General features: G+C 70.2%; 206 protein-coding genes, 5 tRNA genes and 3 pseudogenes (2 of these 214 only partly in view). 98 read left to right on the top strand and 116 right to left on the bottom strand.

The window, feature by feature from the left end; all coding sequences use genetic code 11:
• The 6 genes from O7610_RS21170 to O7610_RS21195 all read right to left on the bottom strand — a co-directional run.
• Nucleotides 1-1,033 carry the 5' portion of a glycosyltransferase family protein gene (locus tag O7610_RS21170; protein ID WP_281552245.1) on the bottom strand. It extends 536 nt beyond the left edge of the window, so the window shows 1,033 of its 1,569 coding nt (coding positions 1-1,033); its start codon is at nt 1,031-1,033; its stop codon lies off the left edge, out of view.
• Nucleotides 1,030-1,962 carry a glycosyltransferase family 2 protein gene (locus O7610_RS21175; protein WP_289211683.1) on the bottom strand — a complete coding sequence of 311 codons (933 nt, stop codon included), beginning with the start codon at nt 1,960-1,962 and terminating at the stop codon, nt 1,030-1,032. The genes O7610_RS21170 and O7610_RS21175 overlap by 4 nt, the downstream gene beginning before the upstream one ends.
• 311 nt (nt 1,963-2,273) lie before the next feature.
• Nucleotides 2,274-2,567 (bottom strand): hypothetical protein, encoded by a 294-nt coding sequence (locus O7610_RS21180; RefSeq protein WP_281552247.1) that lies wholly within the window; start codon nt 2,565-2,567, stop codon nt 2,274-2,276.
• Nucleotides 2,568-2,571: 4 nt separating this feature from the next.
• The gene (locus O7610_RS21185; RefSeq protein ID WP_281555760.1) at nt 2,572-3,459 is read right to left on the bottom strand and encodes an alpha/beta hydrolase; all 888 of its coding nucleotides are present in this window, start codon (nt 3,457-3,459) and stop codon (nt 2,572-2,574) included.
• Nucleotides 3,456-4,721 (bottom strand): serine--tRNA ligase, encoded by a 1,266-nt coding sequence (gene serS, locus O7610_RS21190; RefSeq protein WP_289211684.1) that lies wholly within the window; start codon nt 4,719-4,721, stop codon nt 3,456-3,458. The genes O7610_RS21185 and serS overlap by 4 nt, the downstream gene beginning before the upstream one ends.
• A gap of 72 nt (nt 4,722-4,793) precedes the next feature.
• The gene (locus O7610_RS21195) at nt 4,794-5,723 is read right to left on the bottom strand and encodes a hypothetical protein (protein ID WP_289211685.1); all 930 of its coding nucleotides are present in this window, start codon (nt 5,721-5,723) and stop codon (nt 4,794-4,796) included.
• Nucleotides 5,724-5,797: 74 nt separating this feature from the next.
• On the opposite strand from O7610_RS21195, the gene O7610_RS21200 reads away from it, so the two are divergent.
• From O7610_RS21200 to O7610_RS21210, 3 genes are all read left to right on the top strand, one after another.
• Entirely contained in the window at nt 5,798-6,229 is a 432-nt protein-coding gene (locus tag O7610_RS21200) for an OsmC family protein (RefSeq protein WP_123606752.1), read from the top strand.
• Nucleotides 6,230-6,404: 175 nt separating this feature from the next.
• Nucleotides 6,405-6,758: a metallopeptidase family protein gene (locus O7610_RS21205; RefSeq protein WP_281552250.1), complete on the top strand. Its 354-nt coding sequence runs from the start codon at nt 6,405-6,407 to the stop codon at nt 6,756-6,758.
• 83 nt (nt 6,759-6,841) lie between these two features.
• Nucleotides 6,842-7,534: an AIM24 family protein gene (locus O7610_RS21210; RefSeq protein WP_281552251.1), complete on the top strand. Its 693-nt coding sequence runs from the start codon at nt 6,842-6,844 to the stop codon at nt 7,532-7,534.
• 64 nt (nt 7,535-7,598) lie between these two features.
• Here O7610_RS21210 and pheA read toward each other — a convergent pair whose 3' ends face one another.
• The 5 genes from pheA to O7610_RS21235 all read right to left on the bottom strand — a co-directional run bounded on the left by pheA (nt 7,599) and on the right by O7610_RS21235 (nt 11,028).
• Complete coding sequence (gene pheA / locus O7610_RS21215) at nt 7,599-8,555, bottom strand: prephenate dehydratase (RefSeq protein WP_281552252.1); 957 nt, start codon at nt 8,553-8,555, stop codon at nt 7,599-7,601.
• 10 nt (nt 8,556-8,565) lie between these two features.
• Nucleotides 8,566-9,171, bottom strand: a complete 606-nt coding sequence (locus O7610_RS21220) for a hypothetical protein (protein WP_348650031.1) — start codon at nt 9,169-9,171, stop codon at nt 8,566-8,568.
• A 4-nt stretch (nt 9,172-9,175) separates the two neighbouring features.
• A complete protein-coding gene (locus O7610_RS21225) occupies nt 9,176-9,574 on the bottom strand; it encodes an ACT domain-containing protein (protein WP_281552253.1) in 399 nt (132 codons plus the stop codon).
• Between the two features lie 39 nt (nt 9,575-9,613).
• Nucleotides 9,614-10,096 carry a hypothetical protein gene (locus O7610_RS21230; RefSeq protein WP_281552254.1) on the bottom strand — a complete coding sequence of 161 codons (483 nt, stop codon included), beginning with the start codon at nt 10,094-10,096 and terminating at the stop codon, nt 9,614-9,616.
• Nucleotides 10,097-10,275: 179 nt separating this feature from the next.
• Entirely contained in the window at nt 10,276-11,028 is a 753-nt protein-coding gene (locus O7610_RS21235; protein WP_281552255.1) for a hypothetical protein, read from the bottom strand.
• Nucleotides 11,029-11,194: 166 nt separating this feature from the next.
• Between O7610_RS21235 and O7610_RS21240 the strand changes: the two genes are divergently transcribed.
• Complete coding sequence (locus O7610_RS21240) at nt 11,195-12,406, top strand: arginine deiminase (RefSeq protein ID WP_281552256.1); 1,212 nt, start codon at nt 11,195-11,197, stop codon at nt 12,404-12,406.
• A gap of 12 nt (nt 12,407-12,418) precedes the next feature.
• Here the strand turns inward: O7610_RS21240 and O7610_RS21245 are convergent, their stop codons facing one another.
• The 20 genes and pseudogenes from O7610_RS21245 to O7610_RS21340 all read right to left on the bottom strand — a co-directional run bounded on the left by O7610_RS21245 (nt 12,419) and on the right by O7610_RS21340 (nt 30,625).
• Complete coding sequence (locus tag O7610_RS21245; RefSeq protein ID WP_281552257.1) at nt 12,419-13,300, bottom strand: DUF5926 family protein; 882 nt, start codon at nt 13,298-13,300, stop codon at nt 12,419-12,421.
• Between the two features lie 82 nt (nt 13,301-13,382).
• Nucleotides 13,383-13,808: an ATP-binding protein gene (locus O7610_RS21250; protein ID WP_281552258.1), complete on the bottom strand. Its 426-nt coding sequence runs from the start codon at nt 13,806-13,808 to the stop codon at nt 13,383-13,385.
• An 11-nt stretch (nt 13,809-13,819) separates the two neighbouring features.
• The gene (locus O7610_RS21255) at nt 13,820-15,280 is read right to left on the bottom strand and encodes a sensor histidine kinase (protein WP_281552259.1); all 1,461 of its coding nucleotides are present in this window, start codon (nt 15,278-15,280) and stop codon (nt 13,820-13,822) included.
• A gap of 78 nt (nt 15,281-15,358) precedes the next feature.
• Nucleotides 15,359-15,694, bottom strand: a complete 336-nt coding sequence (locus O7610_RS21260; RefSeq protein WP_281552260.1) for a rhodanese-like domain-containing protein — start codon at nt 15,692-15,694, stop codon at nt 15,359-15,361.
• 32 nt (nt 15,695-15,726) lie between these two features.
• Nucleotides 15,727-16,947 carry an LCP family protein gene (locus O7610_RS21265; protein ID WP_281552261.1) on the bottom strand — a complete coding sequence of 407 codons (1,221 nt, stop codon included), beginning with the start codon at nt 16,945-16,947 and terminating at the stop codon, nt 15,727-15,729.
• Between the two features lie 152 nt (nt 16,948-17,099).
• Entirely contained in the window at nt 17,100-18,281 is a 1,182-nt protein-coding gene (locus tag O7610_RS21270; protein ID WP_281552262.1) for an LCP family glycopolymer transferase, read from the bottom strand.
• Nucleotides 18,282-18,345: 64 nt separating this feature from the next.
• The gene (locus O7610_RS21275) at nt 18,346-19,323 is read right to left on the bottom strand and encodes an NAD-dependent epimerase/dehydratase family protein (protein ID WP_281552263.1); all 978 of its coding nucleotides are present in this window, start codon (nt 19,321-19,323) and stop codon (nt 18,346-18,348) included.
• Nucleotides 19,324-19,416: 93 nt separating this feature from the next.
• A pseudogene (locus O7610_RS21280) lies at nt 19,417-19,983 on the bottom strand (flavin reductase family protein); the annotation flags it as partial.
• 17 nt (nt 19,984-20,000) lie between these two features.
• On the bottom strand, nt 20,001-21,719 hold the full coding sequence (locus O7610_RS21285) for an ABC transporter permease (RefSeq protein WP_289211687.1): 1,719 nt from the start codon (nt 21,717-21,719) through the stop codon (nt 20,001-20,003).
• Nucleotides 21,710-22,480: an ABC transporter ATP-binding protein gene (locus tag O7610_RS21290; RefSeq protein ID WP_281552266.1), complete on the bottom strand. Its 771-nt coding sequence runs from the start codon at nt 22,478-22,480 to the stop codon at nt 21,710-21,712. Before O7610_RS21290 ends, O7610_RS21285 begins: the two co-directional genes overlap by 10 nt.
• Nucleotides 22,481-22,612: 132 nt before the next feature.
• On the bottom strand, nt 22,613-24,256 hold the full coding sequence (locus O7610_RS21295; RefSeq protein ID WP_281552267.1) for a sodium/solute symporter: 1,644 nt from the start codon (nt 24,254-24,256) through the stop codon (nt 22,613-22,615).
• Between the two features lie 9 nt (nt 24,257-24,265).
• A complete protein-coding gene (locus tag O7610_RS21300; protein ID WP_289211688.1) occupies nt 24,266-24,679 on the bottom strand; it encodes a hypothetical protein in 414 nt (137 codons plus the stop codon).
• A 137-nt stretch (nt 24,680-24,816) separates the two neighbouring features.
• A tRNA-Phe gene (locus tag O7610_RS21305) sits at nt 24,817-24,890 on the bottom strand.
• Nucleotides 24,891-25,001: 111 nt separating this feature from the next.
• Nucleotides 25,002-25,075: transfer RNA gene (locus O7610_RS21310), tRNA-Asp, on the bottom strand.
• 31 nt (nt 25,076-25,106) lie between these two features.
• Nucleotides 25,107-25,182, bottom strand: a tRNA-Glu gene (locus tag O7610_RS21315).
• Between the two features lie 124 nt (nt 25,183-25,306).
• The gene (locus O7610_RS21320; RefSeq protein ID WP_289211689.1) at nt 25,307-26,209 is read right to left on the bottom strand and encodes a polysaccharide deacetylase family protein; all 903 of its coding nucleotides are present in this window, start codon (nt 26,207-26,209) and stop codon (nt 25,307-25,309) included.
• Nucleotides 26,210-26,342: 133 nt separating this feature from the next.
• Entirely contained in the window at nt 26,343-27,341 is a 999-nt protein-coding gene (locus O7610_RS21325) for a MerR family transcriptional regulator (RefSeq protein ID WP_289211690.1), read from the bottom strand.
• A 36-nt stretch (nt 27,342-27,377) separates the two neighbouring features.
• A complete protein-coding gene (gene idi, locus O7610_RS21330; protein ID WP_281552271.1) occupies nt 27,378-27,935 on the bottom strand; it encodes an isopentenyl-diphosphate Delta-isomerase in 558 nt (185 codons plus the stop codon).
• Nucleotides 27,932-29,419, bottom strand: a complete 1,488-nt coding sequence (gene crtI / locus O7610_RS21335) for a phytoene desaturase family protein (RefSeq protein ID WP_281552272.1) — start codon at nt 29,417-29,419, stop codon at nt 27,932-27,934. Before crtI ends, idi begins: the two co-directional genes overlap by 4 nt.
• Nucleotides 29,420-29,452: 33 nt before the next feature.
• Nucleotides 29,453-30,625, bottom strand: a complete 1,173-nt coding sequence (locus tag O7610_RS21340; RefSeq protein WP_289211691.1) for a polyprenyl synthetase family protein — start codon at nt 30,623-30,625, stop codon at nt 29,453-29,455.
• A gap of 65 nt (nt 30,626-30,690) precedes the next feature.
• On the opposite strand from O7610_RS21340, the gene O7610_RS21345 reads away from it, so the two are divergent.
• The 4 genes from O7610_RS21345 (at nt 30,691) to O7610_RS21360 (ending at nt 35,827) form a co-directional block, all read left to right on the top strand.
• On the top strand, nt 30,691-31,704 hold the full coding sequence (locus O7610_RS21345) for a phytoene/squalene synthase family protein (protein ID WP_475050902.1): 1,014 nt from the start codon (nt 30,691-30,693) through the stop codon (nt 31,702-31,704).
• Between the two features lie 8 nt (nt 31,705-31,712).
• On the top strand, nt 31,713-33,029 hold the full coding sequence (locus O7610_RS21350; protein ID WP_281552274.1) for a cryptochrome/photolyase family protein: 1,317 nt from the start codon (nt 31,713-31,715) through the stop codon (nt 33,027-33,029).
• Nucleotides 33,030-33,093: 64 nt separating this feature from the next.
• Nucleotides 33,094-34,479, top strand: a complete 1,386-nt coding sequence (locus tag O7610_RS21355) for a dihydrolipoyl dehydrogenase family protein (protein ID WP_289211692.1) — start codon at nt 33,094-33,096, stop codon at nt 34,477-34,479.
• A 112-nt stretch (nt 34,480-34,591) separates the two neighbouring features.
• Nucleotides 34,592-35,827, top strand: a complete 1,236-nt coding sequence (locus O7610_RS21360; protein ID WP_289211693.1) for a glycoside hydrolase family 1 protein — start codon at nt 34,592-34,594, stop codon at nt 35,825-35,827.
• Between the two features lie 43 nt (nt 35,828-35,870).
• On the opposite strand, the gene O7610_RS21365 is transcribed toward O7610_RS21360, so the two are convergent.
• Nucleotides 35,871-36,140 carry a hypothetical protein gene (locus O7610_RS21365; protein WP_281552277.1) on the bottom strand — a complete coding sequence of 90 codons (270 nt, stop codon included), beginning with the start codon at nt 36,138-36,140 and terminating at the stop codon, nt 35,871-35,873.
• Nucleotides 36,141-36,162: 22 nt separating this feature from the next.
• A complete protein-coding gene (locus tag O7610_RS21370; protein WP_289211694.1) occupies nt 36,163-36,453 on the bottom strand; it encodes a hypothetical protein in 291 nt (96 codons plus the stop codon).
• 254 nt (nt 36,454-36,707) lie between these two features.
• Here O7610_RS21370 and O7610_RS21375 point away from each other — a divergent pair, with 254 nt between their 5' ends.
• The 3 genes from O7610_RS21375 to O7610_RS21385 are packed head-to-tail and all read left to right on the top strand — an operon-like array spanning nt 36,708 to nt 37,657.
• On the top strand, nt 36,708-36,896 hold the full coding sequence (locus tag O7610_RS21375) for a helix-turn-helix domain-containing protein (RefSeq protein ID WP_289211695.1): 189 nt from the start codon (nt 36,708-36,710) through the stop codon (nt 36,894-36,896).
• 36 nt (nt 36,897-36,932) lie between these two features.
• Nucleotides 36,933-37,472: a DUF5753 domain-containing protein gene (locus O7610_RS21380; protein ID WP_289213659.1), complete on the top strand. Its 540-nt coding sequence runs from the start codon at nt 36,933-36,935 to the stop codon at nt 37,470-37,472.
• Nucleotides 37,472-37,657, top strand: coding sequence for a DUF397 domain-containing protein (locus tag O7610_RS21385; protein ID WP_289213660.1), 186 nt, complete (start codon nt 37,472-37,474; stop codon nt 37,655-37,657). The genes O7610_RS21380 and O7610_RS21385 overlap by 1 nt, the downstream gene beginning before the upstream one ends.
• A 536-nt stretch (nt 37,658-38,193) precedes the next feature.
• Here the strand turns inward: O7610_RS21385 and O7610_RS21390 are convergent.
• The gene (locus tag O7610_RS21390; protein ID WP_289208931.1) at nt 38,194-39,384 is read right to left on the bottom strand and encodes a WD40 repeat domain-containing protein; all 1,191 of its coding nucleotides are present in this window, start codon (nt 39,382-39,384) and stop codon (nt 38,194-38,196) included.
• A 262-nt stretch (nt 39,385-39,646) separates the two neighbouring features.
• Complete coding sequence (locus O7610_RS21395; protein ID WP_281552280.1) at nt 39,647-40,327, bottom strand: DUF6985 domain-containing protein; 681 nt, start codon at nt 40,325-40,327, stop codon at nt 39,647-39,649.
• Nucleotides 40,328-40,630: 303 nt separating this feature from the next.
• Here O7610_RS21395 and O7610_RS21400 point away from each other — a divergent pair, with 303 nt between their 5' ends.
• The 4 genes from O7610_RS21400 to O7610_RS21415 all read left to right on the top strand — a co-directional run bounded on the left by O7610_RS21400 (nt 40,631) and on the right by O7610_RS21415 (nt 44,161).
• Nucleotides 40,631-41,071, top strand: coding sequence for a DoxX family protein (locus O7610_RS21400; protein WP_289211696.1), 441 nt, complete (start codon nt 40,631-40,633; stop codon nt 41,069-41,071).
• A gap of 82 nt (nt 41,072-41,153) precedes the next feature.
• The gene (locus O7610_RS21405) at nt 41,154-41,534 is read left to right on the top strand and encodes a PPOX class F420-dependent oxidoreductase (RefSeq protein WP_281552282.1); all 381 of its coding nucleotides are present in this window, start codon (nt 41,154-41,156) and stop codon (nt 41,532-41,534) included.
• A gap of 313 nt (nt 41,535-41,847) precedes the next feature.
• The gene (locus O7610_RS21410) at nt 41,848-43,149 is read left to right on the top strand and encodes a hypothetical protein (RefSeq protein ID WP_281552283.1); all 1,302 of its coding nucleotides are present in this window, start codon (nt 41,848-41,850) and stop codon (nt 43,147-43,149) included.
• A 160-nt stretch (nt 43,150-43,309) separates the two neighbouring features.
• Nucleotides 43,310-44,161, top strand: a complete 852-nt coding sequence (locus O7610_RS21415) for a Rieske (2Fe-2S) protein (RefSeq protein WP_281552284.1) — start codon at nt 43,310-43,312, stop codon at nt 44,159-44,161.
• Here O7610_RS21415 and O7610_RS21420 read toward each other — a convergent pair.
• From O7610_RS21420 to O7610_RS21445, 6 genes are all read right to left on the bottom strand, one after another.
• Nucleotides 44,104-44,619 (bottom strand): sensor histidine kinase, encoded by a 516-nt coding sequence (locus tag O7610_RS21420; RefSeq protein ID WP_281552285.1) that lies wholly within the window; start codon nt 44,617-44,619, stop codon nt 44,104-44,106. The two genes, O7610_RS21415 and O7610_RS21420, sit on opposite strands and share 58 nt — an antisense overlap.
• A gap of 194 nt (nt 44,620-44,813) precedes the next feature.
• The gene (locus O7610_RS21425; RefSeq protein ID WP_289211697.1) at nt 44,814-46,016 is read right to left on the bottom strand and encodes a LysM peptidoglycan-binding domain-containing protein; all 1,203 of its coding nucleotides are present in this window, start codon (nt 46,014-46,016) and stop codon (nt 44,814-44,816) included.
• Nucleotides 46,017-46,048: 32 nt separating this feature from the next.
• Nucleotides 46,049-46,519 carry a pilus assembly protein TadG-related protein gene (locus tag O7610_RS21430; protein WP_281552287.1) on the bottom strand — a complete coding sequence of 157 codons (471 nt, stop codon included), beginning with the start codon at nt 46,517-46,519 and terminating at the stop codon, nt 46,049-46,051.
• Nucleotides 46,516-47,013 carry a TadE/TadG family type IV pilus assembly protein gene (locus O7610_RS21435; protein WP_281552288.1) on the bottom strand — a complete coding sequence of 166 codons (498 nt, stop codon included), beginning with the start codon at nt 47,011-47,013 and terminating at the stop codon, nt 46,516-46,518. The genes O7610_RS21430 and O7610_RS21435 overlap by 4 nt, the downstream gene beginning before the upstream one ends.
• 2 nt (nt 47,014-47,015) lie before the next feature.
• On the bottom strand, nt 47,016-47,501 hold the full coding sequence (locus O7610_RS21440) for a TadE/TadG family type IV pilus assembly protein (RefSeq protein ID WP_289211698.1): 486 nt from the start codon (nt 47,499-47,501) through the stop codon (nt 47,016-47,018).
• An 8-nt stretch (nt 47,502-47,509) separates the two neighbouring features.
• Nucleotides 47,510-47,752, bottom strand: a complete 243-nt coding sequence (locus O7610_RS21445; protein WP_289211699.1) for a hypothetical protein — start codon at nt 47,750-47,752, stop codon at nt 47,510-47,512.
• Between the two features lie 259 nt (nt 47,753-48,011).
• On the opposite strand from O7610_RS21445, the gene O7610_RS21450 reads away from it, so the two are divergent.
• Nucleotides 48,012-49,244, top strand: a complete 1,233-nt coding sequence (locus O7610_RS21450; RefSeq protein WP_281551456.1) for an IS110 family RNA-guided transposase — start codon at nt 48,012-48,014, stop codon at nt 49,242-49,244.
• A gap of 53 nt (nt 49,245-49,297) precedes the next feature.
• Here the strand turns inward: O7610_RS21450 and O7610_RS21455 are convergent, their stop codons facing one another.
• The 7 genes from O7610_RS21455 to O7610_RS21485 are packed head-to-tail and all read right to left on the bottom strand — an operon-like array spanning nt 49,298 to nt 55,756.
• A complete protein-coding gene (locus O7610_RS21455; protein ID WP_289213661.1) occupies nt 49,298-50,164 on the bottom strand; it encodes a type II secretion system F family protein in 867 nt (288 codons plus the stop codon).
• A complete protein-coding gene (locus O7610_RS21460; protein WP_475049765.1) occupies nt 50,164-51,066 on the bottom strand; it encodes a type II secretion system F family protein in 903 nt (300 codons plus the stop codon). The genes O7610_RS21455 and O7610_RS21460 overlap by 1 nt, the downstream gene beginning before the upstream one ends.
• A gap of 2 nt (nt 51,067-51,068) precedes the next feature.
• Nucleotides 51,069-52,859 (bottom strand): TadA family conjugal transfer-associated ATPase, encoded by a 1,791-nt coding sequence (locus O7610_RS21465; protein ID WP_289211700.1) that lies wholly within the window; start codon nt 52,857-52,859, stop codon nt 51,069-51,071.
• Nucleotides 52,849-53,649 carry a CpaE/TadZ family protein gene (locus O7610_RS21470; RefSeq protein WP_281552293.1) on the bottom strand — a complete coding sequence of 267 codons (801 nt, stop codon included), beginning with the start codon at nt 53,647-53,649 and terminating at the stop codon, nt 52,849-52,851. Before O7610_RS21470 ends, O7610_RS21465 begins: the two co-directional genes overlap by 11 nt.
• 3 nt (nt 53,650-53,652) lie before the next feature.
• The gene (locus O7610_RS21475) at nt 53,653-54,306 is read right to left on the bottom strand and encodes an SAF domain-containing protein (protein WP_289211701.1); all 654 of its coding nucleotides are present in this window, start codon (nt 54,304-54,306) and stop codon (nt 53,653-53,655) included.
• Complete coding sequence (locus O7610_RS21480) at nt 54,303-55,235, bottom strand: hypothetical protein (RefSeq protein ID WP_289211702.1); 933 nt, start codon at nt 55,233-55,235, stop codon at nt 54,303-54,305. Before O7610_RS21480 ends, O7610_RS21475 begins: the two co-directional genes overlap by 4 nt.
• Nucleotides 55,229-55,756 carry a hypothetical protein gene (locus tag O7610_RS21485; RefSeq protein WP_281555763.1) on the bottom strand — a complete coding sequence of 176 codons (528 nt, stop codon included), beginning with the start codon at nt 55,754-55,756 and terminating at the stop codon, nt 55,229-55,231. The genes O7610_RS21480 and O7610_RS21485 overlap by 7 nt, the downstream gene beginning before the upstream one ends.
• A 619-nt stretch (nt 55,757-56,375) precedes the next feature.
• Here O7610_RS21485 and O7610_RS21490 point away from each other — a divergent pair.
• Nucleotides 56,376-57,218, top strand: a complete 843-nt coding sequence (locus O7610_RS21490; RefSeq protein ID WP_281552296.1) for a prepilin peptidase — start codon at nt 56,376-56,378, stop codon at nt 57,216-57,218.
• Between the two features lie 18 nt (nt 57,219-57,236).
• On the opposite strand, the gene O7610_RS21495 is transcribed toward O7610_RS21490, so the two are convergent.
• From O7610_RS21495 to O7610_RS21510, 4 genes are all read right to left on the bottom strand, one after another.
• Nucleotides 57,237-57,605 (bottom strand): hypothetical protein, encoded by a 369-nt coding sequence (locus O7610_RS21495; RefSeq protein WP_281552297.1) that lies wholly within the window; start codon nt 57,603-57,605, stop codon nt 57,237-57,239.
• Nucleotides 57,606-57,650: 45 nt separating this feature from the next.
• Nucleotides 57,651-58,958 (bottom strand): helix-turn-helix transcriptional regulator, encoded by a 1,308-nt coding sequence (locus O7610_RS21500; protein ID WP_281552298.1) that lies wholly within the window; start codon nt 58,956-58,958, stop codon nt 57,651-57,653.
• A gap of 129 nt (nt 58,959-59,087) precedes the next feature.
• Nucleotides 59,088-59,450, bottom strand: a complete 363-nt coding sequence (locus tag O7610_RS21505) for a type II toxin-antitoxin system VapC family toxin (protein WP_289211703.1) — start codon at nt 59,448-59,450, stop codon at nt 59,088-59,090.
• 26 nt (nt 59,451-59,476) lie between these two features.
• A complete protein-coding gene (locus tag O7610_RS21510; protein WP_282233099.1) occupies nt 59,477-59,743 on the bottom strand; it encodes a YlcI/YnfO family protein in 267 nt (88 codons plus the stop codon).
• A 94-nt stretch (nt 59,744-59,837) separates the two neighbouring features.
• Between O7610_RS21510 and fdhD the strand changes: the two genes are divergently transcribed.
• Both fdhD and O7610_RS21520 read left to right on the top strand, forming a co-directional pair.
• A complete protein-coding gene (fdhD, locus tag O7610_RS21515; RefSeq protein ID WP_289211704.1) occupies nt 59,838-60,686 on the top strand; it encodes a formate dehydrogenase accessory sulfurtransferase FdhD in 849 nt (282 codons plus the stop codon).
• Between the two features lie 539 nt (nt 60,687-61,225).
• Nucleotides 61,226-61,744 (top strand): hypothetical protein, encoded by a 519-nt coding sequence (locus tag O7610_RS21520; protein WP_281552302.1) that lies wholly within the window; start codon nt 61,226-61,228, stop codon nt 61,742-61,744.
• A 158-nt stretch (nt 61,745-61,902) separates the two neighbouring features.
• On the opposite strand, the gene O7610_RS21525 is transcribed toward O7610_RS21520, so the two are convergent.
• Nucleotides 61,903-63,057, bottom strand: coding sequence for a DUF4192 domain-containing protein (locus O7610_RS21525; RefSeq protein ID WP_289211705.1), 1,155 nt, complete (start codon nt 63,055-63,057; stop codon nt 61,903-61,905).
• A 175-nt stretch (nt 63,058-63,232) separates the two neighbouring features.
• Here O7610_RS21525 and O7610_RS21530 point away from each other — a divergent pair, with 175 nt between their 5' ends.
• The 10 genes and pseudogenes from O7610_RS21530 to O7610_RS21575 all read left to right on the top strand — a co-directional run.
• Entirely contained in the window at nt 63,233-64,126 is an 894-nt protein-coding gene (locus O7610_RS21530) for a fructosamine kinase family protein (RefSeq protein ID WP_281552304.1), read from the top strand.
• Between the two features lie 25 nt (nt 64,127-64,151).
• Nucleotides 64,152-65,186: a GTP 3',8-cyclase MoaA gene (moaA, locus tag O7610_RS21535; protein ID WP_289211706.1), complete on the top strand. Its 1,035-nt coding sequence runs from the start codon at nt 64,152-64,154 to the stop codon at nt 65,184-65,186.
• Between the two features lie 38 nt (nt 65,187-65,224).
• Entirely contained in the window at nt 65,225-65,464 is a 240-nt protein-coding gene (locus O7610_RS21540) for a MoaD/ThiS family protein (RefSeq protein ID WP_475049752.1), read from the top strand.
• Between the two features lie 14 nt (nt 65,465-65,478).
• The gene (locus O7610_RS21545) at nt 65,479-66,762 is read left to right on the top strand and encodes a metallophosphoesterase (RefSeq protein ID WP_281552306.1); all 1,284 of its coding nucleotides are present in this window, start codon (nt 65,479-65,481) and stop codon (nt 66,760-66,762) included.
• 99 nt (nt 66,763-66,861) lie between these two features.
• Nucleotides 66,862-70,185: a UvrD-helicase domain-containing protein gene (locus tag O7610_RS21550; protein ID WP_475049749.1), complete on the top strand. Its 3,324-nt coding sequence runs from the start codon at nt 66,862-66,864 to the stop codon at nt 70,183-70,185.
• Between the two features lie 196 nt (nt 70,186-70,381).
• Complete coding sequence (locus tag O7610_RS21555) at nt 70,382-71,347, top strand: LppU/SCO3897 family protein (protein WP_281552308.1); 966 nt, start codon at nt 70,382-70,384, stop codon at nt 71,345-71,347.
• A gap of 145 nt (nt 71,348-71,492) precedes the next feature.
• The gene (locus O7610_RS21560) at nt 71,493-72,263 is read left to right on the top strand and encodes an LppU/SCO3897 family protein (RefSeq protein WP_281552309.1); all 771 of its coding nucleotides are present in this window, start codon (nt 71,493-71,495) and stop codon (nt 72,261-72,263) included.
• Nucleotides 72,264-72,452: 189 nt separating this feature from the next.
• Nucleotides 72,453-73,757: an ATP-binding protein gene (locus O7610_RS21565; protein WP_281552310.1), complete on the top strand. Its 1,305-nt coding sequence runs from the start codon at nt 72,453-72,455 to the stop codon at nt 73,755-73,757.
• A gap of 91 nt (nt 73,758-73,848) precedes the next feature.
• Nucleotides 73,849-74,415: a DoxX family membrane protein gene (locus O7610_RS21570; RefSeq protein WP_281552311.1), complete on the top strand. Its 567-nt coding sequence runs from the start codon at nt 73,849-73,851 to the stop codon at nt 74,413-74,415.
• Nucleotides 74,416-74,662: 247 nt separating this feature from the next.
• Nucleotides 74,663-76,147 (top strand): annotated as a pseudogene (locus O7610_RS21575) (glycosyltransferase 87 family protein); the annotation flags it as partial.
• 52 nt (nt 76,148-76,199) lie between these two features.
• Here O7610_RS21575 and O7610_RS21580 read toward each other — a convergent pair.
• The 4 genes from O7610_RS21580 to moaC form a co-directional block, all read right to left on the bottom strand.
• Entirely contained in the window at nt 76,200-76,607 is a 408-nt protein-coding gene (locus O7610_RS21580) for a molybdenum cofactor biosynthesis protein MoaE (RefSeq protein ID WP_289213663.1), read from the bottom strand.
• A 26-nt stretch (nt 76,608-76,633) separates the two neighbouring features.
• Complete coding sequence (locus tag O7610_RS21585; RefSeq protein ID WP_475049744.1) at nt 76,634-77,896, bottom strand: molybdopterin molybdotransferase MoeA; 1,263 nt, start codon at nt 77,894-77,896, stop codon at nt 76,634-76,636.
• Nucleotides 77,897-77,969: 73 nt separating this feature from the next.
• On the bottom strand, nt 77,970-78,476 hold the full coding sequence (locus tag O7610_RS21590) for a MogA/MoaB family molybdenum cofactor biosynthesis protein (protein ID WP_281555766.1): 507 nt from the start codon (nt 78,474-78,476) through the stop codon (nt 77,970-77,972).
• Nucleotides 78,449-78,940, bottom strand: coding sequence for a cyclic pyranopterin monophosphate synthase MoaC (moaC, locus tag O7610_RS21595; protein WP_289211707.1), 492 nt, complete (start codon nt 78,938-78,940; stop codon nt 78,449-78,451). The genes O7610_RS21590 and moaC overlap by 28 nt, the downstream gene beginning before the upstream one ends.
• 483 nt (nt 78,941-79,423) lie before the next feature.
• Between moaC and O7610_RS21600 the strand changes: the two genes are divergently transcribed.
• The 6 genes from O7610_RS21600 (at nt 79,424) to O7610_RS21625 (ending at nt 85,366) form a co-directional block, all read left to right on the top strand.
• Nucleotides 79,424-81,958 (top strand): putative bifunctional diguanylate cyclase/phosphodiesterase, encoded by a 2,535-nt coding sequence (locus tag O7610_RS21600; RefSeq protein ID WP_281552314.1) that lies wholly within the window; start codon nt 79,424-79,426, stop codon nt 81,956-81,958.
• A 112-nt stretch (nt 81,959-82,070) separates the two neighbouring features.
• Nucleotides 82,071-83,420 (top strand): glycosyltransferase 87 family protein, encoded by a 1,350-nt coding sequence (locus O7610_RS21605; protein WP_281555767.1) that lies wholly within the window; start codon nt 82,071-82,073, stop codon nt 83,418-83,420.
• Nucleotides 83,420-83,842, top strand: coding sequence for a fluoride efflux transporter FluC (locus tag O7610_RS21610; protein WP_281555768.1), 423 nt, complete (start codon nt 83,420-83,422; stop codon nt 83,840-83,842). Before O7610_RS21605 ends, O7610_RS21610 begins: the two co-directional genes overlap by 1 nt.
• Before the next feature lie 28 nt (nt 83,843-83,870).
• On the top strand, nt 83,871-84,242 hold the full coding sequence (locus O7610_RS21615; RefSeq protein WP_281552315.1) for a fluoride efflux transporter FluC: 372 nt from the start codon (nt 83,871-83,873) through the stop codon (nt 84,240-84,242).
• A gap of 97 nt (nt 84,243-84,339) precedes the next feature.
• The gene (locus O7610_RS21620) at nt 84,340-84,972 is read left to right on the top strand and encodes a phosphoribosyltransferase (RefSeq protein ID WP_289211708.1); all 633 of its coding nucleotides are present in this window, start codon (nt 84,340-84,342) and stop codon (nt 84,970-84,972) included.
• Nucleotides 84,973-84,997: 25 nt separating this feature from the next.
• Nucleotides 84,998-85,366, top strand: a complete 369-nt coding sequence (locus O7610_RS21625) for a TFIIB-type zinc ribbon-containing protein (RefSeq protein ID WP_289211709.1) — start codon at nt 84,998-85,000, stop codon at nt 85,364-85,366.
• Nucleotides 85,367-85,449: 83 nt separating this feature from the next.
• Here the strand turns inward: O7610_RS21625 and dnaB are convergent, their stop codons facing one another.
• Nucleotides 85,450-87,792: a replicative DNA helicase gene (gene dnaB, locus O7610_RS21630; RefSeq protein WP_281552318.1), complete on the bottom strand. Its 2,343-nt coding sequence runs from the start codon at nt 87,790-87,792 to the stop codon at nt 85,450-85,452.
• Nucleotides 87,793-88,222: 430 nt separating this feature from the next.
• On the opposite strand from dnaB, the gene O7610_RS21635 reads away from it, so the two are divergent.
• Both O7610_RS21635 and O7610_RS21640 read left to right on the top strand, forming a co-directional pair.
• Nucleotides 88,223-90,139, top strand: a complete 1,917-nt coding sequence (locus tag O7610_RS21635) for a hypothetical protein (protein WP_289211710.1) — start codon at nt 88,223-88,225, stop codon at nt 90,137-90,139.
• A gap of 80 nt (nt 90,140-90,219) precedes the next feature.
• Nucleotides 90,220-91,482 carry a hypothetical protein gene (locus O7610_RS21640; RefSeq protein ID WP_281552320.1) on the top strand — a complete coding sequence of 421 codons (1,263 nt, stop codon included), beginning with the start codon at nt 90,220-90,222 and terminating at the stop codon, nt 91,480-91,482.
• 71 nt (nt 91,483-91,553) lie between these two features.
• Here the strand turns inward: O7610_RS21640 and rplI are convergent, their stop codons facing one another.
• The 5 genes from rplI to O7610_RS21665 form a co-directional block, all read right to left on the bottom strand.
• On the bottom strand, nt 91,554-92,003 hold the full coding sequence (gene rplI, locus O7610_RS21645) for a 50S ribosomal protein L9 (RefSeq protein WP_281552321.1): 450 nt from the start codon (nt 92,001-92,003) through the stop codon (nt 91,554-91,556).
• Nucleotides 92,004-92,017: 14 nt separating this feature from the next.
• Nucleotides 92,018-92,257, bottom strand: coding sequence for a 30S ribosomal protein S18 (gene rpsR / locus O7610_RS21650; protein ID WP_091551811.1), 240 nt, complete (start codon nt 92,255-92,257; stop codon nt 92,018-92,020).
• A 43-nt stretch (nt 92,258-92,300) separates the two neighbouring features.
• Complete coding sequence (locus tag O7610_RS21655) at nt 92,301-92,834, bottom strand: single-stranded DNA-binding protein (RefSeq protein ID WP_281552322.1); 534 nt, start codon at nt 92,832-92,834, stop codon at nt 92,301-92,303.
• A gap of 82 nt (nt 92,835-92,916) precedes the next feature.
• Nucleotides 92,917-93,207: a 30S ribosomal protein S6 gene (gene rpsF / locus O7610_RS21660; RefSeq protein ID WP_123606670.1), complete on the bottom strand. Its 291-nt coding sequence runs from the start codon at nt 93,205-93,207 to the stop codon at nt 92,917-92,919.
• 242 nt (nt 93,208-93,449) lie between these two features.
• Complete coding sequence (locus O7610_RS21665) at nt 93,450-93,707, bottom strand: hypothetical protein (protein WP_281552323.1); 258 nt, start codon at nt 93,705-93,707, stop codon at nt 93,450-93,452.
• A 154-nt stretch (nt 93,708-93,861) separates the two neighbouring features.
• On the opposite strand from O7610_RS21665, the gene O7610_RS21670 reads away from it, so the two are divergent.
• Nucleotides 93,862-94,653, top strand: a complete 792-nt coding sequence (locus O7610_RS21670) for a deoxyribonuclease IV (protein WP_281552324.1) — start codon at nt 93,862-93,864, stop codon at nt 94,651-94,653.
• Nucleotides 94,650-96,662 (top strand): procyclic acidic repetitive family protein, encoded by a 2,013-nt coding sequence (locus O7610_RS21675; RefSeq protein ID WP_281552325.1) that lies wholly within the window; start codon nt 94,650-94,652, stop codon nt 96,660-96,662. The genes O7610_RS21670 and O7610_RS21675 overlap by 4 nt, the downstream gene beginning before the upstream one ends.
• Here O7610_RS21675 and O7610_RS21680 read toward each other — a convergent pair.
• The 3 genes from O7610_RS21680 to O7610_RS21690 form a co-directional block, all read right to left on the bottom strand.
• The gene (locus O7610_RS21680) at nt 96,597-98,225 is read right to left on the bottom strand and encodes a glycosyltransferase family 87 protein (protein WP_281552326.1); all 1,629 of its coding nucleotides are present in this window, start codon (nt 98,223-98,225) and stop codon (nt 96,597-96,599) included. The genes O7610_RS21675 and O7610_RS21680 overlap by 66 nt on opposite strands.
• Nucleotides 98,226-98,369: 144 nt before the next feature.
• Complete coding sequence (locus O7610_RS21685) at nt 98,370-101,222, bottom strand: transglycosylase domain-containing protein (protein WP_281552327.1); 2,853 nt, start codon at nt 101,220-101,222, stop codon at nt 98,370-98,372.
• 194 nt (nt 101,223-101,416) lie between these two features.
• Nucleotides 101,417-101,881, bottom strand: coding sequence for a DUF5318 family protein (locus O7610_RS21690; protein WP_281552328.1), 465 nt, complete (start codon nt 101,879-101,881; stop codon nt 101,417-101,419).
• Between the two features lie 173 nt (nt 101,882-102,054).
• Between O7610_RS21690 and O7610_RS21695 the strand changes: the two genes are divergently transcribed.
• Both O7610_RS21695 and O7610_RS21700 read left to right on the top strand, forming a co-directional pair.
• Nucleotides 102,055-102,723 carry a PadR family transcriptional regulator gene (locus O7610_RS21695; protein WP_281552329.1) on the top strand — a complete coding sequence of 223 codons (669 nt, stop codon included), beginning with the start codon at nt 102,055-102,057 and terminating at the stop codon, nt 102,721-102,723.
• A gap of 23 nt (nt 102,724-102,746) precedes the next feature.
• A complete protein-coding gene (locus tag O7610_RS21700) occupies nt 102,747-103,826 on the top strand; it encodes an inositol-3-phosphate synthase (RefSeq protein WP_281555769.1) in 1,080 nt (359 codons plus the stop codon).
• Nucleotides 103,827-103,905: 79 nt separating this feature from the next.
• Here O7610_RS21700 and O7610_RS21705 read toward each other — a convergent pair whose 3' ends face one another.
• From O7610_RS21705 to O7610_RS21715, 3 genes are all read right to left on the bottom strand, one after another.
• On the bottom strand, nt 103,906-104,388 hold the full coding sequence (locus tag O7610_RS21705; protein WP_281552330.1) for a methylated-DNA--[protein]-cysteine S-methyltransferase: 483 nt from the start codon (nt 104,386-104,388) through the stop codon (nt 103,906-103,908).
• Nucleotides 104,354-104,968, bottom strand: a complete 615-nt coding sequence (locus O7610_RS21710; protein WP_281552331.1) for a GNAT family N-acetyltransferase — start codon at nt 104,966-104,968, stop codon at nt 104,354-104,356. Before O7610_RS21710 ends, O7610_RS21705 begins: the two co-directional genes overlap by 35 nt.
• Nucleotides 104,969-105,088: 120 nt before the next feature.
• A complete protein-coding gene (locus tag O7610_RS21715; RefSeq protein ID WP_281552332.1) occupies nt 105,089-105,286 on the bottom strand; it encodes a hypothetical protein in 198 nt (65 codons plus the stop codon).
• Between the two features lie 696 nt (nt 105,287-105,982).
• Between O7610_RS21715 and O7610_RS21720 the strand changes: the two genes are divergently transcribed.
• Complete coding sequence (locus O7610_RS21720) at nt 105,983-106,354, top strand: hypothetical protein (protein ID WP_281552333.1); 372 nt, start codon at nt 105,983-105,985, stop codon at nt 106,352-106,354.
• Nucleotides 106,355-106,453: 99 nt separating this feature from the next.
• Entirely contained in the window at nt 106,454-106,660 is a 207-nt protein-coding gene (locus O7610_RS21725) for a hypothetical protein (RefSeq protein ID WP_281552334.1), read from the top strand.
• A gap of 20 nt (nt 106,661-106,680) precedes the next feature.
• Here the strand turns inward: O7610_RS21725 and O7610_RS21730 are convergent, their stop codons facing one another.
• A complete protein-coding gene (locus O7610_RS21730; RefSeq protein ID WP_289211711.1) occupies nt 106,681-107,481 on the bottom strand; it encodes a hypothetical protein in 801 nt (266 codons plus the stop codon).
• A 129-nt stretch (nt 107,482-107,610) separates the two neighbouring features.
• Entirely contained in the window at nt 107,611-109,149 is a 1,539-nt protein-coding gene (locus O7610_RS21735; protein WP_281552336.1) for a CCA tRNA nucleotidyltransferase, read from the bottom strand.
• 59 nt (nt 109,150-109,208) lie between these two features.
• On the opposite strand from O7610_RS21735, the gene O7610_RS21740 reads away from it, so the two are divergent.
• The 8 genes from O7610_RS21740 (at nt 109,209) to O7610_RS21775 (ending at nt 118,657) form a co-directional block, all read left to right on the top strand.
• Nucleotides 109,209-110,264, top strand: a complete 1,056-nt coding sequence (locus O7610_RS21740; protein ID WP_281552337.1) for a hypothetical protein — start codon at nt 109,209-109,211, stop codon at nt 110,262-110,264.
• Between the two features lie 55 nt (nt 110,265-110,319).
• A complete protein-coding gene (murJ, locus tag O7610_RS21745) occupies nt 110,320-112,101 on the top strand; it encodes a murein biosynthesis integral membrane protein MurJ (protein ID WP_281552338.1) in 1,782 nt (593 codons plus the stop codon).
• 587 nt (nt 112,102-112,688) lie between these two features.
• Complete coding sequence (locus tag O7610_RS21750; RefSeq protein ID WP_289213665.1) at nt 112,689-114,182, top strand: protein kinase domain-containing protein; 1,494 nt, start codon at nt 112,689-112,691, stop codon at nt 114,180-114,182.
• Entirely contained in the window at nt 114,179-114,871 is a 693-nt protein-coding gene (sigM, locus tag O7610_RS21755) for an RNA polymerase sigma factor SigM (protein WP_278172900.1), read from the top strand. Before O7610_RS21750 ends, sigM begins: the two co-directional genes overlap by 4 nt.
• Nucleotides 114,868-115,815, top strand: coding sequence for an RsmA family anti-sigma factor (locus tag O7610_RS21760; RefSeq protein ID WP_281552339.1), 948 nt, complete (start codon nt 114,868-114,870; stop codon nt 115,813-115,815). The genes sigM and O7610_RS21760 overlap by 4 nt, the downstream gene beginning before the upstream one ends.
• Before the next feature lie 115 nt (nt 115,816-115,930).
• Nucleotides 115,931-116,887, top strand: a complete 957-nt coding sequence (trxB, locus tag O7610_RS21765) for a thioredoxin-disulfide reductase (RefSeq protein WP_281552340.1) — start codon at nt 115,931-115,933, stop codon at nt 116,885-116,887.
• Nucleotides 116,888-116,924: 37 nt separating this feature from the next.
• On the top strand, nt 116,925-117,248 hold the full coding sequence (gene trxA, locus O7610_RS21770; protein WP_123606654.1) for a thioredoxin: 324 nt from the start codon (nt 116,925-116,927) through the stop codon (nt 117,246-117,248).
• A gap of 251 nt (nt 117,249-117,499) precedes the next feature.
• Nucleotides 117,500-118,657, top strand: a complete 1,158-nt coding sequence (locus O7610_RS21775) for an N-acetylmuramoyl-L-alanine amidase (protein WP_281552341.1) — start codon at nt 117,500-117,502, stop codon at nt 118,655-118,657.
• Nucleotides 118,658-118,667: 10 nt separating this feature from the next.
• On the opposite strand, the gene O7610_RS21780 is transcribed toward O7610_RS21775, so the two are convergent.
• Nucleotides 118,668-119,318 (bottom strand): GNAT family N-acetyltransferase, encoded by a 651-nt coding sequence (locus tag O7610_RS21780; protein WP_281552342.1) that lies wholly within the window; start codon nt 119,316-119,318, stop codon nt 118,668-118,670.
• Nucleotides 119,319-119,545: 227 nt separating this feature from the next.
• Complete coding sequence (locus O7610_RS21785) at nt 119,546-120,835, bottom strand: RNA-guided endonuclease InsQ/TnpB family protein (RefSeq protein ID WP_289211712.1); 1,290 nt, start codon at nt 120,833-120,835, stop codon at nt 119,546-119,548.
• Between the two features lie 155 nt (nt 120,836-120,990).
• Here O7610_RS21785 and O7610_RS21790 point away from each other — a divergent pair, with 155 nt between their 5' ends.
• A complete protein-coding gene (locus O7610_RS21790) occupies nt 120,991-122,304 on the top strand; it encodes an aminotransferase-like domain-containing protein (protein WP_289211713.1) in 1,314 nt (437 codons plus the stop codon).
• Between the two features lie 7 nt (nt 122,305-122,311).
• Nucleotides 122,312-123,325 carry a D-alanine--D-alanine ligase family protein gene (locus O7610_RS21795; protein ID WP_281552345.1) on the top strand — a complete coding sequence of 338 codons (1,014 nt, stop codon included), beginning with the start codon at nt 122,312-122,314 and terminating at the stop codon, nt 123,323-123,325.
• Here the strand turns inward: O7610_RS21795 and O7610_RS21800 are convergent, their stop codons facing one another.
• The 9 genes and pseudogenes from O7610_RS21800 to rpmH form a co-directional block, all read right to left on the bottom strand.
• Nucleotides 123,326-124,255 (bottom strand): hypothetical protein, encoded by a 930-nt coding sequence (locus O7610_RS21800; RefSeq protein ID WP_289211714.1) that lies wholly within the window; start codon nt 124,253-124,255, stop codon nt 123,326-123,328. It lies immediately after the preceding gene.
• A gap of 664 nt (nt 124,256-124,919) precedes the next feature.
• Entirely contained in the window at nt 124,920-125,969 is a 1,050-nt protein-coding gene (locus O7610_RS21805; RefSeq protein ID WP_281552347.1) for a ParB/RepB/Spo0J family partition protein, read from the bottom strand.
• 27 nt (nt 125,970-125,996) lie between these two features.
• Nucleotides 125,997-127,172, bottom strand: a complete 1,176-nt coding sequence (locus O7610_RS21810; protein WP_475051834.1) for a ParA family protein — start codon at nt 127,170-127,172, stop codon at nt 125,997-125,999.
• A gap of 239 nt (nt 127,173-127,411) precedes the next feature.
• Complete coding sequence (gene rsmG, locus O7610_RS21815; RefSeq protein ID WP_289211715.1) at nt 127,412-128,218, bottom strand: 16S rRNA (guanine(527)-N(7))-methyltransferase RsmG; 807 nt, start codon at nt 128,216-128,218, stop codon at nt 127,412-127,414.
• Between the two features lie 5 nt (nt 128,219-128,223).
• Complete coding sequence (locus O7610_RS21820) at nt 128,224-128,859, bottom strand: Jag family protein (protein ID WP_281552350.1); 636 nt, start codon at nt 128,857-128,859, stop codon at nt 128,224-128,226.
• A gap of 167 nt (nt 128,860-129,026) precedes the next feature.
• Nucleotides 129,027-130,097, bottom strand: coding sequence for a membrane protein insertase YidC (gene yidC, locus O7610_RS21825; protein WP_281552351.1), 1,071 nt, complete (start codon nt 130,095-130,097; stop codon nt 129,027-129,029).
• Nucleotides 130,094-130,384 (bottom strand): membrane protein insertion efficiency factor YidD, encoded by a 291-nt coding sequence (gene yidD / locus O7610_RS21830; protein ID WP_281552352.1) that lies wholly within the window; start codon nt 130,382-130,384, stop codon nt 130,094-130,096. Before yidD ends, yidC begins: the two co-directional genes overlap by 4 nt.
• A 74-nt stretch (nt 130,385-130,458) precedes the next feature.
• Nucleotides 130,459-130,842, bottom strand: a pseudogene (gene rnpA / locus O7610_RS21835) (ribonuclease P protein component); the annotation flags it as partial.
• A gap of 34 nt (nt 130,843-130,876) precedes the next feature.
• Nucleotides 130,877-131,014 carry a 50S ribosomal protein L34 gene (gene rpmH, locus O7610_RS21840; protein ID WP_123606641.1) on the bottom strand — a complete coding sequence of 46 codons (138 nt, stop codon included), beginning with the start codon at nt 131,012-131,014 and terminating at the stop codon, nt 130,877-130,879.
• Nucleotides 131,015-131,684: 670 nt separating this feature from the next.
• On the opposite strand from rpmH, the gene dnaA reads away from it, so the two are divergent.
• The 5 genes from dnaA (at nt 131,685) to O7610_RS21865 (ending at nt 138,056) form a co-directional block, all read left to right on the top strand.
• Nucleotides 131,685-133,535, top strand: a complete 1,851-nt coding sequence (dnaA, locus tag O7610_RS21845; RefSeq protein WP_281552353.1) for a chromosomal replication initiator protein DnaA — start codon at nt 131,685-131,687, stop codon at nt 133,533-133,535.
• A 735-nt stretch (nt 133,536-134,270) separates the two neighbouring features.
• Nucleotides 134,271-135,404, top strand: a complete 1,134-nt coding sequence (gene dnaN, locus O7610_RS21850) for a DNA polymerase III subunit beta (RefSeq protein WP_281552354.1) — start codon at nt 134,271-134,273, stop codon at nt 135,402-135,404.
• 51 nt (nt 135,405-135,455) lie between these two features.
• A complete protein-coding gene (gnd, locus tag O7610_RS21855; protein ID WP_281552355.1) occupies nt 135,456-136,331 on the top strand; it encodes a phosphogluconate dehydrogenase (NAD(+)-dependent, decarboxylating) in 876 nt (291 codons plus the stop codon).
• A 5-nt stretch (nt 136,332-136,336) separates the two neighbouring features.
• Nucleotides 136,337-137,485 (top strand): DNA replication/repair protein RecF, encoded by a 1,149-nt coding sequence (gene recF, locus O7610_RS21860; RefSeq protein ID WP_289211716.1) that lies wholly within the window; start codon nt 136,337-136,339, stop codon nt 137,483-137,485.
• On the top strand, nt 137,475-138,056 hold the full coding sequence (locus tag O7610_RS21865) for a DciA family protein (RefSeq protein WP_281552357.1): 582 nt from the start codon (nt 137,475-137,477) through the stop codon (nt 138,054-138,056). Before recF ends, O7610_RS21865 begins: the two co-directional genes overlap by 11 nt.
• Nucleotides 138,057-138,103: 47 nt before the next feature.
• Here the strand turns inward: O7610_RS21865 and O7610_RS21870 are convergent, their stop codons facing one another.
• The gene (locus O7610_RS21870) at nt 138,104-138,664 is read right to left on the bottom strand and encodes a hypothetical protein (protein ID WP_281555771.1); all 561 of its coding nucleotides are present in this window, start codon (nt 138,662-138,664) and stop codon (nt 138,104-138,106) included.
• A gap of 587 nt (nt 138,665-139,251) precedes the next feature.
• Here O7610_RS21870 and gyrB point away from each other — a divergent pair.
• From gyrB to O7610_RS21900, 6 genes are all read left to right on the top strand, one after another.
• Nucleotides 139,252-141,195, top strand: a complete 1,944-nt coding sequence (gene gyrB / locus O7610_RS21875) for a DNA topoisomerase (ATP-hydrolyzing) subunit B (protein WP_281552358.1) — start codon at nt 139,252-139,254, stop codon at nt 141,193-141,195.
• A gap of 127 nt (nt 141,196-141,322) precedes the next feature.
• The gene (gene gyrA / locus O7610_RS21880) at nt 141,323-143,851 is read left to right on the top strand and encodes a DNA gyrase subunit A (RefSeq protein ID WP_289211717.1); all 2,529 of its coding nucleotides are present in this window, start codon (nt 141,323-141,325) and stop codon (nt 143,849-143,851) included.
• Nucleotides 143,852-143,854: 3 nt separating this feature from the next.
• Complete coding sequence (locus O7610_RS21885) at nt 143,855-144,865, top strand: DUF3566 domain-containing protein (RefSeq protein WP_289211718.1); 1,011 nt, start codon at nt 143,855-143,857, stop codon at nt 144,863-144,865.
• Nucleotides 144,866-145,039: 174 nt separating this feature from the next.
• Nucleotides 145,040-145,113, top strand: a tRNA-Ile gene (locus O7610_RS21890).
• Between the two features lie 34 nt (nt 145,114-145,147).
• Entirely contained in the window at nt 145,148-145,276 is a 129-nt protein-coding gene (locus O7610_RS21895) for a DLW-39 family protein (protein ID WP_233606623.1), read from the top strand.
• Between the two features lie 52 nt (nt 145,277-145,328).
• Nucleotides 145,329-145,401: transfer RNA gene (locus O7610_RS21900), tRNA-Ala, on the top strand.
• A 76-nt stretch (nt 145,402-145,477) separates the two neighbouring features.
• Here O7610_RS21900 and O7610_RS21905 read toward each other — a convergent pair.
• From O7610_RS21905 to O7610_RS21965, 13 genes are all read right to left on the bottom strand, one after another.
• Nucleotides 145,478-146,698 carry a tyrosine-type recombinase/integrase gene (locus O7610_RS21905; RefSeq protein WP_289211719.1) on the bottom strand — a complete coding sequence of 407 codons (1,221 nt, stop codon included), beginning with the start codon at nt 146,696-146,698 and terminating at the stop codon, nt 145,478-145,480.
• 1 nt (nt 146,699) lies between these two features.
• Nucleotides 146,700-146,885, bottom strand: coding sequence for a helix-turn-helix transcriptional regulator (locus tag O7610_RS21910; RefSeq protein ID WP_289211720.1), 186 nt, complete (start codon nt 146,883-146,885; stop codon nt 146,700-146,702).
• Nucleotides 146,882-148,654: a replication initiator gene (locus O7610_RS21915; protein WP_289211721.1), complete on the bottom strand. Its 1,773-nt coding sequence runs from the start codon at nt 148,652-148,654 to the stop codon at nt 146,882-146,884. Before O7610_RS21915 ends, O7610_RS21910 begins: the two co-directional genes overlap by 4 nt.
• Nucleotides 148,651-149,256, bottom strand: a complete 606-nt coding sequence (locus O7610_RS21920) for a DUF2637 domain-containing protein (RefSeq protein ID WP_289211722.1) — start codon at nt 149,254-149,256, stop codon at nt 148,651-148,653. The genes O7610_RS21915 and O7610_RS21920 overlap by 4 nt, the downstream gene beginning before the upstream one ends.
• Complete coding sequence (locus O7610_RS21925; protein WP_289211723.1) at nt 149,253-149,465, bottom strand: hypothetical protein; 213 nt, start codon at nt 149,463-149,465, stop codon at nt 149,253-149,255. The genes O7610_RS21920 and O7610_RS21925 overlap by 4 nt, the downstream gene beginning before the upstream one ends.
• A gap of 7 nt (nt 149,466-149,472) precedes the next feature.
• Nucleotides 149,473-149,748 carry a hypothetical protein gene (locus O7610_RS21930; protein ID WP_289211724.1) on the bottom strand — a complete coding sequence of 92 codons (276 nt, stop codon included), beginning with the start codon at nt 149,746-149,748 and terminating at the stop codon, nt 149,473-149,475.
• Entirely contained in the window at nt 149,745-151,412 is a 1,668-nt protein-coding gene (locus O7610_RS21935) for an FtsK/SpoIIIE domain-containing protein (protein WP_289211725.1), read from the bottom strand. The genes O7610_RS21930 and O7610_RS21935 overlap by 4 nt, the downstream gene beginning before the upstream one ends.
• Complete coding sequence (locus tag O7610_RS21940; RefSeq protein ID WP_289211726.1) at nt 151,409-151,639, bottom strand: hypothetical protein; 231 nt, start codon at nt 151,637-151,639, stop codon at nt 151,409-151,411. Before O7610_RS21940 ends, O7610_RS21935 begins: the two co-directional genes overlap by 4 nt.
• 102 nt (nt 151,640-151,741) lie before the next feature.
• Complete coding sequence (locus tag O7610_RS21945; RefSeq protein ID WP_289211727.1) at nt 151,742-152,161, bottom strand: transcriptional regulator; 420 nt, start codon at nt 152,159-152,161, stop codon at nt 151,742-151,744.
• 261 nt (nt 152,162-152,422) lie between these two features.
• Complete coding sequence (locus O7610_RS21950) at nt 152,423-153,187, bottom strand: glycosyltransferase (protein WP_289211728.1); 765 nt, start codon at nt 153,185-153,187, stop codon at nt 152,423-152,425.
• Nucleotides 153,175-154,098, bottom strand: coding sequence for a GntR family transcriptional regulator (locus O7610_RS21955; RefSeq protein WP_289211729.1), 924 nt, complete (start codon nt 154,096-154,098; stop codon nt 153,175-153,177). The genes O7610_RS21950 and O7610_RS21955 overlap by 13 nt, the downstream gene beginning before the upstream one ends.
• Complete coding sequence (locus tag O7610_RS21960; protein ID WP_281550829.1) at nt 154,095-154,607, bottom strand: hypothetical protein; 513 nt, start codon at nt 154,605-154,607, stop codon at nt 154,095-154,097. The genes O7610_RS21955 and O7610_RS21960 overlap by 4 nt, the downstream gene beginning before the upstream one ends.
• Nucleotides 154,604-154,852: a hypothetical protein gene (locus O7610_RS21965; RefSeq protein WP_289211730.1), complete on the bottom strand. Its 249-nt coding sequence runs from the start codon at nt 154,850-154,852 to the stop codon at nt 154,604-154,606. The genes O7610_RS21960 and O7610_RS21965 overlap by 4 nt, the downstream gene beginning before the upstream one ends.
• A gap of 660 nt (nt 154,853-155,512) precedes the next feature.
• Here O7610_RS21965 and O7610_RS21970 point away from each other — a divergent pair.
• Nucleotides 155,513-156,004 carry a GntR family transcriptional regulator gene (locus tag O7610_RS21970; RefSeq protein WP_289211731.1) on the top strand — a complete coding sequence of 164 codons (492 nt, stop codon included), beginning with the start codon at nt 155,513-155,515 and terminating at the stop codon, nt 156,002-156,004.
• A gap of 409 nt (nt 156,005-156,413) precedes the next feature.
• Here O7610_RS21970 and fxsT read toward each other — a convergent pair whose 3' ends face one another.
• The 3 genes from fxsT to O7610_RS21985 all read right to left on the bottom strand — a co-directional run bounded on the left by fxsT (nt 156,414) and on the right by O7610_RS21985 (nt 162,804).
• Nucleotides 156,414-158,756: an FxSxx-COOH system tetratricopeptide repeat protein gene (fxsT, locus tag O7610_RS21975; protein ID WP_289211732.1), complete on the bottom strand. Its 2,343-nt coding sequence runs from the start codon at nt 158,754-158,756 to the stop codon at nt 156,414-156,416.
• 1,115 nt (nt 158,757-159,871) lie between these two features.
• Entirely contained in the window at nt 159,872-161,143 is a 1,272-nt protein-coding gene (locus O7610_RS30735) for a hypothetical protein (protein ID WP_353850289.1), read from the bottom strand.
• 269 nt (nt 161,144-161,412) lie between these two features.
• Nucleotides 161,413-162,804 (bottom strand): acyl-CoA synthetase, encoded by a 1,392-nt coding sequence (locus O7610_RS21985; RefSeq protein WP_289211733.1) that lies wholly within the window; start codon nt 162,802-162,804, stop codon nt 161,413-161,415.
• Nucleotides 162,805-162,860: 56 nt separating this feature from the next.
• On the opposite strand from O7610_RS21985, the gene O7610_RS21990 reads away from it, so the two are divergent.
• The 3 genes from O7610_RS21990 to O7610_RS22000 all read left to right on the top strand — a co-directional run bounded on the left by O7610_RS21990 (nt 162,861) and on the right by O7610_RS22000 (nt 164,878).
• Nucleotides 162,861-163,175: a hypothetical protein gene (locus tag O7610_RS21990; protein WP_281552362.1), complete on the top strand. Its 315-nt coding sequence runs from the start codon at nt 162,861-162,863 to the stop codon at nt 163,173-163,175.
• Entirely contained in the window at nt 163,132-163,467 is a 336-nt protein-coding gene (locus O7610_RS21995) for a hypothetical protein (RefSeq protein WP_281552363.1), read from the top strand. Before O7610_RS21990 ends, O7610_RS21995 begins: the two co-directional genes overlap by 44 nt.
• A 376-nt stretch (nt 163,468-163,843) precedes the next feature.
• Complete coding sequence (locus O7610_RS22000) at nt 163,844-164,878, top strand: trypsin-like serine peptidase (protein WP_348650028.1); 1,035 nt, start codon at nt 163,844-163,846, stop codon at nt 164,876-164,878.
• Between the two features lie 150 nt (nt 164,879-165,028).
• Here O7610_RS22000 and O7610_RS22005 read toward each other — a convergent pair whose 3' ends face one another.
• On the bottom strand, nt 165,029-168,370 hold the full coding sequence (locus O7610_RS22005) for a helicase HerA domain-containing protein (RefSeq protein ID WP_289211734.1): 3,342 nt from the start codon (nt 168,368-168,370) through the stop codon (nt 165,029-165,031).
• On the bottom strand, nt 168,367-169,308 hold the full coding sequence (locus O7610_RS22010; RefSeq protein ID WP_281552366.1) for a hypothetical protein: 942 nt from the start codon (nt 169,306-169,308) through the stop codon (nt 168,367-168,369). Before O7610_RS22010 ends, O7610_RS22005 begins: the two co-directional genes overlap by 4 nt.
• Nucleotides 169,309-169,434: 126 nt before the next feature.
• Here O7610_RS22010 and O7610_RS22015 point away from each other — a divergent pair, with 126 nt between their 5' ends.
• Together O7610_RS22015 and O7610_RS22020 are read left to right on the top strand one after the other, a co-directional pair.
• Complete coding sequence (locus tag O7610_RS22015) at nt 169,435-169,764, top strand: CU044_2847 family protein (RefSeq protein WP_281552367.1); 330 nt, start codon at nt 169,435-169,437, stop codon at nt 169,762-169,764.
• Nucleotides 169,765-169,781: 17 nt separating this feature from the next.
• The gene (locus O7610_RS22020; protein ID WP_289211735.1) at nt 169,782-173,849 is read left to right on the top strand and encodes a trypsin-like peptidase domain-containing protein; all 4,068 of its coding nucleotides are present in this window, start codon (nt 169,782-169,784) and stop codon (nt 173,847-173,849) included.
• Nucleotides 173,850-173,854: 5 nt separating this feature from the next.
• Here O7610_RS22020 and O7610_RS22025 read toward each other — a convergent pair whose 3' ends face one another.
• Complete coding sequence (locus tag O7610_RS22025; RefSeq protein ID WP_289211736.1) at nt 173,855-174,238, bottom strand: type II toxin-antitoxin system death-on-curing family toxin; 384 nt, start codon at nt 174,236-174,238, stop codon at nt 173,855-173,857.
• Nucleotides 174,235-174,438: a CopG family ribbon-helix-helix protein gene (locus O7610_RS22030; protein WP_278111128.1), complete on the bottom strand. Its 204-nt coding sequence runs from the start codon at nt 174,436-174,438 to the stop codon at nt 174,235-174,237. The genes O7610_RS22025 and O7610_RS22030 overlap by 4 nt, the downstream gene beginning before the upstream one ends.
• A 189-nt stretch (nt 174,439-174,627) precedes the next feature.
• On the opposite strand from O7610_RS22030, the gene O7610_RS22035 reads away from it, so the two are divergent.
• The 5 genes from O7610_RS22035 to O7610_RS22050 all read left to right on the top strand — a co-directional run bounded on the left by O7610_RS22035 (nt 174,628) and on the right by O7610_RS22050 (nt 188,155).
• Nucleotides 174,628-179,925 (top strand): DEAD/DEAH box helicase family protein, encoded by a 5,298-nt coding sequence (locus tag O7610_RS22035; RefSeq protein ID WP_289211737.1) that lies wholly within the window; start codon nt 174,628-174,630, stop codon nt 179,923-179,925.
• Nucleotides 179,922-182,816, top strand: a complete 2,895-nt coding sequence (locus O7610_RS22040) for a DUF8741 domain-containing protein (protein WP_289211738.1) — start codon at nt 179,922-179,924, stop codon at nt 182,814-182,816. The genes O7610_RS22035 and O7610_RS22040 overlap by 4 nt, the downstream gene beginning before the upstream one ends.
• The gene (locus O7610_RS22045; protein ID WP_289211739.1) at nt 182,816-186,826 is read left to right on the top strand and encodes an Eco57I restriction-modification methylase domain-containing protein; all 4,011 of its coding nucleotides are present in this window, start codon (nt 182,816-182,818) and stop codon (nt 186,824-186,826) included. Before O7610_RS22040 ends, O7610_RS22045 begins: the two co-directional genes overlap by 1 nt.
• A 436-nt stretch (nt 186,827-187,262) precedes the next feature.
• Nucleotides 187,263-187,766 carry a DddA-like double-stranded DNA deaminase toxin gene (locus O7610_RS30740; RefSeq protein WP_353850391.1) on the top strand — a complete coding sequence of 168 codons (504 nt, stop codon included), beginning with the start codon at nt 187,263-187,265 and terminating at the stop codon, nt 187,764-187,766.
• Nucleotides 187,763-188,155 carry an Imm1 family immunity protein gene (locus tag O7610_RS22050; protein WP_289211740.1) on the top strand — a complete coding sequence of 131 codons (393 nt, stop codon included), beginning with the start codon at nt 187,763-187,765 and terminating at the stop codon, nt 188,153-188,155. The genes O7610_RS30740 and O7610_RS22050 overlap by 4 nt, the downstream gene beginning before the upstream one ends.
• On the opposite strand, the gene O7610_RS22055 is transcribed toward O7610_RS22050, so the two are convergent.
• From O7610_RS22055 to O7610_RS22070, 4 genes are read right to left on the bottom strand one after another with little or no spacing between them, the layout of a single operon-like run.
• Nucleotides 188,120-188,599, bottom strand: a complete 480-nt coding sequence (locus tag O7610_RS22055) for an Imm1 family immunity protein (protein ID WP_289211741.1) — start codon at nt 188,597-188,599, stop codon at nt 188,120-188,122. The genes O7610_RS22050 and O7610_RS22055 overlap by 36 nt on opposite strands.
• Nucleotides 188,600-188,622: 23 nt before the next feature.
• A complete protein-coding gene (locus O7610_RS22060; protein WP_289211742.1) occupies nt 188,623-189,168 on the bottom strand; it encodes a GNAT family N-acetyltransferase in 546 nt (181 codons plus the stop codon).
• 35 nt (nt 189,169-189,203) lie between these two features.
• The gene (locus O7610_RS22065; protein ID WP_289211743.1) at nt 189,204-189,809 is read right to left on the bottom strand and encodes a hypothetical protein; all 606 of its coding nucleotides are present in this window, start codon (nt 189,807-189,809) and stop codon (nt 189,204-189,206) included.
• A 55-nt stretch (nt 189,810-189,864) separates the two neighbouring features.
• Nucleotides 189,865-191,184, bottom strand: a complete 1,320-nt coding sequence (locus O7610_RS22070; protein ID WP_289211744.1) for a helix-turn-helix domain-containing protein — start codon at nt 191,182-191,184, stop codon at nt 189,865-189,867.
• 331 nt (nt 191,185-191,515) lie between these two features.
• Here O7610_RS22070 and O7610_RS22075 point away from each other — a divergent pair, with 331 nt between their 5' ends.
• The 5 genes from O7610_RS22075 to O7610_RS22095 all read left to right on the top strand — a co-directional run bounded on the left by O7610_RS22075 (nt 191,516) and on the right by O7610_RS22095 (nt 193,864).
• Complete coding sequence (locus O7610_RS22075) at nt 191,516-191,878, top strand: hypothetical protein (protein WP_289211745.1); 363 nt, start codon at nt 191,516-191,518, stop codon at nt 191,876-191,878.
• The gene (locus O7610_RS22080; RefSeq protein WP_289211746.1) at nt 191,875-192,111 is read left to right on the top strand and encodes a hypothetical protein; all 237 of its coding nucleotides are present in this window, start codon (nt 191,875-191,877) and stop codon (nt 192,109-192,111) included. Before O7610_RS22075 ends, O7610_RS22080 begins: the two co-directional genes overlap by 4 nt.
• A 5-nt stretch (nt 192,112-192,116) precedes the next feature.
• Entirely contained in the window at nt 192,117-192,449 is a 333-nt protein-coding gene (locus O7610_RS22085) for a hypothetical protein (RefSeq protein WP_289211747.1), read from the top strand.
• A 331-nt stretch (nt 192,450-192,780) separates the two neighbouring features.
• Nucleotides 192,781-193,047 (top strand): hypothetical protein, encoded by a 267-nt coding sequence (locus tag O7610_RS22090; RefSeq protein WP_281552375.1) that lies wholly within the window; start codon nt 192,781-192,783, stop codon nt 193,045-193,047.
• 43 nt (nt 193,048-193,090) lie between these two features.
• Entirely contained in the window at nt 193,091-193,864 is a 774-nt protein-coding gene (locus tag O7610_RS22095) for a hypothetical protein (protein ID WP_289211748.1), read from the top strand.
• 53 nt (nt 193,865-193,917) lie between these two features.
• On the opposite strand, the gene O7610_RS22100 is transcribed toward O7610_RS22095, so the two are convergent.
• The 3 genes from O7610_RS22100 to O7610_RS22110 are packed head-to-tail and all read right to left on the bottom strand — an operon-like array spanning nt 193,918 to nt 195,879.
• Complete coding sequence (locus tag O7610_RS22100) at nt 193,918-194,136, bottom strand: phosphotransferase family protein (RefSeq protein ID WP_289211749.1); 219 nt, start codon at nt 194,134-194,136, stop codon at nt 193,918-193,920.
• Nucleotides 194,137-194,189: 53 nt separating this feature from the next.
• Nucleotides 194,190-195,101: a nucleotidyl transferase AbiEii/AbiGii toxin family protein gene (locus tag O7610_RS22105; protein WP_289211750.1), complete on the bottom strand. Its 912-nt coding sequence runs from the start codon at nt 195,099-195,101 to the stop codon at nt 194,190-194,192.
• A complete protein-coding gene (locus O7610_RS22110) occupies nt 195,088-195,879 on the bottom strand; it encodes a type IV toxin-antitoxin system AbiEi family antitoxin domain-containing protein (RefSeq protein ID WP_289211751.1) in 792 nt (263 codons plus the stop codon). The genes O7610_RS22105 and O7610_RS22110 overlap by 14 nt, the downstream gene beginning before the upstream one ends.
• 170 nt (nt 195,880-196,049) lie before the next feature.
• Between O7610_RS22110 and O7610_RS22115 the strand changes: the two genes are divergently transcribed.
• From O7610_RS22115 to O7610_RS22125, 3 genes are all read left to right on the top strand, one after another.
• Nucleotides 196,050-197,468 (top strand): ATP-binding protein, encoded by a 1,419-nt coding sequence (locus O7610_RS22115; RefSeq protein ID WP_289211752.1) that lies wholly within the window; start codon nt 196,050-196,052, stop codon nt 197,466-197,468.
• A 100-nt stretch (nt 197,469-197,568) separates the two neighbouring features.
• Nucleotides 197,569-201,612, top strand: coding sequence for an Eco57I restriction-modification methylase domain-containing protein (locus O7610_RS22120; RefSeq protein WP_289211753.1), 4,044 nt, complete (start codon nt 197,569-197,571; stop codon nt 201,610-201,612).
• A 15-nt stretch (nt 201,613-201,627) separates the two neighbouring features.
• Nucleotides 201,628-202,053, top strand: coding sequence for a hypothetical protein (locus tag O7610_RS22125; protein WP_289211754.1), 426 nt, complete (start codon nt 201,628-201,630; stop codon nt 202,051-202,053).
• On the opposite strand, the gene O7610_RS22130 is transcribed toward O7610_RS22125, so the two are convergent.
• The gene (locus O7610_RS22130) at nt 202,042-203,352 is read right to left on the bottom strand and encodes a prenyltransferase/squalene oxidase repeat-containing protein (protein ID WP_289211755.1); all 1,311 of its coding nucleotides are present in this window, start codon (nt 203,350-203,352) and stop codon (nt 202,042-202,044) included. The genes O7610_RS22125 and O7610_RS22130 overlap by 12 nt on opposite strands.
• A gap of 31 nt (nt 203,353-203,383) precedes the next feature.
• Nucleotides 203,384-204,181, bottom strand: a complete 798-nt coding sequence (locus tag O7610_RS22135) for a class I SAM-dependent methyltransferase (protein WP_289211756.1) — start codon at nt 204,179-204,181, stop codon at nt 203,384-203,386.
• An 800-nt stretch (nt 204,182-204,981) separates the two neighbouring features.
• Between O7610_RS22135 and O7610_RS22140 the strand changes: the two genes are divergently transcribed.
• The 7 genes from O7610_RS22140 to O7610_RS22170 all read left to right on the top strand — a co-directional run bounded on the left by O7610_RS22140 (nt 204,982) and on the right by O7610_RS22170 (nt 215,162).
• Entirely contained in the window at nt 204,982-207,129 is a 2,148-nt protein-coding gene (locus O7610_RS22140) for an AAA family ATPase (protein WP_289211757.1), read from the top strand.
• Nucleotides 207,130-207,134: 5 nt separating this feature from the next.
• Nucleotides 207,135-208,331 carry an McrC family protein gene (locus O7610_RS22145; protein WP_289211758.1) on the top strand — a complete coding sequence of 399 codons (1,197 nt, stop codon included), beginning with the start codon at nt 207,135-207,137 and terminating at the stop codon, nt 208,329-208,331.
• Nucleotides 208,328-208,513, top strand: a complete 186-nt coding sequence (locus O7610_RS22150) for a hypothetical protein (protein ID WP_289211759.1) — start codon at nt 208,328-208,330, stop codon at nt 208,511-208,513. Before O7610_RS22145 ends, O7610_RS22150 begins: the two co-directional genes overlap by 4 nt.
• A gap of 455 nt (nt 208,514-208,968) precedes the next feature.
• Nucleotides 208,969-210,267: an MFS transporter gene (locus tag O7610_RS22155; RefSeq protein ID WP_289211760.1), complete on the top strand. Its 1,299-nt coding sequence runs from the start codon at nt 208,969-208,971 to the stop codon at nt 210,265-210,267.
• On the top strand, nt 210,264-212,090 hold the full coding sequence (locus tag O7610_RS22160; RefSeq protein WP_289211761.1) for a S9 family peptidase: 1,827 nt from the start codon (nt 210,264-210,266) through the stop codon (nt 212,088-212,090). Before O7610_RS22155 ends, O7610_RS22160 begins: the two co-directional genes overlap by 4 nt.
• A 350-nt stretch (nt 212,091-212,440) precedes the next feature.
• Nucleotides 212,441-214,393: a RiPP maturation radical SAM C-methyltransferase gene (locus tag O7610_RS22165; protein ID WP_281552381.1), complete on the top strand. Its 1,953-nt coding sequence runs from the start codon at nt 212,441-212,443 to the stop codon at nt 214,391-214,393.
• A gap of 13 nt (nt 214,394-214,406) precedes the next feature.
• Entirely contained in the window at nt 214,407-215,162 is a 756-nt protein-coding gene (locus O7610_RS22170) for a DUF5825 family protein (RefSeq protein ID WP_289211762.1), read from the top strand.
• On the opposite strand, the gene O7610_RS22175 is transcribed toward O7610_RS22170, so the two are convergent.
• Complete coding sequence (locus O7610_RS22175; RefSeq protein ID WP_289211763.1) at nt 215,086-217,101, bottom strand: glycosyltransferase; 2,016 nt, start codon at nt 217,099-217,101, stop codon at nt 215,086-215,088. The genes O7610_RS22170 and O7610_RS22175 overlap by 77 nt on opposite strands.
• Nucleotides 217,098-218,267: a glycosyltransferase family 2 protein gene (locus O7610_RS22180; RefSeq protein WP_289211764.1), complete on the bottom strand. Its 1,170-nt coding sequence runs from the start codon at nt 218,265-218,267 to the stop codon at nt 217,098-217,100. The genes O7610_RS22175 and O7610_RS22180 overlap by 4 nt, the downstream gene beginning before the upstream one ends.
• 183 nt (nt 218,268-218,450) lie before the next feature.
• Between O7610_RS22180 and O7610_RS22185 the strand changes: the two genes are divergently transcribed.
• Nucleotides 218,451-219,152 (top strand): SigE family RNA polymerase sigma factor, encoded by a 702-nt coding sequence (locus O7610_RS22185; protein ID WP_281552385.1) that lies wholly within the window; start codon nt 218,451-218,453, stop codon nt 219,150-219,152.
• A gap of 39 nt (nt 219,153-219,191) precedes the next feature.
• Here O7610_RS22185 and O7610_RS22190 read toward each other — a convergent pair whose 3' ends face one another.
• Entirely contained in the window at nt 219,192-220,772 is a 1,581-nt protein-coding gene (locus O7610_RS22190; RefSeq protein ID WP_289211765.1) for a glycosyltransferase family 2 protein, read from the bottom strand.
• Between the two features lie 151 nt (nt 220,773-220,923).
• Here O7610_RS22190 and O7610_RS22195 point away from each other — a divergent pair, with 151 nt between their 5' ends.
• The 7 genes from O7610_RS22195 (at nt 220,924) to O7610_RS22225 (ending at nt 230,373) form a co-directional block, all read left to right on the top strand.
• Nucleotides 220,924-221,478 carry a YbaK/EbsC family protein gene (locus tag O7610_RS22195; RefSeq protein WP_281555772.1) on the top strand — a complete coding sequence of 185 codons (555 nt, stop codon included), beginning with the start codon at nt 220,924-220,926 and terminating at the stop codon, nt 221,476-221,478.
• Between the two features lie 210 nt (nt 221,479-221,688).
• Nucleotides 221,689-222,300 (top strand): TetR/AcrR family transcriptional regulator, encoded by a 612-nt coding sequence (locus O7610_RS22200; RefSeq protein ID WP_281552387.1) that lies wholly within the window; start codon nt 221,689-221,691, stop codon nt 222,298-222,300.
• A 61-nt stretch (nt 222,301-222,361) separates the two neighbouring features.
• A complete protein-coding gene (locus tag O7610_RS22205; protein ID WP_289211766.1) occupies nt 222,362-223,711 on the top strand; it encodes an acetyl-CoA carboxylase biotin carboxylase subunit in 1,350 nt (449 codons plus the stop codon).
• Nucleotides 223,712-223,803: 92 nt separating this feature from the next.
• Nucleotides 223,804-224,727, top strand: a complete 924-nt coding sequence (locus tag O7610_RS22210; protein ID WP_289211767.1) for a hydroxymethylglutaryl-CoA lyase — start codon at nt 223,804-223,806, stop codon at nt 224,725-224,727.
• Between the two features lie 80 nt (nt 224,728-224,807).
• Nucleotides 224,808-226,340: an acyl-CoA carboxylase subunit beta gene (locus O7610_RS22215; RefSeq protein WP_281552390.1), complete on the top strand. Its 1,533-nt coding sequence runs from the start codon at nt 224,808-224,810 to the stop codon at nt 226,338-226,340.
• Nucleotides 226,341-226,413: 73 nt separating this feature from the next.
• Nucleotides 226,414-227,571 carry an acyl-CoA dehydrogenase family protein gene (locus tag O7610_RS22220; protein ID WP_281552391.1) on the top strand — a complete coding sequence of 386 codons (1,158 nt, stop codon included), beginning with the start codon at nt 226,414-226,416 and terminating at the stop codon, nt 227,569-227,571.
• Between the two features lie 126 nt (nt 227,572-227,697).
• Nucleotides 227,698-230,373: an ATP-binding protein gene (locus O7610_RS22225; RefSeq protein ID WP_289211768.1), complete on the top strand. Its 2,676-nt coding sequence runs from the start codon at nt 227,698-227,700 to the stop codon at nt 230,371-230,373.
• Between the two features lie 250 nt (nt 230,374-230,623).
• Here the strand turns inward: O7610_RS22225 and O7610_RS22230 are convergent, their stop codons facing one another.
• A protein-coding gene (locus tag O7610_RS22230) for a MarR family winged helix-turn-helix transcriptional regulator (protein WP_281552393.1) crosses the window boundary here: on the bottom strand, nt 230,624-230,686 show its end. The gene runs 429 nt beyond the window's last position; only the last 63 of its 492 coding nucleotides appear in the window; the start codon falls outside the window, past its right edge; the stop codon is at nt 230,624-230,626.

The raw sequence follows: 230,686 nt of genomic DNA on the forward strand, positions 1-230,686 counted from the left end.
GCAGGTAGAACCGGGTCCGCCGGACGAACAGACCGGCGACGGCGGCGATCGGGAAAATCACCAGGTACCAGGTGGGCAGCAGCTCGGTCGCGTAGTCGCGCTGGCGGACCAGGAACTGTCGGGCGGTGAACCCCCCACCAGCCGTACGGAACTCGGTCTGGCTGGTCAGGTCCTCCATACCGCTGACCCCGACGATGAAGGCGAGGCTGACCAGGACGCCGAGCACCATGCTGGCTCCGACCGCGACGGTCACCCGGTCCAGCCGGCGGGCGGCAAACAACCACAGGCCGAGAACCGCCGCCAGGCCGATCCCTGGCCAGGACGCCAGGGTCGCGAGCAACGCGGTGACACAGGCACAGACCACCAGCCAACGCGGTGGATCGGCACGCTTGCGTAGTGCAACGATGGTGGCGGACATGGCCAGGATCAGCCCCATGTCGAACATCAGCGGGCTGTACAACCAGAAGAATCCGGTCGCCGCCATCGTCCCGACCGCGACAAGGGTGGGGATCCAGGCAATCGCAAATGCCCGGAGCAGTGCCGCAGCGGCCGGCACCACCAGGAGGCCAAGCAGGAACGGGCCGATCAGGATCTCGTACGCGCCACTACCCGGCAACAGACCGAAGGTGGCGTCGAGCATGTTCAGCAGCGGCGGATGATGTGCGTACGCCTGGTCGCTGTACGGCGACCAGTCGGCGCTGAACGACGAGCCAACCAGGCCCTTTTCCTGCAGATTGCGCAGGTGCAGCCCGTGCCGGGCGAAGATCCGCCCAACGTGGTTGTCGCCGAACGGCAGCGCCAGCTGCGGTATCCAGGTCGCCGCCACCACAGCGGTGATCGCGGCGACGCCGAACCAACCCCACCGATCGACCCGCTTGACCGTGGCTCCCCCCTCGGTGGGGGCCGGGCCCGGTTCCGTCGGGCTACCGGACCGGCCGGTCAACTGCTCCGGCGGATGCTTGTCGGAACCGTTCCCGGGCTGCTCACCGGGGTGGGCAAGTTGGTCGGCCGCACTGGAACCGGGCGAGGTCATCCGTCGGACCGCGATCGCACGATGAGGTCGGCGAGTAGCGCCACCGCCCCGATGATCAGCGCGGTCATCACGATCATGATGGTGTTCGTCGCGATCCTGACCGGGTTGGCCACGACGTCGTAGATCACCTTGCCGATACCGAGGGCGAGCAGCCACAGGGCCGGCGGCATCAGCACCTTGAGCGGGTTGAAGTACATCACCATCCGTAGGACCTGCAGGATGTAGCGGTAGGCGTCCTTGACGAAGTGGAACTTCGACGAGCCGGAGCGCTTGGCGTAGTCGATCGGCAGGTACCGGACCTCGTGCTGGTTGTGCAGGAACGCCATGGTGATGGTGGTGACGCAGGAGAAGCCGGGGGGCAGCAGACGCAGATACGGCAGGGCAACCTGCCGCCGGAACGCCCGTAGACCGGAGTTGAGGTCTGGAATCGACGTTCCGGTCAATCCTTCCGCCACCTTGCGGATGAGCCACTTCGCCGGGACCCGCAGCACCTTGTGCGTGCCCTGTTCGCTGGTCCGGGCACCGACCACCTGGTCGATGGCGGGTTCCTTTTCGAGCATCTGGACCAGTTCGGGGATCCGCTCGTTGGGGTACGTCATGTCCGCGTCGGTCCATACGACGATCTCGCCACGGGCCTGCTGGCTGCCGATCCGACGTGCGGTGCCGGAGCCGCCGTTGCGGTGGAACGGCATCAGCCGAAGATGCGGGAATCGCGTCTGGGCTTCCTGCAGAACCTGCAGGGTATGGTCGGTGGAAGCGTCGTCGATGGCCAGCAGCTCGTACTCGTAGCCACTGTTGTCCATCGCATCTGTGATCCGTTCGATCTCCCGGATTACGTGGTCTTGCTCGTTGTAGCAGGGAAGTACGATAGTCACGTCGAGGGGCTGGCCGGAATTGCCACGGCTGACCTCGCCGTTCGGCTCGGTCACCGGCCAAACACTCGTTCCTGGCCGTGCGAACCGGCTCGTCACCGTCATGCGAGTCTCCGAGGTCGTGGAGCGACATTGGCGGGAGTGTGCTTCCCGCTTCGCAATGCGTCATGATACCCGACCGGCCTGCTCTGACCTGCCTTTTGCCACCTCGCCGAGGTGGGGCACCTGACTGCGGCTACCCAGGGTGGATGGTGTGCGTGCACTCCGAATGAGATTCAGGTAACGCCCAGGTGTCCAGTCGGCGAAGGCGCGCCGACGACCGGGTAGCGGTCGAACCGAAGTAGGGCGCTCCCTCTCCGCAGGCGCGTTCACGAGCCAGCTGCGGTGGCCCGGCTGGACTGCCAGCGGCGCAGCGTGTCCTTGATCCGGTCGTTCTGTTCGTAGGTGCGGTCGAGTCCGGCGTACAGAGTGCCGAGGTCGTGGGCGATCCCGTTCGAGGAAGGCGGCGACCTCGCCGGAGTCCGGGCCGCCGCCGCGCCGGGTGACCGTCGGGAGGCGTCGGCGTGTTCGTGGCTGAACCTAAGTAGGGCGAAGTCAGCTGAGAACGCGTCGAGGTGAGGCTGACGCACGTCAAACGCGAGAATAACGTGCGTCAGCCTCACCTGATCATGGATCGACCCGCCACAGCCAGCGCAGGGCGTCCGGCAGCAGCACGCCGCTGTGGTTCGGGTGGTGGCCGCCGTCGCCGAGCACGAGCCGGAAGTCGTACCCCGCTTCCGCCAGCGCGGCCGCGACGCGCAGGTTGCTGGCGAGCCAGTTGTCCTCCGGCTCGTTCCAATTCAGGTCACGGTGCCCGGCCTGCAGGAAGATCCGCAACGGCTTGCCCGGGGTGTCCCTGATGAGCTCGGGGTAGGGGTTGCCGCCGGGCATCTGGACGAAGCTGGACAGGCAGCAGAGCACCCGGCGGAACCTGTCCGGGCGCAGCCAGGCAGCGGTAAAGGCACAGTTCCCGCCGCTGCTGATGCCACAGATCCCCCACTGCTCCGGGTCATCGGTGATCGGAAAGCGCTCCGTCACCTGCGGGACGATCTCGTTCAACAGCAGGTTGGCGTAGCGGTCGTCGAAAACGTCGTACTCGACGTTGCGCTGCCTGCGCCCACCGCCGCCAGCGCCAGGACCAGCACCGTCAACGCCAGCACCATCGTCAGGCAGAGCTCCGGGGTCGACGAAGAGGCCGACCGTGGGCGGGAGGTCGCCGTAGTGGATCAGGTTGTCCAGGACGATGCTGCCACGGACCTCGCCGGCCGGGTCCAGGTTCCACCAGCCGTCCTGGAACACCAACAGGGCAGCCGGGCGCGACGGGTCGTACCGCGCCGGCAGGTGCACCCAGAACTTCCGGAACGTACCCGGGTAGACGGCGCTGTCCGCCCAGTCGAACTCGATGGTCCGGCCGGCCGGCACGCCGGGCTGGCGTAGCGAGTCGGGGCCGTGCAGGTAGCGGACGTCGGACTGGTCGACCGGCAACGGCCGGAACGGCACCTGCACGGTGTTCAGGCGGTGGCCAGGGGTTCGAGGACGTCTCGGCCGCCGAGGTACGGCTGCAGTGCCTTCGGTACCCGTACCGAACCGTCCGGCTGCTGGTGGTTCTCCAGGATCGGGATCAGCCACCGGGTCGTGGCGAGCGTGCCGTTGAGGGTGGCCACCGGCTGGGTGCGGCCGTCGGTGTCGCGGTAGCGGATGTTCAGCCGGCGGGCCTGGAAGGTGGTGCAGTTCGACGTGGAGGTGACCTCGCGGTAGCGGCCCTGCGACGGCACCCACGCCTCGCAGTCGTACTTGCGGGCCGCGCTGGTGCCGAGGTCACCGGCGGCGACGTCGATCACCCGGTACGGGACCTCGACCTTGGCCAGCATCTCCTCCTCCCAGGCGAGCAGCCGCAGGTGCTCGTCGTGGGCCTGCTCCGGCGGGCAGAAGGAGAACATCTCCACCTTGTCGAACTGGTGCACCCGCAGGATGCCGCGCACGTCCCGGCCGTACGAGCCGGCTTCGCGTCGGAAGCACGACGACCAGCCGGCGTAGCGCACCGGGCCGTCGAGGGTCAGGATCTCGTTCGAGTGGTACGCCGCCAGCGGCACCTCGCTGGTGCCGACCAGGTACAGGTCGTCGGCTTCCAGCCGGTAGATCTCGCTGGCGTGCTCGCCGAGGAAGCCGGTGCCTTCCATCGACTCCGGCTTGACCAGCACCGGGGTGATCGTCGGGGTGAGGCCGTACTCGACGGCCTGGGCGATGGCCAGCTGCAGCAGACCGAGCTGCAGCAGCGCGCCGACGCCGGTCAGGTAGTAGAAGCGGCTGCCGGAGACCTTCGCGCCACGTTCGACGTCGATCGCGCCGAGCGCCTCACCGAGCGCCAGGTGGTCGCGGGGATTGTCGATGTCGGGGCGCTCACCGACCTCCCGCAGGACGACGTAGTCGTCCTCGCCGCCGGCCGGCGCGCCGGCCTCGATCAGGTTGGGGAAGGCCAACTGCGCCCGGCGCAGCGCCTGCTCAGCCTCGGTGGCGGCAGCCTCGGCCGCCTTCACCTGGGCCGACAACTCCTTGGTACGGGTCAGCAGCTCGGCCTTCTCGGCCGGGTCCGCCCGGGGCAGTCGCTTGCCGAGCTGCTTCTGCTCGGCGCGCAGCGCCTCGAAGGCCTGCACCGCCGCGCGGCGGGTCTCGTCGGCGGCGATCAGATCGTCCACCCGGGACTCGGACTCGCCGCGGGCACGCTGGCTGGCACGGAAGAGGTCCGGGTCGTCACGGAGCAGTCGGAGATCGATCACGGGAGTCAACGATACCGGCCCGCCGTATCGGCCCGCGCGCAGGTTTTCGGCCGGCTCACCAGCGGGACGTCCTCACCAGCGGGGTGTCTGATGCGGCGGGTTGTCCGGCCGGACGAACGGTGCGGTCGGCCCAACCGTCAGATCGGCGGGTGCACCCCCGCCCGGCTCCGGGCCGTCGTTGAGTGGCCGACGCCACGGCAGGTCGGTCGGGGCGGGCGCCGGATCGTCGGTCGTCGGTTGCCCGCTTTCCTCAGGCACCCGACCAGGTTCGACGCCGCCGTCGATGGCGGCACCGCCACTCCCAGTGGTGCCGCCACGGCCGGCCGTGGTCCGCCCGGCCAGGTACAGCGCCAGCAGCAGCGCGCCGACACCGACCAGGCCGGCGGTCACCGCCGTACCACGGCTGACCAGCACCTCCATCTCGGTGGGAACCTGCAGCGACGACCTGATCAGCTCGTCGCTGTTCAGCATCACCGTGACCAGCAGCGCGACCAGCCCGGCGCCGATGGTCAGCCCGGCGATCCGGGTGTCGGGGCGGTTGCGGTGGGAGCCGAACAGCGTCAGTGCCGCACAGACCAGCAACGCCAGCAGGCCGAGCAGGTACCCGGTGCCGAAAGTGCCGAGGTCGGCGAGCCGCACAGCGGCGGCGTAGGGACTGCCGGTTCCGACGTCGACCCCGGGGATCTCGAACGCCAGCCACTCACCGCCGAGCGAACCGGCAGCGGCGAGCACCCCGACGGCGGCGAGCAGCAGGATCGGCAGCTTGCCGCGGCCAGCCGGGCCGAACCGGGTTCCGGCAGCGGCGCGGGCCCGGTCGACGGTCGAGGCGGTGGCTGCGGTCGCGCCGGACAGCCGCTCACCGATGGCGGTCCACCTGCCGGACCCAGGACCCGGGCCGTCGGCCGGCGGGGTGGCGTCGCCGCCGAGCTCGATCACCGCCGGCTGGTCGGTCTGCGGGCGGGGCAGGGCGGGTTCCGCGCTGCGGCGGCTGTCGTCGGGCATCGGGTCCTAGCCTCCTCGGTGACCTTGCACGGGCATCGTCGCGTCGGGCATCGAGGTGAGCTAGCGTCATGCCCATGCCTATCCGTACCGCATCTGCCCGCTGGCAGGGCAATCTGACCGAGGGTTCTGGCACTATCCGCACCGGGAAGGGCGGGTACGAAGGGAACTACTCGTTCCGGTCCCGCTTCGAGGAGGGCGAGGGCACCAACCCCGAGGAGCTGATCGGCGCCGCCCACGCTGGCTGCTTCTCGATGGCGTTCTCGAAGGGTCTGGCGGACGCCGGGTTCACCCCGACGTCGGTGCAGACCACCGCAAGTGTGCACCTGGACAAGACAGACGCCGGGATGACCGTCACCCGGATCGACCTGGAGACGGTGGGCGAGGTGCCCGGCGTCGACCCGGAGACCTTCCAGAAGCTGGCCGAGGCGGCGAAGGCGAACTGCCCGATCTCCCGCCTGCTGTCGCCGGGTGCCGAGATCACCCTGAACGCCAGCCTCTCCGTCTGACCGCCCGCCCACGACGCCACCCTGACGATCCTGGGCTTGTCCGGCACCGTCGAACGATTTCGCGTTCGCCGATATCTGGACAAGCCCGGGGTCGATACCGGAGCAAGCCCGGTGACCGATACCCAAGCAGGCCCGGAAACGCCTCGGGGAGCCGGTGGTGCGGCAGAATGGACCGATGCCGGTCGACATGAGCCGCGAGCGCTTCGAGGAGCTGGTCGGGGAGGCGCTGGACGAGGTACCGGCGGAGCTGCTGCGGCTGATGAGCAACGTGGTGATCCTGGTCGAGGACGACACCCCGCCGGGCGAGCCGGAGCTGCTCGGTCTGTACGAGGGACACGCGCTCACCAGTCGGGGCTGGGACTACGCCGGCGTACTGCCGGACCGGATTCTCATCTTCCGGCACCCGATCCTGCGGATCTGCGCGACCGAGGCCGACGTGGTCGACGAGATCGCGATCACCGTGGTGCACGAGATCGCCCATCATTTCGGCATCGACGACGAACGGCTACACGACCTGGGCTGGGGTTGACCAAGGATGGTCCGGCCGGGCGATGACGTGCGGTTGCGCGGGTTACCTACCCTTCGGTCGATCAACCTGACCAGGAGGAACCCATGCGCAGTGCCCTGTTCTCCGCCGATCACCTGGAGAAGGAGTCCGCCCAGCCCGGGCTGCGGCTGCAGAACTCCAAACTGCTGAAGATCGAGCTCAACGGCGAGGCGATGGCCCGGACCGGTTCGATGGTCGCCTACCAGGGCCACGTGCAGTTCCAGGCACTCGGCTCCGGCGGTCTCGGCAACTTCATCAAGCAGAAGCTCACCGGCGAAGGCGTACCGCTGATGAAGCTGACCGGCCAGGGTGACGTGTTCCTCGCCAACGAGGCCGCCGACGTGCACCTGATCGACCTGGAGCCGGGCGACGCGCTGTCCATCAACGGCTCCAGCGTGCTGGCCTTCGACTCCACGCTGCAGTACGACATCCGGATGGTTCAGGGGATGGGCTTCGCCTCCTCCGCTGGCCTGTTCAACTGTGTCTTCACCGGGCAGGGCCGGCTCGCCATCACCACCAAGGGCACCCCGGTCGTGCTCTCCGTCGACCAGCCGACCTACGTCGACCCGCAGGCCGCCGTCTGCTGGTCGGCCGGCCTGCAGACCGGCTACCACCGGGCCGAGCAGTTGGGCATCGGTACGCTGCTGGGCCGGCGCACCGGGGAGGCGTTCACGATGAGCTTCGCCGGCCAGGGATTTGTGATCGTCCAGCCGTCCGAGGAGCCGCCGGTGCGCGGCGCCGGCCAGATGCCCCAGTAGTCCGATCTCAGTCCGGGCGGCTCGGTCCGGCTGGTTCGGTCCGGGCGGCTCAATCCGGGCTGGCTCAGTCCAGCTGGCCGGCGCGGACCCGGGCCAGCCAGGCGGCTGCCTGCGCGTACTCGTCGTCGTGCCGGCCGGCCGGCCCACCCGTGGTGCGGCCGCCGGCCGCCGGCGGCCAGTCGTGCCGTGGGTAGGAGCCGAGGAACCGCACGTCGGCACAGACCCGCCGGAGCCCGCGCAACGCGTCGCCGAGCCGGTCGTCGGCGACGTGCCCGGAGCAGTCGAGAAAGAAGGCGTACCGGCCGAGCGCCTCCCCGGTCGGTCGGGACTCGATCCGGGTGAGGTTGACCTCGCGGACGGCCAGCTCCATCAGCACCGCGAGCAGGGCACCGACCCGGTCGTGGGCGATGTAGACCGCCAGGGTGGTGATGTCGTCGCCGGTCGGGGTCGGCGGCGGGCCGGGGCGCTGGACCAGGACGAACCGGGTCACCGCGTCGGCGTGGTCGGCGATCTTGTCGGCCAGCACGGTCAGCCGGTGGGCGCTGGCGCCGATCGGCGCGCAGATCGCCGCGTCGTACTCACCGGCCGCCGCACCGACGGCCGCCGCACCGTTGGACAGTACGTCGGCCACGGCGGCGTTCGGGACCTGCCGGCGCAGCCAGGACCGGCACTGGGTGGACGCCTGTGGGTGGGCGGCGACGGTGCGGACCCGCTCGAGCGAGGTGCCGGCGGGTGCGGCCAGCACGAAGTCGACCGGCAGTACCACCTCCTGGGTGATCACCAGCGGCTGGCCGTTGGTCAACTCGTCGAAGGTGACGCCGACCGCTCCGCCGACCGAGTTCTCCAACGGCACCAGGGCCGCGTCGACGTTGCCGGCCCGGACCGCGTCGAGCGCCTCAGGCACGCTGCGGGCCGCAACCCGATCGCCCTGCCGGGCCGCCGGGATCGTCAGCAGGGCCTGCTCAGCGAAGGTGCCTTCGGGGCCGAGGAAGGCGAATCGGGTCGGCGCGGGGACGGACATGCCGGCCAGCTTACGGAGTGGTCGGCGGGATCGGCACCGACTCGCAGGCGAGCGTACGGATCCCGGCCGGCGCGCCGACCCGGACCGGGATGACGCAGACGTCCGTACCGGCGGTGACCAACGTGAACGAGGTCGGCGACCCTTCGGTGACCACCTGCAACGGCTCCCTGGACGGGATCTGCACCACGGTGTACTGCCAACTGCCGGCGCAGCGGGGTGCCACCGGCACACTGACCTGGACGCCGGCCGGTAGCAGCCCGTCGGTGCGGCGCAGCAGCGCCACCACCTGGGCGGCGGATGGCCGCCCGGCGCAGTCGACGGCGACGGCCACCGGGAAGCCGTCTGCCGGCGCGGAACGGCTCGGAGAGGCCGACGGCACACCGGACGCTGACGGTGTGGGCGTACCTGGCGGTGCGCTCGACGGTGGGCCGGTCAGTGCCGGCGCCGGCGCCGGGTCCGCCGTCGAAGCGTCGACCCCGGGCGGCCGACCGCAACCGGCGAGTATCGATATGCCGACCAGCGCCGCGCTGATCGGCAGCAGTCCACGACCGGGTGCCCGGCTGCGCCGGACGGGGTGCCGGCTGCCGGTCCGAAACCGTTGACGTGCGGACAGCACCAGCTCATGGTACGGCTGCGCCGGCGACCCGGTGACCGCTGCCGGTCAGCGTGGCCAGGGCTTCGGACAGCCGGACCGTCGGCACCAGCAGATAGTCCGTGTCGAAGGTCGAGAATGCCACGATGTTGACCCGGGCTTCGGCCAGCGGGCCGGCGAGCGACGCGAGGACCCCGGTCAGCGCGAGGTCCAGCGGGCCGACCACCCGCAGGCAGCGCCATGGCGTCTCGACTTTGGCGTCGGGCGGCACCCGGTCGGTGCGGCAGATCACCGACACCTCGTCCTCGGTCCAGGTCACCGAGACGACTCCGGCGGTGGGGCCGGCCAGGAACTCGGCCGGCAGCGAAGATCCGGCCGGTAGGCGGCAGACGGCGTACTCCGCTGGCAGCAGGTCCAGGTCGAGCATGAGGGCAGCGTACGGCAGAGGCGTCGACCGGCGGGCCGGTCATCCGGCCGAGTACGCGGTGGTGATCGGGGCGAAGAAGGTGAGCGACCCGGTCACCTTCTTGCCGATCCACACCGGGGTGGCGATCGCGTCCACGGTGCCGTCGCCCTGCGCGGTGGCCGCGTCACTGTCGACTCGCAGCAGGCCGCGGGCGAGCCGCCCGGAGCTGAGCGCGAGCAGCGGCGGGATCTTGTCCACCTCGGTCTCGTCGAGCTCGCCGCGTTGCGCGGTGAAATCGACCAGCCGCAGGCCGGCCAGCAGCGGCCGGCCTTCGATCTGGCCGGGTTCGCCGAGGCCGAGCAGGTCGCAGCAGGACCGGGAGATCGCGGCGACGGTCAGATCCTGGCGCAGGACGAGACACGGTTCCAGCGCGGTAGCGGCGGTGGCCACCCACAGCTGGAAGTTGTCCACGCGCATCGGCTCGATCGGCTCGCGGGCCTGGGGGACCAGCGGTTCCGAGATCGAGAGCTCGACGTGCGCCACCCGCGCCTCCCCTGACTCAACCGGACAACAGCAACGCTATCCGGTCTCTGGCGGGTCCGTCGACTGATGCCGAGCAGGCGCCGGATCGGACGGACCTGGATAGCGGGTGCAGTCGTCACAAGCTGGCCGGCAACGGGACGTACGCCACAGAGAGGTCGTCAGCGCCTTCGCCCCGAAGGCTACCGCCGGCTGGTTGGCTTGTCAGCGGCTGAACGGCCGGCCCCGTACCACCGGTAGTCGGTCGCCGAGCGGAACGGAGCGGTCAGCCAGGTCTCCGGATGCCGGGCCACCTGGAACAGCTTCTCGGCAGTGGCCGAACTGATCCGGGTGCCTCCGGCGATGAGCAGCCGGTCCAGCTCCCGGTGGGTGGTGACCATGCACTCCTTGGGCAGCCCGTACACGCTGATCACCCCGGAACCGACGAAGGTGAGCACCGGGGCGACCGGGATGGTGTGCCCGACCGCGGCCGACATCGCCTTGCTCGCCCGCTTGGCATCCCGGCGGGCCTCGGCGACGTACGTCGGTCGCTTGCCGTTGATCTGCACCACGTCACCGGCGACCAGGACCCGACTGCGGCCGTGGTCGACGACGGTGACCGCGAAGAGTCCGCTGGGCCCGATGGCCAGGAACCCGGCGCGCTCCTCGCGGCCGGCGGTCTCCAGCCCGAGCATCCGGTCCGGGCTGTCGGTACGCGGCCAGTGCACCACGTGCCAGGACGGGCCGAGCTGGTCCAGACGGTTCAGCGCGCGGGCGCCGGCCGCCTCGATCCGCTTGGCGCCGCGCTCGGCCCGACGGCGTCGGGCCCACTCCATCGGCGACGGCCGGATCGCCTCCAGCGTGCCAGGTGGGGACTCCTCCATGGCCCGTTCGTCCGCTCGGTGGGGCAGCGCCCGTTGGGCGGGCAGCACGCGGCGCTCATGGAAGACAGTCATCACGACCTCCGGCAAAGGTCCCCTGGACGATGGACTACCAACTACCGTACGTGGCGACACCGGTACTGAAGCAAGACGCCAGGCCGGAGTGAGTAGGGATGAATGCCCTATTCACCCCACGACTCTTTCAACAGATGGTGCCAAACGACTGCCATAGGCTGCGAGTGTGACGCACTACGTCGACAGTGAGGTTGGCCACCTCCGGGTGGTCATGCTGCACCGTCCGGGCAACGAACTGGCCCGGCTGACCCCCCGCAACAGCGGGGCCCTGCTCTTCGACGCGATCCCCTGGGTCGCCGGCGCCCAGGCCGAACACGACGCGTTCGCCGCCGTGCTGCGCGAGCGCGGCGTCGAGGTGCTCTACCTGGAACAACTGCTCGCCGAGACGCTCGCCGCCAGCCCGGCCCGCGCCGAGGCGGTGGCGACCGTACTGGCCGGCCGCCGGCTGGGTGAGACCCTGCGCGACCGGGTCGCCGAGCAGCTCGCCTACCTCGACCCGGCCGGGCTGGCCCGGGTGCTCGTCGCCGGCCTGGCCCGTGGCGAACTGCCCCGCCGCGACGACCGGCCGGCCGGGCTGGTGCATGCCCTGCTGCGCGAGCACGACTTCATCATCGACCCGCTGCCCAATCTGCTGTTCACCCGGGATTCATCGGTCTGGATCCGCGACCGGGTCGCGGTGACCAGCCTGGCGATGCGCGCCCGCCGCCGGGAGGGCCGGCTCACCGACCTGATCTACCGGCACCACCCCCGGTTCGCCGGGACCGAGCTGATCCACCGGCCCGACCAGGAACACGTCGAAGGCGGAGACGTGCTGCTGCTCGCCCCTGGCGTACTGGCCGTCGGCGTCGGCGAACGGACCACACCCGCCGGGGTGGAGCGGCTGGCCCGGCGGGTGCTCGGCGACGGGCTGGCCCACACCGTCCTGGTGGTGCCGATCACCCAACGGCGGGCGACCATGCACCTGGACACCATCTGCACGCTGGTCGACGTGGACGCGGTGCTGATGTACCCGCCGATGGCCGAGGAGCTCGCCGCGTACACGGTGATCCGTACCGCCTCGGGCGACCTGCAGGTCGCCGGACCCGCGCCGTTCCTGCGGGCCGCCGCCGACGCGATGGACGTCGACCGGCTCCGGCTGGTCGGCACCGGGCTGGACCCGGTCACCGCGGAACGGGAGCAGTGGGACGACGGAAACAACACCCTGGCGCTGGCCCCGGGGGTGTGTGTGGCGTACGAGCGGAACACGGCGACCAACTCGCAGCTGCGCCGGGCCGGGATCGAGGTGGTGACGATCCCCGGCGCCGAGCTCGGGTCCGGCCGGGGCGGTCCACGGTGCATGTCGGCACCGCTGGTCCGCGATCCGCTCCGGCCCGAGTGACCGGCCGCCGGGTCAGCGCAGCGTGAGCTGCCGGCCCAGCAGGCCCTGCCGGGACCGGCGGGCGGCCGCGTCGAGCGGATCGGTGACGCCGGCCGCCGCCGCGAGCCGCTCGGCGAACTCGGCCAACGGCTGCTCCCACTCGGCGGCCTCCGGCCCGGACGGCAGGTCCCACACCGGCACCAGCAGCCCGTGGGCCCGGAACATGCCGGCGAACCGGGTCTGCGGACCCATCGGCAGGTCACCGGCGGCGCTCAGCCGGGCCAGCGTGTCCAGCGTCCGGTCCTCGTCACCGGGCAGCACCCAGCGCACGTGCGCCCGCTCCCCCACCCGGCACCAGTACGCGGCGGGCGCCGCCGCCATCCGGGTCGTCGGATAGATGGACGCGTCGGCCCGCTCCAGGGAGGCCTGCACCGCCGGGTTGGCGGCCGCTTCGGGCTCCACCCAGAACGCGAAGCTGTCGTGCACCTGGACCGTCAGCGCCCCGTCGGCGAGCACGTCCTGCAGCCGGGGGCCGGGGCCGGGCAGCGGCGGCACCGGGACCGTGTCGCCCGGCTCGGTCTCCAGCGCGGCCAACAGCGCCGCCGCCAGGTCGCGGGAGACGTCCCCGGACTGGGCGTGCCGCTGAAGCCCGATCATGATCTGGCCGTCGGCCCGCACGACAGCCGGGGCCGCCATCGGCAGTACGGTGGCCAGCGTCACCGTCCGGTCGGCGTACTTGCCGGCCAGCTCGGGTTCGAGGGTCAGCGGCGCGGTGGCCGCCGGGACGAGCTCGCGCAGCGCGACCCAGTCCGGCTCGTCGGCCAGCCCGGCGAACGGCCGGGGCACGAATACGTCGCGGATCTTCTCCCGCTTGCCGCCGCTGGCGGCCCGGTCCTGCTTTCGGCGCTTGCCCACGGCCAGACAGCCTAGAGGAACCGGCCCGCCGCCGAGGGATCCGCCCGGGTCCAGGTGGGGCGCGACCCGGTGCCGGCTCGGCTCAGCCGGATTCCGGCTCGCCGATCTCGGCCCAGACGCAGCGGCCGGAGCCTGCGGGCTCGACCCCCCACCGGCGAGCCAGGGCGACGACGATGCCCAGGCCGCGGCCGTTGGGCGCGTCCGACGGGGCGGTCCGGACCTGCGGCACGTCCCCGGACCCGCCGTCGGTCACCCGCAGCAGGACCGTGCGGCTGTGCCGGCGCGGGGTCAGCTGCCAGGTCACCCGGATCATCCCGTCCGGCAGCGGCCGGGCGTGCCGTACGGCGTTGCCGACGAGTTCGGCCACGACCGTCATCACGTCGGACAGGAAGTCGGGGCAAATCCTGTCGGCCAACGTCCGGGCGAGCTGGTGACGGGCGAACCGGGCGCCGCTGGCATGGTGCGGTACCAGCACGCTCCATGCCCGTCCCGCCAGTGCCGAGGTCACGCCGCCTCCTCTCAGCTGCGGGGCAGCCGCACCTCGGCGACCGTACCCCCGCCGTCACGGGGCCGCAGGGACACCCAACCGTGCTGGCGCTCGACAATCTGTCGGACCAGGTAGAGGCCGAGTCCGGCACCGGGGTAACGGCGCTGGTCGCCCGATTCGCCCTGCCAGAACCGGTCGAACGCTCGTTCCACGTGTTCCGGACGTACCCCGATGCCGCGATCACTAATCCGCAAGGCCACCGAGCGTTCGTCGGCGATGGCGGTGACCTCGATCGGGCTGCCCGATGGCGAGTACTTGTCGGCGTTGGTGGCAAGTTCGGTGAGTACGGTGGTCAGGCTCGCCCGGTCTCCGGCCGCTTTCGGCAGGTCGTCTGGCAGCTCGACGGTGAGCCGCTGACGCAGTCCGGCGGGCAGATTCTCGACAGCGGCCCGTAGCGTCTCGACCAGATCGAACGGGGCGGACGGCGCGCCGACCGCCGGTCCCGAGTCATTGGCGGCGGAGAGCAGCCGGTCGACCAGTCGGGCCAGTTCGGTGGCCCGCTGCCCCAGCACCCGGGCGGCCTCCCGTCGGTCCCGGTCGGTCAACGACTCCCAGTGGTCGCTGAGGGTCTCCGCGTACCCTTTGATCACGGTGACCGGGGTGCGCAGCTCGTGGCTGGTGACCGCGATGAACAGGTCGACGTCGTGGTCGCGGTGGTGCTGGTCGGTGATGTCCCGGAAGGTGACCACCCGGGAGGCGACGAAGCCCGGTAGCTCCCCGGAGGTGATCCGCAGCCACCGGCCGTCCGGCAGCTGATGGTCCACGACCTGTCCGGGGGGTGGCACCGGGAACGGGATCGGTCGGTGCAGCCGGTCCTGTGCGGTGCTGCCGGTGAGCCGCTCCGCCGCCGGGTTCCACAGCCGTACGCAGGACTCGTCGTCGACGATGGCCAGTCCGTCGGCGAGCGCGGCGACCACCGGCCCGTCGCCGTGCACCGGCAGCCCGGTCTGGTCGCCGTACAGGTGGGCGATGCAGGACGCCAGGTAGGCGATCAGCGTGTGATGGTCAGGGCCGGCGCTGCGGTCCGGATCCGGGTAGTAGGCGTGCAGGCTGCCGATCAGCACCCCGCCGATCTCGGCGCGCGCGATCAGCATCCGGTGCAGTCCTCGGCCGGCGATCTGGTCGGCCAGGGCAGCGGTGAGCGCCGTCACCGGGAACTCGACGGTCCGCGGTCCGGTGAGCAGCCGGGCGGTGGTGGGTTCGTCGAGGTCGACGGGACGGCCGACCGACCACTCGGCGGCGCCGGTGGCGGCGATGATCCGTCCCCTGCGTGGCCCGTACTCGGCAAACGAGGTCCCGGCGGCGCCGAGTGCACGCTGCGCGAGCCGCAGCAGGTGGTGCAGGATCGGCAGCCCCGACTCACCGCTGTTGATCATGTCGAGGACGACGGTGTGTCCAGCGATCAGACTCGGATAGTCGGGGCGTTCCGGCATGCTTCGAGTCTGCCCGGTGCTGGCGGATTTGGGCAGTGCCGGGCCGCCGGTGCCGGGCAACTCGCGTCGGGCCGCCGGTCAGAGCACCCGGGGCGGTTCGCCGGACTCGCTCACCATCGCCCGGGAGTGCGCCGCCCAGTCCTGCATTCCGCCGGCGAGGTTACGGACGTTGTCCCAGCCGTGCTGGTTGAGGTAGGCGACGACCTGCCCGGACCGGCCGCCGGACCGGCACACCACCACCACGTCGCCCTCCTTCGGGATGTCGGCCAACCGGTGCGGGATCTCCATCATCGGCAGGTGGTGGGCGCCCGGCGCGTGCCCGGCGGACCATTCCTCGGGCTCGCGCACGTCGAGCAGGTACGCGTCGGCGGAGACGTCGGGGACGTCGACGGTGGGGATCGGTGATCCATGCATGCCGAACAGCCTATGGGACAGCCGGCTTCCGGCTATTCCTGGCCGGCCAGCACTGTCGGGTTGGCGAGGATGAACTCGGCGAGATTGTCGTTCTTGACCGCCTGGAACATGTCCTGGCTGAGCGGATCGATGTTCTCCCGGCCGGCGCTGTTGCCGTTGAAGCTGCCGCCGTTGGTCCGCAGCATGACCAGGTCGTTGGCGGCCACCCCACGCAGGGTGAAGACGAAGTCCGGCAGCGCCACCTTGCCGGTGTCCAGCACGAACGCCTTGCCGGCCGCGTCAATCAGCTCGTTGAGCTTGAGCGGGTTGGTCATCACCCCGCTGGCCATCGCCTTCTTGGCCATGGCCTTGATCAGCTTCTGCTGGTTCTTCTGCCGGTCGTAGTCGCCGTTGTCCAGCCCGTACCGCTGCCGGGAGAAGTCCAGCGCCTCCCAGCCCTGCATCTCGCGGCAGCCCTTCTTGTGCACGACCTGCTGCTTCTCCCCGCTGACCTTGGCAGCGTCGGAGTTCCACATCGGCTGGCCGTCGACCAGGGTCATGTGGATCGACGGGGTGTCCTCGTCGACGCAGAGCCGGACGCTGCCGAGGCTGTCGATGACCGACTTGAAGCCGCTGAAGTTGATGATCGCGGCGCCGTCGAAACTGACCCCGGTGAGGTTCTTGATCGTCTCCGCCATCAGCTGGGCGCCACCGGCGTGCCCGGCGCCGTTCTGCGCGCCGTGGAAGAACGCCTCGGTCGCCTTGCCGACCCCACCCGGCCACCCGCTCTTGTCGAACGGCGGGATCTCGACCTCGGTGTCCCGGGGGACGGAGATCAGGTACGCCTGGTCGTGGGTGGCGGGAATGTGCAGGATGATGATCGTGTCGGCCCGGGTGTCCGACTCTGCCCAGCTGCCCCGGTGGTCGATGCCGAGCAGCAACATGTCGATCGGGCCCTCGAGGCTGTCACCGCCCTCGGCGTCGGTCTTGCCGGCGACGCCGAGCAGGTTCGACTGCTCGATCCCACTGGTCGCCTGGGCGATCAGCCACTTGCTGCCGACGATCGTGGTGCCGCTGAGCATCATCAGCAGTGCGCCCAGCACGACCATGGTGCGGGCCCAGATCGGGTCCTTGCGGCGGGGCCGCCGGCCAGAGCCGCTGCGGCCGGAGCCCGGACCCGACCGGCCGCTCGACCGACGCCCGGCCGAGCCACGGGCGGCGAGCGGGTTCCCCGACTCGGTCGACGTCGAACGTCGACGGGTCTGGACCGGCATGCCTGCTCCTGGGGGGCGTAGACAATAGGGCGAGCCCACTGTACGGAAACTTGGTCGATTTATCGACCCTGCTCGGGTTTCAAATTTGTGTCGTATTGGCCAGTCACCGGCTGACGACCAACGATGTCCACTCAGTCACCGACCCCGGGCCGTCAGTCGCTTGCACCCGGGCTTGGCGTGACATTGGCCTGCACCCAGGCGGTCATCCGATCGGCCGCCATCGCCTGGTACATCGACAATGCCTGCTCCCGGTCGGAGACGACCACCGATTCGCCGTTGATCGTCTCGCTGCCGTTGTGCGGGCTGGTCAGGAAGTGCAGGTTCTCCCCCCGTAGCTTGCGGAACTGCAGTGCCATGTCGACCAGGGAGAAGCCCTGGTCGACCGTTACCGCCTGGGTCGTCGCCTTGAGAAACGCATTCAGTTTGACCGGGTTCGACAGTGTGCCCGAACTCACAGCCTTGTCCATCAGTGCGCGCAGGAACTCCTGCTGGTGACGCATACGCGCAAAGTCACCGTCCGGAAACTGTTTGCGTTGGCGAATCCAGTCCAGCGCCTCGGCACCGTTCATGTGATTGACGCCCTCGCTGAACTGACGGTACGGCTTGTGGATCGACGTCGTGTCCTGCTCGACGGTCAGGTCGACCCCGCCGAGCGCGTCGGTGACCTCGACGAAACCGGCGAAGTCGATCGCCATCACATGATTGATCCGCACGTCGGTGAAGCACTCCACGGTCCGTACCGCCAGCGGCATGCCGCCCCAGGCGAACGCGGCGTTGATCTTGGCCCGCTCGCCGGTCTCGCAGGCCGCAGCGGCGTCCGACGGAATCGGCACGTACAGGTCACGCGGGATCGACACCAGATAGGCGCGGTCGTGTGACGACGGAATGTGCATCACGATGATCGTGTCCGCCCGCCACTTGCCGGCCTGGTCGACCGGGGCGTCCGGATCCCGTGAGTCGGTGCCGATCAGCAGGATGTTCAGCGCGCCGTCCACCGCAGCCGGCGGCCGCCCCTGCGTGATCTGCGAGAACGGATCGGTCCGCCCCAGGTCCTGGTCCAGCCCACGGGCGTACGCCCAGAGCCCGCCGCTGGCGAACAGGGCCAGCACCACCAACGCCACCCCGCCGACCAGGGCGATGCGCCCCCAACGGGGCCGCGACCGGCGCGGCGGGGCACCGTACTGGTTGCCGCCACGACCGCCGACCGGCACCTGCGCCCGGCCGGTCGAGGACCCGTAGGCGGTGCCGGCCGGACCGGTCGTCCGGCCGGGGACCGTCCGGCCACCGTGGCGGCTGCTGACTGACCGGTCACCGTGTTGGTTGCTGGCTGACATGCCTCCAGCGTACGTACCGGGCGCTCGCCCGCCGACGACTCGACTCCCGGACCGACGCCGCCGATCAGCCGAGTCGCTGGCGGAAGTAGGCGATGGTGCGGCGCAGCCCGTCCTGCGGGTCCACCGTCGGCTGGTAGCCGAGCCTGGTACGGGCCAGGGTCAGGTCAGGACGGCGCATCTCCGGGTCGTCCGAGGAGCGGGCGACCAGGTTGATCGTCGACGAGCTGCCCACCAGCTGGACGATCTGCTCGGCCAGCTCCCGCATGGTCAGCTCATGCTCGGTGCCGCAGTTGATCGGACCGGTCTCGGTGGAGTCGAGCAGCGCGACGATCCCGGTCACCAGGTCCGCCACGTAGCAGATCGACCTGGTCTGCGTGCCGGTACCGTGCACGGTGATCGGCTCGCCGCGCAACGCCTGGCTGATGAAGGTGGGGATGGCCCGGCCGTCGTCCGGCCGCATCCGGGGCCCGTACGTGTTGAAGATTCGCACGATGCCGGCGTCCAGGCCGCGGTACCGGTGGTACGCCATCGTCGACGATTCGGCGAACCGCTTGGCCTCGTCGTAGACGCTGCGCACCCCGATCGGGTTGACGTTGCCCCAGTAGGTCTCCGGTTGCGGGTGCACCAACGGGTCACCGTACGCCTCGGAGGTCGACGCCATGATGAACCGGGCCTGGTCGGCGACCGCCCGGTCCAGCAGATGCAACGTGGCGAGAGAGCCGACCCGGAGGATCTCGATCGGCAGGGTCGCGAAGTCCGTCGGGCTGGCCGGCGAGGCAAGGTGCATGATCGCGTCGAACCGCTGACGGACCGCTGGGTGATGATCCGGCAACCCATCCGAAATGTCCGCCTCGACGAGGGTGAACCGGGGTTCGTCGGTGAGGTGGGCGACGTTCTCCTTGGATCCGGTGACGAAGTTGTCCACCGCCACCACCGCACAACCACGCCCGACCAACCGGTCGACGAGGTGGCTTCCGACGAAACCGGCACCTCCGGTGACCAGCACTCGGTGGCCGTCGCCGAATCGGGGAACAGGCAGCATGCCCCCGAGCCTAGTGGTAGTGCCCCGGCCGGGCTGCGGTTGCCACCCGGGTCGGTCCGGACCGAGATACCCGGCTGCGCGACTCGGACCGGGCTACCGACCGCGCGGCTCGCCGAGCTCCCGGTACCGGCCGCGATAGTGGATCAGCGGCCCGGCGTTGCCTTCGTCGCTGACCGTGACCGTCTCGACGGTCGCCTCCACGAGCACCGCCCACCCGTACGGTCGGACGTCGTCGAGCCGACAGCCCGCCCACCCACTCGCCCCCGCGAGGACCGAGCCGTACCCGGTGGCCTGCCAGTCCGCTGCCTTGAACGGTCCGCCCGGTGCCGGCATCAGCCCGGCGAACCGGTCCGCGAGCTGTCGATGCGCCGGGCTCAGCGGAACCATCGCGAACCTGCCCGACTCGCGGAGCACCTCCCACAGCTGCGACTCCTCGTCGAGCAGCCCGAGCAGTCGAGGCGGGTCACCCTCGGCCAGCACCGTCGACGACACGGTCAGTCCGGCGAGCGGAGCCGACCCACCACCGGCCGTCCACAGCGTCACCGGTGCGGCCAGCCGGCCACGTAGCCGCCGCGCGGGCGAACGGTCCTCGTTCGCCGTGGCGAACGGGTCGCGATAGTGGATCTCGGCACCGGGCTCGGGATGATTCACGTGAAACATTGTGGCCCAATCGGGAGTCACCGGCGCGGCGTCACCGTGGCGAGTAGCTCCGGCATCCGTCGTTCCAGCAGGTCACCGGCGATGTACAGACCAAGGGCCACCGCACCCAGGCCGTATCCGACGCCGACCGGCAGGGCAAACCAGTACCAGACCTCGCCGAGCAGCGCGGTGGCCAGCACGATCGGCACTGCGGCCGCCGCCGACGCGACCATCGCCACCAGCGCCAGCATGCTCTTCGCCACGCCGGCACCGCTGTTCAACGCGAACGGGTTCGACGTCTCCGGCAGCGAGTACGCACCGACCACCGAGACGATCAGATTGACCGCCAACCCGGCACCGTACGCGGCGAACAGCGTCCCGGCGGCGACCGGGATCCAGCCGGGTTCGCGCAGGAACAACCCGAGACCGGCCGAGATCACCACCAGCAGCGGCACGATGTACACGGAGAACCCGACCACCCGGGCACGCAGCTCCAGCCGCCCCGGCACGCCGGCGATCACGTTCGCCGCGTACGCGCTGCCGTCGAATCCGAACTGGTTGGCCAGGGTCACGGCGGCGAGCGCACCGACGAAGAGCATCGAGATGCTGACGCTGGTCGCCGACGCGGCCGGTCCGGCGCCCACTGAACCGTCCGGGTCGTAGGTGAAGGCGCTGAAACCGCCGACGTTGATCAACGCCGGGATGAACACCCCGACCACGGCGACGGTGATCAGGTTGGCCCGTCGCCGCATGTCCCGCCACCAGTAGCGCACCTCCCGGGCGACCAGTGCGCCGTACCGGTCGCGGGGGGTCCGGGCGAGCAGCCGGGGGAACAGCTGACTCACCGGGGTACCGGACGCAGCGGCCACCGCCCTGGCCGGGCCGCCGCTCGCGGTGCCGACCATCGCAGACTCCAGCGACCTCGACCACCACCGGTACAGGCCGGCCAGGGTGGCGGCGGTGACCGCCAGCTTGATCGGCACCGCCCAGAGCCGTCCGTCGACCACGTCGAACCCCATCGTGTACGGGGCGGCCAGCGGAGTCCAGCCGAGAATTCCCGCCACCTCAGCCAACTGGTCCCAGTCGGCGTTGCCCAGTCCACCGATGACCAGCAGTTGCAGCGGACCGAGCAACGCGGCCAGCACGGCGAGCAGCACCGCAGCCAGGTCACGCACCCGGCGCGACCGCAGCATGCCGGCGAACGCGCTGGTTATCGCCCGGCTGCCCAGGACGCAGAGCAGCAGACCGGCGGCGGCCCCGACCAATTGGACGGCGCCGGCCAACGGGCCGCCGAGCAGCGCCGCGCTGAGCACCAGCCCCAGGGTGGCCAGCCCGGTGGCGATCGACGGCACGCCGATCAGTCCGGTGACCAGCAGCCCGGTGACCATGGTCCGCCGACGCAGCGGAAGCAACGCGAACCGGGCCGGGTCGAGCGTCTCGTCCACCCCGAAGAAGACCAGCGGCAGCAGCAGCCAGCCGAGCACCAGCAGGGTGCCGCCGAACCCGGCGGCCAGCAACATGCCCTGTTCGCTGTCGACGAACCCCGGCGCGGCGAGGATCAGGAAGCCGTTGCCGGCGAACCACAGCCCGGCGATGATCCCGCCGATGAACAACGCGATCCGCCAGCCCTGACCTCGCAGGTTGTTGCCCATCACCCGCAGCTTGAGGCGGACGAAGTGCCGGGCCCGCACCGGCCGCCGACCGACGGCGGGTGAGCCGGGAGTCGGTGTGTCGGCGGGCGGCCCGGTCACAGCCATGCCAGTTCCTCCCCGGTGGCCGTGCGACCACCGACGACGTCGACGAAGACCTCTTCCAGCGACCGCCCGGCCCGTACCTCGTCCAACGTGCCGACCTTCTTGATGACTCCGTCGGCGAGGATCGCCACGTGGCTGCAGAGCCGCTCGACCACAGCCATCACGTGGCTGGAGAAGATCACCGTGCCGCCGCCGACGACGTACCGCTGCAGGATGTCGCGGATCAGCGCGGCGGAGACCGGGTCGACCGCCTCGAACGGCTCGTCGAGCACCAGCAGCCGGGGTCCGTGCAGCAGCGCACAGGCCAGCCCGATCTTCTTTTTCATGCCCGCCGAATAGTCGACCACCAGGGTGCGTCCGGCGTCGTCGAGCGCCAGCACGTCGAGCAGTTCGCCGGCTCGCTGGTCGACCACCGCCGGGTCCATCCCGCGCAGCAGACCGTGGTACGCGAGCAGCTCGGCACCGGTGAGCCGGTCGAACAGCCGCACCCCGTCCGGCAGTACGCCGAGCAGTTGCTTCGCCCGCACCGGGTCGGCCCAGACATCGTGGCCGAGGACGTGGGCGTGACCGGCGTCCGGCCGTAGCAGCCCGACCGCCATCGACAGCGTGGTGGTCTTGCCGGCACCGTTCGGGCCGAGCAGTCCGTAGAAGGAGCCGACCGGGACCTCCAGCTCGACCCCGGCTACCGCGACCTTGTCGTCGAATCGTTTGGCCAGGCCACGCAGGACAAGCGCCTGCCCGCCGGGCTGGGCAGCATCTGTCATGGTCCGACGGTAACCAGCGGGACCTCGGATACGCTCCCGCTGAGGGACGATCCGGCTCTCATACCCGGGCACGACGGCGGCACCGATCCCGACCGACCTCGCCGCGGGCACGTCACGGCAGCCGAAGGCATGTCACGGGCGCAGACTCTCCGGCGCGTGCAGTCGCAGCATGAGGGCGTTCACCTGACCTGGCAACCGCCGCCGGGTGACCACCGACACCAGCATCATCACCGCGAACGCCAGCGGCACCGTCCAGGCCGCCGGCTGCGCGACCAGGACCGCCGGCCAGCCGGTCAGTGGCGGACCCAGCACGGTCCACAGCACCGCGCCGACGGCGGTACCGCCACCGGCGACGATGCCGGCGGCGGCACCGGCGGCGGTCAGGCCACGCCACCAGATGCCCAGCACCAGCAGCGGGCAGAAGCTCGACGCGGCCACCGCGAACGCCAGCCCGACGACCTGGGAGACGTCCAGGCCCGAGACGTTCAACGCGAGGACCATCGGCACCGCCCCGGCGACCAGGGTCGCCAGCCGGAACCCGCGTACCGAGTTGCGCCGCAGCACGTCGGTCGAGACCGCCCCGGCGACGCTGGTCAGCAACCCGGACGAGGTGGACAGGAAGGCGGCGAACGCCCCGGCGGCTACCAGCGCGGCGAGCAGTTGACCGAGCAGGCCGCCGCCGAGCGCCGCCTCCGGCAGCAGCACCACGACCGCATCCGAGCGTCCGGTCATCAGCAGCTGCGGTGTGTACACCCGGCCGAGCACCCCGTACAGGGTGGGGAAGAGGTAGAACAGGCCGACCAGGGCGAGCACCACCAGCGTGGTGCGGCGGGCGGCGGCACCGTCGGGGTTGGTGTAGAACCGCACGAGTACGTGCGGCAGCCCCATCGTGCCGAGGAAGGTAGCCAGGATCAGCGAGTAGGTGGCGAACAGTCCCTGGTCGCCCCGGTCCGGGTCATTGGGCAGCAGCCAGGCGGCTCCCCGGTCGGCTTCGGCCCCGGACACCTCGGGGACCCGGTCCCCGGCGGCGAAGGTCAACTCGGTGCCCGGGATCACCTGCTCGGTCCGGCCGTCGGCGTAGTTGAGCGTCGCGGACCGCTCGACCACCACGGTGGTCGCCTGGGTGAAGGTCAGCCCGTCCGGTGGGCTGACCGGCGGCCGCCCGTCGGACTGCCACTGCATGGCCAGGAAGACCGCCGGTACGGCGAGCGCGGTCAACTTGAGCCAGTACTGGAACGCCTGCACGAAGGTGACCGCCCGCATACCGCCGAGCGCCACGTTGGCGGTGACCACCCCGCCGACCAGCAGCGCTCCCAGCGGATACGGCGCGCCGGTGACCGTAGCCAGGGTCAGCCCGGCGCCCTGCAGCTGGGGCAGTAGGTAGAACCAGCCGATGAAGATCACGAAGACGGTGGCGAGCCGGCGCAGCCGCCGGGAGCTGAGCCGGATCTCGCAGAAGTCCGGCAGGGTGAACGCCCCGGACCGGCGCAGCGGGGCCGCGACGAACAGCAGCAGGGCCAGGTAGCCGGCGGCGAAGCCGACCGGGTACCAGAGCACGTCGACGCCGTACTTGAGGATCAGGCCGGCGATGCCGAGGAACGATGCTGCAGACAGGTACTCGCCGCTGATCGCCGCCGCGTTCCAGGACGGGCTGACGGTACGCGAGGCGACCAGGAAGTCGGACGTGGTCCGGGCCAGCTTCAGCCCGTAGAAGCCGATCGCGACGGTCACCAGGGTGACCACGACCAGCGCAGGGATCACGTACGGGTTGGTCATCGGCGCCGCTCAGCGCTCCGGCCGGCGGACCAGCGCGACGAAGTCCTGTTCGTTACGTTCGGCGAGGTGGACGTAGGTCAGGCCGACCGCGACGAGGAACGGAAACGCGGCCACCCCGAGTAGCAGCCACGGCAGGTTGGCGCCGACGATCTTGATCTCCGCGACGCCCGGGGCGATCGCGAACAGCATCGGCAGCGACCCGAGGCCGACCACGACCACCACCGCCAGCCGCATTGCCAACGCCAACTGTGCCCGGACCAGGCCGCGTACCAGTGCCTCGCCGATCTGGGTCTGCTCGGCCAGGTCGGTACGCAGCCGGTCGGCGTCCCCACGCCGGCCGACCTCGCCCAGCACGACCCGCACCCGTCGGGGTGGCGGGTCGGCGGGCGCCGCAGCGGGCCCGGTGCCGTCGTGTTCGGCCATGCCGGCAGTCTCACGGCCCGTCGCGGAAAGTCAAGGGCAGTCCCCGGCGCAGACGGATCCACGGCGCGTCGTCCCACAGCGAAGCGCCCAACCGCAGGAGGCGATTGGGCGCTGCTGAAGCCCGGCGAGAGGCTTTGTGGCCAGGGGCGGGGTCGAACCGCCGACCTTCCGATTTTCAGTCGGACGCTCGTACCAACTGAGCTACCTGGCCGGGCACTGGGGTCATGATACCCATCCGGCGACCTCAGCAGCCGGACCGGTTGCCATGGGCCCCGGAACGCACAACGCCGCGCGTGGGAAACGCACGGCGATCGGCGTTGCGCGGTCCTGACGGGACTTGAACCCGCGACCTCCGCCTTGACAGGGCGGCGAGCACTCCGACTGCTCCACAGGACCTCGGTGTTGCTCCGGCCGGTCGGTCGGCCGGTGGTGCCCCCAACGGGATTCGAACCCGTGCTACCGCCTTGAAAGGGCGGCGTCCTGGGCCGCTAGACGATGAGGGCGGCCCCGTCATCATCGCACATCACGACTCCGACGGTAGTGCTCCCATCCGGCCCCGCCGGAAGCTTGCGAAAGCATACGTGACGAGTATGCCCCGGACCAAACCAGATCGGCGAACCGGACGGATCAGGGGGAAAGGCTAGCACCGAGCAGGGTGATGCCGTACCGCTGCCTCAGCTCCTGGACCACGACCGGCAGCGCGGCGACGGTGGCCGACCGGTCGCCACCACCGTCATGCAGCAGGATGATCGACCCGAGCCGGACCTCGGTGGTGACCTGCGCCACCAGCTCATCCTTGGTGGGCTTGCGCCAGTCCTGCGGGTCGACGTCCCAGTCCAGCGGGACCATTCCCAGCTCCTCGACCACGGTGACCACTTTCGGCGTCCACAGGCCGCCGGGGTGCCGGAAGTGCTCGATCGGCGCGCCGGGCACCACCTTGTGGATCTCCGTGTTGGTCCGCAGCAGGTTGGCCCGGATCTCGTCGGCCGACTGCGACCCGAGGCCGAGCTCGTGGCTCCAGGTGTGGTTGCACAGGGCGTGCCCCTCCCGGACCATCCTGACGACCAGCGCCGGGTACCGCCGCACCTGGGCACCGACGACGCAGAAGGTTGCCCGCGCCCCGGCCTTGCGCAGTTCGTCGAGGATCAGCGGCGTCCACTTCGGATGTGGCCCGTCGTCGAAGGTCAACGCCACCTGCCGACCACCGGTACGCCGACGTAGCAGGCTCTCGTCGACGGCGGGCCGGGCGGACGCCCCGGGTGAGCCACCGGTCACGGTGGCCGAGGGCCGCTGGTCGGCGGGGTCGTCCGTCGACGCCGGCACCGGGTCGCGGGGGCCGGGTGAGGGCACCGGTTCGGGGGTGGGAGCAGGGCGCTCCGGCGCGGCACCGAGAGCGGCGGTGGCCGGCACCTGCGCCGGTGTCTGCCGGGCACCACGCAGCGCGGCGATGCTTTCGCTGCCGACCAGCAGCGCGAACACCGCCAGGCCTGCCGCGACCATGGCACGTTTCGACACGGTGCGTTTCGACATGTCGACTCCGGGCGAGGGGGTGGACGGAGATCGAGCGAAGCACACGTTAGTCGATCAATCCGCACAACTCGACCCCGCACATCGGACACCAGCACTGCCGACCATCGGCGGTGACGGGCCGTACCGCCAACAGCTACGGCAAGTGCTGCTGGCCGACCGACCGGTCGGCGGACCGGCAGAGCGTGAATGCGTCTGTCAGGTCGGCGCAGTGCCGTACCCCGTCCGGCAGTTCGGGGACCGGCCAGCCCGGCCCGACCGCGAGGACCAGCACCGGACGGTGCCGTCCGGAGCGGGCCGCAGCCAACTGCCCGAGGTCCGCGGTCGCCGGGGTGTGCGACCAGAGCACCACGGCGGCCGGACCCGTCCGGTCGACGGCGGCGACCAGCGCGGTCACCGGTACCCGGGCACCGAGCAACCGGGCGACCACGCCGGCCTCGACGAGTGCGGCGGCCAGCGCCTCCAACGGCAGGGTGTGCTGCTCGTCGTCGGTGCAGGCCAGCAGCACACCGGAACCAGCGCCGACAAGCGGGCCCGAAGAATCACCCGGCAGGGCCGCCGGGACCGGCCCGGTCACCGACGCCGGACCGGTCACCGACGCGAACGCGGCGGAGACGCACCGGGACAGCAGATGCTCCACCTCGATGAAGCCGGCGGTGGCCGCGTACCGGTCACCGACGCCGGCCAGCACCGGGCGGACCACCCGGTCCCAGGTGGCTATCACCCCGTCGGCACGCAGCCCACGCTCGATGATCTCCCGCATGGCCAGGTCGTCCAGGCGTACGGCGGCCCGGGCCAGACCACGGGCGGCCGGGCCGGCGGTGCCGACGGCGATGGTGTGCCCGCCGCCGGCCCGGCCCTGCCCGGGGCCGGGGCCGAGGCCGAGGCCGGCGGGGGCGGGTGGAGCCGCGTTGCCGCGTGCCCATCGCGCCGCCTCGGCCGGGGACACGCCTTCGGCGGTGAGCCGACGCATCACCTCCAGCCGGGCCAGATCCTCCCGGCTGTACCGGCGATGGTGCCCCTTGACGTGCCGGGTCGGGCCGAGCCCGTACCGCTGGTGCCAGGTGCGCAGCGTGGTGACCGCCACGCCGAGCCGGCGCGCCACGCTGCCCGCACTCAGCGCGTCATCGCTCACCTGGCCGCTCCGCAGCCGCGCCGTGCCGCTCCGCGTTCACGTCATGGTCCCGCCGGCCCGACGCGACAACTGGTCGACCACGCCGGCCAGCCACGGGGCGTAGGCGTGCGGGTCATCGGTCAGGCCGGCCCGCAGCTCATCCGGCGGCATCCAGCGCAGCTGCGCGATCTCCGCCGGATCGGGCCGCAGCGGGGTGGCCGGGTCGAGATCACCCAGCAGTACGTGGTCGTACTCGTACTCGGTCCGGCCGGTGACCGGGTCGGTGGCCTGGTAGGTGTGCACGCCGAGCTCGGTCAACGGCACCGGCGCGACGCCCACCTCCTCGCCGAGCCGGCGGTTGGCCGCCTCGGTCACCGATTCGCCGGGCAGCGGATGGCCGCAGCAGGTGTTGGCCCAGCGCAGCGGGAACCGGGTCTTCACCGCGGCCCGCTGTTGCAGCAGCAGCCGGCCGGCCCGGTCGACCAGGATCACCGAGAAGGCCCGGTGCAGCTGGCCCGGCGACTGGTGGGCGGCGGCGACGGTGGCCGATCCGACCGGTCGCCCGGCCGGGTCGACCAACTCGACCAGATGGCTTTCCCGCGACGTCCCGGTCATCGGGCACCCCCCGCACCGGTGATCCGACCGGCGGCCAACTTGCCGGAGATCAGCACCATCGGCACGCCGACCCCCGGCTGGGTGCCGGAGCCGACGAAGACCACGTTCTCCAGGGTGGGATGCAGGTTGCCGGGTCGGAACGGGCCGGTCTGGAACAGGGTGTGCGCGGCGGCGAACGGTGTCCCGGCGGCCATTCCGGCGTCGGCCCAGTCGGCTGGGGTGATCATTTCGCGGACCTCGATCCCGTCGGCCAGGCCCCGGTAGCCGCGCTCGGCCAGGGTGGCGATCAGCTCGTCGGCGTACCGCTGCGGCAGGTCGCCGCGCCAGTCCAGCCGCCCACTGTCCAGGTTGGGCACCGGAGCGAGGACGTAGTAGGTGTGCCCGCCGGGCGGGGCCACCGACGGGTCGGTCCGGCTCGGGTTGGTGACCAGCAGCGAGGGGTCGCTCATCAGCTCTCCCCGGCGGATGACCTCGTCGAAGGTGCCCTTCCACAGCCGACCGAAGTGGACGTTATGGTGGGCGATCTGCTGGTAACCCTGCCGGGCGCCGAGGTGCAGCACCACGCAGGACGGCGAGTAGCGCAGCCGCCGGCGGCGGGCCGGTGGCAGCAGTTCGGCGTAGGCGACGGGTAGGTCGGGGTTGAGCACCACGACGTCGGCGGGAATCCGGTCACCGGCGGCGGTGAGCACCGCGCGCGCCCGACCACCGGCGGTCTCCACCCGGGTGACCGTGGTGTCGTAGCGGATCTGCACGCCGTGCTTCTCGGCGGCGCCGGCCAGCGCCCGGGGTACGGCGTGCATCCCGCCCCGGGGGAACGACACCCCGGCCACCGAGTCCAGGTAGGCGATGACGGTGTAGATGGCCAGCGCGTCGTGCGGGGCCAGGCCGGCGTACATCGCCTGGAACGAGAAGATCCGCTGGGTACGGGGGTCGGAGAAGAACTGTTCGATCTTGGTCTGCATCCGCCGGAACGCTCCGGCGGCCAGCAGCCGCAGCAGGTTGCCGGTGAGCAGGTCCGGCGGGCTGTCCAGGTTACGGTCAATGAAGTCAGCCCGCTCCAGCTGCCACAGCCGCCTCGCGTAGTCGACGAAGCGCAGGTAGCCGTCGGCTTCGCGAGGGCCGCAGACCCGGGCCACCTCGGCCGCCATTCGGGCGGTGTCGGTGACGACGTCTAGTGTGGACCCATCCGGATAGTACGCCCGGTAGGCCGGGTCGAGCGGGATCAGCTCCAACCAGTCGGAGAGCTCCTCGCCAACCGCGCCGAGCGCCTCGGCGATCAGTTCGGGCATGGTCAGCACGGTCGGCCCGGTGTCGAACTCGTAGCCGTCGAGTGCCAGCCGCCCGGCCCGTCCACCCGGCACCGACTCGCGTTCCAGCAGGGTGACCTGCCGGCCGGCACCGGCCAGGTGCAGGGCACAGGCCAGCCCGCCGAGCCCGGCACCGACCACGACGACGCGTTCGGTCGCCCCGGTCACGGTACGCATGCCGCGACCACCTCCTTCTGAACGATGCTCACATCATGCCTGCCGAGTGGTGGCGGTCACCGCCAGGCCGGTGAGCGCGCGACGGGCGGCAGGGTCGATCGGGGCGTCGGCCAGGGCGTCGACCGCCTCCCGTACCCGTTGCTCGATCAGCTGTTCCACCTGGCCGGCGGCGCCGGTCTCGACGACGATCTCGATCAGCCGCTGCACCCGTCGATCGGCATTCCGACCGGACTGCCGGTCGGTGGCGGGCGGCGGCCGGTTGAGTTCGGCGCGTTGCGCCTCGGTGGCCAGCTCGCGGGCGATCAGCAGCAGCACCGTCGGCTTGCCGGTCCGCAGGTCGTCGCCGGCCGGTTTGCCGGTGGTGGCCGGGTCACCCAAGACGCCGAGCAGGTCGTCGCGCAGTTGGAACGCCTCGCCGACGGCGGTGCCGTAGCGCCGGTAGGCCTCGTGGACCGCCGGGTCGGCGCCGGGTCCGGCCAGGGCCGCACCGAGGTGCAGCGGCCGCAGCACGGTGTAGCTGGCGGTCTTGTGCCGGGCCACCCGCAGCGCCCGGTCGACCGACCAGCTGTCGGCCTCGGTCTCGCCGAGGACGTCCAGGTACTGCCCGGCGATCGTCTCGACCCGCATCTGGTCGTAACGGCGCCGCACGTCGAGCAGGGTCCGGGGTGGCACGCCGGCCTGGCCGAGCAGCCGGTCGGCCCAGACCAGGCAGAGGTCACCGACCAGCACGGCGGCACCGTCGCCGAACCGGTCGGGGTCGCCGTCGCGGCCGGCCGACCGGTGCTGCCCGGCCAGCCGGCGGTGGGCGGTGGGGCGGCCGCGACGGGTCGCAGAGCCGTCCATCACATCGTCGTGCACCAGCGCGAACGCGTGCAGCAGCTCCAGCGCGGCCAGCGCCGGCAACACCGGGGCCAGCGGCGCGTCCGGGCCGACCACCCCGCGCCAGCCCCAGTGGGCGAAGACCGGCCGCAGCCGCTTGCCGCCAGCGAGCACGGTGTCCCGGGCGACCTGCGCGAACGGGCGCAGCGCCGGATCGATGCGGTCGAGCGCGTCGATCTCGACGGTGAGGAAGTCGATCAACGTGTCGTCGACAGCCGCGGTCAAGAGGTCACGGCGGCGGGGCGGGGGCGAGCCGGGGGTGGCCGACCCGGCCGGCTCGTCGACCGACGCGCTGCGGTCGGTGCCGGCAACTGTGTGATTGGCCACGCGAACGAGCGTACCCTAGGGTCTGAAGTTGCGTCGATTCTTGCGTCGATAGCCGAGGAGGCCCGGTGAACGTCGATCTGCCCGCTGCCTACGCGAACTGCCGTGACCTGCACCGACGACACGGGCGCACCTACTATCTCGCGACCCGGCTGCTACCGCAGTGGAAACGCCGGCATGTTCACGCTTTATACGGATTCACCCGGTACGCTGATGAAATCGTCGACCGCACCGACCAGCTGCCGCCCGCCGACCGGGCAGCCGCACTCGACCAGTGGGGGCAACGGTTCCTCGCCGGGCTGCACGGTGCCCCGGTCGACGATCCGCTGCTGCCCGCCGTACTGCACACCATCGCGGTGTTCGACCTGGACAAGGCGGACTTCACCGCGTTCCTGCGCAGCATGGCGATGGACCTGACCCTCACCTCGTACCCGCGCTACACCGACCTGCTCGACTACATGGAGGGCTCGGCGGCGGTGATCGGCACCATGATGCTGCCGATCCTGGGCAGCACCGACCGGGCCGCCGCCCGGGAGCCGGCCCGACAGCTCGGCTTCGCCTTCCAGCTCACCAACTTCATCCGGGACGTCGCCGAGGACCTGGACCGTGGCCGCACCTACCTGCCGGACGAGGACCTGGCGCGGTTCGGGGTGGACCGGGCAGACCTGGTCGACGCCGCCCGACGCCGCCAGGCGACCCCGCCGATCATCGAGCTGATCCGGTACGAGGTCGGCCGCGCCCGGGGCCACTACGCGGCGGCCGCCCCCGGCGTCACCCTGCTCGAACCCGCCTCGCAGGCCTGCATCCGCACCGCGTACGCGCTGTACGGCGGCATCCTCGACGAGATCGCCGCGCAGGGCTACGACGTGTTCCGTCGCCGGGCCACCGTTCCCAACCGTCGCCGGGCCGCTGTGGCGCTGCGGTCCCTGCTCACCCCGGCCGGCACCCCGGTCACCCTGCCCGGTCCGGTCGACGTCACCGCCCCCGTCGACGTCACCGGCCCGCCGACGCAGCCGACACCGACGCAGCCGCCGGCCACCCCCACGCCAGCACCGACCGCCTCCTCACCGACCGCGCCGTAGCGCCCGCCATGCGTACCGCTGTCGTCCTGTTCACCCGCGACCTGCGGGTGCACGACCAGCCGGCGCTGGCCACCGCCTGCGCCACCGCCGAACAGGTGGTGCCGCTGTTCGTCCTCGACCCACGGTTGGCGGGCCGGTCGGCCAACCGCGACCGGTTCCTGCACCAGAGCCTCGCCGACCTGCGGGCGACCCTGCGTGGGCTCGGCGGCGACCTGCTGATCCGCCGCGGCGACCCGGTCACCGAGACGATTCGGCTCGCGCGCGAGGTCGACGCCGACGGCGTCACCGTCTCCGCCGACGTCAGCCACTACGCCCGGGACCGGCAGCGGCGACTCCGCGACGAATGCGACCGGCACCGCGTCGCGTACCGCGCCTTCCCTGGGCTGACCGTCGTCGACCCGGGCGCGCTGACCCCGACCAACGGTGACCACTACAAGGTCTTCACGCCGTACTTCCGGGCCTGGGCCGGCGCCGACTGGCGTACCGGGTGCGCCGCTCCGGACCGGATCCGGCTGCCCGGCGGTCCCGCCGTCGGACGGCTGCCGGCCCTGCCGGACGGCGAGTCGCCACAGGCCGCCGCCGGGGGCGAGACCGCCGGGCGGCGCCGGCTGCACGACTGGCTGGCCGACCTCGACCGGTACGGCGACAGCCGCCTCGATCGGTACGGCGACAGCCACGACGACCTGGCCGGTGACGCCACCTCGCGGCTCAGCCCCTACCTGCGGTTCGGCTGTCTGTCGCCGCTGGAGGTCGCCACCGCCGCCGGGGACCGCGCCGGCCCGTTCGTCCGGCAACTGTGCTGGCGGGACTTCCACTACCAGGTCGCGAACGCCTTCCCCGACCTGGCGACCACCGCGTACCGGCGCGGGGCCGCCGAGCAGTGGCGCTACGACGCCGACGCCCTCGACGCCTGGCAGACCGGGCGCACCGGGGTGCCGATCGTCGACGCCGGCATGCGGCAACTGCGGGCGCAAGGCTGGATGCACAACCGCGCCCGGCTGATCACCGCCGGGTACCTCACCAAGGAGCTCGGCCTGGACTGGCGGGACGGCCTCAGCTGGTTCGGCCGCTGGCTGCTCGACGGCGACCTGCCGAACAACTCCGGCAACTGGCAGTGGGTCGCCGGCACCGGCAACGACACCCGCCCGCACCGGGGTTTCAACCCGCTGCGCCAGGCGCACCGCTTCGACCCGGCCGGCGAGTACGTCCGGCGGTGGGTGCCGGAGCTGGCCGGCGTCACCGGGGCGGCGGTGCACGAACCGTGGCGACTGCCGCTCGCCGTCCGCGCCGGCCTGGACTACCCGCCGCCACTGTCGGACCGCTGAGTCGGCGTCCGGTCAGCGGGCCGCCCGGTCGGCGGGTTGCCGGCGGTGGTGACATGCTGGCCGGATGAGTGAGCCGCAACAGGTGGACGTCGTCGTCGTCGGGTTGGGCGTGGCCGGTGAGGAGGTCGCCGGCCGGCTCAGCCAGGCCGGGCTGGACGTGGTCGGTGTGGAGCGCCGGTTGGTCGGCGGCGAGTGCCCGTACTGGGGCTGCGTACCGAGCAAGATGATGATCCGGGCGGCGAACGCGCTCGCTGAGGGCCGCCGGATCGACGGCCTGGCCGGCACCGCCGACATCCGTCCGGACTGGACGCCGGTGGCCCGACGGATCCGCGACGAGGCCACCGCCGACTGGTCGGACACGGCCGCCGTCGACCGGCTCACCGGCAAAGGGGTACGGGTGCTGCACGGTGCCGCCCGGCTCACCGGACCCCGGCGGGTCGACGTCGACGGGCAGGTGTTCACCGCCCGCCGAGGGGTGGTGCTCGCCACCGGCACCGTGCCGGTGGTGCCGCCGATCGACGGACTGTCCGGCACGCCGTACTGGACCAACAAGGAAGCGATCGAGGTCACCGAGCTGCCTGAGTCGCTGGTCGTGCTCGGCGGTGGCGCGATCGGGCTGGAGCTGGCCCAGGTCTTCGCCCGGTTCGGCGTACGGGTGACCGTCGTCGAGCCCGGCGAGCGGCTGCTGTCCCGGGAGGAGCCGGAGTCGTCGGCGCTGGCCGCCCGCGCCCTCGGTGACGACGGGATCCGGCTGCGGCTCGGCAGCCGCGCCGAGTGGGTCGAGCACCGCGACGACACCTTCGCCGTACACCTGTCGCAGGGCGGCCCGGAGAGCGGGCAGCGGCTGCTGGTCGCCACCGGTCGGCGCAGCGACCTCGGTGGACTCGGCCTCGACACCGTCGGACTGGACCCGGCGGCCCGGCACCTGCCGGTCGACGAGCGGATGCGGGTCGCCGACGAACGGATGCCGGGCGCCGACGGGCTGTGGGCGGTCGGTGACGTCGCCGGCCACGGTGCCTTCACCCACCTGGCCATGTACCAGGCGGACGTGGCGGTGCGCGACATCCTCGACCAGGGCGGGCCGGCGGCCGAGTACCGGGCGGTCCCCCGGGTCACCTTCACCGACCCGGAGATCGGCGCGGTCGGCCTGACCGAACGCCAGGCCCGCGAGCAGGGCGTGAACGTCGCGGTGGCGGTGACCGACGTCGCCGAGTCGTCGCGTGGCTGGATCCATGGGCCGGGTAACGACGGTTTCATCAAGCTGGTCGCCGACGCCGACCGGGGGGTGCTGGTCGGGGCGACCTCGGCGGGACCGACCGGCGGCGAGGTGCTCGGCGCGCTCGCCGTGGCGGTGCACGGTGAAGTGCCGCTGACCAGCCTGCGACACATGATCTACGCGTACCCGACGGTGCACCGCGCCATCCAGTCCGCCGTACAGCAGCTCACCTGACTCCATGATCACTTGACTCCATGATCACTTGACGAAAGTTCGGGCGACACGCCGGTGGCATCCCAGTTCTTCGTCATGTGATCTTGAGCCGGCCACGGAATGATGTCCATCCATGAGATGCTTCCCGGACGGCTTCCTTTTCGGTGTCGCCACCTCCGGTCACCAGACCGAGGGTGACAACACCAGCAGCGACACCTGGTTCCTGGAGAACGTCGCGCCGACGGTCTTCGCCGAGCGGTCCGGCCGGGCCTGCAACAGCTGGCAGCTGTGGCGGACGGACCTCGACCTGGTGCAGGCGATGGGGCTGGGTGCCTTCCGGTTCTCCGTGGAGTGGGCCCGGGTCGAGCCAGAGGAGGGCAGCTTCTCCACCGAGACGTTGGACCACTACGCGGCGATCGTCGACAGCTGCTCGCGGCGGGGCCTGGCCGCGGTGGTGACGCTCAACCACATGACCTGCCCGCACTGGTTCGCCGCGCGCAGCGGCTGGCTGGACCCGGCCGCTCCCGAGCTGTTCGCCCGCTACTGCGACCAGGTGATGCGCCACTTCGGTGACCGGATCACCATGGCCGTCACCCTCAACGAGCCGAACCTGCCGCAGTTGCTGTCCTGGGCGGACGTGCCGGAGTCGGTGCGGGAGTTGGAGCGGGCCACCCTGGAGGCGGCCGGCGCCGCGGCCAGGGTGCCCCGCTACCGGGTCAGCAACATCATGCTGCCGGAGGAGTTCGACGCGATGCGCGACGGCATGACGGCCGGTCATCTCGCCGCCCGTACGGCGATCAAGGCCAGGCGGCCCGACCTGCCGGTGGGGCTGTCCATCGCCATCGTCGACGACCGGGTGACCGGCGACGACGCCACGCTGCGCGACCGCAAGCGCGCCGAGCTGTACGACCGCTGGCTGCGGCTGGCCAGCGCCGACGACTTCATCGGCATCCAGAACTACGAGAGTGCCGTCTACGACGCGGACCGGATGTTGCCGCCGCCGCCCGGGGCCACCCTGCACCAGCTGGGCTCGGCAATCGACCCGACGTCACTCGGCGGTGCCGTGCGGTACGCGTACCAGGTCAGCGGGGTGCCGGTCCTCGTGACCGAAAACGGCGTCGGTGTCGACGACGACGCCCTGCGGGCGGCCTTCATCGAGCCGTCGCTGGCCGGCCTGCTCGACGCGATCGACGACGGCGTCCCGGTGCTCGGCTACTGCCACTGGACGCTGCTGGACAACTTTGAGTGGGCCGCCGGCTACCGCTTCCACTTCGGCCTGCACATCGTCGACCGGGAGACGTTCGCTCGGACCCCGAAGCCGAGCACCGCCCGGTACGCCGCCGTCGCGACCAGCCGCGCCCTGCCCTGATCATCCAGCACCCTCCACTCATCATCCGGCGGGACCCCGCCGGTCAGCTCACCCGGTGCGGCGGCAGCCGGTAGCCGAGTTGCTGGCCGTAGGTCATCAGTGGACGCAGCGTCGGGACCAGGACGGTAGCCTCCGTCGACCAGTGGCGTCCCCGGTTTCCGTCGAGTCGACGGTGCCGGGCCGTCGTACGGCCGCGTTGGTGTTGTCCGTGCCGTTCGCGGCGCAGGTATTCGAGTCGCCTGGACGCCGTGGACCGGCCGGAGCGCCAGTCGAGCCAGCGCAGCCACCAGTCACGTACCATCTCGGTGATCATCTTTTATCTCCTTGATCAATTGCTATGTCGACTGCTGTTTGGCCAGTCGGTAGAGTCCGTCGCGTTGCACGAATATCTCCCGCCGCTCGGCTGCGTACCCGCGTTCGTCTATGACGTAGCCGGTGAGCCAGACCCAGCCGTCGTAGGTCGGTTTCCGGTCCACCGAGATCACGCGAAATCGAATTCTCCGGTCGCCGGCGAACTGCATGCTCGCTTCCTGGCCGATCAACAGCACGTCCCCTGGTTTCGGCTCCGGCGTCCGCAGCAGCCGGCTACCCATCGGGCCTTCCATCGCCGCGTGGCCGTTGGACACCGTCGGCGCCCCGCTCCATCGGCCAGGTCGCACGCCCGCAGCTGGGGCACCATCTGGATTTCACTTTGAACGACCACAGCCCGGCGCAGAAGCCGAGCAGCGCCGCCCCGACGAGCGCCCCCACCTCCACCGTCGACCCCCTCACTCATCGAATCAATCTCTTGTCGTGATCCACCCTGGACTCCTGCCCGAACATAGGGCAATATGAAAATCGCAGAGGTAAAGATGAGCCCGAGTTATTGGAGGTTATAAACATGACTGAACTGCCTGTAGAGCTTCGGCGGCTCCGGCTTTCCCAGCGCATGAACCAGACCCAGCTGGCCAAAGCGGTAGGCGTGTCGAAGTCGCTCATCGCCAGCTTCGAGACCGGCCGGCTGGTGCCCAAGGAGGACACCGCGAAGGATCTCGACAAGTTACTGAACTCCGGTGACCAGCTTCAGTAGCTGTCGAGAGAGGGCAGAGAGGACCGCCAACCTTGGCTGCGCTCCTGGGTCGACCACGAGCGACGCGCGGTGCTGCTGCGGGCCTGGGAGCCGACCCTGGTTCCTGGGCTGCTGCAGACCGAGGCGTACATGCGGCAGGTCTTCGCTGCCGTGCCGTCCAACCGGGTCCGGTTCGAGGAGGTGATCGCGACCCGTCAAACGCGGCAGCGCGCGGTGCTGGACCGCGATCCCCCGGTGGAGTTGGTGGCCCTGGTCGAGGAGACCGCGTTGCGTCGTGGTCCGCGCGAGGTGATGAAGGACCAGCTTGCCCACCTGGTCGACCTCGGGCACCGGCCGAACATCCGAATCCGTGCGGTCCCCGAGTCGGCCGGCCTCCACGCTGGCCTCGGTGGCCCGCTGGCGTTGGCCACCATGAGCGACGGGAGGCGGGTCGGCTATCTGGACGATCTGCTGCGTGGACGCGTCGCCACCACCGCTGGTGACGTACTCGAACTGGAACTAGTCTGGGAGGCAGTCAACGAGTTGGCGCTGTCCGCCGACCAGACCCGAGACCTGATGTTAAGGATGATCCAGTGATCAATGAACCAGCATGGCGGAAGTCGTCGCGGTCGAACGGTTCATCCGGCAACTGCGTCGAGGTGGCCGACAACCTGCCCGGCCGGGTGCTGGTCCGGGACACCAAGGACCGCGACGGCGGCACCCTGGCCTTCGGCCCGTCCGCCTGGCGCTCCTTCGTCGAGCTGGCCAAGCACCACCACTGACCAGCCGCGCCTACCACTCCTCCGCCGACAATATCGAGAAGCGCCGGCCCTGGTCTCAGGGGATGGAGCCGTCCCGTACGCCCGCCGGACCGCTGGCGTAGCGTGACCGCAAATCGCGCATCTCGGTCTATCGAGTCTCGGTCCCGAGTCTCGGTGCGCCGTCGAGTGGAGGGCTCAGGCACGTTATTCGCGCGAGTAACGTGCCTGAGCCCTCCACTCGAAGCAGCGTCGCCGATCGCGGGCGTCCGGATCTGAACCTGCCACCACGCGCTGCTCCGGCGGTCGACGGTGCCGGGGCGGTACAGCGAGATCCGCTCACGCCGCGAACCGATCGTCCCAACGGGTGATGGCGGTGCCAGCTGCCGGCTCCGGACGCGCCGAGATCAGCACAGCTGATCATCCCGATGTTCGTACAGGTGCCCCGCTGGCAATCGTTTGCGCGACCCGACCACAGCCCACGCCGATGGTGATGTCGTTTCTCGCTGCCGACCACCAAACCGCGATGCGCAACTCGGCGCGACGTCTTCGCGTTGAGGTTAGGTAAGCCGGTTCATGGCAGCCCGGATCTTCAGCCATGACGGGTCGCTGTCTGATGCGTCGGTGACCGTTTGCAGATCGCTGGGCTGCCAGATCCGGTTTCCATCGGTGAGGTCAAGTTGGTTCATGTCGATGACCGAAGCCTCAGAGGTGCCGGCAAGGAACTCGGTTACTGCGGCGGTTGATGCCTCGGCTGGGCCGGCCCGTCCCCCCGACAGCACCAGAAGCGTGCCGTCGCGGCCGGCAACGATCAACTCGCCTGTAGCGGCGGCCGCCAGGGCCGTCACCATCGACCCGGGCAGCGCATCAAACTCGGCCGCCCGTTTCCCGTCGATCTCGAACTCGATGACGGCACCCTCCGGCGTACCGATCCAGAGAACACCCGGAGCTGGCCCGAACGCGACGTTGTGGCGCGACCAGGCGCGCATATTGTCCACCCGCTCCTGCGGGTACGGGTACTCCGGACTTGGGTCCCCGAGTGTCAGGCCGAGAACGCGACGCAGCGAAGGAAACTCGAACACCTCCAGCGATTCTTCGTAGGCGTTGCCCCGCACTACGAAATACCGCCCATCCGGGCTGAAGATAGGTGTCTCGTATCCGTCGCAGTCGAGGACCAACACCCGCCGCAATGGCCGCAGCACCGGCTCATCCCGAGAGAAGAGCACCAGCGTGGCACCCTGCTCGCTTTGTAGAGTGGCTAAGAGGCCACCGCCCGGATACGCCGCGACTCCGGTGTCCCAGCGCGGGCCGACTGCGGTTGCGCCGGAGGCGAGGTCGAGCGCGATGGAGGACTCCCAGCCGTTCTCTCCGCCGCTGGGCGACAACCAGAGCGTCTGACCGTCCGGACCGAATGCCACTTCCCGTTGGTACTCAGTCGGCGGAACGCCATCGATTGTGGTGATGCCCAAAGGAGTCCAGCAGGCCGTACTGTTACCGTCCGCTACGATCAGCTGCGGCTCGTCCGGATGCCAGGCGGCGGAGGGTGTCCGCTTGCGCCGGGCATAGTCGGGGGCGTCGTAGACGGCCGAATCTGCACCGACACCGCCAACCTCGCGCAACTGCCCGACCGTGTACTCCCAGATCCGGATCGCCGGGCGTTCGGTCTCCCAACCGGCTATCAACGGCAGCCTGGGATGGCAGAGCAACCGTTCGAGCGTGGTTACGGACCGCATCTGCGCCAAGATTTCCACCGGCGCATCGTACCGGTGAGAATCGCTCATGGACGGGCTACCGGGCCAGCGGATATGACCTTGAACTCGCCGACCTGCCGCTGCTGTCTGGATCTGCTGCGGATCGGGCGTTCAGGGGATCCGAGGGGGTAGACGGCGTCCGTGCTGCTGATCAGTTCGTCCAGCGGCCACCAGCGGTGTCCGACGTGGTGTCGGCCCAGCCGAGATCGGCGTACCCGGAGCGCTTCGGGTGCGTCGAGCGCAGGCGGGTCCAGCTACACCGTTACCGGGAACTGTGGTAGACGACGCCATCGAGTTCGTCGTCGGCGTAGGCGGCCGAGTTGGTGAGGTGTCCATCGTACGGTCCCACCTTGGTCACTGTGACACCGTCGCGGAACACGATCTGCAGGCCGTGCTCAGGTTCCCAGGCACACTCGCCCCCGATCGAGACATAGACGCGGCGATCGTCGTAGGGGTCGCGCACGACGATCGGCTCGTTGCCAAGCTGGACATGGGCCAGGACCTCGTCGGGGCCGCTGATCTCAACGTGCCACTCGTCGTCGCCGGCGGCCAGGAGGTCATCCGCGACATCGCGGTAGTAGGCGTAGATCGATGGCGCAGCCACCGCCAACGCCGATCGGTCAAGCGCGAGGAAGTTGCGAATCGCGGCGTGGAAGTCCTCCTGCGCCGGGTCGTCGTCGTAGCCGTCGACCCGGATGCGGCAAGACCCACCGCCCAACACCGGCACCGGTATCGGCGCACTGCGATACCAGCCCGGCTCGGCGGTCTTCGTCACCGTACCGAGATGGGGAATCTGCACACCACCACCGTAGTCCTCGCGGTGAGGCAGCCTCTGATGAAGCATCCGCATCTGCCGCCGTCGGGCGTCACACCGAGTCACAGGCGGCAATCGAGGCACGACCTTGCCGATGGTGTCGAGTCGTCGCAGGACGACGACGGCCACCTCCGCGAACGGTTTGCGGACGTGCCCCTCCCCGCGGCCCCCTCCGCGGCCGACAAGGCGACCCTGGTCGATGAACTGGCCACCACCTTGCGAGGCAGGACGGCACGACCCGTGCTCCGGGTCAAGCTCGGGCGGCGGCCGATAGGTCCAGGCCGAGCTCAGGCGGGAGATTGTCGGTACGCGATGCTCTGCTCTTCTCGGCCTTCCGTCAGGGTACGGACTCATGCGGCAAGCCAAACTTGTCATTGACAAGATGTCCGCCCTGGACGATATCTTGTCAGTGACAAGTCATGGAGGTACACGATGGCTCCCCTGATCGCCCTCATCGGCGGCTGGCTGGTCCTGCGCATGGCTGGACTGCTCGGCATCGACGCGCTCGACGGCTGGCAGCCGGCGCTGCGTGGCGGACTGGCCCTCATGTTTGTGCTGACCGGTGTGGCCCACTTCAGTGCGAAGCGGCGCGACTCGCTCATCGCGATGGTGCCACCTCGGCTGCCCCGGGCACCGCTGCTGGTCACCATCACCGGGGTTCTGGAGCTGGTCGGAGCCGTCGGCCTAGCGTTCCCGTCGACCGCACCGGTCGCGGCGATCTGTCTCGCGCTCCTCCTCCTGGCGATGTTCCCAGCCAACGTGTCGGCGGCGCGGCGTCAGCTGAAGATTGCCGATCGGCCGGTCACGCCCCTGGTTCCGCGCACGCTACTGCAGGTGCTCTTCGTCGCCTCCTGCGTCGCCGCCGCACTCTGACCAGCGGATGACCACTTTCGACGGGCTGCATGTCTGCTTGATCAGCGGGCGCGGCCCGGACACGACTCGCTACGCTGGCCTGGTGACCGCGGCCAATGAGATCGCCAGTAGCCGGTACGTCAGCCTGACCACCTACCGCAAGGACGGCGCCCCGGTGGCCACACCGGTCTGGCACGTACCGCACGGTGGCGAACTCTGGATCGTGACCGAAGCGGGCTCGGGCAAGGTCAAACGAATCCGGAACAACCCGCACGTTCGGGTGCAGCCGTGTTCCCTACGCGGGGCGGTGGCACCGGACGCGCCGAGTGTGACGGGAACGGCCCGGCTACTGGACGGCGACGGGACGGCGCTGGCCCGCAAGCTACTGGCCCGCCGGTACTTCATGGCACGGGCAGGGAACTGGTTCGCTCGCCTGCTCCGGGTACGCCGCCCCCCGATGGTCGGCATCATCGTGTCGTTCTGATCGACCCGACTTTCCGACCCGTGACCGAGCTAGACAGCTCCGGAGCTGTCGCCGCCCATGCAGGCCAGCCAACCGGGGGCCGTCAGGCTCCCTGGTTGGACCTCCCATACCGGCCGACGCCACACAGGCCGAGATCAGCGCGTCGTCGCCGTCAGAAAGTCACCGCGAGTAGTACGAGCGCCGTAGCTCAAGGCAGGCGTACCTGCAAGACATCGTCCACTTCCGAGGGAATCGAGACGAGCGGACCATGGTAAGGCTGGTGAAGACGACATAGCGTGATGCCGATCCGTACCCTACTTCAAGGAGCAATGCGTTGGAGAACGAGATTCAGCTGATCAGTGACGGCGATGGCCTGGCGGTCATCGGGCACCCGACGGCTGTCGATCGTTTCCTCACTGCGGAGCGGCTGCCGTCGAAAGACCTCGGGCTGAAACGGCTCAGCGGCGCCCTCGGTGCCGGATCCAAGATCGCCAAAGCCGGGGCTGAGATCTCCGAGCAGTCCGGCCGATGGGTCCAACTGTCTGCGGAGTCCGCCCAGGCGATGAAGAAGTACAACCTGATGAGCGGCTCGGAGAACGGTCTCAGCCGTGCCGTGCTGACCGACCACGGCAGGATCACCGGCCTGCTCGAGATCGTGCAGACACCGAGCGCGATGCTGACGAACCCGGCGATCCTGACCGGTGCCGCCGGCCTCATGGCACAGCTCGCGATGAAACAGAGCATGGACGAGATCACCGACTATCTCGCCGTGATCGACGCGAAAGTCGACGCCGTGCTCCGCGCTCAGACCGACGCGGTGGTGGCCGACATGGTCGGGGTAGAGCTCGTCATCGACGAGGCCCTGACGATCCGGGAGCAAGTGGGCAGGGTTTCCGAGGTCACCTGGTCAAAGGTGCAGGCAACGCCGGTGCCACTGGCTCGGACCCAGGCGTACGCGTTGCGGCAGCTCGATGCCATCGCCGAAAGACTCGAGACCGCAAACGTCGGTGACCTGGCCACGACGTCGAAGGAAGCCGAGATCAAGGTCCAGGAGTGGCTCGCTGTCCTGGCCCGCTGCTTCCAACTCCAAGACGCGGTCGCCGTGCTCGAACTCGATCGCGTGCTGGGCGCGTCCGCGTATGAGTTGGAAGAACATCGCTTCGCCATCCGGATCGCCCGGCAGAAGCGCCTCGAGCTCATCTTCCGTACCACCGAGCGCCTGATGGCCCGGATGGACGCGGCCGCCGGCACCGCCAACGCGAAGGTGCTACTCAACCCGACATCATCGCGCGCCGTGGTGCGGTCGACCAATCACGTCGCAACGATTGTCGTCGAGTTCAACAGCAGGCTCGGCGTTGAACGCGACGGCCGGTCTTGGGATGCCCGGCGATGGCTCGACGCGGCTGTGGAAGCGCGCGACAAGGTCCTTGAGACCGGGTCCGAGGTGGGCGCCAGGGTTCTCGATACCGGCGCTGAGGTGAAGGGCAAGGTTTTTGAAACTGGGGCGGAGGGTGTGGGTGCCGCTGGTCGTTTCGGTATGCAGGCTCTCGGCCGGGCAAGATCGATGATGGGTAGGGTGTCCGGGGAGGTCGCCGAGCGGTCCCAGCGGCAACTTGGAAGCAAAGAGAAACCTTGATCAGGAACACCCGTAGTAAGTGCATCCGGATCTGCCGCCGACCGGGCGCTACTCCGCAGCTACCTCGACGCGACGGACCGCGTTCCGTAGAGCTCCAGCTGGCTCGTCATACGCAAGACCGTCGAAGTTTGGTGGTGCGTCTGGCGGGAACGTCGGGACGATGCGGGCACTGTTGATGAAGATCGAGCAGGCGACCGGGCTGGACCGGATCGGCGACCGGCTGCAACAAGGCGTCCAGCGGCGGATCAGCAACGAACGGGTCCGCGACCTGCTGCACGGGGTGTGGCTGGGGCATCCACTGCACCCGGTGCTGATCCAGGTGCCGATGGGTGCCTGGCTGAGCGCCGCCGTACTCGACATGCTGCCCGGCCAGCGACGGGCCGCGACCACCCTGGTCGGCGTCGGCACCGCCGCCGCGATCCCGGCGGCGGTCACCGGGGCGAACGACTGGGCGAGCCTGTCCCGCGAGCAGCGCCGGATCGGTCTGGTGCACGCGATCGCCAACACCGTCGGCGTGGCCTGCTACACCGGATCGCTGGTCGCCCGGCTACGCGGCCGGCACCAGACCGGCCGTACGCTCGGATTCCTCGGCCTCGCCGCGGTCGGTGCCGGCGGCTTCCTCGGCGGTCATCTCGCCTACAAGCAGGCCGCCGGGGTCAACCACGCGGTGCCCGAGCTGCATCGGATCTCCGCCGGTTGGCACCCGATCGCCGAGTTCGCCAACCTGCCCGAAGCGGGAATGATCAGCCGGCAGGTGGACGACGTGCCGGTGCTGGTCTACCGGCACGGCGAGGACGTCACGGTGCTGCTGGCCCACTGCGCCCACCAGAACGGCCCCCTCGACCAGGGTGAGGTGATCAGCGCGGACGGCCACGCCTGTGTGGTCTGCCCGTGGCACGGCAGCGCGTTCCGGCTCACCGACGGCACCGTCGCCCACGGCCCGGCCGCCACTGATCAGCAGGTGCTGCGCAGCCGGGTGGTGGCCGGGGTCGTGCAGGCCCAGCTGCCCTGACCCGGCAGTGCCGCGGCAGCCGGCAACCGTACGGTGAACTTCGCACCGGCACCGGGGTGGCCGGCGGCCTCGATGGTGCCACGGTGCGCGGTCACCACCTCGCGCAGCAGCGCCAGGCCCAGGCCGATGTGCAGCCGGTCCGACCCGGCTCCGCGATGGAACCGGTCGAAGATGCGCTCGTCGGGGTCGAAGCCGTCGCCGGTGTCTGCGACGGTCAGTTTGATCGTGTCGCCGGCAGCGGCACGGCAGACGGCGACGTCGATCCGCCCGCCCGGTCGGGAATGCCGCAACGCGTTGGTCAGCAGGTCGGACACCACCCTGCGCAGCGCCGAGGAGACCCCGGCCACCGGCAGCGGACCGTCCGACCGGTCCAGGGCGATGACCACGCCGTACTCCTGTGCCCGGTCGCTCTCGGCGAGGACCGCGTTCTCGACGACGGTTGCCAGGTCGACCGGCACGTCCGACACCCGGTCGGCTCGGCCAGGCCAGCCGGCCCCGTACCGTCACCTTCATCGACGTGGTGCCGGTCGGGCCGAGCGGCAAGCCGGACAAGCGGCAGCTCCGGCCGGGCGGCGGCTGAGCAGCCGGAGACCGGCGCGGTCGCGGCGGTGCCGGCTCAGGTCAGCCCCGGTCGCGGCGGTGCCGGCCCGGGTCAGTTCCGGTCGCGGCGGTGCCGGCCGGTCTCGCCGGACGTTCCGGCGGTACGCCGTTTCAACCCGAGCATGGTGCCGATCTGCGCGCCGACGATGCTCGCTGCGGTGATCACCGCGGTCACCGCGAGTGGACGGTTCAGGTTCTGCTCCGGGCCGGACCGGCCGGCGGAGACGCCGCCGCCGAGGTTGCCGGTGGCGTCGTTGTCCACCTGCCAGGCGGGGCGGTCGGCATCTGACGGTACATCGACCGGCGGCGGGGTCTGCGGAGCCGCCGGCTGCTCCGGCGTCGGCTGCGACGGCGTGGGCTGTTCCGTCGTGGACGTCACCGCCGGGGTGACGACCGTGCCGGTGGCGTGCGGCCGTACACCGGTGTCCGTCACCTCGGCCGGCAACCGCAGCAGCTGGCCGGCCCGGATCCGGTCCGGGTCGTCGATTTCGTTGAGGTCGGCCAGCTCCCGGTAGTCACTGAACCCGCCGAGGTAGCGGTCGGCGATGTGGCCGAGGTAGTCGCCCTTGGCGACCCGGTACACGGCCGACTCCGCCGGCTGGTCCGGCTGATCCGTCGGCGCTGTGCCGTCGGCGCCCGGTCCGGTGGGGGCTGCGGCGAGCGTGTGCAACGCCGCTGGCGAGACCAGCGGGGCCGGCGAGCCGACTGCGGCCGGTGCCGGCGCGGCGGACCGCCCGCTGGCACCGACGAGCTGGTTCGGTGTCGCCTGCTGGCCGGCGGGCGCGGCAAGCTCAGGGGCGCTGCCGAACCCGGTGCCCACCACCGCCGCCGCCGAGGTCGCCTCGACCGGCCCCGGTGCGGCGAACGCCGCCGCCGGACCGGCGACCAGGATCAACGAGATCGATCCGACCAGTGCGGCGGCGACCCGCTGCTGCCGGCCCATGCCGGGCAGCTTCGGCGCCGGCCGGCGCAGCAGTCGGGCCGGCACCTCCACCAGCACCGACAGCAGGAACGTCGCCCAGCCCAACCAGCCGGCAACCGCCAACACCCGGATGAACAACTGTCCACCGTCGCGGCTGGTCAGCGCGGTGCCGATCTCGTCGATGCCGGGCAGGTGGTCGGGCAGCGGGTTGCCGGCGAACGCGATCAGCGCGACCGGTGCGCCGGCGAGCAGGATCAACAGGACGGTCAGCGCACCCAGGCCGGTGAGGACCTGCCCGAGCCGCCGGACGGGGGAAACGCGGGTCGCGCGCATTGTGCCGCTCCTCTCGAGGGGTCAGCTTCCCGTCACGGGTCGGTCCGGAGCACGGCGGTGGCCTGCCCGGTCACCGGGATCCCCGGCGGGAAACCGAAGAGGCTGAGCATGGTGGTCTCGTAGGTCATGTCGACGGTCACCGTCATCTGCTGCTGATCGGGGGCGACCTCGACCGTGTACCCGGTCACCCCGGGCAGGTCGTCGAAGTAGTGGTCGACTGCGGCGGTGGCCGCCGGGACGTCGATGAACTGGCCCTCCCCGCTGACCGCCAGACCGATGTCGATCTGCTGCCCGCCGGTGCGAGCCGCCTCAGCGGCCAGGTTGTCCGCCCGTTGCTTGGTGCGGTACTTGCCGGCGGCGTCCACGGTGATCCCGAGGACGGTGGCCACGGCGAGGAAGGCCACGGCGAGGAAGACACTCACCCGCCCCGCGTCGCGGTGATCGTACGCACCGCCGTCGACGCCCGGCTGCTGGCGGCTTCCGCCCGGCCGCTGGCGGCTCATCCCCGCCCCCGGTAGCGGTCCAGCGGGGAACGGAAGTCGGCGCTGAGCAGCCGGTCCTGCGCCACCCAGGGCAGCCCCAGGTCGCCGAACTGGACCGTGCAGCTCACCCGGACGTGGATCAGCGCGGTGGTGCTGCCGGGCGCGGTGGCGAACGCATTGGTCAGGGTGTCCACCCCGTTCGGGGCGAAGTCGGCGGCCGGTTCCCCGGTGCAGGCGATGCCCTCCCAGTCGAGGCGCTGCTGCGCGGCGTACTCGGCGTTGGTCTGCGCCTCGGCCACGGACCGGGAGATGGAGGCGGCGCGGGCGGCGTCGTGCGCCGCCGCGTCCAGGGCGTTGCGGGCCAGCACGGTCCGCCCGGTCACCCAGGCGACGACGACCAGCAGCAGGAACGCCGGGGTCAGGATGGCCACCTCCACCGAGACGGACCCCCGGTCGCGGCCCCGGCCGGAGCCCTGGCCGGAGCCCTGGCCGGAACCCGCATGGCGTCGCCGCACGATCAGCCTCCCGCGACCTGCTCGAACCGCTCGATCTCGCCGTTGGCGGTCTCGCTGACGGTGAACGTCACGCCCGGCACCAGCGACAGTGCCTTACCGCTGACGGTGTACGACACGTACCGCCCGTCCGGGCCGACCGACGGCGCCGGCAGCGGGTCCGGGGCGAGCCAGTCGCCGGCGTCGGCGAGGAACGCGGCAGCGCGTTGCGCACCCACCCCGGTGTCGGCGTTGCCGCTGCCCAACGCGTCGTAGCCGCGTTCGGCGGTGACCGCCTGCTGGGCGGCGCTCAACGCCACGGTACGGGCCAGGAACAGCGCGGCGACCTGGATCGAGGCGAACAGCAGCAGCAGGATCGCCGGCAACAGGATGGCCAACTCGACCGGCGCCGCGCCCCGGTCCCGGGCAGGCTGGACCACCGGGGTGGGGGCGGGCCGGACCACCGGGGTGGGGATGGTCCGGCCCGCCCGGCCGGCGAAGTGACGGCACATGTCGCCGATCAATCGCCGCCGCCCGGGAAGTTGCCCGAGTCCGGCAGGTCGCTCGACGGGTCCGGGTTGGCGTTCATGAAGTCGAACGCGAGGTTCGACGCCCAGGCGAGGACGGCGATCGCGACGAGCGCCAGGCCGACGATGATCACTGCGGTGGGGACCGGGCTGTCGCCCCTGTCCCGTTCGTCGGCGCCGCGCAGCTCGCCGATCCGGTCGGCCACCGCGAGGTAGAGGCGGGCGAATATCTGCATGGTGGGTGTCCTAATGAGTTCTGGGAGTGAGCCATCCGGCAAACTCCTGGTGGGTAGGTAGCCGCCAGCCGGTGAGCACTCCGGGTTCCTGGACGTCGAGTCCTGACGAAAGATCGTGCCCCGGCTGGTCGGTGTGGAGAGTTGATCGCTGATGGGATGTCGTGCCCGCCCGGTCGCGGCGTGAGCACTGCTTCATTAGGTCGCTGATGGTTCTCCTCCTGGCTACCAGCGGTGATCGACTCAATAGGCGGGAGAGACGTTGCTGTTCATAGGAGATGACTGGGCGGAGGACCACCACGACGTCGAGCTCATGGACGCCTCCGGCCGCAGGCTGGCCAAGGCGAGGCTGCCCGAGGGCATCGCCGGCATCACCAGGCTCCACGCGATGATCGGCACGGCGCTCGGCGACGACATCGACGCCGACGCTGCTGCTGCTCAGGTGAAGATCGGTATCGAGACCGATCGGGGCCCGTGGGTGCAGGCGCTGGTCGCCGCCGGGTACACGGTGTACCCGGTCAACCCGTTGCAGGCGGCCCGCTACCGGGAACGTCTGGCGGTGTCCCGGGCCAAGAGCGACGCCGCCGACGCGCACATGCTGGCCGACATGGTGCGCACCGACTCGCACCAACTGAGCCCGATGGCCGGAGACTCGGCGGACGCCGAGGCGGTCAAGGTCGTCACCCGGATGCACAAGACGCTGATCTGGGAACGCACCCGTGCTGTGCAGCGGCTGCGGCACGCGCTGCGGGAGTACTTCCCTGCGGCGTTGGAGGCGTTCGAGGACCTCGACGCCGCTGACACCCTGCAACTCCTCGCGAAGGCCCCTGATCCGGCCAGCGCCGCCCGGCTGAGTATCAGCCAGATCAGCGCCGCTCTCAAACGGGCCCGGCGCCGTGACGTCGCGGCCAAGGCCGCGTCGATCCAGGCGGTGCTGCGTGCCGAGCACCTCGGCCAGCCGGCCGTGGTCACCACCGCCTACGCCGCGTCGGTGCGCGCCCTGGTCGCCCTGCTGGTCACTCTCAACGAGCAGGTCAAGGCCCTGCAAGGGCAGGTGGAGGACCATTTTGGCCGGCACCCGGACGCTGAGATCATCCTGTCCCAGCCCGGACTGGGTGCCGTCCTCGGCGCCCGGGTGCTCGCCGAGTTCGGTGACGACCACGACCGCTACGCCACCGCGAAGGCCCGGAAGAACTACGCCGCGACCAGCCCGATCACCCGCGCGTCCGGGAAGAAGAGGACCGTCGCGGCCCGGTTCGTCCACAACGACCGGCTCATCGACGCCCTGATGACCCAGGCGTTCTCCGCGTTGAAGGCCTCGCCGGGTGCCCGCGCCTACTACGACCGGCAACGTGCCCGCGGCGCCAGCTACAACGCCGCGCTGCGCCAACTCGCCAACCGGCTCGTCGGCATCCTGCACGGATGCCTGAAGACCGGCACCGTCTACGACGAGGCGACCGCGTGGTCGCATCACCTCAGCAAGGCTGCTGCTTGACATTCAAGCTCCTGGGATGTCTTTCGGGGGTCTGGCCGATGGCCGCCGGGCGGTCAGATCCGGGCCAGGAAGGGATAGAGGACGAATCCGATCAGGACGAAAACCAGGAATGCTCCCGGGATGTCGAGCCGGCCGGTGACCGCCTCCGCCCGAGCCAGGTTGTCGGTCCTGATCTGGTCGCGCAACGAGTCGGCGCGGCTCCGCAACGTCTCGTGCACCTGGGCACCTTCGGTGCCCGACGACTGCATGATCGATCCGACGTCACCGAGCTCCGGTACGCCGATCTGGTCGGACAGGTCCCGCAACTCGTCCCAGGGTGAATGCATCTGCAGCTGGGCCAGCCGCAGCGCCTCCCGGATCCGTTCGAAGACCCAGCCGTCGCACACCTTCGCCGCCCGCTCCAACGCCTGCACCGGCCCGTGCGCGGCGGACAGCTGCAACGCGACGAGGTCCAGATAGGTGCAGACCGCCCGGCTGAACTCCCGCCGGGCCTGCCGGGCCTTGCTGACCACGTCCTGGTGGGCGATCAGCGCGGCCGCCGTCGCCAGCACCAGGCCGGCGGCCACCGGTACGGCGACCGGCAGGTCGATGCCGACCACGCCGAGCGCCATGCCCAGCACCGGTGGCGCGACCAGCCCGATCAACGCCGACAGCAGCAGCGACAGGGCGTACTGCTCCGGGGTCCGGCCGAGCAGGGCGAGTTCCTTGTGCGGTGGCCGCAGCCACCGGACCACGCCGGTCAGCCAGGCCAGATCGCTGTCGGCGGCGACCACACCCGGCCGGCCCTGGGTGTGGTGCAGCCGGCGCAACGCCGGCGAGAGGGCCGGCGTGGCCGGGCTGGTCTCCCGCAGCAGCAGGAACAACCCGAGGCCGACCAGCGCTCCACTGACCACCGCGACGGTCAACTGCCAGTTGAGGATCATGACAGCACCTCGTCGGGGTCCGGGGCGGCGAGGAACCGGGCCGGTCGGGGCGGAATGCTCATCTGCCGCACCCAGACGAGCAGCGCGACGAACAGGCCGCCCAGCGCGACCATGACCAGTTGGCCGGTCGGCGTGCCGTACGGCGCCATGTAGTCCGGGTTGACCAGCCCGTACCCGAGGACCAGCAGGGTCATCACGGTCAGGAACCGCACCGCGAACCGGGGCTGGGTGCGTTTGGCCTCCACCTCGCGGCGAGTGGCGACCTCGGCGGCGGCCGCGTTCGCGATCGACCCCAGGACGTCACCGAGCCGCTCGCCCCGGTCGGTGAGGTGCAGGATCAACGCCGCCACGACCTGGTCGCAGACCGGGTCGCCGATCTCGTCGGCGAACGTCAGCAGCGCGGTCCGGCCCAGCCAGCCGGCCTGTAGCCGGGACGCCAGATCCCGTACCTCCGGGTTGATCTGCTCAGGAGCGGTGCTGACCGTGCCGATGATTGCCTGCTGCAGGCCCTGGCCGGTGCCGGAGACATCCTTGAGTCGGCGGGTCCACTCGCCGACGGCTTCGATCCGGGCGATCGCCCGCCGCTCCGCCTTGCCGACGCTGAACAGCCACGGCGCCCCCGGCACGGCGACCGCGACCAGGATGCCGGCCACCGGCAGGCCGGTGATCAGGAAGGCGAACGCGCCGACCAGCCCGGCGGCGACCAGCAGCGCCTGATGCTGGCGCTGCTCACGGCGGCTGGCGCCGGAGCCCAGCCAGAGCCGACGCACCAGCAGCCCGGCGCGCGACGGCGGCCCGGGTGGCCGGCTGGTGCCGATCAGCGCGACGACGGCGAGGACCAGGCCACCGATGCAGGCCGCGCCGGCGATGACCGCGATGATCTCGATGTTGGCGGGCAGGTTCACCGCTGCCCCCGCAGGACGGTGTGCCGTGGCCGACGCCAGGCACCGACGCCGGCCTCGATGTAGCGGGACAGCATCCGGGCGTCGTAGCCGACCCGCAGCAGCTGCTCGCGGATCCGTTCCGGCAGGTGCCGAGGAACCGCCCGGCCGTCCGCGCCGGGGCCGAAGACGGTGGTGGTGGCGATCCGACCGCCCTCGCCGACCCCGATCACCTCCTCGACGTGCGAGACGAACCGGTGTTTGCGTCCGCCGATGCCGGTCTCGTCCTCGACGGTGACGTAGACGATCAGGTCGAGGGCGTTGCCGGCCATCCGGCGGGCCTGGTCGACGGTCATCTCCCGGCCGTGCGACAGGGCCAGCTCGACGATCCGCTCGCCGACCCCCGACGGGGTACGGGCGTGGATGGTGCACATCGAGCCACGGCTGGTCGTCATCGCCTGCAGCATCGGCACGATCTCCCGGGACCGGACCTCACCGACGATGATCCGCAGTACCCCCATCCGCAGCGAGACCGGGATCAGGTCGGCGATGCTCACCTCACCGGCCGGACGGCCGTCGAAACCGCGTTCGCCGTGGCCCTCGCGGGCCTCGAAGCTCATCACCGCCCGGTGCCGATCGGTACGCCGGGCCGGCAGCAGTTCCCGGCTCTCCTCCAGCAGCACGTACGGCTCGTCGGGTGGGATCTCGTCCATCAGCGCCCGGATCACGGTGGTCTTGCCGGCCCCGGCCAGCCCGGCGACCATGATGTTCAGCCCGGCCCGCATCGACGCCCGCAGGAAGTCACGGACCAGCACGTCGATCATCTCGTCCAGGTCGGGCCGGCCGCCGGCCACGTCGTCGAGGCTGATGTCCAGAGTGTTGTGCTTGCGGATCACCGCGTACGGGCGGTGGCTGACCAGGTAGACGGCGGCCAGCCGGCTGCCGTCGGGCAGTTGCAGGTCCAGCGTCGGCTTCGAGGTGGACAGCGACCGTTCGGTGGCCCCGGCCCGCCGGGCGGCCGCCTGCAGGATCTCCACCAGTTCGTCGTCGCTGTCGGCGATCGGGGCGTGCCAGTCCACCTGCCCGTTGCGCCGGGTGATCCGCACCTGGTCACAGCCGAGGATGTGAACCTCTTCGATGGTGTCGTCGACCAGCAGGGTCTGCAGCCGGCCGAGCCCGACGAGTTCGGCGGTGACCTGGTCGAGCAGCACCCGTTCCTCGTACGCGGTCAGCGGGGTGCCGGCCCGGCGGACCTGGTCGGCGTACTCGGCGACGACCGCGACGGCGAGCCGGGCCCGCTCGACGTCCTCCTCGTCGATGGTGAACTCGCGACCCCGCTGCCAGCGGGTGAGCCGGGTGCTGAGCTCCCGGCGCAGCTCGCGGACCAGCGCGAAGTCGGTACGCGGCCGGGCCAGCGCACCGGTGCCGGTGGTGTCGGGGGTGGCCGGCGGCGTGGTGGGTGGAGCCAGCGCGGTCGGCGGCAGGGTGGCCGGGGCGGCACCGGGCTGGATGCCGGGCCGGGGTGCGCCCGTGGGCCGGGCGGTGGGCGGCGCGCTGACCGGGACGACCAGGGGCCAACTGTGCCGCGCGCTGTGGCCGTGCTGCGCGGGACGCAGCGGCACGCCGCTGTGCCGCGTCGCGGCGGGCGGTACGGCTTCGCCGGGGGCGGCTTCGCCCGGAATGCCGTTCGGACCGAGTGGCGGGGTGATCGAGGTGAGCGGGTCCGGCCGGTCCCGGGCCGGCCGCTGCGGCCGGCCGGCGGTGTTGTCGGACTCGTCGCGGGGATCGCTCAGAACTGGCTCAAATCGCATTCGGCACCCCTTCCGGCGTTGCCCACCGCAGCCGGGCCTGCCGTCGCTCGATCAGCGAACGGACCGGGACCTCCAACGCGCCGGCCGCCCGCAGCAGCGGCCGGTTGAGCTTGACCGTGCCGCCGTGGCTGAGCACCTCGGCGGTACGGGGGTCGGCCGGCAACCGGGAGATCACCGGCAACTGCAGGGCCCTGCTGATCTCGGCGCGGCTGTGGCCGTCACCGACCAGCAGCAGCCGCAGTGAACCGGGCGGCACCCGGTGCTCGGCGAAGTCCCGCTCGATGGTGGTCACCGCCGCCCGGGCGCTGGACAGGTCGGGCAGGTGCGCGGCCGCCACCACCAGGACGACGGTCGCCGCCCGCAGGATCGGCCACGGTGGATTAGCGACGTAGAGCCGACCACAGTCGACGATCACGTCGTACGGTGGACGGCCGCGTTCCAGGCCGACGAAGAAGTCGGCGAACCGTTGCCACAGAGGGGTGACGCTGCCGATCTGCGTCGGGTCGACCACGCCGGGCAGCAGCAGCCGCTCCCGACGGGGGGCGTCCAGGTCGACCAACTGGCTCCAGAAGGCCTCCTCCAGGTTGCCGTCGCGCAACTCGCTGACCGCCAGTTCCCCGATCCCCCGCCGGCCCTCCAGGGCACCGCCGAGGTAGCCGGCCATCAACGTCCCGCCGGCCGGATCGCACTCGGCGAGCACCACCCGGTGGTGCCAGGCGAGCGTGCAGGCGAGCGCGCTGGTGGTGACGCCGGGGGAACCCTTGGCGGAGACGAGCGCGACGATGGCCATCCGTCAGGCCGCCGGGGCCAGCACGACCGCGATCCTGTCCTCGGCGGCGAGCACCACCACCGCCGGCACGTCCCGTGCGGCGAGTGCCAGGTAGGCGATGATCCCGCTGCGGTCGTCGGCGGCCACGTCGATCACGGTCGCGTCGAATCGGGTGACCGCGTTCTCGCTGGCGTTACGGGTCGGGGTGCCGACGAGGATCAGCTTGTCGCCGGGGTTCAGCTGCCGGGCCGGCACCTGGTCGGCCCGCAGTCCGAGGGCGATCTGCTGCTGGTCCGGCCCGATCATCGGCTCGTTGGTCAACTGCGCCGGGGTGAGCAGGCTGCCGGGCACCAGGGCGACCGCGGCCCGCAGCCCGACGACCTGGTCGAGCTGGCTGGCCGGCACCGGCTTGATCGCCTGCCCGCCGGCCACCTGCACGGTCACCAGGTCGTCGGCGGACAGGACCGTACCGACCGACACGTCCCGGGCGACCGCCAGGTAGGAGCCGGTGGCCCGGACCGAGGTGACCGCGAAGGCGGACCCGAGCCCGCCGAGGGCGATCAGCAGCACCGCCAGCCCGAGCAGGCCGGGCCGGACCCGTCGCTGCCGGACGATCTTCGGCGGGGTGACCGGCGCGTCGACGCCGCCTTGGCCGGTACGTGTCGTCGCCACGGTCATCGCCGTACCACCTGCAGTTCGTCGATCTCGATATCAATGGGGTCGCTGATGACCGTCGGGCTGGCGAAAATGTCCTGTTCGACCCCGTTGATGAACCAGGTGACGTCCCAACTGACCGTTGCGGTGACCTGGTAGCCGCCCGGCGTCGGGTAGCCGTTGTCGTAACCGCAGCCGGGGTTCCAGGGGTTGTCGACCGCCGGGTCGTACGCGTCGAAGACCTCGTCCCGTTCGCAGCTGAAGCTGTCGCCGTTGCCCATGTTGAAGGTGATCTCGTCGACCTCGGCCAGCACCCGGACGCTGACGTCGCGGTCCGCCTCGTCCTCATCAAGCGGGCCCCAGACAATGTCGGACTCTTCGGACCACACCCAGACCGGCAGACCGACCAGGCCGGGCTTGTCCGGGTCGGGCGCGGTGTGGATGACCGGCTTCTCGAATTGGATCCGGGCGTACGCACGGCGACGCAGCTCGTACGGGTCCGGTGGCGCCTCGTAGCCCGACGGCGGGTCGTCCAGCCACCTGACGATTTCTGAGACCTGCCCGGCGACGCAACTCACGTTGTACGCGACCTGCCCCGGCTCGCCGCCCGGCGGCTGCGGCTCGGCCCGCATGTAGTAGCACTCGTCCTCGCGGTTGAACCAGCCGACGATGTCGTCGTAGCAGGGCAACTCGACGCCGTCGCGGTAGCACGGGCCGGCCCCGCCGTCGCCGCCGTTGTTGCCGCCGCCGTTGTTGCCGCCGCCGTCGTGGCCGGGGCCGCCGGGCTGCTCGACCCAACCTTCGCATTCGGCCTGGGTGACGCCGCCGCAGCCGCCACCGGACGACTGTGCGGCAGCCGGCCCGGCGGCGGTCAGCCCAGCAGCGGCCAGCAGGGCGACTGCGGCCAGCCCGACGAAGGTACGGCGGCCGATGGCAGCGACGCCGGTCAGCATGGCTGGTCCCGGTGTGCGACACCCCGGCTGATCAGCCAGCGACCGTCGTCGTAGCGGGTCGCGGTGGCGGTGGCCAGGTAACGACCCACCTCGGTGCCGGGAACGACCGTGTCCGTGTCGTTGGCGTAGACCATCCGGTAATTCGTCGCGTCCAGGCAGTCCTGGATGTCAACCGTCATCGGCACCGAATCGAGATTGATGTCGGTTATCGTGGGATCGGAGGTTAGTGAGCCGATGCGCACGGCGCCGTGCTCCTTCGCGTCTCGAATGCTCAGCCTGACCCGGGTCAGGAGTGGGTCGCCGAGATACTTCTTCAACTCGGGGTGATGGGGGTCGGCCGCGTGTTCGGCCTTCTCGGCGGCGGCGAGGTAGCCGTTGTACGCGGCGAGCGCGGCTTCGGCTGCCTCGGCGGCGGCCGGGTCGTCGGTCGCCGCCGGTGCGCGCAGTGGCGGCAGGGTGGCGGACTGCTCGCTGGCGCAGCCGGCGAGCGCGGCAGTCGCGAGCACCGACGCGGCGAGCATCACTGCTGGCCAGGGGCGCTGACTTGGCCTCACGTCCGTCCTCCTCGGTGCCCGCCGGGCCGGCCAGGGTGGCGCAGGGCGACAAGCACTATTGCCAACATCGATGTGTTGGGGTGTTGCCGTACTGTCCGTTGGAATGATCCAGTGCTGCCTCCGGCTGGTCCGGCCAGGTGTCGACCGACGCATTTCCGCCGGTCGGTCGGATGTTTCCCGGCGGTAGTGCATCGCTCAAGGGGGGAGCATAGGCTGACGCCCGCGACAGCAACAGGGGCAATTCAGAACAATACTCAGGGTTACGATCTTCGAGTCCGGTCCCGGTGGAGGGTGGCGCGATGCCCGGTCATTCCGATCACCGCCCCAAGACGCATCCGCGTACGTCTGTCAAGTGGACAGTGGTGATCGAAAACCGACAGTCTCCATCGCGAATTGCCAGCCTGGGCCGGATTCTGTCCCATTTGGAAGTCGACGGTCGACCCGGCCATCGTCGACCAGCAGACCGACCACGGTGCGAGCCGGAGTCGGTCGACCGGGTCCCGCCAGCCCGATCGACACCAAGAGTAAGCGATCATGAAAACACGGACCGTGACCGGCGTCGTGGAGGCCGGGAGAGGGCGCAGGGATGATCACCGGTAACGAGCGCCCGATCGGGACCGAGCCGGCACCGGCCCCCGCCGGAGGACGGCCCGGCCAGGCCGGCAAGCTGCTCCGCATACTGCTGGTGCTCCGCGTACTGCTGGTGCTGCCCGTGCTGCGCCGGGCCGCCGCCGTCCACTCGGTGGCACCCGGCGAACCGTGGCGGACCGGCTGTCCACGGTGCGGCACGCCGTTCGGCGCGGCCGGCCGGCCGGGGTCGTTTTCCCCGCCGGCGTCGGTGTCCCCGCTGGCCAGATGCGGCGGCTGCGGTGCCCGGGTCGGCCCGCTGCCGTTCGCCGTCGAGGTGGTCGCCGTCGCGGCGCTGGCGGCGTTGATCTCCGCCGGCCTTCCCTGGCCGGTCCTCCTGGCACTGATGTGGTGGGCCGCCTGGATGGTCCCGCTGGTCTTCGTCGACCTCGCGGTGCACCGGCTGCCGGACCGGCTCACCTACCCGGCCGCCGCCGGGACCTGGGCGCTGCTCGGCGCGGCGGTACTGCTGGGTGAGCCGTCCGATGCCTGGCTGCGGGCCGTCATCGCCGGTACGGGCGTCGCGGTGCTGTTCGCCGCCACCACCCTGGCGTTCGGTGCCAGGGGGTTCGGGCTGGGCGATGCCAAACTGGCGCTCAGCGTCGGCGCGGTGCTCGGCTGGTTCGGTTGGCCGATGGTGCTGCTCGGGCTGCTGGTCGCCTTCGTCGGTTCGGGCGGCGTGGCGGTGGTCCTGCTGGTCGCCCGGCGGATCCGGTGGACCCAGCAGCTGCCGTTCGGGCCGTTCCTGGTGCTCGGAGCCGTCGTCGGGGTACTGCTGGCCGGTCGACTGCCGGCGGGCTGAGCACAACCTCACCCCGACTCACGCCGAAATGCAGATCCGCTCGACATGCTCGAAGATGTCCGCGTCGGTCTCCTGCTGCCAGGCTGGCAACGCGTCCCAGTCGGCCACGTACGACGGCTTCGGGTCGTCGAAGTGCTTGTGGATCTGGGCGATCCAGCACAACGCCACAAAACGCCCCTTCTGCTCCCGGCTCAGCTGCGCTGTGCAACCGGAACTGACCTGCACGAAGTCGTGAATCTGGCCGAACACGGCCGAAGCGGCCTGTCGCTCCCATGCGGGGGTGGCCTCCCACGGGGCGACGTAACCGGGCTTCGGCTCGCCCGGATAATGCCGGAGCACCCCGGCTGTCCACGCCTCACGGAAGTGGCGACCCCGCTCGTCGGTCATGATCGGCCCTGATTCCTCTCGTCTCGTCATCAGATCATTTCGCCGTCAGGCTGCAGCCGTCAGCAGGCCGGTTATCCGGTCGTTCAGCTGTGCGACCTGAGCATCAGCCAACAGGGCCGGCGTGAGTTGGCGCTGGAAGCCCTGCACCTTCCGGCCCAGGTAACCGACGGAGTGGGTCTGCTCGGCGATGCCGACAGCTTCGCTGCCGTACCGGAGCATCCGATCGATGTCGGTACGTTGAGCGCTCAGCAAAGCAAGATCGGCCAGGATGCCACCCCGACGACGCGGCGACATCGTGCCGTCGCTGGCCGCAAAGAGCGCACGCTCGGCCAGATCGACCTGCCCCAATGCAAGGTGACAGGCGCCTCGCTCCTCACATATCCGGCTTCCATCGAAACGCAGCCAGCCACCAGGACTGGCCGGGCCGTTGAGACCGTGCACCTGCTCAGCGGTATCCAAGGCGTGTTCGCAAGCTTCCCGGTCGCCCAGTCCTGCGAACGCCTGAGCCTGCACAGCTGCGACCCAATGGCGGGTGGACAGTTGACTATCGCCACGTTGGGCGATCCGTGCTGCGGCGTCGAGCACGGTCACGGCCCGGCTGTACTGCTGGTCGTACAGGTTGACGAACGCCTGCCGGGTCAAGGCGCAGGCCCAGCGGTCGTAGGAACGCGACTCACGACCCGCCGACGCCGCCAACGAGTAACAATGTGCGGCCTCGGCGTACTGGTCGGCGTCGAAAAAGATCTCGCCCGCCAGTTGGAACAGGTCGCATGCCAGCACGCACAGCCTGCGGTGCTCGGCCCCCGTAGGTGCCCGGTCGAGCCGGTCGACCAGCACGGCGGCCTGCTCCTGGACCAATGGGTAGACGAGGCGCTTGGGCCTGGTCAGCCCGAAGACCTGCCACAGGTGGGCGTTGAGTTCTGCGTATTGATCCAGGTCACCGGCCTCATGAGCCAGGGTCGCCGGAAGCAGAGCCGCCCCGTGGCTTCCAGTTGGTAGCGCCGTGAGGGCGCCCGCGACGCTTATCAGGCGGAGAAGTTCGCGGCGATGCATGTCGTCGAGTACACCTGTCGGCTCTGACCGTACCGGAACCGGGCCGGCGGCGGTTGGTCGAGGTGTAGGAACAGGAGGAGACAGGTCCTCGTCCCCACCCATTAGCCAGTGGTCGAGCTGCTCTGCCGTTACCTCCAGGATCTTGCACAGCTTCAACCGCGTATACGGATAGGGGGTGGTGACGCCGTGTTCGAGTCGGGCGATCGTCGTACGGTCCACGCCGATCTTCTCGGCGAGAGTCTCCTGGCTGAAACCGAGCGCCTTCCGACGCTCGACGAACCGGCGGCGCTTGACTGCCACAGGCACCTCCGTCCTTTGGGACTCCCGTTCCAGCGTACGGGAGGCTGCGCTTGACTGAGCCGTCCGTCGCCCCCAGATGCGTCACAGATGCCTCGGAAGCACCCGGGCTCCGTGTCGTGCCGACGGGTTTCAGAGGCGGCGGATCACCAGCCCTGGCTTGACGTCCGAGGCAGCCGACAGGTGCGCGATGTCCTCCGGGTCGCTGGTGAAGACGATCGCGCCGCAGGCAAGCGCGATGGTGACCACGCTGGCGTCGACCACGTCACGCGTACCGGCCTTCCCGCACAACACCCCGGCCGATTTGGCCAGTTCCAGACCGACTGGAACGATTTCGCAGCTGCTCAGGAACCGTCCGAGCTGGACCTGCCGGCGGGCATCTCGCCAGGCCTGGCCGACCACGACGGAAGGGACGAGCAGACGTCGCCCTTCCTCGACGGCCAGATGGTGTATCGCCCAGATCCGTCGGTTATTGCTGCCGATCGCCAGCAGCACCCCTATGTCGTAGACGTAGGGGATGGTCACGCGGCGGCCCGGCCGGGCGCGCTGAGCGCCTGGGCGTCGGCGGCAGCCATCTCCGCGCGTGCCGCAGCAATCTCTTCTACGGTGAACGCACCGTGCTCGGCCTGCCAGTCGGCGACCAGCCGCCGCCCGACCCGCCGCCGGAGCTCACTTTCCGCAGCGCTCGCCACCAGCCGCGACAGAGGGACGCCATCCTCGCGAGCAGCCTCGCCGAGCGCCTCGACCAGTTCCTCGGGGAGGGTCACAGTCACCTTCTTCGCCGCCACACATACACCATACAGCGATATGGCGGCGCCTGAGGCGAGTGCTGCCGCCCTCCCGGCCGGTTCGGCACCTGCGAACCGGGGCAGGATGGGGTGCATGGGCAGGGCGAACGAGCGACGCAGCGTGCTGCGAATCGACGTCGGCGGCGGGCCGACCCGGCGGGTCCGTCGGATGGACACCGTCGCCGGGGAGGAGCCGCTGGAGATCCGGGTCGGCCCGGCCGGTGCGGCGCGGCGTCCCCCGCTGGCCGTCACCATGCGTACGCCGGGAAACGATATCGACCTCGCGATCGGCTTCCTGCTGACCGAGGGTCTGATCGGGGTTGCCGAGGACGTGGTGACCGCCCAGCTGTGCGCCGGCACCGACACACCGAACACGTACAACGTGGTTGACGTGACGCTCGCCGGGCATGTTCCGCCGCCGCAGACCGACCCGTCCCGCAACTTCTATACCACCAGCTCATGTGGGGTCTGCGGGAAGGCGAGCATCGACGCCGTCCGCACCCGGTCCCGGTTCGACGTGGCTGCCGACCGGGCCACGTTCAGCCCGCAGACCCTGGTCGGCCTGCCGGACCAGCTGCGCGCCACCCAGCAGGGCTTCGACCGCACCGGTGGGCTGCACGCCGCCGGCCTGTTCACCGCCGACGGGCAGCTCCGGGCGGTACGCGAGGACGTCGGCCGGCACAACGCCGTCGACAAGCTGATCGGCTGGGCGGCCCGGAAGGACCTCCTGCCGCTGCGCGGTCATCTGCTCCTGGTCTCCGGGCGGGCCAGCTTCGAGCTCACCCAGAAGGCGTGGATGGCCGGCATCCCGGTGCTCGCGGCGATCTCCGCGCCGAGCAGTCTGGCGGTCGCCCTCGCCGAAGAGGCGGGGATGACCCTGGTCGGGTTTCTGCGCGGATCGACGATGAACGTCTACGCGGGCACCGACCGCCTCACCGACTGAACCGGACGTGGTCGACGCTGCCGTTCGCCGTACGACCCGCCGGACTCCGCGTGCCCGATAGGTTCACGTCTGTCGCCGGTTCTCCTGGATCCAGCGCTCGACGTCCGACTTCAGCCCACACCGGACCCATTGCGAGGGCTGTGGTCGTTCAAGGTCAAATCCAGCTGGTGCCCGGAATGCCGGCGTACGACGTCAGCAACTCGGCTACCGGGTCATCCGGCACGGCTCACCCTGACCGGCGCACCCCGACACTCACGATGCCGGGATCACCATGATCAGTTGAAGGTGAGATACCTTTCCCGTCGGCTGAAGGTATCTCACCTTCAACTCGCGGCGTCAGCGATCCGCGAAGCCGGGGAGCAGAGGATCTGTGTCGTCGGCTCCGTACACCTCACTTGCGGACGTACCCGGACGTGTACTGCGACCGCACGGCCAACGGCGCGCACTCGTGACGCGCGCCGCGTTTTCCCCGCAAGATCCCTGCCGTGTCTATGCTCGGCCCTGAACAGCGCAGACAGCCTCAGATCGGAGACGGGGACATGCAGGTCGCCGAAGTCCTGGAGGTGCTCGAAGCACTGTTCCAGACCAGCAGGCACCCGGAGATCACCGACGTCCGTCGGTACGGGCAGGACACCGAGCCCGGCGGCAATTCGCCAGCCGGGGTACGGGTCTACTACTCGACGGGATCGACCGGGATGCTGTGGGCGGCCGTCGGCAAGCCCGCACCGGCACCGGCGTCGTTGCCGGCCGAGATGCCCGCACCTCGCGAGCGGGCGCGTCGCACGCTCGCGTTCGCCGTCCAGCTGCTGGACTTCGCCCGACCCGAGGAGTTCACCTCGTGGGAGCCGTGCGCTTTCACCGGGGTGCACAGCTCCCCGTCCGGGGTGAAGATCACCTGCCGGGACGGCGGCGCCGTCTTCCTCCGGGCGACCGCCACCACCGGACCGGGCGGCATCGCAGGCGAACCGCAAGAAGACCCGTACCCGGACTATCAGATTCCGGAAGGAGTCCGTTCATGGCGCCAGGAGGTAGGTGCTCGGTCTGCGGTCAGCAGGTGACCACCGCCCCCGGCCAGCCCGCACCGCTGCACCAGGGCCCGGGGAAGCCGAACCAGATGTGCCGGATCGGGGCAGCCTACGTCCTGACACCGGCGCGACCGCGGAAGACCCCGGGGCGAGCCCGGGGTCTTCCGCATCATGCCCGCGCGGTGGCGGGTTCACGGGCGGCGTCGGCCGGCGGGGCGGGCCCGGTCGAGCCGCTCGCCGCTGGGTCGACGGCGTGGGCGGGTGTCGGACCGGCCCTTACGCCCGCTGCGGTCCGGCTTGGGCCATGGGCCAAGTGCCGCCGGCGGAATGCCACGAACCAGGACGTCGTCCATCAGTTTGGCCATCGAGTAGCCGGGTTCGACGTCGAGCGCCCGGTCGAGGGCAACCCGGGCCAGGGCTCCGTTGCCGGCCCGCCAGGCGGCGAAGGCCAGCAGGCTGGCCGGCCCGGCGGCAAGCTCCGGCTCGGCCCGGCGGGCGATGTCCTGCCAGAAGGTGACCTGCCACAGCTCGTCGGTGACCCGCTCCCAGGCGTAGTCGCGCACCTCCAGGTCGGTCAGCAGCAGACTGAGCCAGGCGATGTCCTCGTCGGTCGGGGCGATGCCCCGGCCCTGCCGTTCCAGCAGCATCCGTACCGTTTTCTCTCCGGCCCGGCGCAGCGTGCGGGCACCGAGCAGGTCGGCCGGCGGGGCGTGGTCGACCAGCGCGGAGCGGCGGGTCCGGGCGCGTTCGGTGGCGGCCCGCATCGCCGCCCGGGCCGGGCCGGTGACCGGTTCCACCTGGCGACGCAGCGCGGCCCGGTCGGGCAGGGCGACCTGCCCGGCGACGGTGGCCGCGACCGCGACCGGGTTGATCTCGGCGTCGAACCGGTGGCCCTCCGGCGGGCAGCAGGTCGGATCGTCGCAGAAGGAGGACCAGTAGCGACCGTCGGCCACCCGCAGCGCGTCAAGCAGCACGGTGCCCTGTCGGCGCAGCGCGTCGGTGGTGTCCCGCAGGACCGGGTCGACGGTGTCGGCCGGACCGTAGCCGAGCACGACGGCGGCGCTGACCTGCTGACGATCGACGATGGCGGTCAGCTGGGCGGTTGCCGCCGCGCGGACGTCGGCCGGGACCGTGGCGTCGGGCAGGTCGGCGCGGGCGGCGATGACGACCGTGTGGTCGCGCATCCCGACCACCACCACGCTGTCGGCGGGGTGGAAGCCGATCAGGTAGGGCACGGCGGCGATCAGGTCGGCGGGTTCGCGGACGGTGAGCGCGGCGCCCTGAGACGTCCCGGCGGCCGGGTCGGGAACGGAATCGGGGGCGGGTACCGGTTCGGTAGGTGTCATGCCGGAAACTGTCGCGCCGGACGGTGACCGGTTGTGGCCGTCCCGACCCGACCTGTGGACGACACGCCAGGTTATCCACAGGCACGCAGAGTAGTTTCCCTGGTGACGGCGTTTCTGCTCACCACTGGTTGCGCCACTGAGCTGGACGGCAGGCGGCGCGGGTTACCGTGCCGCCATGGATCTGGCGTACCTGCGGGCCCACCCGGAACACCTGCCGACCTTCCTCACCCATCAGCGGATCCGGGAGACGCCGGTCTCTGGCGGGTCGATCTGCGCGGCGAGCCGGCTCACCCTCGACGACGGCAACTCGGTGTTCGCCAAGTCCTGGCCGGAGCGGTCCGCCAGGCCGTTGCCGGACGGCCTGTTCGCCGCCGAGGCGGCCGGGTTGCGTTGGCTGGCCGCCGCCGGCGGGGCACCGGTGCCGGAGGTGCTGGTGGCGCTGCCGCAACTGCTGGCCCTGGAGTGGGTCGAGCCGGGCGACGCGGACCCGGCCGCCGCCGAGCGGTTCGGCCGGGAGCTGGCGATCACCCATCGGGCCGGCGCGGCCGGGTTCGGGGCGGACTGGCCGGGGTTCGTCGGCGCGCTGCCGCAGGACAACGAACTGGTGACCGACCGACCCTGGTCGGCCTGGTTCGGGCAGCGCCGGCTGCTGCCGTACCTGCGGATGTCGGTCGACAACGGCGCGCTCACCGCCGCCGAGACCGGCCTGGTCGAGCAGGTGGTCGACAACATCGACGGGTACGGCGGCGACGAGCCGCCCGCTCGGATCCACGGCGACCTGTGGCCCGGCAACCTGCTCTGGGGTGCGGACGGGCGCTGCCGGCTGGTCGACCCGGCGGCGCACGGCGGGCACCGGGAGACCGACCTGGCGCAGTTGGCGCTGTTCGGCGGCGCCCCGCACCTGGATCGGATCCTCGACACCTACCAGGAGCAGTGGCCGCTGGCCGACGGGTGGGCGGCCCGGGTGCCGGTGCACCAACTGCACCTGCTGCTGGTGCACACCGCCCTGTTCGGGGCGGCGTACCGCTCGGCCGTCGCGGACGCGGCCCGCGCCGCGCTGCGGTCCTGACGCACCGGCGCGCTACGGTCGGCGCATGGCATCGAGCGCACGGCCCGCCGACGGCCGGCTCACCGATCGGTACGGGCGGGTCGCCACCGACCTTCGGGTGTCCCTGACCGACCGGTGCAACCTGCGCTGCTCCTACTGCATGCCGCCGGAGGGTCTGCCCTGGCTGCCCAGCCCGGACATCCTGACCGACGACGAGGTGACCCGGCTGATCGGGGTCGCGGTGTGCCAGCTCGGGGTGACCGAGGTGCGGTTCACCGGCGGCGAGCCGCTGCTGCGCCCCGGGCTGACCCGGATCGTCGCCGCTGCTGCGGCGCTGCGGCCCCGACCGGTGCTGTCGTTGACCACCAACGGGATCGGTCTGGACCGCTTGGCGCCCGGCCTGCAGGCCGCCGGCCTGGACCGGGTGAACGTATCGTTGGACACCCTCGACCCGCAGCGGTTCGCCCAGTTGGCGTACCGCCGGCGGCTGCCCGACGTGCTCGCCGGGCTGGCCGGCGCGGCGGCGGCCGGGCTGACCCCGGTCAAGATCAACGCGGTGCTGCTGCGCGGGGTCAACGACGACGAGGCCCCGGCGCTGCTGCGGTACGCCCTGAACCGCGGCTACGAGCTGCGCTTCATCGAGCAGATGCCGCTGGACGCGCAGCAGTCCTGGGACCGCGACCGGATGGTCACCGCCGCCGAGATCCTCGACCGGCTGCGGTCCGAGTTCACCCTGCTGCCGGATCCCGCCGAACGGGGTGCCGCACCGGCCGAGACCTGGCTGGTGGCCGGCGCCGAGCGGTCGGACGGCAGCCCGGCCAAGGTCGGGGTGATCGGCACGGTGACCCGGCCGTTCTGCGGTGACTGTGACCGGACCCGGCTCACCGCCGACGGGCAGGTACGCGACTGCCTGTTCGCCCGGAAGGAGTCGGACCTGCGTGGCGCGTTGCGGTCCGGGGCCGACGACGACGAGTTGGCGCAGCGGTGGCGGCGGGCGATGGCCGGGAAGCTGGCCGGGCACGGCATCGACGATCCGACGTTCCTGCAGCCGGCCCGGCCGATGTCGGCGATCGGCGGCTGACCGTGGGCGACCCGACACGGGATGGAGCCGAGCAATCGGTGACGGTGCGTTACTTCGCCGGGGCGCGGTCGGCGGCCGGGCGGACCACCGAGTCCGTTTCGGCCGGGCTGGACCGGGCCGGGCTGGTGGCAGAGCTGACCGGTCGGCACGGCGACCGGTTGGGTCGGGTGCTGGCGGCGGCGAGTTTCCTGGTCGACGGCGTCGTCTGGCATGATCGTCACACACCGTTGCCGGCCGGTGCCACGGTCGACGTGCTGCCACCGTTCGCCGGCGGCTGAGGAGGACCGCGTCCGTGCTCGCCGTACTCGGGTTCGTCACAACGCTGACCCTGATCACCGGCCTGATCCACGGTTACCTGTGGTGGCGGCTGGTCCGGGACACCACCCGGCCGGGGCGGTGGCGACGGGCCGGCACGCTGCTGGCCGTCGGGTTGGCGGTCCTGGTGCCGGTGACGATGGTGAGCACCCGGTCCGCCGGGATGTCCTGGCTGGCCTGGCCCGGCTACGTCTGGCTGGCGGTGATGTTCTACCTGCTGGTCGTCCTGCTGGTGCTGGAGCCGCCGATGCTGGTGGCCCGGCTGGTCGGCCGGGCCCGCAGCCGCCAACTGAGCAGGGTGGGCACGGTGCCGGTGACCGTACCGGCCGAGACGTCCGCCCCGCCGCCGGCCGAGCTGCCCGGCGGCCGGCCGGCCGACGACTCGGTGCCCGACCCCGGCCGACGGCTGTTGCTCGCCCGCAGTGCCGCAATCTTCGCCGGGCTGACCGCGACCGGCGTCACCGGCTACGGCATCCGGACCGCTCTCGGCCCGCCCCGGCTGGACCGGGTGCAGGTGCCGATCGCCCGGCTGCCCCGGGCCATGGACGGCCTGCGCATCGCCACCGTCTCGGACATCCACATCGGCCCGCTGACCGGGCCGGCGCACACCGCCCGGATCGTCGAGCTGATCAACAGCCTGGACGCCGACCTGGTCGCGGTCGTCGGCGACCTGGTTGACGGCACCGTCTCCGAGCTCGGCGGCACCGCCGCCCCGCTGGCCGACCTGCGCGCCCGCTACGGCAGCTTCTTCGTCACCGGCAACCACGAGTACTACTCCGGCGTCGAGGAATGGGTCGCCGAGGTGGACCGGCTCGGCCTGCGGGTGCTGGTCAACGAACGCCGGGAGATCGTCACCCCGGGCGGGGTGCTCGACCTGGCCGGGGTGAACGATCCGACCGCGGAGACCGCGCGGCCGGCCGGGCCGACCGCCGCCGGGTCCGGGCCACTGGCCGGCCCGGACTACGACCGGGCGCTCGGCGACCGGGACCCGGACCGCCCGGTGGTGCTGCTCGCCCACCAGCCGGTGCAGGCCCACGAAGCCGCCCGCTACGGCGTCGACCTGCAACTGTCCGGGCACACCCACGGCGGTCAGATCGCCCCGTTCAACCTGGCGGTACGGCTGGTGCAACCGGTCGTCTCCGGCCTCGCCACGGTCGACGGCACCCAGGTCTACGTCACCAACGGCGCCGGGTTCTGGGGTCCGCCGGTGCGGGTCGGCGCGCCGCCACAGGTCTCCCTGGTCGAGCTGCGCAGCGAGTAGGAGCGCAACGGGTCAGCCGGCGGCGAGTGAGAGTCACGTCTCGCGGGTTTCCGCGCGTGGCGACACGCCGGGCGGCCCGGTCACATGACAGGATGCGGCGTGCCCCCGTACCGCGCCGTGCCCTCTCCCGGCTCCGCCACGGGACCCGGGCCCTTCATCGCCGACCTGCACATCCACTCCCGGTACTCGCGTGCCTGCAGCCGGGACCTGAACATGTCGAACCTGGCCTGGTGGGCCCGGCGCAAGGGCGTCAGCCTGCTCGGCACCGGTGACTTCACCCACCCGGCGTGGTTCGAGCATCTACGGGAGTCGCTGCGCCCGGCCGAGCCGGGCCTGTACCGGCTCAGCCCGGAGGCCGAGCGGGACGTCGCCCGCCGGCTGCCGTCCCGGCTGGCCAGCGAGGCCGAGACCAACCCGGTGCGGTACATGCTCAGCGTCGAGATCTCGACGATCTACAAGCGCGGGGACCGGACCCGCAAGGTGCACCACCTCATCTACCTTCCGGACCTGGACGCGGTGGCCCGGTTCAACACGGCGCTGGGCCGGATCGGCAACCTCGGCTCCGACGGCCGGCCGATCCTCGGGCTGGACTCCCGCGACCTGCTGGAGATCACCCTGGAGGCGAGCGCGGACGGCTACCTGGTGCCGGCGCACATCTGGACGCCGTGGTTCTCCGCGCTCGGCTCCAAGTCCGGCTTCGACGCGATCGCCGACTGCTACGCCGACCTGGCCGGGCACATCTTCGCCGTCGAGACCGGGCTGTCGTCGGATCCGGCGATGAACTGGCGGGTGTCCAGCCTCGACGGCTACCAACTGGTGTCGAACTCCGACGCGCATTCGCCGCCGGCGCTGGCCCGGGAGGCCACCGTGCTGGACAGCGCGCTCGACTACTACGCGGTACGTGAGGCGCTGCGCACCGGCGACGGGCTGGTCGGCACCATCGAGTTCTTCCCCGAGGAGGGCAAGTACCACGCCGACGGGCACCGCAACTGCGGCGTCAACTGGGCCCCGGAGCAGACCCGACAGGCCGCCGGTCGCTGCCCGCAGTGCGGCAAGCCGCTCACCGTCGGGGTGCTCAGCCGGGTCGAGGATCTCGCCGACCGGCCGCACGGGCACCGGCCGGCCAACGCCAAGCAGGTCACCCACCTGGTGGCGCTGCCGGAGATCGTCGGTGAGATCAACCGGGTCGGTGCCCGGTCGAAGACCGTCGAGGGCCAGGTGGTCAACCTGGTCGCCGCGCTCGGCCCCGAACTGGACATCCTGACCAAGGTGCCGGTGGACGACATCCGGCGGGTCGGCGGCGAACTGCTCGGTGAGGCGATCACCCGGCTGCGTCGCGGCGAGGTCCGCCGGGTGCCCGGCTACGACGGCGAGTACGGGGTGATCACCCTCTTCGCGCCCGGGGAACTGGCCGCCGGCGGTGGTGCCGGTCAGCCGGAGGCGCTGTTCGACGTACCCGTGCCGGCGCAGCGCCCGGCCGACGGGCCGATGGCCGCCGACGAACCGGCACCGGCCGGTGTCCGACGCGGCGGACAGTCCAGGGCCGGGACCGGACAGTCCAGGGCCGGGACCGGACAGTCCAGGGCCGGGGCCGGCCGGTCCGGTTCCGGTGGGCGGCCGACGCGGCCGGGCCGGTCCGGGCGGTCCGGGCAGGAGCCGGCGGCACCGCCGATCCCGCCGCCACCGACGCCGTCGCCGCACGAGCCGTTCGAGCCGATGCTGGCCGGCATGGAGGAGGTCGGCACCGGACTGCTGGACCGACTCGACGCGATGCAGCGGGTCGCCGCGTCCGCGCCGGGCGGGCCACTGCTGATCGTCGCCGGGCCGGGTACCGGCAAGACCCGGACGCTCACCCACCGGATCGCGTACCTGTGCGCCGAGCTGAACGTCTTTCCGGAGCGCTGCCTGGCGATCACCTTCACCCGCCGGGCCGCCGAGGAGCTTCGCCACCGGCTCGACGGACTGCTCGGCCCGGTGGCCGAGGACGTCACCGTGGCCACCTTCCACTCGCTGGGGTTGACGATCCTGCGGGAGAACCCGAAGGCGGCCGGGTTGCCGGCGACGTTGCGCATCGCCGACGACACCGAGCGGGAGCTGGCCCGCGCCGAGGCTGGCGAGGACGACGCCACGTACGCCAAGCTGCTGCGCGCGGCCGGCCTGGTCGACCTGGACGAGCTGGTCACCCTGCCGCTGCGGCTGCTGCGCGAGGACCAGAAGCTGGTGGCCCGCTACCGGGACCGCTGGCGGTGGATCTTCGTCGACGAGTACCAGGACGTCGATGCCGACCAGTACGAGCTGCTGCGGCTACTCAGCCCGGCGGACGGCAACCTGTGCGCGATCGGCGACCCGGACCAGGCAATCTACTCGTTCCGGGGGGCCGACGTTCGCTACTTCCTGCGCTTCTCGGAGGACTTCGTCGACGCCCGGCTGGTCCGGCTGGCCCGAAACTACCGGTCGGCGGCGCCGATCCTGGCCGCCGCCGTGCAGGCCATCACGCCCAGTTCGCTCGTCCGCGGCCGGCGGCTGGAGCCGGCCCGACTCGATCCGCAGGCACCGCTGATCGGGCTCTACCCGGCCGGCACGGCCGCCGACGAGGCGACGTTTGTGGTGCGTACGGTCGACGAACTGGTCGGCGGGATCTCGCACCGCTCGTTGGATTCCGGGCGGATCGACGGGCAGACGTCGTCGGTGTCGTTCTCCGACATCGCCGTGCTGTACCGCACTGACGCGCAGTCCGGCCCGATCGTGGACGCACTGACCCGGGCCGGTGTCCCGGTGCAGAAGCGGTCGCACAACCGGCTGCGGGACCGGCCGGGGGTGACGGCGATCGCCCGCGAGCTACGGCACGCCGGTGGCGGGCTGGACGGTTCGCTGGCCGCCCGGGTCCGGCTCGCCGGGCAGGTGCTGGCCGACCGGCTCACCACGCCGACGCTGGACCTGCCAGCCGGGCCGCAGCTGTCGCCGCCGGACATCTGGTCTGCCGTGGAGTTGCTCACCCCGCTGGCCCGCCGCTGCGGCGACGACCTGCCGATGCTGCTGTCCCAGCTGGAGACCGGCGCCGAGGTGGACGCGCTGGACCCACGGGCCGAGGCGGTGACCCTGCTCACCCTGCACGCGGCGAAGGGCCTGGAGTTTCCGGTGGTCTTCCTGGTCGGCTGTGAGGACGGCCTGCTACCGCTGCGCTTCCCCGGTGCTACGCCGACCGACGACGACGTCGCCGAGGAGCGGCGGCTGTTCTTCGTCGGCCTGACCCGGGCCCAGGACCGGCTCTACCTCTCGCACGCCCGCCGCCGGGTCCGGCATGGCAGCGAGCGGGAGACCCGGCCGACGCCGTTCCTGGACGCGATCGACGCGGGGCTGTTCGACCGGCTCGGCGACGAAGGGCCGCGCCGTCCCAAGGACCGCCAGCTGCGCCTGCTGTAGGGGCTGGTCAGACCGCCGCCGGCCCGGTCACTCGCGACCGCCGGACCTGGTGCAGCGTCGGACCATCATGCGGTTGGCCGACGGTTGGCGCGCTTCGGGGAGGTGAGCTGCTGGGGTGCTCACGCTACGGTGACGTCTGTCATCGCCGACCCGAGCGGACAGCCGGGGCCGGAACCGCCGCGCAGGAGGACAGGAAATGTCGCAATACGGACCGCCCGGCGGGCCGTACCCGGGTGAGCAGCCAGACCGGTGGCCCGAGCATCGGCAGCCGTCGGAGCCGTACCGGGAGCCGTCCGATCCTTGGGGCGGACCGCCTGGACCCTGGGGTGACGCGCCTACCGAGGCACCAGGCCAGCAGTGGCACGGCGGCGCACAGCCGGACTGGCCGACCGGGCAGCCTCCGCCCGCCGCTCCCGACTGGCAGGGGTACGGGCAGCACACGTCGGCCGGCGACCAGAGCTGGCATTCGCCGACCCAACCTGCCCAGCGCTGGGCCGGGGCCGACGACCAGACGTGGCAGCAGTCCGGCGGTGACCAGCCGTGGCAGCAGCCGGGCGGGGGTCAGCCGTGGCAGCAGCCGGGCGGGGGCCAGCAGCCGTACCCCGACGGCGGCCAGCAGCAGCCGGGCCCGGCACCAGCGTGGGAGCCGGCTGCAGAGCCACGCCGTTCCGGGCGTGGTGGGTTGAGCGGTGGACTGCTCGCCGTGTTGATGGGTCTGACGGTGCTGCTCTGCGGCGGCGGCGCGGCCGGCATCTACGTTCTGACCCGCGACGAGACGCCGGACACCGGGGTGGAGTTGACGGCACCGACCTCCGAGCCGGACGCCGCACCGTCCGCAGCCCCGTCGGAGCAACCCGAGCCGACGGCTGAGGCCGACCAGCCGAGCCCCACTCCGACACCGACCTCGTCGAACGACGCCCGGTTCGTCGACGTGGGGCAGTGTGTCCGCAACGATGCCGAGGCGGAGGAGGAGACGCCGGTGCTCACGATCACGGATTGTGACCCCGGCGCGTACGAGGTGCTCGCCCGCTTCGATGGCGTCACCGACGGCGAAGACGACGCGAAGACCAAGTGCGCGGACGTCGAGGGCTATACCAACTGGTACTTCTTCAACAGCCAGCTGGACGCCCTGGATTTCGTGCTCTGTCTCAGGCAGCGGTGAACTGACCGGTGAGGCTGCCGCCGGATGGCAGCCGTTGGTTACCGTTCCGGTAGCACAGTTGATCCGCTGGACCCCTGCCCGGCGGGTGAGATCCGTGCCAGGCGGGCAGCGCCCCGTCTGATCCAGCGACGACGCTAGGGAGATCATGTCCAGCTACGGTCCGCCGGGCTACCCCGGTCCGGGACAGCCCGACGACCCCGCCGGTCAGTCCGGTTACCCGCCCCCGGGTTCCGGATACCCGCCTCCGGGCTCCGGTGCCCCTGATCCGACCACGCCCTACTCCTCGCCGTACCAGCCCGGCGGTTACCCACCGCCGACTTCCGGTGGCGGCGCCTACCCACCACCGCCGACCTCGGGTGGCGGTGGCTACCCGCCACCGCCCGGATCGGGTGGTGGCTTCCCACCGCCACCGCTACCGGGTTGGGGTCCGCCGCCGCCCGGGATGCCCGGTGCCCCACCGCCCAAGAAGTCCCGCACCGGGCTCATCATCGGGCTGGTGATCGGCGCGGTGGTGTTGTTGCTGCTGCTCTGCGGCTGCGGTGTGATCGGGTTGTTCGCGCTGACCGACAGCAGCACCTCGACCGCCGGCGAGGAACTGCCGACGGTGGACGTTTCGACCGACACACCCGACGATCAGCAGGGCGAGGACGCCGATTCGGCGCCGCTGCCCGGCGGCAGCGACGACCTGATCGTGGTGGGCGACTGTGTGGTCAACGACGGTTCGGAAGAGGACGCCGTCCTGCGCAAGGTGGCCTGTGAGCCGGGCACCTTCGAGGTGCTGTCCCGCATTCCGCTCACCACCGACACGGAGCGCTGTGACGATCCGATCTTCGGCCACCCGGACACCGACACCACCTACACGCACGACACCGGTGAGCAGGTACTCAACTACGTGCTCTGCATGAAGGAGCTCTGACCGGAGACGTTCTCGACCAGTGACTAGGGCTCTCTAGCGTGACAGCTAGAGAGCCCTAGTCACTGGTCGACCGTCGGGCAGGGCCCGGCGGACGGGCCGTCCGCGGGGCCGGCAGGACGTCGGCCGACACGATCGGGACCTATACCCGGTTCTAGCGCAGACGCTAGACGGCCCGATACGGTGCCAGACATGGATCCGATCCGGAATCCGTACGCCCCCGGCGCCGGCCAACGTCCACCCGAACTCGCCGGTCGCGGCCGCGAGCTCGACGTCTTCGACGTGGTCCTGGAACGCGTCGCCCGAGGCCGGCCAGAGCGCAGCCTGATGCTCACCGGCCTACGCGGGGTGGGCAAGACCGTCCTGCTCAACGCGCTCCGTTCCCAGGCCATCGCCCGGCTCTGGGGCACCGGCAAGATCGAGGCCCGGCCTGACCAGTCGCTGCGCCGCCCGGTCGCCGCCGCCCTGCACATGGCGGTACGCGAGCTCGCACCCCGGCACCGGGCACCCGAGCGGATCGACAACTTTCTCGGCGTACTGAAGGCCTTCGCGCTACGCGCGAACCCGCCGGCCGCCGGCGGACGTGGCAACGCGCAGCCTCGGCTGCGCGACCGCTGGCAGCCGGGCATCGACGTGCCGGCGGCGACCGGGCGGGCCGACTCCGGCGACATCGAAATCGACCTGGTGGAGCTGTTCACCGACGCCGCCGCGGTGGCCACCGACGTCGGCACCGGGATCGCGCTGTTCATCGACGAGATGCAGGACGTCGACCCGACCGACGTCTCCGCGCTCTGTGCGGCCTGTCACGAGTTGTCGCAGCTCGGCGGGCCGCTGATCGTCGTCGGAGCCGGGCTGCCGCATCTGCCGGCGGTGCTCTCCGCCGCCAAGTCCTACTCCGAACGGCTGTTCCGCTACCAGCGAATCGACCGGCTGGACCGAATCGCCGCCGACCAGGCGCTCACCGCGCCGGCCGCCCGCGAGCAGGTCGAGTACGAGGCGAAGGCCCTTGACCTGCTCTACGACAAGTCCGGCGGATACCCGTACTTCGTGCAGGCCTATGGCAAGGCGACCTGGGACCATGCCCCGCGCTCGCCGATCACCGCCGCCGACGTGCGGGTCGCCGCGCCGGAGGCGGAAGCGGAGCTCGCGGTCGGGTTCTTCGGGTCCCGGTTCGAACGGGCTACCCCGGCGGAGCGCGAGTACATGCGGGCGATGGCCGTGCTCGCCTCCGCGGACCCGGGGGACGGCCCGGCACCGGCCGTCGAAGGTGCCGACGACGAGACGGGCGATGGACCGCCGGACCCGGCGGCGACGGCGGACATCGACCCGGCGGTGTCGACCGCCGAGATCGCCCGGTCCCTCGGCCGGAAACCGGCCAGCTTGTCGCCGGCCAGGGACGCCCTGATCAAGAAGGGGCTGATCTACTCGGGCGAGCGCGGCACGGTCGCGTTCACCGTGCCGCACTTCGGCCGCTACCTGCGCACCCAGCCCGGCTGACCACGCCCGGTGCGGCCCGGCACCCCGCCGCTACCCGACAGCTCACCGGTTTGCCGGGTAACAGACCGCCCAACCGGGTATGACAAGGAGCATGAGACCCGTACGCACCACTGCCCGCGCCCTGCTCAGCGGCATCTTCATCGTTAGCGGCGCCCGTGCGGTGACCAGCCCTGCACCGTACGCCGACCGGGCCAAGACGGTCACCGACCGGGTCGCTCCGATGATCGAACGGGCCGCGCCCCGGCTGCCGACCGATACCGAGAGTCTGGTCCGGCTGCACGGTGCCACCCAGCTCGCCGGTGGCCTGCTGCTGGCGACCGGCCGGCTGACCCGGCCGGCCGCGGCGGTACTGGCGGCCTCGCTGGTGCCCACCACGGTGACCGGCCATCCGTTCTGGTCGGCGACGGAACCGACCGAACGACAACTCCATCAGGTGCACTTTCTCAAGAATCTGGGCCTTCTGGGCGGGCTGCTGCTCGCTGCGGCCGATACTGAGGGTCGACCGGGCCTACGCTGGCGGACCAGCCGGGCCGTCCGGCAGAGCCGGCGGTCGATGCATCGGAGCCGGCAGTCGGTGCGCCGGGCGGTGCACTCGGCGCGTCGGGACGCCCGGATCGCGGTCCGGTCCGCCGTCACCGCCCGGCGACTGCCCGGGTGACCGATAGATCCGCCGAACGACGACCCCGATCGATGGCCGGTAAAATCGGACTTCAGCGCGTAGTTGGGCACCGAAAACCACGAAACAGATAGAACACAGCACACAGCGTTAACAAGGTGGAAATATCGCGAACTAGTGTGGGATCGGACACGGTAGGGTAACGCGCCCGCCTCCGGACGCCGATGCGTTCTAGGCTCGGACCGGCACTGGGGCAACTCTGCACTCAACGACCGGGGGTGGGTAGATCATGGTGGCGGACGTCCGTTCCCGGGTCCGTCGTCTCGCTCCGCTGGGTCGGCGTCGTCTCGCACCGCTGCGCCGTCTGGTACGTGACGTCGAGCGCGGCACGCTCGTGCGCATCGGCCTCGTCGCGCTGACCTGCTACGCCGCCTGGTATGCGATCGGCATGTTCGGCCGACCGTACAACTTCTTCGACATGCGCATCTACCACGGCGCGATCATGTGGTGGGCCAACGGCGGCGACCTGTACGCATTCATCGCGCCGGAAACCACCCTGGGCTTCACCTACCCGCCATTCGCCGGCCTCACCATGCTGCCGATGGCGGTTGTTCCGATGATCACCGCCGGCTGGCTCAACATCGCATTCGGTATCGCCGCCCTCACCATCGTGCTGGCGGTGCTGCTCAGCCCGATCGCGGACCGCTGCGGTTGGCCGCGCTGGTTCACCGTCGGTCTCGCGGTGCCCCTCGCGGTGGCCATCGAACCGTCCCGGGAAACCCTCGGCTACGGGCAGGTGAACCTGCTGCTGTTCGGCCTGATCATCGCCGACCTGGTCGCGTTGCGCTGGCGCGCCGCGCCCACGTCGCACCGGCTGGCCACCGGCGGCCCACTGCGCCGGATCTTCTTCAGCGGCATCTGGGCCGGCGCCGGCATCGGTCTGGCCAGCTCGATCAAGCTGACCCCCGCCCTGTTCATCGTCTACCTGCTGATCACCAGGCAGTGGCGGGCGGCCGCCACCGCGATCGGCACCGCCGCCGCGGTCACCGTCGGCGCGATGATCGTCGCCGCCGACGAGTCAGCCACCTACTTCACTTCGGTGCTGTGGGACACCGGCCGGGTCGGGGTGTCGGACATGACCCCGAACCAGTCGCTGGCCGGTCTGCTGGCCCGGCTCTACGACTCGATGGAGACCCCCGGCCTGCTCTGGATCTCTTTCGCCCTGCTGTTGCTGGCACTCGGGCTGTCCCGGGCCGCCCACGCCCACGCCGACGGCGACGAGTTGACCGCGTTCACCCTGATCGGCCTCACCGCCAACGTGATCAGCCCGATCAGCTGGTCGCACCACCTGGTCTTCGTGATCCCGGCGATCATCGTGCTGGCCGACGCGGCGCTGCGGCGACGCAGCGCCAGCAAGGGGCTGATCTCGCGGCGTACCTACCCGCCCACTGGCGCCGGTATCAGCGGCGTGGCCGGCCTGCGGACCCCGATCTGGTTCCCCGCTCTCACCGGGATGCGGCACGCCACCGCCGCGATCGCGCTCTACCTGCTCTTCCTGGTGTCACCGATCTGGCCGTACGAGCACCAGTTGCCACAGGTCTCGCACTACCACGACGGTCTGTTCGGCGTACTGATGGAAAACTCGCTCGCCCTGGCACTGATCACGCTCGTCGCGGCACTGCCGTGGCGGCCGGGAGCCGAACCGGCGTTCTACACCGACCCGCGACCGCAGATCCGGCACCGCCAGCCGGCCGGTCCGACCGGCACCGGGCTTGCCGATGCCCGGACCGGCACCAGGCAGTCCGATGCCCGGACCTCCGGTCAGGTCAGGGACAGTTGACCCATTCCTCGGTGCCGTCGGCGAAAATCTGCCGCTTCCAGATCGGCAGCCGGGCCTTCGCCTCGTCGACGAGCCGGGCGCAGGTGGCGAAGGCCGCCGCCCGGTGCGCGGTGCTGACCGCCGCCACCAGGGCCACGTCGCCGACGGCAAGCGGCCCCAGCCGGTGTGACACGGCGACGGCGTGCACCGCCGGATCGGCGGCCACCTCGTCGGCGACCTCCCGCAGCACGTCCTCGGCGCTGGGATGGCCCTCGTACTCCAGGCTGAGCACCGACCGGCCGTGGTCGTGGTCGCGGACCACGCCCTGAAAGGAGACCACCGCGCCGGCCCGTGAGTCGGCGACCGCCGCCGCGTGGGCGGCCAGGTCGAGCGGTTGCGAGGTCACTGACACCAGAACAAAAGGTCGGGTGGTTGGAACGGTCACGGCAGACGCTCCCCGGGCAGCAGTGGCAACGGTACGACGGGCACATCGTCGTCGGGGCGGCCGCTGCCGCCCGGCGGGATCACCGCGAAGCCGGCGGCGGCGGCCAGCCCGCGCAGCATCGCCGACCCGACGTGCCGCAACGGGTACGCGGTACCGGTCACCGGATCGACCCGTACCAGGGCAAGGTGGGTGAAGTCGCCACGGCCCGGTACCGCCGCCCCCAGCCGGTACCGGGTCAGCGTCGGCAGCGGCCTGCCCTGCAGTCCGGCGAGCAGCGGCGCGACCAGTGACGCCAGGGCGACGATCGCGGACTGCGGGTTGCCGGGCAGCCCAGCGACGAACCGGTCCCGCCCGTCGGCACCAGTCACCCGGGCGACCAGCATCGGGAACCCCGGTCGGACCGCGACCGTGTTGACCACGTACTCGGCACCGAGTTCGGCCAGCGCCGGATGCAGGTGGTCCACCGGGCCGTGCATGGTGCCGCCCGTGGTGCAGACCAGATCGGCGCCGGCCAGCGCCGACCGCAGCCCGTCGACGTGCGCGGCGAGGGTGTCGGCGACCGGCCCGGTCACCGCCTCGGCAGGCAGTTCGCAGCCGTACCTGCGCAGCCATCCGGGCACCGCCGGGCCGAGCGCGTCGCGCACCCGACCGGCGCCGGGCGGCCCGGTGGTCAGCAGTTCGTCGCCGAACACCAGCAGGCCGGCCCGGATTCGCTGATACACCGGCAGATCGTCGTAGCCGCAGGAGGCGGCGAGGCCGATCACCCCGGGGTCGACCGGCGTACCGGCCGGCAGCAGCTCCTCGGCGGCCGACGCCTCTTCGCCGGGCGAGCGCCACTCCGGCTGCGGCCGCGGCTCGCCGCGTACCAGTCCGGTGTCGTCGCGCGTCGACTCCTCGACCCGCAGCACGCTGGTGGCCCCGGCAGGGACCATCGCGCCGGTGGCGATCTGCACCGCGGTGCCGTCGTCGGACAGTTCCGGCGGCACTCCGCCGGCCAGCACCCGGCCCACCACCCGCCACGGGGCGCCGCCGCGTACCGCCCAGCCGTCGACGCTGGCAGTGCGGAAGGCCGGCAGGTCGGTCAGGGTGGTCAGCGGCCCGGCGAGGGTGGTCCCGTCGGCCTGCGGCAACGGCAGCCGGACCGGCGGGCGGCGGGCGGCCCGGCCGGCGGCGTGCACCAGGGCGCGGGCCTGCCCCCAGTCGACAGGTGGATGCCCGGCGGCCGGGGCGGCCGTGCCGGTCGTCGGTTCGGCGCTCACCGGCCGAGCCTATCCGCCGGCCGGCCACGGCCGGGGGTGCCGGTGGCGTCGACCGGGCCGGGGTGCGGTGGCGTCAACTGCGGGGGTGGTCGCCGCCGGCCAACTGGTCGAGTGCGTGGCGCAGGATCGGCCCGAGCACGGCCAGGCCGTCGCGGGCACCGCCGGTGGAGCCGGGCAGGTTGACGATCAACGTACGACCGGCAACCCCGGCGATGCCCCGGGACAGCGCTGCCGTCGGCACCGCCGACCGGCTGACCGCCCGGATCGCCTCGGCGATCCCCGGGATCTCGTAGTCGAGCACCGAGCGGGTCGCCTCCGGGGTGCGGTCGGTAGGGGTGATTCCGGTGCCGCCGCTGGTCACGACCAGATGGACCCCGTCGGCGACCGCCCGGCGCAGCGCCTGCGTCACCGGTTCGCCGTCGGCGACGACCAACGGTTCGTCGACCTGGCAGCCGAGGTCACGCAGGCCAGCGACCAGCAGCGGACCGCTGGTGTCGGAGTAGACGCCGGCGGCGGCGCGGTTGGAGGCGACCACCACCCGGGCATGCGGGCTCACGACCGGCCCGCCGGGCGGTGCCAGTCGCCGGTCTTGCCGCCCTCCTTGGAAAGCAGCCGGACGTCGTCCAGCACGGCGGCCGGGTCGACTGCCTTGATCATGTCGATCAGGGTCAGCCCGGCGGTGGCGACCGAGGTGAGGGCCTCCATCTCGACCCCGGTCCGGTCGGCGGTCCGCACCGTCGCGGTGATCTCGATGGAGTCCGCGGTCAGCGCCAGGTCGACGACCACACCGTGCAGCGCGATCGGATGGCACAGCGGGATCAGGTCGGGGGTGCGCTTGGCACCCATGATGCCGGCGATCCGGGCGACGGCCAGCGCGTCGCCCTTGGGTAGGCCGTCGCGGCGCAGCAGTTCGATGACCTCGCCGGTGGTACGCAGTCGTCCCGCTGCCACGGCACGGCGGACGCTCGGCGGCTTGGCGGTGACGTCCACCATCCGCGCGGCGCCTGTCTCATCGACATGGGTCAGGTTCGGTACCTCGGTCACCTGAACGAGCCTATCGAGCAGACCAGTCGGCCCTGGCTCGACCGCCACGGTTGGCGGCAGAGTTGGCATCGGGCCGGTGGTACCGGCGACCTGCCGGCCCGGATGTCACCTCCCAACTTCTCCACCGAGCCGCACTTCCGGATTACCTTCGCGGATACCTACCACAGCTCTCAAATCGTGCATGCCTAAGGAATCCATAAGGTTATGAGCGAACCTGTTCGAGTGCATTCCGTCGGCGATCAATAACCAACGGTGACAAACTCCCGCCATCTTCACTAATCATGCGCATATGGACATTTATCCGTATGCAAGTGCCATATCGCAACTCTATGGTTCTCCTGTCAGCAAGAGCCGGCAGCAACAACTGCCCAATCGAGTGGAGGGGAAGAGCATGCGCAGCAACGAATGGTACTGATACTGTCGTCTACCGATGACGAGCAGTAGTTCTGCGGGACACGCAGCGCAACAAGATCAGGAACGGGTGTGACCCGCATAGTTCGACGCGACAACGAGACCGATCGGCAGCTGGTGCTGCTCGTCGGTCTCGTCGCCGTTTGTGCGGTGGCCGTCGGCGCCTCGTCGCTCTACCTTGTCGCCGGGTCACTGGTCAGCACTCCCGACGAATTGGCGCTCGTCGCCGCCCTGATCTTCCTCGCCGCGGTCGGGGTCACCGTAAAATGGTTCGTCCGTATCCGGTCGACGGCCCACGCCATCGCCTGGAGCGAAGTCGCCATCCTGGTCGGACTCGCGGTGGCACCCGCCACCCTGGTGGTGCTCTGCACCGGCCTCGGTGTCGGCCTCGCGATGATCGTGCAACGGATAGCCCGGATCAAGGCGATCTTCGCCGTCGCGAAGAACATGCTCGTCGCCGCCGCCGCTGGTGCCGGCCTGCACACGCTGAACTGGGATCCGGAGCTGGCGATCTACAGCGCGGCGTTCTTCGGGCCACTCGTCACCGCATATGTAGTGGCGGTCGTGCTCGACGAGGTGCTCACCATCCCGGTCATCGCCCGCGCCACCGGAACCGGGCTCTGTGCCATCTTCCGGCACAACCTCGGACTCCGGGTCTCCAGCGCGGTGATCCGGTTCCCGTTGATCGTCGCCATCCTGCTGATCCTCAAGGCGGACCAGTGGCTGCTGGTGACGATCCCACCGGTCGTGCTCTGCATCCACCTTGCCTACGCCGGACATGCCAGGGCCCGCGACGACCAGCAGGCCTGGCAGCGGCTCGCCCGGGCCACCGACGCGCTCAACGTCGTCGACCTCGACGCGGTGCTGTCCATCGCTGTGGTGCAGGCCGCCGACCTGTTCTCCACCGACCGGGTCGAGGTCGAACTCAACGAACCTGCCCGGCTGGTCCAGGGCAACAGCGACGGTGTGCAGTACGACGGCCCCACCGGCAGCGCCCCCACCCCGCACATGCGGACCGTGATCGCCGTACCGCTCGCCGGTCCGGGCAGCACCCTCAGTGTCGGCACCCTGCGGCTCTGCCTGACCGGGCCGGTCAAGTTCTCCGACCGGGAGCACTACACGCTGCGTACCTTCGCGTCCGCGCTGTGCACGGCGGTCCGCAACGCCTCGCTCTACCAGCAGTTGAACCAGGTCGCCGAACGGCACGCCCGCGAGGCCGCACAGGACGAACTCACCGGGCTGGCGAACCGGCGCCGGTTGATGGAGCACGGCGTCGAACTGCTCGGCAGCCGGCGCACCAGCGGGATCACCGCGCTGCTCCTCGTCGACCTCAACCACTTCAAGGAGATCAACGACACGCTCGGCCACGGCGCCGGCGACAAGGTGCTGATCCAGGTCGCCCGGCGACTGTCCGCGAACGTGCAGCCCGGTGACCTGGTCGCCCGGCTCGGCGGCGACGAATTCGCCGTACTGCTGACCACACTGCCGGCTCCCGCGATCGCCGCGCACCGGGCGGACGCGCTACTCGCCGCGATCTGCGAACCGATGGAACTCGACGGCATGCGGATGAACGTCGAGGCCAGTGGCGGCATCGCCGTCGCACCGGGCAGCGGCGGAATGGCCGAACTGCTGCGCCGCGCCGACGTGGCGATGTACCAGGCGAAGCGGTCCGGCGGCCGGACCGCCGTCTACGCCCGCAGCCGGGACACCGCCGACGTCGGTCGGCTGGCGCTCGGCGGAGACCTGCGTCGGGTGGTCGCCCAGCACGAGTTCAACGTCGACTTCCAACCGATCGTCGACCTCGGCACCGGGGAGGTGATCGCCGCCGAGGCGCTCGCCCGCTGGCAGCACCCCGACCGGGGGCGTCTCGACCCGAAACGCTTCCTGGAGACCGTCGAACGCTCCGGTCTGCTCCCCGCCTTCGCCGACGCGGTCCTGGAGCAGTCCCTGATCGCCGCCGCCACCTGGCACGAAGCCGGCTTCGCGCTGCCGGTCGCGGTCAACCTGTCCCCGCGCAGCCTGCTCGACCGGCGGTTCCCCGGTGCCGTACTGGCCCGGTTGCAGGCCCACGACGTCCCGCCCGACCGGCTCATCCTGGAGCTCACCGAGACCCTCACCCTCAGCCAGCTCGAAGTGGTCGACCAGGTGCTCGGCCAACTCCGCGACGCCGGAGTACGGCTCGCCCTGGACGAGTTCGGCACCGGCTACTCGTCGCTGTCCATGCTGTCCCGGGTGCCGGTGCACGAGCTCAAGATCGCGCGTTCGTTCGTAATGAGCATGGAGACCTCCTCCGAGGCGGTCGCCGTCGTCCGGTCGACCGTCGACCTCGGCCGCAGCCTCGGCCTGGCCGTCGTCGCCGAGGGTGTGGAGAGCGAGCCACAGCGTCGCGCGCTGTGGACGATCGGCTGCACCGCCGGTCAGGGACATCTGTTCGCCCGACCGATGCCGGCCCACCGGCTGCTCACCGCGCTGCAGTGCGGTTCCGGCGGCCGCCCCGGCAACCTGGCCAGTCCACTGCACGACGAAGGCGCCGTGATCCGGATCGGCCAGACCCGCCGGGCCGGCCAACGGCACCGGAACGAGAAGGTACCGCACCTGCCAGCCTGACCGTTCTGTCAGACTTGCCGGCGTGACCGTCACGGCGGCCGGATCCGCAGCTCGCCAGCGCCGCCCGGCTGGCCCGGCCCGGCGGTGGCGGGCTGCCGCCGCCCGCCGCTGGCTGCAACTGGACCGGGGCGCCGGTGGCCTCGTCGGCGACCTGACGCTCTATCTGCTCTCCGCAGCCTTCGCGGCAGTCACGGCGGTCGCCTCCACTCTCGCCCCACACCGAGCCTGGGGGGCCGTCGCCGTTGTCGGATACGCGGCCGCCGCCCTCGTCGTGGTCGGCCAACTCGCCGTCCGACGCACGGCCCGCCAGCGGCTGACCGGCGGCGGCACCGGCGATTGGCAGCCCACCGGCAGGGCCACCCGGACGTGGCTGACCGGCGGCGCCGCCCGCGCGTGGCTGACCGGAGTCACCTGGGCGGCGGTGGTCGCGGTGCCCCTGGTCATGCAGGCCGAGCAGCGGGCCGATGGACGCACCGACCGGGCCCAGGAAGAGGTGGTTGTGGTCGACGACGGCGGCGCCTCCCGGCTACTCGCCGACGGCAGCCCGTACCTGTCCGAACAGCAGATCGCGGCGCTGCCGGCGGACGAACGGCTGCTCGGCTACCTGCCGTACCAGCCCGGGATGGCGATCTTCGGGCTGCCCCGGGCGCTGGCCGGCACCGGTTGGTGGACCGACGCCCGGATCTGGTTCGCCGTCGCCACCGTCGCCGCCCTGGCCGCGGCCCTCGCCCTGGCGCGCCGCCGTGCCGGCCCGGCCGGCGATCGGGTACTCGTGCGCGCCGCTCAGCTCAGCACCGTACTGCCGATCGCCGCGCTGGCCATGAGCACCGGCGGCGACGACCTGCCGGTGCTGGCCCTCGCCCTGCTCGCCCTGGTGCTCTGCACCGGCGGCCGGTACGCGGCGGCGGGGACGGCCATCGGCGCGGCGGCCGCGCTCAAGCTGTTCGCCTGGCCGATCCTGCTGGTGCTGCTCTGCCACGCCGCCACCCGCGATCGACGGGCCGTGGGGCGGGTCGCGGCTGGCGGGATCACCCTGCCGCTGCTCGCCCTGGTGCCGGTGGCGGTGGTCGACCACGCCGCGCTGATCCACAACGTGCTCGGCTTCCCACTCGGTGCCGGCATGGTCTCCAGTCCGGCTGCCTCGCCGCTGCCCGGCATGCTGATCTCCACCTGGATGCCCGGCGGGCGGATCGTCGCTGGCGGGTTGCTGCTGGCCGTCGGGCTGGCCATCGCGGTACGGCTGGTCCGCCGGCCGCCGCGAACCGCCGCCGCGGCGGCCCTGATCTGCGGCCTCGGCCTGCTGGCCGCGACGCTGCTGCTGCCGTCGACCCGGTTCGGCTACCTGCTCTACCCGGTCGCCCTGTTCAGCTGGGTCCCCGTGCTCCGGGTCGCCGAGGTGCAGGCGCAGGCATTCGCGCCGGACCGTGACGAGCCGTTGCCGCCGTACGGGCCAGGCCGGTGATGCCCCGGGGATCGACGGCACCGCTGGTCCTCGCCGCGGTAGCAGTCGGCGGCGCGGTCGGGGCGGCCGCCCGCTTCGGCATCGCCGCCGGCTGGCCGGGCCCGGTCGAAGCCGGACCGCCCTGGCCGACCCTGGTCACCAACCTCGTCGGATGCGCGTTGATCGGTGTCCTGATGCGGGTGGTCACCGCCGTGCCCCGGCCGCACCGGCTGCTCCGGCCGTTCCTCGGTGCCGGCGTACTCGGCGGCTTCACCACGTTCTCGGTCCAGACCCTGGAGGTCGCCGACCTGCTCGCCGCCGGACGGCCCTGGCTGGCCGGCGGCTACACGCTCGGCACCCTGGTGGGCGCGCTGGGCGCGGTCTGGCTCGGCGGCGCGGCGGCCCGGCCGCTCGCCGACCGGCTCGCGCGGCGGGTCCGGTGACCTGCCCCGACCGCTCGGAAGGTACGGGATGAGTCTGCTCCTGGTGATGTGCGGCGGGGCGGTCGGCGCGCTGGTTCGCTACCTCACCGACCGGGTCGTGGTGGGACTCGGCCGGCCCAGCTTCTGGGGCACCTTCCTGGTCAACCTGGCCGGGGCCGCGCTGATCGGCCTGCTCGCCGGAGCCGGACTGGCCGGGGGCGGCTGGCCGGCCCGGCTGCTCGCCACCGGCCTCTGCGGCGCGCTGACCACCTACTCGACCTTCGCCTACGAGGTGGTCCAGCTGGCCGGCGGCTCCGGCCGGGAGCGTTGGACGGCCGCCGGCTACGCCACCGGAACCCTGCTGGCCGGATTCGCCGCGCTACTGGTCGGCCGCCTGGCCGGCGACATCCTGGCCGGGTGACGGCGACCGTCGGTGTGGAAAGGGTGACGCCGACCGTCGGTGTGGAATCCGCCGACCGCGCGGCGGGCGGGCGGGAAACGGCGTACACCTTGAAGACATGGAGATGGAGTACCGGGACCGCCGCGACGCAGGGGAGCAGCTGACCGGGCAGCTGGCGCAGCTGCGGGGACGACCGGACGTTGTCGCCCTCGGGCTGTTGCGGGGCGGGGCACCGGTCGCGGCGGTGATCGCCGACCAGCTCGACGTGGCGTACGACGTGCTGGTCATCCGCAAACTCGGCCTGCCGTCGGCGGCCGAGGTCGCCTTCGGCGCGATCGGGCCGGGCGGGGTGCGGGTGCTGAACCCGGAGATCGCCGACCAGCTCGACCCGGGACAGATCGCCCGGATAACCGCCGAGGAGACCATTGAGTTGCGCCGCCGCGAGCAGCTGTTCCGGGGCGACCGGCCGCCGCTGGACCTACATGGCCGGACCGCCGTCCTGGTTGACGACGGGTTGGCCACCGGCGCGTCGGCCCGGGCGGCGGTCGCGGTGAGTCGAAGCCTCGGTGCGGACCGGGTGGTGCTGGCGGTGCCGGTCGGCTCGGCCGAGGCGATCGCCACGCTCCAAGCCGTGGTCGACGAGGTCGTCTGCCCCCTGCGACCGACGGACTTTCGCGCCGTCGGTCGTTACTACCAGGATTTCCACCAGGTGTCCGACGACGAGATCGCCGCGTTGCCAGTCGGCAGGTGAGGATCGGAGCCGGTACCGTCGAGTCATGCAGATGAACTGTCCCAAGTGTCACGGCGCCATGCGGCAGTACGAGCGCAGTGGGATCACCGTCGACCAGTGCACCGAGTGTCGCGGCATCTTCCTGGACCGGGGCGAGCTGGAGCGACTGCTGGACGCGGAGGCAGCCTGGAACGGTGGTGCCGGCGGCCAGCAGTCGGGTCAACCACCCCGCCCGGCACCGAGTCCGGCCGGCGGTTATCCGCCGCCTCCGCCGCCACCGCCGGTGCACCATCAGCCCGGCTACCCGCCGCCGGCCCCGGCCTACCCGCCGGCTCCCGCGTACGGGCACCACGGCTACCACGGACACTACCGGCACAAGCGGCAGAAGAGCTTTCTCAACCAGCTCTTTGACTGAGCCTGTTCCCCGGCGGTCCGGAACTGCGCTGGTCCGGGCCGCCGCGCGGCCGGCAGCGCGGCGGCCGTCCCGGGCAAGGTGGCTCAGATCGCCATGTCGACGAACCGGGAGAGGTGCAGCTGGGCGGCGACAGTCACCGTGTCGGTCGGCCCGTTACGGTGCTTGGCGACAATGAAGTCCGCCTCGCCCGCCCGAGGCGACTCCTTGTCGTAGTAGTCATCTCGGTGCAACAGAATGACCACGTCCGCGTCCTGCTCGATCGACCCCGACTCACGCAAATCAGACAATTGCGGCCGCTTGTCGGTACGCTGCTCCGGGCCACGGTTCAACTGACTGACCGCGATCACCGGGCACTCGACCTCCTTGGCCAGCAGTTTGAGCCCACGGGACAGATCCGCGACCTCCTGCTGACGGCTCTCGGTGCGTTTCGGTGAGGTCATCAGCTGCAGGTAGTCGACGACGATCATTTTCAGGTCGTGCCGCTGCCGAAGCCGCCGCGCCTTGGCCCTGATCTCCATCAGGTTCATGTTGGGCGTGTCGTCGACGAAGAGCGGCGCCTCACTGATCTCGCCCATCCGACGAGCCAGCTTCGTCCAGTCGTCGTCGGAGAGCTGGCCGGAGCGCAGGACATGCAACGGCACCTTCGCCTCGGCGGAGAGCAGCCGCATGACGATCTCCACCTTGCTCATCTCCAGCGAGAAGATCGCGCTGGCGTGGCCGGCCCGGATCGCCGCGTTGCGGGCGAAGTCCATCGATGCGGTCGAGTTGTGCGTCGGGATCATCGTCCGGCCGGCGAGATAAAGATGGTCAGGGTTGTCCACGGTGACGCAGCGCACCGGCACGCTGCGGACCGGTCGGATCGAGGTGACCCGTCGCTGCTGGTCGTCATGAGTGTGGATGGTCACCGTGTAGACGCTGGACGGCGAGGTCATCCGGCCCTGGACGGTGCCTGCCGACACGGTGCAGTGCAGACCGAGGCTCGCCACCAACTCGCGTACCGTCTCAACCATCAGACGCGAAGTGGTCCGGTACTCGTCCAGCCCGCCGGGGTTGCGGGTGCCGGCGGTGTCCAACAGGCCGGTCAGCAGCGCCCGCCGCTGCCGCTCGGAACTGCGCAGGTACGCGTCGGGGATTCGCCGGTCGGCCTGGCGGTGGTCGGCAGCCGGGTCACCACCGGCAAGATCGACCCCCAACTGGTACGGCGGCACCGGCAGGTCGTCGCGGTCGGGCAGCGCCAAGGCGTGGCAGTTCGTGACGGTGACCTCGGGGCGCTCCGCTGGTGACCGGTCGAGCAGGTCCAGGATCTCTTCGGTGGTCAGTACCTGGGTGGACCGTGCAGGTGCGGACTGGGCCGGTCGTGGCCCGGACCGGCCGGCCGACGCCAGAGCGGCCGAGACCGGCACCGGGGTGACAGCAGCCAGCGCCGCGCCGGCCGCTACCGGTACCGGCACGGCGGGCCGATGCGTCACCTGCCAGAGGTGGTCACCGTCGGCGACGATCACCGAGCCGTCGGAGAACTCGACCTGGTAGGACCGCCCGCCGAGCAGGACGGCAGAGGTGCCGACGACCGTGGTGGGTCGACCGGTGGCGTCGAGTAGTCGGTCACCGACCACGACCTCACCCATGGTGGTCCAGCCGGTCGGGGTGGGCAGCGGGGTGTCCAGCGCCAACGCCTTGCCGAGGCCGGGTCGGCCGGCGACGATGATCAACTGTCCGGGGTGCAGCCCGTTGAGCAACCGGTCCAGGTCAGTGAACCCGGTGGGCACCCCGGTCATCATGCCGGCCTGGGCACCTACCGCCTCGATCTCGTCGAGGGTCGGCTGCAGCATGTCGGCCAGGACCGCGAAGTCCTCGCTGACCCGCCGTTCCGTGACGTCGTATACCGCCTGCTGAGCGAGATCGACGACGTCGTCGATGTCCCGGCCACCGCCGGCGGCCGAACCGTACCCGAGCTGCACGATCTTGGTGCCGGCCTCGACGATGCGGCGCAGCACCGCGCGCTCGGCCACGATCCTGGCGTAGTAGGAGGCGTTGGCCGCAGTCGGCACGCTTGCGATCAGGGTGTGCAGATACGGCGCACCACCGATCCGGCCGAGGTCACCCGAGTTGGCGAGCGCGGCGGAGACGGTGATCGCGTCCGCCGGCTCGCCTCGCCCGTACAGGTCCAGCACCGCGTCGAAGACCGTGGCGTGGATCGGGCGGTAGAAGTCATGCGGTTTGAGGATCTCCACGACGTCGGCGATGGCGTCCTTGGAGAGCAGCATTCCGCCGAGGACACACTGTTCGGCGGCGACATCCTGGGGCGGCGTGCGGTCGAAGGGCTCACCGCCGGTGGGCGGACCGGGTGGCTTAACCGGTGGGCCGGGCGGGCCGGTCGGGCGGGCCGGTGGCCGGGGCTCGGTCTGCAGGTCGTCCGTGATGGACATCCGGGCGCCCCCCTTCACTACATCACTGCCGCGAGTCAACTGCGCGGGTACGACATCGTCTGCTCGTGCGTCGTCGACGACCTGCGGTCGGCCCACCAGGGACCGGGCGACCGGGGGGCGTCGCATCGGCGTGGGAGGGCTCCGGGAAACGATACGGACTTGCGGCGGCATGCCCAAACACGGCGGTGGATGAACCTCTGGACAAGCTGTGGACAGGATGGCGCAGGCTGTGCACAACCTTGTGCACAGCCTGTGGAAAACTCGCCGCCAAGCCGGCGATAAGCCCTCTGAGCTGGGACTTCGCGATCCACAGCCGGTGGACAATAATCTGCACCGGGCTGCCCGCCGGGCTACCGGCTACTATCGGGCGGGAACTGATTCGCCGGCCCAGCCGATCACGGCTCGATAGCGAAGGGGCGAGGCTCCGGCGGTGGACTACCGGGAGTGGGAGTACGGCGACCGCCCTCCACGCGAGCGGCGGTCGGCTGCCCGGTGGCCCGACGACACCGATACCGACCCGGTCACACGCTCTCGTCGACCGCAGCGCTACGACCCGACCGAGGATGACGAGGCACCACGCGGCCGGCGCCGCTACGAGGACCGACGCGGCCGCTACGAGGACCGACGCGACGGTGCGCGGCACCAGGCCGACCGGGGCAGCCCGGCTACGGACCGGTGGGCGCTGCCCGCCGGCCCGACCCCGCCAACAGGTGAGCCGGTCCATCGGGATCCGCCGGCTGGCCACGCCGGGCGGCACCGCGACGAATCGTGGCAGATTCCTGAGCAGCCGGTACGGGGCCGTCGGTCCCGTGACCGTCCGGCGCTGCCAGCGGCCGGGCCCGAGATCGACGCCCACGACTGGGACCGGCCTCGGCGGGCACCGGGCCGGCGCCGCGCGGCCGAGGACCCGATCTCCGGCAGCCCGGTGTCCGGCGATTCGGCGGGCTGGCGGCGTGAGCCGCCCGATAGTCGTTCCGGTCCGGTGTCGGGCGCAGGTCCGCTCGACCCGGACGGTCCAGCCACCGCGCCGCCCGCGACCTGGTCGAGCGCGCCAGCTCGATGGTCGACGCCGCCGAGTGATCCAGGTGACCCTGGTGACCGGGAGGGTTACGGCGGCCGCAGTCGCCGATCGTCTCGTCGTAGCGGCCAGCCGTCCGACGCTGACCGGCCCGGTCGCCGACGGCGCGACCGCGACGACATCCGGCGTCGCCTCGACGACGACCACGCTGCGCAGTGGCTACGCGACGACGAGCCCGCCAGCAGATGGTCCAGCGCGACGGACCACACCAGCGAATGGTCCCGGGATGCCGACCACACCAGCGAATGGTCCCGGGGTGCCGACCACACCAGCGAATGGTCCCGGGGTGCCGAGCGCACCGGCGGGTGGCCGCGAGGTGCCGAGCGCACCGGCGGGTGGCCGCGAGAGGCGGACCAGGCCGGGCGATGGGACCGGCCGGCCCGCCGCGAGATCGAACCGCCCCGGCGGGAGTTCACCGACGAGACCGGCACCTGGCCGCGGGCCGCGTCCTCGCCGCGGGCGATCGGCGCGGGCCCGGCGCAGCCGCCCACCCGTCGGGCCCGGGAGTTGGGCCGCGGGGCGTACCGCCCGGAACCGGTCGACAGCTGGCGCGAGATCGGCGACCAGACCGATCAGTGGCACCGGGGCGACGACCCGGAGAGCTGGCCGGCCGGTAGCCGCACCGGGGCGCGCAAGAGACGCGCGGCCGAGGTCGGCGACGTCGCCGACGTCCTTCCGCCGGTCGATCCGTGGCCGCAGGTCGAGCCGGGCCGGGAAGGCACCTTCTGGTCGGGGACCCGGCTGGCCGCAGACGACCCCAGGTGGGTGGAGACGCCGGCTTCGGCACCCCGGTCACCGATCGCCCTGCCGAGCGCGCCCCGCTCCCGGGTGCTGCCCGAGCAACGACCACGGCCGCGGTACGAGCCCCCGTCGCAGCGGCGGTTGACGTACCGGATCGACGACGAACTGATCGACGCCGACCAGGGCGGCTATCTGTCCTCGCTGCTGTACACGGCTGCCTGGTACGCCCTGCCGGTGGTGGCGTTTCTGATCTGGAGCCTCACCCTGGACGGCACCCCGGCGACCAACGACTGCGTTCTCGGGGTGGACGGCGACTGCCTCTCCGCTCGGGCACAGGCGATCAACTCGCTACTGGCCGCTGCTCCGGCCTTCGCGTACGCGTTGATGATCTCGCTGGTCCTGGCGGTGACGATCAGGTGGGTCAGCGGCACGTGGCGCGCCTCGAGTGTCGGCCTGGCGGCGGCGGTGATCGGCGGCGGCATGTCGACCGTACTCGCCAGCGCTATCACCGGCCAACCGATCGGCTGACGCCGGATCTACCGGGCGGGTCCCGGATCCCCGACTGTTCGCGCTGGTCGTCGCGGGTGCCGTGCTCCTAGGATCGACCGGTGTTCAGCCGCAGCCAGAGGATCAACCTGACCGTGACCGGGCCACTGCTCGCCGTACTGGCGACGGTGCTGGTGACCGGGTGCGGCGCGGCCGGCGACGACGCTGCGGTCGATGACGGCCCTACTGCCAGCGGGGCGCCGTCCGAGGCGTCGTCCGGTACCGCCGTGCCGGCCGCTACCCCGTCGGATGGCACGCCACCACCGTCCGGCGCGGCGGGGCTGGGTGCGGCACCGATGCCGTCGAAGGCTCCCGACCGGCCGCCGGTGGCCGGTCCGGCAGCCGGCAACCCCGACGGACGAGCTCAGGTGCCGGCGCGGGCCCGCGCGGTGGACACCAGCCGGCCGACCCGCACGATCGGCGACGGTACGTCGGCCAGCTGCACCTCCCAGGCGGTCGTCGAAGCGGTCGCGGCCGGCGGAATCATCACCTTCGCCTGCGGGCCTAAGCCGGTGGTGATCACGATGGACCGGACGGCGAAGGTCCGCAACGCGGCCAGTCGGCAGGTGGTGCTGGACGGCGGCGGGCTGGTCACCCTCAGCGGCGGCGGACAACGACGAATTCTGTACATGAACACCTGCGACGAGGCGCAGGGCTGGACGACCTCGCACTGCAACGATCAGGACCATCCCGAACTGGTCGTGCAGAACCTGACCTTCGCCGACGGCGATTCCACCGGTGAGCAGGTCGACGGTGGTGGCGGCGGCGCAATCTTCGTCCGGGGCGGCCAGTTCCGGGTGGTCAACTCCCGGTTCGTCGGTAACCGCTGCGACCCGACCGGACCGGACCTCGGGGGCGCGGCGATCCGGGTGCTGGACCAGTGGCAGGACCAGCCGGTGTACGTGGTGCAGAGCACCTTCGGCGGGGCGCCCGGCGACGGCGGGGTGTGTGCCAACGGCGGAGCGTTGAGCAGCATCGGTGTCTCGTGGACCGTGCTGAACAGTGTGCTGACGCACAACTCGGCGACCGGCAACGGTGCGAATCCAGCCAAGCCCGGCACCCCGGGCGGCGGTAGTGGCGGGGCGATCTACGCCGACGGCAACCGGTTCACCGTCTCCATCGCCGGCACCGTCATCGCCGACAACGAGGCGCGGGAAGGTGGCGGGGCCATCTTCTTTGTCAGCAACGACCGGTCCGGCACGCTCGAACTGACAGATTCAGTGCTGCGCCGCAACACCAGTCACGGTTTCGCCACCGCCGGCTACCCGGGCATCTTCTACCTCGGGTCTGGGGATCCGGTCGTCGTCTCCAGCACTTTGCGCTGAACATGGTTCAGGGGCCACACCGTCTGGTGTGACCCCTGAGCCGGATGTCTCGCGCGCTGTGCCTGCCGGAGCTACCGGGCCTGCAGCACGCTGAGGTCGAACTTGGCGGTGACGTCCGGGTGCAGCTTGACTTTCACCGGGTAGGTGCCGACCGACTTGATGTGGCCGGGCAGTTCCAGCCGCCGCCGGTCCAGGACCGGACCACCAGCGGTACGGACGGCGTCGACGACCTCGGCCGGGGTGACCGAGCCGAACAGTCGACCGCCTTCGCCGGCCCGGGCGGTCAGGGTGACCTTCAGGCTCTCCAGTTGACCTCTGACCTCGTTGGCGTGCCCGAGGTCGCGGATCTCCCGGGCGGAACGGGCCCGCTTGATCGAGGTGACCTGCTTCTCGGCACCCTTGGTCCAGGAGATCGCGAACCCTTGGGGGAGCAGGTAGTTACGGCCGTAGCCGTTCTTCACCTCGACGATGTCCCCGGGGGAGCCGAGCCCAGACACCTCCTGCGTGAGGATGATCTTCATATCGGTGCCTCCGCTCAGCGGGCCGTCGTGGTGTACGGCAGGAGCGCCATCTCGCGGGCGTTCTTGACCGCACGGGCGATCTGCCGCTGCTGCTGGGAGGTCACTCCGGTCACCCGCCGGGCACGGATCTTGCCCCGGTCGGAGATGAACTTGCGCAGCAGCGCGGTGTCCTTGTAGTCGATGTAGGTGATCCCGTCCTTGTCGAGCGGGTTCACCTTCTTCTTCGGCTTGCGAAGTGCCGCAGCCTTGGCCATTGCTCGTGCTCCTGGTTTGCGATCGCGGGCGTTGGAAGCCATATCAGAATGGAGGTTCCTCGTCGAAGTTCCCGCCGCCCGAACGGGCGGACGAGGCGGCCGGCGCGGCCGTGGCCCATGGGTCGTCGAAGCCGCCGCCCTGGTTGCCACCGCCGCCAGAGCCGCCAGAGCCGCCGAAGCCGCCACCGCCGGAGCGGGACATCTTCTGCACCTTCGCGGTGGCGTACCGCAGCGACGGGCCGATCTCGTCGACTTCCAACTCGATGACGGTCCGCTTCTCGCCCTCACGGGTCTCGTACGACCGCTGCCGCAGCCGACCCGAGACGATCACCCGGGCACCCCGCTGGAGCGACTCGGCGACGTGCTCCGCCGCCTGGCGCCACACCGTGCAGGAAAGGAAGAGCGGCTCGCCGTCCTTCCACTCGCCGGAGGCGCGATCCATGTACCGGGGGGTCGAGGCCACCCGGAACTTGGCGACCGCTGCTCCCGACGGAGTAAAGCGCAACTCAGGGTCATCGGTCAGGTTGCCGATGACCGTAATGGTGGTATCTCCTGCCATGACCATCTCCTCGCGCACTCGGTCGACGTCCTCGTCACCAGGCTGCCAGAGCCGTGTGACAGGACCGACGAAGGCTGTCGGGCGGACCGGTGGGACGCGGTCAGCGCGTCTCCGGCCGAATGACCTTGGTGCGCAGCACCGACTCGTTGAGTCGCAACTGGCGGTCGAGCTCGGCGACAGCATCCGGGGTGGCCTGCAGATCGATGACCGCGTAGATGCCTTCCGCCTTCTTGTTGATCTCAAAGGAGAGGCGACGGCGGCCCCAGACGTCGAGCTTCTCGACCGAGCCTCCGGCGGTGCGGATCACGTTGAGGTACGTGTCGAGCGAGGGCGCGACCGTACGCTCTTCAAGGCTGGAATCGAGGATGACCATGATCTCGTAATGACGCAAGACGTACTCACCTCCTGTGGGCTGACGGCCACGGTCCTTCCGTGGCAGGAGGTCCAGCGTCGTGACGCCGACGACCAGTCAGGCAACTGACGTCGACGTAACCGGACAAGAATAGCCGGCTGAGCGTACGAGCCGCGGGGCGCCCCCTGTCCGCATTCTTTGGGTGGGACCTGGGGAGGAACGACCACACCGACGAGGTTGGACGTGAGGCGCCCCGCGGAGCCTGTGCAGTTGTGCGCTGGTCAGGGCAGGTGCTTGAACCTCTGCCCGTGTTGCACAACTATAACCCTTATTGCCGCTACAGACACGCCTATCACGGCAATTAGCGCAAGGAGCGCCAATAGTCCGATTGGATGATCTTGTCCGGTCAGACCGGCGAGCCAGGAGGCCGCCACACCGTGCGCGAGCGACAGTTCTATCGGCACGTACTCTCCCAGCACGAACGTCGGTGCCGGTCCCAGCACGAAGACGTCGGTGCCGGCGCCGACCGGCGGAGACACCGGGCCGGTTCTCTACCCGGAGCAACGACCGCGGGTGGCGGCGGTGACGCGACCGGCTCGCCGGACGGGCCGGCCCCTGTCCACCGGTACGAACCGGTGGTCGGCGCGAGCCGCCGGTGCCCGGATCGTCAGGCTTGCCACGTAGGCTCGGCCCATGCGTATCGGAGCCCACGTCGACCCCAGCGACCCGCTCACCGCAGCCGCCGACCGCCGGGCAGACGCGGTCCAGTTCTTCCTCTCCGACCCGCAGGGCTGGAAGGCCCCGCAGCCGCGCACCGACGCGGATCAGCTGGCCAGCTCGGACGTGGACCGGTACGTGCATGCTCCGTACGTGATCAACGTCGCCACCTCGAACAACCGGATCCGGATTCCGAGTCGCAAGCTCCTGCTGAGCCATGCCACCGGTGCCCGCCAGGTGGGGGCGAAGGGTCTGATCGTGCACGGCGGCCACGTCAGCCGGGGCGACGACGCGGCGGTGGGTTTCGACAACTGGCGCAAGACGTTCGCCTATGCGCGGGACCAGGGCGGCTTTCCGGTTCCGGTACTGATCGAGAACACCGCAGGCGGCGAGAACGCCTGCGCCCGACGGTTCGACGCGCTGGCCCGACTGTGGGACACGATCGGCGAGTTCGGTCCGGGTTTCTGCCTGGACACCTGCCACGCCCACGCCGCAGGTGAGGATCTGCTCGGCATCGTCGACCGGATCAAGGCGATCACCGGCCGGATCGACCTGATCCACGCCAACGGGTCCAAGGACGCCTTCGACAGCAGCCGGGACCGCCATGAGAACCTCCAGGCCGGCATGATCGACCCGGAACTGATCGTCGCGGTGATCCGATCCGCCGACGCGCCGGTCATCGTCGAGACTCCGGGTGGCACCGACGGCCAGGCGGCGGACATCGCCTTCCTGCGTGATCGGCTGGGGCAGCAGGACACGACCCGATGACCGGCAAGCGAGCAGCCGCCGACGGCGACCAGGCCAGCACGGCCGACCCGGTCCGCCCCGACCCGGCATCGACCAACGGCACCGAACAACAGCTCGACGAAACGACAGCGGGCCGGCCGGAGGCCGAGCCGACCGACGACCCGCCGGAAACCAAGCCTGAGCCGACCGACGACCCGCCGGAAACCAAGCCTGAGCCGACCGACGACCCGCCGGAAACCAAGCCTGAGCCGCCTGCCGATCCGTTCACTGCGTTCGGTCCCGCGCCGCAACGCCCGCCGGGTCGGCTGGTGCGGGCCCGGCGGGCCGTCGTCCGGGTACTGATCCACGAATGGAGCCTGGCCACCGTCGCGGCGCTCGTCGTCGCGGTGGCGATGACCTGGCCCACGCTGCGCTACCCGCTCTACACGATCCCGCAGGACACCTGGGATCCGACCTTGCAGGCCTGGCAGATGGCCTGGTCCGGGCACATCCTGCTGACCGACCCCACCCAGCTGTGGCAGTCGAACACCTTCTACCCGCAGTCGTGGAGCTTCGCCTTCTCCGACACCCTGCTCGGCTACGCGCCCGCCGGCATGATCGGAGAAGGGCCGGTAGCGGCGGTCCTGCGCTACAACATCATCTTCGTGCTGGCCCACGCGCTGGCGGCGCTCGGCGCGTACGCGCTGATCCGCCAGCTCGGCACCGGGCGGACCGCGGCAGCCGTCGGTGCGGCCGGCTACGCGTACGCGCCGTGGCTGCTGTCCCAGGCCGGGCACCTGCACATCGTCTCCAACGGTGGCATCCCGTTGGCGCTGGCCATGCTGGCCCGGGGGCACGGCTGGTCACTGCGGTACGGCTACCGACCGCAGCGGCGCAGCGTCAGCTGGGCGCTGGCCGGCTGGCTCACCGCGGCCTGGCAGGTGAGCCTCGGATTCGGTATCGGACTGCCGTTCATCTACATCCTGGCGGTCATCTGCCTGGTCTCACTGGCCATGTACCTGGTCCGGCGTACCTGGTTCTGGCCGCAGCGGAAGCCGTTCGGAGCCGTACTGCTGCTCACCGACCTGGCCGGCGGCGCGCTGTTCACCGCCGTCGGGGTGCTGCTGGCGATCCCGTACTTCCGGGTCGCCGAGCTGCACCCGAACGCCGCCCGGACCATGGACGACCTGGCCGCGTACTCGCCGCCGGTGTCCGGGTTCTTCACCGCGCCGGCGGAGTCGCTGATCTGGGGCGACCGGCACGCCGACGCCCGCGCGGCACTGCCCTGGCATCCGGAGATGACCCTGCTGCCCGGCTTCGTGCTGTACGCGCTGGCGCTCGCCGGGCTGGTGCTGTCCATCTGGACGTGGCGGCAACGGTTGTTGCTGCTCGCCGGGGTGCTGCTCACCGGGATCCTGGCGATGGGCAGCAGCTTCTTCGACGGCACCTACAGCTACGGTCTGCTCTTCGAGTACGTACCCGGCTGGGACGGGATTCGCACACCGGGCCGGATGATGTTGTGGACCACGCTGCTGCTGGCGATCCTCGCCGCCGGCGCGGTGGCGGCGTTCGTCGGCCGAGTCGACGACATCGCCCGGCAACGGGTTACCGAACGGCCCGGCGCGCTGCTGCGGCTGGCTACCCTGCTGCCCCTGCTGCTGGTCCTGGTAGAGGGGCTGAACGTCACCCCGCACCCGGAGGTGCCCGAGCAGCCGCAGATCATGCGGGTCGACGACGGTCCGATCCTGGTGCTGCCCAGCAGCCAGAATCTCGACCAGCACGTGATGCTCTGGTCGACGACCCGGTTCCAGCCGGTGGTGAACGGCGGCAGCGGCTTCACTCCGGACCAGTTGGCCGAGGTACGGGAGGTCACCCGGACGTTCCCCGACCGGTCCAGCATCGGGTACCTGCGGGAGCTGGGCGTACGCACCGTGGTGCTCCGGCGTGACCAGGTGCTTGGCACGCCGTGGCAGACCACCGTCGACCTACCGGTTGACGGGCTCGGCATCGACCGGGTCGACATCGGCGACACCGTCGTCTACCGGCTGTGATTCTCCGGCTGCCGACCGGGGTTCGCGTTCGTCGTTGAACCAGCGGCGGACCCTGGGCACCCAGCCGGCGTCCGGCGCGCCGTCGAAGACGCCACCGTCCGGGTCGTCGGAGTAGTTGCGGCGCACGACGTCCTGCTCCGGCTGGAGGATGTCGCGGATCACGAACACGCACAGCGCCACCACCGTGCCGAGCCGCAGCGTGGCGGCCAGCACGAAGACCCCTTCCGGAATGACCTGGCTGCCGGTCGCGGTGCCGAGCAACTGCCCGTAGAAGGCGAGGAAGTAGCCGACCTCGGCGGCCTGCCAGGCGAGGAAGGCACCCCAGCGCGGCCGGGCCAGCACGATCAGCGGCAACAGCCACAAGGTGAACTGCTGTGACCAGACCTTGCTGAAGATGAGGAACGCCGCGACCACCAGGAAGGCCAACGCGGCCAGCCGGGGCCGGCGCGGCGCGAACACTCCCAACGCGCCGATGCCGAGGCAGGCCAGACCGAACAGGACGTACGACAGGGTGTTCAACGTCGGAATGTGGTCGCTGAGCCACTGGAACGGGCCCTGGTCGCCGGGCGTGCCACCGGCCCACTTGCCGTCCAGGTAACGTCCGATGTACCAGAGCGTTCCCCAGTCGATCGGCCGTTCGGAGTTGAGTTCGAAGAACCGCCGCCACCCGTCGTGGGCGAAGAGGTAGACCGGCAGGTTGACCGCGACCAGGGTGCCGACCGCCGCGACGATCGCGGTGGCGGTGGCCCGGATCCGGGCCGACCGCAGGCCGAGGACGAGGATCGGTCCGAGCAGAAACAGCGGCCACATCTTGGCGGCGCCGCCGATGCCGAGCAGTACGCCAGCGAGCAGTGGGCGTTGCCGCACCCAGGCGAACAGGCCGAACATCGCGAACCCGATCGGCAGCATGTCCCAGTTGACGGTGGCGGTCAGCACCAGCGCAGGGGCGAGGGCGAACATCGCGGCGTCCCACGGCCGGCGGCGGCGCAGGGCGAGGATCGCCGCCACGGCGGCCACCCCCAGCGCGCAGAGCACCAGGGCGTTGGCGTTGTAAAACCACATCGCCTGGTTGAGCTCGGGCCGGTCCGCGCCGAGCGCGTGCACCGGCAGCCCGAGTACGCCCATGAAGTAGCCGGTCACCACCGGGTACTCGACAGGGTGGTCGAAGTAGGGGATCTTGCCTTCGTTGAGCCCTTCGGCGTAGTAGAGGGCGAGCACGTCGGTGTAGCAGAACCGGGTGTACTGGACGTTGTCCTGCCAGGCACCGTCCATGCAGGGCGACTTCTGCACCCAGTGCGCGGCGAGACTGAGGCAGATCAGTGCGAGCACGATCCGGGCGGCGGTCCAGAACCGGCCGGGCCGACCGGCGGCACGGTCCTGCCCGGCGGCGTGCCGGCCCAGCGGACCACCGATCGCTTCAGAGAGGCCGCGGACGAACCGGTCAGCGCGCGACGGGTGGTCGACTGGCGGCCGCTCGACCGTCTCGCCCTCGGCTGCGGTGGCCGGTCCGGGTTGCTCGGCCCGCTCAACTCCATCGATACCGTTCGGCGAGTGCACGCTCATGAACAGGCATCCTGCCGTACTCGACCTGCTTTCGTCTGCCCAGGACCGGCATGTCGAGTTCAGCTAACTACCGCGCCGGCCGGTGACCAGGTCAGTTGACCTGGTCACCGGCCGGCGCGGCAGTTGCCTATCTACGTCCGTCGATCAGCGTGTCGGCGGTGGCAGCGTCGGCGGCACCGTGGTGCCGCCGGCACCACCGCCGAAGTCGAACCCGATGCCACCGTCGCCACCCTGGTCGTCACCGTCGTTGGGGTCGGCACCGTTACCGGGAGTACGGGTGGGGTCACCTTCGTCATCGTCCTGGTCGCCGTTGTTGTTTCCGCGGCCTGGGCAGAACAGGTCGCCCAGCGGGCCGTCACAGATCCCGCCCTGTCCCGGCTCTTCCGGGTCCGGCGGCGGCGGTGCCGGGGACTTGCCGTTGCCGGCGTCGACGCTGCCGATCTCCCGGGCAGCCGGGAACTGTTCGACGTCCATCCCCTTGTGCGCCTCGTTCATGAAGCGCTGCCAGATGATGGCGGGCAGTCCACTACCACCGATCTTGTTGTTGTTCTTGTCGCGGATCGCCTCGCGGTCCCCGACGTTGCCGACCCACACTGCTGTCGCGATCTGCGGCGTGTACCCGACCATCCAGGCGTCGCCGTTCTCGCCGCTGGACTCGTTGAGCTCCCAGGTGCCGGTCTTGCCGGCGACCGGACGCCCGCCGTTGAGGTCCCTGTTGATGTTGTTCGGGATCTGGGTCAGCACGTCGGTCAGGTCCGCCACCACCTCCTGCCGGATCCGCTGCTCCGGCTTGAGCTGCTCGCCACCGGCCGTCACCCATTCACCGCTGACCAGGTTCTTCTTCTCCACCGAGATCACAAAGTGGGCCTTGTTGTAGACCCCACGGTTGGCCAGCGTCGCCACCCCGTTGGCGTGGTCGAGCACGGTCACCGGGTACTGCCCGTACCCGACCACGTTGAAGAACGGCGACGGGGCGACCTCCTTCGGGTCGGCCGTGGTCAGGTCGTACGGCTTGTTGTCGGCGGTGTTCCACATGGTGCCGACGCCGGCCGCCTTGGCCATCCCGACCACCTTGTCGGCACCGATCTGCTCGGTGACGTGGTAGAAGGGCACGTTGTAGGACTGGACGGTGGAAAACTCCAGCGAGCACCACTCGCCACAGCTGGCGTTCCGGCCGGCGTTCTGCACCTGGATCTCGGTGCCCTCGACCTTGAACGGCTTGGCCGTCCAGTGCGAGTCGACCGAGATGTCGTTGTCCAGGGCGGCGGCCAATGTGTAGATCTTGAACGTCGAGCCGGGTGAGTGGCCGCCGGTCCACTGGCCGTTCTCGTAGTTGCGGCCGGCGTAGTCATGCCCGGTGCCGTTGTCGCCGCCGAAGTAGGCGAGCACCCGGCCGGTCTCCGGATCGATCGCGACCATCGCCGCCATCAGGTTCTCCGGCTGGCCCTCCATAGCCGACCCCTTGGCCTTACGCCAGATCGCCTTCTCCGCAGCGTCCTGCATCTTCGCGTCGATCGTCGTGACGACGCGGTAGCCGCCCTGCCGCAGCTCCTGCGAGCAGGTGTCCGGCGTGCAGATGCCCATCTGCACCATCTCGTCGCGGACGTAGTTGATGACGTTGCCCTCGGGGGTGTTGATCCCGCAGTCGATGATGCAGCTGTTCGGGTCGACCTGCCGGATCTCCGGGTACTCGGTCGGTCGCTCGGCCTCGGGCAGCCAACCCATCTCGACCATGCCACCGATCACGTACTCCCAGCGGACCTTGGCGTCGGCCTCGTTGACTGCCGGGTCGTAGCCCTGGTGCCCGGTGGTTGCGTCCGGCTCCGGCTGCTTGATGACCGCCGCGATCACCGCCCCCTCGGCGACCGACAGGTCGGCGACCGACTTGCCGAAGTACTGCTGTGCGGCGGCCTCGATGCCGTACGCGCCGCGGCCGAAGTAGATCGTGTTCAGGTAGAAGCCCATGATCTCGGACTTGTCGTACCGGTCGGTGAGCTTCGAGGCCAGCACCGCCTCGCGGACCTTTCGGGCGTAGGAGACCTCCTGCAGGTCCATCGCGTTCCGGGCGTACTGCTGGGTGATCGTCGAGGCACCTTGCCGGGTGCCGCCGGTGAAGTTGTTCCAGGCCGCTCGGGCGATACCGACGTAGTCGACGCCGGAGTGCTCGTAGAACTTGCGGTCCTCGGCGGAGGCCACCGCCCGCTGCACGTGCTCGGGGATCTGGTCGACGGTGACGAACACCCGGTTGAACTCGCCCAGCTTGGCGATCCGGGTGGTGCCGTCGCTGGCGTACATCGTGCTGGCCAGCGGAAGCGGCAGCTCCTCGGGCAGGGCCACTGTCGTGGAGTAGTAGGTGCCGCCGACGACGGCACCACCGGTGAGCATGATCAGGACCGCGAACGACGCGATCAGCAGGTTGATCCGCCGACGCTGCTTGGCCCGTTTCGCTGCGGCAGGGTCGCTGCCGCGGCCGCCCCGGCCACGGCGTCCCGGACCGGACGGGCCGTCGGGTCCGCCGGGACCACCCGGACCGCCGGGACCTCCGCCGAACTCACCGGCCGGCGAGACCGGTCGTACGCTGGCCCGCCCGACGGTCGCCCGGCCGACTCCGGAACGGCCGGCGGCACCGCCGACCGAGGCGCTGCCACCGACCGGGGCGCCACCGCTGACCGGAGCCCGGCCACCGACCGAGGCCCGACCGGCTGGACCGCCGCCGACCGACGCTCGTCCGGCGGAGGCCCGTCCGGCGGAGGCGCCGCTGACCGGAGCCCGGCCACCGACCGAGGCCCGACCGGCGCCGGGGTTGGCCGGTCCACGGGAAGCATCTCCGCCGTACCGACCCGCGTCGGAGTCGCCCCGCGCGGAGGGGCCGCGGGCCGGCCCGGCGTCGTCCGTCCCGGCCCAGTGGTAGTCATCCGGCTCGGATCCGTATCCGCCACCGCTGCCTGGACTGTAGGCACGCCCGTGGGCGGAGTTGGGGTCGCCGTACGAGTTCATGTGTCACACCCTGCCGGTTGCGGTGGTGCGCTCCAGCGCCACCACCGGTCTGCCGTGAGTTGGCCCACTACCGGTGCCGGAGCGACACCAGCAGCCGAAAGCCACTTCATCAGAAATATCGTGACTTGTCCGGTCAACCAGTAACCTTGCCCTGCCTACTCTCTGGTGCCTACGCAGCGACCGGGCAATCAGGTTCACCGTTGGGCCTCTCGCCTTCGTTTGGTCATCGATGGACGGCCGCCGCCGGACACGGCGATCGCGCCGTCAGCCTCGCCGTCACCGCCGGCGGCACCTAGACCGTCCCGGCCGAGAAGATACTGCTCCACCAGGTGGTTCCAGTTGCAGACGCGACACACCTCGACGACGTACACCTGGAACTCACGCAGCGTCATCGCCAGCAGCGACAACTCGGCCCGGTTTCGGGCCTGTCCGGCGGACTGCTTCAGCTCATCGCCATAGATGTAGTGCACGTGGGTCAGGTTCTCGCGGTGACAGATCGGGCAGCTCTCGTCGGTCGACTCGCCGTGGTACCGGGCAGCACTCTTCAGGTATGGCGAGGCATCGCAAACCTCATGGCTGCTCACCCGGCCGGCGAACACCTCGCGCAGCACTGCTCGCCGCTGAAGCGAGTAGTCGACGACCTGACGCTGCGAACGCATGGCCACGAGCGTACGCGGTCCCCGCTGACCTTGGCGACTACGGTCACGATCAGTAGCCGACCGTACGCAAGGAACCATTTGCCCGGTGTCTGGTTTCCGTCTACCGTGTCGATGTATCGGCTCGATACATCGGGTCGACGAAGCCGGGCAGACCACGAGGTAGGAGGGGCAGCGTGCTCGAACTCGCCATCCTCGGCCTGCTTCAGGAGTCCCCTATGCACGGTTACGAGCTCCGTAAGGAACTCGCCGCCAAGCTCGGGGCGATCCGTGCCGCGATCAGCTACGGCTCGCTGTATCCCACCCTGCGCAGGCTGCAGGCCAACGGCCTGATCGCCGAAGCCGACGACCCCACGACCACCGACGCGGAGATCCCGGCACTGACCAGCCGCCGCGGCCGGGTCGTCTACACCATCACCGCCGAAGGCAAGGAACGGTTCGCCGACCTGATCGCCCAGACCGGTCCGGAGACCTACGAGGACACCGGGTTCGGCGTGCACTTCGCCTTCTTCTCCCGGACCGACCGGGCCACCCGGCTGCGAATCCTGGAGGGGCGGCGGCGCAAGATCGAGGAGCGCCGGGAAGGGCTCCGCGAGGTGCTCGGTCGAGCCGCGGAACGGCTCGACGCGTACACCCTCGAACTCCAGCGGCACGGACTCGACGCCTGCGAACGCGAGGTCCGGTGGCTGGAGGAGCTGATCGCCAGCGAGCGGTCCGGCCGGGCCCCACGCACCGGCCACCCCGATCCCATGAAGTTCGAACCCGCAGAGAACGATCCGCCCCCGCCTGGACAGACCAGGGAGGCTCCGCCCGGACAGCCCGGAGACGAGCCGGAGCGGCCGTGAAGAACAAGAAGGAGGCAAACGCGATGGGCTCCGTCCGCGTCGCCATCGTCGGTGTCGGAAACTGCGCCTCGTCCCTGGTCCAGGGCGTGGAGTACTACCGCAACGCCGACCCCAACGACCGCGTTCCGGGTCTCATGCACGTCACCTTCGGCGACTACCACGTATCGGACGTGGAGTTCGTCGCGGCGTTCGACGTGGACGCCAAGAAGGTCGGCATGGACCTCGCCGAGGCGATCAACGCCAGCGAGAACAACACCATCACCTTCTGCGACGTACCGCCCACCGGGGTGCTGGTGCAGCGTGGCCCCACCCTCGACGGGGTAGGCGAGTACTACCAGGAGGTCATCCAGGAATCCGACCAGCAGCCGGTCGACATCGCCCAGGCGCTGCGCGACGCGCGCGCCGAGGTGGTCGTCTGCTACCTGCCGGTCGGCTCCGAGCAGGCCGCCCGGCACTACGCGCAGGCCGCCATCGACGCCGGTTGCGCCTTCGTCAACGCCCTGCCGGTGTTCATCGCCTCGGACCCGGTCTGGGCGCAGAAGTTCACCGACGCCGGGCTGCCGATCGTCGGCGACGACATCAAGAGCCAGGTCGGCGCAACCATCGTGCACCGGGCCCTGGCCAAGCTGTTCGAGGACCGGGGCGTCGAGCTGCTGCGCACGTACCAGCTGAACTTCGGCGGCAACATGGACTTCATGAACATGCTGGAGCGCACCCGGCTGGTCTCCAAGAAGATCTCGAAGACCCAGTCGGTGACCTCCCAGGTGCCGCACGAAATGGCCAAGAGCGACGTGCACATCGGCCCGTCCGACCACGTGCCGTGGCTCGACGACCGCAAGTGGGCGTACATCCGGCTGGAGGGCCGCTCGTTCGGTGACACCCCGCTGAACGCCGAACTCAAGCTTGAGGTCTGGGACTCACCCAACTCCGCCGGCGTGATCATCGACGCGCTGCGCGCGGCGAAGATCGCCCTCGACCGGGGCGTCGGCGGCCCGGTCCTGTCGGCCTCGTCCTACTTCATGAAGTCGCCGCCGGAGCAGTACGCCGACCACGACGCCCGCCAGGCGGTCGAGGACTTCATCGTCAACAAGATCGAGCGCTGATCCCGGCCGTTCGCCGGCCGATCGGCACCTCGCGTCGCCGGGCGGTCCCGCTGCTGTAGCGGGGCCGCCCGCGCCGCGCTCAGGTCCATGCCTGCCGCAGCGCCACCGCCGCCTCCAGCTCCAGCAGGTGCCGTTTGCGGGGCAGCCCGCCGCCGAAGCCGACCAGCTTGCCGCCGGCCCCGACGATCCGGTGGCAGGGCACGATCACCGGGATCGGGTTGCGGTTGCAGGCCACTCCGACCGCCCGCGCCGCCTGCGGGTCGCCCACCGCCGCAGCGACCGCACCGTAGGTTTCGGTCTGTCCGTACGGGATGTCGGTCATCCGCCGCCACACGGCCCGCTCGAACTCCGTGCCCCGCCGCACCGACAGCGGCACCGTGAAACCGGTGGACGCACCGGCGAAGTAGCCGCGCAGTTGGTCGAGCGCCGCGCACAGCACCGGGTCCGTCGGCGCGGTGTCGACCACCTCGTCGGTACGCCCGAACAGCACCCGGCACACGCCGACGTCGTCGACCGCCACCGACAGCTCACCGATCGGTGAGTCCAGCACCGCCCATCGCATCCGCCGATTGTCCGCCGGTCGGCTGACTGGCCGGGTCACCGGGTGCGGGCGGCACCGCGGCCGACATGAACAGGGCCACCTCGTCGGCGTACGGCGGCGGGTAACGGGTGGTGTCGATACCGCTCAGGGTGAAGCCGAGCCGGCGGTACGCGCGTACCGCCGCGACGTTGACGTTCTGGGTCTCCAACCAGATCTCCCGGGCGGCGTTCTCCCGGGCGGTGACCCGGGCGATGCCGATCAGCTCCCGGGCCACCCCGCGCCGACGGTACGCCGGGGCCACGTGCAGCTCATTGACCACCTGCCGCCCGTTCCACCGCTGGTAGGTGGTCGCCATGAAGCCGACCGGCTGGTCGCCGTCGATCGCGAGCGCGTACAGGTCCCACGGCCGACCGCCCTCGGTGACTCCTTCGGTCAGGTCGTACCGTTTGCGCACCGGCGGCGACACCGGCACCTCCCGCAGCGTGAAACCGTCGGTACCGGCCACGACGTGGTACATCGAGGTGGCGACGAACGATGTGTCGAGCTGCCGAATCGCGGCCAGGTCGGCGGGGGTCGGCACCGAGCGGACGAGCACCTGCACCCGCCGATTGTCCCATCGGACCGGCAGCTGGACGACAGCTCGAGGCCCGACCGATCCCCGCCGGCGTCACCTGGGACGCAGCGCGACCGGCCTGGCAGACCTGGGCTCGGCTGGATCTCGTCAGCCGATGAACCGTAACCGCTCGCGGGTGCCGTCCGGGTAGGTAACGTGCAGGGCACCGCCCTCACGTTCGACCGCATCGAGGATCGCGTCGTAGAGCAGCACGGACCGGTTGAGGATGTCGGTCTTGGAATCGCCGGTCTCACCGGCGATCTTCTCCAAGGCCGAGATCGCCCTCGGAGTGAAGTTCGCCGTCACGCGGGTCAGCGCTCCGACAGCCGCAGTCCCGGCTGTGGAGGACTCCTCGCGGCGGCCCCCGGTACCGGTGTGTTCGGTCGAACCGTTCGAGGGCCGACCCGATGCGGCCGATCGCACTCCGTCAGGAGCATTTGGTAGTGGACTCATGACTGCCTGTCTCCTTTGCGTGACGAGCTGGTCACGGACGTCGTCCCGACAATCAGGACCATTGGCCCCACGCACGCCGCCACTCAGGGTAACCGAACGGGCGTACGTTGTAGATGATGCCACATCTGCATCGAATACGTGCCCCTCTTGCGTATGAGTGATGTACCTCAGACATACGATCTGACATCCACCAACCTGCTAGATCTTGGTCCGGTCAAGCTAGCGCTTCCTGAGTAGCGAATCAATCTCAAGTTTCACATCCCACAGCCCTCGACCACGACAGGTGTGCCCTCGGCTTTACCCGAAGCGGATGAATACGCTCCGCGACCGGTCATCAGGGATCGATTCGACGGCCAACCCAGAGTCCAATCACATTGAGTGACACATCAGTCACCCCTAGATCCGACGAGTTATGGCAGCCAGATACGTGCTTCATGCGTGTATCGTCAGCGTGTCTCACACACCATGAGGCACTCTCAGTTGCATAGACTGCTACACGAAGACCGATCACGTTCAGTTCACTCTGCTACGAGGATGCGAGAAGTACGGATGGCAGACGGAGCCCAGCGGGACACCCGGGAGATCGACCTCGCACACGAGGAGCCCAGCGCCAAGGCTGAACAGGTCCCGATACAGCCCGACAAGATGACGGTCAGCGTCCGCAACCGCTTGCTGACCCTGCGCGGCGCCGTCGAGGTCAAGGGACAACTCCACCAAACGATCAACCTGGCGATTGTCTGCGCGTCGACTCTGCTCACCACGGTCGTGGTGGCTGCGGTCTGCCGTGCGGCGTCCGTACCGTACTGGTGGCTGACCCTGGCAGCGACGGCTCTGGCCGGTGTCTGCGTCTTCTTCGTCGGGCTGCGTCTCCTGACACCGACGCCGCATCCCCGCACTCGATCCGGCCGGCGCCCCGGCTGACCAGGCTGGCCGCCCTCGACGCCCGCCATCTGACGACGGCATCACCAATCTTACGAGAAAGGAACACTAATGTCCCAGACCAGGACGCTTGACCTTAAATTGGGCCGACGGTGGCGGCTCCAGGTCACCTGGGGCCCACGACGGCTCCTCCGCGAGGACTACGTCGAGAGCATCATCGTGGACAGCGACCACGAGCTGCGGTCACAGCTGATGTCGCTCGCTTCCGACCCGTGGGTTCAGGACATCCACTGCGAGCGCTACTACGGGACCCGGCCGGCGCGGCGGTACCGGACGGCGAACTGCTGAGTGGACTTGTCACCTGACTCTCAGCGCTTGGACATCTCTGCGGTGTGGAGCGTCGTGCGCTGTGTCATGGTGTCGCCGTCGCACTGGTAGCTGGCCGGGTCGAACTCGACGATCAGGGCCTGGCTCTCCGAGTCGACACCCGGGGCGCTCAACGTGACCGTGCCGTCCGCGTCGACGTCGCTGAAGGAGACCGTGCCCTCCAGGGCACGGAAGCGGTAGGTGACCCGTCCGCTGATGGTGAGGGTGACGACGGTCCCGGCTACGAATCCTTCGAAGGTGGTGCCGTCGCCGTAGTCGGTGGTGCCCGATCCGTCCTCGCGCAGCTCGACCCGGGCACCGGGGCCGACGCCGGTGAACGTGGTCCTGCCGAACGGCTCGTCCAGCGCGATGTCCTCCTCGTACGAGTCCACCTGCCAGCTGCCGACCACGCATGGGTCCACCAGCGGCGGCGAGGCTTCCCTCGGGGTCGGCGAGGCGTCGGGGGTCGGGGAGGCACTCGGATCGGCCGTGACCCGGTTGCCGTCGCCAGCGCTGCGGACCGCGATCAGCACGCCGATCGCCGCCACCAGTACGACGAACGTCGCGCCGAGGGCCACCAGCGGGACCAGGTAGGACCGGCCGCGGTCGGGCGGCTGCGGCGCCATCGGGTAGCCCGGATAGCTCGGCGCGCCGCTGCCCGGGTAGACCGGTGCCGGTGGCTGCTGCGGCGGGTGTCCGGGGTAGCCGGCCTGGCTGGACGGAACACCGCGGTACGTACCGCACTGGAGGCAGTAGCCGGCCTGGTTGACGGACGCACCGCCGCAGACCGCACACGGCTGCATCTGGGCCCTCCCGGTTGATCAGCTGTCGGTGGCGCGCGACCGCCAGCAAGATCGCCGCACCCGTCCGTCCTGCGACGGTAGTCGAGCGGCACAACGCCCGGTAACCACCGGTCCGGGCGTGACGGGTGGCTAACCGGCGTCGGGCAGGATCCCTTCGGCCCGTGCCCACCGCAGCAGCTCCGCCTCGGCCTCGTCGCGGTCCAGCGGCCCGCGCTCCAGCCGGGTCTCCTTGAGGTGCCGCCAGGCCCGACCGACGACCGGTCCCGGCGGTACGCCGAGCAGCTCCATGATCGCGTTGCCGTCCAGGTCGGGGCGGACCCGGGCCAGATCCTCCTCGGCCTGGATCCGGGCGATCCGCTCCTCCAGCGCGTCGTAGTCGGCGGCCAGCGCGGCGGCCTTGCGCCGGTTGCGGGTGGTGCAGTCGGACCGGGTCAGTTTGTGCAGTCGGGGCAGCAGATCCTCGGCGTCGGTGACGTAGCGGCGGACCGCCGAGTCGGTCCACTCGCCCCGGCCGTACCCGTAGAACCGCAGGTGCAGGCCGACCAGCTTGGCCACCTGGGTGGTGACCTCCTTGGGGTAGCGCAGCGCCTTCATCCGGTGCCGGGTCATCCGGGCACCGACCACCTCGTGGTGGTGGAAGCTGACCCGGCCGTCCGACCCGACCGCCTTGGTCGCCGGCTTGCCGACGTCGTGCATCAGCGCCGCCATCCGCAGCACGAAGTCGCAGCCGTCGCTCTCCAGCCGGACGGCGTTGCTCACCACGGTCAGCGTGTGTTCGTACACGTCCTTGTGCTGGGCGTGCTCGTCGATCTCCAGCCGCAGCCCGGACAGCTCCGGCAGGAACCGGTCGGCCAGCCCGGAGTCGACCAGCAGCCGCAACCCGGCGACCGGGTCGGCGCCGCACAGCAGCTTGCTGAACTCGTCCCGGATCCGCTCGGCGGTGATCCGGTCCAGGTCGGCCGCCATGGCGGCCATCGCCGCGCGGACGTCCGGATGCACGGCGAACCTCAGCTGCGCGGCGAACCGGGCGGCCCGTAGCATCCGCAGCGGGTCGTCGCCGAACGAGTCCTGCGGCGTCCCCGGGGTACGGATGATCTTCGCGGCCAGATCGCTGACCCCGCCGTACGGGTCGGTGAACCGGTGCTCGGGCAGGCTGACCGCCATCGCGTTGATGGTGAAGTCGCGCCGCCGCAGGTCGTCGGCGAGACTGGTGCCGTAGGCGACCACCGGGTTGCGGGTCACCCCGTCGTAGGCCTCCGCCCGGTAGGTGGTGATCTCCAGGGTCATCCCACCCCGCCGGGCACCGATGGTGCCGAACTCACGGCCGGTCTCCCAGATCGCCTCCGCCCAGCCCTTGAGCACCCCCAGGGTCTGGTCCGGGTGCGCGTCGGTGCAGAAGTCCAGGTCGCTGCCGAGTCGGCCGAGCAGCGCGTCGCGGACCGAGCCGCCGACCAGGTGCAGCTCGTGGCCGGCGGCGGCGAACCGGTTGCCGAGTTCGTCGGCGACCGGGGAGACCCGGAGCAGTTCGGTGACGGCGTTGCGTTGCACGGCGGTCAGATCGCCCGGGGTCGCCGCGGTGCGGTCGGACCCGACGGTGGCACGAGCGTCAGGGGCCCGACGATCGGTGGCGCGGGCATCGGTGGCGCGAGGCGCGGAGGTTTCGGACATGGGATCGCCAGAGTAGCCGCTGTGGCCGTCGCCGCCCCCGCCGGGCAGGATGAGTCACCGTGCCGATTCCCGAACCGTTGGCCAGCCTGACCACCGATCCGACCTTCTGGGCGGCGTACCTGCCGCCGGTGGCCGGACCCGCACCGGCCCACCACGCGCAGACCCGGGTGGTGCTGCCGGTCGCCGACGGCTACGGCCTGGTGCTGGAGATCGATCTCGGGTACGGCGAATGCCTGCTCGGCCTGCGCCAACCGGGGGCGTCCGAACCGCTGCCGCTGGCCCGGCTGGATCCGGGCCGGCCGTACGCGGCGGTGCTGCGCTGGGCGGAGCTGGACCTGATCGGCCGGTTGCTCGCCCTGGACGATCCGGCGTGGCCGCATCCCGGTCTGCTGGTGGCGCTGCTGCACCGGTACGCACCACCGGCCGGTGACCCGCCGGCGGCGGACCGGGCAGCCACCATGCTGGCCACCGCGCTGCGCGCACTGCGCCGCGACGAGCCGTCGGGAACCGAAGACCCGGCAACACCTGATGGCCCGGCGACCTCTGGCGACGGCCCGGCGGGCGAGCCGGGCGTCGCCGACGCGTCGGCGACGACGGCGGGTCCGGTGCAGCCGCCGCTGGAGCTGTTCGCCGACCCGTCCTGGTGGCCGGCACCGGCCACGGTCGACCCTCGGATCCTCGACGACGAGTCGGTGGCCCGGCAGGTACGTGACCATCTCGACCACGGCGCCCGGACACACTGGCGGTACGCCGTCGGCTGGGGGTGGGTGGCCGCCGGGCAGCCGGACGGCCCTGGCGCACCGGCCCGCGTCCTCGGTGCGGAGTCCTTCCCGTTCGACGAGATCACCGAGTTGGTACGCCGCGCGGCGGCCCGGCACCGCCGGCTGCTCGACACGCCGTGGCGGCGTACGCCGGCCGTGGCCGAACTGGCCCGGCGGGCCCGCGACACCGGCGACCTGGCGGTGGTGCCGGTACTCGGTCGGACGCTGGCCGAGGCCGGCTGCGACCATCCGACGCTGCTGGACGCGCTGACCGAGCCGGTGGTGCCGGCCGAGGCCGCCTGGGTGGTCGACGCACTGTCGGGCATCGTCCCGGCCGACGACGACGGCCGATAGGCTCGAGCCTGCGTCCGGCGCGGCGGTTCCGGCGTACCGGCGGGGTGGAGGTCCGATGAGTAGCGGGTTGTACCGGAGCACGAACGCCGACCCCGGTCGGGGCGGCCCGGAGCCGGACGGCGCCACGCTGATCTCCGTTGGACCGGGCGGCCAGCCGGTAGTGGAGTCGACCGCGCCACCGTCCGAGCCGCCGGCGGCCATGCCGGACCCGGCGGTGCAGGAGCCGCAGGAGGGCGGCAGCGCCGCCACCAACAGCGCGGTCATGGCGCTGGGCAGCCTGGTCAGCCGGGGCACCGGCTTTCTGCGGACGCTGGTGCTGGCGGCGGCGCTCGGCGGATCGCTGGTCGGTAACGCCTACACCACGGCGCAGATCTTCCCCGGCATGGTCTACGAGTTCCTGCTCGGCGGAATCCTGACCAGCGTCCTGGTGCCGGTGCTGGTGCGGCGACGCAAGTCGGACCCGGACCGCGGTCAGGCGTACGCGCAGCGGCTGCTGTCGCTGGCGGTGCTGGCGCTGGCCGTCGCCACCCTGGTCGCGATGGCGGCGGCACCGCTGCTGACGCTGCTCTACTCCAGTGACCGCACCACGGAGGAGTTCCGTGACCTGGTCACTCTGCTGTCGTACCTGATGTTGCCGATGATCTTCTTCACCGGGTTGTCGGCGCTGGTCAGTGCGTTGTTGAACACCCGGGGGCACTTCGCGGCGCCGATGTGGGCACCGATCCTCAACAACCTGGTGGTGATCGCCACCCTGGGCACGTACATCGCGATCTTCGGTGCCCGGATCATCGAACCGGACGAGATGACCCCCGGCCGGATCGTGCTGCTCGGCGGCGGCACCCTGCTCGGCGTGGTGGTGCAGGCCGCCGGCCTGGTCCCGGCGCTGCGCAAGGTCGGTTTCCGGTGGCGCTGGCGGTTCGACTTCCGCCAATTGGGCCTCGCCGAACTGGGTCGGCTCGGGGTCTGGATGTTTTGCTACGTGGCGGTCAGCCAGCTCGGCCTGGTGGTGGTGTTCAACCTGCTGAACCGGGCGGGCGACGAGGACGAAGCCGGCCCGCTGATCTACAACAACGTGTTCCTGCTGCTGATGATGGCGCACGGCATCGTCGCCGTCTCGGTGATCACCGCGCTGATGCCGCGGATGAGCTCGGCCGCTGCCGACGGCCGCTACGCGGACATGGCCGTCGACCTGGCGCGCGGCACCCGGACGGTGACGGCGGTACTCGCGCCGATCGCCGTCTGCTACGCGGTGCTGGCCACCCCGGTTTCCTTCTCCTTGTTCCGGTACGGCGCGTTCGACACCGAAGCCGCCGACGCCACCGCCGTGGTGCTGCTGGCGGCGGCGGTCGCTCTGGTGCCGTTCGCGGTCAGTCAGTTGTTCACCTTCGGCTTCTACGCCCTGCCGGACACCCGCACCCCGGCGTTGATCAACATCCCGGTGGTGGCGCTGCGGATTCTCGTCCAGATCGGGCTGTTCGTCGCCCTGTCGGTGCAGTTCGCGGCGGCCGGCCTGATGATCGGCAACGGGGTCTCGTACCTGGCGGCGGCGGTGCTGTCGGCCTGGTTGCTGCGTCGCCGGGTCGGTCGGATCGGGTTCGGCGGAATCATGGTCACCTTCGGCAAGGTGGCGCTGGCGGCCAGCGGTGCCGCCCTGGCCGGGTGGCTTGTCGTCACGCTGCTGCCGGGTGGTGACACGCCGAGCCAGCCGTTGGCGATCCTGCAACTCGTCGGCGGCGGTGCCGCCGTCGGGCTGGTCTACCTCGGGTTGGCGGTGGTCCTGCGGATCCGCGAGATCGTCGACGTGCTGGCGATGGTGCGCCGTCGCCTCGGCCGCTGACCGTCGAGATCAGCCTGTGGACCAACCTGTGGATAACCGGGTTGGACACGCTCGACACCAGGTCAGCGCCTGTGGATAACTCAGAACCAGGATCCTCGTTACGGGCGGTGTCGGAGTGTCGGTGGCCCGGTCGCGGTGGGGCGGTCGGGTGGGCTGTCGCGGCGGGCTGGGAGCGGCACCCGGGCGGTACAACGTATATTTGCGATGGAGGTTATGCGTCCGGCCGTACGGGCAGGGTGGCGTTGACCGGGTCCGGTCGGCGCGGGTCCGCCAGACGGCAGGTCGACCCCCGGTCGGCATTGCAAGAGCTGCGGGAAGCTGAGATGTTGGTGTTGCCGCAACGCAGGTAAGGTCGTTCTGGACGGATACGTGCGACACCGGGTCGTGACCGGTGACGTTCCACCGCTGCGGGGCCGGCCGGTGCCGGAAGCACGACGACCAGCACGGCAGGTGCGACCAGCAGGACAATCGGACAACCGGCAGATAACACCGGACGACCAGCACCAGGGTTCGACCGAGACGATCCACAGGGAGGACGGGTGACCCAGGTCGGCGAAGGCCAGGAGGCGGACGAGGCCAGTCCGCCGATGATGGCCTTCGATGCGCCCTCCGCCGGCGAGATCCTCGCCGAGCGATACCAGCTGGCTCAGCACGTCAACAACGACAGTGCGGGTCGGCAGGTCTGGCGTGGGGTCGACGTGGTGCTGCGCCGTCCGGTCGCGGTGGTGCTGCGCTACCCCGGTGGCGATTCCGCCATGGAGATGCTGCAGGCCGCGGTCCGGGCCAGTCGGGTCATCCACTCCAACCTGGTCGGCGTCTACGATGCCATCGACGAGGGGCAGCGGGCCTACGTGGTCCGCGAGTGGGTGGAGGGCGATTCCCTGCGCGAGGTGATCGCCGCCGCCGGTCCGTTGGACGCGGCCCGGGCCACCATGATCGCCCACTCGGTCGCCTCCGCCATCGCGGCGGTGCACGCCACCGGCATGGTGCACGGCAACATCCACCCCGGCACGGTGATGATCGGCCACGACGGCCGGGTGGTGCTGGCCGACGCCAGGGCCGACAGCTCCGACACCTACGAAACCGACATCCGGGCGATCGGCGGAGTGCTCTACTTCGCGATGACCGGCCACTGGCCGCAGCACGAGGCAGGCAGCACCGCGCTGCCGGACGCGGTCCGGGACGCGACCGGGGCAGTCGCCGCTCCCCGCCAGGTGCGCTCCGGTGTGCCGGCGTACCTCGACGACCTGACCATGGACCTGCTCGACCCACGGCTCGCGCTGCCCACCTCCGAGGTACTCGCCGCCGAGCTGGGTCGGCTCGACGCCAGCACCGAGGAGCACTACCTCGACAGCGTCGGGCCGCTACGGTTCTCGGCGGCCGACGACGACGAACCGACCGGCACCCCACTGGCGGCCCGCCGCAAGATCGCCGCCGGTGTCGCCGGCCTGCTGGTCATCGCGGTGATCGGGCTGTATTTCGGGATCAGTGCGCTCGGCAACGACGGTGACGGCGAGGACGGTCAGTCGACACTGCCGCAGACCCAGGTGACCTCGACCCCGGGCCCCACCGAGACCAGTGCCCCGGCCCAGCCACAGCCGATCGCCCTCGCCGGCGACCAGGTCCGTATCGTCGACGCCGACGGTGCCCGTGACGAGCTCGACGGGGCGCAGGCCGCCGTCGACGGCGACACCAGCACCGGCTGGGAGACCGACGCCTACGAGCGCAACCCCAACTTCGGCAACCTGAAGCGGGGCATGGGGGTGCTGATCGACCTGCAGGAGCCACGGGCGGTGACCAGCGTGAAGGTCGAGCTGTCCGCATCCGGTGCCACCGCCGAGCTGCTGGCCGGTCCGAACGATCCGGGAGCGACCCGGGAAGGCGACGACGAGATCCTCGAGACGTTCACCGACCGGATCGGTGCCCGATTCGAGAACGCCGACGGCGCAACCCTCACCTTCAGCGGGTTCTCGCCCGACGAGACCTACCAGTACCTCCTGGTATGGATCACCAAACTGCCTCCGATCGGCAACGACAAGTACCAGATCGGCGTTCAGGAGATCACGGTCGAGGGGCCATGACCGGACGCCGGGCCGACCTCGGCGACGAGGAACTGCTCCGGGCACACGTCGACGGCGACCCGGAGGCGTTCGCCGAGTTGGTACGGCGGCACCAGGACCGGCTCTGGGCGGTTGCCCTGCGTACGCTCAGCGACCGGGAGGAGGCCGCCGACGCGCTGCAGGACGCGCTGCTGTCGGCGCACCGCGCGGCTGCCCGGTTCCGGGGCGACGCGGCGGTCACCACCTGGCTGCACCGCATCGTGGTCAACGCGTGCCTGGACCGCGTGCGCCGCCGCAAGTCCCACCCCACCGTGCCGCTACCCGACGGTGGCCGGGACGACGACGGCGTACGCGGCACCGAGCCGGCGGCACCCCCGGTCGATCACGACACCGCGCTGGTCGTCCGCCAGGCACTGGCCGAGCTGCCGGCGGAACAGCGGGCCGCGCTGATCCTGGTCGACGTGCAGGGCTACCCGGTCGCCGACGCGGCGGTGATGCTCGGCGTCGCCGAGGGCACGGTGAAGAGCCGCTGCGCCCGGGGACGGGCCCGGCTGGCCGGTCTTCTCGGGCATCTGCGACCACAGCGGGCGAATGCGCAGGTGGCACCACCACGCGCCCAGGTGTCGTCGCTCACCCCACGGAACCCGCAGCGGCTCGACGACGTCCCATCAGGGTCCGCACGTGGCGACGGTGGCAAGGAGGAACGGTGACTGCCGACCGGTTCCAGGAGGTCGATCGAGAGCTGCTCGCCGACTATGTCGGTGGGGCGCTCGACGGCACCCCGGACGAGGTCGCCGTGGCCCGACTGATCGCGGAGCGGCCGTCCTGGCGGGCGGCCCACGACGAGCTGGTCGAGGCCACCCAGCTGGTGCAGACGATGCTCGCCGAGTGGGGCAGCGTCGTCGAGCCGATCCCACCCGACGTCGCCGACCGGGTGCACGCCGCCCTGGCCGCCGAGCCGCTACCGCAGCCGGCCCCGGAGCCGGCGATCAGCCCGGAGCCGGCCACCGTCGCGGCATCGGTGCCGCTTGCGGCGGCCCGGGCGCGGCGGGATCGTCGCCGCCGCTGGCAGCGGTACGCCGCTCCGATCACCGTCGCGGCGGCAGCCGTGGCGTTCGCCGGCCTCGGGGTCGGCCAACTGCTCGGTGCCGGGTCCGCCGACGACGCGAGCACCGCGGCGGGCAGCCCGTCGGACGATGCCGGCAGCGCCGAAAGCCAGAGCGCCGAGACCCGGCAGGAGGGCCAGCCGGGCACGATGATGGACGCCTCCGCACCACGGCTACTGGCCAGCGGCACCGACTACCAGCGGGCGACCATCGTGCCGATGTTCGAGGCCGTGGGACGGACGGGCGGCGACGGGGGGCAACCGGGAACCGGCGAGGACACCGTACTGCAGGAGTCGCCTTCCTCGACGGCGCTGGCCAGACTGGCCGGCCCGGCCGCGTTGGCCGACTGCGTGGCCGCGGTGACCGCCGAGCACGGCAACGGCGTCCTCGGCGTCGACCTGGTGGACTTCGCGGCGTTCGAGGGTGAACCGGCGCTGGTCCTCTCGTTCAGTGACAGCTTCGGTGCCAGCTGGATCTGGGTGAGCGGCACCGGCTGCGGTACGCCTGCGGCCGGCGCGGACACCAGGTACTCGGCACAGGTAGGGTGACCCTGCCGGCCGCGTGACGTGGGACACGCGGTAGCGGAGCGGGATTACCCCCCGGCTCCGTGGCGTTGTCGTCAACGGTCACCGTTGCGCAGAAATCAGACTTTGGGAGTCGGCAGTGGACGAGGTCCGCAACCTGATCATCATCGGCTCGGGACCGGCCGGTTACACCGCTGCGGTGTACGCCGCACGCGCCAACCTGCGCCCACTCGTCATCGAGGGGGTGCAGTCCGGCGGGGCGCTGATGACCACTACCGAGGTGGAGAACTTCCCGGGATTCCCCGACGGCATCATGGGTCCGGAGCTGATGGACTCGATCCGTAAGCAGGCCGAGCGCTTCGGTGCCGAGTTCGTCACCGACGACGTGACGCGGGTCGAGTTGGTCGACACGGGCACCCCGGGCACCACCGAGGCCAGCACGGTGTACGTGGGCGAAACCGGCTACCGGGCCAAGGCGGTCATCCTGGCCACCGGCTCCGCGTGGCGTCCCTTGAACGTCCCCGGTGAGCAGGAGTTCCTCGGCCATGGGGTGTCCTCCTGCGCGACCTGTGACGGCTTCTTCTTCCGGGGGCAGCACGTCGTGGTGGTCGGCGGTGGCGACTCGGCGATGGAGGAGGCCACCTTCCTCACCCGGTTCGCCGAATCGGTGACCATCGTGCACCGCCGCGACGAGTTCCGGGCCAGCCAGATCATGGCGGCCCGCGCGCTCGGCAACGACAAGATCCGGGTCGAGTGGAACAGTGTCGTCGAGGAGATTCTCGGCGCCGACGGTAAGGTCTCCGGAATCCGGCTGCGCAACACGCACACCGGCGAGTCCCGGACCCTCGACGTCACCGGGGTCTTCGTCGCGATCGGTCACGACCCGCGGAGCGAAATGTTCCGCAGCCAGGTGGAGCTCGACGAGAACGGCTACGTGCTGGTCGACTCGCCGAGCACCCGGACCAGCGTGCCGGGCGTGTTCGCCGCCGGTGACCTGGTCGACCACACCTACCAGCAGGCGATCACCGCTGCCGGCAGCGGTTGCGCGGCGGCGCTCGACGCCGAGCGTTACCTCGCCACACTCGAAGAGGTCTGACCGCCGGCGCACCGGCGGTCGAGGAGGAGGATTTCCCGTGGGAGCTACCCGAGCGGTCACCGAGGCCAGCTTCGCCACCGACGTACTCATGTCCGACAAGCCGGTACTGGTGGACTTCTGGGCCGAGTGGTGCCAGCCGTGCCGCAAGGTCGCACCGCTGCTCGAGGAGATCGCCACCGAGATGGGGGACAAGGTGTCGATCGTCAAACTGAACATCGACGAGAACCCGGAGATCGCCCGCCGGTACCGGGTGATGTCGGTTCCCACGCTCACCGTGTTCAAGGCCGGTGAGCCGGTGCAGTCGGTGGCCGGCGCCCGGCCCAAGGGCGACCTGGTCAAGCTGATCGAGTCGGCCTTCTGAACCTCAGCGGGGCTGCCCCGTGCGGCACGGCGGACCGGCCGGCCCACCCGACAAGGTGGGACCGGCCGGTCCGTTTTCAGGCTGCTGGCGGCGCCGTTACAGGGCTGCTGGATGGTCGGTTCCCTGGCTGATCGTCCGGACACCGGGCGCTCCCCGTACGGTCCGCTTCGCCGCAACCCGGGTACGGGCACCTGCCGGTCGGGTTACGCTCCGGATCGTCCGCGCCTGCAGGGGGGGGAGGTCCACGTCCCGTGCGCCCGATCCGCCGTGACGACCAAGGTCCCGCCGTGGCCGAGATCCGCTCCATCCTGGTCAACCTGGAGCTGCTCGAGCCAACCCCGGGGGCCGACGTTTTCGACGCCCGCACCGAGCACGCCGTACGAGCCTTCCAGCAACTCCGCGGCCTGAGCATCGACGGCCGAGTGGGTGCGGAGACCTGGCGGGCGCTGGACGCCGCCCGCTGGCGACTCGGTGACCGGGCGCTCTACCACTCGATACCTCAGCCGCTGGTCGGCGAGGACGTCCGGGCGCTGCAGGAACGACTGCTGGAGATGGGCTACGACGTGGGCCGCGCCGACGGCGTGTACGGCGGGCGCACCGCCCGCTCGGTCACCCAGTTCCAGCGGGAGGTGGGACTGACCGCCGACGGCAGCTGCGGGCCGTACACCATGCATGCGATGCGTCGGCTGGGCCGCAAGGTGGTCGGCGGGCGCCCGCAGTGGCTGCGGGAAGCGGATGCGTTCCGCGAGTCCGGCCCCAACCTGGTGGGCAAGACGATCGTCATCGACCCTGGGCACGGGGGGCCCGATCCCGGCGTGGTGGTCACCGACAGCGGCCGGCGCTGGTCCGAGGCGGAGCTGGCGTACGACCTCGCCGCCCGGTTGGAGGGGCGGCTGGCGGCAGCCGGGATGCGGGTGCATCTCACCCGTGGTCCGGCCACCGCCACGGTGCTCAACGACCCGGCACGCACCCAGCTGGCCAACGACATCGGCGCGGACCTGTTCATCTCCCTGCACGTCGACGGGCACGCCAACCCGGCCGCCGACGGGGTGGCCACCTACCACTACGGCACCGGCAACGGGGTCACCTCGACGGTCGGCGAGCGGCTGGCCGGGCTGGTGCAGCGGGAGATCGCGGTGCGTACCGGCCTGCGCGACTGCCGCATCCACGCGAAGAGCTGGGAATTGCTACGGCTGACCAGGATGCCGGCGGTACGGGTGGACGTCGGTTATCTGACCTGCTCGGCCGACCGGGCCCGGCTGATCCGGCCCGGGTTCCGTGACCAGGTGGCCGAGGCGCTGGTCGCCGCCGTGCAGCGGATGTACTACCCGGTGGAGCTGGACGTGCCGACCGGGTCGATCGACGTGCACACGCTGCGGGCGGTGGTCGACGCGACGGCGGAGGCCTGAACCTCGTCAGTCAGTTCGTCACCGCGCGGGTGGCCGGGCGCAGCAGGCTCTCCGGAGTCATCGAGCCGAGCAGCTTCTCCAGGGCGTACTCGACGTCCGACTTCCACGACAACGCGGTCCGCAACTCCAGCCGTAGCCGGGGGAACCGGGGGTGCTGCCGGACCGTCTTGAAGCCGACCGACAGGTAGAAGTCGGCTGGGGCGAGACAGCCCCGACCGGCCGTCTCCTCCGGATCGGCGGCGGCGTCGCCGAACGCCTCGATCGCCTTGATGCCCCGCTTGGTGAGATCCCGGGCCACGCCCTGCACCAGCATTCGCCCGAGGCCACCGCCGGCGAACGGCTGCACCACGTGCGCCGTGGTCAGCAGTACCGCATCGGCGGAGACCGGGGACGTCGGGAACGCCATCGACCTCGGTAGGTAGGCCGGCGGCGCGTACATCACGAAACCGGCCGGCATGCCGTCGACGTAGGCGAGCTTGCCGCAGGAACCCCACTCCAGGAGAGTCTGGGAGACCCACGCCTCCTTTTCCAGCGCCGGGTCGCCGGAGGTCCGGGCGCGGTCGGCCGCCACCGGATCGAGCTCCCAGAAGACACACCGCCGGCAGGATCTGGGCAGCTCCTCCAGCGTGTCCAGCGTCAGACTGACCAGACGTCGCGACATTGGCGATCCCCCACCACCGAACCGGTCAAGCGTTGAAACCCGCCGAGCTTCACCACGCGCCGTCTCCTGTCCCCAACGAGCGATCGTACGCCGCAACCTCGCGTCAGGGGAGAGGTCGGGCACCCGCCGCAGGTGTTCCCAGGCCAATCCGGGTTCGCTGGTCCGACATGTGGTCGGTGTGGTAATGCCCACGCCGGGCGGCGACACGCCGGACTACCATCAGACGATCAGTGCGTGTCGCGGCCCGACCCGGCACCACCGGTGCGACGCGTTTCGAGGGTGAGGTCTTGACTTCCTCCCCGCACTAAGGGACGGGGATTCCCTGGGTCGCCCCCAGGGGGTTCCTGTTTCACCGACGACCGCCCCGTCCGAGAGGAGGACTCCCGGTGAGGTCTTACACCGCCTCCACAGGCAATCACGGAGAGCCCCTCCGCGAGAATGTTCCGGGCCGCGTTCACGTCCCGGTCATGGGCCTGCCCGCACCGGCAGGTCCACGACCGGACCGCCAACGGCATCCGCTCGGCCAGTACGCCACACGCGGAGCACAGTCGGGTCGACGGGAACCAGCGGTCCACGACCACCAGATCCCGGCCGTACCAGTCCGTTTTGTACCCCAGCATGCTGCGGAACTGCCGCCAGCCCGCGTCCGAGATGGCGCGGGCCAGACGGTGGTTGGCCGTCATGTTGCGGACGGTCAGGTCCTCGATCACGATCGTTTGGGTTTCACGAACGAGCCGGGTGGTCAACTTGTGCAGGTGGTCGCGGCGGCGGTCGGCGATCCGGGCATGAATCCGGGCCACCGACAGCCGGGCCTTGGCCCGGTTCGCGGAGCCTCTGGCCTTGCGTGCGAGGTTCCGCTGGGCGCGGGCCAGCCGCCGCCGGTCACGGCGTTCATGTCTCGGGTTGGGGATCTTCTCCCCGGTGGACAGGGTGAACAGGCTGTCGAGGCCGGCGTCGACCCCCACCACGGCAGTGGTGGCCGGGGCCGGTTCGATCCGGTCGTCGCAGAGCAGGGAGACGAACCAGCGGCCCGCCGGGTCCTGCGACACGGTCACCGTCGACGGCGCCGCGCCCTGCGGGAGCGGTCGGGACCACACGATGTCCAACGGTTCGGACATCCTGGCGAGGGTGAGGCGGCCGTCGCGCCAGCGGAACGCGCTGGCGGTGTACTCCGCCGACCGCCGCGACCGCCTCCTCGACTTGAACGTCGGGTACCGGGCCCGTTTCGCCCAGAAGTTGGCGAACGCGGTCTGCAGGTGCCGCAGCGCCTGCTGCAGAGGGACGCAGGAGACGTCGTTGAGGAACGCCAGTTCGTCGGTCTTCTTCCACCCGGTGAGCATCGCCGACGTGGCGTTGTAGGTGACCCGTTCCCGACGCAGGGTCCACGCCTCGCTGCGGGCGGCCAGCGCCATGTTGTACACCAGCCGGACACAGCCGAACGTCCGGGCGAGCTCGGCGGCCTGCCCGGGGGTGGGGTGGAAGCGGTACCTGAACGCCCGCTTCACGGTCCTGGACACAGTCCACAGTCTAGCGATTCGGTCGTGAGCCATGGGGTCGCGTGTGCGGTGGACGCCGATCCGCCCCGGCGGCGAACCGGCTTTCCCTGCCCTGCTCCGCAGGAGTTCCGTTTCCTCCCCGGCCTCAAGGCCGGAGTATCCAAGGAAGGACTCTGATGACCGGCACGACGCTCGACGACTACACCGACCGCTATGCCCGCCGGGTCCGGGGGATGACCGCCTCGGAGATCCGGGCGCTGTTCGCCGTCGCCAGTCGGCCGGAGGTGGTGTCGCTTGCCGGCGGAGCCCCGTACGTCGCCGCGCTGCCGCTGGACGCGGTCGGCGAGATGCTCGGTCGCCTCGCCGCCGAGACCGGCACCTCGACCCTGCAGTACGGCATCGGCCAGGGCACCCTCGACCTGCGGGAACGGATCTGCGAAGTGATGTCGCTGTCCGGGATCGACGTCTCATCCGGGGCCTCCCCCGAGGACGTGGTGGTGACCGTCGGCGGGCAGCAGGCCCTCGATCTGGTCGCCCGACTCTTCCTGGACCCGGGCGACGTGGTCCTCGCCGAGGGCCCCACCTACGTCGGCGCCCTCGGCGTGTTCCAGGCGGCGCAGGCCCAGGTGGTGCACGTGCCGATGGACGCCGACGGGCTGATCCCCGAGGCGCTGGAACAGGCGATCACCGACGTGGCCCGGTCCGGCCGACGGGCGAAGTTCCTCTACACCATCCCGACGTTCCAGAACCCGGCTGGCGTGACGCTGACCGACGAGCGCCGCAACCGGGTACTCGACATCTGCGAACGCGCCGGCCTGCTGGTCGTCGAGGACGACCCGTACGGCCAGCTGAGCTTCGACGGCGAAGCGCCGGTGCCGCTGCGGGCTCGACGCCGGCACGGCGTCTTCTACCTGAGCACCTTCTCCAAGACCTTTGCGCCAGGGCTGCGGGTCGGTTGGATTCTCGCTCCGCACGCGGTACGCGAGAAGCTGGTCATCGCCAGTGAGGCGCAGATCCTCTGCCCCAGTGCCTACGCCCAGGCCGCGGTCGCCACCTACCTGGCCACCATGCCGTGGCGGGAGCAGCTCAAGACGTACCGGGAGGTCTACCGGGAGCGGCGGGACGCGCTGCTGTCCGCGCTGACCGACCTGATGCCGGCCGGGACGACCTGGACCCGACCGAGCGGCGGCCTGTTCGTCTGGGCGTCGCTGCCGGACGGGTTGGACGCCAAAGCCATGGTGCCCCGGGCCATCGCCGCCCGGGTGGCCTACGTTCCCGGCACCGGCTTCTACGCTGACGGCTCCGGGGCCGGCAACATGCGGCTCAACTTTTCCTACCCCCCACCGGAGCGAATCAGGGAAGGCGTCCGGCGGCTGGCCGGCGTGATGGAGCGGGAGTCGGCGATGCGTGAGGTCTTCGGACCGGTCGCCGGCGGATCCGGCCGACGCCAGCGCCCCGGCGCGGATGCGCCCGGACCTGACTTGGCATGATTCGGGCATGAGCCCAGCGCTGGACCCCACCGCAACCGCATCCTCGTCGTCGTCCGCCGCCCCGGATCTGCGCGTGCTCGTGCTCGCCGGCGGGTTGTCGTACGAGCGGGACGTCTCGCTGAAGTCCGGTCGCCGGGTGCTGGACGCGCTCCGCTCGGTCGGCGTCGAGGCTGAGATGCGCGACGCCGACGTCTCGCTGATTCCAGCGCTGCGCTCCGACCCGCCGGACGCGGTGGTCATCGCGCTGCACGGGGCGACCGGTGAGGACGGCTCGCTGCGCGGCGTACTGGATCTCTGCGGCGTGCCGTACATCGGCTGCGACGCCCGCGCCGCCCGCCTGGCCTGGGACAAGCCGTCGGCCAAGGCGGTGCTGCGCGAGGCAGGCATCCCGACCCCGGACTGGGTCGCGCTGCCCCACGACCGGTTCTCAGAGCTGGGTGCGGTCGCCGTGCTGGAGCGGATCGTCGAACGGCTCGGCCTGCCGCTGATGGTCAAGCCGGCGCAGGGCGGCTCCGGGCTGGGCGCGGCAGTGGTACGCGAGGTGGCAGAGCTCTCCGCGGCGATGGTCGGCTGCTTCGCGTACGACTCGACGGCACTGGTGGAGCGCTACGTCACCGGGATGGACGTCGCCGTGTCGGTCGTCGACCGGGGCGACAGCCCGGAGGCGCTACCGGCAGTCGAGATCGTGCCGCGCAACGGTGTCTACGACTACGCTGCCCGCTACACCGCCGGACTGACGACCTGGCACGCGCCGGCCCGGTTGGCCGAGCCGGCCGCCGAGCGGGTGGCGGCGACTGCCGTCGCCGCTCACCGGGCACTTGGGCTCCGGGACCTCTCCCGCGTCGACATGATCGTCGACGCCGATGGCCGGCCGCACGTCCTGGAGGTCAACGTCTCACCCGGAATGACCGAGACCTCGCTGTTGCCACTGGCAGTCCAGGCCGGCGGGCTGGACCTCGGCGAACTGCTCGCCACCCTGGTGGTCCGGGCTGCGGCGAGACCGTACGACCCGGCGAACTGATCACCGGGTGCCGCCGGTCGGTGCCGCCGCCGAATCGCCCGCAGCCAAGACTTCAGGACCGCCCTGATCAGTATCGCCCTTCGGGTTTGGGTCGTCGTCATTCTTCACCTCGGTACCGGCATCCGTGTCGGCGCGGGCGGCGGCATCGACGGTTCCGGTCGGATCGGCCGGGTCGGCATCTTCCTGCTGGGTCGTAGCGACGTCGCTGGCGAGCTCACCGAGATCAGCAGCTGGCTCGATACTCTCCATCGGCACCACGAGCTCGGCTACCGCCGGCTCTGCACCGTCGACCTCGCCGAAGTCGTCGACGCTGACCGGATGGCTCGCCTGCTCGCTGAGATTCGACGGTGCCCGCCACTGAATCCGCGGCGGCTCAGCGAGCTGGCGACCGCCGAACTCCGCCAGCCACGCAGCGACCAGGGCCAAATTCTCCCGCCAGCGTGACTCCGAGATCGGCGGCAGGATGCTGTCCCACAGTGAGAGGAACGTGCCACGGAGCTGCAGCTGCCCGTACGGCCGGGCCAGGAACCACAGGTGCAGGTGCGCCGAGCCGTCCCCCCACCGGTTCACGTGGACCCGGGCCACCCCGTCGAGCGACCGGATCGCCCGCTCGAGACGGACGGTCATCACGCCGAGTTCGGCCGCGAGCAGGTTCGGCAGGTCGCCGAGGTCGAAGTGGGACCGGGACTCCAGGATGAGGACCATCGGTAGTCCGGTCGGGCGGTCCATCGCGCGCACCCGCCAGCGTTCGCTGACCCAGATGTACGCGTCGTCCGGGGCGGAGCAGGACGAGCACTCCGCCGTGCCCTCACCCTTGCGAGGCGGCTCGACGGCAACCGGATCGTCGAGCCGCTTGACCCGCAGGTCGCCCTCGAAGGGAAAGGATGGCCATCGCGCGAAGTCGGGAACCGAGGCAGGGGTGTCTGGCACGACGCTGACCCTAACCGAGTCTGCGCCGCCTGTCGTTCCCCGTTTCGGCCGGCCCGGAACACTCATCCGGAGGGACGACCTGTCTCTGGTCAGCGGCCGGCCACCGCCTGCCGTCCCCAGTTGTCCACAGGAGTTATCCACAGGGCGGCAGCCCGGTCTACCCGCTGTTTCACGTGAAACGAGGCGTCCTGTGGAAAACGCCTGTGGACAACGCGCGAACCCGTACCGGATCGATCACCGGGACACCCGGAACCCGTACGGTCCGGCGGCGAATGCGTCTTGGCGCCTCCGGTGGCCCGGTCTTCTCAACGATCCAACGACCATGCGGTAACCGGGCTCGGCGAGCCGTGCGGTGGCGGCCGGAATGGCTGTGGGTCGCCTCGGCCGCAGAGTCGGGCTCGTGTTCTGGTTTCACGTGGAACATCGCCATCGGCCCACTCCCGGGCCCCACCGGATTCACGTGAAACGACCTCCGCGGTCGCCTCCGCCCGGCCGGCCCGCGAGACGCAGCACTCCTGGTGGGTGGCCGCCGAGGTTGATCGCCGGCAACGGCCGAGGGCCGGGGCGTCGAGCGACGCGGCCAGGAAGCACCGGCAAGAAGGGCTGGTGTTTCACGTGAAACACCAGCCCTTGGACAAGCGCCTGCCGGTCGACCGGCAGGGAGTCAGTCGACGGCGCCTGCGGCGTCGTCCCCGTTCCCCACACCGATGATCCCGACGATCCGCTCCAGGTCGTCGACCGTGGCGAACTCGATCGTGATCTTGCCCTTGCTTCGCCCGATGTCGACCTTGACCCGGGTGTCGAATCGGTCAGACAGACGATCGGCGAGATCGGTGAGGGCCGGGGCGTGGGCCTTCGGGCGTCGCTGCGGACTGGCCGTACGCTTCGCCGGGTCCTCGCTCCCGGCGAGCGCCACCAGTTCCTCGGTGGCCCGGACCGAGAGCCCTTCGGCGACGATGCGCAGCGCCAGGGCGTCCTGGGCGTCGGAATCGTCGAGGCTCAGCAGCGCCCGGGCGTGACCGGCCGACAGCACGCCGGCGGCCACCCTGCGCTGCACCTGAGCCGGCAGATTCAACAGCCGGATCGTGTTGGAGATCTGCGGCCGGCTCCGGCCGATGCGCTTGGCGAGTTCTTCATGGGTCGCCCCGAACTCGTCGAGCAACTGCTGGTACGCGGCCGCCTCCTCAAGCGGGTTGAGGTTGGCCCGGTGGATGTTCTCCAGCAGCGCGTCCCGGAGCATCGCGTCGTTCCTGGTGTCCCGAACGATCGCGGGGATGGACTCCCGGCCGATCGCCTGCGCGGCACGCCAGCGGCGTTCCCCCATCACCAGCTCGTACTGCTCGCCGTCGTCCAGCTGGCGTACGACGATCGGCTGCAGGAACCCGACCTGCTCGATCGAGACCTTCAGCTCCTCGAGCGCCTCGTCGTCAAAGACCTGGCGGGGCTGCTTCGGGTTCGGAACGATCGCGGCGACCGGCAGCTCGGCGAACCGGGCACCGGGCACCGGCGACAGGTCGGCGGGCGGCGCCAGAGCCGGTTCGGTCGCGACGGCGGCAGCGGTTCCGACACTGCCGGAGACGGCCGCGGTGGCCGGGGACGGAGTCACCGGGTCCGGGGCCGTCTCCGGCAGTGTGACACCGGACTGAACCGGAGCGGTGGTGGGGATGAGGGCACCGAGCCCGCGCCCGAGCCCGCCCTTCGGACGGTTCTTCATGCCCTGCCTCCCGCTCCAACCACCGTGTCAGACATTGCGACTGAGCCGAGCGACACCGCGCTCGGCGATTTCCTGGGCCGCCTCGAAGTAGCTTGTCGCACCCCGCGATCCGGGATCGTAGGTCATCACCGACTGGCCGTAGCTCGGTGCCTCCGAAACCCGGACGTTGCGGGGGATGACCGACTGGAGCACCTTGTCCCCGAAGTGGTTCCGCACGTCCTGCTCGACGGCGTCGGCCAGCCGGGTCCGGCGGTCGTACATGGTGAGCAGGATGGTGGAGACGTCCAGGGTCGGGTTGAGATGCTGCCGGACCAGGTTGATGTTGTTGATCAACTGGTTGAGTCCTTCCAGCGCGTAGTACTCGCACTGGATCGGGATCAGCACCTCCTGTGCGGCGACCAGCGCGTTGACCGTCAGCAGACCCAACGACGGTGGGCAGTCAATGAACACGTAGTCCAGCTCGACCGGGTACGCCGTGATGGCCCGCGACAGCCGCGATTCCCGGGCCACGACGGAGACCAGCTCGATCTCGGCCCCGGCCAGATCGATCGTCGCGGGAACGCACCAGAGGTCGGGTATCCCCTCGACCGGCTGCGCCACCTCGGTCAGCGGCACGTTGTCGATCAGGCAGTCGTAGACGTCCGGTACGCCTGCGTGGTGCGGGACGTTGAGTCCCGTCGAGGCGTTCCCCTGGGGGTCAAGGTCGACGACCATCACCCGGTTCCCGTGCAGCGCCAGCGCTACCGCGAGGTTCACCGTGGTGGTCGTCTTACCGACGCCCCCCTTCTGGTTGGCCACGCACATTACCCGGGTCCGGTCCGGCCGGGGCATGGTCACCTCGCCGCTTGGGTTCAGAATCTGCACGGCGCGCAAAGCCTCCATTGCCAAGGGGGGATCATCCTCTTCCCGATTCGGTGTTTCACGTGAAACGTACGGCTCGTCGACGGCCGGGGCGGTCGGTTTGGGTGCCGGCTGCTCCGGCGACGGGGGTGCGGTACCCACCGACGTGTCCACGACGAGCGGCACGCCGGACCGGGCCGGGGCACCCGTCGTGGGCGGCTGGGGCACCCCACTGACCGGCGCCGTCCCTCCCTCCGGCCAACCCGGGTGGTACGCCGTTTCACGTGAAACCATCGTGGGGTCGCCGACATCGTGGCGCTCGCCGGTCGACCGCGGATCCTCGAAACTACCGTTGTCATGCACCGTGTCATCCCTGCCCGCGTTGGATGGATCGGCACCGCCAGCGCTCACGACCGCGCTTCGGGCGTGGCGTGCGGACCGGCACGGGGCGGCAGGAGTCGTGCAACTACGCGTTGCCGCCCGGTCCAGACTATCGACGCGCGGTCAGCCTACGGGGATCAGGGCCGGTGTGGCCACGGCCGACTGTCCGACGTGCGCAGCCTGCACGTCGCTGCACCCCGCCGTCAGGGCGGGTTCGGCGGTCATCCCCGGGTTCGCCGCGTCGACCGCGGCCGTCCCCGGTCGACGCGCTCCGAGCGGCGTCGGCCACCCGCCCCGGGCACCGGACCGGTCCGCTCAATCTCCACCACGGTGGTCGGCGGGTCCAGCCATCGTTCGCCGCAGCGACGCAGCACCGGATCACCGCCACCAGACCTGATCACCGCCGCCCGGTGTTCGGTGATCTCCGCCCCGGCCGAGTCGCCCTTCATGGCGAGCAGCCGCCCACCGGGCTCGACCAGTGGTAGACACCAGCCGGCCAACCGGTCGAGTGGGGCCACCGCTCGAGCGGTGACCACCGGCGCCGCCCCGTCGGGAAAATCCCGGCGGAGTTCCTCGGCCCGGCCACGCAGCACCTCGACCCGGTCGGTGAGACCAAGGAGCGATACCGCCTCGGCGAGAAAGGCGGTGCGCCGGGCCAGCGGCTCGACCAGGATGACGGTGAGGTCCGGCCGCGCGACGGCCAGGACCAGCCCGGGTAGACCGGCCCCGGAGCCGACGTCCAGCACCGTCGCTCCGTCCGGGACGAGTTCACCGACGACGGCGCAGTTCAGCAGGTGCCGCTCCCAGAGCCGGGGCACTTCGCGCGGCCCGATGAGTCCACGGAGCAGTCCTTCCGAGGCCAGCAGGCCGGCGTACCGGACCGCGAGCCGCAGCTGCTCGGCACCGAAGACCTCGCGGGCGGAATCGGGGGGTGGCCCCGGCGTGGCCGCTCCCGACGGAACCGGCCCGGACGGGTTCCCGTCCGGGCCGGTGGCCGCCCGATCAGTCTGCTCGGGCAGATCAGTCATGGCGCTCAGTCGGCCGGACGGACGACGATGCGCCGGGTCGGCTCGACACCCTCGGATTCGCTCAGCACGCCGTCGAGCGCGTTCACCACGTCGTGTACGCACTTGCGCTCGAAGGCGGACATCGGTTCCAGCCGCACCGGCTCGCCGTACTCCTTGACCTTCTCCACCGCGTTCTTCGCCACAGCGGCCAACTCCTTGCGCCGGTTGTTCCGGTAGCCGCCGACGTCCAACAGCAGCCGGCTCGGCGATCCGGTCTGCCGGAAGACCGCGAGTCTGGTCAGCTCCTGGAGCGCCTCCAGGGTCGCACCCCGCTGCCCGACCAGGGCACTCAGCTGCCCGCCGACCACCTCCACCACGGGACGGCCGCCGGAGACCAGCTCGTCGATGTCGCCGTCGTAGTCGAGGATGTCCAGCAGTCCCTCGACGTAGTCGGCGGCGATCTCGCTCTGCTGGAACAGGTCGTTGTCGGTGGCGGCGGAAGCGGGCGCTGACGCGTCCTTGCCGGCCGCGTCCTCGTCAGCCTCGTCGGTGCCCGCGTCGTCGGCGTCACCGGTACGGTCGTCGGCGCTGTCGGCGGCCCGGGCTGGGACAACCTCCTCGTCGACAGACGGGTCGGCACTGGGCAGGCTGGTATCGGTCACGGTGTCATCTCCGTACTCGCTCGGCGGAACCGGTCGGTCCGCTGGTTACCGAGGACCGGCGGACGGGCGCCGTGCCCTCGGGGAGGTCTACGTTGCGGCTGTGCGGGACGTCCGCCAGCGCCCGGGACGCCCGCCAGCAGCAGCCGTCCGTCGGGACGCCTGCCCGGTCAACCCGGACGCTTCGCCGGCCGCCGCTTCTTCGGGTTGACCGGCTTGGCACCAGGCTTGGGCTTGAGACCCTCGCGGACCGGGGCCGGCTCCGTGGCGGCGGCCTCGGCACCGTTGCCGCGTCGGGCGAACACACCGGCCGACTTGGGCTTGGCGTCGGTCGTGCCGGGCTTGCGTGGCTGGCCGGCACCGGACTTCGCCGCCGGCCGTCCGGTCGATTTCGACGTCGAGGTCGAGGTCGACTTCGTAGCGGGCTTCCCCTTGCCGGCCGGCATCGGCGGCGGCGGGAACTTGCGCAGCACCCACTGCTGCTGGCCGAGGGTGACCAGGTTGTTCACCACCCAGTAGATGATGACGCCGATCGGGAAGATCGCGCCGGAGATGAGCAGCGAGGCCGGGATGCCGTAGAGCATCAGCCGCTGGATCATCTTCTGCTGCGGGTCCTCCGCCCAGCCGGTCTTGAGGATCATCTGTCGGCTGGTCAGGTAGGTCGTCACGATCATGACGATCACCAAGATCCCGGCGATCACCTTGACCGTGGTGCCGCTGGCGCCCATCGCCGCCAGCTCGTCGGCCGTCGAACCGAACCGCCCGGCGATCGGCGCGGTGAACAGACTGGCCCGAGAGGCCTCGTAGAACTGGTCCGCGGTCCAGCCGTACAGGTCGACGTTGCGGGTCTGCTCCGGGTTGAGCCGGCGCAGGATGTGGAACAGGCCGAGGAAGACCGGGATCTGCAGGAACATCGGAAGGCAACCCATCAGCGGGTTGGCCTTCTCCTTCCGGTACAGCTCCATCATTTCCTTCTGGAGCGTCTCCCGGTCACCCTTGTGCTTCTCCTGCAGCTCCTTGACCTTCGGCTGCAGCGCCTGCATGGCCCGCTGTGACTTGATCTGCTTGACGAAGACCGGGAAGAGGATCACCCGGACCGTGACCACCAGGAAGATGATGGCCAGGATCCACGACCAGTTGGTACCGAGCACCTCGGTCGACGGAACACCGATCCGGTCCCAGGCCGAGTGCCAGAACAGCAGGATCCACGAGATGGCCCAGTAGATCCAGTCGAGACTCAATTCGGGGCTCCAGTCGCATCGGCACGGCGGCCGCCCGGCATCGGTACCGGGTCATATCCACCGGGGTGGAAGGGATGACAGCGCAGCAGGCGCCAACCCGCCAACAGCACCCCCCGAGGTGCTCCGCGCCGGGCGATCGCCTCCTGGGCGTACGCGCTGCACGACGGGTGGAACCGACAGCGGGCCGGCAGAGCCGGGCTTATCCAACGACGGTACGCGACGATCGCACCTGTCAGCAGGCGGCCACCCGGTGTCGCGGGGGGAGGTAGGTCGTCGGGAGCGGTCATCGGGCGTCCCCCGCTCTGGCCCGGGTCCGGGGTCCGGTGCGCGGCGCGCCGGACGGGCGATCACCGGCGGTGCCCTGGGAGCGTCGCTCGGCGGCGCGGACAGCGGTGGACAGCGCGGCGTCAAGGTCGGCGGCGAGCCCCGCCGACGATGCCCCGGCGGCCGGCGGAAGGGCTCGGACGACCAGCAGGGTACCGCCCGGCAACGCTGCCAGCCGGGACCGGGCCAGGTGTCGGAGCCGACGACGCACCCGGTTGCGGTTCACCGCGTTGCCGACCGCCTTGGAGACGATGAAGCCGGCCCGGGCCCCAGTGCTGTCGGTTGCGTCCGACCGGCCACCCGGCCCGGGCGACGACAGCAACAGGTGCACGACGAGCGAGCCACGGCCAGCCCGCCGACCCATGCGTACGACCTCGGTGAAGTCGGCACGATTGCGTACGCGCTCAGCGGCGGCCAGCATGGCGGTTAGATCTCCACGACGCCCGCGAAGGCCATCAGGCGGACAGGCGGGCGCGGCCCTTGGCGCGGCGGGTGGAGAGGATGGCACGGCCGGCACGCGTACGCATCCGCAGCCGGAAGCCGTGGGTCTTGGCGCGCCGGCGGTTGTTCGGCTGGAAGGTGCGCTTGCTCACGTCAGACTCTCCGTCAGGTGCGGCTCCCGGCCTTCGGCCCGGAGTCAGATGAATCAGACCGGCTGGCGGTCAGGCCGGCAGTTGGTCAAACCCGGCCGTTGGCCAGGCCGGTGGTGCAGATCAGCGTGGTGCAGATCAGGATGGCGCAGATCCGGGTGGTGCACGATCTGCGCCCGTGCGTCGTGCAGGCACAACGCGCCTAGCTAGTTTATCAGAGCGGACCAGCGCCGACGGCTCGCCCACCGCCGGTGACCCGGCCGTGGAGCGACGCGGCCAGTGCCGCTACACGGTTTTCACCGGAACCGACAACGGGGACCGGCGACCGCCGGTTGAACGGTTGTGGACAACGCTGTTAGCGTGCCCGATTGCCGGTCAAGCATCAGGCAGCACCTGGCACCGCTTCATCGGTACGAACCAGGCAGCCGGGCCGGTCGCCCGCGACGGTGATCGACACCGGGCGCCGAGCCGGCAGGGGCAGGTTCGGCGGACGACGGGGAGCCGCGGTCAGCAGTACACACAGGTTGTGGATAACTTGTGGATGACGGTCAGTTCAGCGGCCCGCAGCATGGCTCGTCGTACCTGTTCGAGAGCGGGACCGATCCCGACCGGCGGCCGACATGGAGACAGTGCCGGCGGCCGGGTACTCGGATGCGATGGGGGTGGCGCTACGGTGGCCGAGACGATAGACCTCGGCGCGGTCTGGTTGGCGACCACGGACGAGCTGGCGGACGAGATCGTCTCCGCCCAGCAGCGGGCCTATCTGCGGCTGACCCGGCTGCGCGCCATCGTCGAGGACACCGCGCTGTTGTCCGTACCCGACGCGTTCACCCGCGACGTCATCGAATCGCGACTGCGTCCGGCGATCACCGAGGCACTGTCGCGGCGGCTCGGTAGGCCGATCCAGGTGGCGGTCACCGTCCGTCCGCCGGAGGACGGCCAGGGTCGACCGGTCGGCACGGTGTACGGCACCGCGACCGTCGAGACCCGGCTGCACCACCCGGACGAGCCCGACCCACGGCTGGGCCCGCCTCCGCCCGGACCGGACCACCGCGACACCGACAACCACCACTGGGACCGCGAGGGCATCGCCGGGCCCGAGGTGCCGGAGCCGATCAGCGGCCGGCCTGACTCGCCGGACGGACCCCATCCGCCGGAGCACCGTGTCGGCGTATCCGATGCACTGGATGGCGCGACCAGCCGGCTGCCGGTGGTGCCGGCGGCCCGGACCGGCGACCAGGGCTCGCTGTTCGACGACGACTACACCGCCGGAGCGCCGGGTCCGCAACGGCTCGACCACGACCTCGAACCGCCGGCGCAGCACCGCGTGGCCCGCCCGCCGACGGACTACCGCCCGCCGGACCAACGGTACGGCGGCGTCGGCGACGGCCTGCCGACCAGCCCGCCCGACAGCGGACCGGGGCGAGGCGGATTGGACCACCGCGGCACCGGCCGGGACGACCGCCGGCTGACCGGACCGGGGGTGGACACCGGCGGAAACCGGCTCAACCCGAAGTACATGTTCGAGACGTTCGTCATCGGCTCCTCGAACCGGTTCGCGCACGCCGCGTCGGTGGCGGTGGCCGAGTCACCGGCGAAGGCGTACAACCCACTGTTCATCTACGGCAGCTCCGGCTTGGGCAAGACCCACCTGCTGCACGCCATCGGTCACTACGCCACCACCCTCGGACACGCCCGGTCGGTGCGGTACGTGTCGACCGAGGAGTTCACCAACGACTTCATCAACTCGCTGCGTGACGACAAGACCAGCGCCTTCCAGCGCCGCTACCGTGACGTCGACATCCTCCTGATCGACGACATCCAGTTCCTGGAGAACCGGGAGCGGACCCAGGAGGAGTTCTTCCACACCTTCAACACACTGCACAACGCGAACAAGCAGATCGTGATCACCTCGGACCGGTCACCCAAGCAGCTGGCCACCCTCGAGGACCGGCTGCGGACCCGCTTCGAGTGGGGGTTGCTCGCCGACATCCAGCCGCCCGACCTGGAGACCCGGATCGCCATCCTGCAGAAGAAGGCGGCTCAGGAGCGCCTGTACGCGCCCCCGGACGTGCTGGAGTTCATCGCCTCCCGGATCGCCAACTCGATCCGGGAGCTGGAGGGCGCGTTGATCCGGGTCACCGCGTTCGCCAGTCTCACCCGGTCGCCGGTCGAGCTGAGCCTGGCCGAGGAGGTCCTGCGGGATTTCATCCCGGACGGCGCCGGCCCGGAGATCACCGCCGACCAGATCATGGTCGCCACTGCCGACTACTTCGGGGTCAGCCTGGAGGACCTGCGCGGTCACTCGCGTTCCCGAGTGCTGGTCAACGCCCGCCAGGTCGCCATGTACCTGTGTCGCGAGCTGACCGACCTGTCGCTGCCCCGGATCGGACAGGCATTCGGTGGCCGGGACCACACCACGGTGATGCACGCCGACCGCAAGATCCGGCAGCAGATGGCGGAACGCAGGTCCCTCTACAACCAGATCGCCGAGCTGACCAACCGGATCAAGCAGATCGCCTGACGCCCCGCCGCCCCGCCACCGGGCCCGCCCGCCGGTTGATCCGGCGGATCACGCACAGGTTCATCCACAGGTTTTCCACCGCGGCCGCCGCCGGATGGTGGATGACAGCTGCATCCCGCCCGCCCAGTTGTCCACAGGCTGTGGACAACTCTTGGGGAAACCGCTGTGGATAATCACTATCAGTCACAACTTGTCCACAGGCCAGCCACCGCCTGTGGGGATCCTGTTGAAGGTTCTGGGGACGACGGACCGGCATGGCGCCGGCAGCTTGTCCACAGCTGGGGACGAACCCTCGGGATAACCGGTGGACAACCGGTGGATAACTCGGCACGGCTGTGGGCAGCGGGGCAGCCTGTGGATAACGAACCCGGTTGTACCCAGCCCTCTCCACAGGTAATCCACTGCCATCGAACCCATCTGACCTGCGTAAACGCGAGATGTCCACAGAGTGCACAGCCCCGATGAAGACGATGAGATTTATCTTCTAGACAACAAAAACCAATCACCGGCGTTGGGGATAGGTGTGGATGCAGCCGACCTGCCGCACCTGCCGGTCCGGTCGACCGGCAGAAGTCCGGGGCCGGACGCACGGGCCCGGCGCTCTGGCCTATCGTTCGGTGAGGTCCGTCGACCGATGACGGTCGAGCCGCCCAGGGACCGCCTCGGGTCCGGCACCACCGAAGATCGTTCGATCGAGTCGACGCGGAGGCACGGCATGAAGTGCGGAGGCATGGGATGAAGTTCCGGGTGGAGCGCGATGCGCTCGCCGACGCGGTGGCCTGGACGGCCAAGAGCCTGCCGAACCGGCCGTCGGTGCCGGTGCTGGCCGGCGCGATGCTCCGGGTCACCGACGGTTCCCTGCAGGTCTCGGGGTTCGACTACGAGGTTTCCAGCCAGGTGACCGTCGACGTGCAGGGCGATGCCGACGGCTCGGCCCTGGTCTCCGGTCGGCTGCTCGCCGAGATCACCAAGTCGCTCCCGGCCAAGCCGGTCGACATCGCGGCGGTCGGTGCGCATCTGGAGCTGGTCTGCGGCAGCGCCCGGTTCACCCTGCCGACCATGCCGGTGGAGGACTATCCGACCCTGCCCGAGATGCCGGCCAGCGCCGGTCGGGTCGACGCCCCGACGTTCGCCGCCGCGGTCGCCCAGGTCGCGGTGGCCGCTGGCCGCGACGAGACGCTGCCGATGATGACCGGGGTCCGGGTCGAGCTGGAGGGCAGCCGGCTCGCCATGCTCGCCACCGACCGGTACCGGCTGGCCATCCGGGAGATTGACTGGCAGCCGGACGATCCGGAGATCAGCCTGCACGCACTGGTGCCCGCCCGTACCCTGGCCGACACGGCCAAGACGCTCGGTCCGATCGGCGGCGAGGTCACCATCGCGTTGGCGCACGGTGGGGCCGGGGAAGGCATGATCGGATTCGCCGGCGGCACCCGCCGGACCACCAGCCGGCTGCTGGACGGTGCCAACTATCCGCCGGTCCGGTCGCTCTTCCCGAGCAGCCACAACGCCGAGGCCCGGGTGGGTGTGAGCACTCTCGTCGAGGTGGTACGCCGGGTCGCCCTGGTAGCCGAACGCACCACCCCGGTACTGCTCAGTTTCAGCGCGGACGGGCTCGTGGTGGAGGCCGGCAACACCGAGGAGGCGCGGGCCAGCGAGGCGATGGAGGCCGCGTTCACCGGCGAGCCGCTGACCATCGGGTTCAACCCGCAGTACCTGATCGACGGTCTGCAGAACCTCGGCTCCGCCACGGCGGTGTTCACCTTCGTCGACGCGTTCAAGCCGGCGGTGATCTCGCCGGCCGGCGAGGACGATCAGATCATCCCCGGCTACCGCTATCTGATCATGCCGATCCGGGTAACCCGGTAGCACCGGGTCGCCCGGTGGGCGACGATCGGGCAGCGACGAAGGGGGCACACCGTGCAGTTGGGCATCATCGGTCTGGGCCGGATGGGCGGCAACATGCGGGACCGGCTACGTGACGCCGGTCACCAGGCGTACGGCTATGACCGGGACCCGGCGGTCAGCGACGTGGCCAGCCTCGCCGAGCTGGTCGACCGGCTCGCCGCTCCGCGGGCCGTCTGGATGATGGTCCCGGCCCAGGTGACGTCGTCGGTCGTCGATGAGCTGTGCGGCCTGCTCTCCCCCGGGGATCTGGTGATCGACGGCGGCAACTCCCGGTTCAGCGACGACGGGCCGCGTGCGGCCCGGCTGGCCGAGCACGGCGTCGGCTACCTCGACGTCGGGGTGTCCGGCGGGGTGTGGGGCCGGCAGGCGGGGTACGGGCTGATGGTCGGCGGCGACGCCGAGCACGTACAGCGGATGATGCCGATCTTCGAGGCGCTCAAGCCGCCGGCGGAGCACGGCTTCGTGCACGCCGGCCCGGTCGGTGCCGGACACTACGCGAAGATGGTGCACAACGGTGTGGAGTACGCGTTGATGCACGCCTACGCCGAGGGCTACGAGCTGATGCTGCAGAGCGAGCTGATCACCGACGTCCCCGGAGTGATCAAGTCCTGGCGCGACGGCACGGTGGTCCGGTCCTGGCTGCTGGATCTGCTGGACGCCGCGCTCGACGAGGACCCGCAGCTGGCGGCGCTGCGCGGGTACGCCGAGGACACCGGCGAAGGGCGCTGGACGGTCGACGAGGCGATCCGGCTCGGGGTGCCGATGAACGTGATCGCGGCCTCACTGTTCGCCCGGTTCACCTCGCGGCAGGACGACTCCCCGGCGATGAAGGCGGTCGCCGCCCTGCGCAACCAGTTCGGCGGGCACGCCGTGCAGTCCAGCCCCTGACCTCCGTGTACGTCCGCCGTCTCGAACTGATCGACTTCCGCTCGTACCAGCGGGTCGAGCTCACCTTCGAACCGGGTGGCAGCGTGCTGGTCGGGCCGAACGGGGTCGGCAAGACCAACCTCGTCGAGGCGCTCGGCTACCTGGCGACGCTGGGTAGTCACCGGGTCGCCACCGACGCGCCGCTGGTCCGGGTCGGCGCCGATTCGGCGATCATCCGCGGCCTGGTCGTGCACGACCAACGGGAGCTGTTGGTCGAACTGGAGATCGTGCCGGGGCGGGCCAACCGGGCCAGGCTGGGTCGGTCGCCGACCCGCCGGGCGCGGGAGGTGATCGGTGCGCTGCGGCTGGTGCTGTTCGCCCCCGAGGATCTGGAGATCGTCCGGGGCGACCCGGCCGAACGCCGCCGCTACCTGGACGAGCTGCTGGTCACCAGGCTGCCCCGGTTCGCCGGCGTGCGGGCCGACTACGACCGGGTGGTCAAGCAGCGCAACGCGTTGCTGCGCAGCGCGTACCTCGCCCGCAAGACCGGTGGTGGCCGGGGCGGTGACCTGAGCACGCTGGACGTCTGGGACGCCCATCTGGCCCGGCACGGAGCCGAGCTGCTCGCCGGCCGGTTGGAGCTGGTCACCGCACTGGCCCCGCACGTGGCCAAGGCGTATGACGCGGTGGCGGCCACCAGCGCGGCGGCCGGCATCAGCTACCGGCCGTCGATCGATCTGCCGGATGCCGGGACCGTGCCGTCGGCGGCGGACCGGTCCGCGCTTGAGTCAGCGCTGCTGGCCGCGCTGGGCGAGGCCCGCCGCAGCGAGGTCGACCGTGGCGTCACCCTGGTCGGCCCGCACCGCGACGACCTGCATCTGACGATCGGCAGCCTGCCGGTGAAGGGGTACGCCAGCCACGGCGAATCCTGGTCCTGCGCGCTGGCGCTGCGGCTGGCCGCGTACGACCTGCTCCGCGCGGAAGGCATCGAGCCGGTCCTGGTCCTCGACGACGTGTTCGCCGAACTGGACAGCGGCCGCCGGGAACGGCTCGCCGAGTTGGTCGCCGGGGCCAGCCAACTGCTGGTGACCTGCGCGGTGGCCGAGGACGTCCCGGTAGCGTTGCGCGGGGCACGCTTCGAGGTCAGCCGTGGGGAGGTACGCCATGTCGGATGAGCCGCAGCACGGTGAGCCGGCGCAGGCTGCCGACCAGCCGCCGATCCTGCCCCCGCCGTCGACCGGCCCGCAGTTGGCCAGGGCGGTGCTGGACGCGGCCCGCGCCCGTCGAGAGGCGAACCGGCCCCGCCGCCGGACCGGTGGCGGCAGCGACACTGGCGGAGCCGGGTCGGGCGGCCGACGACTGCGCGGCTACTCGGGTCCGGGGCCGGACCCCCGCGATCCCCAGCTGTTCGGCGACGTGCTGGCCCGGCTGGTCAAGGCGCGCGGCTGGCAACGGCCGGCCGCCGAGGCGACCGTCTTCGGCGCCTGGGAACGGGTGGTCGGGCCGGAGGTGGCCAAGCACAGCCGCCCGGTCAAGTTGGAGAACGGCGAGTTGACGGTCGAGGCGGAGTCGACCGCGTGGGCGACCCAGCTACGTCTGCTCGCCCGCTCCTTGCTGCGCCAGATCGCCGCTGAGGTCGGGCACAACGTGGTGACGAAACTGCATATTCACGGCCCGGCCGCGCCATCCTGGTCGAAGGGACCGAGGCGGGTCCGTGGTCGTGGCCCGCGGGACACGTACGGTTGATCCCCACCCGGCCGGTCCGCTCCCTGGCCGACGCCGGCCGCCCAGGATCAGGCTGCCGCGTCGGCGTAGACGGCGAAGCCGCGATCGGCGCAGCGGCGGTAGAAGCGGGACAGCACCGCCAGCTCCGACCGGGGGAAGCTCCACTGCGGCGCGTCACCGGCGTCGTCGCGGAGCGCGTCGAGCCGGCTGTCCAGCCAGCGCAGCTGCTGTTCGGCGAGCCGGGCCCCGGCGAGGGCGTCGCGCAGCACCGCCCCGACCGTGTCGAAGGTGACGGTGTCGCCGTACCGGTCGTGGCCGTCGACGAACCGCTCCAGGCCGCCGGCGATCCAGGCACAGCCGTCCGGGTCGATCACCGGGTCCTCGTCCTCGGCGGCCGCCTCGGTGGCGTACAGCACTCCGGTCAGCCCCAGCAGCAGGTCCACCAGCTCGGTGTAGGCGGTGGCCCGGACACTGCCGGTCTTCGCGATGTAACCGGCGAGCGCGGCGGTCGGCGCCGCGACGTCGGCCTGCTCCGCCAGCTTGTCGAAGTCGACGAACTCGGCCGGTGCGACCGGTTCGTAGAACTCGCCGACCCGTGGCCATTGCACCGCGACGTTGTCCAGCCCCATCGCAAGCGTCACCCTTCTCCAGCTGGTGGCCCGGGTCGGGTGCGCATCCGCGATGCTGCTGCCCGGTGCGAGCCTGTGCGGTAGCGGCACTGTAGCGGCATCCGGGTAGTCGTTTCATCTTCAGGTGGCCCGGCGGGCCGCCGCACCGTCGGTGCGGTGCCCCGTGGCCGACCGATGATGGATCTGGTGCGTGTGGGGGTGGTCGCGGTGGGTGGGGTGCGGCCGGCTACGAACCTCTCAGCCGCTTTACGGGGGTGCCGCGTCCCGGTTATGTCGGCTCGGCACAGTAGGATCGGAGACAGAGACGAGGGAGACCCGCGCGGCGCGACGATCCGGAGCCCGCCTGGCAGGATCACCGACGAGGTGACCACCGGCAGCCGTGATCGCCGGACCGTACGGGGCCCAGCCGTTCGTGATCCGCGGGTCCGCTGCGGCGTACGGCGCGTTTCGCCACCCGTCGGCGATCCACCCGGAAGATGCGGGTTGTCGGCCATGGTGCCGGTTCGCGTCCGTCCGCCGTCGGAAGATCCGCCGAACCCCGCGTCCCTGTGCCGTCGCGGCCCAGGTGTGCGAGAAAGTGGCTGAGGGTGTCAGCGGAGAACAACCAGGAGTACGGCGCCGAGTCGATCACCGTGCTGGAGGGCCTCGAGGCGGTCCGCAAGCGACCGGGCATGTACATCGGTTCGACCGGTGAGCGCGGCCTGCACCACCTGGTCTGGGAGGTCGTGGACAACGCGGTCGACGAGGCGCTGGCCGGGCACTGCGACACCATCGAGGTGGTGCTGCTCGCCGACGGCGGGGTGCGGGTCACCGACAACGGCCGCGGTTTCCCGGTGGACCTGCATCCAAAGCTGAAGAAGCCGGGTGTCGAGGTCGCCCTGACCGTGCTGCACGCCGGCGGCAAGTTCGACGGCAAGGCGTACGCGGTCTCCGGTGGCCTGCACGGGGTCGGTGTCTCGGTGGTCAACGCGCTCTCCGTGAAGATGGAGGTCGAGATCCACAAGGACGGCCACGTCTGGCGGCAGCAGTACGCCAACTCGAAGCCGACGCCGCTGGACAAGGGCGAGGCGACGAACCGGACCGGGTCCGCGGTCGCCTTTTGGCCGGATCCGTCGATCTTCGAGACCACCGAGTACGCGTTCGAGACGATCTACCGCCGGTTGCAGGAGATGGCCTTCCTCAACCGTGGGCTGACCATCCAGCTGCGCGACGAGCGGGTGGCTGATGACGACGGAAAGCACCGCGAGGTCACTTTCTGCTACAAGGGTGGTATTTCGGACTTCGTCCGCCATCTCAACGCCTCGAAGAACCCGATCCACAAGAGCGTGGTCGAGTTCGGCGCGGAGGAGGAGGGCATGTCGGTCGAGATCGCCATGCAGTGGAACGAATCGTACGGCGAGTCGGTCTACACCTTCGCCAACACCATCAACACCCACGAGGGCGGCACCCACGAGGAGGGCTTCCGGTCCGCGTTGACCAGCGTGGTCAACAAGTACGCCATGGACAAGAAGCTACTCAAGGGCGACGAGAAGCTCTCCGGCGAGGACATCCGGGAAGGGCTCGCCGCGATCATCTCGGTCAAGCTGGCCAACCCGCAGTTCGAGGGCCAGACCAAGACCAAGCTGGGCAACACCCCGGTGAAGAGCTTCGTGCAGCGGGTCTGCAACGAGTGGCTGGTCGACTGGCTGGACCGCAACCCGGCCGAAGGCAAGATGATCATCACGAAGGCCACCCAGGCGGCCCGCGCCCGGATCGCCGCCCAGCAGGCCCGCAAGCTGGCCCGGCGCAAGTCGTTGCTGGAGTCCGGGTCGATGCCGGGCAAGCTGGCCGACTGCCAGTCCACCGACCCGCGCGAGTCGGAGGTCTTCATCGTCGAGGGCGACTCGGCCGGCGGCTCGGCCAAGCAGGGGCGGGATCCGCGTACCCAGGCGATCCTGCCGATCCGGGGCAAGATCCTCAACGTGGAGAAGGCCCGGATCGACCGGGTGCTGAAGAACAACGAGGTCCAGGCGCTGATCACCGCGCTGGGCACCGGCATCCACGACGACTTCGACATCGACAAGCTGCGCTACCACAAGATCGTGTTGATGGCCGACGCTGACGTGGACGGCCAGCACATCCAGACGCTGCTGCTGACCCTGCTGTTCCGGTTCATGCGTCCGCTGGTCGAGCTGGGCCACGTCTACCTCGCTGCCCCGCCGCTGTACAAGATCAAGTGGAACCGGAAGGGCGACGACGCGCAGTACGCGTACTCCGACCGGGAACGCGACGGACTGATCGTGCTGCGCCAGCAGAAGAAGCCGAACGCCAAGCCGGACGACATCCAGCGCTTCAAGGGCCTGGGAGAGATGAACTACCCCGAGCTGTGGGAGACGACGATGAACCCGGCGACGCGTACGCTGCGTCAGGTGACTCTGGACGACGCAGCAACCGCCGACGAGCTGTTCAGCGTTCTGATGGGTGAGGACGTCGAGGCGAGGCGCTCCTTCATCCAGCGCAACGCCAAGGACGTCCGCTTCCTGGACATCTAGCGCCGCGCGCGGCCGGGCGACCCCCCGAACAGGGGCCGGCCCGGCCGCGTCATCAGCAACTTCGCCAGCTTCCACAGCCGTTGTCCAGCACCGGTACGACGGTTTCAAAGGTTGATAAGGGTTAACTGTGACGGATACTCCCGAGTCCTTCGGCAGCGAGCCGGATCCCGTGGCAGCCGCCGCGGCTGCGGTCGCCCGCCACGATCGCATCGAGCCGGTCGGGCTGGAAGTCGAGATGCAGCGTTCGTACCTCGACTACGCGATGAGCGTGATCGTCGGGCGGGCGCTGCCGGACGTACGGGACGGGCTCAAGCCCGTACACCGCAAGATCCTCTACGCCATGTTCGACTCGGGCTACCGGCCGGACCGGGGCTACGTCAAGTGCTCCCGGGTCGTCGGCGACGTGATGGGTCAGTTCCACCCGCACGGCGACTCGGCCATCTACGACGCGCTGGTCCGGATGGCGCAGCCCTGGTCGCTGCGGTACCCGCTGGTCGACGGCAACGGCAACTTCGGCTCCCCGGGCAACGATCCGGCAGCCGCGATGCGCTACACAGAGTGCAAGCTCGACCCGCTGGCGATGGAGATGCTGCGGGACATCGACGAGGACACCGTCGACTTCCAGGACAACTACGACGGGCGGGCCAAGGAACCGGTGATCCTGCCGGCCCGGATCCCCAACCTGCTGATCAACGGCTCCGAGGGCATCGCGGTCGGCATGGCCACCAAGATCCCGCCGCACAACCTGCGGGAGATCGCGGCGGCGGTGCAGTGGTGCCTGGAGAACCCGGAGGTCGACGAGGCGACCACGCTCGAGGCGCTGATCGAGATCGTCAAGGGCCCGGACTTCCCGACCGCCGGTCTGATCGTCGGCACCACCCCGATCCAGGACGCCTACCGCACCGGTCGCGGGTCGATCCGGATGCGGGCCGTGGTCGAGGTCGAGGAGGACAAGAAGGGCCGGACGTCGCTGGTCGTCACCGAACTGCCGTACCAGGTCAACCCGGACAACCTTGCCGAGCGGGTCGCCGAGCTGATCAAGGAGGGCAAGATCGGCGGGATCGCCGACATCCGCGACGAGTCCTCCGGGCGTACCGGCATGCGGCTGGTGCTGGTGCTCAAGCGCGACGCCGTCGCCAAGGTGGTGCTTAACAACCTCTACAAGCACACCCAGCTGCAGGAGACGTTCGGCGCCAACATGCTGGCCCTGGTCGACGGGGTGCCGCGCACGCTGAACCTGGCGCAGTTCATCCGGTTCTACGTCGAGCACCAGATCGACGTGATCCGGCGGCGCACCGCGTACCGGCTGCGCAAGGCCGAGGAGCGGGCGCACATCCTGCGCGGTCTGGTCAAGGCGCTGGACATGCTCGACGAGGTGATCGCCCTGATCCGGCGGTCGCCGACGGTCGAGGACTCCCGGCAGGGCCTGATGCGGCTGCTCGACGTCGACGAGATCCAGGCCACCGCGATCCTGGACATGCAGCTGCGCCGGCTGGCGGCCCTCGAACGGCAGAAGATCATCGACGAGCTCGCCCGGATCGAGCTGGAAATCACCGACCTCAAGGACATTCTGGCCAAGCCCGAGCGGCAGCGGCGGATCGTCTCGGAGGAGCTCGGCGAGATTGTCGCCAAGTGGGGCGACGAGCGGCGGACGAAGATCGTGCCGTTCGACGGCGAGGTCTCGATGGAGGACCTGATCGCCCGCGAGGACGTGGTGGTCACCATCACCCGCACCGGGTACGCCAAGCGGACCAAGGTCGACCTCTACCGCTCGCAGCGCCGGGGCGGCAAGGGCGTCAGCGGTGCGACGCTGCGCCAGGACGACATCGTCAGCCACTTCTTCATCGCGTCCACCCATGACTGGATGCTGTTCTTCACCAACAAGGGCCGGGTCTACCGGGCGAAGGCCTACGAGTTGCCGGAGGCATCCCGTACCGCCCGTGGCCAGCACGTGGCCAACCTGTTGGCCTTCCAGCCGGACGAACACATCGCCCAGGTCATCCGGATCCCGAACTACCAGGTGGCGCCCTACCTGGTGCTGGCGACCCGCAACGGCCTGGTGAAGAAGACCCGGCTGGAGGAGTTCGACTCGAACCGCTCCGGTGGGATCATCGGCATCAACCTGCGGGACGCCGACGAACTGGTCGGAGCGGCTCTCGCCGGCGGGGCCGACGACCTGCTGCTGGTCTCCAAGAACGCCCAGGCGATCCGGTTCACCGCGACCGACGAGGCGCTGCGTCCGATGGGGCGGGCTACATCGGGGGTGATCGGGATGCGGTTCACCGACACCGACGAACTGCTCGCCATGGCGGTCGTCCGGGAGGGGATGGACCTGGATGTTTTGGTCGCCACCAACGGCGGGTACGCGAAACGTACTCCGATCGAGGAGTATCCGGTGCAGGGCCGGGGAGGCAAGGGTGTGCTGACTGCGAAGATCACCGAGCGCCGCGGTGGTCTCGTCGGCGCGGTCGTCATCAGTCCGGACGACGAGCTCTTCGCGATCACCAGCAACGGTGGCGTGATCCGGACTCCGGTGAAGCCTGTACGACGTACCCGGGACCGGAACACAATGGGGGTCAAGCTCATGGACCTCCCAGACGGCGTGACCATCGTGGCCATTGCTCGCAATGCCGACGAGCCTGACGAACAGGACTAGTTGATGACGGAGACCCAGGCGAAGTCGGGGGGAACAGGATCCTCGGCGGCTCCGGTCGACGAGGAATCCGCCGCCGGAGGCACATCAACGGCCACCGGCCGCGCCGCTGTCGGCCGGGCCAGCGTGCCCGGTGATTCGCCGTCGCCCAAGTTCACCCGGGCGCCAGGGATGCCTCCCCCGCCCGACAGACCCGCCGACGACCCAGCCGGTGGCACCGGCGACTCCGTCGACGGTTCGACCCGCGCCGGAGGCACCGGCGACAGCGCCACTCAGCTCGGCGGCATATCCGCCTCTTCCGGAAGGTCGGCACCTCCTGTGACGTCGGCACCTCCTGTTTCATCCGCTCCGCCGGCCAGCTCCGGCAGCGGATTCACCGGTGGAGCGCTCGGCGCCACCGCGGCAAGTGGCACCCGACCGGGCGGTGGGCTCGGGCCCACCGGGCAGTTCGGCACCATCGGCGGCACGGCCCGGGTGGGTACGGCCACTCCCGGCTCGCGGACCGGCCTGGGTTCGCCGACCGTACGCACGATCGGTGGTGCCGGTGCCGGTGCCGGTGCCGGTGCCGGTGTTGGCGCGGTCGGCGCGGCGCGAGTCGGCCCTGACGGTGCCCGCACCGCGCGACCCGGGGTCAGCTCGGCTGCCTCGCGAGGTCCGCGTCGAGCTCGCCTCAACCTGAAGCGGATCGACCCCTGGTCCGTCATGAAGTTCTCGTTCGCGGTCTCGCTGGTGCTGTTCATCGTGGTGATCGTCGCGACCTCGGTGCTCTACCTGGCGCTTGACGCGATGGGCGTGTTCCAGAGCGTCAACGCCAGCCTCGGTGACCTGATCGGTACCGGCACCGGGGACGGTCCGAGCCTGCGGATCACCGCTCAGGGCGTGATCGGCACGGCGGCGCTGTTCGGGCTGATCAACGTGGTGCTCTACACCGCGCTGGCGACGCTCGGCGCGTTCATCTACAACGTCTGCGCCGACCTGGTCGGCGGGATCGAACTGACCCTGGCCGAGCGGGACTGATCCGGCCCGCTCAGGGAAGCGGAGGACGGCCGGGCGGGTCGATACCCATTGGCCCCGGCCGTCCGCGATCCGGTAGTCTCCCCATGGTCCGGCGCTCCGTTCGCCGGCTGCCGGTGGCTTTCGCCCCGAGTTGGGGTGTAGGACACAGGTGCGGTAACCTTGCTCGTCGCGTACGGGGCTATAGCTCAGTCGGTTAGAGCGCAGAGCTGATAACTCTGAGGTCGCTGGTTCGATTCCAGCTAGCCCCACTCCACGACAGTCGAGCGTAAGGGGACACGCCCCATGGTCAAGAAGATCCTCATCATCGCCGGCGTCATCGGCGTAGCCGCGCTGATCGCCAAGAAGGTCAAGGAGACCAGCGACGAGCGTGCCCTCTGGCACGAGGCGACCACCGCTCCTGATCTCCGCTGATCCAACTTCTGTCCCCGGACCGCAGTCGTCACCGCTGCGGCGGGGACCACTCGGGGCCATAGCTCAACTGGCAGAGCACTGCCTTTGCAAGGCAGGGGTTAGGGGTTCGAGTCCCCTTGGCTCCACTCACCACCCGCCCTGACCAGGGCTTGGATGTTTTCCAAGATCCACTAGTACAACATCGGTACAAACCAGTGTTGATCATGGTCGGTGGCTCCCGTCGGCAGCCGCCCGCAACGCAGCCCCGACCAGGCCCCGCGTGCGCTCCCGCTTCGGCCACCAGTGCACGTACGTCTCCAGCGTGATCCGCAGCGTCTTGTGCCGCAGCAGCCGCTGTACCTCCTGCGGCTCGGCGTGGTTCGTGATCAAGGTCGTGGCGAAGAAGTGCCGCAGCGCATGGAACGTGCCGTGCTCCTTCGGCCACCCGGCCGCCTCCCGCCAGCGCGCCCACTCCCGCGACCAGGTCCGGTCAGTGAACGGCCTGCCGCGCGTGGTGGTGAACAACAGCGGCACCGTCCGGCGCACCGGATCACCCCCGCAAATGTCGACCAGGTCGACGCCGACCGGCGGAAACTCGCGGACGTGGTCGGCCAGCATCTCCGCCACCACCGGATCCAGGTCGATCGTGCCGGACGAACGAGCTTTCGGCTCACTGAGGTAGAACCCGTCGTACACCTTGGGTGAGTAGCGCAGTTGCTGAACGATGTGCAGCTCGCCGCGCCCGGCGTCAACGCACCGCGTGCCGTCTTCCATCCCCAGCGCCTCACCGTGCCGGCAGCCCTGACCCGCACCGAGCCAGATGGCCGCCCGGTAGCGCGGCGGGACGGCGTCGATCAGCGCCAACACCTCCGCCTCAGTCGGCACCCACTTCGGCACCCGCGAGACGCCCCGCAGCACCTGGGCCAGCTTCACCCCGTCGCACGGGTTGTCCGGGATGAGCTTGTCCGTGACGGCCGCCGCCAGGACCGCATCCAGCAGCTCGAAGTACAGCCGCAGCGTCGATCCCGGAGTGTCCTCGGACAGCCGGCGGGTCAACCATTCGAGTACGGACGTGAGCCGGATCGACCGCGCCGGCTGGTCGCCGAACACCGGGTACAGGTGCAGCCGCAGGTTCGATTCCACCCGCCGCCGAGTCTCCACCGCCCAACCGATTTCACGGGACAGCCGCCAGCGCTCGCCGTACTCCCGGAACGTGATCTGTCGGTCGGCGAGGTCGACCCTGGTCTCACGGGCGACACCGGCACGGGCATCGGCATCCCACGCGTCAGCGTCGACCTTGCGCTCAAAGAACATGGTGCGAGCCCGGCCGGACGCGTCGGTGAAGCGGACCCGCCACCGCTTGCCCTGCCCGTGCCGCTTCGATGGCAGCCGCTTGCCGTTCGGCCCGCGCTTGTTCAGGTACCAGAGATCATCAACGGGCATGTCAGGCCGCCTGATCCGCGAGCCAGGCCCGCACGTCCGCCGGGTCGTACCGCAGGTGACGGCCCACCCGTGACGCCCGTGGCCCGGTCCGCAGGTACCGCCACTGGTAGAGCGTCGACGGAGGAACCCGCAGGTACGTCGACACTTCCTGAACAGTCCAGAGAGGTTCAATGGTGGGGGTGGTCATTGCTTCCCTTCGCCGCCGTCGCCAGTTGCCGAAAGGTCGTGCCTCGTCTCCTGTGCCGCCCGGTCCTTCGCGGCGAGGAGTTGGGAGCGCCAGCGGGCGCGTTCGGAGATGGAGCGCAGCAGCCGATGCCCCAGCGGGGTGACGTCCGGGTCGTCGGGCCGGGCCAGCTCCCACGCGTGCCGGGACGAGGTCGCGCCGTCGGTGCCGGTCGGCTGGTCGACGCCGGCCAGGTCGGTCGTCGCGCCGAGCAGTGCCCGGACCCAGGCCCGTGCGTCGTGTTTGTGGTCGGTGAGGGTCTTGCCGGACCAGTCGCGGGAGATGAGGATGCGCCGGCCGCCGATGCCGAGGGTGGCGCGTTGGTGGACTTTGCCCCGGCAGCGTCCGGGCCGCAGCTTCGCGCTGGCGTTCTTCGGTTGGACGCCGTAGAGCAGCCAGTTCGCGCACCGGTCGGTGCAGGGGGTGACCTGCAACTGTCGCCAGAACCGTTCGAGGTGCGCGCGTTGCCGGCCGCTGGTGGTGGTGTGGCAGTCGGCGGCGTGTTTGGTGATGTACTTCGTGATGTAGCGGATGGTGCGTTCCGCATCCTGGGTGCCGGGCATGACGCCGCGTGCGTCGACCTGGCTGCCGAAGCGGACGACGTGGACCGGTTCGGCGTCGGGATCGTGGTCGACCGCGTCGAGTGCTTCCGCCCAGCTGGTCAGCGGTTGACGGGTGTGCGGGTCGACCCATGCACCCTGGTCGACGTCCCAGACGGGCAGGTGTTCGCCGCCGTAGTGCTGGACTTCGACGGACGGCCACCACACCTGGTGATAGGTGGCCGCCGCCACTGTCCGCAGGATCTGCCGGGGGATGGTGCCGCGGATCGCGAAGTGAGCGTGAGGCGCGAGTCTGCGTTGCGGTTCGACGCATCCGGCGTACTGGACGTTCCAGCCTTCACACCGTCGGAGGTTCTGCCAGAACCGGTCCAGGAGTCGGGGGAAGTGGACCGCGTCCCAGGCGGCACGGCGGTAGTCGTACCGGTCGGGGTTGACCGGTGTGCCGTCCGGACGAACCGGGCCGTAGGAGTCGAGGGTGAGTGTGAGCCACATCGACGGCCGATACTGGCTGCCGTCGGGTGCGGTGTACGTCTTGCCGATCGTCCGCGCTTCGACAGGCTTGCGGGGTAGGTCGGGTGCGTCCTGGCGCCGCCTGGTCGACCGCTTCCGCCGCTTGCCGTTGTCCTGCGCGTCGCCCTGGTCGACCCCGTCCCCGTCGCCGGTTGGGGTGTGGGGTGGTGCGACGCGGCCGCGTAGTCCTTCGGCGGTGATGGCGTCTTCGACTTCGCGGATGGCGTCTTCGAGGTCGGTGACCTGTCGCCAGTCGGCTTCCCGTACGGCCGCGTCGCGTTCGAACTCGAAGTGCGCCCGCAGAACGATCAGCGCTTTCTGCTCATCCGTGGCCGGTTCGGGTGGCGGCAAGGGTTCGTCGTCGCGGTGCCAGCCGTCGCGGATCTGCGCTTGGCGCAGTCGGCGGTTGCGCTTCGCGCACGGCGGGCACTTGTCCTCACGGGTCGCCCCGCAGGGCAGGTCGATCACCTCGGTACGGCCGGTGTCGAGATCGGTCCGCCGCATCGCGAGCGGACGGATGCAGACGCCGTATTCGGTGGCGACGTCGCGGAGGACGTCGACCGACCGGGGTAGGCCCATCCGCGCGGCACGTGAGCCGGGTCGAGGTTGTTCAACGGTCGCCGGCCGATCGGTGTCGAGTCCGGGCAGGGTGGGGGCGGTCATCGGCCGACCACCATCCCGTTTGCCCGTCGCGGTTGGACGACCCCGAGCGGCGGCAGCACCGACGCGTGACCGGGGACGCGTGCCGGTTCGACGACCGCCGGCCGCTCGACGTGATCCGGTTCCGGGTCGGTGTCGTCGGTGGGGACCTGGTCGACGGTGTCCGCCTGGTCGACGCGCACCCGATCAGCCGTGTTGGCCGCCGTGGTCGACGCCGACGGGCCAGCCGGGACAGCGGGTGCGCTGGACAGCACGACCTTGACCAGGGCCAGGAACGCCAACGACGGGACAGCCGCCACGATCCACCCCCACACGGACGGTTCTGCCTCAGCCACCTGCGCGGCCAACGACAGAAGCGCGAAGCCGACCAGGAGGACGGCGACGAACCCGACCGGTCGACCGGTCCGACGCCGAGCCCGGATTTCCAGGCCGAGGTAGATGGCCATGAGCTCGACGGCGACGGCGTTGGCCCAGCCGATCCAGTGGGGTTGGCCGTGGGCGACGGACAGGTCATGGACGTGGGTGAACGCGGCCGCGCCGGCCATCGAGCCGATGGCGAGCAGGATCACCAGCCGCAGCACCGTTTCGGCACGCTGCCAGCTCATGCGTTGTCCTTGTCGTCGGTGATGGTCAGTTCGATGCGGATACGCCGGCCGGGGCGTCCGTGCCGGTGCAGGAACGTGCTCAGCCCGGTGAGGAAGGAGGCGAGTTGATCGGCGGGGCCGGTCGCGGTGATGCGGATCGGCCGGTGCAGGAGTCGGGCCAGCCACGGCAGCCGGACGAGGAGCCAGGAGGGTCGGTTGAGGGATGCCATGGTCGGGTTACCTCCCGGTCGGGTGGATGGTGGTGCGGATGTGGTCGGGTGGGTCGCCGAGGGAGGCGACCGCTTCGGACAGGCAGCGCCACAGCGCCCATGCCTCACCGGGGGTCAGGTAGACCCGGCGCCGGCCGGAGCCGATGGCGACATACAGCGGGTAGGGGTCGGGGCGGTCGGTGTCGACCCGCACGGAGACAGCTGTTCCGCGTCCGCCGTCGGGGGTGGGGGTCCGCAGCCGGTAGAAGCGCCGCCCCGACGTCGACGTCTGCGTTTCGCTCACCGGGAACCACCCCCGCTGCTGTTGTCGGTGTCGCCCTGGTCGTGCCGGAGGATGTTGAGTAGCGAGTCAGGCAGCAGCGGCCCGGAAGGCCTACGAGGCAACGGAACCCGCCGGGTCGACGCGGCAGTCTGTTCCGGTTCGGGGGCGGTTTCCCGGCCGACCTGGGCAAGGATGTCCGCAGCGGCAACCGGCGCCGCGTACTCTTCGGCCATGGTTTTGATGTCGGTGTCGGTGAGGTAGGAGAACCGGACCCGCACCGGATCAGGGGTGCCATCCAGCAGGACGTAGCCGACGCCCTTGGCCCACGACGGCATCTGATCCGCCAACGCGCCCCGGTTGCGTGCGCCGTCACCCAACACCATGTCCACCTGGGATGCCTCGGTCAGACCGAGCGCGATCCGGGTCGGGAACAGGTCCCGGAACGGCAGCACCTCCTTACGCGGGTCCTGCAACGCGGCCACCACCAGCACGCCGACGCCGGCACCCTGGGACAGCAGCAGCCCCAACGAGGACGCGATCCGCTTACGCAGCTCGACGTCTTGCAGGTACGCCGTCAGCGCCGCCATTTCGTCGATCACCACCACAACGAGGGGGTCATCAACGGTGGGTGTATGGACGCGGACCGTGCCGGCAAGACGTGCCTGCCGCTCCCGCAGGACCGCGACCGCTTCGTCTAGCAGGTCGGCCATGTCGTCGAAGGAGGTGGACGCGAACCGGGCGAACATCGGACGGCCGAACGCGAATTCCATCCCGCCCTTGGGGTCGATCACCCACAGCCGGACCAGCCCGGACGCCACCCCACCCGCCAACGAGCGCACGAGGGACCAGAGGACGGAGCCTTTCCCGCGTCGGGTCGCCCCACCGATCAGCACATGCGTCGCCAACAGATGGAGATGCCAGGTCCGCAGGTCCTCCCGCACCGCCAGCGGCAGCGCGGTGAAGTCCGGCACCGTCGGCACCGGGAACGGCGGAACCGTCCTGCGCAACGCGTCGGTGCGGACCAGGACGACGTAGACGACGTCGGGCCGGTCACGAAACCGGTAAGCGTCGACCTGGCGCAGCAGCCACCCCACCCAGCCACCGCCACGCACCGGCACCTCATCGGGGCGTTCCGTGTAGACCCGTGCATGCCGACGGCCGAACGCATAGGCAAGCTGCTCGGTCGCCTGTTGGAAGTCGGCAGGGGTCTGCCCGCGCAGCATCCGCACCGACAACACATCAAGGGCCTGGTCACAGTGCACGGCCAGGAGTTGCGGTAGCACGGTCTGGTGCTGGTAGACCCGCGACAGGTCACACATGGTCATCGCTTCCCGCCACACCCGCCGGTACACGACCGCGTGCCGCCACCGGCCGAGCACAGGTCCGGCGCACCACGACCACCAGGACGTTTCGTGCCGCCACCGCCACACCGCCGACCCCAACCCGGCCAGAACAACCGGGGTGACCAGCCCGGCAATGCCGTAGTCGAGGTACACGGCGATCGTGATCACGGAGACGGTGAGGATGCGGGGGTGCTTGAGGCACCACCACAGGCCCCGACCGGTCCACCGCGCGAGCAGGCCGAGGAGGAGCGCCCACCAGGGCAGCCGCAGTCGGCGGGGCCGGACGACGAGCAGGTCACCGGAGACGGTGGTGACGACCTCACCACGCGGACGGCCCATCATCGGTCACCCCCGGCGATGGGGAGGAATCGGCCGCGAGCGTCGCGCAGCCGGGGGAACGGCAACACCAGCTGGCCCGCGCACAGCCCACACCGGGCCGCATCCCCGCCGGCAGCCGCGTTGGCGTTGTCGGTGTCGCCCTGGGCGTCGGCAGGGTTGGGGGTGAACATGTTCTTGCAGTCGGCACAGCGGATCCGCGCCCGAGTCTGGGCGCGCTTAACCTGGGACACGTCGGAACCTCACCGAATCTGTGAAGAGGAGGAGTGGGGGGAAGACACCAGGGGTGGGGCTGCCGTCCGCCAAGACCAGACAGCCCCACCCCGAACCGAGTGCTACGACGCCGAGCCCGTACCCGTGCGCGCCTTACCGTTGGAGGCCGCGCCGGCCGGGGCGCGCATCCCCGACGCCCGCAGCGAGTACGCCATCCGCCCGTTGCTGGCCACGTACGGCGTGACCGTCATGTCGTCGAACTCCACCGCCTCGAACGGCGTGCCGGTCGGCGGGACCGGCTGGTGGTCGGCCGAGATCTTGACCGTGGTCTCCCGCGACCGCTTGCCCAACTCCGGGTCGAGGTCCATGACCCGGACCTGCCACACCCGTTGACCCGTCAGCTTGTCCTTCGCCGGCGACCGCCGGCCCGTCTTCTCGTCGTAGTCCTCGACCTCGCCCAGCGACTCGGGCACCAACGCGCACCCCGCCGGGAACACGTCCGAACACCGGACCGAGAACCTCGTTCCGCCTCGCAGAGCCATCTCTGCAACTCCCAACTTGTAGTAACGTCTGCCAACCGGCAGGACCAAAGGTAGGGACTACTTGGCAGACATGTCAACAAGTCTCGGAAAGTGGTCCGGTATACCCCGAATGACCCTTGCGGGCAGCAGCGCAACCCCGCCCGGACCAGCTAACGGGTCGACGGACGTCGACGGACGTCGACGAGCACGGGACGACGTCGACGGGCACGCGAAGAAGCCCCGCCGGTCGGTGTGGACCAGGCGGGGCGGGACGGGTGCCGGTTAGGGCAGGGTGATCGTGGTGTTGAGCGCGGTCAACGCCCGTACCCGTCGTTCGATGATCCGCATCCGGGTCGTGTGTTCGGCCGGTTCGCGGTGCGCGGCCTGGCTGGTGACCTGACCGGGCCACTTGCGGTACAGCAGGCCGGTTTCGGCGTGGAAGAAGCCGCCGGTGATGGTGCTCGCGGCCAGGAGTAGGCCGGTGTCCTCGGACGCGGGCAGGGCCATCCAGCCGCCCAGGGCGAACAGCACATCCGTCCGCAGACACAGGGTCGCCGGATGCACGGGTGCCCGGTAGTTGTTGGCGAGCCAGAACGCGTGCACGTCACCGCAGGCGATCGGCCCGGCGGGTGGGTCGGAGTCGAAGCCGACCGTGGACCCGTCCGGCAGCAGATCCAGCACCCGCGACGTCGACCACCCGATCGACGGGTGTGCGGTCAGGGTGGCGATGTCCCGGGCGAGGACACCGGGGGTGAGTTGGTCGTCGGCGTCGAGGACCTTCACCAACGGCCCGTCGACGCGGTCCATCGCGAGGGTGCGGGCGACACCGGGGCCGCCGGGTCGGCCGACACCGACGGAGATGCGCGGGTCGTCGGGTAGGGCGTCGGCGACGGCCCCGGTGCGTCCGTCCTCCTGGACCAGCCACCGCCACCCCCAGCCGTCCGGCATCTGCTGGGCGGCCAGGGAGGCGTAGGCGTCGGCGAGATAGCCGATGCTCGGCGGGTGCACCGGGGTGATGACCGAAACGACCTGGGTCAAGCAGGCCACCGCGCGAGCGTGTTCGAGTACACCAGTTCGGTGCGGTCGCCGGGCATGACGACGTCGGCGACCTCCACCACCCGCTCACCGATGTCCACCGACGTTTTGCGCACCGTCAGGACGGACACGCCCGGATCGATGTCGAGGAGTTCGGCCTCATCCGGCGACGGCGGCCTAGCGCGGATCTCATCCACGATCCGGTCAAGTTCGATCCCGACCGTGTACAGCTGATGCTGCGTACCACCCGGCCACGGCTCCTTGCCCGCGTCGAGCAGGTCCGGGTTCCCGGCGATCAACGCCACCGGCAGGAACGAGTACGACACCGACAACGGAGCCGACTCCGTGCGGGTCGTGGTCCAGTACACCCGCCGCAGCAACTCCACACCGGGCTCCAGGCCGAACGCAACCGCCATTTCGGCATCGGCCGGGACGCGGGTGTACTCGGCGTGGAACTTCAGATCATCGACCGTCAGACCGGTGTCATGCTCCGTGCCGCCCGTCGCCCGCCGTTCCGCGTCGGGGAGTAGGACGCGGTCCTTCTCCCACTGGTAGCGCTCCGTGTTACGCCGCCGCACCCGCTGACGAGGAGCCCGTACGTAGGTGCCCCTGCCTTGTTCGGCGCGGACCAGGCCCCATTCCCGCAGCTGCCGGATCGCGTTACGCACGCTCGTGCGTGACAGGCCCGACGAGTCGGCCAACTCGGTTTCCGACGGCATCAGGGTGCCCGGCGGCATGTCCCCGGACAGGATCTGACCCCGCAACTGCTCAGCGAGTTGCAGATACCGGGGGCGCCAGTCCTTGGCCGTCACGCCGGCAACGCTACCCCCTAGACGTTCATACGTCTGCCAGGTGGTCGGCGCACCGGCACGGTCCGCCCACACCCCGCCCCGCACCACCCGACGGCTGATCCGTTGGGTCATGGGCCGATCACCAGCGGCTCCATATCGGCCGGCACCAGCACCGTGTAGACCGGGCCGCCGGACTCCTGCCGCACCGACAACAGCGCCGCCGTCGGGAACTCCGGAACCTCGTCGGTGTCGACGACCAGGACCACGCCGCCGAACAGCAGCACCCGCATCCCCGGCTCCAACTGCGCAGCCCGCCGGTACGCCAACCCCTCCACCCGCACTGTCGGGCGGGTGAACGCGTGCAGCAGCCGCGTCGCCTGGTTCAGGCCGCCGAGGAACCGCGCCGCCGGACCCGGCTGCAGCAACACCGTCTGCGTTGACGCGTACCGGGTGACGTCCACCTTCACCCGTACGTCCGACACCGCCCCGTGATCAGCGATCACATCCGCACTGACCCAGCCCGTGCGCTCGGTCCCCGCCGTCACCAGACCGGCCCGGTGCATCCGGTCGCGCGGACCACACCCCGCGCACCACACCGGACACAACACCAGCCCACCCGGCCGGGCATCCTCCCCGTTCACGAGCCGCCCACCTTCCCCCGGTCGCCGCTGTCGCTGTCGTCGCCCGGTCCGGTGCCGGCCGTGTCGGCGTCGGCGAGCAGGCCGGTCAACGCGTCGACGAGCTTGCGCACCTCCGACAGGCGCAACTCAGCACACCCCGCGCCCAGCCACGGCGCAGCCGCGTGCACCGCCACCACCGGCGGCAACCGGTCACCACCGATCAGATAGGCCACCACACTGCCGCCCGCGACACGAGGCGTGCCCACCTGACACAACCTGGACCGGTGCCGCCGCGCCATGTGCGCAAAGAGTGGGGGCACCACAAGCCCACACCGGTCCCGCGCACACCACGCCGGATGCTCCACTGTCTCCGCGCCACCGCCGACCGGGGTCACCGCGACCACCGCCCACCAGCAGCCCGGAACCGCTGACCCACCGTCAACAACGGCGCACCCACCACCAGCGGAGACACCCGGGTCGGTTCCACCGCCCACCCAGGAACGACACGGGCCACCGCCCGCACAGTCGGGCCGGTCCGACGTCGACGACGCCACCACGCCACCAGACGTGACCGCGAAGCTCTCATGATCAGCACCTCCCACGCTGACAGGAGACCGGCGACCCCGCACGCAACGGGGGTAACGCGCAGAGCCGCCGGCCCCACCGCGAGATACGGCGCACCGCCCGGCGGGCGGAGTCGGGTAACGCCGCACCCCGACCAGGACACGCACCACCCGCACCCCCACACAGAGGAGGTGCCACCAGGCAGTACGCGAGCGTGTGGCCGGGACACCACCGCAGCCAACCCCTTGATCACGAGCGGCTAACCCGGCCACACACAGGGAAACGTACCTACAAGTGGACCTGTTGTCCAGATGTGGAAACGAGCAGCCAGACGGCACTTGACTACACAACAGACAGGTAACGTGACACGAGTGCCAACCCCGCACTACGGAACACCCCGCTACCGCCGCGTAGCCGACCAACTCCGCGACCGCATCACCAGCGGCGCCATACCACCCGGCGCACTCCTACCCGCAGAAACCGCACTCGCCAAAGAATTCAACGTCGCACGCGGCACCATCCGCGCCGCCATCAACGCCCTACGCCAAGACGGACTCGTCACCACCGAACACGGCCGAGGCACCCACACCCGACCAACACCCGCACCGCGCAGCCCCGACCGCGACCACCAGGACGACGCAGACCGAGGGACCGCCGCAGCCGACTCCGGCGCACAACGCCGCTACGTCGTCCACATCCCGATCCACGCCCACGACCTCACCGCAGCCATCCAAACAGCCCGCACCATCGCAGCGACCCTCGTTGACGCCCGCCCTGACCTACGCGGACTCGACTACCGCAGCGCCACCGTCACCGCCGACGAGGACCAGGCCCAGCACCACCGCGTGACCTGACGTCACCGTTGCCGCGAGTCGTGGTCAACCCCTACTACCGCGCCGCTTCCGCTCCTCGCCGCTGGCGCGGCTGCGGTGCGGGTCGGCTTGGTCCCGACCTACGTCCGCAGCACTCTCGGGAGACCGTCAGCAACCTAAATCTTCTGCCGCTTGTGCAGGGCCGCGTACCAGCAGCAGCCGCCGCCCGCAGTCACTGCTTCCCACGTTGCCGAATAGTTCTGTATTGGATCAAGACGCCGCGCCCAGCGCGGCGCGCGGGCGGAACACCGCCCGGCGGCAAGCCGCCCCGGACCGCTACGCGGCCGGGGCGGAAAACCACCGTCACCACCGGGCAACCGCCCGCCGCGCCGTGTTACTCGGCCCTCGGCGAGAGACGGTTGCCCTTGTCCGGAAGGCATCAAGGCGCAGATCAGGTGCTGGTCTGTCGTTGCCAGTGGGCGAGGTTGTTGCGGGTGGTCAGGGTGTCGGGGTGATCCGGCCCCAGCACCCGCACAGAGTCGGCGAGCAACTCCTCGAACGCGGCGGCCGCGCCGACGACGTCACCCGCCTCACCCCGCCAGGAAGCGACGTTGTTGCGGGTGGTCAGGGTGTCGGGGTGATCCGGCCCCAGCACCCGCAGCCGGTCGGCGAGCAACTCCTCGAACGCGGCGGCCGCGCCGACGACGTCACCCGCCTCACCCCGCCAGGAAGCGACGTTGTTGCGGGCGCGCAGGGTGTCGGGGTGATCCGGCCCCAGCACCCGCACAGAGTCGGCGAGCAACTCCTCGAACGCGGCGGCCGCGCCGACGACGTCACCCGCCTCACCCCGCCAGTAAGCGACGTTGTTGCGGGTGGTCAGGGTGTCGGGGTGATCCGGCCCCAGCACCCGCACAGAGTCGGCGAGCAACTCCTCGAACGCGGCGGCCGCGCCGACGACGTCACCCGCCTCACCCCGCCAGGAAGCGACGTTGTTGCGGGTGGTCAGGGTGTCGGGGTGATCCGGCCCCAGCACCCGCACAGAGTCGGCGAGCAACTCCTCGAACGCGGCGGCCGCGCCGACGACGTCACCCGCCTCACCCCGCCAGGAAGCGACGTTGTTGCGGGTGGTCAGGGTGTCGGGGTGATCCGGCCCCAGCACCCGCAGCCGGTCGGCGAGCAACTCCTCGAACGCGGCGGCCGCGCCGACGACGTCACCCGCCTCACCCCGCCAGGAAGCGACGTTGCTGCGGGCGCGCAGGGTGTCGGGGTGATCCGGCCCCAGCACCCGCACAGAGTCGGCGAGCAACCCCTCGAACGCGGCGGCCGCGCCGACGGCGTCACCCGCTCGACCCCGCCAGGAAGCGACGTTGCTGCGGGTGGTCAGGGTGTCGGGGTGATCCGGCCCCAGCACCCGCACAGAGTCGGCGAGCAACTCCTCGAACGCGGTAGCGGCAGCCGCGACTTGTCCGGTGTTCCCGAGGCTGCGGAGGCTGCGAAACAGCAGCGTATGAGCATCGGGCTGCAGGAGTGCATCACCGCTGGCCATCCGTAGAGCGGTGCTATTGGCACGCAAGGTCTGCGTGGTGTCGTGGTCCCGGTCGATCTCGGGCCAGACAGCCAGTAGAGCGTCAGCGGCGGCCCGGGCGAGAGCGGCGAGGTGGACCGGGTCGAGGGTGTCGCGCGTGACCCGCTGCACCAGGGCGTGGACGCGGACCGTGCCGGTGGCCGTGTCGTGGGTGACAAGGCTCAGTCGGTGCAGGTTCCGTAGCGCGTCGCGTACGTCGTCAGCTGTCACCTGCCGCCCGCTGCGGTCCGCGAGGTGCGCCACGGCAGCATCGGCGGTGAACACGGCCTCGGGGATGCCGTTCGGATCCAGCACAGCGGCGAGGTTCAAGACATGCCGAGCCAGACCGGCTGGCGGATGGCTGTCCGCCACGTCGATCGACAGCGACCACGTGACCGCGACCGTCGCCCGGTGCCCATCTGGGAGAGCGTCATCCGGCGGGACAAGCTCAATCAACCTCTTCCGCCGGTCAGCCAGCCGGGCCCGATAACCGGCAGGATCGATACCCCGGTCCCGGATGAACGCGGCCGCCTGCGCCAACGCCAACGGCAGACACCCCAGATCAGCGGCCAACGCAGCCAGATCGTCATCCTGGTCACCACTGGCACCGATCGCACCGTCAAGATAATCGACAGCGTTATCCGAGCTGAACACATCGACGTCGACCAGGAAACGGCCGTCCGTGTGCAGCACCGGATCACGGCGACGGGTCGTCACCACCGTCCGACCATTGCGACTGTTCGGCGGCCACCAGTCCGCAGCGTCACCAGGGCTATCGAGGTTGTCCAACACGACCAGCCACCGCTTCGACGTGCGCTCCAACCACGACACGAACCGGCTGGCCGCAGCCTCATCGTCCCCGTCTCCCGCCACAGCGGCACCCACCGAGCGGGCAGCGTCGGCGTAACGGGCGACGATCGCGTCACGACTCGACGCCGTCACCCACACCAGCACATCCACCTCACGACCCCGCTCCAACCGGCGCGCGAACTCCGCCGCCAACTGGGTCTTGCCCACCCCACCCATCCCCGACAACACCTGCGTCAACACCGCCGTCTGGCCCGCCCTGGCCGCCCGCGACAGCTCCGCGCCCGCAGGCCGACCCTGAAACCACGCCGCCCGCTCCGGGACCCGCCCGACACGCACCACCGCACCCTTCGGCACCGACGACGGACCACGCTTGACGCGCCGAGCCATGAACCCGTCGACGAGTGCCGCCAAAGCCGCCACGCTGCCGATAATCCCCGCGATCCAGCCAGCCTGTTCCGTACCCGCCCAACCGAACCGAGGCAGCCCCCACCCCCACGGATTCCACCAGGCGAACAGGGCCACCAGGCCACAGACGACAGCCAAGACCGCAAACACAACCGTCCGCCGCCGCCACCGACGAGGAAACACCCGAGCCACGCGCACCATCATCGACGACAAGCACAATCACCGAACTCACCGAGTCGGGATCACGTCATCGCTGCCGGGGCCAGCCAAACAGCGGCAAGCCGACCCACGAAGATCAACTACGACAACGCCAGTACAAACGAGAACCGAAGCAGCTGCGAGAGGCCGAGAGACGTCGAGGAACCCGCCGCAGGCCAGCGAGCCGACGTGTCCGGTTCGACCCGATCCAAGGCCCGGACGCGGGTTAGGGGTTCGAGTCCCCTTGGCTCCACCCACATTATGGCTGGTCGGCGCGCCAGTGCATCGACCCTTGTCGCGCTGGCCAGTCGGACCAGGAACCAGAATCAGCGAATCGTCAGCAGAAGTCGCCGAACACGTCCCGTACCCCCGTCGCTGATGAGCCACGTGGCGTACGAGTTCCTCAGGTCGTGCAAGCGGAGCCCGCCAGCGGCCTTGAGCGCGACCTGGTCGACGGCTTCCCGCTCGGTCGCGAACTCGGCAACCACTCGACGCCGGTCGCGTCGGTCCACTTGGCGTGCCACTTGTCCGGCGACACTTCGGCTACCTTGCCGAGTAAGCCAGCCCGGACCAGCGCCGGACGCCAGACCTGTCGACGAAAGTTTGACCGCCGGAGTGGGCTGCCGTCCCGCGTGGCGAACACCAGCGCGGCCGGCTTGGGCTCTGCGGGCTGTGCGCCGAGTCGCGGGCAGTCCAACGCCATCAGGCCTGCCGGCGGGTGGGCCAGAGGAACCACGTCGTGTCCGTGGTCTGGCAGGTGGTCGACCCAGGCAGGGGCGAGCGTACTGACCGGGCTGATCGACGACTACCAGTTGATGGTCCAGCTCAGCGCCTGAGCCGTGCGGCCCGACGACGATCTGAGGCGGGACAGCTGTGCCCACCGCGTGGTTGGGCGCGGTGGGCACAGCTGTGCGGTACGGAGGTGGTTGAGGTCAGCGCTTCCGGTTCGGGTAGCGGCGACGTTGGGTCAGGTGGACAAGGATCACTCCGCCGACGATCAGCACTAGGCCGACGACCAGGAAGTTCATGGTGTTCGCGCCGGTCAGTGCCAGCGGACTGGCCGACTCGTCAGCATCTGCTTCGTTTGCAAGGTTGTCCACGGCTGGGGCATTGATTCCACCGGCAGCGGCAGTCGGGCTCGGGTCCGCACTCGGCTGTGCGGTCGGCTCGGCTTCCTTCTCCTCTCCGGCAGCGGTCTCGGTCGGCTCCGGCGTGGGCTTGGCTTCCTGCGTCGGCGGTGCCGGATCGTCGGTGACCTCCGCCTCAGGGCTGGCCGGTGCCGGTGTCTCCTCAACGGGCGGTTCCTCGGCCGGCGGTTCGTCGGCGGGCGGTTCGTCGGCGGGCGGTTCGTCGGCGGGCGGTTCCTCGGCGGGCGGTTCCTCGGCGGGCGGTTCGTCGGCGGGCGGTTCGTCGGCGGGCGGTTCCTCGGCGGGCGGTTCCTCGGCGGGCGGTTCCTCGGCGGGCGGTTCCTCGGCGGGCGGTTCCTCCGCTCCGCCGGCTCGCACCTCGATACGGACGGCGTCGATCGCCGGGGTCTGGTTGGCCCGCTGCATCATCGGGATCCGGTGCGATCCGTCGCCGGCCCACGATGCGCACTGGGCGATCCCCTCCTGGGGCAGCCCGGGCACCTGGATAGTGACGACATCCGGCTCAGCACCGCCGCCACCGTCCTCAGTCGCGACGAAGAAGGCCGGCACCGGCTCCGGGTCGAGCGCCTCGGTGGTGCTGGTCAGCATCCGGCAGGCGGTGTGGAAGTGACCGCGGGTCAGTCCGTCTCCGGTCAGCAGCGCGGACTCCACGTAGTACCCGCCCTGAGCCGCCGGGAGGAAGCGGTCCCGGACCAGATTGCGGGTGCTGACCCGCAGTTGGAACGGTTCGCCGACGCCGACCGATTCCGGCGACTCGGTGATCAGCAGCGTCGGGTTCTGCTCTGCCGCACCGACCTCTCCGAACGCTGTCGAGACGCAGCGGCTGCCCACCTGGAAGCCGTCGTGTAGCTCCAATGAGCTGTCGTCGCAGCCGGTCCCGAGCACATCGAGTCCGTTGACCTGCTCGCTGGCCTTGCGATCCGTCCCAGCACTGGAGATCTGGCTGACGGCGATCAGGACCCCGAAGGCGGACAGGGTCGCGACCGCGATGACGGCGCGGCGCGCCCGTCCGCCCTTCGCGGGTCTGGCGGCGCTTCTGTGAGCCGGTTGTCCCATGTGCACACCTTCCGAATGCTCACCGTACTGGGATGTCTGTATTAGGCTCGGGCACGACGGTGCCGGCGGGGGTTCACCGGGAGCGGATGACTAGTCGCCCCGGGCCATACGCACACGTTAGGGAGCGGTTCAATCAAGAATCAACTTCAGCGCCAGAAATGATGATTTCTTGAGCCGCAGGTAAAGAAAACTTATGGCATCGATCTCGAACGCCTGACATCAGCCGTTCGGCTGATGTCGATGTGGTGACTGTCGGTAGTGGTGGGATGTCACCGGCGGTCGTCGTGCAGTAGCTTCTTCTGCACCTTACCCATCGCGTTGCGTGGCAGGTCGTCCACGATGCGCACTTCACGTGGGCGCTTGTGGGTGGAGAGTTCGGTGGCCACGAAGTCGATCAGCGACTGCGGGGACACGCCCTCGGCCACCACGTACGCGACGACCCGTTGCCCGAGGTCTGCGTCGGGTGCGCCGATGACCGCCGCCTCGCGTACTGCCGGATGGGTCAGCAGCACGTTCTCCACCTCGCCGGCACCGATCCGGTAACCACCGCTCTTGATCAGATCGGTCGAGGCGCGGCCGACGATTCGGTGCCAGCCGGCCTGGTCGATCGCCGCTACGTCGCCGGTGCGGAACCAGCCGTCCGGGGTGAAGTCGCCGCGCCCGGCGGCGCCGAGGTAACCGTCGAACACCATCGGGCCGCGAACCTGCAGTTCGCCGATGGTCTCGCCGTCCGCCGGCAACTGCTCGCCGTCCTCACTGGCCAGCCGGGTGTGTACGCCGGCGAGCGGCGCACCGACCCAGCCGGGTCGCCGCTCGCCGTCGGCGCGGCTGCTGACCGTGATCAAGGTTTCGGTCATTCCGTACCGTTCGACCGGTGCCTGCCCGGTGAGCTCGGTGAGCGTGCGGAAAACCGGGGCGGGCAGGGCCGCCGAACCGGAGACGAGGAGCCGGGCGGCGCGTAACGCCCGGGCGGAGGGTCGGTCGTCGCAGATTCGGGACCAGATCGTCGGTACGCCGAAGTACAGCGTGCCACCGGCGGCGGCGTACGCCCCAGGGGTGGGCCGGCCGGTGTGCACCAGCCGGCAGCCGACGCGTAGCGCGCCGATGACGCCGAGCACCAGACCGTGTACGTGGAACAGCGGCAGGCCGTGGACCAGGGTGTCGTCCGGCGTCCACGCCCAGGCCTCGGCGAGGGCGTCGAGGTCGGCGGCGATGTTGGCGCTGGTCACCGGTACACCTTTCGGTGCGCCGGTGGTGCCGCTGGTGTAGAGGATCAGCGCGGGGGCGTCGGACCCGACGGTCCGGCGCTGGCCGGGCCCGCCCTGGTCGGAGCCGCCCTGGTCGGAGCCGCTCCCGACCGGCCTCGTCGGGTTGGGGCCAAGCAGCAGTTGAGCGCCGGAGTCGCGCAGGATGTGACCGCGTTCGACCGGGCCGGCGTCCGGCGGTACGGGGACCAGCGTGGTGCCGGCCAGCAGGCAACCGGTGAGCGCGACGACCGTGTCGAGGCTGGCGGTGGCGTCGACCGCGACGGTGTCGGCGCCAGCGATCTGCCTGGCGACGGCGGTCGCGGCTTCGAGCAGGTCGTCGCCGGACATCGACTGGTCGCCGACGGTGACCGCCGCCGGCCGGCCGGTCAGTCGCGTGGGGTTCAGCAACGCCATCTTCCCGACTCTCCTCCTGCCGGTGGGCGGACCGGCTCCGGACCATTGTCGGCTCTGTGGTTGCCGGGCTGGCGCTCTGGGTCGCCGGCTTCGTCGGACTGTTCGGGTACGGGTACACGGCGAAGTCGCAGCGCGACGCCGCCGCCGTGGACCTGTCCAGGGTGGCGATCGACGACACCGTCACGGTCCAGGTCACTGACGGCGGCAAGTACGGCGTCCGGCTGGAGACCATCGCCGGAGCCGACCGCCCCGACACGGTCCAGCGGCTGATCGACGCTGCGTGGGCTGCTCACCGCCGGATCGGCGGCCGGCGGTGGACTGCTGCTGGTGCTCGGGTCGGTGCTGCCCTGGATCGCCGGTCCGGACGCTGATGCCGTCATGTACGGCGCGGTGGAGACCGCCGGCGGGTCGGCGCTGGGTTCGCGGGCCGGGCTCTCCGGCGGGGACGCGTTCGTGACCCTGCTGGCCGGGCTCGTCGCGCTGGTCGTCGCCGGGTGGTACGGAATGGGCCGGGCCCGCCGGTGGCAGCAGGTGACGATGGCCGGGGCGGGCGTGCTGGCCATCGCCTGGGCAATGCTGAACCACGCCGAGATCGGCGAGCCGGATGGCACCGTCGTGCTCGGCCCGGTCGCCCCGGACAGCCCGGTCGACCAGATCAACTAGATCGACCAGACCGACCGGGTCGGCCTGGTTCGTTCGTTCCCTCCGTTGTCGACGGGCTCTCTTCTGACCGCTACCGGTCAGTTCTGAAACACGCCGTCTGATTCCTGCCACAAATGTTCGTCGCTGGGCACGGAAAATCACATGACTTGTATTTCGGATGTATTTCGCGATGCTATGGGATAAATGAGACGTGAAATCTATGCTTCTCGGCGGTGCTCCCTGCTCACATGATGTCGAAGCGTTTAGTGAAGTTGGATCCAATGGTTCTGGTGGACATCTACCCAGCTCAAGCGGCAGGTTTCGCGAGTGTCCGTGATCAGTCATTCAAACTCCGTTGTGATCAATGGAAATTTGCCAATACGCTGCTAGCGCCCAGATGGGTACCAAGACAAGGGAGGGTCTCTTGAAATCCACACTGCGCTGGTCGGCGATGGCCGGCCTGGCACTCGCGCTGGTCGTCACCGGCGCGCCGGCCGCCCAGGCGGAGTCGTCGCCGTTCAAGTCGGACGGCAACACGAGCGCCATCGCCCGCACCCTCGACGGCCGGGCGATCACCAACGCCAAGATCGCGAAGGAGGTCACCGACTTCTGGACCGAGGAGCGGATGGCATCGGCGGTCGACCTGACCTTCGCGAGGTCGGCGAAGGGTGCCGAATCGACGATCGCCGACGCCAAGCCCAACGGGCCGGCGGGTGCGGTGGCGCCGGTCGCGCCGAGCCTCGGCAGCCGCGGTGACGTCGGACTGATGCTCAACGAGTCGCAGGCCGTCGGCAAGGTCTACTTCACCACCCCCACCGGCGGCACCGCCTCCTGCTCGGCCAGCACCGTCGCCAGCGGCAAGCGTCGGCTGGTCATGACCGCCGGGCACTGCGTCCACCAGGGCCCCGGCGGACAGTGGTACAGCAACTGGCAGTTCGTCCCGCGCTACCGCAACGGCTCGCGCCCGTTCGGCACGTTCGTGGCGTCCAGCCTCAACACCCGTACCGCCTGGATCAACAGCGGCAGCTACGCCGAGGACATGGGCATCGCCATCATGAACAACGGCGGCATCTACGGTGCCAAGGTCGTCGACACCGTCGGCGGCCACGGGCTGCGCTGGAACTACAGCTACAGCGTCTATGTCACCGCTCTCGGTTACCCGTCCAACCTGGGTGGCGGCGAGAGTCAGTACTACTGCCAGGGCACCACGTGGAACCCCGGCGGCCAGCAGATCCGGATGTACTGCAACATGACGTACGGTTCCAGCGGCGGACCTTGGCTGCAGGAATACAACGACTCGACCGGCTACGGGTACATCAACAGCGTGGTAAGCCACGGTGACAACCCGGGCAATGGTCAGTTCGACGGCCCGTACTTCGACAACGACATCAAGAGCCTGTACGACTTCGCCGAAGGTATCTCTCCGGCCTGATCCGTCCGTCCACCTGATCAGTACCGTCCAAAGGTAGCCTCGGCCGATATGGTCGGGGCTACCTCCGCTGCCAGTCCGTCAGCGGCTGCCAGTCCGCTGATTGGCGTGGCTATCTCCCGCCGCGAACCAACGTCGTCGTCACCGGTACGGTCACCGGTGGACGGCGGCTCGTTGTACGACCTCCTCGGTTGTCAACGGGCTGCGTGGGTGGTGGCTCAGGCACATCGGCGCCTGCAGCTTGACGAACCGCGCGCCTTCCACCGCTGCGTAGAACTGTCCGGTAGCCATCTTGCCGACGTCAGGGATGTCGGTACCCTTGGCCCGCGCGACGTCACGGGCCGCCTCGATCTGCACAGGTGCGGTCAACAGGCCGAAGAACTGGGTGGCAGCGTTGCCGGGGATCTGATTGTGCAGCGCCTTCGGGGCCTGGGTCGCGAAGACCAGACCGAGCCCGTACTTACGGGCCTGTGACGTCAACGCGAGGGTGCTCTGGGTGCAGGCGGTGACCGAGCCGGATGGTGCGAGGGTCTGAGCCTCATCCATCACGAACAGTCCGCCGAGTGGCCGGTCGCCGGCCGGATTTCGCTTGATCCAGGTGAACAGGGCGAGCTGTAACTGGTTGACGAAGCTCTGCCGCTGGTGGTCGTGTGGCAGTCCGACGAAGCTGATCACCGAGACGCGGGCGTGTCGGCCCGGCGGCGGCGTGAGCAAGATGCCCGGGTCGACGGGAGTGCCGTCACCGCCGAGCAGCGGATCATCGATCAACGCTGCCTTGAGTAGTTGCGCCATGCCTGCTGCCAGCTTCGGTGCGCTGTCGAGCTGGCTGACCCCGTCCGGTAGGTCGTTCAACAGATCGGTGAACGCCTGCAGGTCGCTGCCACCGTTCTGGGCGTAACCAATCAGTGCCTCGCGCAGCACGGCTCGCCCCAGCCTTGCCTTGTCGGTGCCGCCGTCGACCCGGGCATGTGGCGCGAGGGTGGCGACGGCTGAGTCCACGGCTGCGCGGAACCCGTCGGGATCGTCGAGTACGTCACCGAAGTTCGGGAGCGGTTGAAAGCTCAGCGGGCGGCCGGCACGACGACCGGGCGTCCAGACGACCACGTCGGTACCGGCGAAGTAGGCAGCAGCTTGATCCGGATCCGCAGGACCCCAGCCGGTCGGCGGCTCCGGCCAGGCATCGCCGAGTCGGGCGAGGTCGTTGTTCGGGTCCAGCACGATCGCGGACACGCCACGCAGCGCGCACTCCTCGACAAGCCGGCGGAGCAGCACCGTCTTGCCGGATCCCGAGCCGGCGAATATCACCGTGTGCCGACGCAGTGACTCCAAGTCCATTCGGACCGGGTCCGCCCGGCCGGCGACGGACCCGATCGTCATCTGGGGCGGGTCGATCCCGGCCTGCATCGCCAGCTGCTCGGCGGGCCCTCCGCGACCAGCGGACGAGTTCCCGCTGGCCGCCGGCCGCACCGATACGGAGGCCCGACCGACGGCCCGCACCGGCGGGCCGACCTGCTGCATGGCCGGATCGGGCTCGGTTGGCGCCGTCGTGTCGTGACTGTCAGCATGGCTTTCCCTGTTGGCGTCGGCACCGCCATCGAGCGCGTCGCGCAAGAAAGCGACGGTGGAGGCCGGCTGTCGGGAGGCGAACCATGGCCGCAGTCGTTCCAACCCGTACTGCTGGATCAGCCGTTCCAAGGCGGCAAGGCGCCTGATGTCCGCGGTGGGGAAGGGAAGCGTCTGCCCGCCGGCTCTGGTGAACGCGTCGAGCAGTTCCCGGGTACGTGCACCGGCCGACCAGCCCGCGCTGCGGAGCAGGAAGAGTCGCCGCTTGGTGACCCCTTCGGTCAACCCGGAGGTGGTCATGGCGTTGCGGATCCGGTTGAGCGCCGCGATGTGGTGCGGCGCACAGACGGCCCGGAACGACCAGTGCTCCTCGTCCTCGGTCTCCTCGTCGAGCGTCCGCCGCACCCGGGCGTGCAGGGCCGGCTTGCCGCTGAACGGCAGCGGGTCGAGGCTGAACTCATCGGCCGATCCGCCCTGCGCGGCGATCCACGCGGTCAACCCGGCCTGTAGCAGCGCCGGCACTCTCAGGTCCTCGCTGGACTGCTGCACCGCGCTTGCGGTCTCGGCTGACTCGATCAACTCGGCGTAGCTAATGTCGATCTTGGCGAGCTCGTCGGACTCGGCCGGCACCGACTGCGCGCCTTCCTGCACCTCGGACTTGTCGGACCGATCGGGTGTGGGAACGGCATCGGACCTCGTGGCCGGGCCGTTCTTTCCGGACTGCGCGTGCAGGAGGTGGGTGAGCTCGCGTACCTGCCCGTCGGCCAGACAGGAGCGCACGTGGGTGTCGATCCGACGGAGCAGTTCGCGTGGCGTGAACTGGACGACCTCAGTGAAGGCGGACGGATGGATCGGCCACGTCGGGTACGGCGGGGTGAAGCCCAGCTCGTCGAAGACCAGGCCGAACCGCTTCTCCACCAGCTCGCGGCCGATGTCCGGCGACGGGATCTCCTTGAGCCGCACCGCCTCCCGGAACCGATCCTGCACGGTGTCGGTGGCCTGCTCCTTGATGCTCTGCCAGGTCTGTGGCAGGCAGGAGACGACCGACAGCGCGCGGCGGGTGTTCTCCCGGAGCGACATCAGCCCGCTGGCGATCTGCTCAAGCAGCAATGAGGTCTGCCAGTCGACCTCGCCGCGTACCTCGCGACTGGTGGACTTGACCGACTGCGCGACCATCAGGTCGATCTGGTCGAGCGCGATCACGGTGGGCCCGACCAGAGCGAGCAGCCGGGACGCGTCGCGGACGATCTCCTGCGGTGCTCGCTTGCTACGTCGGATGCCCCAGGCGGCCAATGCTCCCGGGCTTTCCTCGTCGCTGGATGAGAGGAAATCGTGGCCGAGGTCCTGAGCCGTGCCGTCGTCGCTGGCGTACAGCACGAGTGCCCGAGCAGTGTCCTGGCATTCGGTGCCGATCTGGCGATTGATCTTCCGTACCTGGTCTACGAGGGCATCGAGGGCATGCCGGGTCAGTTCGGTGTCGCCGGTGATCGACCGACGGACGGCCCGCGGCGCGTCGACCTCGTCGGCAAGTCTGCGCAGGAAGGTGCGCAGCTGAGAGGTTCCGTCCGGTGCCGGTCGGACGAAATCCTCCAGCAGGGACAGCGAGGTGCTTCGCCAGAACGCGCTGGCCTCCAGGAGCTTGACAAGAAAAAAGAAGCCACCGGCGGTCTGTACCCGTTGACGCAACGCGCCGAGCAGGTGTGTCTTGCCGGTGCCGCGTTGCCCCAGGATCGCCAGTCCCACCGGGCTGGAGTCGACGCTGTCATCCGCTTCGGCGACGCCCTCCATCACCATCTCGATGATCTGGTGATGCAATCCTTCGACGTGGAAGGGAAGCGGCTTCCAGACATCGTCCGGGGTCGGTGCCCAGTTGAACCGTAGTGCGGCCAGCGCTCGCCGCTGCTCGTCGGTCATCCCGGTGGGACCCGTCATGAGGGCGAGATCGAAATCAGATGCCGTAGCTGATTGCCGATGCTGACGGCGGCGTCGCGCTCCTGCGTCCTGAGTACCTTCTGGTTGGACTCCGGCACGATCTGCACGTCGGGGTCCTGGTTGAGCTTGATCAGCGCGGCGTCGAGATCGTCGCGAGACAGATCGGCGAGCACGGCCCGCAGCGCGGCCAGCATGACGTAGTCGCCGGGTTGGTCGATCAGCTCGTGGTACGCCCGACGGATCCGCGTGGCCACGTCGACCTGGCTCGCTTCGCTGCCGTTGGCCGTCGGCGCGACCGGCTCTGCCGAGTCGGTGGTGGAAGCGATCTCGTCGGGCTTGAACTGCATCCGGAACAGGTCGTCCGCTCGGACGCCCGAGTGGTCGATCAGCCGACGAACGAAGTCGAGCACCGTGTAGAGCGTCGCACCTGCGGTGCCGGCACCCTTCGGTGGCTCGTCCTTGCTCAACTCCGCCTTGGCCGCCTCCCACCCGCTGTCGGTCAGGTGCAGGGTGATTGGCTTCTCCGTCACCTCGATCAGCCCAAGGGCTTCCAGGGCGCGGCGATGGGTCGCCTTGAGCCCGGTGACGCCCGCGACGTTGATCAGGTAGCTCTGCTGCAGCGGAGCGGCCTTGACCATCAGGTTGATGAGTACGCACCGCTCGACGAGGGTGAGTTCCTTCTCCGACATGCGGTGCTCCTCAAGGGCGTGAGCGGTCGCATCGACATGGCGATGATCAATAGCTCGGGGTGGCCGGGAAGATGAGGTGCCGGGCCGGGGGTGGCCTGGGCACTGGCCGATTCTGCCGATACCGCTGGATCGACGCAAGGTCCGTCCGTCCGATGCAGATAGCTGACACTCCGCCATGGGTGGATCTTCAATGTCGCAGGGCAGGAGGTCACCTGAAACACCTGTTCGCAGGGGCCGGAAAGTGATCATGAATAGAACCGTTGCCAAATCTCGTCGGTGAGAGGCAGCATGGCTGGTCGGTGCAACCCGGGTGGCGGTCCGCAGAGCGCGGGCTGCGGTCTTATGCCCGTTTCTCGCGGGCGGCGGAGGTGTGCGGTGCAGTCCGAAGTGGTCCGCTACCAGGTCGACGACAAGACGGTAGCGATGGTCGAGATCGATCCGCCGGTTGGTTTTCAGCCGGCCGGGGTCGGCGACGTCGTTGGCTGGGTACGGGAGTCCGCCGCACCTGCCATCGCCGCCGCCAGCGTGTTGTTGGACCAGGTCAAGGCGGTCTCTCCGGATGCCGTCGAGGTGAAGTTCGGCATCAAGGCGACCGGCACGACCAACTGGGTGGTCGCCAAGGCGGCGGCTGAAGGGAATTTCGAAGTCACCCTCGGCTGGTATCCGGGTGGGCCGCCGGACGCCAGCACCACGATGCGGCGCTGACCGGGACGGAGCGGCTGGTGACCGCAGGACCCGACGACTGCTCCTGGCTGGTTGCCCTGCACCGTGGGCAGCACCAGGACACCCCCGTCGGTACCGGCGTCGTTGTGGAGAGCAACCTGGTGCTGACCTGCCACCATGTCGCGTTCGGCAACGACGGGCAGCTGTACGACGACCTCTGGATCTCGTTCCCACTGGCCGAGAAGGTCACCTGGTTCGACCGCCGCCGGATCGGCGGCTGCCCGCACGACGGAATGCGGGATGCCAAGGTCGACCTGGTCATGCTTGAACTCGTGGAGCCGGTGCCGGCCTCGGTGACCCCGGCCCGACTTCGTTGTCTGCCCGCCAAGCCGCTGGCGGGAAGCGCTTACTGGACGTACGGGTTCCCGACGCACGTGGTCGGCGGCTGCCATGCCGAAGGTAGTGTCGGCCAGCCTGGTGGGTGGGGCCGCGTCATGATCCACACCTCGCCGGCCACCCAGCTGAGCAAGGGATTCAGCGGCGGTCCGGTCTGGTCATCCGAGTACCAGGCGGTGGTCGGCGTCGTTGTCACCGCCGACGCTCAGGGCGGCGGCCAAGCCGTGACCCTGCACTACGCCGACCAGCAACTACCGGACATGAAGCTGGCGACTCTGTCCGCCTGGCGGGCCGCCGACGCGGACGACGCCGCCCTTGCCGCCTGGGGATGGGCCCTGGCCACCGACGGCGAGGCAGGCCGGCACTGGCTGCCCAGGGCACGCGGGGTCGCGGTCGACACCGAAGGCGGCGCGCGGTTCCGCGGCCGGGCCGCCGCCCTGCGTCGCGTCGTCGACTGGATCGACAGCGTCGAACCGATCAGCCGGCCGCTGATCGTCACCGGGTCGCCGGGGGTCGGCAAGTCAGCCGTGCTCGGGCGGATCGTCACCACCGCCGACCAGCAGATCAGCGGGGAACTGTCCGACACGGACATGGCCGTCCGAGCTCCGGTCGGTGCGGTTTCCTGCGCAGTGCACGTCAAGGGCAAGACTGCCCTCGAAGTCGCCGCCGAGATCGCCCGTGCCGTCGCCGTCGAGCTGCCCGGCGTACCGGCTGATCTGATGCCTGCGGTGCGCGACCAGCTGAACCACCGACGGACCCGATTCACCCTGGTCCTCGACGCGCTCGACGAGGCGACCGACCCGGCGCAGGCGCGCATGGTGATCGACGACATCCTGATGCCGCTGGCCCGTGACTGTGGCCCTCGGGGCCTGCGGATCGTGATCGGCACCCGGCGCTCAGACCATCACGGTGACCTGATCAGCCGCTTCGGCGGTAACGCGGAACTCGTCGACCTGGACGCGCCGGAGTACTTCGCCGAATCCGACCTGGCCGACTACGCCCAGGCGACGCTGCAACTGATCGGTGCCGAACGACCAGGCAACCCGTACGCCGATCCGACCGTCGCCGCGCCGCTCGCCCGCCGTATCGCCGCCCTCGCCAAGGGAAACTTCCTGGTCGCCGGCCTGATCGCCCGCGCTCACGCGCTGCGCGACAACACCGCGATCGACCCGGACGAGGTGTCGTTCACCGCTACCGTGGCGCACGCCCTGGACACCTACCTGGCCGGGCTGCCGACCGCCGGCCGGACATCGGCCCGGCTGGCGTTGACCGCCCTGGCGTACGCCGAGACGCCGGGACTGCCACTGACGTTGTGGCAGTCCGCGATCGAAGCCCTCGGCGGGGCGGTCACCGAGCCGGAACTCGCCGACTTCGCGCGTACCTCGGCGGCGAACTTCCTCGTCGAAACGGGCGGCGGCGCTCAGCCCGCGTACCGGCTGTTCCACCAGGCGCTCAACGACGCGCTGCTGGCCGATCGGGACGCTCAGGCCTCGCGGCGCGACGACCACGCCCGGCTGCTGGCGAGCTGGACCGCCATCGCGCGAGCTACCGGATGGGCCACAGCGTTCGACTACCTGCTGCGGTCGCTGCCGCAGCACGCGGCCGGCGCCGGCGCGGTCGACGACCTGCTCACCGACGACGACTATCTGCTGTACGCCCACCTGGACCGGTTACTTACGGTGGCGGACGCGGCCGAGGCGCCGCTCGCCGTAACCCGTGCCCGGCTCCTGCAACGGACCCCGCTGGCGGTGGCAGCCGCGCCGGCTGAGCGGGCGGCGTTGTTCTCTGTCGTCGACCGGCTCGACGGCCTGGACAACGGGATCACGGCGGCGGCCGCCCCGTACCGGGCAGGCTGGGCGCACACCCCGCCCCGGCAGGAACGCAGCATCCTCGACGGACACTCCGAGGCCGTCTACGACGTCGCGGCGATCGTCATCGACGGGCGTCGGCTGCTCGCCTCGGCCGGCGACGACGGCACGGTGCGACTCTGGGATCCGCTGACCAACCAGGCCGAGCAGACGTTCACCGGCCACGACGACACGATTCATGGTGTCTGCGCGGTGCGCCTCGCCACCGGTGAGGTGCTGCTCGCCACGGCCAGCCACGACGGCACCATCGGACTGTGGGACCCGCGTTCCGGGCACCGCCGGCACGAGCTGCGTGGCCACGGCGACTGGGTACGCAACATCTGCGCGATCCCAATGCCCGACGGTGACCTGCTCGCCTCCGCCGGTGACGACCGGACGGTGCGGTTGTGGGATCCGGAGACGGGCAGACCAGGCCATGTGCTGACCGGGCACACCGGCTGGGTGACGGCGGTGACCCACGTGCCCGTCGGGGACCGACAGTTGCTCGCCTCCACCGGCTACGACGGCACGGTGCGGCTGTGGGACCCGGCGACCGGTGGGGAGCCGACCGGAGTCCTCACCGGTCACCTCGGCTGGGTCAACACTCTGTACGCGGTGCGTACCCCCGGCCGTACCCTGCTCGCCTCGGCGGGCTATGACGGCACGGTGCGAATCTGGGATCCCGTGATCAGGGCGTGCGTCCAGGTCCTGCGAACCGGAGGTCCGCTGACCGATCTGTGCACAGTCGATGTCAGCGACGGATGCCTGCTGGTCTCGACCGGTGAGGACGGACTGATCCGAATGTGGGAGGTGCCGACCGGCGCCCCGCAGCAGACCTGGATTCCCCGACCGAGCCTGCGCGGGCATGCCAGCTGGATCCGAGCGGTCTGCGAGCTGCCGACGGCGAACAACCGGATGCTCGCCACCGCTGGCGACGACGGGACCGTGCGACTGTGGGACCCGGGCGGCGGACCGCCGGGGGCGGTCGCCGAGCACGACCGGATCGGGGCGGTGACCGCGGTGTGCCCGGTGCCGGGGGACGAGGGCCGGCTGGTCGCATCCGCCGGATCGGACGGGCAGGTACGGATCTGGGACGCGGTCACCGGTGCCCAGCTGCGCGAGTTCCGGGCGTCGGACGGCCCGGTCAATGCGCTGTGCGTCGTACCCGACGAGGAGGAGCCGCGCATCCTGACGGCTGGCGATGATCGAGTCGTCAAGCTGTGGGACGCGCGGGACGGCACACTGCAGGGGGAGATGAACGGCCACTACGAGCGAGTCGCCGCCGTCTGCTCTGTGCAGCACGACGCGGAGCTGTTGGTGGCCTCTGCCGGCGACGACCAGACTGTCCGGCTGTGGCGTCCGTACTCGGGCGACGTGCGCGGGGTGTTACTCGGGCACGTGACCCTGGCCTGGGTGACGACGCTGACCACGGTCGCCGGGCCTGCCGGCGAGCTGCTCGCCTCCGCAGACAAGAGCGGCACCATCATGCTCTGGGACACCGACGGCACGCAGCTCTGGTCGCAGCAGGGGCATCAGGACGCGGTGAACGCACTCTGCGGGCTCATGGTCGCCGACCGCCCGGCGCTGGCATCGGCCAGCGCGGACCACACGATCCGGTTGTGGGACGCCGAGCGGGGCCAGCCGATCCACTGGCTGACCGGGCACACGGGGCCGGTGACCGGGCTGAGCCTGGTCCAGGTGGGTGGGCGTGACCTGCTCGCCTCGACCAGCCACGACCGCACCGTCCGGGTCTGGGACCCACCGACCGCTCGCGCGGTACGCACGATCCCGGTGCTCCATCCAGCGCTGGCCTGCTGCACCGTCGACGACACGCTACTGATCGGGCTGGACCAGGGCCTGCTGGCGCTCACGATCACGAGTTGAGTGCATCAAAGGAGCCCGAGCCGTCGCAGCTCCGCGGCGATCGCGTCGACCTCGTGCAGGCTGCCGTCGGCGACTGCGAGCATGAACGCCTCAGCGCGGTCGACGTCGACGTCCGGGATCGTCGCCCCGGTGTTGAGGTTGATGAAGACCAGCGCGGCGGCCCAGGCAAGGCGTTTGTTGCCGTCGACGAGTGCGTGGTTGCCGCAGATCGAGTGCAGCAGGCTGGCCGCTTTGCCCGCGAGGTCGGGGTAGGCCTCCTGCCCGAAGACGATCGTGCTCGGTCGGGCGGCGGCGGAGGCGAGCAGCCCGTAGTCGCGGACCTTGGCTGGCGTGCCGAAGACGATCGAGCCGATCTCCAGCAGGTCTTCGACGTCGAGATAGACGGTCACTGGGCCAGTCGGTCGAGTAGCTCACGGTGGCGCTCGGCCACATCTGCGGCCAACCCACGCACCTTGGACCGCTTGCTGTGCCTCGCGACGTACTCCTCGATCGCGACGACGATGGTGGCGTTGGCCGACCGGTGCTCGGTCTCAGCGATCTGCTTGAGCCGCGCGTGCAGATCGTCCGGCAGGTTGACTGTGGTAACCATAGGACAATCATATGACATCCAAGTGATACTGGCCGCGCAGCGGACCGGTGACCTGGAGTGGATCAACCGGGTGGCGTGGTCGAGTCGGATGATCGGGTCGGGAATGCACCAGATGACGGGACTTACCGTGCGTACCCGGGCGGTGATTGAATCGACGGACTGTCAGTGGTGCCGGGCCGGGGAGCAGTGGTGGACGTCTTCGATGTACGCGACAAGCTCATCGAGGACTACAAGGAGTTCACGTCCAGCTTCGTCGACCCCCGCGACCCGAAGATCGCCGAACACATCGCGGAGTTGACCGCCCAGGGCTACCAGTGGCCGGCACCGTTCCTGTCGCTCAATCCCAACTTCGCCTCCGGCGGCAGGGTCGACGAGCTGGTCCAGCAGGGCCTGCTGCACCCCGACAACGAGCGGATCTTCCGGATCAAGCGCCAGCCGGACGACCCGGGGGCGCGGCCGCTGCGGCTGCACCAGCACCAGCGGGAAGCGATCGAGATCGCCCGGGACCGGCACAGCTACGTGCTGACCACCGGCACCGGTTCCGGCAAGAGCCTGTCGTACATCGTGCCGATCGTCGACCGGGTGCTGCGGGCCAAGGCCGCCGGCACCTACCGGCCCGGGGTGAAGGCGATCATCGTCTATCCGATGAACGCGCTGGCCAACAGCCAGCTCAACGAGCTGACGAAGTTTCTCAGCTGGGGCCTGCCGGGCGGGACCCCGCCGGTGCGGTTCGCCCGCTACACCGGGCAGGAGAACACCGAGGAGCGGCGGCGGATCCTCGCTGACCCGCCGGACATCCTGCTCACCAACTACGTGATGTTGGAGCTGGTGCTGACCCGGCACGCCGAACGTGGCCCGCTGACCCGGGCCGCCCGTGGCCTGTGGTTCCTGGTCCTCGACGAGCTGCACACCTATCGTGGCCGGCAGGGTGCCGACGTGGCGTTCCTGGTCCGCCGAGCCCGGGACGCCTTCGCCGCGCCGCAGGTGCAGTGCGTCGGCACCTCGGCGACGATGGCCTCCGACACCACCGGCGCAGACCAGCGGATCAAGGTGGCCGAGGTGGCGAGCCGGCTGTTCGGCACCACCGTCGAACCCGGCCACGTGATCGTCGAGACGCTGGAGCGGGCCACCAGCGCACCGGCCACCAGCGCGCCGGTCGGCGGCGCTCCGGCCACCGGAACGCCGGCCGGCACCGGCGCGGACCCCGCCGGTCTGCGTGACCGGGTCCTGCGGTGGGCCGCCACCGAGCCGCCACAGCCGGACGTCGACGGGTTGCGGACCGATCCGTTGGCAGCGTGGGTCGAGGGCGCGTTCGGGGTGGAGCCCGACCCGGTGACCGGCCGGCCGGTGCGGCTGCGCCGGCCCAGGACGGTCCCGCAGGCCGCGGACCTGCTCGCCGAGCTGACCGGGGTGCCGGGCCGGGAGTGCGCCACCGCGATCGAGGCGGTACTGGCCGCCGGTGCGGGGCTCGACGACCCGGGGACCGGGCGGCCGTTCTTCGCGTTCCGGCTGCACCAGTTCCTGTCCAAGGGCGACAACGTCTACACCACGATCGAGCCGCCGTCGGTGCGGCATGTGACCAGCCGCTACCAGGCGCTCTCCCCGACCAGTACGGTCGACCAGTCGAAGGCGCTGGTCCCGTTGGCCTTCTGCCGCGAATGCGGCCAGGACTATCTGATCGTCCGGCGCGCCGACCACGGCTTCGAGGCGGGCAGCGAGGTGGAGTCGGCCACCGGTGACGCCGGCTACCTCTACATCAGCGACGACCAGCCGTGGCCGGCGGATCTCGACACCGTGCTCAGCGACGCCCGGCTGCCGTACTCGTGGACGCTGCTGGCCGACGACGGGCGCACCATCGTGGCCCCGACGAAGGAACGCCACCTGCCGGAGCTGGTGCATCTCGACCCGATGGGCACCGAGCAGGCACCGGGGCAGGGGGTGCCGGCGGCCTGGATCTCGTCGCCGTTCCGGTTCTGTCTGCGCTGCCAGGTGTCCTACGAACGCCAGCGCGGCAAGGACTTCGCCCAGCTGGCGAAGCTGTCCGTCGAGGGCCGCAGCTCGGCGTTGTCGGTGGTCGGGGCGAGCGTGGTACGCGCGTTGCGGGCCGCCCCGCGGCTGCCGGCGGAGGCCCGCAAGCTGCTCGCCTTCGTCGACAACCGGCAGGACGCCTCGCTGCAGGCCGGGCACTTCAACGATTTCGTCCAGGTGGTGCAGTTGCGTGGCGCGCTGTACCGGGCGGTGGCGGCGGCCCCGGACGGGTTGACCCACGAGCGGGTGGCGCAGCAGGTCACCGAGGCGCTGCGGCTGGAGTTGGGGCAGTTCGCCCGGACCCCGGAGGTGCGGTACGGCAAGGACGAGATCTGGCGGGCGCTACGCGAGGTGGTCAACTACCGGCTCTACCTCGATCTGGAACGCGGCTGGCGGGTCACCATGCCGAACCTGGAGCAGACCGGCCTGCTGCGGATCGGCTACCGCTATCTCGACGAGGTAGCCGTCGACGAGGAGATCTGGTCGCGCAGCCACCATCTGCTGCGCGACGACAAACCGGAACGCCGCCACGACGTGGCCTCGACGCTGCTGGACGAGCTGCGCCGCAACCTGGCGATCGACGTACGGTGCCTGACCCAGGACGGTTTCGACGAGATCGACCGGCTGTCCCGCCAGCAGCTGGCCGAGCCGTGGAAGCTGGGTGAACGGGAGCGGGCGGTCGTCGCCGGGGTCGCCTACCCGAAGCCGAGCGGCAAGGGCGAGCGGCGCAAACTGCTGCACTTGTCCGGCCGGGGGGCGTTCGGCAAGTACCTGATCCGACAGTACGGCAAGGACGGCTGCACAGTCGCCGACGCGCAGGACATGATCCGCGACCTGTTGGCGGTGCTGGCCGAGGCGACCCTGGTGATCGAGGTGCCACCGGAGGGCGACGACCTGGTCAGCGGCTACCGGCTGAAGTCGGACGCGCTGATCTGGCAGGCCGGGGACGGCACGGTGGGCGCGGAGGACCGGGTCCGCAAGGTGCTCTCCGGTGAGGCCGGTGCCCGGGTCAACACCTTCTTCCGGGACCTGTACCGGGACACTTCGCATCTGCTGGCCGGGTTGCAGGCGAAGGAACACACCGCCCAGGTGGAGGCGGCGGACCGGCAGAAGCGGGAGAAGCAGTTCCAGGAGGCGGCGCTGCCGCTGCTGTTCTGCTCGCCGACGATGGAGCTGGGCGTCGACATCAAGGATCTCAACGCGGTGGCGATGCGTAACGTGCCGCCGACGCCGGCCAACTACGCCCAGCGGGCCGGGCGGGCCGGCCGGTCCGGGCAGCCGGCGCTGGTGGTCACCTACTGCTCGACGGGCAACGCGCACGACCAGTTCTATTTTCGACGCCCGCAGCTGATGGTCGGTGGTGCGGTGCAGGCGCCCCGGCTCGATCTGGCCAACGAGGATCTGGTGCGGTCGCACGTGCAGGCGATCTGGCTGGCCGAGACCGGGGCCGAGCTGCCCAGTTCGCTGGTGCGGCTGTTGGAGACCGGCGGGGAGGCCCCGTCGCTGCGGATCCGGCCGGAGTTCGTCCGCAAGCTGCGCGACGACGACGCCCGCAAGCGGGCGCTGGCCCGCGCGGAAGCGGTCCTGGCCGGCGACGTCGGCGGGGCGTCCGGCGGGAACCCAGGCGGGGCGCTTGCCGGGGCTCCCTGGTGGCGGGACCGCTGGGTCGCCGACACGGTGGAGCAGGCGTACGACGAGTTCGACGCGGCGTTGGGCCGCTGGCGGCAGCTCTACCAGGCGGCGCTGCGCGAGTATGAGGTGCAGAACCGCCGGGCGGTGGACACCAACGTGACCGGCAAGGCCCGGGACGAGGCGAGCCGGCGGGCCAACGACGCCCGGGTGCAGCTGAATCTGCTGGCCAACGAGAACTCCGACGAGCCGCAGACCGACTTCTACACGTTCCGCTATCTGGCGTCGGAGGGTTTCCTGCCCGGCTACTCGTTCCCCCGGCTGCCGCTGGCCGCGTACGTGCCGGGGCTGGCCGGTGGACGCAAGGGCGACTACATCCACCGGCCCCGGTTCATCGGGATCAGCGAGTTCGGCCCGGGTGCGTTGATCTACCACGAGGGTGCCCGCTACCTGGTGCGCGGCGTGCAGCTGCATCAGGTGGCGTCGAACGCCGACGGGGTGTTGACCTCGTCGGCGCGGCGGTGCGCCGAGTGCGGGCATCTGCACGACGACGAGGTCGGCTGGGACGTGTGTGTGAACTGCGGGCAGGGGCTGGGCGCGACGGACACCAATCTGCTGCGCCTGTACACGGTCCGCACGCAGCGGCGGGAGCGGATCTCGTCGGACGAGGAGGAGCGGCGTCGGTCGCTGTTCGAGATCGAGACGTCGTACCGCTTCCATGATCATGGTCGGCGGCCGGGCCGGTTGACGGCGGCGGTGACCACCGCCGACGGCAGCCCGCTGGCCGAGCTGGTCTACGGCGACGCGGCGACGGTGCGGCGGGCCAATCTGGGGTTGCGTCGCCGCAAGGAGGCCAGCGTCCGGGGCTTCTTCCTGGATCCGGCGACCGGTGACTGGCTGTCCGAGCGTAAGGCGACGGAGAAGAACCGGGCCGACGACGAGGAGCTGACCTCGGACGAGGCGGCGATCACGGCGATCGACAAGGTGGCCGCGCCGGAGCGGGTGATCCCGTACGTGCAGGACCGGCGCAACATCCTGGTGCTGCGGCTGGCCGAGCGGGTACCCGACGACATGGCGGTGACCCTGCTGTACGCGGTGGAACGCGGCATCGAGGCGCATTTCCAGCTGGAGGATTCGGAGCTGACCGGTGAGCTGCTGCCGGATCCGGATGACCGTGGCCGGATGCTGTTCATCGAGAGCGCCGAGGGCGGGGCGGGGGTGCTGCGTCGGCTGGTCGAGGAGCCGCACGCGGTCGCCCGGGTGGCGGCGAAGGCGTTGGAGATCGCGCACTTCGACCCGACCGGGGTCGATGTGGACCAGCCGGATGCCGGTGCCGACCACTGTGTCCAGGGCTGCTACGACTGTCTGTTGTCGTACTCGAATCAGGGGTTTCACCGGCGGATCAACCGGCACCTGGTGGCGCAGCTGTTGGTGTCGTTCGCGTCGGCGGCGGCCGAGCGGCCGGCGGCCGGCCGGCCGCCGGGCGGCGACTGCCCACCAGTGGGCAGCGACGGGGCGGCTGGTGCCGGTAGCGTCGACGGGCCGGTCGCCGAGTTCGTGGCCTGGCTGGCGCGCGAGTCGTACCGGGGGCCGGATCCGGTGGCGGATCCGGTGGCGGGGGCCCGGCCGGATCTGACCTACCGGCAGCAGCGGGCGGTGGTCTTCGTCGATGAGCCGGGCGTGCAGCCGGGTGCCGGGCGGGACGTGGACGCCGAGGAGAGTGTGATCGACGCCGGCTGGACCCCGATCCGGGTGACTGCCGGTGACTGGCAGAGCGCGGTGGGTCGGTATCCCGGCGTGTTCGGGCGGCGGCAGGGAGGCAGTGCGTGACGGTGGCGGCGCAGCGGTTCGAGCCGGGGACGTTGGTCACGGCGCGGGGCCGGGAGTGGGTGGTGCTGCCCGAGTCGGAGCCGGAGGTGCTGGTGCTGCGCCCGCTCGGCGGGGCGGACGACGAACGCGCGGCGGTGCTGCCGGATGTCGAGGAGGTCCGGTCGGCGACGTTCGCGTACCCGGATCCGACCGATGCCGGCAACGCCAGCCGGGCCGGCCTGCTGCGGACGGCGCTGCGGATCGGGTTCCGCTCCTCCGGCGGGCCGTTCCGGTCGTTGGGCGCGGTGGCGGTGGAGCCCCGGCCGTACCAGCTGGTGCCGCTGCTGATGGCGTTGCGTCAGGACCCGGTGCGGATGCTGATCGCCGATGACGTCGGCATCGGCAAGACCGTCGAAAGTGGGTTGATCGCGGCCGAGCTGCTGGCCCAGGGCGACGCGGACGGGTTGGCGGTGCTGTGCAGCCCGGCGTTGGCCGAGCAGTGGCAGCGGGAGCTGGCGGCCAAGTTCGGCATCGCCGCCGAGTTGGTGCTGCCGGGCACCGTACGCCGGTTGCAGGCGTCGCTGGTCGGCTCGACCGATTCGGTGTTCGACCGCTACCGGCACGTGGTGGTCTCCACTGATTTCATCAAGCGGCCGGAGCTGCGCGAGCAGTTCGTCCGCGGCTGTCCCAACCTGGTCATCGTCGACGAGGCGCACGGCTGCGTGCCGGACGACGACCGCCGGGCCGGCAAGTCCCGGATGTTGCGCTACGAGTTGGTACGCCGGTTGGCCGCCGACCCGGCCCGGCAGTTGATCCTGGTGACGGCGACGCCGCACAGCGGCAAGGACACCGGGTTCCGCAATCTGCTCGGGCTGCTGGATCCGGAGCTGGCCACAGTAGACCTTAACCAGGTGGCGGGTCGGGAGCGGCTGGCCCGGCATTTCGTGCAGCGTCGCCGCGCCGACATCCGGGGTTTCCTGGAGGACACCCCGTTCCCGGAGGACCGGCACACCACCGAGCGCGCCTACCGGCTGTCCGGCGAGTACCGCGACCTGTTCGACGACGTGGTGGCGTACGCCCGGCAGGTGGTGCGGGATCCGCTCGGCGGGCAGGTGCGCCAGCGGGTGCGGTACTGGTCGGCGTTGGCGCTGTTGCGGGCGTTGGCGTCGTCGCCGGCCGCGGCGGCGGCGACGCTGCGGACCCGGGCGGCGAACGCCGACGCCGACAGCGCCGAGGACGCGGACACTCTGGGTCGGGCGGCGGTGCTGGATCTGCCCGACGACGAGACCCAGGAGTCGGCCGACGCGACCCCGGGCGCGGACCCGGGAGCGGACGGTGGCGGCGGCAGTGCCGAGCAGCGCCGGCTGCGGGAGTTCGCCCGCCGCGCCGAGGCGCTGGCCGGGGCCGGCGACGCCAAACTGACCTTGCTGGTCAAGGAGGTCAAGACGCTGCTCGGTGACGGCTTCAACCCGGTGGTGTTCTGCCGCTACATCGACACCGCCGAGTACGTCGCGCAGCGGCTGGAGGCGGCGTTGGGCCGTAACTTCGCGGTCGGCTGCGTCACCGGGGCGTTGCCGCCTGAGGAGCGGGCGGCCCGGATCGCCGAGCTGACCGCCGACACCAGCCGCCGCCCGGTGCTGGTCGCCACCGACTGCCTGTCCGAGGGGGTCAACCTGCAGGAACGGTTTCAGGCGGTGGTGCACTACGACCTGGCGTGGAACCCGACCCGGCACGAGCAGCGGGAGGGCCGGGTCGACCGGTTCGGCCAGGTCGCCCCGACGGTACGCGCGGTGATGATCTACGGCGCGGACAACCGGATCGACGAGATCGTGCTGAAGGTGCTGCTGCGCAAGCACAACCGGATCCGCGAGACGTTGGGCATCTCGGTGCCGGTGCCGGACGCCAGCGACGACGTCCTGCAGACGATCGCCCACGAGCTGCTGGTGGCGCCGGAGCAGCCGGAGCAGTTGACCATCGACGCGCTGGCCGCCGGCCCGCGTGAGGAGCTGCACCGGCAGTGGGATTCGGCGGCCGAGCGGGAGAAGGAGTCGCGCACCAAGTACGCCCAGCGGGCGATCAAACCGGCCGAGGTGGCCGACGAGTTGGCCGAGATCCGGGCCAGTCTGGGCACCCCGGCCGAGGTGGCCGAGTTCGCAGCGACCGCGCTGGCCGCGTTCGGCGCCGATGTGGTCGAGCGGCCGTACGGGTTCGACGCCGACCTGGCCGGGCTGCCCAGCCAGGTCACCGACGCCTTCCCACCCCGGCCGACGAAGGCGGGGCAGGGCAGGGCCGGGGTGTTGCAGCTGCGCCGTGAGCTGCCGACCCCGCCGGGCGCGGCACATCTGGACCGGACCGACCCGTACGTGTCGGCGCTGGCCCGGCAGGTGCTGGAGTCGGCGCTGAATCCGTCGCTGCCGGCGGACAAACTGTCGGCGGAGAAGCGGCCGGCGCGGCGGGCCGGGGTGATGCGTACCGCTGCGGTGTCGAAACGCACGACGCTGCTGCTGGTGCGGTTCCGGCTGCATCTGACGTTGCCGGCCGGCGCGGCGGCGGGCGGTGAGCCGCGCCCGATGGTCGCCGAGGAGGCGCGGGTGCTGGCGTTCCGGGGTGCCCCGCAGGCGGCCGAGTGGCTGACCGAGGAGGAGACGGCCGCGCTGCTGTCGGCGACCCCGACCGGCAACGTGCTGCCGGACGCGGCGACACCGCTGCTGACCCGGGTCGTCGGCCAGCTCGACGCGGTCACCGACCATCTGTCGGCCACCGCCGACGAGCTCGCCGACCGGCTGCGGGCCGCGCATCTGCGGGTCCGGGAGGCGGCCGGGCAGCGGGTCCGCCGGCAGGTCACGGTCACCGCGCAGAAACCGGCCGACGTGCTCGGCGTCTACCTCTATCTTCCCGGAGGGCAGCAGTGATGAGCGGCGCGGTGGTCTATCCGGCGGTACGGGTCGACGGCGGCCTGCTGCCCGGCGGTCTGCTGCAGCGCATCGGCCACGGCGACCGGGAGCTGCCGGGGATGGACCCGGCCGCGTACGGCCTGCAGTCGGGTGAGTCGGTGCGCCGCTACGCCAACCGGTCGTTCGCCTACCTGCAGGAGGTGTGGCGGGACTTCAGCCGGCAGCGGGAGCGGGCCGGCGACGGCGCACCGGCCCGGCTGACCCGGGAACGCTGGCTGCTGGTGCTGCTGCGGGAGCTGGGCTTCGACCCGTTGACGCCGGTGACCGGCGGGATCGCCGTCGACGAGTTGACGTTCCCGGTGTCGCACCGGTTGGACGCCGTACCGGTGCATCTGCTCGGCTGGGGGGTGGACCTGGACCGGCGGACGGCGCGGGTGCGCGGCGCGGCCGGCGCCGCCCCGCATTCGATGGTGCAGCAGCTGCTGAACCGCAGCGACCGGCACCTGTGGGCGGTGCTGTCCAACGGGCAGAAGCTGCGGCTGCTGCGGGATTCGACGACGCTGGTCGGTTCGGCGTCGATCGAGTTCGACCTGGAGGCGATTTTCGACGGGGAGCTGTTCGCCGATTTCGTGCTGCTGTACCGGTTGGCGCACGCGTCCCGGATGCGTCCGGCCGAGCCGGCGGCCGGGCCGGCGTCGTGTGTGCTGGAGCAGTGGCGGGCGGCCGGCGCGAAGCAGGGCGAACGCGCGTTGGAGCAGCTGCGCGACGGGGTGGAACGGGCGCTGGAGATCCTCGGCACCGGGCTGCTGACCCATCCGGAGAACGCCGCGCTGCGCGGCCAGGTCGCCGACGCGACGCTGCGCCTGGAGGACGTGAAACGGTCCCTGCTGCGGGTGATCTACCGGTTGCTGTTCTGGTTCGTCGCCGAGGACCGGCATTCGCTGCTGGATCCGCAGGCGGACGCGGCGACCCGGCGGCGCTATGCGACGTTCTTCTCGGCGGCCCGGCTGCGGGATCTGGCGGTGCGGCGGCGGCATTCCCGCCACGGCGACCTGTGGGAGGCGGTCCGCCTGGTCTTCGACTCGCTGGGCCGGGAGGCGGGCCAGCCCCGACTGGGTCTGCCCGGTATCGGCGGGCTGTTCGAGCCGGGTCCGCTGGACCGGCCGTTGGCGGCGGCGAAGCTGTCGAACCGGCATCTGTTGGAGGCGGTGGAGGCGCTGGCGGTGCTGCCGCAGCGGCGCGGCGGCGGCCGGCAGCGGGTCGACTTCCGGCACCTGGGCGCGGAGGAGCTGGGCAGCGTCTACGAGTCGCTGCTGGAGCTGCGGCCCCGCTGGGACGCGTCGGCGTGGCGGTTCGGCACGGAACGGCTGGCCGGCAACGAACGCAAGACCACCGGCTCCTACTACACTCCGTCGTCGCTGGTGGAGTCGCTGCTGGACTCGGCGCTGGATCCACTGATCGACGAGGCGTGCGACCGGCCGACCGCGCCGGAGCGGGTGGCGGCGCTGCTGGAGTTGACGGTCTGCGACCCGGCGTGTGGGTCGGGGCATTTCCTGATCGCGGCGGCCCGGCGGATCGCGAAGCGGGTCGCCGCGGAGGAGACCGACGAGTTGGAGCCGACGCCGCTGGCGGTCCGCTCGGCGCTGCGTCGGGTGATCGGCCGCTGCATCTACGGCGTCGACGTCAACGAGATGGCCGCCGAGTTGGCGAAGGTGTCGCTGTGGCTGGAGGCGATGGAGCCGGGCCGGCCGCTGGGCTACCTGGACGCCAACATCCGGGTCGGCAACTCGCTGCTCGGGGTGACGCCCCGGCTGCTGGCCGACGGCATCCCGGACACGGCGTTCACCGCGTTGACCGGCGACGACAAGAAGGTCGCCGCCGCGTTGAAGAAGCAGAACGCGGTGGAGGCCGGCGGCCAGACGGAGCTGCTGTGGAGCGGCGGCGTCCAGGTCGGCAACGCCACGCTCGCCGAGGAGGCCGCCCAGATCACCCGGGCCGAGCCGGGGTCGCTGGCCGACGTGCACGTGCAGGCCAAGCGGGCGCAGGTCCTGGAGCAGGAGCGCCGTCACGCCCGGCTGGTCGCGGATGCCTGGTGCGCCGCGTTCGTGCAGCCAAGAACCCCAGATTCCCGGGGTACGGCGATCACGCAGGCGGTGTTGGAGCGGCTCGGCAAGGGTGAGGCGTCGCTGGAGTTGGCCGCGGTCGAGGAGCAGGTGGAGCGGCTGCACCGGCAGTTCCGCTTCTTCCACTGGCACATCGAGTTCCCGCACATCTTCCGGGTGCCCGACCACGGACCGGTCAACGACGCCACCGGCTGGCAGGGCGGCTTCTCCTGCGTCCTCGGCAACCCCCCGTGGGAGAAGATTGAGTTCAAAGAGCAGGAGTTCTTCGCGGCACCAGCGCCACACATCGCGAACGCGGCCCACGCCGCAGCGCGGAAGAAGGCGATCGCCGCACTGGAGCACGCCGAAGAGCCCTCATATCAGTCGCTGTACCGGGACTACCTGACCGCTGTCCGCGAAGTCGAGGCGATCAGCCACATGATCCGCAGCTCCGGACGCTATCCACTGACCGGCCAGGGCCGGCTCAACACCTACGCGATGTTCGCGGAGTCATCTCGCATCACCCTCGCACCTGCCGGCCAGCTCGGCATGATCGTCCCGACGGGTATCGCCACCGATGCGACCACCCAGGACTTCTTCAAGAATCTGGTACGTCGTCGGAGTCTGGTGTCACTGTTCGACTTCGAGAACGAGGACAAGGTCTTCCAGGGGGTCGATCATCGGGTCCGATTCTCGTTGTTGACGGCGGCGGGTGTGCGGCGGCCGGTTGATCAGGTGTCGTTGGTGTTCCGGGTGCGGCAGGTGGATCAGATTGCGCGGCGGGCGTACGCGTTGACACCGGAGGAGATCAGTCTGTTGAACCCGAACACGGGGACCTGTCCGGTGTTTCTGTCCCGGCGGGACGCGGAGATCACGTTGGGGATCTACCGGAGAGTTCCGGTCCTGTGGGACGAGGCCAAAGTGGGCGGCAACCCGTGGGGTATCTCTTTCAGTCAAGGTCTGTTCAACATGGCCACGGACTCGGGGCTTTTCCGAACGAGGGAGGTCTTGGAGCCAGAAGGCTGGACGTTGGAGGGCAACCACTTCGTCCGAGGCGACGAGCGGATGTTGCCGTTGTACGAGGCGAAGATGGCCCACTTCTACGACCACCGGCTGGGTACGTACGAGGGGGCGACGCAGGCGCAGTTGAACGTCGGGACACTGCCCCGCTTCACCGACGCCGATCATGACGATCCGGCGCGGCTGCCACTGCCACGCTATTGGGTGTCGAAACAGGCGGTGGACGAGCGGCTGGCCGGTCGTTGGTCTCATGACTGGCTGCTGGGTTGGCGCGACATCGCCCGCAGCACCGACGAGCGCACCCTGATCCCAGCGCTACTTCCCCCTGTCGCTGTGGGTCACACTACGCCGCTCGTAATGAGTAGTATGAGTCCTGGATCGTTGCTCGGTTTGCTGGCCAACTTGAGCGGTTATAGCATCGACTATGTTGCGCGACAAAAAATTGCAGGAACTCATCTCACTTATTCCTACATCAAGCAATTCCCAATAATTGGTCCGGAAGTTTATTGTGGCGATGCACCCTGGGACTCGACCTCTTTGCTGCAAGACTGGATTTCAGCGCGGGTTCTTGAGCTTGCCTACACCGCTTATGATATGCGGGGACTATCCTCAGTCGTTGGGGAAACGGGTCAGCCCTTCCGGTGGAACCCTCAGCGACGTGAACTTATCCGTGCTGAACTCGATGCTGCATACTTCCATCTTTTCGGGGTGGATCGGGATGACGTCGACTACATCATGGAGACCTTCAAGGTCGTCCGAGAGAATGACGAAAAGGCGCACGGCGAGTTTCGCACGAAGCGCCTGATCCTGGAGTGCTACGACGCGATGGCCGATGCCATCCGCACCGGCCAGCCGTACCAAACCCCGCTCGACCCCCCACCTGGCCAAGGCCCACGGCATTTGTAGAGGCACGCGTACCTAAGGATTGACTACAAGGGATGGTGGGTTGCGGTGCTGATCGCGATGTGGGGGCGAGGGCATCGGCAGGCGATAGGGGGCTCCCTGATCTGGACGAAATCGTTGACGGCATCATCGACATCTTCGATCGACCGCAGGTGTTAGGGCCGTCCCTAGTGCGTTGGCGGCCGGAGCGATCATGAGCGCGATGGAGCAGGTCGGCGCGCGTTTGCGAAGTGCAGTCACTGCGATCCGATCAGCTGCCATGACGGCCAGCCAAGCATCGCGGCGACTTTCCGACGTTGCGGACTCGTTGCGCATTGGTCTGCGTGGCTCGGCAGCTCCAGCCACAGACGGCCTCCTTTCTTCCCTGGCGACCGCCATCGAGGCGGCCGCAAACAGCGCAAGAGACGCGAGAGCCGGGGCGGACGCGGTCGAGGCATACATGATCCATATCGGCATTCCGCTTGGCGTCAGTAGTGGATCGCCCGAGGCATCCAGTCTGGCTGGAGAGCCGTCATCGCCTTCAGCGGCCGTGCTCGCGGCAGCAAGCGAGGTGCGCGCCGTGCTGCCCAGGGGCAGCAAGACCGCCGGCGTTCTGCTCAGCTCAGACGGCCAGGACCATGGCGGACTCATCTGGAGCGGCGACGACGGACCGGGACGTGGTGCACCTGGTCTACGCCGGGATTCTCCGTTGCGATGGCACCAGATGGCCGCCGCTACCCAGCATGTTGAAGGCCATGTAGCGGCTATGCTGCGCCGCCCTGGCGCGCCGACCGAGGCAACCCTGGTCGTTTCTGTGCAGCCGTGTGGAGGCCCGAAGGGTTGTAACCGGCGACTGGCCGAGATGCTACCTGTAGGCACCACCTTGCGCGTGTACGTCGCTGGTGCAGACAATAGAACCACATGGTGGGCGGACTATCGCGGGAATGGAAGAGGGGTCGCATGAGCAGCGGATATCTGCTGTACTGGGGTGCCGACAACACCGCCTCGGCAACGACGATGGAGGAAGTGGACGAGATCCTTGATCGCGTTTCCGCTGCCGGTCCGAACATGGTTGATCTTACCGCTGACGGTAACGACGATGCTGGCTTGCAGATCGGGGTTGGCCATCCGCACCGGGCGGTCGTGCTCATTTTCGATGAGGATGGTGGCTACATCTGGCAGCCGGACGTGCCCGAATGGAAGGAATCAATTGAGTTTAGCTATGGAGGTCAGCCCGCTGTTTACTCGCCCGCCCGGACGAGAATAACCCCAGTAGCTGCTCGCCGCGCCGTTGGCGAATACCTGAGGACCGGTGCGCTACCAGCCGACATGCGTGTCGACCCAGAAAATTGAGGGAGGGTCACTCGCTCCCAGATCGGCGGAATCGAGGCTGGGATCGCTGTCCTCGTCCCACGTCACGCCGGTTGGGCGATTATCGGTTGCTATCAGTTGACGGACAAGCACGAAGGCCACGTCAGGTGTGATCCGGGTTTCGGCGGGGTGGTAGCTGGTGGGCTGGCCGCCATATCCGAACTCGATCTCACAACTCCATGGCTCAATACCAGGCTCGACCGCGTACCCGCCGGCTGGCTCGCCGAAGTAGAGCACGAACGATCGGTCCGGATGGCCTACCCCGACTTGGACACCGCCGTCAGGTCTACCGCCCGAGTAACGGAACACGTCGACTACACAGGGCTGTCCAACATCGTGGAGCGCGCGGAGCACCTTGTCGATCTGCGCGGGGTCGCTCACGACGGCGCGACCTGTCCCAGGCCAGGTGACCTCGTACGTCGTCATCTGCCTATTCAGAGGGGGGCCGGTCAGACCTGGCGCGGACGGATGAGGACGTCGTAGATGGGGGAGTTATCCCAATTCGGCCGGAGCTGGGCGACGGTGTGCCAGCCCCAGGAGGCGTACGCGGCCTGCGCTGGGGCGTTTTTCGGGTCGGCGAGCAGGGTGGCTCGGGACTCTTCGCGGTTGCCGAGCAACTCGTCGTGCAACGCGCGGGCGATGCCCTGTCGCCGCCAGGACTCGCGGACCATGAGCTCGCTGATCGCGAAGGTGCGCCGCCCGTCCTCTGAGGTGAATCCGTCCGGTACGGGGGTGAGCAGCCCTGACCACCAGCGGTCCGACGACAGCGGGAAGCCGTAGGCGTAGCCGACGAGTTCGTTGCCGACTGTGCCGGTGACGAGCTTCCAGCCGGGCAGTGTCATATGCCCGTTGATCTGCCGGCGGTAGCGGTCCTCGCCGTGGAACGCGTCGGCCGGCTCGTCGTATATCTCGATGTAGACGGCGACCAGGTCTTCAAGGATTGCCTTCGCCTGGTCAGCGTCGTAGACGTCGAGATTGAGACCGTCGACCGTCATCAAGTCGCCTTCCTTCGCGTCCAGTCTCTAGTGGGCTAGGCCGCGAGAACTGCCAGTGGGTGGCTGTTGGTCCGCTGTCCCATGATCTCGCCGATGGTCGTGCTCTCCGAGATTCCCAGATCGACGAGAGAGCGCGCGTCTTCGTCGAGTTCTTCGCTGTTGGTGAAGTGGAAGGTCCAGATGAAATTGTTTGCCACGCTGCAGACAATTAGTGCAGCGTCCCCGGAGGGGCGGAGTTGCGCCGCCAGTTCGCCGAGCGTGTCGGAAGCGACCGCGCTGATGAAAAGAACTTCGCCCGTTCGGGTGCGGGGCGAACCAAGGAGGTCGTACCGCTGCCGCTCATCCGTCAGTGCTGCCCGGAGGCGGTTGGCAGTCGCCGCACGGTCCTTGTGATAAGGATCTTGAGCTACTCGAATGACGTAGTCGGCATCGGTTGAGTCGTAAATCTCCTCAACGTGGATCCGGAGGTGCGCAGGCAAATCGACTCCGGCAAAGCGGAGGATTTCGGATAGATCCTCGCGAAGTTGTAGAAAGCTGTCGCGACCGCCCGCCAGCCCGGGAATCTGAGGGCTGTAGATGACCCAGTCTTCCTCGTCGGTCTGTGGAGAAACCACAATCAGGTCGAGAACGGTCTCAGGCATCCTTCAACACCTCTCTCACCTCGTCCAGTGACAGCCCTGCCTGCTGGGTCGGCCGTCAGGCGACCTTGGCGGCGTCGTACGCCTCGATGAAGTCACGAGCCGCCGGCACGTGAGGAGCCGTCCGCCCGAGGTCGGCACGCAGGGACGCCAGGCGCTTCCGCGTGCGCCGAGACTTAAGCGACGCGACGGCAGGCAGAACGTTGAGCGCGATCACGCCGGATCCCGCATGGTCGCCCTGTTGGTTCAGGGCCGTAGCCATGTTGAGCTTGCCCAGGTACTCGTTCCGCTTGAAGACCGGATCGGGGCGTTCGAGTCGGCCGATGAAGCTGGCTGCGGCTCGGTCGGGGCGGTCGAGCGCCAGATGCGACAGACCTTCGGTTGCGTTGACCTCGTGGATGGTGACGAACCCGATGTAGTCCGGATCGTCGTCGTGTAGACCACGGTCGAATTGGATCTTGGCGTTCACCAACTCCCGGCCGAAGCTTGAGGCGTCTTTGCCCTTGGCGTGGGCGAGGCTGGATCGGAGATGCAGCAGCGTCTTCAAACGAGGGGTGGCCCACGGCGCTGCAATCCGCTGAGCTGCCTCGGCGTACCGCAGGGCTTCGCGTGGATTCGTATCGCGCACCAGCATCGAGAGTTGCTGGAGCGCTTGCACTTCAAGGCGCGGGTCGTCGCGGAGCCGGGCACGGATGACGGCTTCGTTCAGGTAGTGACGGGACTCTTGGTGGCGCTCGGCGTCGAGAGCAAGCCAGCCCACCTGCGATTCCAAGTCCCCAAGGCAGTCTTGCAGAGCCTCGCTGACCTGATGGTTATAGCTGGCTTCGCGCTCCCAGCGGGCCAGGCGGCGGTACATGGCGAGGGCAATGTCGCACAGGCTGTCGCCGCCTACAACAGCGTCAGCTCGCTCGAAGGCCATGATCGTCTCGGAGACCTGCCGCATGTGCTCCATGCCGAGGTGCTGCGGCACCTGCGGCGATGTGATCCAGTCGCGCAGTGGTGTGGCGATGCCGAGCCCAGCGAGAGCGGTGTTGATCGCGAACGCGCGGCGGTCCACAAGATCACCTCCATCGGGATCCCCGAATGCCACGGTACCGCCGGAATCGGTGCTGTCCAGAGCGAGATCCGTCGGTTCGCCAGCGAGCAGCGCATCGAGCTGATCAATCGGCAGGTCAAGGGCTTCGGCGAGTCGTGCCCGTACCGCTGGGTGTGGATCTGTCTCCCCGCGCTCCCATCGGGCGACGGTGGTGCGGTCGATGTACAGGTGTGCGGCGAGCCCTTCCTGAGTGAAACCGGCAGCCTTGCGGTGCTGGATGAACCGGTGTCGCCGTGTCGTCGTCACCTGGACGCCCTCCCGTCGCGTCGGATCAATGTCCACGGTGCACGTAGTACACACAGAAGAACAAGATCAATGCAACGGGCTGTGGATAACCTTCTGGCGCTGTGGATTACGTGGAAGTTCCACGGCTCGAAACCGAGGAAAGCGTGATAGTGCAGCTCGGTGCGGGTGTCGCTACAAACGTGCATCACGAGCGCGGCACAGCGTGCACCAAACATGCGCTGTTCTCCGGCCGTGTGCGCCCGGCATCGTGGTGGCACGGCCCGGGGCGGGTGCCCGGCAACGCGGCTCCCAGGTCTGCAAACTCGGTTGGCGTGATCCCGCCCGCCCCGGTGCCTCTCCACGATTCTCTCCCCCATGGAGGCACAACGTGTTCAGGCGCAACGCGGCGACCGTACGGCACCGGCTGACGGCGGCGACCGGCGGCGACTACCAGAGCAACAGCGGACGCAACGGCGTACGGCGATCGCGGCTGACCGGGCCGGCGGTGCGCGCCATGCGGTTCCTGCCGCGCCGCTGGCGCGGCGGCCTCGACCCCGACGAGGTGTACGGCTACCTGGAACGGGTCGCCGACGAGGTCGACGAGCTGCGCCGTGAGCTGCGGATGGCCTGGGGCGAGGCGGACCGGGTGCGTAACGCGCTGCGCGAATGGCAGACCGAGCAGTTCGAGGCACGGTTCGACCCGCAGCGGCAGTCCAACGGCCGGCACCACTATTACGCGGGTGCGCGGTGAGCAGCGGGCCGTCCGTCGAGGAGGCGGTGCCGGTCCGCGAGGACCTCGTCGCCGTCTACCGGGACGTGCTGGCCGCCCACACCGACTCGCCGACGCTCAAGGTCTGCGTGTCCTGCCTGCGGAGCCGCTGCGACGACTGGCGCTGGGCGTACGAGCGGCTCACCGCCGCCGGCCGGCTCCCCGACGGAGTCACCGACGACGGACCCGCACTTCCTACCGACGAGGAGGAGTAGCTCCCATGAGCTTGTACGACGGCGCGACGTACCCCGGCATCCTGGTGCGCGACGGGCCGACCGGGCAGCGGGCCGCGCTGGCCGGCGGCCCCGACGTGTGGGAGGTCATCGCCGCGCGGCACGCCATCAAGGCCGCATCCCCGGAGCTGGACGGCGACGAGCTGGTCACCGAGATGATGGCCAGCACCGGGCTGACCCGGCACAGCGTCGACGTCGCGCTGCGCTACTACGCCGACCACCGGGCCGAGATCGACGAATGGATCGCCGCCAACGAGGCAGCCGCCGAGCAGGGCGAACTGCTGTGGCGAGCCGAACAGGCCCGACGAACCGTCAGATGAGTCGGCCGGTCTCAACCGGCAGCGCCGTCGCCGTTCATCGGCTCCAGATAGTCACGCAGGATCTGCCACCCTGCCGCGTCGCCGGCCGAGCCGGTGTGCGGGCGGCGAGATTAGGTACTTAGCACCTGTCTGTCCGTAGATTACCGATATGCCATGCTGGCAGCTTGACTGCTAGCTCCTCGCCTGGGGCTACACGCTCACATGATCAGGTGCAGACTTCGCAACGCGGTCGCCGTACCAGCCTAGGACCAGTATCGTTGAGAGGTTAGGTGCTAGGTGTTGCCGGGTACTTTGGTACCAAGGTACTGTAGGTCACTGGAAGGGGGGCCTCATGGCTGCAACGTCCGCTCCCATCAAGGTTGACGTCGGTACTGACCAGCTCATCTCTCACGCCGCCCACTTTCTGGGCATGGCCAAGAAAGACATCGTCGACGCTGCTGTGCGCGAGTACATCGAGGCACATCGTAGCGAGATCAACGAGGGCGTTCGCGCTGCTCTTAGCCACCTTGACGGTTCGTCCAGGTCCGCTGTCTCACTCCTTACCGGGGTGCCTGCTGATCGGCTTGACGAGTACGGTGGCATGCCTGACGGGCGCTGAGCCCGTCTGGATTTTGGGCGGGTTTGGGCTCTAAACTCATCGAATGAGCGGTGAGGCCAAGCCCGTCCGACCAACGCGCGTCTGTATGACGAATCTTGATCTTCGAGTTCCACCTATCACCGAATCGCTCAGTGAGCATGATCATGATCTGATAGTAGAGGCTCAGCGCTTACCGGAAGCACATGCTGCTGGAGGTGTTGAAAGGGTCGTTACCCTGAAGGACCGCGTGTGGTTCAAAGTCAAGACGGGTCGTTGGCGCGGTGTTGCCACTCGCTTGTTGGAAGCAGACCACGCAGATGCGGGACCACAGGTTCGCGCTGCTCCATGGTGGATGGGAGCCGCCGGATTTAGACGCGAGGGCGATCCGGCCGACTTCTATGAAGCCCTTGCGGGAGCTGTTAAGCGCGAGGGTGGATCATCCGAAAAGTGGCTACCTGCAGACTGGGACTGGAAACGCCTCGAACTAGAACATGCCGCAGCATGGGAGGTGGAAATACGTAGGATCGTATGTGACCTAATTGCTCGATCTCTCCGGAGTGGCCACGTTTATCAGGCAGAGTTCCACAACTACAGCGTGAGGGCCTGGGCCAGGGCTAACGATGGCGAGACCTACCTGGTTATAGGTGCTGAAAACGTCGCCGATCCGAAGGTGTTCGCGGTAATCATAAACGCGATTCCTGATGTTGATCTCAGCAGCTGGATGCCAGAGCCAAACGGTGTGGTTGGGTTGAATCCTGGTCCCGGTGAAATAATCTGGTCAACCATTTTGCCACCAGCTGTCGCTGCACGGCTCCTCGACGGATATCCCGGAGACTGAGCTGCGGCGCTAAACGGCTCCATCAGCTGCGCCACCGCCCGGACACCGGTCGCCTACGGGTACGTACGCCGCCGTGATCGATCCGTCGCCCGGCTCCAGATGCCACAGGTCCCGCTCCGGTGGGCGACCAGCGCCGTGTCCCAGTCGATCAGCCGCCACCCGTCGACGGTACGCATCGTGTTGCCCGGGTGCGGCTCACCGTGGGTCAGCACCATCCGGGCGGCGGGCCGCCCCACCGTCTCTTCGGGCAGCGCCTCCGGCGGCGTCAACACCCCCGCCACGGTAGAGCTCCCACCCATTCCGGCAACCGAACTGCGCGCTGCTGTCAGGGGGCATCCGTGATCCACCGGCGACTGGACGGCGTCCACCGGCCGCGGGGCACCTGACGGCCCAGAATGGGATCGAGACATCGCCCGACGTGCTGCAACGCGGCTTCGATGCGGTGCAGGTCGGCGGGCAGCGAGCTGCGCCGGGCTGCGGCGCGGTAACCCTCTGGCCAGCCTTGCCCTGGCGAGCACATCGCGTCGGGCAACGTCACCGGGCTCCGGGCGTACCGGACACGTTGGGCCAGCGCGGAGCTGAGCAGGCCTGCGTCCAGTTGCTCGATATCGACCAGCAGGACCAGGTCGACCAGGTCCCGGTAGCGGTTCGAGGGGACGCCGCCGTGCGTCTCGTACATCGCGGTGATCTTGTCAGCAATTTGGTCGACCAGCGGGTAGAGCCGAAACGGTGGAAGCGCCGGGATGCTGTCGATCTGCAATACCGGGGTTGGCAGAATCGGCTCGACAGAGGCCACGAAGTGGCGCTCGCAGGAGACGTCGATGTCGAAGCTCTCCCACTTTGTCGCACCGGTGTAGGCCTCGGTCTTCAACCGGAGGGCGTCCTCCACGGACAGCGGTATTGATCGGCGTACCTCGAAGCGCAGGTGGTCCCCGAGGTCACGGCGGCCGATGCGGCGCAGCTCAGCCTCGGCCTCGACCGGGTCGCTGGTGAGGTGAAGGAGGTCGATATCGCGGCTGTGTCGCGCCCCAGGCAGCCTGGTAAGCAGCCCGATCCCGCCCTTGAGCACCCAGGCTGACTCGCTGTCGTCGAACACACGGGCGAGGAACCGTTGGTACAGAAACTCGCGGCGGAGCTCGACGAACGGGCGATCGCTGTCGCGGGCGACGGCTTTCAGCTTGGTGTCGATCGCGGATCGGAACGCAGCCGGGGATCGGTACGGGTTATCGGTGTTCATCAGGCTTTCTCGGTACGTCGGCAGGTCGCTGCCGGTTTAGTTGATGGAGCACGGCCCGCAGCGGGTCCAGGTTGTGGGCCGTGCTCAGTTGGACGATCTGCCTGGCCAGGCGCTCGACGAGGTCCAGCGCGTCCGCTGGGATGCCTGACTCAGCGAGTAGGATGTCGACGAGGCTTTCGCCGTTGCCCGCGACCGCGCCGTAGGACCCTGCGAAGGGTGCCAGCTCTGCCGAGATGTCGGTGAGCGGCACGCTGTGTTGCGTGACGGCGTCCCGGACGGCACCGGCGAGGTGTCCGCGATCGGCACGGCTGGCCGCGAGGTCCCGCAGGGTACGCAGCGGTGTGGTTGTCGGCAGGCCGTCGACGAGAGTCCAGTCCGTGTCGTCGAAGGTGCCTCTGCGGAGTAGGACGTCCGTGCGGCGGGTCTGGCGACGGACGATCGTGGTGAACTCCAGCAGATCGGCGTCCAGGTTGCCGAGTCGTTGTAGCTCTGCGGCTGACCGGTGGGAGACGATCTCGGTGGGGCCGGCCGCGATTCGTTCCGCTGCGGTTCGGCGCGGGTCGAGGGCGATCCACGCCGCCCGTAGGTCGTCGTGCGGGTCGGGAGGGGTGCCTGCCAGGCGGTAGACGCCATGGGCGAGCCGGTCAAGCTCTCCGGCACGAGCCATGCTGGCCAGCCTGACTGCGGTGATCCCGAGATGCGCGGCCTGTGCTGTGCTGATCATGCCCCACTGGTCGCTGGCGACGCCGGCCAGAGCTGTCGAATTTGTCCGGTTCACCGCCACTCCCTGCTGCAAGATTTCGCTGCCTTCTGCAATATTAGTCGTACAGGCAAGTTTTGCAGTAGCTGAGCCGAATATTGCAGCCCTCGCGGTGGCTGTGCCGCCATGTTTACGCCTGAGCTAACCTCGATGTTACTAACATCGGTGTTACTAACATGGGAGTTAGCGTGGCGAGCTTCGTTGGGCGTACCCGGGAACTCGGCACCCTCGCCGCCGAGCTGGACCGGATCGCCTCGGCCCGGGACGACCGGCCCGGCCGCTGCCTGCTCATCCGAGGGCGGCGGCGGGTCGGCAAGTCCCGCCTGGTCGAGCGGTTCGTCGACGACGCGCAGGTGCCGTACCTCTACTTCACTGCCGCCGGTGCCGGCACCGCCACCGAACTGCGGCAAATCGCCACCGACGCGGCCGAATCCACCCTGCCCGGCCGGGACCTGATCGCCGCCGCCAACCCGTCGGACTGGGACGCCGCGTTTCGGCTGCTGGCAGCGGCGCTGCCCGACGACACTCCCAGCGTCGTCGTCCTCGACGAAGTGCCCTATCTGATGGATCCCGAGCAGCAGTTCGAAGGCATCCTGCAGCGGGCCTGGGACCGGCTGCTGTCCCGCAAGCCGGTGCTGCTCGTCCTCATCGGCTCCGACCTGGCGATGATGGAGGCGCTCAACGACTACCGTCGGCCGTTCCACCAGCGCGGCCGCGAGATGGTGCTCGGCCCGCTCAACCCGGCCGACCTCGCCACCATGCTCGACCTGCCACCCGCCGACGCGATCGACGCCGCCCTGATCACCGGTGGACTGCCGCTGGTCGCCGCCGAATGGCCGCCCGGCACCAGCGTCTGGGACTTCCTCGGCGTGGCGCTGGCCGACCCGACATCGGCGCTGCTGGTCTCCGCGGAACGGTCACTCGCCGCCGAGTTCCCCGCCCAGCTCCAGGCCCGCGAGGTGCTGACCGCGATCGGCTCCGGCCAGCGGACGTTCACCAACATCGCCCGTACGGCCGGCGAACTGTCCTCGACGTCGCTGCACCGGTCCCTGGAAACCCTGCAGGTCAAGCGGCTCGTCACCGGTGAACTGCCGCTGTCCACCCGCCCGTCGAAGGACCGCCGCTACCGGATCGTCGACCCGTACCTGCGCTTCTGGCTGCGGTTTCTCGCCGCCGCGATGCCGGAAATCGAACGCGGCCGGGGTGACCTGACCCTGGCCCGCATCCGGACGAGCTTCCCGAGCTGGCGGGGCCGGGCCGTCGAGCCGCTGATCCGCGACGCACTCGCCCGGCTGCTGCCCGACGACTCGCTGCCGGCGGCACCCGCCATCGGGGCGTACTGGACCAGATCGAACGACGTCGAGATCGACATCGTCGGTGCCGACCGGGCACCGATCGCCCGCGAGTTGTACTTCGTCGGCTCGATCAAATGGCACGACCAGGCGCCGTTCGACGGGCACGACCTGTCCGCGCTGTTCCGGCACCGGGCAGCGCTGACCGACGAGCCGGTGCCGACCGTTGCCGTTTCCCGCAGCGGCGCGTCCTGTCGTGGCCTCGACGTGCTCTATCAGCCCGCCGACCTGCTCGCCGCCTGGCAGGACCGGTAGCGCGTGGTGATCTGTCGGCTACTCGACAGCGGAAGATTGCTGATCGTGACTGAATGATTGCCACATGTAGACGCGGGGGCTCGGCCTGGGGAGGACGAGCATGGCGGTGGCGCACTCGGCGGTCAACCTGGTCGGCAGCCTGCTGCCCGGCGGCGTCCTCGGTCGCATCCGCGACGGCGACCCGACCGTGCCCGCCATCGACGCCCGCTCCTATCACCTGACCGCCGGCGAATCCGTCCGCCGGATCGCCAACCGCGACTTCAGCTACCTGCGCGACGAATTCCACCGGTACGCCGACCAGCAGTCCGGCACCGGCAGCCGCCGAAACCGGCGGCGCGCCGCCGACGACTGGCGGCACACCCTGCTGCGTACCCTCGACTTCGACGGCATCGAACGCCTACCCGGCGGCATCGTCATCGACGAACAGCCGTTCCCGGTCAGCCACCGATGGCAGCAGGCCCTGCCGGTGCACCTGGCCCCCTGGGGCGCCGACCTCGACCGGCGGGCCGCCGGAGCGCCACGCGGCACCCGCTCCCCGGCCGACGCCGCACCGCACGTGATGGTGCAACGGCTGCTCAACCAGAGCGACCAGCACCTGTGGGCGGTGCTGTGCAACGGGCCGCAGCTGCGACTGCTGCGCGACTCCACCAACCTCGCCGGCAGCGAGTACCTCGAATTCGACCTGGCGGCGATCTTCCAGGGCGAACTGTTCGCCGACTTCCTGCTGTTCTACCGGATCGCGCACGCCAGCCGGTTCGAGATCAGCGACCCGCAGGCCGGCGCCGCCTCCTGCCCGCTGGAAGAGTGGCGCACCTACGGCGCTCGGCAGGGCGAACGCGCCCTCACCAGCCTGCGGTACGGCGTACACGACGCGTTGGAAACCCTCGGACAAGGCTTCCTCAGCCACCCGCACAACCGGCAGCTGCGCGACGACGTCGCCGCCGGCCGGCTGACCCTGGCCGATCTGAAACGCTCCCTGCTGCGGCTCGTCTACAAGCTGATCTTCTGGATGGTCGTCGAGGACCGCGGCGTCCTGCTCGACCCGCACGCCAGCCGGGCCGCCCGCGACCGCTACGACACCTACTTCTCCTCCCGCCGGTTGCGCCGCCTCGCCGACACCCGCCGCCACTCCTGGCACGGCGACCTGTGGCAGAGCACCGCCCTGGTGTTCCAGCTGCTCGGCTCGGAATCCGGCGGCCCGGTGATCGGCCTGCCCGCCCTCGGCGGCGTCTTCGAAACCAGCGAACTCGACCTGCCGCTGCGCCGCGCCCAGCTCACCAACTCGGCGCTGCTCACCGCCGTCACCCAGCTCAGCGTCCTCACCGGCCGGCGGGCCGACCGCCGGCAGTGGGTCGACTGGGCGCGGCTCGGCGCGGAAGAACTCGGCAGCGTGTACGAGGCACTGCTGGAGCTGCACCCCTGCTGGGACGCCCACACCGGTACGTTCTGCTTCGTCAAGGTCAAAGGCAGCGACCGGAAGAAGACCGGCGCCTACTACACCCCGCCGACCCTCGTCGACGAACTCCTCGACTCCACGTTGGAGCCGCTGCTCGACGAGGCCTGCGACGCCGACACCCCCGCCGGACGCGTCGCCGCCCTCGAACGCATCACCGTCTGCGACCCGGCCTGCGGATCCGGGCACTTCCTCATCGGCGCGGCGCGCCGCATCGCCCGCCGCATCGCCATCGAGGAAACCGACGACCTGGAACCCCACCCCGACGCCGTCCAGGCCGCGATGCGCAAGGTCACCACCCGCTGCCTGTACGGCGTCGACAGCAACGAAATGGCCGTCGAACTGGCCAAACTCTCCCTCTGGCTGGAAGCGGTCGAACCCGGCAAACCCCTCGGCTACCTCGACGCGCACCTGCGGGTCGGCAACTCGCTGCTCGGTGCCACCCCGGCACAGCTCGCCGCCGGCATCCCCGACACCGCGTACACCGCCCTCGACGGCGACAGCCGCGCCGTCGTCACCGCCCTACGCCGGGAAAACGCCAGCCAGTCGCCCGGTGTCCGACCACTGACCACCGACAGCGTCGGCAACCTCGACCTCGCCGCCGAAGCCGCCGCCATCGCCCACCTGGCACCCTGCGAAACCCTCGCCGACGTGCACATCCAGGCGCAGCGGGACAAGACCCTCGACCCGCACCGGCGCCGCCTGCGGCAGATCGCCGACGCCTGGTGCGCCGCGTTCGTCGCCCCGAAGATCCCCAGAAACCGGGCGTACGGCATCACCAACGCGATGCTGGCCCGCATCGCCGCCGACGAGCGCAGCGACGACGTCGAGCGCGCCCGGCAGCTCGTCGACACGATGGTCCGGCAGTACGGCTTCTTCCACTGGCACATCGAGTTCCCGCACATCTTCGAGGTCCCCGCCGACGGGGTCCACGCCGACAAGGCCGGCGTCGACCCGGTCACCGGCTGGCGCGGCGGCTTCAGCTGCGTACTGACCAACCCGCCCTGGGAGCGGGTCAAACTCCAGGAGCAGGAGTTCTTCGACGGCCAGCACGAAGCGGTCGCCGGCGCGCCGAACGCCGCTGCCCGCAAGAAGCTGATTGCCGCACTCGCCGACAGCCCGCAGCCCGCCGAGCGTGAGCTGCACCTGAACTGGACGAAGGCTCTGCGCACCGCCAGCGGTACCAGCCACCTGCTGCGCACCGCCGGCCGGCACCGGCTCACCGGACGCGGCGACATCAACACGTACGCCGTCTTCGCCGAGACCAGCCGGACGCTGCTCGCCCCAACCGGTCAACTGGGCATGATCGTGCCGACCGGGATCGCCACCGATGCGACCACCCAGGACTTCTTCAAGGACCTGGTCCGTCGTCGGAGCCTGGTGTCACTGTTCGACTTCGAGAACGAGGACCGGGTCTTCCAAGGTGTGCACAACCAGTTCAGGTTCTCACTGCTGACTCTCTCGGGCGGTCGTCGGCCGATCGATCAGGTGTCGTTGGTGTTCCGGGTGCGGCAGGTGGATCAGATTGCGCGGCGGGCGTACGCGTTGACGCCGGAGGAGATCGGTCTGTTGAACCCGAACACGGGGACGTGTCCGGTGTTTCTGTCCCGGCGGGATGCGGAGATCACGTTGGGGATCTACCGGCGGGTGCCGGTGTTGTGGCGGGACGACGCGCCGGACGGTAACCCGTGGGGTGTGTCGTTCATGGCGATGCTGCACATGGCGAACGATTCGGAGTTGTTCCTTGGCTACGACGACCTGGTCGGCGACGGCTGGTTCCTGGAGGGCAACTACTTCGTGCGGGGCGACGAGCGCATGGTGCCGTTGTACGAGGCGAAGATGGCCCACTTCTACGACCACCGGTTCGGTACATACGAGGGCGCGACTCAGGCGCAGTTGAACAAGGGAAACCTGCCCCGCCTCACCGACGACGACCACGAAGATCCGGCGCGGCTGCCGCTGCCGCGCTACTGGGTACCGAAGCGGGCGGTGGATGAGCGGCTGGTCGCGCGTTGGTCGCACGACTGGCTCCTGGGTTGGCGTGACATCGCCCGCAGTGTCGACGAACGCACCCTGATCCCCACCGTCGTGCCACGGGTTGCCGCCGGCGACAAGCTGCCGATGATGCTGGTGCCACAGCTTCCTGACTGCCTGCAGGCGAACCTCAGCAGCTTGGCGCTGGACTACGTCACCCGGCAGAAGTACCCGGGCACGTCACTGAAGCAGCACTTCGTACGCCAGTTGCCGTTGCTGCCGCCGCAGCGGTACGGCGAACCGGTGCCCTGGGATTCGGAAGCCGTCGACCTATCGGCGTGGATCCGGCCCCGGGTGCTGGAGCTGACCTACACCGCGTACGACCTCGCACCGTACGCCCGTGACCTCGGCGACGACGGCGGGCCATTCCGATGGGACCCGCAGCGACGCGAACTCATCCGCGCCGAACTCGACGCCGCCTACTTCCACCTGTACGGGGTGGACCGTGACGACGTCGACCACATCATGGAGACCTTCAAGGTCGTCCGGGAAAAGGACGAGAACGCGCACGGCGAGTACCGCCTCAAACGCCTGATCCTGGAGTGCTACGACGCGATGGCTGCTGCCATCCGCACCGGTACGCCGTACCGTTCCCCGGTCGACGCGGCTCGCAGACGGCATCGAGATCCCGCCACGTCCGTCAGCAGCGAAGCCTAGTCGGGCAGGGACGAAATGCCGACTATTTACTACGCGCGGGCGATCGACGGTCTGGACCGTGGGACAGTACTTGCTGAAGGCGCCCTGGTCGGCGAACTTCTGCGAGCGCGCGGACTCGACATGGTCGATCCGGTTTCCGAATGGTCGAAGAACGAACCTAGCTGGGCCGGGGGCAGTGGTGATCATTCAAGCATGGTCGAGTCGGATCTTCGGCTGCTGAGAAAGTCGGATGTCGTCCTAATGGACGTCTCAATATCCGGCAGGAGCTACATCGGCTGTATCTGTGAGTTGGTCTATTCCTATATGTGGAAAATTCCCGTTGTGGTGATCGTTGGCGATACTGGACATGAGGCGCGACCGTGGCTTCGTTACCATGCTGCCCACATCGTTACAGGGCGACAGGCGGCAATAGACGTAGTGTCGGAGATTCTAGCGACCTGACCTTCCGCGAGTCATGGCAATCTGAAGGAGGAGCAGGCTCACCGGGACGCCGACGCCAAGGGCGACATCTTTGGCGGGAAGTGTCTCAGTTGCTACTACGATGGCCCCTAGGGCAATGGTTAGCAGTAGAACGGTCGGTGCCCAATTTTTTCTAATGCCTACGAGCAAAGATTGGTAAAGTTTGGCGAAAATTACAAGTTGTAGCGGGGTTGAGGCGTCTGGGCCTCCCTTCATGACGGCTGTACCGGACGAGAGTACCGTTATGCTTTCACCGTTCTGAAGGATTGCACTCTTGAAATCTGAAAGGGCTTCAAGAAACGGCCAAATTGTCCACATTGAAAGCGCCGTGGAGCCGTCGACTCCAGGCCACCTTCCGTCGTCGTCCTGACTCTCTAGGATCGTTCTAGTCGCTCTCACTGTCAGGTTGTAGTCGATTGATGATGGCTGCCGAACAAGTGCGCCTAGTACGTAGGGCAGACCGTGATGCCAGATTGAGTTCTGCCAGGTGTGGTTGGTCCCGTCAGGGCCTATCCGTGTGATATTGTAATTTTCGAGGCGCGCGTCGTCGTCATATATAGTGGCCGTATCGGCCGATTCTTTGAGCCATCGGTAAGCATTTTCTACCGCATCGGAGAAGGACCTGTCATTCCGATAAATGTTGCTTTCAACCAGCGCGACCAGGACGATCGCGGTGTGCGTCACGGTGGGAGCTTGGCCGCTACGTTCACCCCAGGCCCGAGCCTTGCTGTCCCGCGCACCGATCAGCCAGACAGCTGCTGCGCGGAGGGCCGGAGCGGTGCGATCGAGCACCCCCAGGGCGCGTACAGCCATAGCCGTAAGCCACACTCGCGACGCTTGACCCTTAAATGCGCCCCAGCCGCCATCATCGTTCTGGTTGTGGATTAGCCATGATGCAGCACGTCGAATATCTGGTGCATTGGTCGCGAACGCGAGACCTGTTCGCTGCATGAGGTGGCAGATCATTGCGGTTGCCTCAGTAACCGGTTGGCCGAAACTGGTATTGGTCGCCCAGCCACCGTCGAGCAGCGGGTCCTCGGAGGAGATCTGACGGTGCCTGAGAAACTGGAGACAATGGTCCTGGTGCTCAAATTTCGCTTCGTGTAGGAGAAAACTGCTCAACGCGGTTATTGTTGCGGATGGGCCAGGGGTAGGGACATCCAATAGGTGGTACCAGCCGCCCTGCGCCTCCTCTGCGGCGTGATATGTGCGGCGCAGCAGGTCCAGTGACTTCCCGACCCGGGAGTCAATGTTCTTGCGATCAATTTTGTCCACGGTCATCCCAGGGGTGAATGCCGATGATGTGCGGCGACTAGACTGACTTGTATGCGACCGTGCTGATGAAGGCGCTCTCCTTGGTGGACGCGTATCTGCCAAGATGGGTTTCAATCATTTCGATCTGCCAGTCGTGGAGGAGGTCCTTGACATATCCTTCGTCGAAAAAGTGCCGAATATGTCCGCACCGGTTGAAGATATGCTCATCTAGCTTTTCGCCATCGCCGTAGTAAGGATCATCCGTTGACTTCACGCAAAATACCAAAACGCCGCGCGGCTTGAGCACTCGATGAATCTCGGAAAATATCTGACGCGTCGCATTGTCTCGAAAGTAGTGTAGTGCGAGATGGGAGAATATCCCGTCAAATGATTCGTCGTGAAATGGGAGAGGTTTCGATATGTCCCACACTTGGAGGCTGCGCTTCACCTTCCTTAGCATCCTTGTCCGATGTGGGACAATCGTGCGGGCCTGCTCGATTGCGACCGCCGAGAAGTCTATGCCCCAAACGTTGCATCCAGCAAGCGCCATTGCGCGAAGATCGTGGCCTTTCCCGCATCCGAGATCGAGGACATCGGGGTTCTTGTTGGTGTCCGGAAGTTTTCCAAGGAAGGTGCTGCGGATCTTTCGGTGTATCGAGTCCTTGCCTGTGGCTCCGCGCCTGCGGTGCCAGCCATCCCAAAAAGCCAGTTGATCCGGAAGCTTCTGATCTTTTGTGCTAGGCATGTTCTCGACCGTCTGATAGAAGTTGCGGTTTTCTTGTCTGAGTGCGACTCGAGTATCCTCGTAGCCGTTTTTGTGTCTGTTCAATATTCTCCCACTGTGGGTATACGGCATAATCCCATTCATTTGGGCGTCCAATGACTTTGGCGATATGCCTTCTGAAGAACTGGGAAACGCCAACGTCGCGTGCGTAATGCGCACTCTGGCCGGACTCCCGGTACATCAGGTATCCGTCATTCCTCAGTGATGCGGGGATCTCCTCGATGCGGGACAGGGATCCGACGAAGCCGACATCCAGTTTCAAGAGACTCAACGAGTAACTTCCCGGAACGATGTGAATGTGAGAGTGCGTTATACATGCCGACCTTCGGCGTTCGGTGTCGCGGCATGATCCGTGCTCGAATGCGGTCGCCGGCCCATAGGTGTCCTCGATCATTTGCAACGCTCGCCTGACGAACACGAGGAAGCCTTCGGCTAGGTCCCGCGGCATGCCCCATACCGAGTTGTGGTGCTGCGCTGGTGCGACGAGGATGTATCCGGGAACGAAGGAGCCGACTGCGCAGATCGCGGCTCCGACACCCGGTTCTCTGAGCAGAGGTCGGTCGTACCAGGGGAGGTCCAATTCTGGACTTCCGCTGATCTGGCAGAACAGGCAGGTTTCCCGGCTACCCTCGGCGGCAGCAAGCATGGCGACAAGTCTCCTTCTGAGGCCGTACGGTAACCGAAAGTAACATCAATTTCCTGTCGATACAGTCCTCCAATCGGTTGATCTGCGTCAATGAGGGTCTGTGCGGGTAAGGCTGCCATGCTCGCACAGGCATGATCACCATCCACCGGAAGCTAGGTGGGTCCCGGGTCGGCTGCTGAACCGCGCGCCCTACGCTGCTTCCGAAGTCGATCGAAAGGTGGCGTCTGTGGCTGACGGTGTGCGGAACGGGCTGCTGGTGCGTACCTGCCTGGAAGTGCTCCGCGACAGCGGGCAGCGGCTGCATGGCCAGAAGGTGCTGCACCAGGTGGCCGACCGGATCGAGCTGAACGAGGCTGAGCTTCGCCCCCACCCCAACGGTGCGCAGGCCTGGGTGGTCGCGGCCCGCTTCCACGCCGGTGACGCCGCCACCATCGGTTGGTTGATCAAGCGGGACGCGCTGTGGTGGATCACCGACGACGGCCGGGCCGCGCTCGAGACGTACCCCGACGCGGACTCGCTCTACGCCGAGATCACCCGGCGCTACCGGGAGATCTTTCGCGACCGCAAGCGAATCCGCCGGAAGTACGACGACCGGCTCGAGAAGATCACCAGCACCCTGGAGCTCGTACCGGCCGGCTCCTGGACGGCGTACGACGATCTGGCCGAGCTGGTCGACGGCACGCCGGACGACATCGCCCACCTACTGGCCGACACCTACGTCGACAACGCGCACCGCGTACTCAACGCTTCCGGGCGGGTTCCCGATGCCAGGCACCAGCATGCCCGGCTACGCGGTAGCGACCTGGCGGCCCGGCTCAGCGAGGAAGGTGTCGAGTTCGTCGACGGTCGGGCGAACGCCGAACAGCGGATCACCGCTGACTTCCTCGCCGAGCGACTCGCCGAGACCGCCACCCTCGCGGCTGAACCCGTCGCGCGGCGGGCCTGGCTGGTCCGGGGCAGCAACGTCGACGGCGCCGACCTGGTGCCGCAGTGGCTAGCCGAAGGTTGGGTGTCGCTGGCAGCCTCCCAACTGCCGCAACTCGGCCCCGGCATCGACGAGCAGCAGCTGACCCAGGCCGTCGCCGACGCCTACCGGCACAAAAGCTATTCGGTACGGGAGAAGCTGACCGGCGAGTTCAACGCCTTCCTGCGGCTGATGCGCGACGGGGACTTCGTGGCGACCGCGCACCACGGCGACGTACACCTCGGGTTGGTCACTGGCCCGCCCAGCTTCACCGGCGCCGGGGAGCTGCCGTCCCACCTGCGCCGGCCGGTGCGCTGGCTGGAGCTCGACCCGCCGGTGGACCTGTCGGCGCTGCCCGCCGCCCTGTCCAACCTGTTGCAGAGCCAGGACGACGTGGTCGACCTGACCGACGGGCTGGCCGCGCTGGAACACCTCGCTGCGCCGCTGCTGCGCGAACCGGTGCCGACCGCGGCACCGGCCACCCCCGCGACGCCGCCGCCAGGTCCGGTGGCGACCCCGACCCCGCCGCCGGCGGCCGAAGCGCGACTCGGTGACGTCCCCGCCGACCTGGCCGACACGCTGCTGCTCGACCTCGACTGGCTGCGGGAGCTGCGGGAGCTGCTGGCCAGGCGGCGGCAGATCATCCTGTACGGCCCACCCGGGACCGGCAAGACGTACGTCGCCCGCGCCCTCGCCGCCCGGCTCACCGAACCCCACGCGGTACGGCTGATCCAGTTCCACCCGTCGTACACCTACGAGGACTTCTTCGAAGGATTCCGGCCCGAGGCCGGCGACGACGGCACCCTGCGATTCAAACTCACCTCCGGACCGCTGCGCCGGCTCGCCGACGCCGCCAGGGAACACCCGTCCACGGTGTACGTGCTGATCATCGACGAAATCAACCGGGGGAACCTGGCGAAGGTCTTCGGGGAGCTGTACTTCCTGCTCGAATACCGTGACCAGCCGATCGCGCTGCAGTACTCGGCGAAGGACTTCACCCTGCCGGCCAACCTCTACCTGATCGGCACCATGAACACCGCCGACCGGTCGATCGCCCAGATCGACGCCGCGATGCGCCGCCGCTTCGCGTTCGTCGAGATGCACCCCGACCGGCCGCCGGTGGCCGGCCTGCTGCATCGCTGGCTCACCGCCCGCGACCTGCCCACCGAGGCCGCCGACCTGCTCGACGCGCTCAACGCCCGGCTCGCCGACGCCGACTACGCCGTCGGGCCGACGTACCTGCTGGACGAGGCCGACCACCGCGACCCGGACGGCCTCGACCGGGTCTGGCGCCATGACATCCTGCCGCTGCTCGCCGACCACCACTACGCCGACGACCTGGACGTACCCGGCCGGTACGGGCTCGACGCGCTGCGGACCGCCCTGGCTGATCGGCAGCCCTCACCGTGATCCGGGTGATCCAGCTGCGGGAGGCCGGTCCGGCGCTGGACGTGGCGCTGACCGGCGAGCAGGCCCGCCAGTTGGCGGCGGCCCGCGCGGGCCGGCAACCGGTCGTCGAGGTACGTCCGGGCCCGACGGCCGGGCGTTGGCTGCTGCGCGCCACCCGGCTCGTCGGCGCCGCCCGCATCGGCGACCTCGACGTGTACGTAGCCCCGAAGGTGCCGGTGGCGCGGCTGCTGTTCCTGTTCGGCTACGCGCGGAACCCGCACCGGTGGCAGCCGACGAGCCTGCCGTTGGGGGCCAGCGACGAGCTGGCTCCGGCGCTCGCCGAGGCGCTGTGTCGGCAGGTCGACCGGGCGATCCGGGGCGGGCTGCGGCACGGCTACCAGGAGGTCGACGCCGCAGCGACGGTTCTGCGCGGGCGGATGATGCCGGCCCGGCAGTTGACCCGTCGGCTCGGCCAGCCGCTGCCGCTGGAAGTCCGCTACGACGAGTTCACCGCCGACACGCCGGAGAACCGCATCCTGGTCAGCGCGGTCGAACGGATGCTGCGCGTTCCCGGGCTGGTGCCGTCGGTGCGTCGCCGGCTCAGCCAGCTGGCTGAGCGGTTCCCCGGTGTCGCTCGGCTGCGTCCCGGTGCCCCGGTGCCGATCTGGCGTCCGGGCCGCAGCAACGCCCAGCTGCACACCGCCCTGTGGCTGGCCGAGCTGGTCCTCGCCGGATCGTCGCTCGACGCCCGCGTCGGTGACCGGGCCGCGAACGGCCTGCTGCTCGACATGGCGCGGGTCTTCGAGTCGTTCGTCGCCGCCGCGCTGCGGGCCGTGCTGCCCGCCGGCCAGCTGCGCACCCAGACGGCCGGTCACCTCGACGAGGCCGGCCTGATCGACATCCGCCCCGACCTGACCTGGTGGGACGAGGGCCGGGTGGCTGCGGTGGCCGACACCAAGTACAAGACCCGGACGCCCGTCGACGATTTGTATCAGATGCTGGCCTACTGCGTCGCGTACGGTCTGGACACCGGTCATCTCATCTACGCCGGGGAGGGCGGTCCGACCGCGCACGTGGTCCGCCGGACCGGGATCCGGATCGTCTGCCACCGGATCGACCTGGACGGGTCCACTGGCGACCTGCTGGAGCAGGTACGGCGGGTCGGTGCCGGGATGACGCTGGGCCGACGCCCGGTACGTGGGTCGATAGAGTCAGCGGCGTGAACGCGGCGTACCTGGTGGTCCTCGGTGAGCGGGCGGCGATCCGCTGGGTGCTGGAGCAGCAGCGGATGGCGTTCCCGGCGACCCCGCGGGCTGAGGTGGCCGCGTTGGCCGCCGGCGACCGGCTGCTGCTGTACGCGACCGGGGCGCCTGGCACAACCCGACCCGTGACCGGGGCCGGGTGATCGGTACGGCGACCGCGACCAGCGCGGTCCGCGCCTTCGACTTGCTGGCCGGCGCACTCCGGCCGATGCTGGCCGCCCGGCCGGCAGCCACCCTTGTCGATCTTGTCGCGACAACAGGGCCGATGCCGGGTTTGCGGCTGACATCGCCTACTTAACGGCAAAGATGACAACGAGTCGTTGTTACGCCCAGGTAGGGCGGTAATAATTCGGCCTGTGGGCATAGCTTCATTTGCGGGACGATTATCCTCAAGTTCGGATTGAACGAGCCGCTGGTTCCTCCCGGGCTAACTTGAAGTATTGACATGCTTGCGCTCCGGTTGGGGCGCTGTTAGCCTTCTGTCCGTGGCCCGGTCAGGGGCCGGTAGGTCGATCTATTTCACCTGAGTTACGCCCGCCAAGACAGTCTCAATCAACCACCCCTTGGGACGTTCTATGTCGACGATGTGGCCGAAGTGATGACCGCTGCCTCAACCGCTGATTCAACGCCGACTGATGGAAACCGTAAGAGGGATTTCCGGCTGTACTGGATAGCCGGGGCCGTCGACCAACTCGGGTCGCAGACCTCCGGCATCGTCTTTCCGCTGGTCACCCTCGCGATAACCGGTTCACCGGCGGCCGCCGGTCTGGTGGGCGCGCTGGCCTTGGCCGGTCGACTTGTCGCCGCGCCGGCGGCCGGCGTACTGGCCGACCGGTTGCCCCGCAAGCGGATGATGGTGGCGTCACTGCTGCTGGCCGCCGCCACGATGGCGGTGCTTTTCGTTTCGGTCGCCAGCGGTACGGCGACCCTGGTGGTGCTCGCTGCCGCCGCCTTCGTCGAAGGGCTCGCCCAGAGCGGCTACGAGGCGGCCGGCGCGGGCTCGATCCGCCGGGTGCTGCCGGCCGACGACAAGAAGGCGCTGTCCCGGCTGGAAGCGCGCAATCACGCCGTACAGATCGTCGGTCCGGTTTTCGGTGGCGCGCTCTACCAGATAGGCCGGTGGGTGCCATTCCTGGTGGACGCTGTGTCATATGTGGTGTCCGCATTTCTGGTCGGTGCGATCCGCACCGATCTCACCCCGGACCGTGCCGAACGCACGTCATTCCTCGCCGATCTGCGGGACGGCCTGCGTTTCGTGTGGCGGCAACCGTTCCTGCGTTTCGTGACCATCTGGGCTGCCGGGATCAATTTCACCTTCGGCGCACTCATCTACTACGCGATTCTGACCGCCGGGCAGCAGGGCGCGGCCGCGTCGTCGATCGGCCTGGTGCTGACCGTGGCCAGCGTAGGCGGGTTGACCGGCGCGTTGTTGGCGCCCGCCGTGTTCAGCCGGGTCCGGCCGATGACCGTCATCGTCGTCGCCTCCTGGGCGATGGTCGCCCTGGTCGCGGCCATGTCGCAGGCCCGGCAGACCTGGACGTACGGCCTGCTCTTCGGCCTGGTCTTCCTGCTCAGCCCGTTGCTCGGGGTCATCTTCCAGTCGCGGGTCATCGCATTGACGCCGGACGAGCTGCAGGGCCGGGTCGGCACCGTGATGGGCACCGCCGGCGAGGTGCTGCAGACCCCGGCGCCGCTGCTCGCCGGCCTGCTCGTCGCCTGGTACAGCCCGACCGCCGTCGCGCTGATCTTCGCCGCCGCACTGGCCGGGCTGGCCGTCTACACGACGGTCAACCTGCGCCAACTGCGCGCCGGGGCGGAGGACCCACCCGACGACGCGACGTCGACCGAACCCGACGCGACGTCGACCGGACCCGTGGCAGAGGAGGCACGCCGATGAGCCGTGAATACCGACTGTTCTACCCGGCACTTCCAGCGGTCGCCGAGCACGCGCCGCACCGGGTGGTCTACGTCGGCGACGCCGACGGTCGGTGCCAGATCCTGGCTTGGGACCGCCGGACCGACACGGTCACCCAGCTGACCGACCGGGCGACCGGAACGATCCGGGCCGCGTTGGACCCGGACGGCGAGACGGTGTGGTGGTTCGACGACGACCTCGCCGGGGTGGGTGTCTGGCGTACCCGCGACTTCCCGAACAGCGCCCCTGACCAGGTCACCTCGGCGGTCTCGGCTCCGGCGCTGCCCGGGGTGACGCCGGCGCGGCACGCCGGGATCGCGATGGCCGACGACGGAACCGCCCTGGTCGGGCTCGCCGACGACGACGGCCTGACCCTGCACCGGCGCGACCCGCACGGACGGATCACCGAGGTCACCCGGACCGCCGGGTACGCGTACCTGGTCGACCTGGACCCGACCGGTGAGCTGGCGGCGGTCGGCACCGACCCGGCCGCCGCGGACGCCGTGACCGTGGTCGGCCGCGACGGGGCCACGGTCGGGGTGGTGTCCGGCCAGCCGGATCGGCGGGTCTGGGCGCTCGGCTTCGCCCCCGGCGGCGGTCAACCCCGGCTGCTGCTCGTGCTGGAGCAGGACGACCGGTACTTCCCGGCGACCTGGACCCGGACCGACGGGCTACAGCCGCACAGCTGGTGCTGGTTCGACACCGAGATCACCGCGAGCTGGTACCCGGACGGCCGGCGGATCCTGATTCGTCAGGATCGGCACGCCCATACGATCCTGCACGAGGCCGACCTGACGGTGCGGGCCAGTGCGGTGCTGCCGACTCCGCCGGGCAGTGTGCTGGACGCGGCGGTCTGGCCGGACGGCGACGTCGTCTACATCTGGACCGACTCGCTGACCCCGCCGCAGCTACGGTCGGGCCGTGACGTCCGGCTGCCGGACAGTGGCGCCGGTCCGGACCCGGCGGCGTCCGCCACGGTCGACGACTACCAGCGGCAGGAGCTGTGGGTGCCGGGGCCGGGCGGGCCGATCCACGTGCTGCTGACCACACCGAACGACGACCGGCGTACCCGTCCCGCCGTTTTCCTGGTCCACGGCGGACCGTCGCAGCACGCGCGGGACGCGTACGACCCGCTGGTGGAGATCCTGGCCAGCACCGGCTGCGCGGTGGTGCGTGCCAACTACCGGGGGTCCAGCGGCTACGGCTCCGCCTGGCGTAACGACTTCAGCTCCGGCGTCGGGCTGACCCAGGTCGCCGATCTGGCGGCGGTCCGCGGGCATCTGGTGACCGAGGGGTTGATCGAGGCGGGACGGGTCGCCCTGTGGGGCACCTCGTGGGGTGGCTATCTGACCCTGCTCGCCCTCGGTGTGCAGCCACGGCTGTGGCGTCTCGGGGTGGCGATCAGCCCGATCGCCGACTACGCCGCCGCGTTCCATGCGGCGTCCCCGGCGGTCCAAGCGCTCGACGTGATGCTGTTCGGCGGCACCCCGGAGCAGGTTCCCGAGGCGTACGCCCGGTCGTCGCCGGCCAGCTACGTCGACCAGGTCACCGCGCCGGTGCTGCTCGCCGTCTCCAGCGACGACGTGCGTTGCCCGCCGGCTCCGGTGGAGCGGTACGCCGGCCTGCTGGCCGCCCGCCGCGTTCCGCATCAGCTGGTCCGCCGCCGGGCCGGGCACGACGACTTCGACGCCCGCAGCCATCTGTCGCTGATGCAGACCGTGCTGCTGTTCATGCAGCGGCACTTCGACGGCGTGCAGGAGGAGGGTACGGCGGTCGCGCTCGCCATGGCGCGGCCAGTGGCCTGACCCTGTTCCCCGCACGTTGGCAGGTTCGGTCCGATCGGGAGAGGAGGTGAACGGCATGCGGAAGAACGTTGTCGAGAACGACCCGATCAACGGCAACCGCGACCAGCTTCGCAGCGCGAACGTCACGGTCACGGTCTCGGTCAAGATCAAGTTCTGATCCGGGTCGTACGGGGTGGAGGCGGGCGGGTCGCGCCCTGGCCGGCATCGCCTGACCGCCTCCATCCCATCGCCGTGGCCGTCGCCACCCCACCGGGTCCTGACCGCCTCCGTACCTCCGGCACACCTGTCCACCTCCGACACCCGCGCTGACCGGGTTCGTCGGTAGCGGCTCGCATAGAAGGGAAGGGCACATGCGGATCCTGCTGGTCAACATGCCGTGGTCATCGATCGATGTCCCGTCGCTGGCACTGGGCATCCTCACCAACAGCGTCCGCCAGAAGATGCCGGACGCCGAGGTCGAGGTGATGCACGCCAACCTCGACTTCGTCGACTGGGTGGTCGACCGACGTGAGTTCGGCCTCGGCGACTACTACTACTATTCGCTGTTCACCTACTTCTCCGGCTGCGGTGACTGGGTCTTCTCCTCCGCCCTCTACGACGACCCTGAATGGCGGGTCAGCGAGTTCACCCGCGTCGTCCAGGGCCAGATGTCCGAACGCGACCTGAGCCGCAACATGGACCTGCACCGGGCCGCGCCGGAGTTCATCGACGAGATCGCCGCCCGGATCGTCGACCGGGCACCAGACCTCGTCGGATTCACCTCGACGTTCCAGCAGAACACCGCAGCGCTGGCGACTGCCCGGGCGGTGAAGAAACTCGACCCCCGGATCCGTACCGCGCTCGGTGGGGCGAACTGCGACGGCGAGCAGGGCGCGGCGCTGCACCGCAACTTCTCCTTCATCGACTTCGTGGTACGCGGCGAAGGCGAAGCCGCGTTCCCCCAGCTGCTCACCGCGCTGGCGGCCGCACCGGCGGACAGCCCTGCCGACTTCTCCAGCATCGAGGGCCTGTGCTGGGCCACCCCGGACGGCCGACACGTGGCCAACCCGATGAGCACCGCACCGCTGCCGCCGGCTGAGATCGTCAGCCCGGACTACACCGGCTACTTCGAGCGGCTGGCCCGCTCCAAGGCGAACAACTGGGTCGAGCCCCGGCTGGTGGTGGAAGGCGCCCGCGGCTGCTGGTGGGGCGAGAAGCACCACTGCACCTTCTGCGGGCTCAACGGCTCGTTCATGCAGTTCCGCAGCAAGCATCCCGGCCGGTTCTACGACGAGATCATCGGGCTGGTCGAGCGCCACCAGGTGCTGGACATGTTCGTCGTCGACAACATCCTCGACATGAGCTACGTCAACTCGCTGCTGCCCCGGCTGGCCGAATCCGACTACGACCTGCGGCTGCAGTACGAGATCAAGTCGAACATGCGCGGCCCGCAGGTGCAGGCCCTGGCCGACGCCGGCCTGGTCAGCGTCCAGCCAGGCATCGAGAACCTGAACAGCAGGGTGCTGAAGATCATGGACAAGGGGGTGACCGGCTGCCTCAACGTGCGGATGCTGCGCGACGCGGAGACCAGCGGCATCACCATCGCCTGGAACTACCTGTACGGCTTCCCCGGCGAGACCGACGCCGACTACCAGTCGATCATCGACCAGATGCCGGCCCTGCACCACCTCTGCCCACCTGACGGCAGCACCCGGATCGCCATCGAACGGTTCAGCCCGTACTTCGTCAAGCCGGAACTCGGCTTCACCGACCTGCGGCCGGCCGCCCAGTACCGGCTCATCTACGACCTGCCCGAGTCGGAGCTGATGGACCTGGCGTACATTTTCGACACCCCGACCCAGGGCATCGACGAGGATCTCGCCGAGACGCTCGACCGGGCCGTCACCGGCTGGCAGCACGAGTATGCCCGCAGCCGGTTGACCCACCACGACCTCGGCACCGAGATCGTGCTGGTCAGCGAACGGCGGCAGTTCGACTGGCACGTGCTGCGGTTGACGGATCCGACCGAGGTCGCCGCCTTCCGGCAGCTGGACCAGCCGCACAGCGTCGCCTCACTGGCCCGGCGGATCTCCGCGTCGGAGGAGGAGGTGGCCACGCTGCTCGCCCGCTGGAGCGACCTCGGCCTGCTGTTCAGCGACGCCGACCAGTTCATTCAGATCGCACCGCAGGCGATGAACCAGGACCTGCTCCGCATCGACCACCTGCACCAGGAGCGGGCCGCCGCGCAGGCGGAAGCCGCGTCAACGGATCCGGCCACGTCCGCCGGGCACCCCACGCCCGAGCCCGCGCTCACCGCCGTCTGACAGGAGCACCGCGTTGATCAGCACCGACATCGAGGCACCGCCGACCGGGCCGGTCGTGGTCCGACTGCACCGGGACCACGATCCGGCGGTCGCCGACATTCCCGGCATCGACCTGGGCACGGCCGAGTTCACCGGGTCCGCCGCCGACACCGTCGGGGACTGGCTGGACCGGGGGGTACGCAAGGTGGCGCTGCCCGGCACCGTCGACCTCACCGCTGCCGACTCGGTGACGGCGGCCGACGCGGTCCGCCGGCTCGTCCTGGTCCGCGAGTTGACCAGCTACGCCATCGAGGTGGACTGGTCGATCCGGCTGCCGGGCGGCGACGGCGACCTGTGGCGGGTGTACGGGCATCTGCGTCCGCCGGCGACGGTCGAGATCGTCGGCGCAGCGGGTGCCACTGGCGCAGCCGGCTCCGTTGACGCCGCCGGCTCCGCCGGCGCCGAGCCTGATGCCGAATCCGACCCGGGTACGGTGGCCGCTGCCGCCTGGCGGGACGCCTTCTACTTCGACAAGTGCACCTACCGGCGGGGCCCCGGCTTCGTCCAGGTCCGGGACCGGCGGGCCGGTCGGCTCAACCTGCTGACCATCGACGACCCGGCGTACCTGGCGGTGCTGGAGCAGCTGCTCGACGGTGCCGGGATGACCACTGTCGACCTGGACATCGCCCGCGAGTTCGGCGAGGAGGGTCTGGTCACGAAGGTGGGCGACCAACTGGTCTGGTTGCCGCACCGGCTGCGCCGCTGGCCGCTGCCGTCGATGGTGGTGTGACCTCGTCGCCCATCGCCTCCGCCGGGACGCCGGTCCAGCGGGAGTACGCGCTGTCCACGAAGTACGCCTCGCCCGGATCCCAGGTGTGCCCGGTGGGCCGCCGATGGTAGAGGTAGCCGAGCGGATGGGTTCGGTAGATGGTGGCGCCCTCCGCCCGGAGCCGCTCGATCAGCCCGAGGTCGACCGAGCGGGGCACCGGGCGCCAGCCGCCGACGGCCTCCAGATCGCTCTTGGCGAGCAGCATCGTGCCACCGGCGACCACTCCGCCGTACGCCTCCGGGATGCCGGACCGTCGGCGCAGGGTGACGCCCTGATCGTCCAGGTGGACGAACTCGGCTCCCTTGCCGACCAGGGTGGCCCCGGAGTAGTGCCGGGCCAGCACCAGGTCCCAGACGTGTTCGACGCCGTAGCTGTCGTCGTCGTCGAACTTGGTGATCAGTGTGCCGCGGGCGCGCCGGGTGGCCGCTGCGAGCCCGGCGCCGAAGTCGACCGACTCCGGCAGGTGCAGCACCTCGAACGGGCGGCCCGCGTCGGACAACGCCCGGCGGGCCGACTCCGGCAACTCGATGCCGTGCAGTCCCAGGATGATCTCAATCTCCGGATAGGTCTGCGCGATGATCGCGGCCAGCGCGGTGGTGACCAGCTCCGGCCGCCGGGTGATCAGGACCGCGCTGACCGATGGCGGCCGACCGAGTGCCGGCAGCCCGCCGTCGGCGAGGCCGGGCAGCCGCAGTCCTGCGGCGTGGCCGCGCATCGCGGCCCGGCGCTGCCGTACGCTGCGCGCCTCGACGGTCAACGACCCGTCCGGCCCGGCTGACCCGTCCGGCCCGGCTGATCCGTCCGGCTGTCCGGTGACGAGCACGCGTAACTGCGGGTCGAGCAGGTCGGCCACGGCGGGCGGCAGGACCGGGGCGTGCACGAGCACCCCGGTCGCGGCGAGCTGCACCAGCAGCCCGGCGGTCTGCTCGGGATGTTCACCGGGCACCAGCCGACAGTGCACCGCGCGGACCCGCCGCAGCGCGGCCAGCGCCGCCGCGTCCAGCCCGGGGCCGGTCAGTGACCCGTACCGGGACGATCCACTGACCGGTCCGCGGAACCTGCTGGCCCCGGACCGGTCGGCGCGGGCGAACTCGAGGGAGATCTCTGCCGCCTCCGGCCGGTACGCGGCAGCCAGCCGGCCACGCGGGTTGATCCGTTCGGCGTCGATCAGCACGAGCCGCTCGCCAGCGGGTGTCGTGACCGCGTGCCCGGTGCCGGCCAACCGGACACCGTACGCCGCACCGCGCTCGCCCTGCGGGCCGGTGGTGTCGTGGCCGGGATCTGGCGGGCCGGTGGTGTCGTGGTCAGAATCTCGCGGGCCGGCGGCGTCCCGGTTGTCCAGCACCAGGTCGTGGGCGCGAATCTCGTCGCGCTCCGGCAGCGGTCCGGCGGTCAGCACGGTCGCCCCCGCCGGCAGGTACGCCGGCGGGGCACCGAGGGCGGTGACGTCGGCGGTGCCCGGGGACGGCATCGTCCGGGACCCGTCCAACGCGCGCAGCGCCGCCCGTACCGCCGACCGCAGCGGCACCGGGGCGGCGAGCGCCATCCGGACGGTGGCCGCGCCCCGGCGCAGCCTGGGCAGCCCGACCCGGTGCCGACGCAGCTGCGGCAACGTGCCGACATTGCCGGACCAGCCGAGCCCGGGGTACCGCCACCAGACGACGACCACGGTGGCGGCGCGTACCGGCTGACCGGCAGCTGGGTGGTGGGGCAGGTCGCGTAGCCGGTCCACGGTGCCGGCGATCACCAACGCGCGCCGGATGCCGGGTAGCCGCAGCACCCGCAACCCCACGGCGCGGCCGAGCCGTTCGGCGGGGTGGGGTGCCGGTAGTCCGGTGAGGCGCCAGGTGATCCGGCTGCCGGCCGGCGCGGAGGCGTCGGAGCCGGCGTCTCGCCTCACCTGATCGCCCCCTCCTCGGCTTCGTCGTCGACCGCACCGCCCCGGGCGGGTACGGTGCCCGGCAGCGCCGCCGCTGCTGGCGGTGTCCGACCGGCGGTTGCCGGCCGCTCACCGGCTCCAGCAGCTCCGCTGGCCCCGCTGACCCCGGTGGCTCCGCTGGCCCGGCCGGGCAACCGTTTGCGCAGTGACCAGACGGCCATCAACGTCTGATAGAGAGAATAGGCGTTCGCCGCGACGAGGCGGTGCTTGACCGTCTCGCTGCCGTTGCCCGGCACCTGGTACCCGCCGACCGGCCGATGCCGGTGGTAGAGCTCGTAGGTGCGCCGGAAGTAGCGCCGCCGGTGGGACCTGGGCACCCGGTGCGGGTGCCCGAGCACCTGAAGGCAGTGCCAGATCATCCGACCGAAGATCAACGGGCGCAGGGCGGCGGCCCGGCCCGGGTGGGCGTCAAGGTAGGTGAAGACCCGCTGCCACTGGTCGAAGACCTCGAAGTGCCGGTCGCTGACCGTCCGGGTGATCGCGCCGTCGTGATGCTGCCGGTACGCGTAGCAGTCGCGATCCAGCACGGCGATCCGGTCCACGGCGACCAGCAGCGGGATCACGAACGAGACGTCTTCGTACCAGCCGGACTGGAAGGTGATCCCGGTGTCGACCAGCCGGTCCCGCTTGATGATCTTGTTGCAGGCGATCCACAGCACGTCGAGCAGCCCTGGCTCGTCGGCGAAGCGGAACACCTCCGGAAGTTGGCGGCCCGGGGCGATGCCGGTGACCGGATGTTCCTCCGCCCGGCCGTCGGGATGGACCCGGGAGTACCCGGTGATCAACAAGTCCGGGTCGGTGTGCTCGAGCCGGTCGGCGACCGCGGCCAGCGAGCCGTCCGGCAACCAGTCGTCGCTGTCCACACACCATACGTAGCGACCGCTGGCATGGGCGATACCCGCGTTGCGGGCGGCACCCAGCCCGCCGTTGCGGTCCAGGCTGACCACGGTGATCCCGGGGTGTTGCTGTGCGTAGCTGGCCAGAATGGCGCTGGACCCGTCGTCGGAGGCGTCGTCCACCGCCACGATCTCCACGTCCGCACGATGCTGCGCCAGGACCGAGTCGAGGCATGCTGCGAGGTACTTCTCGACCCGGAACACCGGGATGATCAAGCTCAGCAGTGCCATCGGTGCAGCGCGCCTTCCACGTATGTCGGTGCGTCGGTCCGGCGGCGGGGGTCAACCGTCGGTCCGACATCGTCCGTCGGGTAGGGGAAGGGGGCCCTGGCAAAAGGCTAACAGCTGGTGACCAGCTGGCGAACGCCTGGGACTTTCCCGCCCGTGTCACCGATCGTCGCCCACCCGACGTCTATGTCAGCAGGGGTCGGACACCGGCAGGTCCACACCGGGGAGGGTGCCCAGGCATGGGAGTGCAGTGTGTACGGCGCGGCTGAGATCAGCCTGCCCGGGCATGTGGTGGGCAAGCCGCGACCCGCCGTCGACCAGGCGGTCTCCGCGTCCACGGCCCCGGACGGGTCGAGGGCGGCGGACCGCGCCCCGTCCGGGGCCGTGGACGCGGAATTCGTCGCGTTCGCCTCGGCGGCTGCGCCACGGTTGCGCCGCACCGCCTACCTGATGTGCCGCGACTGGCATCTGGCCCAGGACTTCACCCAGACGGCACTGGCCAAGATGTACACCGCGTGGCGGCGGGTGTCCCGGTTCGACAACCTGGAGGCGTACAGCCGCAAGGTGCTGCTACGGGTGGTGCTCGACCACCGCCGCCGGCTCAGCGCGCGGGAGCTGCCGATCGCCGGCCCCCGCGAGGACGGTGATCCGGCCCGGTCCGCCCGGCCCGAGCTGCGGGTCACCATGATCGACGCGCTCGGCTGTCTGCCGCCCCGCGACCGGGCGATCGTGGTGCTGCGCTACTGGGAGGACCAGAGCGTCGAGACCGTTGCCGAGACGCTCGGCGTCTCGGTGTCGGTGGTCAAGACCCAGAGCCGGCGTTCCCTGGCCCGGCTGCGGGAACTGCTCGGCGACAGCCGCGCCGACCTGCTGGCCGAGGACTCCTGATCAGCGGGCGGCAGCCGGCGTCCACGGGGGCAGGCAGCGTCAGCGGGCGGCCAGCCGGCGCAGCCGTTGGCGGCCCTGGCGGGCTACCCGAACCCCGCGCCGCGCCGCGCGTCCGGCCTGGTAGCGGGCCATCCGACTCCACCTTGCCGGCGTCGCGGCGGCGGTGACCAGCGGGTCCGAGACCACCAGACGCAGCCCGCGGCGGCCGGGTGCGACCCACACGGCACGGCCCCGGGCGGTCAGTGTCGCCCGGGTGCCGGGCGCGCCCGGTGCCGGCGGGAGTACCAGTTCGGCACCGTCGTCGCGGGCGACGACCCGCAGCGCGTACCGGCCGCGGGGCAGCGTGGCCAGCGGTACGTCGACCCGCCAACGGAGCCGGCCGCCGCTGCCGTCAGCCACGGTCAGCGGCAGCCGCAACCGGGTGTCGCCGATCTCCAGCACCAGGTCGTCCCGCTGGTCACCGGGCGCGCCGCCGGGGCCGGGCAGGCCGCACCAGCCGGTGAGCCGGACCACCTCGTCGCCGGCCGGGTCGCCACGGCGGACGCTGTGCACGCCGACGGTCGGCGCGGGTAGCCGCAGCAGGTCCCGGTAGCGGTCCCAGCGCGGATGGTCGAGGTAGAGCTGCCCGCCGCGCAGCCGGACCGGGCCGTCGTGCCGGGGCTGGCGTACTCCGTCCGGGTCCTGCTCGTAGAGGGCCACCGCGCGCAGCCCGGCGTGCGGGCTCCGGCTGAACTCGGCGGCGACCGGCACCGGTACGTCGGCCAGCAGCGCCGCCATCCGGCGGGTGAAATCGGCCAGCTGCCCGTCGTCGAGGACGTCGGCGGCCCGCCCGGCGTAGTGCAGTTGCATGTACGCGACCCACCGTCGGATCGCCCCGGCCACCTCGGGTGCGACGTCGGAGCTGCCGGTGACCAGCCGTTCGATGATGTTCAGATGCTGCATGATCTTCGCCGGTCGGAACCGGCCTTCCATGATTGACGAGCCGTTGCCGCGCTGTCGGTAGAGGTAGACCAGTCGTGGGCTGAGCGCGGTCAGCGAGGAGCGGACCAGCAGCGGCACGGTGAACAGGACATCCTCGAACGCGCTGCCCTCGGTGAACTCGGCCCCGACCTGGTCGACCAGGTCGCGGGCGAACACCTTGTTGCAGGCCGACGGGTTGCCGATCAGCAGCGGTGCCTCGGCGACGGACCCGATGGTGCGGGCCGGTCCGACGATCTCCGCCCGCCAGGGCGGGCTGGGCCGGGGCGGGAAGCCGTGCATGTCGCCGACCGCCACCTGCGCCCCGGCCCGCTCGGCGAGGTCGACCAGGTGGTCCAGCCCGCCGTCGGGGTAGAGGTCGTCGGAGTCGAGGAAACCCAGGTAGTTGCCGGTCGCCAGGCGTACCCCATGGTTGCGAGCGGCACCGAGACCGGCGTTGTCCTGCCGGACGTAGCGGACCCCCGGCGCCCGCCGGGCGTAGTCGCGGGCGATCTCGCTCGACGAGTCGGTGGAGCCGTCGTCGATGACGACGACCTCGATCTCGGTCCGCCGTGGCTGGCGGTCGATCGACGCCAGAGCCGCGCCGAGCCAGGCCTCGGTGTTGTAGACGGGTACGACGACGCTCGCCCTCGGGGCAGCCACGATCACCTCTCGGCGGGTTGTCCGGCGGTGCCGCGCCGCTCCCGGCGGCGGGCCGGGCACGCGGTGGCGGCGGCGGTCAATCTACCGCGCCCGGGTGGCCGGTGCCCCTCGGCACGGCTCGCCGGCCGCCGGGTGCATGATGGCGGACGTGCTGGGGAAACTGCAGACCGAACCGGTCCGGAGCCGACTCGACCTGGTGGCCGCGCCGGTGGCCGCCGCCGTCGAGCAGTGGTCGGCCGAGGTGCCGGTCGACGTGGACGATGTGGCGGTGGCGTCGATCGACCCCGAACTCGCCGACACGGCCGCCTTCTGCGCCGCGTACGGGGTGGCGCTCGACGAGTCGGCCAACTGCGTGGTGATCGCCGGCAAGCGGGGCGGTGTCGTCCGGTACGCCGCCTGCATGGTGCTGGCCACCACCCGGGCGGACGTCAACGGGACGGTCCGCCGGCTGCTCGACGCGCGTAAGGCGAGCTTCGCCCCGATGGCCGACGCGGTGCAGAGGACCGGGATGGAGTACGGCGGGATCACCCCGATCGGGCTGCCGCCGGAGTGGCCGATCCTGGTCGACGCGCGGGTGGTGGCGGTGCCGCACGTGGTGATCGGTTCCGGGGTGCGGGGCAGCAAGATCGTGGTTCCCGGTCCGGCGCTGGGGGTACTGCCCAACGCACGGGTCGTCGACGGGCTGGCGGCCCCAGCCGGCACCTGACCGGCTCCGCCGGGGGTGAGCTCCGGTGCCGCTCCGCCGGGGGTGAGCTCCGGTACCGCTCCGCCGGGGGTGAGCCCTCGGCGTCGGTGACGGTACGGTGATCGGCGGGCGTCGGCGTCGGGTCAGCGTGGACACCGGTGAATCAGTCGACGGCATTCCGGTGACTGAACGGTCGTTCAATTCGGGTCGACACACGGTTAGGCTGGCCAGGTGACGGTAGATCAGCAGACGGCAGCGACGGACGGGGCCGAGCCGAGCGCGCCACGGCGACGCTCACGTCGCGACGAGATTCTTCAGATCGCGGTCGGGCTCTTCGCGGCCCGCGGCTACCACGGCGTGTCGATGGACGACATCGGCGCCGCCGCCGGGGTCACCGGTCCGGCTCTCTACCACCACTTCGCCGGCAAGGAGGCGATGCTCGCCGCCGCGCTCATCCCGGTCAGCGAGGAACTGCTCGAAGGCGGACGTGTCCGGGTCGCGGCGCGGCCCGGCGACGCCACCGCCGCGCTCGCCGCACTGATCGAGTTCCATGTCGAGTTCGCCCTGGCCAACCCTGCGGTCATCGCCCTGCACCTGCACGAGCTCGACCGGTTGCCGGAGGAGCCGCGCCGGCGGATCCGGCGGCTACAGCGGCTCTACGTCGAGGAGTGGGTGGCCGTGCTCACCGCGCTGCGCCACGACCTCGACGCGGCCGAGGCCCGGGTGCTGGCGCACGCCGCGTTCGGCCTGATGAACTCCACCCCCTTCCTCGGCGGCGAGGTCGACCGGGAACGGCGGGCCACGCTGCTGCGCGCCGCCACCCTCGCCGCCCTGCACGGCTGAGCAGCACACCGGGCACACCCCCGCGCCCGGCAGCGGGCGCCGCACCCCCGCGAGGAGAGGCATGATCGAGTCGTTGCTGGTGGCCAACCGGGGCGAGATCGCCCGGCGGATCATCCGTACCGCCCGACGGCTGGGCGTCCGGACCGTCGCCGTGCACTCCGAGGCCGACGCCGGCATGCCCTTCGTCACCGAGGCCGACCAGGCGATCTGTGTGGGGCCCGCGCAGCCGGCGCAGAGCTACCGCGACACCGGGGCGATCCTGGCCGCCGCCAAGAGCAGCGGCGCCCAGGCGATCCACCCCGGCTACGGGTTCCTGTCGGAGAACGCCGACTTCGCTCGCGCGGTCGCGTCCGCCGGCCTGATCTGGGTCGGGCCCGGTGGTGACGCCATCGAGGCGATGGGCGACAAGATCAACGCGCGGAACCTGATGTCCGCCGCCGGGGTTCCGGTGGCCGCCGGCACCACCGAGCCCGCCGAGACCGTCGACGCCGCACTCGACGCCGCCGCCACCATCGGCTACCCGGTGATGGTCAAAGCCGCCGCTGGCGGCGGCGGAATGGGCATGGGCGTCGCTGGCGACACCGCCGCGCTGCGTACCGAATTCGACAAGGTCCGGGCGTTCGCCGCGCGCATGTTCGGCGACGGGTCCGTGCTGATCGAGCGCTACTTCCCCCGGGTACGCCACGTGGAGGTGCAGATTCTCGGCTGGCGGGCGCCGGACGGCACCGACCGGGTCGTCGCCCTCGGTGAGCGGGAGTGCTCGGTGCAGCGGCGCAACCAGAAACTCGCCGAGGAGTCGCCGTCGCCGGCCGTGACCGACGAGATCCGGGCCGGGCTGCTCGCCGCCGCCGTACGGGCCGGGGAGGCGGTCGGCTACCGCAACGCCGGCACGGTGGAATGCTTGCTCGACCCGGCCACCGGCGAGTTCTTCTTCCTGGAGATGAACACCCGGCTGCAGGTCGAGCACCCGGTCACTGAGCTGGTCTACGGTGTGGACCTGGTCGAGGAGCAGCTGCGGGTGGCCGCCGGCCTGGAGCCGACGTTCGACCCGGCCACCCTCGCGCCGCGCGGGCACGCGATCGAGTTGCGGATCAACGCCGAGGACCCGAAACGCTTTCTGCCCGGACCGGGCGCGATCACCGCCTGGTCGGAGCCGACCGGCGACGGGGTCCGGGTCGATTCCGGGTACGCCGCCGGCACCACCGTGACGCCGTTCTACGACTCGCTGATGGCCAAGCTGATCGTCTCTGGCGCCGACCGGGCCGAGGCGATCGCCCGGGCCCGGGCCGCAGTCGCCGCCTTCGAGGTGGCCGGGCCAAAGTGCAACCTGCCGTTCTTCGCCGAGCTGCTGGACAACCCGGAGTTCGTCTCCGGTGACTACGACACCGGCATCGTCGGCCGGATGCGGTGAGGTCCGGTCCGACGCAGTCCGTCGCGTCGACGCGACGGTGACCTTCACCGGATCCCATTGAGTGGACGGCACGGGCGCGGGATGCTGGACGGATGGCAGCGACGCCCCTTCCCGAGTCCGTGTCGATCCGCGAGGTCGGGCCGCGTGACGGCCTGCAGAACGAGCAGCCGATCCCGACCGAGGGCAAGGTCCGCCTGCTGGACGCGCTGTCCGGCACCGGCGTACGCCGGATCGAGGCGGTCTCGTTCGTCCACCCGAAGGCGATCCCGCAGATGGCCGACGCCGACGAGGTGTGGCGGCGGGCCCGGCGGGCGCCCGGGGTGCGCTACTCGGCGCTGGTGCCGAACCTGCGCGGGGCCCGCCGGGCACTGGACGCCGGCTTCTCCGAGGTCGAAGTGGTGGTGTCGGCCAGCGACACGCACAACCGGCGCAACGTCAACCGGTCCACCGCCGAGTCGTTGGACGACATCGCCGCGCTGATTCCGCTGCTGCACGCCGCCGGGGCGCACGTCGAGGTGATCGTGGCGACGAGCTTCGGCTGCCCGTACGAAGGGGAGGTCGACCCGCAGCGGGTGGCCGGGATCGTCGACCGGGTGGTGGCCGACGGGGCGGACCGGGTGGCGTTCGGCGACACCACCGGGATGGCCACCCCGCGCCGGGTCCGCGAGCTGGTCACGGCGGTGCGCGACCGGCAGGCGGCCGTACCGGTGCTGCTGCACTTCCACGACACCCGGGGTACGGCGTTGGCGAACCTGCTGGCCGCGCTGGAGCTGGGGGTCACCGAGTTCGACGCCAGCGTCGGCGGCCTGGGCGGCTGCCCGTACGCGCCCGGGGCCAGCGGCAACGTGGCCACCGAGGAGGTGGTGCACATGTTGCACGACATGGGCGTCGAGACCGGGATCGACCTGGATGCCCTGCTGGCCGCCGCCGCGCTGGCCGAGGAGCTGGTCGGCAGGCAGCTTCCCTCCGGGGTGCTGCGTGCCGGCCCGCGTACCCGGCTCACCCCGACCAGCTGACCCGCTGGCGGGGGTCGCGAGGGTGACCGTCGTGCGGTAGCCTAACGATCGTTTAGTATGGGCTGGCGCGAGGGGGCGGCGTGACACTGGACGGTGAGGCGCTGGATCGGCTCGACAAGCGGATCCGGGCCGGCGGCGCGGAGAAGTACCATGCGGCGAACGCCGCCCGGGGCAAGCTGTTCGCCCGGGAACGGGTCGACCGGCTGGTCGACGCGGGCTCCTTCGTGGAGGACGGCCGGTACGCCAACGCCCTCGCCGACGGGCTGCCCGCCGACGGTGTGGTCACCGGCACCGCCACCATCGACGGTCGACAGGTCTGCCTGATGGCCAACGACTCCACGGTCAAGGCCGGCTCGTGGGGCGCCCGTACCGTAGAGAAGATCATCCGGATCATCGAGCGGGCGTACGACGCCGGCCTGCCGATGGTCTACCTGGTCGACTCCGCCGGGGCCCGGATCACCGATCAGGTCGACCTGTTCCCCGGCCGGCGCGGTGCCGGCAAGATCTTCTGGAACCAGGTCCGGGCCTCCGGGGCGATCCCGCAGGTCTGTGCCCTGTTCGGGCCGTCGGCCGCCGGCGGTGCCTACATTCCGGCGTTCTGCGACGTGGTGGCGATGGTCGAGGGCAACGCCAGCATGTACCTCGGCTCGGACCGGATGGTCGAGATGGTCACCGGTGAGAAGACCACGCTGGAGGCGATGGGCGGTGCCCGGGTGCACTGCGCCGAGTCCGGCGTCGGGCACTTCCTGTGCAAGACCGAGGACGACGCGCTCGATGTGGTCCGCCGCTACCTGTCCTACCTGCCGGGCAACTGGCAGCAGCCGCCACCGGCGACGGCGGCGGTCGAGCCGCCGGCCGGGGTCGACCTCGCCGCGCTGGTGCCGGCGAGCGAACGGCAGGCGTTCGACATGCGCCGGTTCGTCAAGGGACTGCTCGACGAGGGCAGCTTCCTGGAGATCCAGGCGTTGTGGGCCCGCGAGCTGACCGTCGGCTTCGGCCGGCTGGCCGGCCAGGTGGTCGGCGTGGTCGCCAACAACTCGATGTTCAAGGGCGGGGTGCTGTTCGTCGACTCCGCCGACAAGGCGACCAGGTTCGTGCAGCTGTGCGACGCGTTCAACGTACCGCTGCTGTTCCTGGCCGATGTGCCCGGCTTCATGGTCGGCAGCGCCGTGGAGAAGCAGGGCATCATCCGGCACGGCGCGAAGATGATCAGCGCGATCTCGGAGGCCACCGTACCGAAGATCTGCGTCGTGGTCCGCAAGGCCTACGGTGCCGGGCTGTACGCGATGGCCGGCCCCGGATTCGAGCCGGACGCCACCCTGGCCCTGCCCACCGCGAAAATCGCGGTGATGGGCGCGGAGGCTGCGGTCAACGCGGTCTACGCCAACAAGATCGCGGCGATCGACGATCCCGACGAGCGGGCCGGCTTCGTCGCCGCCCGCCGCGCCGAGTACGAGCGCGACATCGATCTGACCCGGCTCGCCAGCGAACTCGTCGTCGACGACATCGTCCGACCCGAACAGTTGCGCGCCGAACTGGTCCGACGGTACGCGGCGGCCACCGGCCGGGACCGGCACTTCTCCCACCGCAGGCACGGCGTCACTCCGGTCTAGCGGCACCGCAGGTGCGGCACCCGGTGCCAGTGACAGGCGACCGGGCTGCGAGTCCTCCAGAAAGGATCTGAGCATGGACTTCAGGCTGACCGACGAGCAGGAGGCGCTGCGGGAGAGCGTCCGCGAGTTCGCCCGCGAGGCGATCGCGCCGGTGATCGGTGACTACTACCAGCGGCATGCCTTCCCTTACGACATCGTCCGCCAGATGGGCAAGATGGGGCTGTTCGGGTTGCCGTTCCCGGAGGAGTACGGCGGGATGGGCGGCGACTACTTCGCGCTCTGTCTGGTGCTGGAGGAGCTGGCCCGGGTCGATTCCAGTGTGGCCATCACGCTGGAGGCAGCGGTCTCGCTCGGTGCGATGCCGATCTACCGGTTCGGCACCCCGGAGCAGCGCGAGCGGTGGCTGCCGGAGCTGGTCAGCGGGGCGGCGTTGGCCGGTTTCGGGTTGACCGAGCCGGGATTCGGCTCCGACGCCGGAGGGACCGCCACCCGGGCGGTGCGCGACGGTGACCATTGGGTGATCAACGGTTCGAAGGCGTTCATCACCAACTCGGGCACCGACATCACCTCGCTGGTGACGGTCACCGCGGTGACGGGGAGCAGGCCGGACGGGTCGAAGGAACTGTCCACCTTCATCGTGCCGGCCGGGACGCCTGGGTTCACCGTCGCGCCGGGGTACTCCAAGGTCGGCTGGTGTGCCTCGGACACCCACGAGTTGACGTTCGACGATTGCCGGGTTCCGGCCGAAAATCTGCTGGGTGAGCGTGGTCGGGGGTTCGCGCAATTTCTCCGGATCCTCGACGAAGGGCGGATCGCGATCGCCGCCCTTGCGGTCGGCCTCGCGCAGGGCTGCGTCGACGAGTCCGTCCGGTACGCGGGTCAGCGCCGCGCATTCGGCCAGCTCATCGGCGGGTACCAGGCGATCCAATTCAAGATCGCTGACATGGAGGTACGGGCGCACACCGCCCGGCTGGCCTACTACGACGCGGCCGCCCGGATGCTCGCCGGTGACCAGTTCAAACGTCAGGCCGCGGTGGCGAAGCTGCACGCCAGCGAGTGCGCCGTGCAGAACGCCCGGGAGGCGACCCAGATCCACGGTGGGTACGGCTTCATGAACGAGTTCCCGGTCGCGCGATTCTGGCGCGACGCGAAGATTCTCGAGATCGGCGAGGGCACCTCGGAGATCCAGCGAATGATCATCGCTCGTGATCTTGGGCTGGCCGACGCTTGATGAGCTTGTAAGGGTGCCCCGGAGGGCACCGCACCTCACCGGTTGTGTCGGAAATCCGTTCCTTTCGGGTCGTCAGCCGGACGGAAAGCTGACCCGGGCACCCTGCAATGCGTACCCTCTCCTGCCATGAGTCCGGATCATGCTCCTGACCAGAGCAGGGTCGGGTTCGACGAACTACTCCGCAGCCGACGGCTGGCCGTCGGCCTGACCCAGGCGGAGCTCGCCGCGGTGGCCGGGGTCGGCGTGCGTACCGTCCGGGACCTGGAACGGGCCCGCACGGCCCGGCCGCAGCGGACCACGGTCGATCTGCTCGTCGCCGCGCTCGGCCTGACCGGAGAGGACCGGGCCGAGTTCCACGCGGCGGCGCGGGGCCGGCCGGCCGAGCCGCGTCCGACGATCCCGCGCCAGCTGACCCCGGCACTCGCCACCGCAGCGTTCCCGGCCGGGCCGCGCAGCGAGGCTGCCGGCGACATCGAGACATTGGTCGGGCCCGGCCGTAGCCGGGGTGTCCCACTGCCCGGCGAACTGATCGGCCGCGACTGTGACGTGGCCGACCTGGCCGGCCTGCTGACTGCGGGACCCGGTGCCGGGGCAGGGCTGGTCAGCCTGGTCGGACTTGCCGGAGTCGGCAAGACCAGCCTGGCGCTCGCGGTCGCCGCCGAGGTGACCGACCGGTATCCGGGCGGCACCGGTGGCATCGTCGTCACCGAAGGCTCCACCGTCAGTGACGTACTGACCGCCACCGCTACCGTCTTCGGCGTCGGGCGGGTCAACGACCTGGCGGCCCGGCTAGCCGACGGCCCGGCACTGCTGCTGGTGGACGCGGTGGAACGGGCACCGGTGGCGATGGCCGACGCGCTGCACTGGCTGACCCGTACCGCTCCGTCGCTGCAGGTGGTGGCGACCGGCCGGCACCCGGTCGGACTCCCCGGTGAACGGGTCTGGCCGGTCACGCCGCTGGAGGTGCCGCCGGCCGACACCGAGGCCGATCTGGCCACGGTCGCCGGCTACCCGGCGGCGCGGCTCTTCCTGGCCCGGCTCCGGCAGGTACGCCGGGAACCGGTGCACCCCGGCGAGGTCGGCGCGCTGGTCGGGCTCGTCCGGCGGCTCGGCGGGCTGCCGCTGGCCATCGAGCTGGCCGCCGCCCGGGGGCGGGCGCTCGACCTGAACGAGATCTTCAACCGGTACGGCGACCGGCTGCTCGACCTGGCCGTGCCACCACCCAGCAGGGAAGCCGTGGCGGTGACTCTGCGCGACGCGGTCGCGGCCAGCTACGCGCTGCTCACCCCCGCCGAACGGCGTGGCGTACGTCGGCTCTCGGCGTTCCGCAACCGGTGGTCGGTCGAGCTGGCCGAGGGGATGCTCGCCGAGGATCCGGTCCAGCCGGATGTTGGCCAACTCGACATCGGCCAACTCGACATCGGCCAACTCGACATCGGCCAGCCCGACATCGGCCAGTCGGATCAGGACGGTCGGGTCGACGCGGTGCCGTTCCTCGACCGGCTCATGTCGTTGGGGCTGCTCGGTGCCCGGGGCGCGGGTCCGTACCGGTTCCGGCTGATCGACGTGGTGCGGGATCTGGCCACCGAGCGGGCCGCCGCACACGGCGAACTGTCGGCGATCCGGCGTCGGCACGCCGTGCTGTTCGCGCGGCTCGCCGAGCGGGCGGCGGTCGACCTGGCCGGGCCGAAGCTGGTCACCGTCGTCAGTCGGCTCGACGAGGTGGCCAGTGACCTGTGGGCCGCGCTCGCCCACTCGGCCAACGACGACCCGCACACCGCACTGCGCCTGGCCGCCGCACTGCCCCGGTGGTGGCGGTTCCGGGGACGCGACGTGGCCGGACGGCGCTGGCTGCGCCGGCTGCTCGACGACCCGCGGTCGGCCGACGCGGACCCGGCGATCCGGGCCTGGGCCCAGATCGGCGTGGCTCAGCTCGCGCTGGAGCACGACGCCGGCCCGCAGGAACTTCCGGCGGTCCGGTCGGCGCTGGTCACCTTCATCGAGCTCGGGGAGACGTCGGGTGAGCTGGCCGCGCGTACCGTGCTCAGCTCTGCCTGCCTGGCCGCCGGTCGGTTCGACGAGGCGCGGGCGCACTCCGAGGCGGTGCTTGCCCTGGCCGGCCGAATCGGCCGGATCCGGGAGATGACGCTCGCCCAGCACGCGTTGGCCCGGCACGAGATCCGATCGGGTGACCTGCGGGCCGCCCGGCGCCGGCTCGCGGCGGTTGACCGGCTCGCGGCCAGGTCCGGCGAGGACCGGTTGCGGCTGCTGGCCCGGGCCAACCTGGCCGAGGTGGCCAGGCTTGAGGGCCGGTACGCGCGGGCAGCCGACCTGGGACGCCGGGTGTTGGCGGCGTTGACCGCCGTCGGGGATCCGAGTCACCGGCGGCAGGTGTTGGGCATCGTCGGGCTGGCGCTGGCCCAGGACGGCCGCCTCGCGGAAGCGGCCGACGCCCTGACCGAGCTCCGTGGCCAGGTGATGCCGGTGGAGGGGGTGGACCGGCCTGGTCACCCTGCCGACCAGGCCGGGCCGGGCGACGATCCCCGGTGCGCGTTGATCGAGGCGACCCTCGCGGCGCGGCGCGGGGAACGGGAGCTGGCGACGGAGTGGTACGCCGTGGCGGCCCGTTCGCTGGGCAACGGCCCAGAGCCGCGGGACGCGGTGGAGGCGATGGTGGAGCTGGTGGTGCACGCTGAGACGACGGCGTCGCGGGCTTCGGCCCGGGACCGGTTGGTGGCGGCCTGCCACAGTGCCGGGATCACCCTGCTGCCCCGGGAACGGGAGGCGGTGGGTCAGGGATGAATCAGGTCAGGACGCGGACGTCCGGCGGGGCCATCACTGGCCGCCCGCCGGACGTCGACACGCCCCCCGGGTTGGCGCGGAATCGCCCCCCGGCCTGGACCAGATGTCCTGGCCTTCGCGCCGCACCCCCCGTTACGTTCCCGGTCGCCAGTACGCTATCCGGCCCATCCGAGCTGTTTGCGGCTTTCAGAACTTTATGTCGTTGATCAAGGGTGCTTTCTGCCGGTCCTTCTGCCGGTGCCGGCGTCGGTCAACGGACCGGCGCGGTCACTTCGTCACTGCCGGCGGTTGCCTGCGGATGCACCGCGTCACG

Source organism: Solwaraspora sp. WMMA2065, from assembly GCF_030345075.1.
Lineage (GTDB): Bacteria > Actinomycetota > Actinomycetes > Mycobacteriales > Micromonosporaceae > Micromonospora_E.

What these genes read in the sequence shown, in the direction of transcription:
- rpsR (WP_091551811.1), bottom strand. Translation starts at nt 92,257, where the DNA reads ATGGCCAAGGCTGCGGCACTTCGCAAGCCGAAGAAGAAGGTGAACCCG.
- O7610_RS21945 (WP_289211727.1), bottom strand. Translation starts at nt 152,161, where the DNA reads ATGGCTCTGCGAGGCGGAACGAGGTTCTCGGTCCGGTGTTCGGACGTG.
- O7610_RS21425 (WP_289211697.1), bottom strand. Translation starts at nt 46,016, where the DNA reads ATGCGCGCGACCCGCGTTTCCCCCGTCCGGCGGCTCGGGCAGGTCCTC.
- O7610_RS22010 (WP_281552366.1), bottom strand. Translation starts at nt 169,308, where the DNA reads ATGATCACTTTCCGGCCCCTGCGAACAGGTGTTTCAGGTGACCTCCTG.
- sigM (WP_278172900.1), top strand. Translation starts at nt 114,179, where the DNA reads ATGACCGGACGCCGGGCCGACCTCGGCGACGAGGAACTGCTCCGGGCA.
- O7610_RS21700 (WP_281555769.1), top strand. Translation starts at nt 102,747, where the DNA reads ATGGGCTCCGTCCGCGTCGCCATCGTCGGTGTCGGAAACTGCGCCTCG.
- O7610_RS21475 (WP_289211701.1), bottom strand. Translation starts at nt 54,306, where the DNA reads ATGACCGTGGCGACGACACGTACCGGCCAAGGCGGCGTCGACGCGCCG.
- O7610_RS22180 (WP_289211764.1), bottom strand. Translation starts at nt 218,267, where the DNA reads ATGGCACTGCTGAGCTTGATCATCCCGGTGTTCCGGGTCGAGAAGTAC.
- O7610_RS21415 (WP_281552284.1), top strand. Translation starts at nt 43,310, where the DNA reads ATGCGGGCACTGTTGATGAAGATCGAGCAGGCGACCGGGCTGGACCGG.
- O7610_RS21445 (WP_289211699.1), bottom strand. Translation starts at nt 47,752, where the DNA reads ATGCAGATATTCGCCCGCCTCTACCTCGCGGTGGCCGACCGGATCGGC.
- O7610_RS21200 (WP_123606752.1), top strand. Translation starts at nt 5,798, where the DNA reads ATGCCTATCCGTACCGCATCTGCCCGCTGGCAGGGCAATCTGACCGAG.
- O7610_RS21805 (WP_281552347.1), bottom strand. Translation starts at nt 125,969, where the DNA reads ATGAAGAACCGTCCGAAGGGCGGGCTCGGGCGCGGGCTCGGTGCCCTC.
- O7610_RS21465 (WP_289211700.1), bottom strand. Translation starts at nt 52,859, where the DNA reads ATGCGATTTGAGCCAGTTCTGAGCGATCCCCGCGACGAGTCCGACAAC.
- O7610_RS21735 (WP_281552336.1), bottom strand. Translation starts at nt 109,149, where the DNA reads ATGTCCGAAACCTCCGCGCCTCGCGCCACCGATGCCCGCGCCACCGAT.
- O7610_RS21275 (WP_281552263.1), bottom strand. Translation starts at nt 19,323, where the DNA reads ATGCTGCCTGTTCCCCGATTCGGCGACGGCCACCGAGTGCTGGTCACC.
- O7610_RS22165 (WP_281552381.1), top strand. Translation starts at nt 212,441, where the DNA reads ATGCGGATCCTGCTGGTCAACATGCCGTGGTCATCGATCGATGTCCCG.
- O7610_RS22060 (WP_289211742.1), bottom strand. Translation starts at nt 189,168, where the DNA reads ATGACGGTCGACGGTCTCAATCTCGACGTCTACGACGCTGACCAGGCG.
- O7610_RS21915 (WP_289211721.1), bottom strand. Translation starts at nt 148,654, where the DNA reads ATGACCGCCCCCACCCTGCCCGGACTCGACACCGATCGGCCGGCGACC.
- O7610_RS22105 (WP_289211750.1), bottom strand. Translation starts at nt 195,101, where the DNA reads ATGAACACCGATAACCCGTACCGATCCCCGGCTGCGTTCCGATCCGCG.
- moaA (WP_289211706.1), top strand. Translation starts at nt 64,152, where the DNA reads ATGGCATCGAGCGCACGGCCCGCCGACGGCCGGCTCACCGATCGGTAC.
- O7610_RS22055 (WP_289211741.1), bottom strand. Translation starts at nt 188,599, where the DNA reads ATGACGACGTACGAGGTCACCTGGCCTGGGACAGGTCGCGCCGTCGTG.
- O7610_RS22120 (WP_289211753.1), top strand. Translation starts at nt 197,569, where the DNA reads ATGGCGGTGGCGCACTCGGCGGTCAACCTGGTCGGCAGCCTGCTGCCC.
- O7610_RS22160 (WP_289211761.1), top strand. Translation starts at nt 210,264, where the DNA reads ATGAGCCGTGAATACCGACTGTTCTACCCGGCACTTCCAGCGGTCGCC.
- O7610_RS21680 (WP_281552326.1), bottom strand. Translation starts at nt 98,225, where the DNA reads ATGAGCGTGCACTCGCCGAACGGTATCGATGGAGTTGAGCGGGCCGAG.
- O7610_RS21720 (WP_281552333.1), top strand. Translation starts at nt 105,983, where the DNA reads ATGGCAGACGGAGCCCAGCGGGACACCCGGGAGATCGACCTCGCACAC.
- O7610_RS21685 (WP_281552327.1), bottom strand. Translation starts at nt 101,222, where the DNA reads ATGAACTCGTACGGCGACCCCAACTCCGCCCACGGGCGTGCCTACAGT.
- O7610_RS22125 (WP_289211754.1), top strand. Translation starts at nt 201,628, where the DNA reads ATGCCGACTATTTACTACGCGCGGGCGATCGACGGTCTGGACCGTGGG.
- O7610_RS21675 (WP_281552325.1), top strand. Translation starts at nt 94,650, where the DNA reads ATGACCGGCAAGCGAGCAGCCGCCGACGGCGACCAGGCCAGCACGGCC.
- rplI (WP_281552321.1), bottom strand. Translation starts at nt 92,003, where the DNA reads ATGAAGATCATCCTCACGCAGGAGGTGTCTGGGCTCGGCTCCCCCGGG.
- O7610_RS21935 (WP_289211725.1), bottom strand. Translation starts at nt 151,412, where the DNA reads ATGATGGGCCGTCCGCGTGGTGAGGTCGTCACCACCGTCTCCGGTGAC.
- O7610_RS21360 (WP_289211693.1), top strand. Translation starts at nt 34,592, where the DNA reads ATGAGATGCTTCCCGGACGGCTTCCTTTTCGGTGTCGCCACCTCCGGT.
- O7610_RS21870 (WP_281555771.1), bottom strand. Translation starts at nt 138,664, where the DNA reads ATGGGGCTGGACAACGTCGCGGTGCAATGGCCACGGGTCGGCGAGTTC.
- O7610_RS21440 (WP_289211698.1), bottom strand. Translation starts at nt 47,501, where the DNA reads ATGTGCCGTCACTTCGCCGGCCGGGCGGGCCGGACCATCCCCACCCCG.
- O7610_RS22005 (WP_289211734.1), bottom strand. Translation starts at nt 168,370, where the DNA reads ATGACGGGTCCCACCGGGATGACCGACGAGCAGCGGCGAGCGCTGGCC.
- O7610_RS21530 (WP_281552304.1), top strand. Translation starts at nt 63,233, where the DNA reads ATGGATCTGGCGTACCTGCGGGCCCACCCGGAACACCTGCCGACCTTC.
- O7610_RS21495 (WP_281552297.1), bottom strand. Translation starts at nt 57,605, where the DNA reads ATGACCGACGAGCGGGGTCGCCACTTCCGTGAGGCGTGGACAGCCGGG.
- O7610_RS22130 (WP_289211755.1), bottom strand. Translation starts at nt 203,352, where the DNA reads ATGACCGTGGACAAAATTGATCGCAAGAACATTGACTCCCGGGTCGGG.
- O7610_RS21955 (WP_289211729.1), bottom strand. Translation starts at nt 154,098, where the DNA reads ATGACCCAACGGATCAGCCGTCGGGTGGTGCGGGGCGGGGTGTGGGCG.
- O7610_RS22045 (WP_289211739.1), top strand. Translation starts at nt 182,816, where the DNA reads ATGAGCGGCGCGGTGGTCTATCCGGCGGTACGGGTCGACGGCGGCCTG.
- O7610_RS22210 (WP_289211767.1), top strand. Translation starts at nt 223,804, where the DNA reads ATGGCAGCGACGCCCCTTCCCGAGTCCGTGTCGATCCGCGAGGTCGGG.
- O7610_RS21490 (WP_281552296.1), top strand. Translation starts at nt 56,376, where the DNA reads ATGATCACCGGTAACGAGCGCCCGATCGGGACCGAGCCGGCACCGGCC.
- O7610_RS21565 (WP_281552310.1), top strand. Translation starts at nt 72,453, where the DNA reads ATGGATCCGATCCGGAATCCGTACGCCCCCGGCGCCGGCCAACGTCCA.
- O7610_RS21705 (WP_281552330.1), bottom strand. Translation starts at nt 104,388, where the DNA reads ATGCGATGGGCGGTGCTGGACTCACCGATCGGTGAGCTGTCGGTGGCG.
- O7610_RS21525 (WP_289211705.1), bottom strand. Translation starts at nt 63,057, where the DNA reads ATGACACCTACCGAACCGGTACCCGCCCCCGATTCCGTTCCCGACCCG.
- O7610_RS21790 (WP_289211713.1), top strand. Translation starts at nt 120,991, where the DNA reads ATGACCGGCACGACGCTCGACGACTACACCGACCGCTATGCCCGCCGG.
- O7610_RS21690 (WP_281552328.1), bottom strand. Translation starts at nt 101,881, where the DNA reads ATGCGTTCGCAGCGTCAGGTCGTCGACTACTCGCTTCAGCGGCGAGCA.
- O7610_RS21205 (WP_281552250.1), top strand. Translation starts at nt 6,405, where the DNA reads ATGCCGGTCGACATGAGCCGCGAGCGCTTCGAGGAGCTGGTCGGGGAG.
- O7610_RS21255 (WP_281552259.1), bottom strand. Translation starts at nt 15,280, where the DNA reads ATGCCGGAACGCCCCGACTATCCGAGTCTGATCGCTGGACACACCGTC.
- pheA (WP_281552252.1), bottom strand. Translation starts at nt 8,555, where the DNA reads ATGTCCGTCCCCGCGCCGACCCGATTCGCCTTCCTCGGCCCCGAAGGC.
- O7610_RS21355 (WP_289211692.1), top strand. Translation starts at nt 33,094, where the DNA reads ATGAGTGAGCCGCAACAGGTGGACGTCGTCGTCGTCGGGTTGGGCGTG.
- murJ (WP_281552338.1), top strand. Translation starts at nt 110,320, where the DNA reads ATGAGTAGCGGGTTGTACCGGAGCACGAACGCCGACCCCGGTCGGGGC.
- O7610_RS21905 (WP_289211719.1), bottom strand. Translation starts at nt 146,698, where the DNA reads ATGCCCGTTGATGATCTCTGGTACCTGAACAAGCGCGGGCCGAACGGC.
- O7610_RS21235 (WP_281552255.1), bottom strand. Translation starts at nt 11,028, where the DNA reads ATGACTGTCTTCCATGAGCGCCGCGTGCTGCCCGCCCAACGGGCGCTG.
- O7610_RS21225 (WP_281552253.1), bottom strand. Translation starts at nt 9,574, where the DNA reads ATGCTCGACCTGGACCTGCTGCCAGCGGAGTACGCCGTCTGCCGCCTA.
- O7610_RS22220 (WP_281552391.1), top strand. Translation starts at nt 226,414, where the DNA reads ATGGACTTCAGGCTGACCGACGAGCAGGAGGCGCTGCGGGAGAGCGTC.
- O7610_RS21750 (WP_289213665.1), top strand. Translation starts at nt 112,689, where the DNA reads ATGATGGCCTTCGATGCGCCCTCCGCCGGCGAGATCCTCGCCGAGCGA.
- O7610_RS22135 (WP_289211756.1), bottom strand. Translation starts at nt 204,181, where the DNA reads ATGCCGTATACCCACAGTGGGAGAATATTGAACAGACACAAAAACGGC.
- O7610_RS21290 (WP_281552266.1), bottom strand. Translation starts at nt 22,480, where the DNA reads ATGACAGATGCTGCCCAGCCCGGCGGGCAGGCGCTTGTCCTGCGTGGC.
- O7610_RS21320 (WP_289211689.1), bottom strand. Translation starts at nt 26,209, where the DNA reads ATGTCGAAACGCACCGTGTCGAAACGTGCCATGGTCGCGGCAGGCCTG.
- O7610_RS21795 (WP_281552345.1), top strand. Translation starts at nt 122,312, where the DNA reads ATGAGCCCAGCGCTGGACCCCACCGCAACCGCATCCTCGTCGTCGTCC.
- O7610_RS21400 (WP_289211696.1), top strand. Translation starts at nt 40,631, where the DNA reads ATGGCTCCCCTGATCGCCCTCATCGGCGGCTGGCTGGTCCTGCGCATG.
- dnaN (WP_281552354.1), top strand. Translation starts at nt 134,271, where the DNA reads ATGAAGTTCCGGGTGGAGCGCGATGCGCTCGCCGACGCGGTGGCCTGG.
- O7610_RS21350 (WP_281552274.1), top strand. Translation starts at nt 31,713, where the DNA reads ATGCGTACCGCTGTCGTCCTGTTCACCCGCGACCTGCGGGTGCACGAC.
- O7610_RS21625 (WP_289211709.1), top strand. Translation starts at nt 84,998, where the DNA reads ATGCAGATGAACTGTCCCAAGTGTCACGGCGCCATGCGGCAGTACGAG.
- O7610_RS21920 (WP_289211722.1), bottom strand. Translation starts at nt 149,256, where the DNA reads ATGAGCTGGCAGCGTGCCGAAACGGTGCTGCGGCTGGTGATCCTGCTC.
- O7610_RS22155 (WP_289211760.1), top strand. Translation starts at nt 208,969, where the DNA reads ATGACCGCTGCCTCAACCGCTGATTCAACGCCGACTGATGGAAACCGT.
- idi (WP_281552271.1), bottom strand. Translation starts at nt 27,935, where the DNA reads ATGACCGGGACGTCGCGGGAAAGCCATCTGGTCGAGTTGGTCGACCCG.
- O7610_RS21265 (WP_281552261.1), bottom strand. Translation starts at nt 16,947, where the DNA reads ATGCCGGTCCAGACCCGTCGACGTTCGACGTCGACCGAGTCGGGGAAC.
- O7610_RS22050 (WP_289211740.1), top strand. Translation starts at nt 187,763, where the DNA reads ATGAGCAGCGGATATCTGCTGTACTGGGGTGCCGACAACACCGCCTCG.
- O7610_RS21670 (WP_281552324.1), top strand. Translation starts at nt 93,862, where the DNA reads ATGCGTATCGGAGCCCACGTCGACCCCAGCGACCCGCTCACCGCAGCC.
- O7610_RS21615 (WP_281552315.1), top strand. Translation starts at nt 83,871, where the DNA reads ATGAGTCTGCTCCTGGTGATGTGCGGCGGGGCGGTCGGCGCGCTGGTT.
- O7610_RS21480 (WP_289211702.1), bottom strand. Translation starts at nt 55,235, where the DNA reads ATGCTGACCGGCGTCGCTGCCATCGGCCGCCGTACCTTCGTCGGGCTG.
- O7610_RS22225 (WP_289211768.1), top strand. Translation starts at nt 227,698, where the DNA reads ATGAGTCCGGATCATGCTCCTGACCAGAGCAGGGTCGGGTTCGACGAA.
- O7610_RS22085 (WP_289211747.1), top strand. Translation starts at nt 192,117, where the DNA reads ATGAGCTTGTACGACGGCGCGACGTACCCCGGCATCCTGGTGCGCGAC.
- O7610_RS21610 (WP_281555768.1), top strand. Translation starts at nt 83,420, where the DNA reads ATGCCCCGGGGATCGACGGCACCGCTGGTCCTCGCCGCGGTAGCAGTC.
- O7610_RS22205 (WP_289211766.1), top strand. Translation starts at nt 222,362, where the DNA reads ATGATCGAGTCGTTGCTGGTGGCCAACCGGGGCGAGATCGCCCGGCGG.
- O7610_RS21560 (WP_281552309.1), top strand. Translation starts at nt 71,493, where the DNA reads ATGTCCAGCTACGGTCCGCCGGGCTACCCCGGTCCGGGACAGCCCGAC.
- rsmG (WP_289211715.1), bottom strand. Translation starts at nt 128,218, where the DNA reads ATGACTGATCTGCCCGAGCAGACTGATCGGGCGGCCACCGGCCCGGAC.
- O7610_RS21570 (WP_281552311.1), top strand. Translation starts at nt 73,849, where the DNA reads ATGAGACCCGTACGCACCACTGCCCGCGCCCTGCTCAGCGGCATCTTC.
- dnaB (WP_281552318.1), bottom strand. Translation starts at nt 87,792, where the DNA reads ATGTCCATCACGGACGACCTGCAGACCGAGCCCCGGCCACCGGCCCGC.
- O7610_RS21485 (WP_281555763.1), bottom strand. Translation starts at nt 55,756, where the DNA reads ATGCTCGCCGCGTCGGTGCTCGCGACTGCCGCGCTCGCCGGCTGCGCC.
- O7610_RS21300 (WP_289211688.1), bottom strand. Translation starts at nt 24,679, where the DNA reads ATGGCCGAACACGACGGCACCGGGCCCGCTGCGGCGCCCGCCGACCCG.
- O7610_RS21555 (WP_281552308.1), top strand. Translation starts at nt 70,382, where the DNA reads ATGTCGCAATACGGACCGCCCGGCGGGCCGTACCCGGGTGAGCAGCCA.
- O7610_RS21620 (WP_289211708.1), top strand. Translation starts at nt 84,340, where the DNA reads ATGGAGATGGAGTACCGGGACCGCCGCGACGCAGGGGAGCAGCTGACC.
- O7610_RS21195 (WP_289211685.1), bottom strand. Translation starts at nt 5,723, where the DNA reads ATGCCCGACGACAGCCGCCGCAGCGCGGAACCCGCCCTGCCCCGCCCG.
- O7610_RS22090 (WP_281552375.1), top strand. Translation starts at nt 192,781, where the DNA reads ATGGCTGCAACGTCCGCTCCCATCAAGGTTGACGTCGGTACTGACCAG.
- O7610_RS21365 (WP_281552277.1), bottom strand. Translation starts at nt 36,140, where the DNA reads ATGATCACCGAGATGGTACGTGACTGGTGGCTGCGCTGGCTCGACTGG.
- O7610_RS21985 (WP_289211733.1), bottom strand. Translation starts at nt 162,804, where the DNA reads ATGGCGTTGCTGAACCCCACGCGACTGACCGGCCGGCCGGCGGCGGTC.
- O7610_RS21285 (WP_289211687.1), bottom strand. Translation starts at nt 21,719, where the DNA reads ATGGCTGTGACCGGGCCGCCCGCCGACACACCGACTCCCGGCTCACCC.
- O7610_RS21430 (WP_281552287.1), bottom strand. Translation starts at nt 46,519, where the DNA reads ATGAGCCGCCAGCGGCCGGGCGGAAGCCGCCAGCAGCCGGGCGTCGAC.
- O7610_RS30740 (WP_353850391.1), top strand. Translation starts at nt 187,263, where the DNA reads ATGATCCATATCGGCATTCCGCTTGGCGTCAGTAGTGGATCGCCCGAG.
- O7610_RS22000 (WP_348650028.1), top strand. Translation starts at nt 163,844, where the DNA reads ATGGGTACCAAGACAAGGGAGGGTCTCTTGAAATCCACACTGCGCTGG.
- O7610_RS21520 (WP_281552302.1), top strand. Translation starts at nt 61,226, where the DNA reads ATGCAGGTCGCCGAAGTCCTGGAGGTGCTCGAAGCACTGTTCCAGACC.
- crtI (WP_281552272.1), bottom strand. Translation starts at nt 29,419, where the DNA reads ATGCGTACCGTGACCGGGGCGACCGAACGCGTCGTCGTGGTCGGTGCC.
- O7610_RS21780 (WP_281552342.1), bottom strand. Translation starts at nt 119,318, where the DNA reads ATGTCGCGACGTCTGGTCAGTCTGACGCTGGACACGCTGGAGGAGCTG.
- O7610_RS22065 (WP_289211743.1), bottom strand. Translation starts at nt 189,809, where the DNA reads ATGCCTGAGACCGTTCTCGACCTGATTGTGGTTTCTCCACAGACCGAC.
- O7610_RS21295 (WP_281552267.1), bottom strand. Translation starts at nt 24,256, where the DNA reads ATGACCAACCCGTACGTGATCCCTGCGCTGGTCGTGGTCACCCTGGTG.
- yidD (WP_281552352.1), bottom strand. Translation starts at nt 130,384, where the DNA reads ATGACCGCTCCCGACGACCTACCTCCCCCCGCGACACCGGGTGGCCGC.
- O7610_RS22185 (WP_281552385.1), top strand. Translation starts at nt 218,451, where the DNA reads ATGTCAGCAGGGGTCGGACACCGGCAGGTCCACACCGGGGAGGGTGCC.
- O7610_RS21375 (WP_289211695.1), top strand. Translation starts at nt 36,708, where the DNA reads ATGACTGAACTGCCTGTAGAGCTTCGGCGGCTCCGGCTTTCCCAGCGC.
- O7610_RS21210 (WP_281552251.1), top strand. Translation starts at nt 6,842, where the DNA reads ATGCGCAGTGCCCTGTTCTCCGCCGATCACCTGGAGAAGGAGTCCGCC.
- O7610_RS21885 (WP_289211718.1), top strand. Translation starts at nt 143,855, where the DNA reads ATGACGGAGACCCAGGCGAAGTCGGGGGGAACAGGATCCTCGGCGGCT.
- O7610_RS21730 (WP_289211711.1), bottom strand. Translation starts at nt 107,481, where the DNA reads ATGCAGCCGTGTGCGGTCTGCGGCGGTGCGTCCGTCAACCAGGCCGGC.
- O7610_RS21270 (WP_281552262.1), bottom strand. Translation starts at nt 18,281, where the DNA reads ATGTCAGCCAGCAACCAACACGGTGACCGGTCAGTCAGCAGCCGCCAC.
- O7610_RS22030 (WP_278111128.1), bottom strand. Translation starts at nt 174,438, where the DNA reads ATGGTTACCACAGTCAACCTGCCGGACGATCTGCACGCGCGGCTCAAG.
- O7610_RS21910 (WP_289211720.1), bottom strand. Translation starts at nt 146,885, where the DNA reads ATGACCACCCCCACCATTGAACCTCTCTGGACTGTTCAGGAAGTGTCG.
- O7610_RS22095 (WP_289211748.1), top strand. Translation starts at nt 193,091, where the DNA reads ATGAGCGGTGAGGCCAAGCCCGTCCGACCAACGCGCGTCTGTATGACG.
- fdhD (WP_289211704.1), top strand. Translation starts at nt 59,838, where the DNA reads ATGGGCAGGGCGAACGAGCGACGCAGCGTGCTGCGAATCGACGTCGGC.
- O7610_RS21895 (WP_233606623.1), top strand. Translation starts at nt 145,148, where the DNA reads ATGGTCAAGAAGATCCTCATCATCGCCGGCGTCATCGGCGTAGCCGCG.
- O7610_RS30735 (WP_353850289.1), bottom strand. Translation starts at nt 161,143, where the DNA reads ATGGGACAACCGGCTCACAGAAGCGCCGCCAGACCCGCGAAGGGCGGA.
- O7610_RS21865 (WP_281552357.1), top strand. Translation starts at nt 137,475, where the DNA reads ATGTCGGATGAGCCGCAGCACGGTGAGCCGGCGCAGGCTGCCGACCAG.
- O7610_RS21925 (WP_289211723.1), bottom strand. Translation starts at nt 149,465, where the DNA reads ATGGCATCCCTCAACCGACCCTCCTGGCTCCTCGTCCGGCTGCCGTGG.
- O7610_RS21470 (WP_281552293.1), bottom strand. Translation starts at nt 53,649, where the DNA reads ATGGCCATCGTCGCGCTCGTCTCCGCCAAGGGTTCCCCCGGCGTCACC.
- O7610_RS21260 (WP_281552260.1), bottom strand. Translation starts at nt 15,694, where the DNA reads ATGCATGGATCACCGATCCCCACCGTCGACGTCCCCGACGTCTCCGCC.